General features: G+C 61.4%; 212 protein-coding genes, 3 tRNA genes and 2 riboswitches (2 of these 217 only partly in view). Of the genes, 96 read left to right on the plus strand and 119 right to left on the minus strand.

The genetic code is table 11. The features are described from left to right. Positions 1 to 283: the 3' end of a DMT family transporter gene (locus tag TM1040_RS14800; protein ID WP_011539402.1), read on the plus strand. 581 nt of this gene lie to the left of the window's left edge; 283 of the gene's 864 nt are visible here — the last part of the coding sequence; the start codon falls outside the window, past its left edge; the stop codon is at positions 281 to 283. Positions 284 to 345: 62 nt separating this feature from the next. Here the strand turns inward: TM1040_RS14800 and TM1040_RS14805 are convergent, their stop codons facing one another. The 3 genes from TM1040_RS14805 to TM1040_RS14815 form a co-directional block, all read right to left on the minus strand. Continuing rightward, positions 346 to 1,839: a hypothetical protein gene (locus tag TM1040_RS14805; protein WP_011539403.1), complete on the minus strand. Its 1,494-nt coding sequence runs from the start codon at positions 1,837 to 1,839 to the stop codon at positions 346 to 348. Between the two features lie 138 nt (positions 1,840 to 1,977). Next, on the minus strand, positions 1,978 to 4,422 hold the full coding sequence (locus TM1040_RS14810) for a heavy metal translocating P-type ATPase (RefSeq protein ID WP_011539404.1): 2,445 nt from the start codon (positions 4,420 to 4,422) through the stop codon (positions 1,978 to 1,980). A gap of 164 nt (positions 4,423 to 4,586) precedes the next feature. After that, the gene (locus tag TM1040_RS14815; RefSeq protein ID WP_011539405.1) at positions 4,587 to 4,940 is read right to left on the minus strand and encodes a MerR family DNA-binding transcriptional regulator; all 354 of its coding nucleotides are present in this window, start codon (positions 4,938 to 4,940) and stop codon (positions 4,587 to 4,589) included. A gap of 66 nt (positions 4,941 to 5,006) precedes the next feature. On the opposite strand from TM1040_RS14815, the gene TM1040_RS14820 reads away from it, so the two are divergent. After that, a complete protein-coding gene (locus TM1040_RS14820; protein ID WP_011539406.1) occupies positions 5,007 to 5,447 on the plus strand; it encodes a hypothetical protein in 441 nt (146 codons plus the stop codon). Positions 5,448 to 5,802: 355 nt separating this feature from the next. On the opposite strand, the gene TM1040_RS20380 is transcribed toward TM1040_RS14820, so the two are convergent. The 8 genes from TM1040_RS20380 to TM1040_RS14860 form a co-directional block, all read right to left on the minus strand. Beyond that, positions 5,803 to 6,036 (minus strand): hypothetical protein, encoded by a 234-nt coding sequence (locus TM1040_RS20380; RefSeq protein ID WP_166485562.1) that lies wholly within the window; start codon positions 6,034 to 6,036, stop codon positions 5,803 to 5,805. A gap of 300 nt (positions 6,037 to 6,336) precedes the next feature. Further along, positions 6,337 to 6,693, minus strand: coding sequence for an H-type lectin domain-containing protein (locus TM1040_RS14830; protein ID WP_011539408.1), 357 nt, complete (start codon positions 6,691 to 6,693; stop codon positions 6,337 to 6,339). Between the two features lie 124 nt (positions 6,694 to 6,817). Continuing rightward, the gene (locus TM1040_RS14835) at positions 6,818 to 7,231 is read right to left on the minus strand and encodes a F0F1 ATP synthase subunit epsilon (RefSeq protein ID WP_011539409.1); all 414 of its coding nucleotides are present in this window, start codon (positions 7,229 to 7,231) and stop codon (positions 6,818 to 6,820) included. Between the two features lie 11 nt (positions 7,232 to 7,242). Further along, entirely contained in the window at positions 7,243 to 8,667 is a 1,425-nt protein-coding gene (atpD, locus tag TM1040_RS14840) for a F0F1 ATP synthase subunit beta (protein ID WP_011539410.1), read from the minus strand. A gap of 20 nt (positions 8,668 to 8,687) precedes the next feature. Next, positions 8,688 to 9,563, minus strand: coding sequence for a F0F1 ATP synthase subunit gamma (locus TM1040_RS14845; protein WP_011539411.1), 876 nt, complete (start codon positions 9,561 to 9,563; stop codon positions 8,688 to 8,690). A gap of 15 nt (positions 9,564 to 9,578) precedes the next feature. After that, complete coding sequence (gene atpA, locus TM1040_RS14850) at positions 9,579 to 11,120, minus strand: F0F1 ATP synthase subunit alpha (RefSeq protein WP_011539412.1); 1,542 nt, start codon at positions 11,118 to 11,120, stop codon at positions 9,579 to 9,581. Next, on the minus strand, positions 11,121 to 11,681 hold the full coding sequence (locus TM1040_RS14855; protein ID WP_044026841.1) for a F0F1 ATP synthase subunit delta: 561 nt from the start codon (positions 11,679 to 11,681) through the stop codon (positions 11,121 to 11,123). A 415-nt stretch (positions 11,682 to 12,096) separates the two neighbouring features. Further along, positions 12,097 to 12,843 carry a hypothetical protein gene (locus tag TM1040_RS14860; RefSeq protein ID WP_011539414.1) on the minus strand — a complete coding sequence of 249 codons (747 nt, stop codon included), beginning with the start codon at positions 12,841 to 12,843 and terminating at the stop codon, positions 12,097 to 12,099. 54 nt (positions 12,844 to 12,897) lie between these two features. Here TM1040_RS14860 and gloB point away from each other — a divergent pair, with 54 nt between their 5' ends. Together gloB and clpA are read left to right on the plus strand one after the other, a co-directional pair. Continuing rightward, positions 12,898 to 13,713: a hydroxyacylglutathione hydrolase gene (gene gloB, locus TM1040_RS14865; RefSeq protein ID WP_011539415.1), complete on the plus strand. Its 816-nt coding sequence runs from the start codon at positions 12,898 to 12,900 to the stop codon at positions 13,711 to 13,713. Positions 13,714 to 13,914: 201 nt separating this feature from the next. Then, complete coding sequence (gene clpA, locus TM1040_RS14870) at positions 13,915 to 16,251, plus strand: ATP-dependent Clp protease ATP-binding subunit ClpA (RefSeq protein ID WP_044026842.1); 2,337 nt, start codon at positions 13,915 to 13,917, stop codon at positions 16,249 to 16,251. Between the two features lie 211 nt (positions 16,252 to 16,462). Here the strand turns inward: clpA and TM1040_RS14875 are convergent, their stop codons facing one another. From TM1040_RS14875 to TM1040_RS14895, 5 genes are all read right to left on the minus strand, one after another. Further along, positions 16,463 to 17,059, minus strand: a complete 597-nt coding sequence (locus tag TM1040_RS14875; protein ID WP_011539417.1) for a hypothetical protein — start codon at positions 17,057 to 17,059, stop codon at positions 16,463 to 16,465. Positions 17,060 to 17,179: 120 nt separating this feature from the next. Beyond that, a complete protein-coding gene (locus TM1040_RS14880) occupies positions 17,180 to 17,482 on the minus strand; it encodes a hypothetical protein (protein WP_044026843.1) in 303 nt (100 codons plus the stop codon). A gap of 278 nt (positions 17,483 to 17,760) precedes the next feature. Continuing rightward, a complete protein-coding gene (locus TM1040_RS14885) occupies positions 17,761 to 20,115 on the minus strand; it encodes a peptidoglycan -binding protein (protein ID WP_011539419.1) in 2,355 nt (784 codons plus the stop codon). A 3-nt stretch (positions 20,116 to 20,118) separates the two neighbouring features. After that, positions 20,119 to 21,297 (minus strand): hypothetical protein, encoded by a 1,179-nt coding sequence (locus TM1040_RS14890; RefSeq protein ID WP_011539420.1) that lies wholly within the window; start codon positions 21,295 to 21,297, stop codon positions 20,119 to 20,121. 78 nt (positions 21,298 to 21,375) lie between these two features. Then, on the minus strand, positions 21,376 to 21,903 hold the full coding sequence (locus TM1040_RS14895) for a gamma-glutamylcyclotransferase (RefSeq protein ID WP_011539421.1): 528 nt from the start codon (positions 21,901 to 21,903) through the stop codon (positions 21,376 to 21,378). A 68-nt stretch (positions 21,904 to 21,971) separates the two neighbouring features. Between TM1040_RS14895 and TM1040_RS14900 the strand changes: the two genes are divergently transcribed. Next, positions 21,972 to 22,985: a DUF2125 domain-containing protein gene (locus tag TM1040_RS14900; RefSeq protein WP_011539422.1), complete on the plus strand. Its 1,014-nt coding sequence runs from the start codon at positions 21,972 to 21,974 to the stop codon at positions 22,983 to 22,985. 68 nt (positions 22,986 to 23,053) lie between these two features. Here the strand turns inward: TM1040_RS14900 and TM1040_RS14905 are convergent, their stop codons facing one another. The 4 genes from TM1040_RS14905 to TM1040_RS14925 all read right to left on the minus strand — a co-directional run bounded on the left by TM1040_RS14905 (position 23,054) and on the right by TM1040_RS14925 (position 27,771). Beyond that, the gene (locus TM1040_RS14905; RefSeq protein ID WP_011539423.1) at positions 23,054 to 23,920 is read right to left on the minus strand and encodes an extensin-like domain-containing protein; all 867 of its coding nucleotides are present in this window, start codon (positions 23,918 to 23,920) and stop codon (positions 23,054 to 23,056) included. Further along, entirely contained in the window at positions 23,917 to 24,849 is a 933-nt protein-coding gene (locus TM1040_RS14910) for a prephenate/arogenate dehydrogenase family protein (protein WP_011539424.1), read from the minus strand. The genes TM1040_RS14905 and TM1040_RS14910 overlap by 4 nt, the downstream gene beginning before the upstream one ends. Continuing rightward, entirely contained in the window at positions 24,846 to 25,934 is a 1,089-nt protein-coding gene (hisC, locus tag TM1040_RS14915) for a histidinol-phosphate transaminase (RefSeq protein ID WP_011539425.1), read from the minus strand. The genes TM1040_RS14910 and hisC overlap by 4 nt, the downstream gene beginning before the upstream one ends. Positions 25,935 to 26,346: 412 nt before the next feature. Next, positions 26,347 to 27,771, minus strand: a complete 1,425-nt coding sequence (locus TM1040_RS14925) for an aminotransferase class V-fold PLP-dependent enzyme (protein ID WP_011539427.1) — start codon at positions 27,769 to 27,771, stop codon at positions 26,347 to 26,349. A gap of 106 nt (positions 27,772 to 27,877) precedes the next feature. Here TM1040_RS14925 and TM1040_RS14930 point away from each other — a divergent pair, with 106 nt between their 5' ends. Next, positions 27,878 to 28,339, plus strand: a complete 462-nt coding sequence (locus TM1040_RS14930) for an Lrp/AsnC family transcriptional regulator (protein WP_011539428.1) — start codon at positions 27,878 to 27,880, stop codon at positions 28,337 to 28,339. A gap of 45 nt (positions 28,340 to 28,384) precedes the next feature. On the opposite strand, the gene TM1040_RS14935 is transcribed toward TM1040_RS14930, so the two are convergent. The 6 genes from TM1040_RS14935 to TM1040_RS14960 all read right to left on the minus strand — a co-directional run bounded on the left by TM1040_RS14935 (position 28,385) and on the right by TM1040_RS14960 (position 33,483). Then, positions 28,385 to 28,954: a GNAT family N-acetyltransferase gene (locus TM1040_RS14935; protein ID WP_254658831.1), complete on the minus strand. Its 570-nt coding sequence runs from the start codon at positions 28,952 to 28,954 to the stop codon at positions 28,385 to 28,387. Then, entirely contained in the window at positions 28,924 to 29,511 is a 588-nt protein-coding gene (locus TM1040_RS14940) for a PA14 domain-containing protein (protein ID WP_011539430.1), read from the minus strand. Before TM1040_RS14940 ends, TM1040_RS14935 begins: the two co-directional genes overlap by 31 nt. A 195-nt stretch (positions 29,512 to 29,706) precedes the next feature. Then, entirely contained in the window at positions 29,707 to 30,327 is a 621-nt protein-coding gene (rpsD, locus tag TM1040_RS14945) for a 30S ribosomal protein S4 (protein WP_011539431.1), read from the minus strand. A gap of 444 nt (positions 30,328 to 30,771) precedes the next feature. Further along, positions 30,772 to 31,833 (minus strand): Hint domain-containing protein, encoded by a 1,062-nt coding sequence (locus tag TM1040_RS14950; protein WP_011539432.1) that lies wholly within the window; start codon positions 31,831 to 31,833, stop codon positions 30,772 to 30,774. 132 nt (positions 31,834 to 31,965) lie between these two features. Continuing rightward, a complete protein-coding gene (locus tag TM1040_RS14955) occupies positions 31,966 to 32,907 on the minus strand; it encodes a lipid A-modifier LpxR family protein (RefSeq protein ID WP_011539433.1) in 942 nt (313 codons plus the stop codon). Positions 32,908 to 33,081: 174 nt separating this feature from the next. Continuing rightward, positions 33,082 to 33,483 carry a rhodanese-like domain-containing protein gene (locus tag TM1040_RS14960; protein WP_011539434.1) on the minus strand — a complete coding sequence of 134 codons (402 nt, stop codon included), beginning with the start codon at positions 33,481 to 33,483 and terminating at the stop codon, positions 33,082 to 33,084. 191 nt (positions 33,484 to 33,674) lie between these two features. Between TM1040_RS14960 and TM1040_RS14965 the strand changes: the two genes are divergently transcribed. After that, positions 33,675 to 34,973: an NAD(P)/FAD-dependent oxidoreductase gene (locus TM1040_RS14965; RefSeq protein ID WP_011539435.1), complete on the plus strand. Its 1,299-nt coding sequence runs from the start codon at positions 33,675 to 33,677 to the stop codon at positions 34,971 to 34,973. Between the two features lie 52 nt (positions 34,974 to 35,025). On the opposite strand, the gene TM1040_RS14970 is transcribed toward TM1040_RS14965, so the two are convergent. Next, on the minus strand, positions 35,026 to 35,832 hold the full coding sequence (locus TM1040_RS14970; RefSeq protein WP_011539436.1) for a helix-turn-helix domain-containing protein: 807 nt from the start codon (positions 35,830 to 35,832) through the stop codon (positions 35,026 to 35,028). Positions 35,833 to 35,930: 98 nt separating this feature from the next. Between TM1040_RS14970 and TM1040_RS14975 the strand changes: the two genes are divergently transcribed. The 5 genes from TM1040_RS14975 to TM1040_RS14995 all read left to right on the plus strand — a co-directional run bounded on the left by TM1040_RS14975 (position 35,931) and on the right by TM1040_RS14995 (position 41,837). Then, entirely contained in the window at positions 35,931 to 37,559 is a 1,629-nt protein-coding gene (locus tag TM1040_RS14975) for a sulfatase-like hydrolase/transferase (protein ID WP_044026844.1), read from the plus strand. Positions 37,560 to 37,923: 364 nt separating this feature from the next. Next, on the plus strand, positions 37,924 to 39,348 hold the full coding sequence (locus TM1040_RS14980) for a circularly permuted type 2 ATP-grasp protein (RefSeq protein ID WP_044026845.1): 1,425 nt from the start codon (positions 37,924 to 37,926) through the stop codon (positions 39,346 to 39,348). Between the two features lie 4 nt (positions 39,349 to 39,352). After that, complete coding sequence (locus tag TM1040_RS14985) at positions 39,353 to 40,294, plus strand: alpha-E domain-containing protein (RefSeq protein ID WP_011539439.1); 942 nt, start codon at positions 39,353 to 39,355, stop codon at positions 40,292 to 40,294. Positions 40,295 to 40,297: 3 nt separating this feature from the next. After that, complete coding sequence (locus TM1040_RS14990; protein WP_011539440.1) at positions 40,298 to 41,095, plus strand: transglutaminase family protein; 798 nt, start codon at positions 40,298 to 40,300, stop codon at positions 41,093 to 41,095. A 7-nt stretch (positions 41,096 to 41,102) separates the two neighbouring features. Then, the gene (locus TM1040_RS14995; RefSeq protein WP_011539441.1) at positions 41,103 to 41,837 is read left to right on the plus strand and encodes a proteasome-type protease; all 735 of its coding nucleotides are present in this window, start codon (positions 41,103 to 41,105) and stop codon (positions 41,835 to 41,837) included. A gap of 154 nt (positions 41,838 to 41,991) precedes the next feature. On the opposite strand, the gene TM1040_RS15000 is transcribed toward TM1040_RS14995, so the two are convergent. After that, on the minus strand, positions 41,992 to 43,029 hold the full coding sequence (locus TM1040_RS15000; RefSeq protein ID WP_044026849.1) for an RluA family pseudouridine synthase: 1,038 nt from the start codon (positions 43,027 to 43,029) through the stop codon (positions 41,992 to 41,994). Here TM1040_RS15000 and TM1040_RS15005 point away from each other — a divergent pair. After that, positions 43,028 to 43,336: a DUF6476 family protein gene (locus TM1040_RS15005; RefSeq protein WP_011539443.1), complete on the plus strand. Its 309-nt coding sequence runs from the start codon at positions 43,028 to 43,030 to the stop codon at positions 43,334 to 43,336. The two genes, TM1040_RS15000 and TM1040_RS15005, sit on opposite strands and share 2 nt — an antisense overlap. Positions 43,337 to 43,456: 120 nt before the next feature. On the opposite strand, the gene TM1040_RS15010 is transcribed toward TM1040_RS15005, so the two are convergent. Further along, positions 43,457 to 43,533 (minus strand) — tRNA-His (locus tag TM1040_RS15010). Between the two features lie 327 nt (positions 43,534 to 43,860). Between TM1040_RS15010 and TM1040_RS15015 the strand changes: the two genes are divergently transcribed. Both TM1040_RS15015 and TM1040_RS15020 read left to right on the plus strand, forming a co-directional pair. Beyond that, positions 43,861 to 44,049 (plus strand): DUF6324 family protein, encoded by a 189-nt coding sequence (locus tag TM1040_RS15015; RefSeq protein ID WP_044027235.1) that lies wholly within the window; start codon positions 43,861 to 43,863, stop codon positions 44,047 to 44,049. Between the two features lie 254 nt (positions 44,050 to 44,303). Continuing rightward, complete coding sequence (locus tag TM1040_RS15020) at positions 44,304 to 45,416, plus strand: hypothetical protein (protein ID WP_011539445.1); 1,113 nt, start codon at positions 44,304 to 44,306, stop codon at positions 45,414 to 45,416. Between the two features lie 82 nt (positions 45,417 to 45,498). On the opposite strand, the gene TM1040_RS15025 is transcribed toward TM1040_RS15020, so the two are convergent. Both TM1040_RS15025 and TM1040_RS15030 read right to left on the minus strand, forming a co-directional pair. Continuing rightward, the gene (locus TM1040_RS15025; protein WP_011539446.1) at positions 45,499 to 45,966 is read right to left on the minus strand and encodes an MmcB family DNA repair protein; all 468 of its coding nucleotides are present in this window, start codon (positions 45,964 to 45,966) and stop codon (positions 45,499 to 45,501) included. Positions 45,967 to 46,451: 485 nt separating this feature from the next. After that, entirely contained in the window at positions 46,452 to 46,772 is a 321-nt protein-coding gene (locus TM1040_RS15030) for a hypothetical protein (RefSeq protein WP_011539447.1), read from the minus strand. 193 nt (positions 46,773 to 46,965) lie between these two features. Between TM1040_RS15030 and TM1040_RS15035 the strand changes: the two genes are divergently transcribed. Then, entirely contained in the window at positions 46,966 to 48,516 is a 1,551-nt protein-coding gene (locus tag TM1040_RS15035) for an adenylate/guanylate cyclase domain-containing protein (RefSeq protein ID WP_011539448.1), read from the plus strand. Positions 48,517 to 48,630: 114 nt separating this feature from the next. Here the strand turns inward: TM1040_RS15035 and TM1040_RS15040 are convergent, their stop codons facing one another. The 7 genes from TM1040_RS15040 to TM1040_RS15070 all read right to left on the minus strand — a co-directional run bounded on the left by TM1040_RS15040 (position 48,631) and on the right by TM1040_RS15070 (position 54,662). After that, complete coding sequence (locus TM1040_RS15040) at positions 48,631 to 50,280, minus strand: BCCT family transporter (protein WP_011539449.1); 1,650 nt, start codon at positions 50,278 to 50,280, stop codon at positions 48,631 to 48,633. Positions 50,281 to 50,321: 41 nt separating this feature from the next. Beyond that, positions 50,322 to 50,738 carry a universal stress protein gene (locus TM1040_RS15045; RefSeq protein ID WP_011539450.1) on the minus strand — a complete coding sequence of 139 codons (417 nt, stop codon included), beginning with the start codon at positions 50,736 to 50,738 and terminating at the stop codon, positions 50,322 to 50,324. A gap of 253 nt (positions 50,739 to 50,991) precedes the next feature. After that, on the minus strand, positions 50,992 to 51,474 hold the full coding sequence (gene nusB, locus TM1040_RS15050) for a transcription antitermination factor NusB (protein ID WP_011539451.1): 483 nt from the start codon (positions 51,472 to 51,474) through the stop codon (positions 50,992 to 50,994). A 23-nt stretch (positions 51,475 to 51,497) separates the two neighbouring features. After that, the gene (locus TM1040_RS15055) at positions 51,498 to 52,022 is read right to left on the minus strand and encodes a 6,7-dimethyl-8-ribityllumazine synthase (protein WP_011539452.1); all 525 of its coding nucleotides are present in this window, start codon (positions 52,020 to 52,022) and stop codon (positions 51,498 to 51,500) included. Positions 52,023 to 52,036: 14 nt separating this feature from the next. Then, complete coding sequence (ribB, locus tag TM1040_RS15060) at positions 52,037 to 53,161, minus strand: 3,4-dihydroxy-2-butanone-4-phosphate synthase (protein WP_011539453.1); 1,125 nt, start codon at positions 53,159 to 53,161, stop codon at positions 52,037 to 52,039. A 293-nt stretch (positions 53,162 to 53,454) separates the two neighbouring features. Further along, a complete protein-coding gene (locus TM1040_RS15065) occupies positions 53,455 to 54,057 on the minus strand; it encodes a hypothetical protein (RefSeq protein ID WP_011539454.1) in 603 nt (200 codons plus the stop codon). Next, positions 54,057 to 54,662 (minus strand): riboflavin synthase, encoded by a 606-nt coding sequence (locus TM1040_RS15070; RefSeq protein ID WP_011539455.1) that lies wholly within the window; start codon positions 54,660 to 54,662, stop codon positions 54,057 to 54,059. The genes TM1040_RS15065 and TM1040_RS15070 overlap by 1 nt, the downstream gene beginning before the upstream one ends. Before the next feature lie 263 nt (positions 54,663 to 54,925). On the opposite strand from TM1040_RS15070, the gene TM1040_RS15075 reads away from it, so the two are divergent. The 3 genes from TM1040_RS15075 (at position 54,926) to TM1040_RS15085 (ending at position 59,509) form a co-directional block, all read left to right on the plus strand. Then, a complete protein-coding gene (locus TM1040_RS15075; RefSeq protein ID WP_011539456.1) occupies positions 54,926 to 56,230 on the plus strand; it encodes a capsule biosynthesis protein in 1,305 nt (434 codons plus the stop codon). A gap of 105 nt (positions 56,231 to 56,335) precedes the next feature. Beyond that, positions 56,336 to 57,463: a polysaccharide biosynthesis/export family protein gene (locus TM1040_RS15080; RefSeq protein ID WP_011539457.1), complete on the plus strand. Its 1,128-nt coding sequence runs from the start codon at positions 56,336 to 56,338 to the stop codon at positions 57,461 to 57,463. A gap of 6 nt (positions 57,464 to 57,469) precedes the next feature. Then, positions 57,470 to 59,509 (plus strand): capsular polysaccharide biosynthesis protein, encoded by a 2,040-nt coding sequence (locus TM1040_RS15085; protein ID WP_011539458.1) that lies wholly within the window; start codon positions 57,470 to 57,472, stop codon positions 59,507 to 59,509. Positions 59,510 to 59,575: 66 nt separating this feature from the next. On the opposite strand, the gene ribD is transcribed toward TM1040_RS15085, so the two are convergent. The 13 genes from ribD to TM1040_RS15150 form a co-directional block, all read right to left on the minus strand. After that, on the minus strand, positions 59,576 to 60,679 hold the full coding sequence (gene ribD, locus TM1040_RS15090) for a bifunctional diaminohydroxyphosphoribosylaminopyrimidine deaminase/5-amino-6-(5-phosphoribosylamino)uracil reductase RibD (protein ID WP_084789029.1): 1,104 nt from the start codon (positions 60,677 to 60,679) through the stop codon (positions 59,576 to 59,578). A gap of 48 nt (positions 60,680 to 60,727) precedes the next feature. After that, positions 60,728 to 61,195, minus strand: a complete 468-nt coding sequence (gene nrdR, locus TM1040_RS15095; RefSeq protein WP_011539460.1) for a transcriptional regulator NrdR — start codon at positions 61,193 to 61,195, stop codon at positions 60,728 to 60,730. Positions 61,196 to 61,340: 145 nt separating this feature from the next. Then, complete coding sequence (locus TM1040_RS15100) at positions 61,341 to 61,769, minus strand: secondary thiamine-phosphate synthase enzyme YjbQ (RefSeq protein WP_011539461.1); 429 nt, start codon at positions 61,767 to 61,769, stop codon at positions 61,341 to 61,343. A gap of 4 nt (positions 61,770 to 61,773) precedes the next feature. Beyond that, positions 61,774 to 62,232 (minus strand): hypothetical protein, encoded by a 459-nt coding sequence (locus TM1040_RS15105; protein WP_011539462.1) that lies wholly within the window; start codon positions 62,230 to 62,232, stop codon positions 61,774 to 61,776. A 130-nt stretch (positions 62,233 to 62,362) separates the two neighbouring features. Continuing rightward, on the minus strand, positions 62,363 to 62,671 hold the full coding sequence (locus tag TM1040_RS15110; RefSeq protein WP_011539463.1) for a hypothetical protein: 309 nt from the start codon (positions 62,669 to 62,671) through the stop codon (positions 62,363 to 62,365). A 215-nt stretch (positions 62,672 to 62,886) separates the two neighbouring features. After that, positions 62,887 to 63,357, minus strand: a complete 471-nt coding sequence (locus tag TM1040_RS15115; protein ID WP_011539464.1) for a hypothetical protein — start codon at positions 63,355 to 63,357, stop codon at positions 62,887 to 62,889. Between the two features lie 284 nt (positions 63,358 to 63,641). Further along, positions 63,642 to 65,636 carry an RNA polymerase sigma factor RpoD gene (gene rpoD / locus TM1040_RS15120; RefSeq protein WP_011539465.1) on the minus strand — a complete coding sequence of 665 codons (1,995 nt, stop codon included), beginning with the start codon at positions 65,634 to 65,636 and terminating at the stop codon, positions 63,642 to 63,644. A gap of 165 nt (positions 65,637 to 65,801) precedes the next feature. Further along, a complete protein-coding gene (dnaG, locus tag TM1040_RS15125; protein ID WP_011539466.1) occupies positions 65,802 to 67,811 on the minus strand; it encodes a DNA primase in 2,010 nt (669 codons plus the stop codon). Between the two features lie 65 nt (positions 67,812 to 67,876). Then, positions 67,877 to 68,233 (minus strand): hypothetical protein, encoded by a 357-nt coding sequence (locus TM1040_RS15130; RefSeq protein ID WP_011539467.1) that lies wholly within the window; start codon positions 68,231 to 68,233, stop codon positions 67,877 to 67,879. A gap of 38 nt (positions 68,234 to 68,271) precedes the next feature. After that, positions 68,272 to 68,829, minus strand: coding sequence for a sarcosine oxidase subunit gamma (locus TM1040_RS15135; protein WP_011539468.1), 558 nt, complete (start codon positions 68,827 to 68,829; stop codon positions 68,272 to 68,274). Beyond that, on the minus strand, positions 68,822 to 71,767 hold the full coding sequence (locus tag TM1040_RS15140) for a sarcosine oxidase subunit alpha family protein (RefSeq protein ID WP_011539469.1): 2,946 nt from the start codon (positions 71,765 to 71,767) through the stop codon (positions 68,822 to 68,824). The genes TM1040_RS15135 and TM1040_RS15140 overlap by 8 nt, the downstream gene beginning before the upstream one ends. Next, a complete protein-coding gene (locus TM1040_RS15145) occupies positions 71,764 to 72,042 on the minus strand; it encodes a sarcosine oxidase subunit delta (RefSeq protein ID WP_011539470.1) in 279 nt (92 codons plus the stop codon). The genes TM1040_RS15140 and TM1040_RS15145 overlap by 4 nt, the downstream gene beginning before the upstream one ends. A 66-nt stretch (positions 72,043 to 72,108) precedes the next feature. Beyond that, positions 72,109 to 73,374: a sarcosine oxidase subunit beta family protein gene (locus tag TM1040_RS15150; RefSeq protein WP_044026853.1), complete on the minus strand. Its 1,266-nt coding sequence runs from the start codon at positions 73,372 to 73,374 to the stop codon at positions 72,109 to 72,111. Positions 73,375 to 73,625: 251 nt separating this feature from the next. On the opposite strand from TM1040_RS15150, the gene TM1040_RS19790 reads away from it, so the two are divergent. Together TM1040_RS19790 and TM1040_RS19795 are read left to right on the plus strand one after the other, a co-directional pair. Continuing rightward, positions 73,626 to 74,237 (plus strand): TetR/AcrR family transcriptional regulator, encoded by a 612-nt coding sequence (locus TM1040_RS19790; protein WP_049763249.1) that lies wholly within the window; start codon positions 73,626 to 73,628, stop codon positions 74,235 to 74,237. Further along, positions 74,237 to 75,001: a CPBP family intramembrane glutamic endopeptidase gene (locus tag TM1040_RS19795; protein WP_011539473.1), complete on the plus strand. Its 765-nt coding sequence runs from the start codon at positions 74,237 to 74,239 to the stop codon at positions 74,999 to 75,001. Before TM1040_RS19790 ends, TM1040_RS19795 begins: the two co-directional genes overlap by 1 nt. A 106-nt stretch (positions 75,002 to 75,107) precedes the next feature. Here TM1040_RS19795 and TM1040_RS15165 read toward each other — a convergent pair whose 3' ends face one another. After that, entirely contained in the window at positions 75,108 to 76,538 is a 1,431-nt protein-coding gene (locus TM1040_RS15165; RefSeq protein ID WP_011539474.1) for a Glu/Leu/Phe/Val family dehydrogenase, read from the minus strand. A gap of 386 nt (positions 76,539 to 76,924) precedes the next feature. On the opposite strand from TM1040_RS15165, the gene TM1040_RS15170 reads away from it, so the two are divergent. From TM1040_RS15170 to TM1040_RS15180, 3 genes are read left to right on the plus strand one after another with little or no spacing between them, the layout of a single operon-like run. After that, positions 76,925 to 78,673 (plus strand): TadE/TadG family type IV pilus assembly protein, encoded by a 1,749-nt coding sequence (locus TM1040_RS15170; protein WP_011539475.1) that lies wholly within the window; start codon positions 76,925 to 76,927, stop codon positions 78,671 to 78,673. After that, a complete protein-coding gene (locus TM1040_RS15175) occupies positions 78,670 to 79,218 on the plus strand; it encodes a TadE/TadG family type IV pilus assembly protein (protein ID WP_011539476.1) in 549 nt (182 codons plus the stop codon). Before TM1040_RS15170 ends, TM1040_RS15175 begins: the two co-directional genes overlap by 4 nt. 3 nt (positions 79,219 to 79,221) lie before the next feature. Continuing rightward, a complete protein-coding gene (locus TM1040_RS15180) occupies positions 79,222 to 79,827 on the plus strand; it encodes a TadE/TadG family type IV pilus assembly protein (protein WP_011539477.1) in 606 nt (201 codons plus the stop codon). A gap of 109 nt (positions 79,828 to 79,936) precedes the next feature. Here the strand turns inward: TM1040_RS15180 and TM1040_RS15185 are convergent, their stop codons facing one another. Both TM1040_RS15185 and TM1040_RS15190 read right to left on the minus strand, forming a co-directional pair. Continuing rightward, complete coding sequence (locus TM1040_RS15185) at positions 79,937 to 80,371, minus strand: glyoxalase superfamily protein (RefSeq protein ID WP_011539478.1); 435 nt, start codon at positions 80,369 to 80,371, stop codon at positions 79,937 to 79,939. Next, the gene (locus TM1040_RS15190) at positions 80,368 to 81,750 is read right to left on the minus strand and encodes an MATE family efflux transporter (RefSeq protein WP_011539479.1); all 1,383 of its coding nucleotides are present in this window, start codon (positions 81,748 to 81,750) and stop codon (positions 80,368 to 80,370) included. The genes TM1040_RS15185 and TM1040_RS15190 overlap by 4 nt, the downstream gene beginning before the upstream one ends. Positions 81,751 to 82,055: 305 nt before the next feature. Between TM1040_RS15190 and TM1040_RS15195 the strand changes: the two genes are divergently transcribed. Next, positions 82,056 to 84,770: an EAL domain-containing protein gene (locus tag TM1040_RS15195; RefSeq protein ID WP_011539480.1), complete on the plus strand. Its 2,715-nt coding sequence runs from the start codon at positions 82,056 to 82,058 to the stop codon at positions 84,768 to 84,770. 57 nt (positions 84,771 to 84,827) lie between these two features. On the opposite strand, the gene TM1040_RS15200 is transcribed toward TM1040_RS15195, so the two are convergent. Both TM1040_RS15200 and TM1040_RS15205 read right to left on the minus strand, forming a co-directional pair. Next, positions 84,828 to 85,319, minus strand: coding sequence for a hypothetical protein (locus TM1040_RS15200; RefSeq protein WP_011539481.1), 492 nt, complete (start codon positions 85,317 to 85,319; stop codon positions 84,828 to 84,830). A gap of 82 nt (positions 85,320 to 85,401) precedes the next feature. Further along, positions 85,402 to 86,052: a helix-turn-helix domain-containing protein gene (locus tag TM1040_RS15205; protein WP_044026855.1), complete on the minus strand. Its 651-nt coding sequence runs from the start codon at positions 86,050 to 86,052 to the stop codon at positions 85,402 to 85,404. Positions 86,053 to 86,643: 591 nt separating this feature from the next. Here TM1040_RS15205 and nhaC point away from each other — a divergent pair. Beyond that, complete coding sequence (nhaC, locus tag TM1040_RS15210) at positions 86,644 to 88,098, plus strand: Na+/H+ antiporter NhaC (protein WP_011539483.1); 1,455 nt, start codon at positions 86,644 to 86,646, stop codon at positions 88,096 to 88,098. A gap of 142 nt (positions 88,099 to 88,240) precedes the next feature. After that, entirely contained in the window at positions 88,241 to 89,152 is a 912-nt protein-coding gene (locus TM1040_RS15215; RefSeq protein WP_011539484.1) for a pirin family protein, read from the plus strand. A 316-nt stretch (positions 89,153 to 89,468) separates the two neighbouring features. On the opposite strand, the gene TM1040_RS15220 is transcribed toward TM1040_RS15215, so the two are convergent. Both TM1040_RS15220 and TM1040_RS15225 read right to left on the minus strand, forming a co-directional pair. Continuing rightward, the gene (locus TM1040_RS15220; protein WP_011539485.1) at positions 89,469 to 89,957 is read right to left on the minus strand and encodes a GNAT family N-acetyltransferase; all 489 of its coding nucleotides are present in this window, start codon (positions 89,955 to 89,957) and stop codon (positions 89,469 to 89,471) included. Between the two features lie 4 nt (positions 89,958 to 89,961). Beyond that, positions 89,962 to 90,549, minus strand: a complete 588-nt coding sequence (locus tag TM1040_RS15225; protein WP_044026856.1) for a TetR/AcrR family transcriptional regulator — start codon at positions 90,547 to 90,549, stop codon at positions 89,962 to 89,964. Between the two features lie 125 nt (positions 90,550 to 90,674). Here TM1040_RS15225 and TM1040_RS15230 point away from each other — a divergent pair, with 125 nt between their 5' ends. The 6 genes from TM1040_RS15230 (at position 90,675) to TM1040_RS15255 (ending at position 95,856) form a co-directional block, all read left to right on the plus strand. Beyond that, a complete protein-coding gene (locus TM1040_RS15230) occupies positions 90,675 to 90,977 on the plus strand; it encodes a hypothetical protein (protein ID WP_011539487.1) in 303 nt (100 codons plus the stop codon). A 95-nt stretch (positions 90,978 to 91,072) separates the two neighbouring features. Beyond that, positions 91,073 to 92,359: a homoserine dehydrogenase gene (locus tag TM1040_RS15235; protein WP_011539488.1), complete on the plus strand. Its 1,287-nt coding sequence runs from the start codon at positions 91,073 to 91,075 to the stop codon at positions 92,357 to 92,359. A 176-nt stretch (positions 92,360 to 92,535) separates the two neighbouring features. Beyond that, on the plus strand, positions 92,536 to 93,519 hold the full coding sequence (gene glpX / locus TM1040_RS15240; RefSeq protein ID WP_011539489.1) for a class II fructose-bisphosphatase: 984 nt from the start codon (positions 92,536 to 92,538) through the stop codon (positions 93,517 to 93,519). Positions 93,520 to 93,635: 116 nt separating this feature from the next. Beyond that, positions 93,636 to 95,378, plus strand: coding sequence for a single-stranded-DNA-specific exonuclease RecJ (recJ, locus tag TM1040_RS15245; RefSeq protein WP_044026857.1), 1,743 nt, complete (start codon positions 93,636 to 93,638; stop codon positions 95,376 to 95,378). A 114-nt stretch (positions 95,379 to 95,492) separates the two neighbouring features. Beyond that, positions 95,493 to 95,567 (plus strand) — tRNA-Glu (locus tag TM1040_RS15250). Positions 95,568 to 95,781: 214 nt separating this feature from the next. Next, positions 95,782 to 95,856, plus strand: a tRNA-Glu gene (locus TM1040_RS15255). A gap of 59 nt (positions 95,857 to 95,915) precedes the next feature. On the opposite strand, the gene TM1040_RS15260 is transcribed toward TM1040_RS15255, so the two are convergent. The 7 genes from TM1040_RS15260 to TM1040_RS15290 all read right to left on the minus strand — a co-directional run bounded on the left by TM1040_RS15260 (position 95,916) and on the right by TM1040_RS15290 (position 104,421). Then, the gene (locus tag TM1040_RS15260) at positions 95,916 to 97,313 is read right to left on the minus strand and encodes a PLP-dependent aminotransferase family protein (RefSeq protein WP_011539491.1); all 1,398 of its coding nucleotides are present in this window, start codon (positions 97,311 to 97,313) and stop codon (positions 95,916 to 95,918) included. A gap of 107 nt (positions 97,314 to 97,420) precedes the next feature. Next, positions 97,421 to 99,502, minus strand: coding sequence for a molybdopterin-containing oxidoreductase family protein (locus TM1040_RS15265; RefSeq protein ID WP_011539492.1), 2,082 nt, complete (start codon positions 99,500 to 99,502; stop codon positions 97,421 to 97,423). A 194-nt stretch (positions 99,503 to 99,696) separates the two neighbouring features. After that, positions 99,697 to 100,719: a GGDEF domain-containing protein gene (locus TM1040_RS15270; protein ID WP_011539493.1), complete on the minus strand. Its 1,023-nt coding sequence runs from the start codon at positions 100,717 to 100,719 to the stop codon at positions 99,697 to 99,699. Continuing rightward, the gene (locus TM1040_RS15275) at positions 100,716 to 101,303 is read right to left on the minus strand and encodes a heme NO-binding domain-containing protein (protein WP_011539494.1); all 588 of its coding nucleotides are present in this window, start codon (positions 101,301 to 101,303) and stop codon (positions 100,716 to 100,718) included. The genes TM1040_RS15270 and TM1040_RS15275 overlap by 4 nt, the downstream gene beginning before the upstream one ends. Positions 101,304 to 101,718: 415 nt before the next feature. After that, complete coding sequence (locus TM1040_RS15280; protein ID WP_011539495.1) at positions 101,719 to 103,278, minus strand: trimethylamine methyltransferase family protein; 1,560 nt, start codon at positions 103,276 to 103,278, stop codon at positions 101,719 to 101,721. A gap of 129 nt (positions 103,279 to 103,407) precedes the next feature. Further along, positions 103,408 to 104,100, minus strand: coding sequence for an HAD family hydrolase (locus tag TM1040_RS15285; RefSeq protein WP_011539496.1), 693 nt, complete (start codon positions 104,098 to 104,100; stop codon positions 103,408 to 103,410). A gap of 36 nt (positions 104,101 to 104,136) precedes the next feature. Then, complete coding sequence (locus TM1040_RS15290) at positions 104,137 to 104,421, minus strand: DUF3572 domain-containing protein (protein ID WP_011539497.1); 285 nt, start codon at positions 104,419 to 104,421, stop codon at positions 104,137 to 104,139. Positions 104,422 to 104,537: 116 nt separating this feature from the next. Between TM1040_RS15290 and TM1040_RS15295 the strand changes: the two genes are divergently transcribed. Further along, positions 104,538 to 105,941, plus strand: a complete 1,404-nt coding sequence (locus tag TM1040_RS15295; RefSeq protein WP_011539498.1) for a diguanylate cyclase — start codon at positions 104,538 to 104,540, stop codon at positions 105,939 to 105,941. 45 nt (positions 105,942 to 105,986) lie between these two features. On the opposite strand, the gene TM1040_RS15300 is transcribed toward TM1040_RS15295, so the two are convergent. The 4 genes from TM1040_RS15300 to TM1040_RS15315 form a co-directional block, all read right to left on the minus strand. Continuing rightward, positions 105,987 to 106,496, minus strand: coding sequence for a periplasmic heavy metal sensor (locus tag TM1040_RS15300; RefSeq protein ID WP_011539499.1), 510 nt, complete (start codon positions 106,494 to 106,496; stop codon positions 105,987 to 105,989). Then, positions 106,493 to 106,888: a hypothetical protein gene (locus tag TM1040_RS15305; protein ID WP_011539500.1), complete on the minus strand. Its 396-nt coding sequence runs from the start codon at positions 106,886 to 106,888 to the stop codon at positions 106,493 to 106,495. Before TM1040_RS15305 ends, TM1040_RS15300 begins: the two co-directional genes overlap by 4 nt. Next, a complete protein-coding gene (locus TM1040_RS15310) occupies positions 106,881 to 107,507 on the minus strand; it encodes an RNA polymerase sigma factor (protein ID WP_011539501.1) in 627 nt (208 codons plus the stop codon). Before TM1040_RS15310 ends, TM1040_RS15305 begins: the two co-directional genes overlap by 8 nt. A 70-nt stretch (positions 107,508 to 107,577) precedes the next feature. Beyond that, the gene (locus tag TM1040_RS15315) at positions 107,578 to 108,081 is read right to left on the minus strand and encodes an EF-hand domain-containing protein (protein WP_011539502.1); all 504 of its coding nucleotides are present in this window, start codon (positions 108,079 to 108,081) and stop codon (positions 107,578 to 107,580) included. A gap of 265 nt (positions 108,082 to 108,346) precedes the next feature. Between TM1040_RS15315 and TM1040_RS15320 the strand changes: the two genes are divergently transcribed. Continuing rightward, on the plus strand, positions 108,347 to 108,778 hold the full coding sequence (locus TM1040_RS15320) for a DUF983 domain-containing protein (RefSeq protein ID WP_011539503.1): 432 nt from the start codon (positions 108,347 to 108,349) through the stop codon (positions 108,776 to 108,778). 88 nt (positions 108,779 to 108,866) lie between these two features. Then, positions 108,867 to 109,595 (plus strand): NUDIX hydrolase, encoded by a 729-nt coding sequence (locus tag TM1040_RS15325; protein WP_011539504.1) that lies wholly within the window; start codon positions 108,867 to 108,869, stop codon positions 109,593 to 109,595. A gap of 26 nt (positions 109,596 to 109,621) precedes the next feature. Here TM1040_RS15325 and TM1040_RS15330 read toward each other — a convergent pair whose 3' ends face one another. The 3 genes from TM1040_RS15330 to TM1040_RS15340 are packed head-to-tail and all read right to left on the minus strand — an operon-like array spanning position 109,622 to position 111,794. Beyond that, entirely contained in the window at positions 109,622 to 110,524 is a 903-nt protein-coding gene (locus TM1040_RS15330) for a DMT family transporter (RefSeq protein ID WP_011539505.1), read from the minus strand. 45 nt (positions 110,525 to 110,569) lie between these two features. Next, positions 110,570 to 111,538 carry a fatty acid desaturase gene (locus TM1040_RS15335; protein ID WP_371261777.1) on the minus strand — a complete coding sequence of 323 codons (969 nt, stop codon included), beginning with the start codon at positions 111,536 to 111,538 and terminating at the stop codon, positions 110,570 to 110,572. A gap of 49 nt (positions 111,539 to 111,587) precedes the next feature. Continuing rightward, the gene (locus TM1040_RS15340) at positions 111,588 to 111,794 is read right to left on the minus strand and encodes a DUF2061 domain-containing protein (protein ID WP_011539507.1); all 207 of its coding nucleotides are present in this window, start codon (positions 111,792 to 111,794) and stop codon (positions 111,588 to 111,590) included. 104 nt (positions 111,795 to 111,898) lie between these two features. Between TM1040_RS15340 and TM1040_RS15345 the strand changes: the two genes are divergently transcribed. Continuing rightward, positions 111,899 to 112,768, plus strand: a complete 870-nt coding sequence (locus TM1040_RS15345; protein WP_011539508.1) for a helix-turn-helix domain-containing protein — start codon at positions 111,899 to 111,901, stop codon at positions 112,766 to 112,768. A 70-nt stretch (positions 112,769 to 112,838) separates the two neighbouring features. Here the strand turns inward: TM1040_RS15345 and TM1040_RS15350 are convergent, their stop codons facing one another. The 4 genes from TM1040_RS15350 to TM1040_RS15365 all read right to left on the minus strand — a co-directional run bounded on the left by TM1040_RS15350 (position 112,839) and on the right by TM1040_RS15365 (position 116,622). Continuing rightward, positions 112,839 to 113,591: an SDR family oxidoreductase gene (locus TM1040_RS15350; RefSeq protein WP_011539509.1), complete on the minus strand. Its 753-nt coding sequence runs from the start codon at positions 113,589 to 113,591 to the stop codon at positions 112,839 to 112,841. Further along, positions 113,591 to 115,066 (minus strand): carnitine 3-dehydrogenase, encoded by a 1,476-nt coding sequence (locus TM1040_RS15355; RefSeq protein ID WP_011539510.1) that lies wholly within the window; start codon positions 115,064 to 115,066, stop codon positions 113,591 to 113,593. Before TM1040_RS15355 ends, TM1040_RS15350 begins: the two co-directional genes overlap by 1 nt. Before the next feature lie 12 nt (positions 115,067 to 115,078). Further along, complete coding sequence (locus tag TM1040_RS15360) at positions 115,079 to 115,639, minus strand: lipocalin family protein (protein WP_011539511.1); 561 nt, start codon at positions 115,637 to 115,639, stop codon at positions 115,079 to 115,081. 65 nt (positions 115,640 to 115,704) lie between these two features. Continuing rightward, positions 115,705 to 116,622: a 3-keto-5-aminohexanoate cleavage protein gene (locus TM1040_RS15365; protein ID WP_011539512.1), complete on the minus strand. Its 918-nt coding sequence runs from the start codon at positions 116,620 to 116,622 to the stop codon at positions 115,705 to 115,707. A gap of 134 nt (positions 116,623 to 116,756) precedes the next feature. Between TM1040_RS15365 and TM1040_RS15370 the strand changes: the two genes are divergently transcribed. Beyond that, a complete protein-coding gene (locus tag TM1040_RS15370) occupies positions 116,757 to 117,788 on the plus strand; it encodes a GlxA family transcriptional regulator (protein ID WP_011539513.1) in 1,032 nt (343 codons plus the stop codon). A gap of 78 nt (positions 117,789 to 117,866) precedes the next feature. Here the strand turns inward: TM1040_RS15370 and TM1040_RS15375 are convergent, their stop codons facing one another. Beyond that, on the minus strand, positions 117,867 to 118,913 hold the full coding sequence (locus TM1040_RS15375; protein ID WP_011539514.1) for an aldo/keto reductase: 1,047 nt from the start codon (positions 118,911 to 118,913) through the stop codon (positions 117,867 to 117,869). Positions 118,914 to 119,186: 273 nt separating this feature from the next. On the opposite strand from TM1040_RS15375, the gene TM1040_RS15380 reads away from it, so the two are divergent. Then, positions 119,187 to 120,413 (plus strand): MFS transporter, encoded by a 1,227-nt coding sequence (locus TM1040_RS15380; protein WP_011539515.1) that lies wholly within the window; start codon positions 119,187 to 119,189, stop codon positions 120,411 to 120,413. Positions 120,414 to 120,514: 101 nt separating this feature from the next. On the opposite strand, the gene TM1040_RS15385 is transcribed toward TM1040_RS15380, so the two are convergent. Next, a complete protein-coding gene (locus TM1040_RS15385; protein WP_011536607.1) occupies positions 120,515 to 121,393 on the minus strand; it encodes a LysR substrate-binding domain-containing protein in 879 nt (292 codons plus the stop codon). A gap of 98 nt (positions 121,394 to 121,491) precedes the next feature. Between TM1040_RS15385 and TM1040_RS15390 the strand changes: the two genes are divergently transcribed. Next, positions 121,492 to 122,196: an SDR family oxidoreductase gene (locus tag TM1040_RS15390; protein WP_011536606.1), complete on the plus strand. Its 705-nt coding sequence runs from the start codon at positions 121,492 to 121,494 to the stop codon at positions 122,194 to 122,196. Next, positions 122,186 to 122,437: a DUF6552 family protein gene (locus TM1040_RS20530; RefSeq protein ID WP_011536605.1), complete on the plus strand. Its 252-nt coding sequence runs from the start codon at positions 122,186 to 122,188 to the stop codon at positions 122,435 to 122,437. The genes TM1040_RS15390 and TM1040_RS20530 overlap by 11 nt, the downstream gene beginning before the upstream one ends. A 146-nt stretch (positions 122,438 to 122,583) precedes the next feature. Here the strand turns inward: TM1040_RS20530 and TM1040_RS15400 are convergent, their stop codons facing one another. Then, positions 122,584 to 124,272 carry a flotillin family protein gene (locus TM1040_RS15400; RefSeq protein WP_011539516.1) on the minus strand — a complete coding sequence of 563 codons (1,689 nt, stop codon included), beginning with the start codon at positions 124,270 to 124,272 and terminating at the stop codon, positions 122,584 to 122,586. Positions 124,273 to 124,327: 55 nt separating this feature from the next. Then, the gene (locus tag TM1040_RS15405; protein ID WP_044026861.1) at positions 124,328 to 125,080 is read right to left on the minus strand and encodes an OB-fold-containig protein; all 753 of its coding nucleotides are present in this window, start codon (positions 125,078 to 125,080) and stop codon (positions 124,328 to 124,330) included. A 247-nt stretch (positions 125,081 to 125,327) separates the two neighbouring features. Between TM1040_RS15405 and metG the strand changes: the two genes are divergently transcribed. From metG to glpD, 10 genes are all read left to right on the plus strand, one after another. Beyond that, a complete protein-coding gene (gene metG / locus TM1040_RS15410) occupies positions 125,328 to 127,049 on the plus strand; it encodes a methionine--tRNA ligase (RefSeq protein ID WP_011539518.1) in 1,722 nt (573 codons plus the stop codon). 386 nt (positions 127,050 to 127,435) lie between these two features. Continuing rightward, positions 127,436 to 127,615: a hemin uptake protein HemP gene (gene hemP, locus TM1040_RS15415; protein WP_011539519.1), complete on the plus strand. Its 180-nt coding sequence runs from the start codon at positions 127,436 to 127,438 to the stop codon at positions 127,613 to 127,615. Between the two features lie 51 nt (positions 127,616 to 127,666). Beyond that, entirely contained in the window at positions 127,667 to 128,935 is a 1,269-nt protein-coding gene (locus tag TM1040_RS15420) for an imelysin family protein (RefSeq protein ID WP_011539520.1), read from the plus strand. A 229-nt stretch (positions 128,936 to 129,164) separates the two neighbouring features. Continuing rightward, entirely contained in the window at positions 129,165 to 129,452 is a 288-nt protein-coding gene (locus TM1040_RS20080; RefSeq protein ID WP_011539521.1) for a (2Fe-2S)-binding protein, read from the plus strand. Continuing rightward, positions 129,406 to 129,891 (plus strand): bacterioferritin, encoded by a 486-nt coding sequence (gene bfr / locus TM1040_RS15425; RefSeq protein ID WP_044026862.1) that lies wholly within the window; start codon positions 129,406 to 129,408, stop codon positions 129,889 to 129,891. Before TM1040_RS20080 ends, bfr begins: the two co-directional genes overlap by 47 nt. Positions 129,892 to 129,925: 34 nt before the next feature. Continuing rightward, positions 129,926 to 131,431: a di-heme oxidoredictase family protein gene (locus TM1040_RS15430; RefSeq protein WP_011539523.1), complete on the plus strand. Its 1,506-nt coding sequence runs from the start codon at positions 129,926 to 129,928 to the stop codon at positions 131,429 to 131,431. Then, positions 131,431 to 132,459, plus strand: a complete 1,029-nt coding sequence (locus TM1040_RS15435) for an imelysin family protein (protein ID WP_011539524.1) — start codon at positions 131,431 to 131,433, stop codon at positions 132,457 to 132,459. The genes TM1040_RS15430 and TM1040_RS15435 overlap by 1 nt, the downstream gene beginning before the upstream one ends. 36 nt (positions 132,460 to 132,495) lie before the next feature. Beyond that, entirely contained in the window at positions 132,496 to 133,596 is a 1,101-nt protein-coding gene (locus TM1040_RS15440) for a DUF1513 domain-containing protein (RefSeq protein ID WP_011539525.1), read from the plus strand. Between the two features lie 144 nt (positions 133,597 to 133,740). Beyond that, on the plus strand, positions 133,741 to 134,535 hold the full coding sequence (locus TM1040_RS15445; protein WP_011539526.1) for a DeoR/GlpR family DNA-binding transcription regulator: 795 nt from the start codon (positions 133,741 to 133,743) through the stop codon (positions 134,533 to 134,535). Further along, positions 134,528 to 136,108, plus strand: coding sequence for a glycerol-3-phosphate dehydrogenase (gene glpD, locus TM1040_RS15450; protein WP_011539527.1), 1,581 nt, complete (start codon positions 134,528 to 134,530; stop codon positions 136,106 to 136,108). Before TM1040_RS15445 ends, glpD begins: the two co-directional genes overlap by 8 nt. A gap of 114 nt (positions 136,109 to 136,222) precedes the next feature. Here the strand turns inward: glpD and cobO are convergent, their stop codons facing one another. Next, entirely contained in the window at positions 136,223 to 136,909 is a 687-nt protein-coding gene (gene cobO / locus TM1040_RS15455; protein ID WP_011539528.1) for a cob(I)yrinic acid a,c-diamide adenosyltransferase, read from the minus strand. A gap of 24 nt (positions 136,910 to 136,933) precedes the next feature. Further along, a riboswitch (cobalamin riboswitch) is annotated at positions 136,934 to 137,173 on the plus strand. 97 nt (positions 137,174 to 137,270) lie between these two features. Between cobO and TM1040_RS15460 the strand changes: the two genes are divergently transcribed. The 7 genes from TM1040_RS15460 to cobJ all read left to right on the plus strand — a co-directional run bounded on the left by TM1040_RS15460 (position 137,271) and on the right by cobJ (position 145,553). Next, positions 137,271 to 137,774 (plus strand): DUF1636 family protein, encoded by a 504-nt coding sequence (locus TM1040_RS15460; RefSeq protein WP_011539529.1) that lies wholly within the window; start codon positions 137,271 to 137,273, stop codon positions 137,772 to 137,774. 19 nt (positions 137,775 to 137,793) lie between these two features. Beyond that, positions 137,794 to 138,828, plus strand: coding sequence for a cobalamin biosynthesis protein CobW (gene cobW, locus TM1040_RS15465; RefSeq protein ID WP_011539530.1), 1,035 nt, complete (start codon positions 137,794 to 137,796; stop codon positions 138,826 to 138,828). A gap of 125 nt (positions 138,829 to 138,953) precedes the next feature. Next, positions 138,954 to 142,199, plus strand: coding sequence for a cobaltochelatase subunit CobN (gene cobN, locus TM1040_RS15470; protein WP_011539531.1), 3,246 nt, complete (start codon positions 138,954 to 138,956; stop codon positions 142,197 to 142,199). Beyond that, positions 142,196 to 143,356, plus strand: a complete 1,161-nt coding sequence (cobG, locus tag TM1040_RS15475) for a precorrin-3B synthase (protein WP_011539532.1) — start codon at positions 142,196 to 142,198, stop codon at positions 143,354 to 143,356. Before cobN ends, cobG begins: the two co-directional genes overlap by 4 nt. Before the next feature lies 1 nt (position 143,357). Beyond that, a complete protein-coding gene (locus TM1040_RS15480; protein ID WP_011539533.1) occupies positions 143,358 to 143,987 on the plus strand; it encodes a precorrin-8X methylmutase in 630 nt (209 codons plus the stop codon). Positions 143,988 to 144,003: 16 nt separating this feature from the next. Beyond that, positions 144,004 to 144,735, plus strand: a complete 732-nt coding sequence (locus tag TM1040_RS15485; protein WP_011539534.1) for a precorrin-2 C(20)-methyltransferase — start codon at positions 144,004 to 144,006, stop codon at positions 144,733 to 144,735. Beyond that, complete coding sequence (gene cobJ, locus TM1040_RS15490; RefSeq protein WP_011539535.1) at positions 144,732 to 145,553, plus strand: precorrin-3B C(17)-methyltransferase; 822 nt, start codon at positions 144,732 to 144,734, stop codon at positions 145,551 to 145,553. Before TM1040_RS15485 ends, cobJ begins: the two co-directional genes overlap by 4 nt. On the opposite strand, the gene TM1040_RS15495 is transcribed toward cobJ, so the two are convergent. Beyond that, positions 145,550 to 146,311, minus strand: a complete 762-nt coding sequence (locus TM1040_RS15495) for a cobalt-precorrin-6A reductase (RefSeq protein ID WP_011539536.1) — start codon at positions 146,309 to 146,311, stop codon at positions 145,550 to 145,552. The genes cobJ and TM1040_RS15495 overlap by 4 nt on opposite strands. On the opposite strand from TM1040_RS15495, the gene TM1040_RS15500 reads away from it, so the two are divergent. From TM1040_RS15500 to cobF, 10 genes are all read left to right on the plus strand, one after another. Next, positions 146,310 to 147,518: a bifunctional cobalt-precorrin-7 (C(5))-methyltransferase/cobalt-precorrin-6B (C(15))-methyltransferase gene (locus tag TM1040_RS15500; protein ID WP_044026864.1), complete on the plus strand. Its 1,209-nt coding sequence runs from the start codon at positions 146,310 to 146,312 to the stop codon at positions 147,516 to 147,518. The genes TM1040_RS15495 and TM1040_RS15500 overlap by 2 nt on opposite strands. Continuing rightward, entirely contained in the window at positions 147,515 to 147,877 is a 363-nt protein-coding gene (locus TM1040_RS15505) for a cobalamin biosynthesis protein (protein WP_011539538.1), read from the plus strand. Before TM1040_RS15500 ends, TM1040_RS15505 begins: the two co-directional genes overlap by 4 nt. Further along, on the plus strand, positions 147,874 to 148,668 hold the full coding sequence (gene cobM, locus TM1040_RS15510; protein ID WP_011539539.1) for a precorrin-4 C(11)-methyltransferase: 795 nt from the start codon (positions 147,874 to 147,876) through the stop codon (positions 148,666 to 148,668). Before TM1040_RS15505 ends, cobM begins: the two co-directional genes overlap by 4 nt. A gap of 99 nt (positions 148,669 to 148,767) precedes the next feature. Then, positions 148,768 to 150,084: a cobyrinate a,c-diamide synthase gene (locus TM1040_RS15515; protein WP_011539540.1), complete on the plus strand. Its 1,317-nt coding sequence runs from the start codon at positions 148,768 to 148,770 to the stop codon at positions 150,082 to 150,084. Further along, positions 150,081 to 150,818 (plus strand): uroporphyrinogen-III C-methyltransferase, encoded by a 738-nt coding sequence (cobA, locus tag TM1040_RS15520; RefSeq protein ID WP_011539541.1) that lies wholly within the window; start codon positions 150,081 to 150,083, stop codon positions 150,816 to 150,818. The genes TM1040_RS15515 and cobA overlap by 4 nt, the downstream gene beginning before the upstream one ends. Then, positions 150,815 to 151,198, plus strand: coding sequence for a DUF1636 family protein (locus tag TM1040_RS15525; protein WP_011539542.1), 384 nt, complete (start codon positions 150,815 to 150,817; stop codon positions 151,196 to 151,198). The genes cobA and TM1040_RS15525 overlap by 4 nt, the downstream gene beginning before the upstream one ends. Before the next feature lie 91 nt (positions 151,199 to 151,289). Continuing rightward, positions 151,290 to 151,504, plus strand: a riboswitch (cobalamin riboswitch). Positions 151,505 to 151,542: 38 nt separating this feature from the next. Next, positions 151,543 to 151,713 (plus strand): CbtB domain-containing protein, encoded by a 171-nt coding sequence (locus TM1040_RS20085; protein WP_084789030.1) that lies wholly within the window; start codon positions 151,543 to 151,545, stop codon positions 151,711 to 151,713. A gap of 4 nt (positions 151,714 to 151,717) precedes the next feature. Next, the gene (locus TM1040_RS15530; protein WP_044026865.1) at positions 151,718 to 152,416 is read left to right on the plus strand and encodes a CbtA family protein; all 699 of its coding nucleotides are present in this window, start codon (positions 151,718 to 151,720) and stop codon (positions 152,414 to 152,416) included. A 105-nt stretch (positions 152,417 to 152,521) separates the two neighbouring features. Further along, on the plus strand, positions 152,522 to 153,013 hold the full coding sequence (locus TM1040_RS15535) for a hypothetical protein (protein ID WP_011539544.1): 492 nt from the start codon (positions 152,522 to 152,524) through the stop codon (positions 153,011 to 153,013). A 72-nt stretch (positions 153,014 to 153,085) separates the two neighbouring features. Then, positions 153,086 to 153,850 (plus strand): precorrin-6A synthase (deacetylating), encoded by a 765-nt coding sequence (gene cobF / locus TM1040_RS15540; protein WP_011539545.1) that lies wholly within the window; start codon positions 153,086 to 153,088, stop codon positions 153,848 to 153,850. Between the two features lie 223 nt (positions 153,851 to 154,073). On the opposite strand, the gene kynU is transcribed toward cobF, so the two are convergent. Together kynU and TM1040_RS15550 are read right to left on the minus strand one after the other, a co-directional pair. Further along, positions 154,074 to 155,264, minus strand: a complete 1,191-nt coding sequence (gene kynU / locus TM1040_RS15545) for a kynureninase (RefSeq protein ID WP_011539546.1) — start codon at positions 155,262 to 155,264, stop codon at positions 154,074 to 154,076. Position 155,265: 1 nt separating this feature from the next. Then, entirely contained in the window at positions 155,266 to 156,105 is an 840-nt protein-coding gene (locus tag TM1040_RS15550; protein ID WP_011539547.1) for a tryptophan 2,3-dioxygenase, read from the minus strand. Between the two features lie 297 nt (positions 156,106 to 156,402). Here TM1040_RS15550 and TM1040_RS15555 point away from each other — a divergent pair, with 297 nt between their 5' ends. Then, entirely contained in the window at positions 156,403 to 158,877 is a 2,475-nt protein-coding gene (locus tag TM1040_RS15555) for a CheR family methyltransferase (RefSeq protein WP_011539548.1), read from the plus strand. Between the two features lie 357 nt (positions 158,878 to 159,234). Further along, a complete protein-coding gene (locus tag TM1040_RS15560) occupies positions 159,235 to 159,909 on the plus strand; it encodes a hypothetical protein (protein ID WP_254658832.1) in 675 nt (224 codons plus the stop codon). Between the two features lie 430 nt (positions 159,910 to 160,339). Here the strand turns inward: TM1040_RS15560 and TM1040_RS15565 are convergent, their stop codons facing one another. Then, the gene (locus TM1040_RS15565) at positions 160,340 to 162,688 is read right to left on the minus strand and encodes a putative bifunctional diguanylate cyclase/phosphodiesterase (RefSeq protein ID WP_044026866.1); all 2,349 of its coding nucleotides are present in this window, start codon (positions 162,686 to 162,688) and stop codon (positions 160,340 to 160,342) included. A gap of 197 nt (positions 162,689 to 162,885) precedes the next feature. Here TM1040_RS15565 and TM1040_RS15570 point away from each other — a divergent pair, with 197 nt between their 5' ends. Next, positions 162,886 to 163,884 (plus strand): NADPH:quinone reductase, encoded by a 999-nt coding sequence (locus TM1040_RS15570; protein ID WP_011539551.1) that lies wholly within the window; start codon positions 162,886 to 162,888, stop codon positions 163,882 to 163,884. 70 nt (positions 163,885 to 163,954) lie between these two features. Here TM1040_RS15570 and TM1040_RS15575 read toward each other — a convergent pair whose 3' ends face one another. The 16 genes from TM1040_RS15575 to TM1040_RS15650 form a co-directional block, all read right to left on the minus strand. Continuing rightward, positions 163,955 to 164,350: a RidA family protein gene (locus TM1040_RS15575; protein ID WP_011539552.1), complete on the minus strand. Its 396-nt coding sequence runs from the start codon at positions 164,348 to 164,350 to the stop codon at positions 163,955 to 163,957. Then, on the minus strand, positions 164,347 to 164,751 hold the full coding sequence (locus TM1040_RS15580; protein WP_011539553.1) for an acyl-CoA thioesterase: 405 nt from the start codon (positions 164,749 to 164,751) through the stop codon (positions 164,347 to 164,349). Before TM1040_RS15580 ends, TM1040_RS15575 begins: the two co-directional genes overlap by 4 nt. 3 nt (positions 164,752 to 164,754) lie before the next feature. After that, entirely contained in the window at positions 164,755 to 165,441 is a 687-nt protein-coding gene (locus TM1040_RS15585) for an ABC transporter ATP-binding protein (protein ID WP_011539554.1), read from the minus strand. Then, on the minus strand, positions 165,438 to 166,187 hold the full coding sequence (locus TM1040_RS15590) for an ABC transporter ATP-binding protein (RefSeq protein ID WP_011539555.1): 750 nt from the start codon (positions 166,185 to 166,187) through the stop codon (positions 165,438 to 165,440). Before TM1040_RS15590 ends, TM1040_RS15585 begins: the two co-directional genes overlap by 4 nt. Further along, a complete protein-coding gene (locus tag TM1040_RS15595) occupies positions 166,180 to 167,163 on the minus strand; it encodes a branched-chain amino acid ABC transporter permease (RefSeq protein ID WP_011539556.1) in 984 nt (327 codons plus the stop codon). The genes TM1040_RS15590 and TM1040_RS15595 overlap by 8 nt, the downstream gene beginning before the upstream one ends. Further along, complete coding sequence (locus TM1040_RS15600; protein WP_011539557.1) at positions 167,160 to 168,080, minus strand: branched-chain amino acid ABC transporter permease; 921 nt, start codon at positions 168,078 to 168,080, stop codon at positions 167,160 to 167,162. Before TM1040_RS15600 ends, TM1040_RS15595 begins: the two co-directional genes overlap by 4 nt. 57 nt (positions 168,081 to 168,137) lie before the next feature. Next, positions 168,138 to 169,268 carry an ABC transporter substrate-binding protein gene (locus TM1040_RS15605; protein ID WP_011539558.1) on the minus strand — a complete coding sequence of 377 codons (1,131 nt, stop codon included), beginning with the start codon at positions 169,266 to 169,268 and terminating at the stop codon, positions 168,138 to 168,140. 38 nt (positions 169,269 to 169,306) lie between these two features. Next, positions 169,307 to 170,920, minus strand: a complete 1,614-nt coding sequence (locus tag TM1040_RS15610; protein ID WP_044026867.1) for a benzoate-CoA ligase family protein — start codon at positions 170,918 to 170,920, stop codon at positions 169,307 to 169,309. Beyond that, positions 170,920 to 172,074, minus strand: a complete 1,155-nt coding sequence (locus TM1040_RS15615) for an acyl-CoA dehydrogenase family protein (protein ID WP_011539560.1) — start codon at positions 172,072 to 172,074, stop codon at positions 170,920 to 170,922. Before TM1040_RS15615 ends, TM1040_RS15610 begins: the two co-directional genes overlap by 1 nt. 65 nt (positions 172,075 to 172,139) lie before the next feature. Beyond that, complete coding sequence (locus TM1040_RS15620) at positions 172,140 to 172,943, minus strand: enoyl-CoA hydratase family protein (protein WP_011539561.1); 804 nt, start codon at positions 172,941 to 172,943, stop codon at positions 172,140 to 172,142. 6 nt (positions 172,944 to 172,949) lie between these two features. Next, positions 172,950 to 173,435: a MarR family winged helix-turn-helix transcriptional regulator gene (locus TM1040_RS15625; RefSeq protein WP_011539562.1), complete on the minus strand. Its 486-nt coding sequence runs from the start codon at positions 173,433 to 173,435 to the stop codon at positions 172,950 to 172,952. Further along, entirely contained in the window at positions 173,432 to 174,181 is a 750-nt protein-coding gene (locus tag TM1040_RS15630) for an SDR family NAD(P)-dependent oxidoreductase (protein WP_011539563.1), read from the minus strand. Before TM1040_RS15630 ends, TM1040_RS15625 begins: the two co-directional genes overlap by 4 nt. After that, positions 174,178 to 176,472: a bifunctional salicylyl-CoA 5-hydroxylase/oxidoreductase gene (locus TM1040_RS15635; RefSeq protein ID WP_011539564.1), complete on the minus strand. Its 2,295-nt coding sequence runs from the start codon at positions 176,470 to 176,472 to the stop codon at positions 174,178 to 174,180. Before TM1040_RS15635 ends, TM1040_RS15630 begins: the two co-directional genes overlap by 4 nt. Positions 176,473 to 176,779: 307 nt before the next feature. Next, on the minus strand, positions 176,780 to 177,721 hold the full coding sequence (locus tag TM1040_RS15640) for a pyridoxamine 5'-phosphate oxidase family protein (RefSeq protein ID WP_011539565.1): 942 nt from the start codon (positions 177,719 to 177,721) through the stop codon (positions 176,780 to 176,782). Between the two features lies 1 nt (position 177,722). Beyond that, entirely contained in the window at positions 177,723 to 178,385 is a 663-nt protein-coding gene (locus TM1040_RS15645) for a glutathione S-transferase family protein (protein ID WP_011539566.1), read from the minus strand. Positions 178,386 to 178,438: 53 nt separating this feature from the next. After that, entirely contained in the window at positions 178,439 to 178,912 is a 474-nt protein-coding gene (locus TM1040_RS15650; protein WP_011539567.1) for a DUF1348 family protein, read from the minus strand. Between the two features lie 128 nt (positions 178,913 to 179,040). Here TM1040_RS15650 and TM1040_RS15655 point away from each other — a divergent pair, with 128 nt between their 5' ends. Continuing rightward, positions 179,041 to 179,973 carry a LysR family transcriptional regulator gene (locus TM1040_RS15655; protein ID WP_011539568.1) on the plus strand — a complete coding sequence of 311 codons (933 nt, stop codon included), beginning with the start codon at positions 179,041 to 179,043 and terminating at the stop codon, positions 179,971 to 179,973. On the opposite strand, the gene nadC is transcribed toward TM1040_RS15655, so the two are convergent. From nadC to nadA, 3 genes are read right to left on the minus strand one after another with little or no spacing between them, the layout of a single operon-like run. After that, positions 179,970 to 180,818 carry a carboxylating nicotinate-nucleotide diphosphorylase gene (gene nadC, locus TM1040_RS15660; RefSeq protein WP_011539569.1) on the minus strand — a complete coding sequence of 283 codons (849 nt, stop codon included), beginning with the start codon at positions 180,816 to 180,818 and terminating at the stop codon, positions 179,970 to 179,972. The two genes, TM1040_RS15655 and nadC, sit on opposite strands and share 4 nt — an antisense overlap. Further along, on the minus strand, positions 180,815 to 182,410 hold the full coding sequence (locus tag TM1040_RS15665; RefSeq protein WP_011539570.1) for an L-aspartate oxidase: 1,596 nt from the start codon (positions 182,408 to 182,410) through the stop codon (positions 180,815 to 180,817). Before TM1040_RS15665 ends, nadC begins: the two co-directional genes overlap by 4 nt. 7 nt (positions 182,411 to 182,417) lie before the next feature. After that, positions 182,418 to 183,473, minus strand: a complete 1,056-nt coding sequence (nadA, locus tag TM1040_RS15670; protein WP_011539571.1) for a quinolinate synthase NadA — start codon at positions 183,471 to 183,473, stop codon at positions 182,418 to 182,420. Between the two features lie 312 nt (positions 183,474 to 183,785). Between nadA and TM1040_RS15675 the strand changes: the two genes are divergently transcribed. The 3 genes from TM1040_RS15675 to TM1040_RS15685 are packed head-to-tail and all read left to right on the plus strand — an operon-like array spanning position 183,786 to position 187,328. Next, positions 183,786 to 184,985 (plus strand): ABC transporter substrate-binding protein, encoded by a 1,200-nt coding sequence (locus TM1040_RS15675; RefSeq protein ID WP_011539572.1) that lies wholly within the window; start codon positions 183,786 to 183,788, stop codon positions 184,983 to 184,985. A gap of 17 nt (positions 184,986 to 185,002) precedes the next feature. Next, a complete protein-coding gene (locus tag TM1040_RS15680; RefSeq protein ID WP_011539573.1) occupies positions 185,003 to 186,700 on the plus strand; it encodes an ABC transporter permease in 1,698 nt (565 codons plus the stop codon). Further along, positions 186,693 to 187,328, plus strand: coding sequence for an ATP-binding cassette domain-containing protein (locus tag TM1040_RS15685; protein ID WP_011539574.1), 636 nt, complete (start codon positions 186,693 to 186,695; stop codon positions 187,326 to 187,328). Before TM1040_RS15680 ends, TM1040_RS15685 begins: the two co-directional genes overlap by 8 nt. Positions 187,329 to 187,500: 172 nt before the next feature. Here TM1040_RS15685 and TM1040_RS15690 read toward each other — a convergent pair whose 3' ends face one another. Next, complete coding sequence (locus TM1040_RS15690; protein WP_011539575.1) at positions 187,501 to 187,935, minus strand: hypothetical protein; 435 nt, start codon at positions 187,933 to 187,935, stop codon at positions 187,501 to 187,503. A 100-nt stretch (positions 187,936 to 188,035) separates the two neighbouring features. Further along, the gene (gene ettA, locus TM1040_RS15695; protein WP_011539576.1) at positions 188,036 to 189,703 is read right to left on the minus strand and encodes an energy-dependent translational throttle protein EttA; all 1,668 of its coding nucleotides are present in this window, start codon (positions 189,701 to 189,703) and stop codon (positions 188,036 to 188,038) included. A gap of 255 nt (positions 189,704 to 189,958) precedes the next feature. On the opposite strand from ettA, the gene TM1040_RS15700 reads away from it, so the two are divergent. The 4 genes from TM1040_RS15700 to dacB all read left to right on the plus strand — a co-directional run bounded on the left by TM1040_RS15700 (position 189,959) and on the right by dacB (position 193,027). Further along, positions 189,959 to 190,174 carry a hypothetical protein gene (locus tag TM1040_RS15700; RefSeq protein WP_044027246.1) on the plus strand — a complete coding sequence of 72 codons (216 nt, stop codon included), beginning with the start codon at positions 189,959 to 189,961 and terminating at the stop codon, positions 190,172 to 190,174. Between the two features lie 299 nt (positions 190,175 to 190,473). Further along, positions 190,474 to 190,689: a hypothetical protein gene (locus TM1040_RS15705; protein ID WP_044026869.1), complete on the plus strand. Its 216-nt coding sequence runs from the start codon at positions 190,474 to 190,476 to the stop codon at positions 190,687 to 190,689. Between the two features lie 153 nt (positions 190,690 to 190,842). Next, a complete protein-coding gene (locus TM1040_RS15710; RefSeq protein ID WP_011539579.1) occupies positions 190,843 to 191,445 on the plus strand; it encodes a nicotinate-nucleotide adenylyltransferase in 603 nt (200 codons plus the stop codon). 97 nt (positions 191,446 to 191,542) lie between these two features. Further along, positions 191,543 to 193,027 (plus strand): D-alanyl-D-alanine carboxypeptidase/D-alanyl-D-alanine endopeptidase, encoded by a 1,485-nt coding sequence (gene dacB / locus TM1040_RS15715; RefSeq protein ID WP_011539580.1) that lies wholly within the window; start codon positions 191,543 to 191,545, stop codon positions 193,025 to 193,027. Between the two features lie 145 nt (positions 193,028 to 193,172). Here dacB and TM1040_RS15720 read toward each other — a convergent pair whose 3' ends face one another. Then, on the minus strand, positions 193,173 to 193,595 hold the full coding sequence (locus TM1040_RS15720) for a tellurite resistance TerB family protein (protein WP_011539581.1): 423 nt from the start codon (positions 193,593 to 193,595) through the stop codon (positions 193,173 to 193,175). A gap of 218 nt (positions 193,596 to 193,813) precedes the next feature. Here TM1040_RS15720 and TM1040_RS15725 point away from each other — a divergent pair, with 218 nt between their 5' ends. The 3 genes from TM1040_RS15725 to TM1040_RS15735 all read left to right on the plus strand — a co-directional run bounded on the left by TM1040_RS15725 (position 193,814) and on the right by TM1040_RS15735 (position 198,529). Next, positions 193,814 to 195,457, plus strand: coding sequence for a lysine--tRNA ligase (locus tag TM1040_RS15725; RefSeq protein WP_011539582.1), 1,644 nt, complete (start codon positions 193,814 to 193,816; stop codon positions 195,455 to 195,457). A 251-nt stretch (positions 195,458 to 195,708) separates the two neighbouring features. Further along, complete coding sequence (locus TM1040_RS15730) at positions 195,709 to 196,122, plus strand: DUF4864 domain-containing protein (RefSeq protein ID WP_011539583.1); 414 nt, start codon at positions 195,709 to 195,711, stop codon at positions 196,120 to 196,122. 121 nt (positions 196,123 to 196,243) lie between these two features. Further along, positions 196,244 to 198,529: a glycosyl hydrolase family 28-related protein gene (locus TM1040_RS15735; RefSeq protein ID WP_011539584.1), complete on the plus strand. Its 2,286-nt coding sequence runs from the start codon at positions 196,244 to 196,246 to the stop codon at positions 198,527 to 198,529. Here the strand turns inward: TM1040_RS15735 and TM1040_RS15740 are convergent. Both TM1040_RS15740 and TM1040_RS15745 read right to left on the minus strand, forming a co-directional pair. Beyond that, positions 198,526 to 199,041: a HugZ family protein gene (locus TM1040_RS15740; protein ID WP_011539585.1), complete on the minus strand. Its 516-nt coding sequence runs from the start codon at positions 199,039 to 199,041 to the stop codon at positions 198,526 to 198,528. The two genes, TM1040_RS15735 and TM1040_RS15740, sit on opposite strands and share 4 nt — an antisense overlap. A gap of 77 nt (positions 199,042 to 199,118) precedes the next feature. Then, a complete protein-coding gene (locus TM1040_RS15745; protein ID WP_011539586.1) occupies positions 199,119 to 199,781 on the minus strand; it encodes a hypothetical protein in 663 nt (220 codons plus the stop codon). A gap of 103 nt (positions 199,782 to 199,884) precedes the next feature. Between TM1040_RS15745 and TM1040_RS15750 the strand changes: the two genes are divergently transcribed. After that, on the plus strand, positions 199,885 to 200,205 hold the full coding sequence (locus TM1040_RS15750) for an antibiotic biosynthesis monooxygenase family protein (protein ID WP_011539587.1): 321 nt from the start codon (positions 199,885 to 199,887) through the stop codon (positions 200,203 to 200,205). Between the two features lie 18 nt (positions 200,206 to 200,223). Here TM1040_RS15750 and TM1040_RS15755 read toward each other — a convergent pair whose 3' ends face one another. The 3 genes from TM1040_RS15755 to TM1040_RS15765 all read right to left on the minus strand — a co-directional run bounded on the left by TM1040_RS15755 (position 200,224) and on the right by TM1040_RS15765 (position 202,525). Continuing rightward, a complete protein-coding gene (locus TM1040_RS15755) occupies positions 200,224 to 200,622 on the minus strand; it encodes a hypothetical protein (RefSeq protein ID WP_011539588.1) in 399 nt (132 codons plus the stop codon). A 153-nt stretch (positions 200,623 to 200,775) separates the two neighbouring features. Then, positions 200,776 to 201,705 (minus strand): MYG1 family protein, encoded by a 930-nt coding sequence (locus TM1040_RS15760; protein WP_011539589.1) that lies wholly within the window; start codon positions 201,703 to 201,705, stop codon positions 200,776 to 200,778. Between the two features lie 142 nt (positions 201,706 to 201,847). Next, entirely contained in the window at positions 201,848 to 202,525 is a 678-nt protein-coding gene (locus tag TM1040_RS15765) for an arylesterase (protein ID WP_011539590.1), read from the minus strand. A 52-nt stretch (positions 202,526 to 202,577) separates the two neighbouring features. Between TM1040_RS15765 and TM1040_RS15770 the strand changes: the two genes are divergently transcribed. Both TM1040_RS15770 and TM1040_RS15775 read left to right on the plus strand, forming a co-directional pair. Then, positions 202,578 to 203,282 (plus strand): ABC transporter ATP-binding protein, encoded by a 705-nt coding sequence (locus TM1040_RS15770; RefSeq protein ID WP_011539591.1) that lies wholly within the window; start codon positions 202,578 to 202,580, stop codon positions 203,280 to 203,282. Continuing rightward, the gene (locus tag TM1040_RS15775) at positions 203,279 to 205,807 is read left to right on the plus strand and encodes an ABC transporter permease (RefSeq protein WP_011539592.1); all 2,529 of its coding nucleotides are present in this window, start codon (positions 203,279 to 203,281) and stop codon (positions 205,805 to 205,807) included. Before TM1040_RS15770 ends, TM1040_RS15775 begins: the two co-directional genes overlap by 4 nt. Before the next feature lie 14 nt (positions 205,808 to 205,821). Here the strand turns inward: TM1040_RS15775 and TM1040_RS15780 are convergent, their stop codons facing one another. Further along, positions 205,822 to 206,286, minus strand: coding sequence for an RrF2 family transcriptional regulator (locus TM1040_RS15780; RefSeq protein ID WP_011539593.1), 465 nt, complete (start codon positions 206,284 to 206,286; stop codon positions 205,822 to 205,824). Between the two features lie 103 nt (positions 206,287 to 206,389). Here TM1040_RS15780 and TM1040_RS15785 point away from each other — a divergent pair, with 103 nt between their 5' ends. Both TM1040_RS15785 and TM1040_RS15790 read left to right on the plus strand, forming a co-directional pair. Beyond that, positions 206,390 to 206,959: a gamma-glutamylcyclotransferase family protein gene (locus TM1040_RS15785; protein ID WP_011539594.1), complete on the plus strand. Its 570-nt coding sequence runs from the start codon at positions 206,390 to 206,392 to the stop codon at positions 206,957 to 206,959. Further along, positions 206,956 to 208,140 (plus strand): DUF2254 domain-containing protein, encoded by a 1,185-nt coding sequence (locus TM1040_RS15790; protein WP_011539595.1) that lies wholly within the window; start codon positions 206,956 to 206,958, stop codon positions 208,138 to 208,140. The genes TM1040_RS15785 and TM1040_RS15790 overlap by 4 nt, the downstream gene beginning before the upstream one ends. Before the next feature lie 78 nt (positions 208,141 to 208,218). On the opposite strand, the gene gltX is transcribed toward TM1040_RS15790, so the two are convergent. Further along, positions 208,219 to 209,544, minus strand: a complete 1,326-nt coding sequence (gltX, locus tag TM1040_RS15795) for a glutamate--tRNA ligase (RefSeq protein ID WP_011539596.1) — start codon at positions 209,542 to 209,544, stop codon at positions 208,219 to 208,221. A gap of 228 nt (positions 209,545 to 209,772) precedes the next feature. On the opposite strand from gltX, the gene TM1040_RS15800 reads away from it, so the two are divergent. Continuing rightward, on the plus strand, positions 209,773 to 210,711 hold the full coding sequence (locus TM1040_RS15800; protein ID WP_011539597.1) for an MBL fold metallo-hydrolase: 939 nt from the start codon (positions 209,773 to 209,775) through the stop codon (positions 210,709 to 210,711). Here the strand turns inward: TM1040_RS15800 and TM1040_RS15805 are convergent. Beyond that, positions 210,708 to 212,009, minus strand: a complete 1,302-nt coding sequence (locus TM1040_RS15805; protein WP_011539598.1) for an NAD(P)/FAD-dependent oxidoreductase — start codon at positions 212,007 to 212,009, stop codon at positions 210,708 to 210,710. The two genes, TM1040_RS15800 and TM1040_RS15805, sit on opposite strands and share 4 nt — an antisense overlap. 137 nt (positions 212,010 to 212,146) lie before the next feature. Next, the gene (locus TM1040_RS15810) at positions 212,147 to 213,805 is read right to left on the minus strand and encodes an NAD+ synthase (protein WP_044027248.1); all 1,659 of its coding nucleotides are present in this window, start codon (positions 213,803 to 213,805) and stop codon (positions 212,147 to 212,149) included. A gap of 171 nt (positions 213,806 to 213,976) precedes the next feature. Between TM1040_RS15810 and TM1040_RS15815 the strand changes: the two genes are divergently transcribed. Next, positions 213,977 to 215,479: a 2-isopropylmalate synthase gene (locus TM1040_RS15815; RefSeq protein ID WP_011539600.1), complete on the plus strand. Its 1,503-nt coding sequence runs from the start codon at positions 213,977 to 213,979 to the stop codon at positions 215,477 to 215,479. An 8-nt stretch (positions 215,480 to 215,487) separates the two neighbouring features. Beyond that, a complete protein-coding gene (locus TM1040_RS15820; protein ID WP_011539601.1) occupies positions 215,488 to 216,528 on the plus strand; it encodes a hypothetical protein in 1,041 nt (346 codons plus the stop codon). Here TM1040_RS15820 and TM1040_RS15825 read toward each other — a convergent pair. Next, entirely contained in the window at positions 216,525 to 218,048 is a 1,524-nt protein-coding gene (locus TM1040_RS15825) for a cryptochrome/photolyase family protein (protein ID WP_011539602.1), read from the minus strand. The two genes, TM1040_RS15820 and TM1040_RS15825, sit on opposite strands and share 4 nt — an antisense overlap. Positions 218,049 to 218,407: 359 nt before the next feature. Between TM1040_RS15825 and TM1040_RS15830 the strand changes: the two genes are divergently transcribed. Next, complete coding sequence (locus TM1040_RS15830; protein ID WP_011539603.1) at positions 218,408 to 219,991, plus strand: 2-isopropylmalate synthase; 1,584 nt, start codon at positions 218,408 to 218,410, stop codon at positions 219,989 to 219,991. Positions 219,992 to 220,072: 81 nt separating this feature from the next. Here the strand turns inward: TM1040_RS15830 and TM1040_RS15835 are convergent, their stop codons facing one another. Further along, positions 220,073 to 221,329 (minus strand): MFS transporter, encoded by a 1,257-nt coding sequence (locus tag TM1040_RS15835; RefSeq protein ID WP_011539604.1) that lies wholly within the window; start codon positions 221,327 to 221,329, stop codon positions 220,073 to 220,075. A gap of 210 nt (positions 221,330 to 221,539) precedes the next feature. Here TM1040_RS15835 and cyoA point away from each other — a divergent pair, with 210 nt between their 5' ends. From cyoA to TM1040_RS15860, 5 genes are read left to right on the plus strand one after another with little or no spacing between them, the layout of a single operon-like run. Further along, positions 221,540 to 222,631 (plus strand): ubiquinol oxidase subunit II, encoded by a 1,092-nt coding sequence (cyoA, locus tag TM1040_RS15840; RefSeq protein ID WP_011539605.1) that lies wholly within the window; start codon positions 221,540 to 221,542, stop codon positions 222,629 to 222,631. 3 nt (positions 222,632 to 222,634) lie between these two features. Next, positions 222,635 to 224,671: a cytochrome o ubiquinol oxidase subunit I gene (gene cyoB / locus TM1040_RS15845; RefSeq protein ID WP_011539606.1), complete on the plus strand. Its 2,037-nt coding sequence runs from the start codon at positions 222,635 to 222,637 to the stop codon at positions 224,669 to 224,671. 3 nt (positions 224,672 to 224,674) lie between these two features. Beyond that, positions 224,675 to 225,319, plus strand: coding sequence for a cytochrome o ubiquinol oxidase subunit III (gene cyoC / locus TM1040_RS15850; RefSeq protein ID WP_011539607.1), 645 nt, complete (start codon positions 224,675 to 224,677; stop codon positions 225,317 to 225,319). Beyond that, positions 225,316 to 225,663 carry a cytochrome o ubiquinol oxidase subunit IV gene (cyoD, locus tag TM1040_RS15855; protein WP_011539608.1) on the plus strand — a complete coding sequence of 116 codons (348 nt, stop codon included), beginning with the start codon at positions 225,316 to 225,318 and terminating at the stop codon, positions 225,661 to 225,663. The genes cyoC and cyoD overlap by 4 nt, the downstream gene beginning before the upstream one ends. After that, positions 225,660 to 226,391: an SURF1 family protein gene (locus TM1040_RS15860; RefSeq protein ID WP_011539609.1), complete on the plus strand. Its 732-nt coding sequence runs from the start codon at positions 225,660 to 225,662 to the stop codon at positions 226,389 to 226,391. Before cyoD ends, TM1040_RS15860 begins: the two co-directional genes overlap by 4 nt. Before the next feature lie 56 nt (positions 226,392 to 226,447). Here the strand turns inward: TM1040_RS15860 and TM1040_RS15865 are convergent, their stop codons facing one another. After that, positions 226,448 to 226,801: the 3' portion of a VOC family protein gene (locus TM1040_RS15865; RefSeq protein ID WP_011539610.1), read on the minus strand. The gene runs 42 nt beyond the window's last position; only the last 354 of its 396 coding nucleotides appear in the window; the start codon falls outside the window, past its right edge — the gene reads right to left on this strand; the stop codon is at positions 226,448 to 226,450.

The raw sequence follows: 226,801 nt of genomic DNA on the forward strand, positions 1-226,801 counted from the left end.
GCTCAGCGTGGAGATGCCGACACTTGACTGGACGATCTTTACGCTCCTGTCGCTGAGCGCGCTCGGTTCGGCAGTCGGGAACTATATTCTCGTGGTCGTGAACAAAACCGCCGAGGCCTCTCTGATTGCGCCGTTGGTCTACAGCCAGTTGATTTCGGCAACTGTGCTGGGCGTCGTGGTTTTTGGCGAGTGGCCCGATGTGATTTCGCTTTGTGGTCTTGGGCTGATCCTCCTGTCAGGGTTTGGCTCGCTTCTGGCCCATCAGCGCGCGACGCCGCTCTGAGCGGTGAGGCGGCGCGCCTTGGCCCGCCACCGGATCCTCCAAGAGGGTCTCGCAGATGCGGCTCAGTCCACATCCGGCTCGGTGAGATCAAGACTAGATGTCGGCACATAAGTGTCCTGACCGAATTGCAACGCGGCAAGCTCTGCCTTCTTCTCTGCAATCTGCTGCTCCCGATCGGCAACAACCTTGTCGAACCATTCCTTTTTGGCGTCCAAGAGATTGTCCGGATCCGCTTTGAAAACCGCGAGATGGGCCTCGGCCGCATCGATTTCCTTTTGCTTTAGCGCAACAAGTTCTGCCAGCGCATCTGCGTCGGATTGCAGCCCCAGCGCCTTGAGCGTCGATTTTTCCAGCTGATCCTTCAGGGCGTCGTTGTCTTTGACAAAATCATCGAGGAAAGTAACCACCCGAGAGGCTTCGGTGCTTTCTTCAAACGACACCGAGATGTTCACCGGCGTGTAGGTAAAAGGGGCGGTCTGCAGGCGCTGGACCTCGTTCACGAAGGGGGTGAATTCGGCGTTGCCCTGCAAACCATCCAATGATCCCAGGTTCAAAAGGTCCTGGATACTCTGAGGCAGAGCCGCGCTTGGCATCGCAAATTTCGACCAAGCGCCCCGCCCCAGCACCGCCTCGACGGTGGTCGGGCCAAAGCCGCCAAAGGCTTTGCTTGACTGGACGCTCACCCCCACATTGCCACCCGAACCGGTGACTGCTGACAGCTGATTGGCATGAAAGCTTGCCAGAGCGACGGTATTGTCGGAGGACGTGCCGAGGCTTGAGACCTTGATCGTGACACCAATGTCGCGCTTCTCCTTGCCCTCGGTGGCAAAGTTCATCACGTCGAAATAGACCGGCACATACCGAAACGCGCTGCCATCGGCGGTCACCTCAAGGCGCAGCTCAAGGATCGTGCCCAGTGAGCCCCCCTCGAGCACCGCGATCCCCGCCTTGGCCAGACGATAACCCGCCGTTTCATCCGAAAGCCCATTGGTCTCCGTTTCCTGCGTCCATGCCTCCACGGTTTCCTGATCCTGCGCGATTCGCTGCAGCAGGTCAGCCGTCCTGATCGCCCCGGCCTCGGTTTGGATCGGAGCCGACGCGGTCACAACGGTCAGGCATCTCAGCGCCGGGTTCAGAAACACCGGGCGGACCGTCTTTGTCTTTTCGGGGTCGTCCTTGGTTGGCGCGAGAACCTCCATCTCGTTTGCAACCCGGAACATATCGACCCCAATCATCCGCTCGGCGGTCTTGGGGTCAGGATTTGCCTTTTTGTTCAGATAGCTCACACCGGACTCAAAGGCTGTCTCGACCAGTTTCACCGCCAGTGCGGTTGCGATGGGCGTCAGCGCGCTCTTGGCACCATCCGCCGCCGGCTCGGGACGTTCGATGTCGATAAAGCGCACCGGCAAGGCAAAGCCCGGGCTCACATCGGCCGAGCGGCCAATTGTCAGGATGCAGTCATCAGAGGTCACGACGGCCATGTCAGTCGCGCGCGCCACATCCGCAAGGCTTGTCGCTGCGATCACTGCTGTCGCAAAGGGGAAACAGGCTTTCATCAAAAACTCTCCAACTCTTAAAATACATGTCGAATAGGAAGAGTGTACACGCGGGAGGGGACTAACCAAAGATATATTCGCCTCCCGCAGGTGGACCATGATGGGCCATCGCGCATCGTTATGAGCGCAGGGTCCGGGTCAGGCGCGTCTGAGCCGGAGCGCATTGGTGAGCACCGACACCGAAGAAAGCGCCATCGCCCCGGCTGCAAAGACCGGTGAGAGCAAGATCCCAAAAGCAGGATAGAGAGCCCCTGCCGCCAGCGGGATCAGCGCTGCGTTGTAAACAAAGGCCCAGCCGAGATTTTGCCGGATATTCACCAGCGTCTTGTGCGAGATCTGGATCGCTGTCGCGACACCGCGCAGGTCGCCCGACATCAGGACCACATCCCCCGCCTCGATGGCCACATCGGTGCCGGTGCCAATGGCAATCCCCACATCCGCTTGTGCCAGGGCTGGTGCGTCATTGATCCCGTCGCCGACAAAACCGAGCTTGCGCCCCCGCGAGGCCAGATCCCTGAGTGCGGATACTTTGCCTTCGGGCGCGACGCCCGCAACCACATGGCTGATGCCGAGATCGCGCGCGATGGCCTCTGCCGTGGCGGGCGCGTCGCCGGAAATCATCGCCACATCCTTGCCCATGGCGCGCAGGGCCTTGATCGCCTCGGCGCTGGTGGGTTTGATAGGGTCGGCAACCGCCAGGAGCGCCGCCAACTGCCCGCCAATGGCGGCATAGAGCACGCTTTCACCGCGCCCGGCGCGTTCCAGCGCCTCGGAGGCCAGCGCATCGACGCTGATGCCGGCTTCAGACATCAGGCGCGCGCTGCCGATCCGGATCTCGCGCCCCGCCACCTCAGCCGTGACGCCACGCGCCGTGAGGCTCTGGAAATTGCTGACCTCGCCAAGGCTCAGGCCCTCGTCCTGTGCCGCCGTTACCAAAGCGCGGGCGATGGGATGCTCCGAGCGGGCCTCCACTGTCGCCACCGAGGCCAGCACCTCTGCCCGTTCGAACCCTTCGGTCGGACGCAGCGCCACCAGCGACGGACGCCCCTCGGTGAGCGTGCCTGTCTTGTCAAAGGCAATGATATCGACCTCATGAAGCGATTGCAGCGCGTCCCCCTTGCGAAACAGCACCCCCTGTTCTGCCGCGCGCCCCGTCCCCACCATGATCGAGGTGGGGGTTGCCAGCCCCATGGCACAGGGGCACGCAATAATGAGCACCGACACGCCCGCCACAAGGGCGTTGGTCAATCTTGGCTCTGGCCCCACCAAGAGCCAGACTCCCACCGTTAGGACCGCCAGAACCATCACCACCGGCACAAAGCGCAGGGTGACCTTGTCCACGAGGCTCTGGATCGGGAGTTTGGCGCCCTGGGCGTCTTCGACCATGCGGATGATCTGGGCCAGCGTGGTCTCAGCGCCTGTGCGAGTCACAGCAACAGTCAGACTGCCCTCGCCGTTCACGGTGCCGCCGGTCACAGGCGCGCCTTCGGTTTTCTCAACCGGGATCGGCTCGCCGGAAATCATGCTCTCATCGACGTGGGCGGTGCCCTCCAGCACTGTGCCATCGGTCGGGATCCGTTCGCCGGGGCGCACCAAGATGCGGTCGCCGGGTGCAAGGTCCTCGACCTCGACATCCTCAGGCTGGCCGTCCTTGGTGAGACGCCGCGCATGGCGGGCCTGGAGACCCACAAGCGCCTGGATGGCGGCGCCGGTGCGGCCCTTGGCGCGCGCCTCAAGCCAGCGCCCGATCAGGATCAGGGTGACGATCATCGCCGCGGCCTCGAAATAGACCGCGCGCACATCGGCGGGCAACAGCGCGGGCGCAAAGGTCGCCACAAGGGAATAGATCCACGCCGCCCCTGCCCCAAGCGCCACAAGACTGTTCATATCCGGCGCGCCCTTGCGCAAGGCAGGCAGGCCCAGTGTAAAGAACGCCCGTCCGGGCAGGAACAGAACCGCCGTGGTCAGCAGGGCCTGCATCACCCAAGAGGTTTGCATGCCGATGGTCTGCGCAATCCAGTGATGCACGGCTGGCACCACATGACCGCCCATCTCGAGCAAAAATACAGGCAGCGTCAGCGCGGCGGCGATCATGACCTGACGGCGCAGGTCGCGCGCTTCACGATCCTTGCGGGCGGCGCGGTCCTCGGTGTCTGTTGCCTCTGCGGGGCGCGCACGATAGCCCGCCTGCGTGCTGGCCGCGGCCACCTCAGAGGGCGTCACCACACCTTGCAGGATCTCCACCTGCGCGCTCTCGGCGGCAAGGTTCACATTGGCCGAAACCACTCCCGGCAGCGCCTTGATCGCGCGCTCCACCCGACCGACGCAACCGCCACAGGTCATGCCCTCGATCGAGAGCTGCACGCTCTGATGGCGCGCAGGCTTGCCAAGATCGCGCAGGGCGCTGTCGGCCTGTTGCAGGGCCTCGGGGCTCTCGGCAGTGATTTGCGCGGTTTCATTGGCGAGGTTCACCGAGACGTCCCGCAGTCCCGGCAGGGCCGCCAATGTGCGGTCGACGCGCCCCACGCATCCGGCGCAGGTCATTCCTTCAATCGAGAGGCGGGCGGTGATCGGTTGGGTCATGAAGCGACTCCGTTATGGCCTGTTGTCTTCCATGTAGGGGTTCCGGTCACTGGAAGCTCAAGAGGGAATATGAGATTTTTCCCACAACACGCCATATTGGGTGAATTACCCTGCCCCGAGGGAAGATTTTGCGCCGGTGGGCAGCAGGACACCCGCTGCCCCGGTCACCCTCTGAGCGGGCAGGCTTGATCCTGAAGATCCACAAGCAGGCGTCGCAGCTCGGTGAGCTCAGCCAGTTTGACATCGACCGCGTCAATCCGATCCTGGATCAATGTGGCGGTTTGTGCGGCACTCAGATCGCGACTCGACAGGGTCGCTATCACATGCTCCATCTCGCGCAGGGTAAAGCCGATGCTCTGGCCCAGTCGGATCAGTTTCACCAGCCGCTCCATCTCGGGATCAAACACGCGATAGCCGTTGGCCATACGTTCAGAGCGGATCAACCCCCGCCGCTCATAGAGCCGAAGCGCATCCGCGCTGACCCCGGTGCGCTGTGCCAGATCCCCGATTTTCAACATCTGCTTGACCTTAGACTATAGTCCAACCTCTATACCGAGCCCCAACGCAACAGGAAAGGAAGAATCATGTTTTGCGATGGGATGAACAAAAAGGTCTACCTGGCCTCGGCTTGGTATGATCTGGCCATGTCGGTTCCCTTTGCCCTACCGATTACGCTGTCGTTGACATGGGGCTATGTGATGATCCCGCTCAACGCCGCGTTGGGGTTTGGGGTGCTTGAGCCACTTGAGACACATGGGGCGATGTTTGCCAATTTTTACGGCTCGATCGTGATGCTCTGGGCCCTCTTGCGGCTCTATCTCGCGGACGTGCGGTTGGCGGTGGTCGATGGAACGGGGCGGTTTCTCTACAGCATTGCGATGATCAACGCCCTGATGCACGGCGCAACGCCGCTCCTGTGGTTCTTCCTGACCGTGGAGATAACTTTCTGCGTTCTGCAGTTGGCGGGTGCGGTCGCGCGCTATCGACGTCAGGCCCCTCATCGTGGTGCTGAGACGCCCGTTTGAGACCACGCATCCTCAGCCTGGGGCGCGCGACTGCGCGCCTCAGGCGTGTCCAAGCAGACTCAGAGAGTGTCACAACGCCCGACTTGATTTGCACATGCACGCACTCCGTCGCGAAGGTGACTTGGAGACGGCGCCCATGCGATCCACACGCCCGACGCAACGCGCACAGGGCTCGGCTTCGGTCGAAAGAGTGGCCGGGATGGGATGGCTCATGGTGTGATCCCCCCTATGCGGATCTTGCGCGATTGGCCCTTATGTAGGGTCGCTGCGTGCTAATAAGGAAATACGAGATTTTCTGCCGCCAACAGAGAACAGCCTTCTGGACGTGGTGATTATCGTGCCTGCAGGGTTAGGTTCAAGCATAGCGCGAGACATACCAACTGTCGTCGACCGGAACCGGGACCACGTAGGTCTGCATCCGATCCTCAACACACAGCTTCAGGTGCAATTCCTTGCCCCCCGCTGCGGCACTGTCATAGACCGTAAAATGATCGCCGCATGTCACCAAGTAGGAGAAAATCTTCTGCTGCGTCAGAGGCATGCCATTTGTGGCAGGCTCGATGGGGTGCAGGATATGGTCTGCGTCCAAATCGCTCGGGATAGACCTGAACCGGATCTTATCGCCTTGGGAGATTTTGGCGGGCGTGATCTGCCTTTCCTTGCGAAATAGCCAATAAAGCACCGCCAAGAGGACAACCCATAAAACAAGCGACATCTGTAAACGCGCCACAGAGGCATCCCCAGAGGTCGCGGCAGCACCGCTCAGCAGCAGCCACAAGCAAAAAGGGCCAGCCGCATTGGCACCAAAAAGAAGGATCGTGAACCGTTTCGTCTTCGAAAAATGCCACTGCCAGAATGTCAGTGGTTCTCGTTTCGCCACGAGATCCCCCTACTCCACGTCCCAATCATCCTCAAACGGCAGATCGCCGATCGCCATCCAGGCAGCGCGGACGCGGGCGACGCGGCTGTCGGACCAAGTGCGGAATACCACGTCAAAGCCGGTTTCGGAAATATTCTCGGCCACCAGTTCGGATCGATGCGCGGTGTCCTGATGCATGTCCATCAAAGAAGCGGTGACCTGCACTGCGGGTATCGCGCGAAAAGGATGGTCAAAACGGACGTTCAAACGGCGTTCACGCCCGCCAGAGCCGGTCCACATGGAGCCACCGGAATCGAACTCGGAGAACACCTCAACATCCCCTTGCGCGACGCCGGTGCGTTGGCTGCGAAATGTCGTATTGCGCACGGAACAACCTCGTGATGTGTGAAAACATCTAAAATTACTCATATCAAAATGATGCTTAACAAAAAGAAAACCGGCCCGCAGATCTGCGGGCCGGTTTCTATAGGTTTCATCTGTTCCCGGAGGATCAGAGGCTCATGTGGGTCCCGAGCGCTTCCATGTCTGCAAGCATCTTGGCCGCGTCTTCCACCAGACCATGCTCAGAGTTGTCCTCCTGCGCGGTCTTGTACATGGTGCGGGCTTCCTCGATGAGCTCGTCCAGATGGGCGCGGGTCATCTCGTCCATGGGGATCGCCCGCTCCGCGAGGACCGACAGGCCCTCGGCAGTGATCTGGGCAAACCCGCCAGTGACGAGATACTCCGTTGTGCCTTCCGGTGCGTCCACCTTCAGGATGCCCGGACGCAGGGTGGTCAGTGTCGGCGCGTGCAAAGGCATCGCCGTCATGTCACCCTCAGCACCGGGGATCTGGACCGCGCGGGCCTGAAGCGAAGCAAGGCTCCGCTCCGGGCTCACGAGATCGAATTGCATCGTATCAGCCATGAGGGCCCTCCTTAGGCCGCGTCAGCAGCCATTTTCTCGGCTTTTGCGATCACTTCGTCGATGCCGCCAACCATGTAGAAGGCGCCTTCGGGAAGGTGGTCGTATTCGCCAGCCACAACGGCTTTGAACGACGCGATGGTGTCCTCGAGGGAAACCTGCACACCGTCGGAACCGGTGAAGACTTTTGCAACGTCGAACGGCTGCGACAGGAAGCGCTGGATCTTACGCGCACGCGCAACGGTCAGCTTATCCTCTTCGGAGAGTTCGTCCATGCCGAGGATCGCGATGATGTCCTGCAGCGACTTGTAGCGCTGAAGGATCTGCTGAACGTCGGAGGCCACTTTGTAGTGCTCTTCGCCAACGATCTGCGGGTCCATCAGGCGCGACGAGGAGTCGAGCGGGTCCACAGCGGGGTAGATGCCGAGCTCGGAGATCGCACGGTTGAGAACGGTGGTCGCGTCCAAGTGGGCAAAGGTTGTTGCAGGTGCCGGGTCGGTAAGGTCGTCCGCGGGAACATACACAGCCTGGATCGAGGTGATCGAGCCGTTCTTGGTGGAGGTAATACGCTCCTGCATCGCACCCATGTCGGTCGCCAGCGTCGGCTGGTAGCCCACAGCGGAGGGGATACGGCCGAGAAGTGCGGACACCTCGGAACCGGCCTGCGTGAAGCGGAAGATGTTGTCCACGAAGAACAGAACGTCGGTACCGGACTGGTCACGGAACTGCTCTGCAAGGGTCAGACCGGTCAGGGCAACACGGGCACGCGCACCCGGAGGCTCGTTCATCTGGCCGTAAACCAGAGCAACCTGCGACTCTTCGAGGTTGTCGGGCTTAATCACGTTGGATTCGATCATCTCGTGGTAAAGGTCGTTGCCTTCACGGGTCCGTTCGCCAACACCCGCGAACACGGAGTAACCCGAGTGCACTTTTGCGATGTTGTTGATCAGTTCCATGATGAGAACGGTTTTACCAACGCCGGCGCCGCCGAACAGACCGATCTTACCACCCTTCGCATAAGGCGCGAGAAGGTCGATCACCTTGATGCCGGTCACGAGGACCTCGGATTCGGTGGACTGGTCGTTGAACTCGGGCGCGGGCTGGTGGATCGCGCGGGTCTCTTTCGCAACGATCGGCTCGCCTTCGTCAACCGGCTCACCCACAACGTTCAGGATGCGGCCCAGGGTTGCGTTGCCGACCGGAATCGAGATCGGAGCACCGGTGTCGGTCACTTCCTGACCACGCACGAGACCTTCGGTCGCGTCCATCGCGATGGTACGGACAGAGTTCTCGCCGAGGTGCTGAGCAACCTCGAGAACGAGTTTCTTGCCGTTGTTGTCGGTGGTGAGGGCGTTCAAAATCGCCGGCAGCTCGCCGTCGAACTGGACGTCCACAACGGCGCCGATGATCTGAGTCACCTTGCCTTTTGCATTTGCCATGTTTCGTCTCCGGTTGTCTCTTAGAGCGCCTCGGCGCCCGAAATGATTTCAATAAGCTCGTTGGTGATGACGGCCTGACGCGAGCGGTTGTACTCGATGGTCAGCTTGTCGATCATTTCGCCCGCGTTCCGCGTGGCGTTGTCCATCGCGCTCATCCGGGCCCCCTGTTCGGACGCCCCGTTTTCCAGCAGACCCGCAAAGATCTGGGTGGCGACGCCGCGCGGCAGAAGATCCGCAAGGATCGCCTCTTCGCTGGGCTCGTAATCCACCACACCGGAGGTCGCCTCGGCGCCCTCGGCATCGAATTCCGCCGGGATGATCTGCTGGGCAGTCGGGATCTGGGTCACGACGTTCTGGAACTTCGAGTAGAAGATCGTGGCAACGTCGAACTCGCCCGCGTCAAAGCGTGCAAGGATGTCCTTGGCGATGCCCTGCGCGTCGACATAGCCCACGCGCTTGACTTCGGTCAGATCCACATGGCCGACGAACAGGTCGCCGAACTCACGCTTCAGGACATCACGGCCCTTTTTGCCCACGGTGAGGATCTTGACGGTCTTGCCCGCGGCCTGAAGGTCGAGAACCTTCTGACGCGCCAGCTTGGCGATGTTGGCGTTGAAGCCACCGCACAGGCCGCGCTCGGCGGTCATGACCACCAGGAGCTGCACCTGATCCGAACCCGTCCCCGCAAGGAGCTTGGGCGCGGTATCGCTTTGACCGACAGAAGCTGCCAGCCCCGCCATCACGGCATTGAACCGCTCGGCGTAGGGGCGTGCATCCTCAGCCGCTTCCTGGGCGCGGCGAAGTTTCGCCGCCGCGACCATCTGCATGGCTTTGGTGATCTTACGAGTGTTTTTCACACTCGAGATCCGGTTTTTTAGGTCCTTGAGAGAAGGCATGTGCTGTCTCTCTCCTTACGCGAAGTCTGCTGCGAATTCGTCCAGAACAGCCTTCATCTTCTCGACCGGTTCACCCTTCTTGAACTTGGGATCCTCATCGGTGATCCACTGCAGGAAGTCGGCCTTCTTGGAGCGCAGGAAGGTCAGAAGCTCGGCTTCATAACGACCCACTTCCTTGACGTCGACTTTGTCGAGGTAGCCGTTGGTGCCCGCGAAGATGATGCAGACGATTTCAGAGTTGGTGAGCGGCGAATACTGCGGCTGTTTCATCAGCTCGGTGAGACGCGCGCCACGGGCCAGCAGCTGCTGGGTTGCGGCGTCGAGGTCGGAACCGAACTGCGCAAAGGCCGCCATTTCGCGGTACTGAGCCAGGGACAGTTTCACAGGGCCCGCAACGGAAGACATCGCATCGGTCTGAGCCGAGGAGCCCACACGCGAAACCGACAGACCGGTGTTCACGGCGGGGCGGATGCCCTGGTAGAACAGTTCGGTCTCAAGGAAGATCTGACCGTCGGTGATGGAGATCACGTTGGTCGGAATAAACGCAGACACGTCGCCGCCCTGGGTTTCGATGATCGGCAGCGCGGTCAGCGAGCCTGCACCGAAGTCTTCGTTCAGCTTTGCGGAACGCTCGAGCAGACGGGAGTGGAGGTAGAAAACGTCACCCGGATAAGCTTCACGGCCCGGCGGGCGGCGCAGCAGCAGGGACATCTGACGATAGGCCACAGCCTGCTTGGAGAGGTCATCATAGATGATGAGCGCGTGCTTGCCGCTGTCGCGGAAGTATTCGGCCATCGCGGTCGCCGCGTAGGGGGCAAGGAACTGCATCGGTGCCGGGTCGGACGCGGTTGCGGCCACAACGATGGAGTATTCCATCGCGCCGGACTCTTCGAGCTTTTTCACCAGCTGCGCCACGGTGGAACGCTTCTGACCCACAGCAACGTAGACGCAGTAGAGTTTCTTGGAGTCGTCGTCGCCTGCAGCGTCGTTGTAGGACTTCTGGTTCAGGATGGTGTCCAGAGCGATCGCGGTCTTACCGGTCTGACGGTCACCAATGATCAGCTCGCGCTGGCCACGGCCAACGGGGATCATCGCGTCCACGGACTTGAGGCCGGTTGCCATCGGCTCGTGCACGGATTTACGCGGGATGATGCCCGGCGCTTTGACGTCTGCAACCTTGCGCTCTTTGGCTTCGATCGGGCCTTTGCCGTCGAGCGGGTTGCCGAGGCCGTCGACAACGCGACCCAGAAGCTCGGGACCAGCAGGCACGTCCACGATGGAGTTGGTGCGCTTGACGGTGTCGCCTTCTTTAATGTCGCGGTCGGAGCCGAAGATAACCACACCGACGTTGTCGGATTCCAGGTTCAGCGCCATACCCATGATGCCGCCGGGGAATTCGACCATTTCGCCCGCCTGGACGTTGTCGAGGCCATAGACACGGGCAATACCGTCACCGACGGAGAGCACGCGACCAATCTCGGCCACTTCGGCTTCTTGACCAAAATTCTTGATCTGGTCTTTAAGGATCGCGGAAATTTCCGCTGCTTGGATACCCATTTATCCGACCTCTTTCATTGCATTCTGTAGGGAGTTGAGCTTGGAGCGGATCGAACTGTCGATCATCTTCGAGCCCACTTTAACGACGAGACCGCCGATGATGCTTGCATCGACGGTGGCATTGATGGTGACCTTCTTGCCCACGCGCTCGGCGAGGGTTTTGGCCAGTTTTTCGCTCTGCGTCTTGGTCAGCGCCTTGGCGGAGACGACCTCGGCGGTCACTTCGCCACGGGCTTCTGCGATACGGGCGCGCAGCGCGTCGATCAGGGCGGGCACCACAAACAGGCGGCGTTTGGCCGCCATCAGCGCGAGGGAGTTGCGCAGTACATCTACAAGCCCCATCTTGTCCGCTACGGCAGAGATCGCAGCGGCCTGTTCCTCACGCGACACCAGCGGTGAGGTGATGAGAGTACGCAGGTCTTCGCTGTCAGCCAGGGAGGCTGCCAGATCGTTGATGCTAGTCTCGAGGTTGTCGAGAGCATTGCTCTCGGCAGCGATCTCGAAGATCGCTGTGGCATAGCGGTCGGCAATGCCTGCGGAAATCGAAGCTGGTTCGGACACGTCCACCCTTCCGATATTATTTTGGCCCCGGTTTATATGCGTCCTGGCAGGTAGCATCCGGGGGCGTGAGGTCGCCCGATTTTGGCCGGGCATCGAAATCAGCGTGGATGTAGCAGAGCCTTTGCGACCTAGCAACTCCCTCTGTCCGAAGCTGCGAAAACCGAAGTCACACGTTTTCAATGACTTAACAAAACTATGGTGGTTTGACGCAGCTGTTATTGGAAAAAAATTACGCGCCCCTGCCTATCGCTACACGATTCCGAGGCCCGAATTTGCGTCATTTTGGTACACAAACGTACACAATGTCGAATCTCACGCCTGAAGTGTCGACAACGGTGCCCGGACGCAAGGATCGCCGCCCGAAGGCGCGCGCTTGGGCTCGCAGAAGGCGCACCGATTGGGCGTCTGTCTCATCTCAGGTAGGTTCCGCGATCGGGTTGGAGAGCCCCTCTAGTACCCGGATCGGGTTGGTGCGGCGCGCGCGTGTCATGTGGCCCTTTTGGGGGTGGGTCTGCTTTGAGACCTCCACAAGGAACACGCCCGCCGCCATCATCGCGGGCAAGCGCCGTCCGACCCGCTCGATCATCGCGCCCGACTTGAGCCAGAACCGGCGCGAACTCGGCAATCGGTAGAGCGCCGCCGCATGCTGCTCGATAGTGAACTGATGTGCGCGCAACTGGTTTTCCAACTGGGTGAGCGTATAAGGGCGTCCGTAGCCAAACGGCGTCTCGTCCGATCTCGCCCAGAGCCCCGCGCGGTTCGGGACAATAAAGATCGCCCTGCCCCGCGGCCCCATCACGCGCCAGCACTCATCCAGCAAGGCCGAAGGCTGCTCGGAGGTCTCAAGCCCATGAAGCAGCACCAAACGGTCGACACGCCCGGTTTCCACCGGCCATGAGGTCTCCTCGCAAAGTACGGATACATTGGGCATCCCGGCTGGCCACTGCATCACGCCCTGCGGCCCCGGCATCAGCGCCATGAGCCGGCGCGCTTCGCTCAGGTATGGGCGCAGCAGTGGCGCCGCAAAGCCAAATCCCGCGATCGTCTCACCGGTGGCATCCGGCCACATCCGCAACAGCTGCCCCCGGATCGAGGCCTGCGCCGCGCGCCCCAAGGTGCTGCGGTAATAGAAATTCCTCAGATCCTGCACATCCAGATGCATTGCAGACGCTCACTGCTTCGGTCACTCTGGGGCAGTCTAGCAATGTGAAAGCGAATGACCATGCCCGATCAGACCTCTTTCCCCTCCACCGTGGCAAATGGCCTCGAAATCGTGACGGTTCCGTGTCTTGCGGACAACTATGCCTACCTCGTCAAAGGACCCGATGGCGTGGCGCTGATCGATGCGCCCGAGGCCGAGCCGATCCTGACCGCTCTGGAGGCGCGGGACTGGTCGCTTGGGGTCATCATGATTACCCATCACCACCACGACCATGTGGGCGGTGTCGCCGCACTGCGTGAAAAATTCGGCTGCCCGGTCATGGGGCCCAAGGCCGAAGCCGATAAGATCGCAGCCCAGGGGGTCACACTGGATATGGAACTGGAGCCCGGCTTTGAAGGCGGCACCGGTGCCGGGCGCTGCCAGGTGCTTGCAGTGCCGGGCCACACGCTCGGCCACATCGCTTTTTATTATCCCGAGGCGCCGGCCCTGTTCAGCGCCGACAGCCTCATGGTGATGGGCTGTGGACGCCTTTTTGAGGGCACGCCCGCGATGATGTGGCAGACCATGACCACGCTTTCTGCGCTCCCTGACGAGACGCTGATCTATTCCGGTCACGAATACACCGAGAGCAACGCAGGCTTTGCGCTCAGTCTGGAGCCGGAAAATGCAGCACTGCAAAAAAGAATGGATGAAATCACCAAAACCCGTCAAAACGGCCAACCGACCGTCCCTGCCCTTCTGTCGCTCGAAAAACAGACCAACCCGTTCCTGCGAGCTGGCGATCCAAACCTGAAGAAAACGCTTGGTTTGGAAGGGGTTGAAGACGCAGAGGTCTTTGCCCATATCCGTGTGGCGAAGGATAAGTTCTGACACCAGTTTGTGGTCAGATGTGCATCGCCACACAAGATATGTGAACACAATCTCGGGAATTGTGACCACAATCGCGCAAAAAGCCCTTGAAGCTTACGATCTATCAACCAAACTCTAACACTATGAGGACACGGTTATGGGACAGGACCGGCCCGCCCGGTGGCGGACGATCCCCATAACCCAAGACAGAGGAGCACGCCCGTGCCTTCATTCTCGAGCACACTGGAACAAGCCATTCACGCGGCGCTGGCGCTGGCGAATGAACGGCGTCACGAATTTGCAACCCTAGAGCACCTGCTTTTGGCCCTCACCGAGGAGCCGGATGCCGCACGCGTCATGCGTGCCTGCAGCGTGAACCTCGACGAGCTGCGATCGACCCTGCTGGAATTTGTCGACGAGGATCTGGCCAATCTGGTCACCGACATCGACGGTTCCGAAGCCGTGCCCACCGCAGCCTTCCAGCGCGTGATTCAACGCGCAGCCATCCATGTTCAGTCCTCCGGCCGCACCGAAGTGACCGGCGCGAACGTGCTGGTGGCAATCTTTGCCGAGCGCGAGAGCGACGCGGCCTTCTTCCTGCAGGACCAGGACATGACACGCTATGACGCGGTGAACTTCATCGCGCACGGCGTTGCCAAAGATCCCGCCTACGGCGAGAACCGCCCCGTGACAGGCGCCAGCGAATCCGAAGAAGAAATCGGCGGCGGTCCGTCCATGGGCAGCCCAGAGGGCGAACAAAAAGAGTCGGCTCTGGCGAAATACTGCGTCGACCTCAACGCCAAATCCCGCGAAGGCGACATCGATCCCCTGATCGGGCGCGACAGCGAAGTCGAGCGCTGCATCCAGGTGCTCTGCCGCCGCCGCAAGAACAACCCGCTTTTGGTGGGGGATCCCGGCGTTGGTAAAACCGCCATCGCTGAAGGTCTCGCCCGCAAGGTCGTGCAGGGCGAAGTCCCCGAGGTTCTGTCGGAAACCACCATCTACTCGCTCGACATGGGCGCGCTTTTGGCCGGCACACGCTATCGCGGTGACTTCGAAGAGCGCCTTAAGGCCGTGGTGACCGAGCTTGAAGAACATCCCGATGCGGTGCTGTTCATCGACGAGATCCACACCGTGATCGGTGCAGGTGCCACCTCGGGTGGGGCAATGGATGCGTCAAACCTGCTGAAGCCTGCCCTGCAGGGCGGCAAGCTGCGCACCATGGGATCCACCACCTACAAGGAGTTCCGTCAACATTTTGAGAAGGACCGCGCGCTGTCGCGTCGCTTCCAGAAGATCGACGTAAACGAGCCTTCGGTCGAAGACAGCATCGCGATCCTCAAAGGGCTGAAACCCTACTTTGAGGACCATCACTCGATCAAATTCACATCGGATGCGATCAAATCCGCGGTGGAACTTTCGGCGCGCTACATCAACGACCGCAAGCTGCCGGACAAGGCCATCGACGTAATCGACGAAGCCGGCGCCGCGCAGCACCTTGTGGCCGAGAGCAAGCGCCGCAAGACCATCGGCGTCAAGGAGATTGAGGCCGTGGTGGCCAAGATCGCCCGCATCCCGCCGAAAAACGTCTCCAAGGACGATGCCGAGGTGCTGAAGGACCTCGAGGCGAGCCTGAAGCGCGTGGTCTTTGGTCAGGACGCAGCCATCGATGCGCTGTCTTCAGCGATCAAACTGGCCCGTGCCGGGCTGCGCGAGCCGGAAAAACCCATCGGGAACTATCTCTTTGCGGGCCCCACCGGTGTCGGCAAAACCGAGGTGGCCAAGCAGCTCGCAGATACGCTTGGGGTGGAACTCCTGCGCTTTGACATGTCGGAGTACATGGAGAAACACGCGGTCTCCCGCCTGATCGGCGCGCCTCCGGGCTATGTCGGCTTTGACCAGGGTGGTCTTCTGACAGATGGCGTCGACCAGCATCCCCACTGCGTGCTGCTTCTCGACGAGATCGAGAAAGCGCACCCGGATGTGTTCAATATCCTCCTGCAGGTAATGGACAATGGCCAGCTCACGGATCACAACGGCCGCACGGTCAATTTCCGCAACGTGGTTCTGATCATGACCTCCAACGCGGGCGCCTCGGAACTGGCGAAATCCGCCATCGGCTTTGGCCGCGACCGGCGCGAGGGTGAAGACACAGCTGCCATCGAGCGCACCTTCAGCCCCGAATTCCGCAACCGTCTGGATGCCACGATTTCCTTTGGGCCGCTGCCCAAGGAGGTCATCCTGCAGGTGGTCGAGAAGTTCGTTCTGCAGCTTGAGGCGCAGCTCATGGACCGCAACGTCTCGATTGAGCTTACCCGCAAGGCAGCTGAATGGCTCGCGGACAAAGGCTATGATGACAAGATGGGTGCGCGCCCCTTGGGCCGCGTCATCCAGGAGCACATCAAGAAGCCGCTTGCAGAAGAGCTCTTGTTCGGCAAGCTCTCCAAGGGCGGTGTGGTTCAGGTCGGCATCAAGGACGGCAAACTTGATCTTCGGATCGAGGGTCCAGGCAAGCCCCGCCTGAGCGGCAACAAACCACCGCTCCTGACTGCGGAATAGCGCTGCTTCGGCACCACACAGCAAGATCACGCGCCCGCCTCTGACCTCAGACGGCGGGCGTTCTCTTACGCACGGCTCAAATGCCTCAGGCCCTCAACTGCATCATGCCCTCAACTGCCGCAGGCCGCGACAAGGTCGATGCTGCGCCGAAGAGGCCGCGGCACACGCTCCAACCGCGGTCGCGGGCGCTTTTCGAAGAAAAAACGAGAGATCAGGCGCGGGTTGCAGGCCCACGCAGGGCGCGAAAGATCATCATCAGTGCGATCATCAGCACGATCTGCCCGATCATGTCTCCGACAACAAAGGATGCCAATTCCCAAAGCGTCCCATCCGGCGCAATGATGCCCGAGAAAATCAGCGTCTGGCACACCGAGTTGAAGACCGATGCCAACAGCCCGGTCAGCAGCAGTGTCCGCCAGTTCACCCTGCGCCCGCCACCCGCATAAGACGCGACCCCAAGGAGGCGCAACACCTCAAACGCGGCATAGGCGGACAACACGCTCATCAGGATCGACACCGACATCTTGCCCTGCATCAAGTCCAGAATATGCGAGCTGGTAAAGATCATGTTGGCGGCCACTGCACCAGCAATGAGCGGGAGGATCGCGCGCCAACCTACCAGCCAGATGCTCAGAACCCTGACGCCATGCGGCAGATAGGCCAGGCTTGCGATCACCGACACATCATCGAGAAAGAAACGCTGCGCAGGGGCGATCACCCAAATCGTGACGCCGTGGCAAACGATGTAGGTCAGCGCGATCAATCCAAATCCGCTCAGACCAGGGGCAAAACCGTCAGATCCTCTCATACCCAAGCTGTAGAGGCGAATACGCGCGGTGGCAATTCCTCTCGGCGACGACCTTGAGGAAACTGTTTTACGGTAACATAATGAAATGAAGCGTCAGATTTTGCGGCTCTAGATCAGGTTTTAGTCGTGCAGCAGATCCTTGCGCACCATGTAGTGCTTGGCCCGTGCGCCTTCTGGTCGCTCTAGAAAGCCAAGCTCCAGGAGCGACCGAAGCGCTCGGTGGAACGTCGCCTGCGCGATGCCTTGGGTCAGGGGGTGCTGGCGGATCTGGTCGGACACGACAAGCTGGCCCGGCACATCTGTCAAACGATGCGCGGCCTGAAAAACGTCCTTCTCAGCGGGGCTCAGGCTTTCCAGCCCGATATCACGCTCCATCTGTCGCAGCATGTCACGCAGTTCGAATATCGCGCGCAATCTGTCCAAAAACGTCTCTCCTGAAACCAAACCGCTCATATTGCGGTCAAACACACGTCCCTATGCCAAACTGTAACACAAAGCGCAGCAGAAAAAACTCTCACGGGTGATAATTTATTGGAAAATCGCCTGAGTTGTGCTAAAAGTTGGCTGGGCGAAACCAATTAAGCCGTGAGTGGTGGTGCCGTCCTTATTTCAAATTCCCATTTTCAGCATGCAGGCTCTGGCAGGTCACACTGCCGGAGCCTTATTTTATGGTGGATTATCCAAAACGACGCCACCGCCTGTCAGCGTTCCGTAAGCTTCAATTCGATTCGGCGGTTCTGCGCGCGCGCCTCAGGCGTGTCAGCTGGATTGACCGGCTGGAACTCGCCAAATCCGTTGGCCGCAAGACGTCCCGGGGGGATGCCCAGCTCATCAATCATGTAGCGCACAACCGAAAGCGCCCTGCCCTGGCTCAGCTCCCAGTTGTCGGCGTATTTGCCCGCCCCAACAAAGCGCTGGTTGTCCGTGTGCCCATCCACACGGATGATCCAGTTGATGTCATCCGGGATGGCGGCGGCGACGTTTTGCAGGATGCGCGCCACCTTGGCGATTTCGGCCTTGCCGGCCTCTGAGAGCTCGGCGCTTCCCAGTGCAAACAGCACCTCGGAGGCAAAGACAAAACGGTCGCCTTCGATGCGTACACCTTCCTGATTGCCCAGGACGCTGCGCAACTGACCAAAGAACTCGGAGCGATATTGCTCCAGATCCTTGGCTTCATTGGCGAGACGTTCGCGCTCTGCCTCAAGACGTTTGCGCTCCTGTTCTTCGAGCATGCGGCGGCGGCGCTCTTCAGCGGCGGCACGCGCAAGCGCTGTATTGAGATCCTGACCCAGGCTCTGGAGCTGAATTCCCTGTGCTGCGTCCCGTTCTTTGAAATCGTCCAGGAGCGACTGCAGCCCACCAAGCTGTTCACGCAGCGCCGCCACCTGCTGATTGAGCAAGGCCGTCTCGCGGCGGGCGTCTTCCGAGATCTGTTTTTCCTCCGCAAGTGCAGCGCGGGCCTGCGCCAAGAGATCCGCGCGCTGTTCTGCGAGGGTGCGCTGTTCGGAAATCTCCTGTGCAAAATCATCTTTTTGCGCCAAGGCGGCCAGAAGACGGCTCTGCAGAACCTCCTGATCGCTTGCCGCAGCCTGCGCCCGTTCCAGCGCCTCAAGCGCGATGAGCAAACGCTGTTCAACCGAAGCGCGTTCCTCTGCGGTGGAACTCGCAGCCGCGCGGGCTGCAGCCAGATCGGCCTCGGCACGCGCCAAACGCGTTTCAAGCCCACTGCGGGTTTCTTCTGCCTGACCACGCAGCGCGGCAAGCTGGTCTTCCAGGTCACGCCGCGTGGTATCGGCCTGTGCCTCGAGGGTCGCAAGGCGATCTTCCAACGCGCGGCGCTCGGCGTCAAAACTCTCTTGGGCGGCGCGCAGTTGGGCCTGATATTGGCTCTCGGTTTCCACCGTCTGCGCCCGCTGTCGGGTCAGCTCCGCCTCAAGGCGGCTGCGCGTATCTGCGGCCTCCTGGCGCGCCGTCTCCAAGTCTGCAGTCATACGCTCGCGGGTTGCAGCATTCTCGTTTCTGACGCGTTCCAGCTCCGCTTCAAGCGCCGAGACTCGCGCCGTTGCCGTGCTTTCAGTGACTTCCATCTGGGCCAGAACGCGGGTCAGGCGCTCTGCCAACTCGTCGCGATCATTGACCTGCGCCTTAGCTTGCTCAATCGCGGCCAAGGCCTCTTCAAGCTCCGTATCAAGCTGGTCGCGCGCCGCCTCCGCAGCCGCCAGAAGCGTCAGCGTGTCCTCGGCCTTCTTGCGCTCTTCTTCCAGTGCAAGGGTCATTGCAGTGAGTTCGGCATCCGCGTTTTCCAACCGCGCGCGCAGGGCCTCTGCCGCAGCGGCCTCAGCCAGCCGGGTCGCCTCTTCTTCAGAGAGCGCCTCTTCGAGCGCACTCACGCGTTCAGACTGTGCCGCCCCTTCTGCGCGCAGATCCTCCACCAGCGCCTGCAGGGCCTCGGTCTGAGCGGCGGCAAGACGGGCGGCTTCGGCCTCCGCGTCCACCTCTTCGCGCAGTTGGGCCAATGCAAGGTTCAGCGCCTCCTGTTCTGAGAGCAACTCGCTGCGTGCCGCATCAAGCGCGTCCCGCTCGGCGGTGAGATCGGCAATCTGCGCCTCGGCACTTTCACGACCAGCGATCAGAGCCGCCACCTGCGCCTCAAAGTCGGAAATCTGCGTGCGGGCCGTTGCAAGATCCGATCTCGCGGCATCACGTTCCTGCGTCAGGGCGCTGATCCGCGCGGTCTGGTTCGAAATTTGCTCTCGCGCGGCATCAAGATCAGAGCGCGTTGAGGACAGCGTCGCCCCCAGCGCGCCCAGTCGGGCCTGCAACTGGCTGGCCTCGCGTTCCTTGACGCCAAGTGCCTCTGCCAGCGCCCGCACCTCGGTCGAGAGTTCATCAAGCTCGGATTCCTGGCCCGAGATCGTCTCGCGCAGCACAAATTGCACCACCATAAAAATGGTGAGAACAAACATCAAAACCAGCAAAAGTCCGGTCATCGCATCCACGAAACCGGGCCAGATCGAGCCTTGAAACCGTTGACCAGTGCGCCGCTTGAGGGCCATGGGTTAGCTCTCTTTCCGCGCCGCGCGATCCATGCCACGCGGGCCTGCGAAAGCTTTGACCAGCAGGTCGATGTCCTTGCGCAGCTCCGAGAGGCTCTCTTGCCGTCCGGCGGAGATTTCCTCGAGGATGCGCAGCATTTGTACGTCGATCGAACGCAGGCGCATGCGGCTCTCGGCGTCGATGCCAACGTCACCATGGGCCCGCATCAGTTCGGCGAGCGTCTCCTGACCAACCGCGACACGCTCGAGCGCACCGGAGATCGACGCCACATCATCCTGACGGCGGTTCATGTCCTCAATGGTGTCGATCAGGCGCGAGAGCTTGCCTTCGACCTCCGCGCGTCCCTTAGCGGTTTCCACAAACATCGCCTGAAGCGCGTCCATCTGCTCCGCCATCGTATCAAGCACGCCCGCCACGAGGTTGCTGTCGCCGGTGCCGCCCTCCTCGCCCGAGGAAAAACTCACACGGGTGAAGGACGACAGCCATTCCTCGAGTTCGCGGTAAAAGCGGTTCTGCCCATGACCCGCAAAGAGTTCGAGCAGGCCCACGATGAGCGATCCCGCCAGCCCCAAAAGCGAGGAGGCAAAGGCCACGCCCATACCGCCCAGCTGCGATTCAAGTCCCGTCATCAGCCGGTTAAAGATAGCGACACCCTCTTCGCCATCTTGGGGCGCAAGGCTGCGGATGGTGTCGACAACAGCTGGTACCGTGGTCGCCAGACCGTAAAACGTCCCCAAAAGACCAAGAAAAATCAAAAGGTTGACGATATATCGCGTGATTTCGCGCTCTTCGTCGATGCGCTCTGCAACGGAATCCAGAATTGAGCGGGTCGAGGCCGAGCCAAGCTGCATCCGCGCGCCCCGAGAGCGCAAGAGCGCAGCCAGTGGCGCCAGCATCGAGGGCGCGCGATCCTCGTCGGTGGTGACCCCGGCGGCAAAGCGTTCAATCCAGCGCACCGAGTTGATGAGCTGCATCACCTGCCAGAAGGTCGCCAAAACCCCGACGATGAACACAAAGGCGATAAAGCCATTAAGATAGGGATTGGCTTCAAAGACCGGCATCACCCGCGGCAACGCCATAAAAGCGCCCGCCCCCGCCAGTCCCAATGCAATCAGCATCATGACAACCTGACGCACCGGCTGTGAAAACTGTGGCCGGCCTTCGCGTTCGTGATGCGCCATTTCTTTGCGGCTCCCGATAGGCTTTGTCTTGGTTCTGCGCCTGCAGCCTAGACCGAAAGTCCCATGGTCGCCAAGGATTTATGATAAAATCTGTCGGACCCGCTCCGTGAGCCAGTTGAGGTCCGGATCGCTGAGGCCGATTTCATCGAGATGGCCCGCAGTGTTGAAGAGATATTCGCTGTTGGGACCGCGCCCACCGACCGCATGGGCGATAATCTGCGCCTGTTCTTCAAGCTCCAGATGGCAATATTGCACATGATGGGGGTCGATCACATAGACCACGGCGTTCACACGCTCGCCGCTCTCGAGGTCCACATCGAGGAACCGCTCCACATAGGCCGAAGAGATCAGCTCACGTTCGCGCAGGGCCGTAAGGGTCGCCTCCTCGTGGCCTGCCTCCACACTCAGGGCCAGCCCTTTACAGTGGGCCTCGTCCTGTTCGTCGAGCGCCAGTACCAGCCCCGGAGCCTCTTCGCTGCCACGATGGTGGATTGATCGCATACAAAAGGAGCGCGCATAGCCATGCAGCGTCGCCACCTCGCGGCGCGCAACCGGGAACTCCGGGTTCCACAGAAGAGAGCCGTATCCAAATACCCACATCGTCATATTACTGGTCCTTTGCTGCGAGCGCCTATAAACAGCAAAACGTCCACAAGCAAAAGGGGTTCCACGGCATGAAACGCGGTCTGAAGATCCTGTTTGGGCTTTGTGTGGTCTGGTCGCTCTATTGGGCCGTTGCCGCATGGGGACTACGACAGAGCGTTGCTGCCTGGTTCGAGGAACAGGCAGCGCGGGGCTGGCAGGTGGAGGTCAAAGAGATCACCGCGGGGGATGGGCTTGGCGGCTATCCCTGGCGGCATGTGACCCAGATCACGCAGCCCGCCCTCGCCGATCCCGGCACCGGGGCCGCATGGCGTGCGGACTGGCTGGAGCTGCAGAGCCCCGCGATCTGGCCCGGCCACCAAAGCCTGCGTTTTGCCGACGGCGACCAGCGCCTCTCCTACTATGATCAGACCGCGGTGATCACGACCCAGGGACTGCAGGCCGATCTGTTCCTCGCGCCAGGCCTTGCACTGGAGCTCGAAGAACTGGGGCTCACCTCGGGGAGCTGGCGCATTGGCGACGACGCTGAAGCGACGCTCTCGGCGGATGACCTGAGCCTGCGCATGGTGCAGGGATCGGTGGCCGAGTCCTATGAAATCAGCGCCGAGGCCCGCGCCTTTCGCCCCGGCAAGGCGCTGCGCCGCCTGCTGCGCGCCGCGCCCAAACTGCCGCAGGCCTTTGAAACCCTTAGCCTTGCGATGGATGTGACCTTTGACAAAGCCTGGGATCTCTCCGTGCTGGAACACCGCCGCCCCCAGCCTCGTCAGATCGACCTTGCGCTGCTGGAGGCTCATTGGGGCGAGATGCGCCTCAAGATGTCGGGCGCGCTCGAGGTGGACGAGGCTGGCATTCCCACCGGAGAAGTGGCCCTTCAGGTGGAAGCCTGGGCGGAGTTTCTGGCACTGGCGGAAGATTCCGGATTGCTGAGCCCGACGCTGCGCGAGCAGGCCAGCCGGGTTGTGGCCGTGATGGCGCGTGCGAGCGGCAACCCGGAGGATCTCGACATTACGCTGGGCTTTCGCAATGGCAACATCACGATCGGCCCGATCCCCCTCGGTCCGGCGCCGCGACTGATCATCCGCTAACTGAGCGAAAAGCCTGTCATGCCCGCACCCGCACAAATGCGCAGGTGTCGAAACAAGGTCCGGTTGGATCAGCGACAGTAGCGCCCGCTGCGATGACGCGCCACATCAAGGTGGAAGTGATCGCGGTGATAGATGTCCGCCTCCGGCCCGAGCACCGTGCGAAACGGACCACAGGCCGCTTTCCAGATCCGCCGGAGCGCTCTGCTTGTCGACGCATCGGCCCAGCCCCTGAGCACGCTCACCACGGTCCCATCTTCGAGCTTGAAGCCCGAAATATCGATGGCACGGCCACGCCCATGTTCCGAGATCTTGGCGCCAGGACGGTTGTTGCGCGTGCGACAGCTGTAACCCGCCGCAACCCGCAGCTCCACGACCCGGTTGGAGCGCCCAAAGGCCGTCTCCACATCGCGCGACACCCATTTGTTGAGAGCCTTTGCAGTCTCGCAGGTCATCAATGCAGGCCGGCTGAGACCGACGCCCGAGACAGACCGCACGCGAACGGCATCACGCGCTCCGCATCCCTGCAGCGTTCCGGCAATATTGCCCGCCTCTTCGCCCTGAATATCGATGTCGCCGCAAACGGCCCCCCGGCGCCGCTTTGCGCGGCCAAACAGCACCTGTTGGGTGAATTCGGGTGTGCGCATCATGGGACGAAGGGTGCCATCGGGTGCAACCGGGATTTGCTCTGTCGGGCGGGCTGCGGCGGCGAGGATCTGAGCCGATACCGGGCGCAGCTGTGGGCGCAAAGCGGGTGCGGATTGAGGCAAGATCGCAGCGGTGGGCATCGCGGAAACGCGTGCAGCCTCAGGTGTCGCTCCACCACGCACGGCAGGGGGACGCAGCGTCGTTTCCGGGGCAGCCACAACAGGCATACCCGTGAACGCGACACAGGCCAGGGCCAGCCCGGCCAGCGTATGCCGCGCCCACGCGATCACTTTTTCGCCCCGCGACCGAAGTCGGGTGCCGCGGTGTCCTGACCCGCTTCGATAATGCCGCGCCGGATCGAGCGGGTGCGCGTGAAATAGTCATGCAGATGCTGACCATCCCCGGTCCGGATCGCGCGTTGCAGCGCAAAAAGCTCTTCGGTGAAGCGGCCAAGAATTTCGAGCGTGGCATCCTTGTTGGTCAGGAACACATCACGCCACATGGTCGGGTCCGAGGCCGCAATCCGGGTGAAGTCCCGAAACCCCGCAGCCGAGTATTTGATCACTTCGCTGTCGGTGACGCGGCGCAGGTCATCCGCCACCCCTACCATCGTGTAGGCGATGAGATGCGGCGTGTGGCTTGTCACCGCAAGCACCAGATCGTGGTGGTCGGCGTCCATCTCGTCCACATGCGCGCCCATGCCTTCCCAGAGTGCGCGCAGCCGCGCAACGGCCTCTGGCGCGCTGCCGTCCACTGGCACCAGAAGGCACCAGCGGTTATCGAACAACTCGGCAAAGCCCGACTCGGGACCGGAATGCTCGGTGCCCGCAAGCGGGTGGGAGGGCACAAAATGCACGCCTTCGGGGATATGGGGTGCCACATCCTCGATCACATGGCGCTTGACCGATCCCACATCCGAAACGGTCGCTCCCGGCATCAGCGCCGGGGCAATCTCGGCGGCCACGGCCCCCATCGCCCCCACGGGCACACAGAGCACCACGAGGTCCGCGCCCTCCACCGCTGCGCTTGCCGTGTCGCAGACCCGATCACACAGACCAATCCGACGCGCGGTGTCTCGGGTCTCCGCGCTGCGGGCGTAGCCGGTGACTTCGCCTGCAAGGCCTGCGCGTTTGATGGCCCAGAACATCGACGAGGCAATCAGCCCAAGACCGATCAGCGCCACGCGGTTGTAGACGGGCTTGGCGGTGATCTCGCTCATTCTGCCGCCCCGGCCTTAAAGTCCTTCACCGCTGCGGCCACCGCACGACAGGCGGTCTCATCCCCGATGGTGATCCGCAGCGCGGTGGGCAGGTTGTAGCCCGCGACCCGACGCACGATCAGCCCGCGCTGCTTGAGGAAATCATCACAGGACTCGGCCTCGGATTGCGAGGCAAACCGCGCCAGAATGAAATTGGTGCAGGAGGTATCCGAGGGCACCCCGAGTTCTGCCAGCTGATCCGCCAGCCAGCCTCGCCATTTGGCATTCTCAAGGCGACAGCGCTGCACATAGTCAGTGTCACGCACGGCAGCCTCAGCGCCTGCAAGCGCCGTTGTCGAAACATTGAACGGCCCGCGCACACGGTTCAGGACATCGATGATTTCCTGTGGGCCATAGGCCCATCCCACCCGCGCACCGCCAAGACCGTAGATCTTGGAAAAGGTCCGGGTCATCACGACGTTGTGGCGCGCGGCGATCAGCTGAGCACCTGCGTCAAACCCCTCGACATATTCAGCATAAGCGCCGTCCAGAACGAGGATCGCATCCTCCGGGATACCGTCAGCGAGGCGGGCAACCTCTGCCTCAGAGATCATCGTGCCGGTGGGGTTGTTGGGATTGGCGATAAACACCAGCTTGGTCTGCGCCGTGCAGCCCGCAAGGAGCGCATCCACATCGGTTACACGCTCGCGTTCCTTGACCTCCACCGGGGTCGCCCCGGCGGCCAGCGCCGAGATGCGATACATGGCAAAACCATGCTCGGTATAGAGCACCTCGTCTCCGGGCCCGGCATAGCACTGGCACAGGAAGGCGATAATCTCGTCGCTTCCGGCACCGCAAATGATGCGCTCGGCATCAAGCCCGTGAGTCTCGGCGATAGCGGCGCGCAAGGTGGCATGATCGGAGCTTGGGTAACGATGCATCGTGGCTGCGGCTTCGGCCATAGCCTCAACTGCGGCCGGGCTGGGCCCAAGCGGGTTCTCATTTGAGGAAAGCTTGGTCACATTGCTCACCCCGTCCACGTGGGCCGCGCCCCCCTGATAAAGCGCGATGTCCATGATACCGGGTTGCGGCGTGATTTGGGTCATATCGTCTGAGCTCCTTGGCGAACCTGTTCCTCATAACGCCAAGAGCGCGATGGGAAAAGGCGCAACTGCGTGAGCAACCGGATCAGCGCTTTGGAGCGCGCAGTCTTCACACCGCGATCACCGTATCCACCCGCGCCAGCAGGCCCGCGATCAACGCCGGCCTCAAGCGCTTGGTCAACAGCTGATGTCTCGCGGCAAATATTCAATGCCGGCTCATCTTCGCCTGCTGCCGGCATTTCCGGCGTGACACATCGTCAGGCAGTGCGCTCAGACTGCCCCTCGATAAAGCCCCCGTTTCGAAAGGGGGCGTCGCGCGCCCTGAGGGCGCGCGACGCGGGTCGCCTCGGGCAAAGCCCGAGGCGAAACATCCTGTGCCTAGAATCTCTTCCCGGCATCAAAGACAGGGTATTCGTCAGGCTGCCCGTGGCTGAAAGCGCGCGGTGCTCGGATCCGCATCATAAGCAGAGGCGACATTTTCGGCCTCCAGCACCAGCGCCTTCACGCTCTCGATCACATAATCCACGGTCTCTTCGGCCATCAGGTAAGAGAAGTTCAACCGCACCCAGCCCGGTTTCTGCAGCTCCCGTCCGGCAAGAAGATCCCTAAGCAGGGCCTCAGACTGAGGCTCGTCGATCTCAAGCAGCCGGTGTGCATAAGGTCCCGCGCAGGCGCATCCACCACGCGCCTGAATGCCATAAACATCGCTGAGCATGCGGGTGAAGAGTTGCTGATGCACCGGCGCACCGGAGGCCCCTTCCACGGTAAAGGAAAAGATCGGCAGCCGGTGGGCATGCGCGTGCCCCAGAAGCGTCAGCCCCGGCACATCCGCCCAGGCCGCGCGCGCCTTTGCAGCGTACTGCGCCTCGCGGGCCTCGATCTGCTCCTGCCCCACGGCTTCCTTGACCAAAAACGCCAGCGCCGCACGAATGTCACCCACCACATTGGGCGTGCCGGCTTCCTCTCGCGCGCTGAGACTGTCAGCGTAGCGATGCGACCAAGGCGAGACAAAGCTCACCGTGCCCCCCCCTGGCCATGAGGGGTTTTGCGCCCGCACCGCATCGCGGCGCAGCACCAGAACGCCAGAGGCCCCCGGCCCGCCCGGAAATTTGTGCGGCGAAACCACAACAGCGTCCTTAGGCTCGGCGCCATGCGCGCCCATGTCGATGGGCAGATAGGGCCCACCCCCGGCATAGTCCCAAACCGCAAGTGCGCCATGCGCGCGCAACAGCCGCGTGACCGGGTCGGGATCGGTGATGATCCCCGTCACGTTCGACGCCGCCGAGAAGCTGCCGATCTTCAGATCCGCCTCCGCATGCGCAACCAAGGCCGCCTCGAGGGCTGCGAGATCCACGCCGCCATCAGGGCCTTCGGGGATTTCGACCACCTCGGCGCGGCTCTCGCGCCACGGCAGGATGTTGGAGTGATGCTCATAGGGGCCGATAAACACAACCGGGCGCGTGGCCTCTTCAATCCCCAAAAGCTTCACCAACCGGTTCAAACCCGCCGTGGCACCGGAGCCTGCAAAGATCACCTCGCAGTCGTCCCCCGCACCCGTCAGCCGCGCGATTTCTGCCCGCGCCTCACGCCGCATCCGGGTCACATACTGCCCGCAATAGGACGCTTCGGTGTGCGAGTTGGCATAAAACGGCAGGAGCTTTTCGGCAATGAAGTCTTCGACTGGGCGCATCGCGCGCCCAGAGGCCACATAGTCTGCATAGACCAGCGGCACATCACCTCTGAGGCCGGGGATCATGACCCCTTCGCCAATCAATGTCGCGGCCAGTTGCCCCGCGTCCGCTGTGTTTTTGATCGACGTTTTGAACTCATCAAAGATCATATGCGCGCCCTCATTGCTATTTCTGCAATGATAGACCACCTATGAGCGTTCATTTTCACCTAAGTTCACGGGTGACAGCGGTATATCCATTTCATATGATCGATGAATGTCGAAGAACTTAGATCAGATTGACCGCGACCTTTTGCGCGCCCTGCAGCGTGATGGCAGCCTTTCGCAACGCGACCTCGCGCAGCGAGTCGGCCTTTCGCAGAATGCCTGCTGGCGACGGCTCAAGGCGCTGCAGGACAAGGGCATCCTGCGCGGCACCCGGGCCGAGCTGGACCGCAGCCAGCTCGATCTCGGTCTGGTGGTGTTTGTCATGTTGCGCACACGGCATCACTCCGCAGAGTGGCTGGCGCAGTTTCGCCGCCATGTGCTGACGATCCCGGAAGTGGTGGATTTTCACCGCATCGGGGGCGACTACGACTACCAGCTGAAGGTGGTGACTCGGGATATGGCGACCTACGACAAGGTCTACCAACGGCTGATCGCGGGCGTCGAGCTCGATAGCGTGACGTCCTATTTCGCCATGGAAGCCATTGCCGAAGGACGCCCGCTGCCGGTCTGAGGGGCACACGCCCGTCACCACAACGCGTGTTCACACCGCATGACCTTAAGGGGTGAGAACCAGCTTCTTGCCCACCGCCGTCGGCGTCTCGCGATAATCAACAAATCCCATGGCACTGTAATAGCCCAAACCTTGCGCGTTATCGGCGCTGATCAGGGCTTCGATCGCGGGCAAATGCGTAGCCTCCGCCGCCGCGCGCGTCACCGCAAACAAGGCGCGTCCAATCCCTTGCCCGCTCGCCTCAGGATGGAGATGCGTGCCGATCACGCCCCATCCCGCCGGCGCACCATAGGGATTGCCCTCCGGCGCGATCTGCAAGGACTGAAACCCCAGCAGTCGACCCGCAGCATCAACCGCGACCGAACAGGCGATGCGGTGGCTATTCTCAATGTAAGTCTCGCGTATAAATGCCGCGTCTCCTGCGGTCTTGCGATTCCCCGCCTGACGCAGGGCCTCCAACACGGCGGCAATGCTTTCGGCGTCCGCTGACACGGCCGGTCGAATGGCTATCATTTTTTTCCGATGAATTACGTGAAAAATGAGGGGCGCAGATCGCGGCGCACCTCCCCTGCCCCCTTTCGATTTCAGTGCCCAAACGCCGCGTTCGGCATCCACTTCGGACGTTTCCCCGCTGGCCCTGCCCGCATGTGCAAACAGGCGGTATTGGTGCGCTGGAACCACAGCGCCTTGAGCGGATACCAGCCCGCTTTCGGGACTTCGACCTCCACAGCAAAGGTTTCCTCGCAGGGCTGGCGCCCATCATACTCCCCAACCACCTGACCACCGACGGTGGCATGCAGCCCGTCATTGGTCAGAAAGTCGATCGTATACACCCCCGGCCTTTCAAACCGGACGTAGCCGCGAATATCCGCCACCACGCGCTCGGCTCGTTTGGCAGTCAGCACGTTTTGCCCAAGCTCGGTATCGCGATAATCCAACCCCGCAAGAGGCGCCCCCTGCTCAACCTTGTATTTGAGCGCATTGCGCGCAGCAGAGAGAGTTTTGACGTCGGCCGGATAGGCGTAGCGCACGGATAGTCCCGGCTTCAGATTTGAGGGTTGCGGATCAGCCGGCGTGAGCTTCAATGGCGCAGCCAGAGCTACGGCCGATAGTGCAACGGTCAATGTCGCGGCCCCCGCCAACGCGCGACACAGGGTGGAAATCTTCGACATGGTGGTCTCCCCAATTTCAAAGGGGCACAGTCCTGGCTGCGATGCCCCGGCTTTTACGCCACCCTAAGCGGCAAAACCCCTGAACCCCAAGCCTTAGCTGCACGCACAGCGGACAAATGACCAAAATGCAAAAAGCCGCCCCAATCGGAGCGGCTTTCGCAATGTCTCTGCATGCGCCCAAACGGCGCTGCAGACTTAGTTTTTGGCGTAGAATTCGACCACGAGGTTCGGTTCCATGACGACCGGGTACGGAACGTCAGCCAGGCCAGGTGCGCGTACGAAGGTGGCGGTCAGCTTGGAGTGGTCCACTTCGATGTAGTCAGGCACGTCGCGCTCGGCGAGCTGAACAGCCTCGAGAACGGCAACGTTCTGCTTGGACTTTTCACGCACTTCGATCACGTCACCCTCTTTCACGCGGTAGGAGGGGATGTTGACGCGCTTGCCGTTCACCAGAACGTGGCCGTGGTTCACGAACTGACGGGCCGCAAAAACGGTCGGCACGAATTTCGCGCGGTAAACGACGGCGTCCAGACGACGCTCCAGCAGACCGATCAGGTTTTCACCGGTGTCGCCCTTAACACGCTCGGCTTCGCCGTAGATGCGGCGGAATTGCTTTTCGGTCAGGTCGCCGTAGTAGCCCTTGAGCTTCTGCTTGGCGCGCAGCTGGATACCGAAGTCAGAGAGTTTGCCTTTGCGGCGCTGACCGTGCTGGCCGGGGCCATATTCGCGACGGTTCACCGGGGACTTCGGGCGGCCCCAGATGTTTTCGCCCATGCGGCGGTCAATTTTGTACTTGGCAGACGTGCGTTTGGTCACGGCTGATCTCCTTCTTTAATGGCATTGCAAGGTAAATCCGAAAACCGGTTCCCACTTTTCGGCTTACAATCGCGTCTGCCATTGCACCGTCAGCGTCCACCTGCTCCAGAAAACCTGCAACAAACGAAGGGCGTTGTCCTCTTGGATTTGGATCAGATGATCCTCGACCTTGACAGGCATCCCCTCACGGGGGCCACCAACACCAATGAAGCCGCGCTTCTACAGGAACGCGGGAGGGTGTCAAGCGCGAAGCTCAGGCTTTGGCCCAAATACCGGGGAATTCCCTCGCAGGGGCGTTGCCCCTCTTGGCCTGCGGCCAATTCACCCCAGGATATTTTGGGTTAGAAGAAGCCACATGCAGAGGAACTTCTTCTAACGCCAAATATCCCGGAGCGCGAGGCAGAGCCTCGCACATAAGCAAACCTGTGCGCCACAGGCGCCCCATTAGGCTGCGCTATGTCTGAGAATCGCAGCCTCAGAGGCTGACAGATTGCGCCGCGCAAATGCCCCGTAGCTTGCGGGGTCATGCTCAATCGCAGGCAATCTGCGCAACAGGCGCTTGCGATCCTTATCATCAAGCGCGGAAAGGGCTGCATGGGCGGGGTGGAAGCTCTCGGTCTCGACGCCATTGGCCCAGATCACTTGGTGCTGTTCCAGCAGCAGGTGGACATAAGTCACCTCGCGCACGGTGGTGTCCACATCAATGGTATGCCCGTTGATGAGATCCCGCGCCGCCACCAACACCTCGGATTCGTTAAACAGCGCCCGTGCCGCCGCACCACGCACAAGCATCCGATGCTCTGGCGAGACCAGCAATTCGCGCTCCGGGCGGTCAATGCCCAGGGCTCCGGCGCGGATGCGGACCGGACGCAGCGCGGGCATCACAAAGAGACGCGCACCGCTCATTCGGCGCGCCCCGATCCATTGCACGACCTGGGCGCCGTTGTCGCGGGTCTGAACCCGGTCGCCTTCGCGCAGGCTTTCGACGGGCTTTGGCCCTTCGGGGGTGGCAATGCGCGTGCCCGGGGTGAAACAGATTACCCCCGGGTTCTGTGGAGCTTGGTCCGCGCCCATGTAGCCAAGCGCGTGATGGACCACCCAGAGATCCGTGTTGCGCGGCGGAATGTCATCGACAAACATCAAGAGTGGCGGACGTCCACGCCCCGCCTCGATCACCGTCACGGTGTAGCTCTGCACGCCGTTGGTGACAATGAAACTGCTGTCGGACACAGGATCGTCAATCTCGATCGCATGAACATCGCTGCGATTCTGCACGGCAGCGCCCACAAGGCGTCTTACCGTGCGCGCTGCACGGCGTCGGAGGTCCTGTTCTCCATCTGCCATATCCAGACGCAGCAGCTCTGAGGGTCCATCCACGCGCAGGGCGTCGCCATGCCATGACCACGCGGCTCCCACGTCGAGTGCCGCAACAGGTGCAGCATCGAGCCCATCAATTTCCGTTTGCGTCCAAGAGATGACAAACGTGCCTCGAAAGCCCGTCTTCATCCGCTCTAGCCTGCCTCAGTTGAGTTGATCTCAATCCTTAACGAAGCGTTAACAAATCAGACCCCTGGGCGAAAGTCTTAATGTCTGACCAGAGGGTCCTTTTCACACGCGCACCGTGGCGAAAAAATCACTTTAAAAGGTCCAGCGCAGACGCAGAGAGCCAACCAGTTGCCCTTCGGGCTGGCTGGAGAACTCTTTGCCCAGATAGGTAATCCCGTAAAAGAAGTCGCGCCCATCGCCTTGCCAATGCAGCCCCGCGCGCAGGCGATCGCGGCGTCCGGTCAGATCATAGCCCCGTCCCTCGGGCAGGTAGACGGATTGCGCCACATGCGCCACATCTGCCCCAAGCGTGAAGCTGATGCCGCGCGTTTCATACATGGTTCTATAGCGTTGTCCGGTGACAGGGTCGCGCACCATGAGCTCGCCGATGCCGGCCGACCCGAAGGTCCAATCCGCGCCAATGCGCACCAAGGTCTCATCCCCTGCCCGCGCTTCGACAAAGGGGCGAAGGTGACTGCGCGGGCCAAGAGAAATGGTTCTGCCAACCTCGGCCACCAGGGTCGGGCGAATGGTATTGGAGACCTGCGCCGCTCGTACCGCGTCGGATGGGCGCGTGGTATTGGCGAGGTCGTGCAGCGCATCCTGAAAGTCATCGAGTCCTGTTTGCGGGCCGATGAATACGAGATCCCCACCGAGCGAGAGCTCCAGCGTGCCGCGCTGCATATGGGTATGCACCCCGAGCGACAACGCCCCAGCCCAGGGTCGCTCTCCGGCTGCCGGAGAGCGCAGGTTATCTGGCGCCAGAATCTGACCGAGGAAACGCAGTTCCAGAAGTTCGCCGAACCCCGCAGGAGCCTGACCGTCCCACCCGAAGCCATAGATCCGCGACGACGCCACCGAACCGGTGCGCCAGCGGTCCTTTCCATCCCCGATCAGATCATTGTCGATCAGGTGACCATAGCCAATGCGATGACGTTTCAAAGGTTCTGCTCGGACCGGATCGGCTGCAAATGCAGCGCCCGTCGCAGAAAGCGCAATCGCGGCGCACAGAGCCAGCGCAAGAGATCGGATCATGGGTGTACCTGCTGGAGGAGAGGGTCTTTGGTTGGTTACATCTGATTAACCATCCTCGCAGCACCCCACTAGTGCAGCCGCGCCACAGATGCGCGCAAAGCCCGACTCCGCTGCCTTGGAATAGCCCTGTTTTGGGCGTGTTTTGAACGCCTTATGCGGCTCTGCCGGCGCAGTTCAGGACTCGTCCACAGGCTCTACCACCGGCCCGCCAGCAGAGCGCCAGCCGGAAAAACCATCGCTGATATGCGCGGCCTCGAACCCCATATCCTGCAAGAGCGCAACCGAGAGCGCCGAGCGCCAGCCAGAGGCGCAATGGAAGATAAACCGCTTCTCCTCGGCAAAGATCTCTTTGAAATAGGGGCTGTCGGGATCGACCCAGAACTCCAGCATGCCTCTTGGACAGTGAAAGCTACCAGGGATGAATCCCATGCGTTGACGCTCACGCACATCGCGCAGATCGACAAACACCACATCGGGCGCATCATGCAGCGCAATGGCGGCGGCGGCGTCGATCTCTGCAATGCGGGCGCGGGCGGCGGCAACCATCTGTGCCGATGAGGTCTTGAGCTGAGCCATGAAGGCCTCCTGAACCGTTTGACCTCAACACTCTAGGAGGCGCGGGGCGGCAAGACCACCCCGCCTGCGCCACGCCGTGCGCTCTGCTGTTCACAGCGATTGACAGCTGCCCTGCCCTGCCCCAGTGTCGCCTCGACGCCGGGCCGACTGCGCCCATTCGGCAGACCCCCAAAACACTCGAGGAGCCCAGCGTGCGCGCAGACACATCCCTGTCCCAATCCAACGCCGAGCCAATCTCTTTGTGGGACCATTCGTCCGAGGAGCCCGCCTACGCAAATCCAAACGCCCGTGAAAGCCGCGTTGACGTGGCGATCGTCGGAGGTGGCTACACGGGTCTTTCGACCGCGCTCCATGGCGCGCTCAAGGGGCTGTCCTGTCATGTGCTGGAAGCCGCAGAAATCGGTCACGGAGGCTCCGGGCGCAATGTCGGGTTGGTCAATGCCGGGCTCTGGCTGCCGCCACAGCAAGTGGAACACCTCTTGGGCAAGACGCACGGCGGCGCCCTTGTGCGCACGCTGGGCGAGATGCCAGACTATGTTTTCTCGCTGATCGAGCACCATCAGATCCGCTGCGAGGCAACTCGCGCGGGCACGATCCACGCGGCCCACGCCGCCTCGGGCCTGCGCGATCTCGAAGCGCGCGCCGCAGGCTGGCAGGCACTTGGCGCTCCGGTGCGGCTGCTGTCGGCCGAAGAAACCGCCGAGAAGACCGGCACCGTCAAATTTCACGGGGGCCTCCTGGATGCCCGCGCGGGTACCATCAATCCGATGGGGTATGTGCGCGGATTGGCCCGCGCCGCACGGGCCGCCGGGGCCGAGATCTCCACGCAGACCAAGGTACTGTCGCTGCAGAAAGACGGTGCGGACTGGAAAGTGGAGACCGATCGCGGCGTGATTACCGCTGGACGCGTGGTCCTTGCCACTAATGCCTACAGCGCGGACCTCTGGCCGAAACTGGCGCAGAGCTTTACCCCAATCCATTTCTTCCAACTTGCCACGGCCCCCTTGGGCGCTGAGGCCAGCGCGATCCTCCCCGATGGTCAGGGCCTTTGGGACACCGGCAAGATCATGTTCTCTCTGCGCCGCGATCGTGCGGGGCGGCTGATCATCGGCTCCATGGGGTCGGTCGTGGGCGGCACCGCAGGGCTCTCGCGCCGGTGGGCGGAACGCAAGTTGCGTCGCCTGTTTCCGGATCTTGGTAGGCTTGACTTTGAGGATGCGTGGCACGGGCAGATCGCCTTCACTCCGGACCATCTGTTTCGCATCCACCGCCTCGACGAAGGGCTTTATGCACCGGTGGGCTATAATGGGCGTGGCATAACAACCGGGACACTGTTTGGCCGGGCGTTGGCGGATCTTTTTGCCGGCGCACCCGAAGAGAGCCTGCCGCTGCCGATCTCTGACCTTGTGCCGGACAGGGGGCGCGCTGTGAAAACACAGCTCTATCGGAGCGCGTTTCTCGCCAAACAGGCGGCAGAGAGCATTCTCTGACACCAGGCGGGGCGCACGTAAGACGCGCGCTGACCTGAAACTCCGGGGCGCATCAGGTCGCAGCGTCCTCCCACACGGCATCAAGCGTGGCGTTGATCTCGGCGGCCGCGGTTTGCAGTGCCTCAAGATGCAGGCGAGCGAATTCTTCGACAGGTTTGTAGGGCCTGAGCCAGAGCACCGACAGACCGCCCACCACGCGCCCACGGGCCTTGATGGCGACGGCGATGGCGCGCAAATCGGTGTCCCAATCCGGATCGCTCATCGGCGCAGAGAGGCGCTCCGCATAGCCCACTTGGCGCACCTGTTCGATCCGCGCCATCAGCCCCGCGAGGTCCAGCCCAAAACGCACCGGACCCCACTGAAGATCGGGCTTGAAGGCCTCGTAGATGGTAGCGATTTCAGCATCTTTCATCTCTGCCAGACAGGCGAGCCCAGTGGCCGAGCCAAAATGGCTGACACGCTGGTTGATCTGGCCGCGCTCGACGTGAAAGGTGCTGGCGTGGCGGGTATTGTCGATGATCCGCATCGCACGCGTTTCGCGGATATGGATGTCGGACGGCCAGCCAATCTCCTTGGTCAACGCAAGCGCCCGCGGGATCGCCGCCTCTGAGATATGCAGCATCCCCTTTGGCATGACCTCGCCCGAAATATCTGGAAATACAACCAAGGTCCGATAGAGCTTGTCTGCAAGGGAACGGCGCACAATCTTGCGCGCAATCAAGGTCTGCAAAAGACGGCGCAGCGTGCTCTTGGGCAGGCCTGTCGCCCGGTGCAGATCCGCAAGCGACATCGCTCCCTCGCGCGCGAGGGTTTCCAGAATTTCGATACCACGATCCAGAGAGCGATTTTCTTTCAGCATATCTCGTCATGCCACCCAGCGGCATGTTTTGCCAAAGGGTTTTTGTGCCTCCCGACCTAACCTATCGTCGTTTTGGCACTCGGAACAAGGCATGCGCTATGAATATTCTCTTTATCATGTTCGACCAGCTCCGGTTCGACTACCTGAGCTGCGCGGGCCACCCGCATCTCAAGACGCCTCATATCGACCGGCTGGCCGAGCGCGGCGTGCGGTTCACTAACGCTTATGTGCAATCCCCGATCTGCGGCGCCGCACGGATGAGCTGCTATACCGGGCGCTATGTGTCCAGCCACGGGGCGCAATGGAACAACTCGCCCTTGCGGGTGGGCGAATGGACCATGGGGGATCACCTGCGCATGGCGGGCATGGGCTGCTGGCTCATTGGCAAGACCCATATGAATGCCGACAGCGAGGGCATGGCCCGCCTCGGCCTCAGCCCCGACAGCGTGATTGGCGCACGCCAGGCCGAATGCGGCTTTGACGTCTGGATCCGCGACGATGGCCTCTGGGCCGAGGGGCCGGACGGGTTTTATGACCAAAAACGCAGCCCCTATAATGAATACCTTAAATCAAAAGGTTACGCGGGCCACAACCCCTGGCACGACTTCGCCAATGCGGGTCTTGAGGGCGAAGAAATGGCGTCCGGCTGGTTCATGGCCAATGCGCAGAAGGCCGCGAATATTGCCGAGGAAGACAGCGAAACCCCGTGGCTCACCACCAAGACCATCGAGTTCATTGAACAGGCCGAGGGGCCATGGTGCGCGCATGTGAGCTATATCAAGCCGCATTGGCCCTATATCGTGCCCGCGCCCTATCACGACATGTACGGACCGGAGCATGTGCTGCCCGCCGTCAAAGACCCCGCGGAGCGCGAAGACCCGCACCCCGTTTACGGTGCCTTCATGGGCAATGCCATCGGTCAGGCCTTCTCGCGCGAGGAAGTCCGACAGGCCGCCATCCCCGCCTATATGGGCCTCATCAAGCAATGCGACGACCAGATGGGGCGGCTGTTTGAGTACCTTGAGGACACCGGCCGGATGGATGACACGATGATCGTGATCACCTCTGACCACGGCGACTATCTGGGCGATCACTGGTTGGGCGAGAAGGATCTCTTTCACGAACCCTCCGTCAAAGTGCCGATGATCATCTATGATCCCCGCCCCGACGCCGACGCCACCCGAGGCACCACCTGCGACGCGCTGGTGGAAAACATCGACCTGCTGCCCACTTTCGTGGAGGCCGCAGGCGGCGAGGTCGCAGATCACATTCTGGAGGGGCGCGCGCTTACACCATGGCTGCATGGTCAGACACCCGAGGTGTGGCGGGACTACGCAATCAGCGAATACGACTATTCCGGCACGCCGATGAGTGTGAAGCTTGGCAGCGCCCCCCGCGATGCGCGGCTGTTTATGGTGACGGACACACGCTGGAAATTCATGCACGCCGAGGGCGGCCTGCCGCCAATGCTATTTGATCTGGAAAACGACCCGCAGGAATTTCACGACCTTGGCCGCAGCCCAGACCACACCGAGGTGATCGATATGATGTATGCGCGCCTCGGTCAGTGGGGGCGGCGCATGTCGCAACGCATCACCCGCTCGGACGCGCAGATCATTGCGGGGCGCGGCGCTTCACGCGGCAAAGGCATTTTGCTTGGGGTCTATGAACCTGAGGACGTCCCCGCTGAGTTAACCGTAAAATATCGCGGCAAACCGCCGACCTGAGACAGAATGCGCCCGGTTCTGAGCCGGGCGCTCACAGTTTCAACCCAGCTCAGATACGTCGCCGCAACCATGTCCCGCGCCTCTCAGGAGGATCGTGACGTAGCGTAAATCGACCTGCCCCCGGCGGCCGCACCGCAGCGCGAAACGCGGACATCCCTCCCCGCGCGCAGTGCATTGCAAAGGCCCGGAATAGCACGGGTAAATCCTCTTGACGCCGCGCCGTGCAGGAGGTGCCTAAAATCTAGTCAGTTTCTCGATTTCCCCGCCGATCACGGCGTTGCAGCCGTGTTATGATACGCATGCCCTTTAAAAATTCCCTTTTTCTTATATGCTTTTGGTTGAGAACTTCGATCTGAGAGCAACCATGGAACAACCAACAAGCTTTGATGAGATGTGGGGAACAAGTGGGTCTCTTAGGGAGCCCTATCGTGAATTTCACGATTGGTTTGGCAGTGAGGATCCGGCCCGCCTGCGCAAGAAACAGCGGGACGCGGACAAGCTGTTTCGGCTGACCGGGATCACCTTTAACGTCTACGGAAAGGCCGAGGCCGAAGAGCGTCTCATCCCTTTTGACATCATCCCCCGCATCATTTCAGGCAGCGAATGGGCGCGCCTGTCACGCGGGATTGAGCAGCGCGTGCGCGCGATCAATGCCTTCCTCTATGACATTTACCATAAGCAGGAAATCGTGAAGGCGGGGCGGATCCCCAAAGAGATGATCAGCCGCAATGACGCCTTCCTGCCCCATATGATCGGGGTGGAGCCGCCGGGTGGGGTCTACACGCATATTGTCGGCATCGATCTGGTGCGCACCGGCCCGGGCGAGTTTTACGTTCTGGAAGACAACGCCCGCACCCCCTCTGGCGTGAGCTACATGCTCGAAAACCGTGAAACCATGCTGCAGATGTTCCCGGAGCTTTTCAGTCAGAACCGGGTGCAGCCGGTGTCAAATTACCCGACCGATCTGCGCCGGTCTCTAGCGGCAAGCGCACCGCAGAGTTGCACCGGCAAACCCGTGGTCGCCGTGCTGACCCCGGGCATCTACAACTCCGCCTATTTCGAACATGCGTTTCTGGCCGACAAAATGGGCGTCGAGCTTGTCGAGGGGCAGGATCTCAGGGTGATCGACGGGCGCGTCGCCATGCGCACGACCCGAGGCTACAAACCCATCGATGTGCTTTATCGCCGGGTGGATGACGAATTTCTCGACCCGCTGAACTTCAATCCCGAGAGCGCGCTGGGCGTGCCGGGGATCATGGATGTCTACCGCGCAGGCAACATCACGATCGCCAATGCGCCCGGCACCGGCATCGCCGATGACAAGGCGATCTACAGCTACATGCCGGAGATCGTCGAATTCTACACTGGCGAGCGCCCCCTGCTGCAGAATGTGCAGACCTGGCGCTGCTCGGAGCCTGATGCGCTGGCCTATGTGCTCGACAATCTCGAGGATCTGGTGGTCAAGGAAGTGCATGGATCCGGCGGCTATGGGATGCTGATCGGGCCGACTGCCAGCAAGAAGGATCTTGCCGCCTTCCGTCGCAAGCTCAAGGCGCGGCCGGGCAACTATATCGCGCAACCGACCTTGGCGCTCTCGACCGTGCCGATCTTTTCGCGCGCGGGGCTGAGCCCGCGGCATGTCGATCTCAGACCCTTTGTCCTGTGCAGCCCCAACAAGGTGCATATCACCCCCGGTGGTCTCACCCGGGTTGCGCTCAAGAAAGGGTCGCTCGTGGTCAACTCCTCGCAGGGAGGTGGCACGAAGGATACATGGGTGCTGGAGGACTGACGCAATGCTGGGAAAAACCGCAAATGGTCTGTTCTGGATGTCGCGATACCTTGAACGGGCAGAAAACACCGCACGCCTGATCGAAACAGGTCAGCGCATCGCGCTCACACGGCTCGGAAGCGCCGAGGATGAGTGGGTTTCCATCCTGCAATCGGCCGGGTCACTGGGCGGCTTTCGAGAGGCCTATGACACCCATGGCCAGGATGCGGCAGTGGACTGGATGCTGCGTGGCAAGGACAACCCCTCCTCCATCATGTCGTCGATTGCGTCCGCCCGCCAGAATGCACGGCTGGTGCGTGCGGCGATCACGGGAGAGGTCTGGGAAGCGATCAATGCCACTTACATGACCGCAAGCGACCTGCTCGCACGCAAAGTGAGCGCACGCGACCTGCCGGATGTTCTGGCGTCGATCCGCCAGCACACCGCACTGATGCGCGGCATGGTCCATGGCACGATGCTGCGCAATGACATCTACGATTTTCTGCGCATCGGCACCTTCCTTGAGCGGGCCGACAACACGGCACGCATCCTCGATGTGAAATATTACGTGCTGCTGCCCTCCGTGAGCGCCGTGGGCAGTTCCATCGACAATGTGCAATGGGAGAGCATCCTGCGCTCGGTCTCTGCGCGCGGCGGCTTTCGCATGGAATACGGCGCCGATGGCGGACCGCAGGAAATCGCGCATTTCCTGATTTTCGACAAGCGCATGCCACGCAGCCTTGCGTTTTGCGTCAGCAAAATCAAAGACAACCTGCGCTATCTCAATGCAGGACAGCCGACCCCCTCGCCATCCCAAGAGCTCGTGACCCATTTGGAGAACACCTACCTGTCTCATGGGATCGAAGAGGTCTTTGACTACGGCCTGCACGAATTCATCGAGAAGATGCTCGAACTCCTCCTGGAACTCGCACATCAAATCCAACTCGACTATCGCTTCTATGAGTAAGCCATGCGCCTGACCATTCATCACACAACCCGCTATCGCTTTGACGAACCGGTCTCCTTTGGCCTGCAACAGCTTCGTAAAACGCCAAAAACCAACACCAACCAACAGGTTGTGGAATGGCAAACCCGTATTATCGGGGGCCAGAAGGAGGTTTCCTTTGACGACCACCACCACAATGTGACGGAACTTATCAGCTTTGAGCCCGGCGTGACGGAGCTGGAGCTGGTCTCAGAGGGCGTGGTCGAACTGACCGACACTCACGGCGTGGTGGGGCGTCACCGAGGCCCTTCGCCCCTGTGGCTCTATGCCCGGCCCACTGTGCTGACAGAGGCACGCGCGGGGGTGCGAGAGCTGATCCGCGATCTCGACGACAGCAACCCTGTCGACATGCTGCACCAGCTGTCCGCCCGCATTCGCGAGGCCATCACCTATCAGATCGGCGTCTCGGAGCTTGGCTGGAGCGCGGAAGACGCGATCCAGTCAGCGCATGGCGTCTGTCAGGATCATGCCCATGTCTTTATCGCCTGCGCGCGCAAGCTTGGCCTGCCGGCACGCTATGTCTCGGGTTACCTCATGCTCGACGATCGCACCACTCAGGATGCCATGCACGCCTGGGCGGAGGCTCATGTCGAGGGACTCGGATGGGTCGGCTTTGACGTCTCCAACGGCATCTCACCCGATGCGCGCTACGTGCGTGTTGCAACAGGGCTGGACTATTCTGATGCGGCCCCTGTATCTGGAACGCGAATTGGAGGCGCGGGCGAAGCGCTCGACGTTCAGATCGAAGTGGCGCAACAGTGAGGCCTAGATGACATATTGTGTGGGAATGATGCTCGATGCCGGGCTGGTTTTCATGTCCGACACCCGCACAAATGCAGGGCTAGACAATATCTCAACCTTCAAGAAGATGACCTCCTGGGAGGCCCCCGGCGAGCGGGCCATCACCCTGCTGTCCTCGGGCAACCTTGCCACCACGCAGGCCGTTGTGAGCCTTCTGGAGGAACGCCCTCACGCGCACGGCGAACGCGACCCGTCGATCCTTGGCGTGCCCTCGATGTTCCAGGCCGCTCGGTTGGTGGCGGATACGCTGCGCGAGGTGATCGCACAGCATGATGCTGCGGGACAACAGGCCGACAGCGCCTTTGGGGCCACGTTGATTCTGGGTGGTCAGATCAAAGGCGGGCCGCCACGCCTCTTCATGATCTACCCCGAGGGCAATTTTATCGAGGCCAGCGCGGATACGCCTTTCTTTCAGATCGGCGAAACAAAATACGGCCGCCCGATTCTGGTCCGGGCGTATGATCCGAAAATGTCCTTTGAAGCCGCGATCAAGCTGCTCCTCGTGAGCTTTGACTCCACCGTCAAAGCCAACCTGTCGGTGGGAGCACCGTTTGATTTTCACTTCTATCGCAAGGACTCGCTCCAGCTCGACACCACGGGGCGTATCGATGCGGACAATCCCTATCTGCAGCTGATCTCTCAGGGCTGGGGCGATGCGCTGAAAAACGCGCTCGAGAGCCTGCCAGACTTCGCGCTCGAGTGATCTGCCCGCCTGCACCCCTATTGGTGTGGGCCAAGTATCCGCATACATGCGGCAGAAACGCTGGTCACACAGAAACGCAGGCACATCAAGCCAGCCTGCATGGATGCGCTCTGATGGACCGTGCAGGCCCGGAGCTCAAGTTGCAGGCCGGGCCTTAGACCGAGGCCGGAATCCGAAGCGCCGCGATCAAGGCCTGCATATCCTCGGGCAGCGGCGCTTCAAAGCGCATCATCTCGCCGCTCACCGGGTGCTCAAAGCCCAGAACGGCCGCGTGCAATGCCTGTCGTTGAAAGCTGTTGATTGCCGCAAGCCCGGCCGCGCTCAGCGCCTTGGGAGAGATCTTGCGCTTGCCGCCATAGGTGGGATCCCCCAAGAGCCCATGGCCCGCATGCGCCATATGCACCCGGATCTGATGCGTGCGTCCGGTTTCAAGCCAGCACTCGACCAAAGAAGCAGCCGCGGGCGCACCAAAGGCCTCGATGATCCGGGCGCGAGTGACCGCGTGGCGCCCGCCCTCAAACAACACCGCCTGACGCTGGCGGTCGGTTTTATGGCGTGCAAGCTGCGTGGTGATCTTGAGGATGTTGCCCGGCTCGAAGCTGGTACCGCGCACCCCGCGCAGACGGGGATCATTGCCGTCGGGCACCCCATAGCAAACCGCCTGATAATAGCGTTCCACCGTGTGACGTTCGAACTGCGCCGCCAGACCCTGATGCGCGGCATCCGACTTTGCCACCACCAAGAGACCCGAGGTCTCCTTGTCGATCCGATGCACGATGCCGGGACGTTTGACGCCCCCCACCCCGGACAGATCCGCGCCGCAGTGATGCAGAAGCGCATTGACCAGCGTCCCGGAAGGGCTGCCCGGCGCGGGATGCACCACCATGCCGGCGGGTTTGTTGATGACGATGAGGTCGGCGTCCTCGTGGATCACATCAAGCGGAATGTCCTCGGGGCCGATATGACTGTCCTCGGCCTCCTCGACGGTGATGACGATCAGGGCGCCCTCGGCAACGCGGGACTTGGCATCATTGGCGCGGGCGCCATCCACAAAGACACCTCCGCTTTCGATCAGACGCGCCAGACGGGTGCGCGACAGGTTCGCTTCCTCTGGCACATCGCGCGCAATCGCTTTATCAAGCCGCTTGGGCGGGTTGTCCGCGATCACAAATTCAATGCGGCGGCTGGCCATGACACATCCTTCCGAACCTGAAGACATTACCGAACCGACGCAGCTGCGTTTCCTGCGCCGTCTCGTGACCACGTTGACCGTGATCATGGTGGGCGGGGTTCTAGTGGTTATTGCGTTGCTTGTCATCCGTTTGTCGGATGATACCCACGCACCGCAAGTGCCGGCAGATATTTCCTTGCCCGAGGGCGCCACCGCGCGTGCCGTGACCTTTGGCAGCGGCTGGCTGGCGGTGGTAACGACAGAAGATCAGATCCTGATCCTCGACAGTGAAACCGGCGCCCTGCGCCAGCAAATTCAGATCGACTAGGCCTCGCCCAAGCGACCAAACCCGACAGCTTTGCCGCCAGCGCGGCAAAGCATTGATCCCGCACCAATCGGCAAGATGCCTGAATGTCGCACGCGAAGGTTTTTAGCAATCTGGGGAGGGTGGTACCACCTCCTGGTCTCGAACCAGGGACCTCTTGATCCACAATCAAGCGCTCTAACCAACTGAGCTAAGGCGGCACTGAGGGCGATTTACATCACAGAAAATCGGAGTGCAAGAGCCCATGTCACAAGTTTTTTGCACTTTTTTGCGCGGCGGCAAATTCTTGTGGATTTCTCCAAGCACCACTTGGCGGTCACGCAGGCACTACTTCGATGGAGCCCGGAGGATCCCTGTTCTGCGCTGCAAAACACCTGCGCCAGCGGGATGGTGATTCCCTTGTTTTGGGCCGTGTCGCGCTCTGGATTTATGCTGCTGCGCTCAAATGCACCGATGAGGCGGACATCTTGCATTTTAGAGGGTTGCAGGCTAGCACGTTGGCTCACCGCGACCCGAAGGAGCTCGACATGGGGATCAACACCGAACGTGACATTGAGGCGAACATGCAGATCGGCCCTACTGATGTCGGGATGGTCCGCATCTTTATCGAAGCCGATGGGCTAGAGATCCCGATGGACTTCGATCCCGAAGAAGCCGAGGAAATCGCTGACGAAATCCGCGCAGCCGCGCAGGCCGCCCGCGCCGTCAGCTCCTGATCCCTCGCACACAGCCGACGAGATCGCCGGGCCTTGCGCCCGGCTTTTCTGTGTCACGGTAACCGCCTTCTTGCCGCGCCCATCTCACTCTTGCCCATAAAGTTACCGCAAGCACCGGCGCGATCACGCGCGCGGCTAAGCTATGCTGCAAAATCAATAGCATTTTAGGGGCTCCGTTTACGGAGGTTAGGACCGTGTTAACCTGTCCCTCCAAATGATTAACGGACGTCAAGTGTTTGCTTGGAGCGTAAGTGATGTACCATTTTACAACCCCGCCGTTGGGACCAGTCGTGATCTTACCGAGCGCCATCGCCACCGCGAATGGCCCCCAAGCTGCCGCCGTCTCCATTTCTGACAGTGAGAGCCTGACCACAAATCAGTTGCACAATCAGCTGTCCGAGGCCCGTCGCGCTCGTGACAAGATGATCGAGCAAGTCAGTCGGCCACCGGAGCCCGGCTGGAAATCCGCGATGCATCAGATCTCGGATACCGTCGACCACATGGAGAAAGTCCTCGATCTCCTGCGTTCTCATGTTTCCGCCTTGCCTGCGTCCCCGGCGACAGGGTCAGATCCGCTTGCGGTCTACCCCTCCGGCGTCGCAATGCAGCAGTCTGGCAGGACGCCAGACAGTCCACCGTCGGTGGCAGAAGCCCCGGCGGCCCCAACCGCTGCGTCCGATCCGGCAGCCCCCCCCGCAGCTGGCCCTCAGGACCCCAATGTAAGCGCTCAGGCGCTGGCCTCCTCGCAGCCGCGGGTGATCTACGTGATGAATGACGGCGTTGTCATCATCGGCCTCCCCCAAACCGAAGCGGACGCCACCACCGGGACCGCTGAGGCGGCCTCCCCCGCCTCGCGCGACAACAGCACTGATGCGGCAGGACGTGCCGATCCTCTGCAGCCCCCGCAATCAGGAGCACCCATGACCGCCAATACCGTGATCAGCCTGCCCCTCACCGAAGACCAGAAACGTGCCAGCGCTGATCTGATCGCGCTGGCTAAAAAGGCCTACGCCTATCAGGCTCAGCCTCGGGATGCACAAGCGGCAGAGCTGATTTCTGACGAGAATGTGGGCCTCACCGGTGCACTGTCCGAGTCGCCTGAACTCAGCGCCCCTGACCGGCCGGAGCGGGCTCCGGTGCCGCGCATCCTGACGGCGGAGCTGGCGCAACCTGATGCCGGGTCGCAGCGCCCTGCGGCCAATGATGATCCGCTGATTGCCGCCGCAGCACCGTATGCCCGCGACCCGCAGCGCGAGGCGGCACAGGCCCAGGAAGAGCAGCAGATCCTCGCGCTACAGCTGGATGGCCATCACGACATCATCTATATTGTGCCTCCGGCGCAGGCGGCGATTGATCTGACGGCCTGATCCCGCGCGCATTCTACAGGCCTGGGCGCCGGTGCGGTCTGGCCGATATATACCCGCAAGGCGCAGCGCAGCGAGTCTCGCCTCAGCTGTCGCAGTCCTCCTCTGACACAGCAAAGGCAAAGGCCTCACGTCCGGGGCGTGGATCACGCAGCCGTTGCAGGCGACGGGCCGCATCCATGGCGAACTTCTGTGTCATTTTCTTGCGGCGCGCTGGCGCCACTTTCTGCTCAGGCCCCATGCGTACCACCTCTGCGTCATAAGCATCCGCGAGGATCAAACCGGTGCCTTCGGGCAGAAGCTCGGTGGGAAACTCCACATCCACCGCCCAGAAATACCGGTCGCACCACTCAAGGTAGCCCTGCCATTTGCCATCGCTTTGAAAATCGGCGCGGCTGGATTTGCATTCGATGACCCAGAGCTCCCCCTTGGGACCCAAGGCCATCACATCGACCCGCAAACCGCGCTGCGGAACAAATTCTTCAAGCGCCGCAAACCCCATGGATCGGAGGTAGCGACTGACGCCACGGGCAAGACGCTGCCCCGGCTGCATGAGCGCCAAAGTCGCCGCATCTGCATCCATATCGCCTGTTCCGACCTCTCCCTGATCCGCCTCTTCGGCTGGGCGCCCCTCCGCCTCAGACCGATCTGGGGCTTGGGTGTCGAAACCTTCGGTGATTTTGTGTTGCTCTGTCATGATCCAAAAGTGAACAATTAGTGAACAAGAATCAAGCACAACATCTGCGCCCGCCCCCTTGTGCACAAGCGCGCTGCGCACTACCTATGGCGCAGGCGGGTTCTCCCCTTCTCGTGACAGGCAGCATTCCAGTGGCCTTAAGTAATTCCGAGGGAGCTGGCTCTGTCCGGATCCTGGTCCGTTTACCTGGCGCCCACCTGTACATACAGGTCCTCGGGAATCAACGCCGCACGGTTGACTGGTGGTTCCCGCCGCTTCTCCCCCCAAGATACTCAAAAGCCGCGCAAACTGGGCGCGGCCTTTTGGTGTCGGGTGATGACGACGCCAGACAGTGCTGGCTATCAGCGAAGGGTCCGGCGCTGCGGCTTGGAGGCTTTGGCCGGGATCGGCACGGGCTGCATCTCGGGGCCGACCCATGTGCCCCCGCGCGGAGTATCATCGCGCTCCGCCATCGCCATGATCTTAAAGCCAAACTGCACACCGCCAAAAACCACTGCGTTGGAAATCCACAGCGCCAGAACGGCGATCACGCCCGAATCCGAGCCAAAGACCAGCGCGCCGAGATTGGCAATGTTGAACCACAGCAGGATCGCAACAAAGAGAGCGGCCAGCACCAGCCCCCAAAGGGCGCTTTTGATGTAGAGCTTGATCAGTTCAGGCATGGCATCCTCCTCAGGTGTGTCACACCATCAAGGTAGAATGCCTCAGCATCTCTTTCCAGAACGCATAAGATAGTGCGACGATTTTGCACGTATGCTGCGTATAATCTGAACCATTGCGCAGGCATCCGCTTGCCAAAGCAGGAGCAAACCCGTGAACGCAGAGCTCAAGGAAAGGCACAGGGACGCGACAGATATGAAGATCACCCGCCGCATCGGCCGTTTTCTGGTCAACCAGCCGCATCTGATCAACTGGGGCATCGGCGCCGCGATTGTTGCCCTGCCCGTGGTGGTCTGGATGGACCTGATGGCGATCACCGATCAATCGCTGCGCCGCCAGGGACAGGCTCTGGACGCGGTCTTGGACACCGTGCGCAGCTATTATGCCCGCAATGTGATTGGCCGCTTGAATCCGGACGGGTCGACCTTTGCCACCCACGACTATCACGACCGTGACGGGGCCATCCCGATCCCCGCGACCATGGCGATCGAGCTCGGCGATCAGATCGGCACCCATGGTCTGAACGTGCAGTACCGATTTGCCTCGGACTATCCCTTTCATGGCCGCGAGACGACAGAGCTGACCTGGGCGGAGGATCACGCGCTGAGCCGGTTTCGCGAGGGGGTGGACGATCACTACCTGTTCTACCGGGGCGAAGAATCCGGGCTGCTGACACATGCAGTAACGATGATCACTCCTGTGGTGATGGAAGAGGCCTGCGTTGCCTGCCACAACAACCACTCCGACAGCCCCAAAACCGATTGGGCGGTTGGCGACATTCGCGGCGTGCAGTCCTACAGCATTGTGCAGCCGGTGGCGGTGAGCCTGTTCTCCTTTAGCCACCTGCTGGCCTATATGGTGGTCGCTGGCGGCTTTGGTGCGTTTTTTGCACTGCATCAACTGCGACTGGCACAGCGGTTTCGCAAGATAAGCGAGGAGCTGTCCTCCAACAATGAATTCCTCGCCGGGATCTCGATGAAGATCTCGCGCTACCTGTCGCCGCAGGTCTATCGGTCGATCTTCTCCGGCGAAAAGGACGCCTCGATCTCCACCGAACGCAAAAAACTGACGGTGTTCTTTTCCGACATCAAGGATTTCACCCAGACGGCAGAGACCTTGCAGCCGGAGGAGCTGACGGCGCTTCTGAACGAGTATTTCACCGAGATGTCCGCCATCGCGGCCAAACATGGGGCGACCATCGACAAGTTCATCGGCGATGCCATCGTGGCCTTCTTTGGTGATCCTGAAACGCTGGGCACTGCTGAGGACGCGCGGGCTTGCGTGCGGATGGCGCTGGAGATGCAGGAGCGTTTGAGAGAGCTGGAAAAAGAATGGCGCGCGCGTGGCATCGACAGGCCTTTCCGGGCGCGCATCGGTATCAACACGGGCTATTGCAACGTCGGCAACTTCGGTTCGGAAGAACGGATGGATTACACCATCATCGGCGCGGAGGCCAATCTGGCCGCCCGCCTGGAGGCGGCAGCGGAACCGGGAGGCATCGTGATGAGCCATGAGACTTATGCCCATGTGCGCGACTTCGTGGCTGCCACCCCCATGCCGCCGATGCAGTTCAAGGGCATCACGCGCGACGTGCATCCCTATGCCATCGCGCCGGGGCAATCGGGCAACCTGCCACCCACCGAGACCAGCATGGACGGCAAAAGCCTAACCGTGCATTTGGAGCGGCTCGACGACACCACGCGCGCGCAGCTGGAGGCGATCCTCGGCAAGCCGCTGAAAGGCTGACCGATCCGCCCTGTCCAGACTGACCCTATCCGCAAACCCAAATGCAAAACGGCGCCCCCGCATGGGAGGCGCCGTTTCTGTTTTCCGTGATCTGAGGGCCTCAGCGGCCCTCACTTAGGTCGCCTTTCGCTCGCTCATCAGGCCGCGCAGGATTGCATAGCACATCACCAACAGCACAACCGTGAACGGCAGGCCCGTAGAGATCACCATGGACTGCAACGATTGCAGGCCGCCGGCGCTCAGGAGGAGAACGATCGCAACCGCACCTTCAAAGACGCACCAGAAGGCCCGCTGCGGTACCGGCGCATCTACCTTGCCGCCAGCGGTGATGGTGTCGATCACCAGCGACCCCGAGTCCGAGGAGGTCACGAAGAACACGATCACCAGCACGATGCCGACCAGCGAGGTGATCCCGGCAAGCGGCATCACATCCAGCATCTTGAAGAGCTTCAGCTCCAGCGCCGCATCCTGCGCTACGGTGTAGCCATCAGAGAGAACCTGATGGATCGCAGTGCCGCCGAATACGCTCATCCAAAGGACGCAGACCATCGACGGGATCAACAGCACGCAGATGATGAATTCACGCACGGTCCGGCCACGGCTGACGCGGGCGATGAACATGCCCACGAACGGCGACCAGGAAATCCACCACGCCCAGTAGAACGACGTCCAGCCCTGCATGAAGTTGACATCCTCACGTCCGACCGGGTTCGAGAGCGCCGGGAGATACTGGAAATAGGCCATCAGCGAGTCCCAGAACAGCGACAGCAGGAACACTGTCGGCCCCACCAGCAGCACAAAGACCAGCAGCACAAAGGCCAGACCCATATTGATCTCCGACAGGATCTTCACACCGCCATCAAGGCCGCGCAGCACAGAAACCAGTGCGATTGCGGTGATGGCCGAGATCAGGATGACCTCAGTGGTGGACCCGATCGAGATGCCAAACAGCTCATTGAGGCCCGCATTGGCTTGCGTTGCGCCAAATCCGAGCGAAGTTGCCAGGCCAAAGAGGGTCGCAAAGACAGCAAGGATGTCGATCACATGGCCAACCCAACCCCAGACGGCATCGCCAAAAATCGGATAGAAAGCAGACCGGATCGTGAGCGGCAGGCCCTTGTTGTAGCTGAACAAGGCCAGCGCAAGCGCCACAACGGCATAGATCGCCCAAGGGTGAAGCCCCCAGTGAAAGATCGTCGCCGCCATCCCGAGGCGCACGGCCTCGGCTTCATTACCACCTGCGGCCCCAAGTGGTGCCCAGTCGGTACGCACGCCGCCCTCGGATGCGGTGCCCCCGATGGAAGAGGCAAAATGGCTCAGAGGTTCGGAAACCCCATAGAACATCAAACCGATGCCCATACCGGCTGCAAACAGCATCGCAAACCAGCCAATGTAGCTATAGTCGGGTTCTGCCTCCGTGCCGCCGAGCCTCACATTGCCAAAGGGCGTCACGATCAGGAACAGGCAGAAGATCACAAAGATATTTGCGGCACCGAGGAAGAACCAGTCAAAGCCCTTGGTCACTGCGCTAAAGAGCCAGGAGAACACGTTGCCGGCCTGCTCGGGCAGTGCGAGCGTGTAGAACACGAAGGCCACAACCGCGATCCCGGAGATGGCAAACACCGGGTTGTGGATGTCAAAGCCAAAGGGGCCAACGGACCCCTCGACGTTGTCCTGCCCGATTTCATAATCCGTATCAATGATATGTGCTGCGCCGTCCGGGCTTGGGATGCCGTCGGGCGTTTCCGTCGTTTGGTCGGTCATAACTACCGCCTTTCGTTTCGGAGTTTCAGTTCTGTTATTCGTTAATCACGCACCAAGAGCACCGATGCGGCGCTATGGGCGGCAACATGCGCCCCGTGACCGGCCCAGATGTAGTCTGAGATATTCGGCACATGGGTCGCCATCACCACCAGATCTGCCTTGAGATCCGAAATCGCGCGTTCCAGCGCCTTGTTGAGATCAACGGCGGGATCATGGCTCATAATGGCATGGGCGCTGGCGGTGATCCCGTGTTGTGCGGCCTGGCTTTGGGCAAACTGCTCCAGCTTGGAGGCATATTCCTCCGGGCTGCGCGCCACCGCCCCCGGATTGGCCGAGGCCACCCCCACATAGCACACGTCGGCGGAATGCGTTTTTGCCATAGCAGCCGCCACATCCAAGGCTCTCTGCAAGGCGGCTTCATGTGCCAGATCCACTGGCACGACTATTTTTTGAAACATGTCCCCTCCTGTTTCTTGCGGCCCCGATGGGGCCTATTCGTTTCCGGGTAGGACAGCCGCTGCACATTTCACAGGCAGGTCTGTCCAGTACTCTTAAGCTGACACCTTTTCACGATTGACGCAAATTTTCCGGGAAAACCCGAAGATTGCGTCAGATGAGGCCTATGAACTGGTCCCAGATCTTCAGGTTTCAACAAAAAAAGGCGCAGGACTTATCGTCATACGCCTCTTTACTGCTGTTTTGCGCTCTATCTCAGAAGGCTTCGGGCTTTGCCTCACGTGCCATGTGATCCAGCACCGCATTGACAAAGCTCGCCTCGCGCCCTTCCGGGAAGAAGGCGCGCGCAATATCAACGTATTCGTTGATCACCACTTTGACCGGCGTATCACTCTCGACAAATTCCGCTCCGGCAGCGCGAAACAACGCCCGCAGGGTTGGGTCGATCCGCGCGATCGGCCATTTCGCCACAAGGGCACGGTCGGTCATCTGGTCGATCTTGGCCTGATGGTTCACCGCATCATTGACCAGCTGGCGAAACAGCTTGGTATCGCCTTCGGCATATTCGTCACCCTCATAGGTCGCGCCAAAGCGATGGTCTTCGAATTCCACGATCACCTTGTTGGTGCTCTGATCGCTCTGCTCCATCTGAAACAGCGCCTGCACCGCATAAAGACGCGCGGCAGAGCGCGCCTGCGTCTTGTTCTTTCCCGGTTTCGGGGCGTCTTTGGAGGTCATGAGCGAGGGATCCGTTGTTGAAATCAGGCGAGCCGGTACGAGTCGGAGGCAGGTTTAAACCCAACTCCCTTGGTCTGGGCGCCCCACTTACGCGCGAGCGCGATCAGATGCAAGGCCGCAGCTGCCGCGCCGCCGCCCTTGTTTTGATCCTCAGGGTCCGCGCGCACTTCGGCCTGTTTTCGGTTTTCTACCGTCAGAATACCGTTGCCGATGCAAAGCCCCTGTAGCCCAAGCAGTTGGATCGCGCGCGAACTGTCATTGCAGACCGTATCGTAATGGGTTGTTTCGCCCCGGATCACGCAGCCCAGCGCAACATAGCCGTCAAAGTTCGAGGCCCGATCCGAGATCCCGATCGCAGTGGGGATTTCCAGCGCACCCGGGACCTCAACAACCTCATAGGTTCCGCCGACGGCTTCGATTTCGGCCACGGCACCGGCAACCATATTATCAGCGATGTCCTTGTAATAGGGCGAGACCACGATGAGCAGCTTTACCGGCTTGTCAAACTCAGGGCGCGGCAGGATGTAGTGGCTTTCTTGTCCGGCCATGGCGGAGGACTCCTTTAGCTGTCTCGGGACAGGATGGGACGGGTGCCGACAATCGACAGCCCATAGGCATCCAGCCCAACATATTTGGTTTGCGGCGAGTCGGTGAGCAGGATCAGTTCCTCAACGCCGAGTTTATTCAGAATTTGCGCCCCGAGACCGGTCTGTTTGATGGTGCGCACCCCTTCCTCGTCGGAGGCATAGAGCGCGTTGCGCGGCTGGCGGAACAGGCAGACGATCCCGCGCCCCTCGTCGGCGATCAATTCCATCGCGCGCGGCAGTTCCCCAGCGGGTTTGGGACCAAGCCCCAGCAAGTCGGACGCCTCATGCAGCGCATGAGTGCGAGTCAGCACCGGCTCTGGCGTGGTGATGTCGCCCTTGATCAGGACAACATGCTCCACATCATGGGTCTGATCGGTGAAGATCCGCATCTCCCAGTCGCCCCCATATTCCGAGGTAACGGTAGAGCGGGCGGTCTCATCCACGAGGTTGTCGTTCTTGGCGCGGTAGGCGATGAGATCCGAGATGGTGCCGATTTTCATATCGTGGGTTTTTGCAAATTCCACCAGATCCGGCAGTCGCGCCATGGTGCCATCGTCTTTCATGATCTCGCAGATCACGGCCGATGGGTGACAGCCCGCGATGCGCGAAATATCGACAGAGGCCTCGGTGTGCCCGGCCCGGACCAGAACCCCGCCGCGTTTTGCGCGCAGCGGGAAAACATGGCCCGGCGTTGCAATCGCCGCCATGGTATTTTGCTCATTGATCGCCGTGGCCACGGTCAGCGCACGATCCGCGGCGGAAATCCCGGTATCGACCCCTTCGCGCGCCTCGATCGACACGGTAAAGGCCGTCTCGTGACGCGAGGAATTGTTCACCGCCATCATCGGCAAGCCCAAACGATCAATGCGCTCGGCCGTCATTGGGAGGCAGATGAGTCCACGCCCATAGGTGGCCATAAAGTTGATCGCATCCGCGTCGGCAAACTCCGCCGGGATGATCAGATCACCCTCGTTTTCGCGGTCCTCATGATCGACAAGAATATACATCTTGCCCGCGCGCGCGGCGTCGATGATCTCTTCAATCGGACTGATGGCGTCGCGCAACTCAGACTCGACTGGACCGGGCGTCTCATAGCTCATATGCAACAGGCCTTTCGCTCGTGGGGCCGCACGGTCAAGAAGCCCTTGCCCGCGCCGCTGTCGTCCCTGCCGGGATAGACCACGCGCTGTGCAAATACCAGCCCCGCAAACGGCATATGCCCTCTCGCGAGCGGCACGCACGAAGGGGCTTTGCCCCTCTTGGCCTTCGGCCAATTCATCCCAGGATACTTTATGTTAGAAGAAACAGGGCATCCCGTACCGTCTTCTAACTCCAAATATCCCGGAGCGCGAGGCAGAGCCTCGCATCCCCAATGACCCGAGGACGCGATCGATCAGGGCCTCCGGGCAGAGGCGCCAAAATACTCTGCAGCGCTCAGATAGGCTGCGGCCCGACCAGCGGCGGCCCATTCGTTTTCCAACGGGGCATCACCGATAACCAGCACCGACGCCCCTGACAGTCCGCGCTGACGCATCACGCCTTGGAGCTTTGCGCGCATCTCTGTCCAGCCCTCGGTAAAGACGGGGGCGGTGTCGGCGGCATCAATCTCGGGGTTGACCCGAGCCACCTCTGACGGGCGCAGCGGCGGGTAGGTCAGGGCCAAGCGCTCCGCCCGTTTAAGATGCGCCAAGCGCGCGCGCTCCACTTCCGGCAAGCGGGGGTCTTTCAACAGACGCAGCGCATTGGAGGAAAACAATAGCCCCAACACATCCTGCCCCGAAGTCTGGCGCACCTTTGCGTAGGTCTTGTAATCCATGCCCAACTCCGCCGCTCGCTTCAGCCGCATCTGCAGCACCAGCTTTGGGAGTGTGTTGGGCATCAGTTTCTTTTGCGCCGAGCGCCAGGCATGGGTGCGCCAGAGCGCGCCGGGCTCCAGACTGGGGCCGCCGTTGTGGCCAAGCCCCGGCACCGATCCAAGCGTCGGACGCCCCCCCATCAGAGGCTCTCTTGCAGCCGCGCGACATAGCGGGCCAGCGTGTCGATTTCGAGGTTGATGAGATCCCCCACCGCCACATCACCCCATGTGGTGACCTCCTTGGTGTGCGGGATGAAATTGATCCCAAAGTCACAGCCCTCCACCTCGTTTACCGTCAACGAGGTGCCATTGAGGGCAACCGAGCCTTTGGGGGCAATGAAACGCGCAAGCTCCTTGGGGGCGCGCAGGGTGACCCGGGTGCTGTCGCCTTCATCGCGCATGGCCACCACCTCGGCCACGCCATCCACATGGCCCGACACGATATGGCCGCCAAGCTCGTCACCGACTTTGAGTGCGCGTTCGAGATTGACGCGCTTGCCAACGAACCAGCCCTTGTGGGTGCCGCGGGCATCGATGTTGGTTTTCGACGTGGTTTCCGCCGAAATCTGCACATCGTACCAATCTGGCCCCAGAGCCACCACGGTCAGGCATACGCCGTCCGAGGCAATCGAGGCCCCCATGTCGATGCTGCTGGTGTCATATGCGGTCTGGATACGCGCGCGCAGATCGCCAGCTTGTTCCAGCTCGGTGATGGTTCCCACATCGGTAATGATCCCGGTGAACATGGGTGAACTCCTTGATAGTGCCGTGCCCGCGCGGTGCGGGTGCTTCTCGACCAGAGCTAGCCCCTGCCCGCCTCGGGCTCAAGGGGCGTGCTGCGGCGCATAAGGTAATTGGTCACACTTTTGCTCTAGTTTTAGTCTAACCATCTTTACCACGATATGACTTTCGGCAGATAAAACGAACATTCCGACACGCGACCGAGCGGGCCTCAGGAAGAGAGAAAAACCCTCCGCCCCCGCCGGTGAGAGCACTGGATCGAGCACCAATGCCAATGAGATCGAAAAATGGATCAGCTGACGCCCGCAGCTTCCTGTTTCTGCAGGGGCCTCATGGGCCGTTTTTTGCAGCTCTGGGGCGTATGTTGCGCGCAGCGGGCTGCAGCGTGCACCGGGTTGGGTTCAACACGGGCGACCGCGTGTTCTGGCCGGACCGGCAAAGCTATATCGCCTATCGCGATACACCAGAGGCCTGGCCGGAAAGGTTTGGCGCGCTCCTGGATCAGCGCGCGATCACCGATATCGTGCTCTATGGCGACACCCGCCCGATCCATGCGGATGCAATCGCGATCGCAAAGGCACGCGGTATCACAGTCCATACGTTCGAAGAAGGCTATCTGCGCCCCTACTGGGTCACCTATGAGCGCGACGGCACCAATGGCAACTCGCGCCTGATGCAGATGCCGGTCCCTGAGATGGAGCAAGCGCTGGCAAACAGCGACCTCGAAATGCCAATGCCTCCGGCGCATTGGGGCGACACACGCCAACATGTGATTTACGGCGCGCTTTATCATTGGTTCGTCATGTTTCTGAACCGGGGCTATCGCAACTTCCGCCCCCATCGCGCCCTGCCGGTCACAAAGGAGTTCCAGCTCTATCTCAACCGGCTGCTGATGATGCCCTTGCATGCCTTGCACCGCCGTCTGGCCACGATGCGCATTCAGCGCGGCGGATTTCCCTATCATCTGGCGCTCTTGCAGCTGGAACATGACAGCGCGTTTCAAGCCCATTCGCCTTTTTCGACCATCACCGAATTCCTCGAGGTGGTTGTTGCCGGCTTTGCCGAGGGCGCGCCGCGCCACCACCACCTTGTCTTCAAGGCGCACCCGCTTGAGGATGGACGCGCCCCGATCCGACGGGCGTTGAAACGTCTGGCCGCGGAACATGGCGTCGAGGGGCGCGTGCACTATGTGCGCGGCGGCAAGCTCGCCGCGCTTTTGAATGAGGCGCGCACCGCCGTCACCGTGAACTCCACGGCAGGCCAACAGGTCTTGTGGCGGGGCTTGCCGCTCAAGGTCTTTGGCCGCGCGGTTTATGACAAACCGGAATTCTCCTCGACCCAAAGCCTGCCGGAGTTCTTTGCCGCTCCCGCCCGCCCCGATGGGCGCGCCTACAAGCAATATCGCCGCTATCTTTTGGAAACCTCTCAGTTTCCTGGCGGGTTTTATTCGCGCTCCGGGCGGCGCCAGCTGTTGCGGCAAGTGGTGGATATGATGCTTGCTGCCGACGATCCCTATGACGCGCTCCTGCGCGGCACAGCAGCGCCACGGCAACACTTGCGTGTCGTGAGCTGACCCCAGATGCAAGCGCGACTGGATTTTTGCGTGACAGTCCGCTAATTTGGGCGCAAAACTTGAGGCAAAATAAACATAGGTCGAGGAGACCGAGCAGTGAAACCCATGACTTTACGGTGGGCGCGCCCCGTGGCCTTGTTGGCTGCGGTTGCCCTCGCAGCATCATGCGGGCTGCCCAAGGTGGGCCCGAACAAACGTGAGATCTTTGCAGGGTCGGTACAAAAACAGGGCGATGCCTTTGTGGTCTCGGTCAACGACCGCGTTGCCCGGGCAACAGCCGTGGTACCCGCACTTGGGTTTTCCGACGCCTTCACCAAAGCATCGGTTCTTACCTCCGACATCATTCGCCCCGGCGATATCCTTGGCCTGACGATCTGGGAAAACGTCGACGACGGGCTGCTTGCCAGCGCCGGCGCCAATGCCACCCTTCTCGAAGAAGTGCAGGTTGATGGTGCGGGCTTCATCTTTGTGCCCTACGCAGGCCGCGTGCGCGCCTCGGGCAATACGCCAGAGCAGTTGCGCGAAGCCATCACCAAGAAGCTCGAAGACCAGACGCCCGACCCGCAGGTTCAGGTGCGCCGCCTTGCCGGCGATGGCGCCACAGTCAGCCTCACCGGAGCGGTGGGCGCGCAGGGGGTCTATCCAATCGAACGTCCGACGCGCACTCTGGCCACCATGCTGGCGCAAGCTGGCGGCGTGGCGATCGAACCCGAGATTGCGCAGGTCTCTGTGACCCGCCAAGGGCAGACTGGCACGATCTGGTTCGAGGACCTCTACGACCACCCCCAGATGGACATCGCGCTGCGCAATGGCGACAAGATCCTTGTGGAAGGCGATACGCGCTCCTTTACCGCGCTGGGAGCGACCGCGGCGCAGGCCCGTGTACCTTTCGAGAGCCAGAACCTCTCGGCGCTTGAAGCTCTTGCACAGGTCGGCGGCCTGATCGCCACGGCATCCGATCCCACCGGTGTCTTTGTCTTCCGCAATGAACCTGAAGCGATCTCAAATCAGGTGCTTGGGCGTGACGATCTGATCGGCGCGCAGCGCATGATCTACGTGCTGAACCTCACTCAGCCCAACGGTCTCTTCATTGCCCGCGACTTCGTGATCCGCGATGGCGACACCATCTATGTGACCGAAGCACCCTATGCCCAATGGACCAAGACGCTGTCTCTTCTGACCAGCCCGCTGTCCACGGCTGCAAGTGTCGAGACCCTGTTCGGCGGCAGTTAAGCAGCAATGATGCAAGGGCCTTTGCCGCATCTGGACGAGACCAGAACCGGGAGCAAACGCTCCCGGTTGTTTGTGTATAACGGAGGGTTTCTGACCCAGTCCCGTGTCCGGCGCATTCTTGATCTAGCGGGCTATGACATTCGTCTGGGCCTGCCCAAAGAGGGCGATCTGGTCGGGATCTGGGGCAACAGCCCCACCGCCCATCGCGGCCGCAAGATTGCCCAAGAGCATAACGCGCCCTTGGTGCGCATTGAGGATGCGTTCCTGCGCTCGGTGCATCCGGGCCGCGATGGCGAGCCCCCGATGGGATTGCTGATTGACCGCGCTGGCGTGCATTTTGACCCGGCCCTTCCAAGCGACCTCATCACGCTCCTGAAAGAACACCCACTCGATGACAGCGCCTTGATGAAGCGCGCGCGCGACGCCATGGCAAGGCTTCAGGACGCGCATCTGAGCAAATACAACGCCTTCCATCCCGATGTTCCCCCACCAGAACCCGGCTACGTGCTGGTGGTGGATCAATTGCGCGACGATGCGTCCGTCAAGGCCTCGATCCCCTTCCCCGGCGCGGACCGGGGACGCTTTCAGGAAATGCTGGCCTTTGCGCGCGAAGAAAACCCCGGCGCGCGCGTATTGATCAAGACCCATCCGGAAACCACCAAGGGCCACCGTGCCGGCTATTTCGACGCGCGTGACACCAATGATCAGGTGGAACTCTTTGATGCGCCAGTCTCGCCACATCTGCTGCTCGAGGGCGCTGTGGGCGTCTATACCGTGTCGTCGCAACTCGGGTTCGAGGCCATCCTTTCCGGGCACAGGCCGCGTATCTTTGGCCAGCCTTTCTATGCCGGATGGGGCCTGACGCAGGATGAGTTCCCCCCCGCGGGGCGTCATCGTCGCCTGACCCGCGCACAGCTTTTTGCGGCGGCCATGATCCTCTTTCCCACCTGGTATGATCCCCATCACGACCGGCTTTGCGAGCTGGAGGACGTGATCGACTCTCTGGAGGCGCAGGTCCGGGCCTGGCGCGAAGACCGCGCTGGCTGGGCTGCCTCAGAGATGCGTCTGTGGAAGCGCGCGCCCTTGCAGCAGTTCTTCGGGCGCCACAAGCGCATGAGTTTCACCGAAAAAACCGCAACTGCCAAAAAGAGCGGCAAGAACTGGATGGTCTGGGCCAGCAAGGCGACCAAGGATCACGCCGGGGCGCATCATCTGGAAGATGGATTCTTGCGCTCGCGGGGGCTCGGGGCTGAACTGGTGCCGCCCTTGTCATTGGTGCTGGATCGTCAGGGCATTTATTATGACCCGACCCGTCACAGTGATCTGGATGACCTGATCCGCGAACGCGTCACGCTGAGCCCGCAGCAGGAACGCCGGATCGAGGCGCTGGTGATGCGGCTCATCAAACATGAGGTGACAAAATACAATCTCGATGGCGCACTGCCCGATTTGCCCAAAGGGCATCGGGTTCTGGTGCCCGGCCAGGTCGAGGATGATGCCTCCCTGCGGCTCGGAGCGGGTAAGATCAACACCAATATGAAGCTGTTGCAGGCCGTGCGGGCTGCGCGCCCGAATGCGGTCGTGATTTACAAACCGCACCCGGATGTGGAGGCAGGCCTGCGCAAGGGCCGCATCAGCCACGCCGAGGCCTGGGCGGATGTGGTGGCAGAGCATGCCAACCCGGCGGCGCTGATCGACAGTGTCGATGAGGTCTGGACCATGACGTCGCTCCTGGGGTTTGAGGCTTTGTTGCGGCGGGTGCCGGTCACCTGTGTGGGGCTGCCGTTTTATGCTGGATGGGGGCTGACGCGGGATCGGCTTCAGGCGCCCCATTGGCGCGATGCGCGCCCTGGTATCCTTGGGCTCGCCCATGCGGCGCTCATCGACTATCCGCGCTATTTTGATCCGGTCTCAAAGCTGCCCTGCGCGCCCGAGGTTGCTGTCGATCGGCTGATTGCCGGAGAGCTGCCTGCGCGCAGCCCCCTGAACAGCAGCCTCTCGAAATTGCAGGGGCTCTTTGCCTCATTTGCTCCGCTCTGGCGCTGAGGGGGAAGCGAGGCGCTGCCTCGCGCTCCGGGATATTTGAGTTAGAAGAAAGCCTGCGCTATCCGCTCAGTTCTGAGGGCGACGCCAGCGGTGCAGGATGTCGGCGCCAATCGGGCGTGTCTCATGAAGGTCGAACCTTGGGGCCTCTGAAAGGTGGCCAATGCCAAGCGCCCCGATGGAGGGCAGCCCTTCGGCACCGATCGTCAGACCAGCACTGAAGCCCACCAACTCATCCACGAGGTCATGCGCCAGCAGGCTGGCCGCCAGCGCGCCTCCTCCTTCGCAGAACACGCGTGTGAGTCCTACGCTGCCCAGTTGCTGCAGCACATCATGCGGGTCAAGCTGGGTGCCAAGAGCGTTGCACGGCAACAGATGCGCTCCCAGCCCGTCCCAGGCCCGCAGACGTTCGGTATCCGCGCCTGTGCCATGGCAAAGATAGAGCGGGACCTCCGCTGCGCTGCGCGCAAGCTTGCTGATGAGCGGCAGGTCAAGATGGCGCGAGACCACCACCCGCGCCGGCTGCTGGTCAATCCCCAGATCGCGCACGGTGAGCGAAGGGTCATCCGCGCGTGCCGTCCCTGCCCCGACCATGACAGCATCGTGACGCGCACGCATCGCATGCACCACACGGCGCGCCTCCGGCCCGGTGATCCACTGGCTTTGACCGGAGCCGGTGGCAATACGACCATCAAAACTCGCGGCGAGTTTCAGCGTCACAAAAGGGCGGCCCTGTTCCGTTTTTAGAAAGAACCCTTCGTGATCAAAGCCAGCTTCCTCGGCGCGCACTCCGGTGGTAACGGAAATCCCCGCCGCGCGCAGCATCTCAAAGCCCTGACCGCTGACACGCGGGTCGCTGTCTTCGATGGCGGCGACGACACGGGCAACACCGGCCTCGATCAGCGCTTGCGCGCAGGGGGGGGTTTTGCCGTGATGGGCACAGGGTTCGAGGCTCACATAGGCAGTGGCGCCGCGCGCTGCGGCTCCCGCCTGCGCCAGCGCCATGGGTTCGGCGTGGGGACGGCCTCCGGGCTGGGTCCAGCCCCGGCCCACCACGCGACCCTTTTGGACAATTACACAGCCGACCGCCGGGTTTGGCCAAGTCCGACCCTGCCCTCGCCGCCCGAGCGACAGGGCGAGCCCCATAAAACGGTGGTCGTCGCTTTTGCTCAATGGATCAGACCTTTTGCCAGACTCTGCGCAGGCAGCGAGGCCGGGATCTCAGCTCTCGGGCGGCGCAGGGGGGCGCAGCTCGTGCACAAAATCCTCAAAGTCGTCGGCCGCCTGAAAATTCTTGTAGACGCTTGCGAAGCGAACATAGGCGACGGTGTCGATGCGGGCCAGAGCCTCCATCACGATTTCGCCGATCTTTTTGGAAGGAATATCCGTCTCGCCCATGCTCTCCAGACGGCGCACGATGCCCGAGATCATTTGATCGATCCGTTCCGGGTCCACCGGGCGTTTCTGCATCGAGATGCGAATGGAGCGTTCTAGCTTGTCGCGGTCGAAATCCTCGCGCTTGCCGTTGGTCTTGATCACCACGAGGTCGCGCAGCTGCACCCGTTCATACGTGGTAAAACGGCCACCGCAGGCAGGGCAAAACCGGCGTCGGCGGATCGAAACGTGATCCTCTGCCGGACGCGAGTCCTTTACTTGCGTATCGACATTTCCGCAAAATGGGCAACGCATCCTCTGGCCCCTCCCCTCGCGATAAATTGTTCTTGTGCGCAGGTTTGCGCATTTATCCACAACTATAGGGGACCAGCTAGGATTTGGGTAGAGGGGAAATGCGACCCCAAGACCTTGGTGGCGCCGGTGGGGGTTCGCCCAGTTGTCAGGCCAGATGAGCAACGATTTGGCGCTGATGTGGAGCGTCACGGTGCTCAAAAAGATAAATCCCCTGCCATGTGCCCAAGACCATCTCGGCGCTCGAAACGGGGATCGAGAGACTCACCGGCATCATCGCCGCCTTGATATGCGCAGGCATGTCGTCGGGGCCTTCATAGGTATGGCGCAGGTAGGACATCTGCGGATCGGTCGTCGGGGGCACCAAGCGCGCAAAATAGGCCTTGAGATCCCCCTGCACCTCCGGGTCTGCGTTCTCTTGGATGAGGAGCGAGCAAGAGGTATGGCGCACATAGAGAGTGAGCAGCGCCTGAACAGCACCGCTTGAGCGGACAAAGCTGCGGATCTCATCGGTGATCTCGTAGAGACCCTGGCCGTGGGTAGAGAGCGTAAAGGTGCGCTGTTGGATGTTGCTCATGCGATCAGAAGAAGAACACCGGCTCAATGTCTCGACAGAGGCTTTCGCCGGTGGAAACGCTGAAATTGTCGCCGGGCTTGAAACCGAACGTCTTGATGAAGGGGCTCTTGTCCGTGACGCTTGGCACCGGAGACAAGGAGAATGTCACAGCATCAATGCGCCCGCTGACCGTGCTGGGTGCGCGTCCTTTGGCAACATATATGTCCTGTGACCAGCCCGCGCCGAGAGCCCTGCGGGCATATTCTGAGGCGGCGCACCAATATGCAGCGCCTTCGGCACCGATCTCTGGCACCACTTCGAAACGGCCATCCTCAAGCGCGTAGATCCGCGCTAGCGCGCGGGACGAGAAGTAATCAGCCTGCGGCCCGGTGCTTTGAATATCCGCGCATCCCGCCAAAGCGGCTGTGGCTGCCAGCGCAGGCAGCATAAGTCGGCGGGTCATGGAGTGAGAGCTCTGGCGCATGGAGGGCCTCCCTTTGGCCGTTTGGCCAAAATGTAGTTCAGCCCTCAGCCGGGAACAAGGGATCCCCTAGAAATCAGAATTCATTCGTAAATTGCGATCCGACGTCGGATTGCCTGCCTTGTTCGCATAATTATGCCCGCCCGGCACGTCCACCGCTTGGGAATTTGATGATTTCGGCGGTATGGCCGTTCCCCAGCGTCTTTTCCAACATGTCCAGAGCTTGTGGATTTGGCGTCTCCCCACCATCGGCCCGGTAGCGCACCCGTGCTTTTTGGCGCAGCATATCGCGCGTTTCCTGCGGGCTCATCCGGATGAGTTCTTGCTCATGTTCGCGCAGGGCCGAGACCAGAAAGGAATTCACCTCTGTCATCGTATCCAAAGCATTGAGCTTTTCATCCAATTCGCTCAGCGCGTTTTTCATTTCGTTCGTTCCACTCATCGTCACCCCCCGGTGTATGGATTGAATGTATCATAGGAACTCGAAGCGAAAATAAGTTATCGAAAACTTAAATCAATATTCCGACGGTCATAATAGTTAACAAAACCGGGGGAATTGGTTAACAAAATGCGCGCTCCGGCGCGGCGTGTCCGCATAGCCAGAAGTTCGCTTTGCGCCGCGCTCGTGAGTCTACCGTGAAAGGCCAGAGGTGTCGGTCAATTCCGGGCCTGCGCGGCCAGTTCTTGCGCGTCCCACAGGGGCAACGGATAGCCCGCATCGATTGTGCCAGGATCGCAATCCAGCTCTGCCAAGGTTTCCTCACCCTTTTCGACCATGACCCCCGCGGTCAGAGCGGGCTCGCCCTCCGAGAAGCGATCAATACTGTAAAAGACCCGATAAGAGACATCTCCGTTGCGAAACTGGAAGTCCTCCCAGATGCTACGCCCCACGCCGGGCCATGGGGTCATCTCCACCTCCTGCACGGGACGAGCGAGCGCGAGATCCGGACGTTGTCCCGTCTTTCCATAGGCATAGGTTGCGAAGTTGCCCAATCGGCAGGTCTCAAGATAGGCGCTGCCGGATTTCAAGCTGCAAGATACCAGAGGGGTCGCGCCTTGCGGACATGATAACGCCGGGGCTGCAATAAACACCGCAAATATCGGGGCGATTTTGAATATGGATGTCATGTCATTTTGACCTTTCGACAAAACCTTGGACAATACCTTTCGCACGTTCAGATCACATGCTGCGCCCATATAACAGAGGGGGTGCAGGATCCCGCACGCTGTATGATTGGGCCAAACATGCCTCCCTTTGCAGGTGCCGTCAGAATGAATTCTTCGCAAAACACCTCGGCACCTTGCGAGACTCCCAGAGTGGACGCAAAAGGCAGCGGCTCAACCAGCCCATTTTTTTCAGAGGGTCGTACAAAAAACGCCCCCTTCCGGGGGCGTCTTTACGTTAACACTTTTTACTGATCGAGGAAGCTGCGCAGCTTGCGAGAGCGGCTCGGATGCTTGAGCTTCCTGAGCGCCTTGGCCTCGATCTGACGGATCCGTTCGCGGGTCACGCTGAACTGCTGGCCCACCTCTTCGAGCGTGTGATCGGTGTTCATGCCGATACCAAACCGCATCCGCAGCACGCGCTCCTCGCGCGGGGTGAGCGAGGCCAGAACCCGCGTGGTGGTTTCCTTGAGGTTTTCCTGAATGGCGCTGTCCAGGGGCAGCACGGCATTCTTGTCCTCGATGAAATCGCCCAGCTGGCTGTCTTCCTCGTCCCCGATCGGAGTCTCGAGCGAAATGGGCTCCTTGGCGATCTTCATCACCTTGCGGACCTTCTCGAGCGGCATCTGCAGCTTTTCTGCCAGCTCTTCCGGCGTCGGCTCGCGGCCGATTTCGTGGAGCATCTGACGGCCGGTGCGGACCAGCTTGTTGATGGTCTCGATCATATGCACCGGGATACGGATGGTGCGCGCTTGATCGGCGATCGAGCGGGTGATCGCCTGACGGATCCACCAGGTTGCATAGGTCGAGAACTTATAGCCGCGACGGTATTCGAACTTGTCGACCGCCTTCATCAGGCCGATGTTGCCTTCCTGAATGAGGTCGAGGAACTGCAGGCCCCGGTTGGTGTATTTCTTGGCGATTGAGATCACGAGGCGCAGGTTGGCCTCGACCATTTCCTTCTTGGCCTGACGGGCCTCTTTTTCACCTTTTTGCACCTGCTGCACGATGCGGCGGAATTCCGAGATGTCCAGACCGACGTACTGACCGACCTGTGCCATGTCGGCGCGCAGCTCTTCGACCTTCTCGGTCGAGCGCTCGATGAACATCTGCCAGCCCCGACCGGGCTTTTCGCTCATCTCGGAAAGCCAGTTGGGGTCGAGTTCGCGACCACGGTAAGCTTCGACGAATTCCTTGCGGTTGATACGGGCCTGGTCAGCGAGTTTGACCATGGCGCTATCGATCTGCATGACGCGGCGGTTGATACCATAAAGCTGGTCGATCAGCGCCTCGATGCGGTTGTTGTGCAGGTGAAGACCGTTCACCAGTTCCACGATTTCAGAGCGCAGCTGCTGGTACTTGGCTTCGTCATCAGCCGAAAAGGACCCATCCTCATTGAGCGTCGCAGAGATCCGCAGATCCTGCATTTCCGACAGCATCGCAAAGTCACTGGAAATCCGCTCGAGCGTTTCCAGAACCCGATCCTTGAGCGCCGCTTCCATGGCCGCAAGGGACATGTTGGCCTGATCATCGTCGTCGTCGTCATCGTCGTCGTTGTTGAGGATCGGGTTGCCATCGGCATCAAGCTCGGGCCCGGAGTCTTTTTCTGGCTTTGCAGCGCCAGACACTGCAGAGGGATCGACAACCGGCTCGGCGACGTCACCGTCCTCGTCCATCTGATTGCCAAAGGTCGCCTCAAGATCAATCACATCGCGCAGAAGAATATCCTCGGAGAGGAGTTCGTCATGCCAGATGGTGATCGCCTGAAATGTCAGCGGGCTTTCGCAGAGCCCGAGGATCATGGTGTTGCGCCCGGCCTCGATGCGCTTTGCAATCGCGATCTCGCCCTCGCGCGACAACAGCTCGACGCTGCCCATTTCGCGCAGGTACATGCGGACCGGATCGTCGGTCCGGTCGAGCTTCTCAGTCGCAGCGCCAGCCACTGCGACTTCACGGTTGGATTCCGTGGTCACCAGTTCGGTGGTGCCTTTGTTCTCTTCTTCCTCGGCCTCTTCATCTTCGATGATGTTGATGCCCATTTCCGACAGCATAGACATCACGTCTTCGATCTGTTCGGAGGAGACCTGATCCGGCGGCAAAACCTGATTGAGCTGATCGTAGGTGATGTAGCCCTTCTCGCGGGCTTCGGCGATCATCTTCTTGACTTGCGCCTGGCTCATATCGAGCGAAATTTCGGCGTCCTGATCGTCAGGCTTGCGGTCGTCAGTATCTTTGGCGGCCATTCATTGCTCCTCTAAGGGGCTGCGGGCGATTCGAGTGGAGCGAATCTTTAGAGTGCTCTCGTGATTCGTCACCCCGTTTACCCAATTTTTCTATAGGCTTCTTTAGCAAAACGTCACATCGCGGCGTCGCGGACACAGTTGAGCCCGCGAATCGTGCTCATTGCGTCATTTGCTGTTGAAACCGATTCGCTTGAGCAGGTCTCCGAAGGCATCGCGCTCATCCCGGTTGAGCCGCGCCCCGTTCTCCCCCACGTCGTAAGTTGCCTTATCCTCATTTTCGCTGCGCACAGCCCGGTTGCGGGCCTCTGCCGCCTGACGCAAACGCCAGGTCAGGGCCTCATCCGCCAGACCATCCAGATCTTCCTCGGCTTCCGCCAGCTCAGCATTCAACCCCGCGATGCTCTCGAGTTTTGCGAATTCCTCGGCCAGGGTCAGGCTGGCCATATCCAGGTCGCCAGGTTTGCGCACGCAGGGGCTAATAGCCACATGGCGCAGCGACAGCAGGTTTTCAAGAGCGTCCGGCCCAAGAGCATAGGCAATTTCGTCGCGCAACCGCTCCGGGGCCTCGATCCCATAGCGCAGAACCAGATCGCGCAGGTGGGCATGTTCCATGTCCTGACACTGCATGCGCTCAAGATTGATTTCGAATTCCGGGATCACCGTGGGCGTGGTGATTGCTGTGGCGAGGATCACCGCCTCGCGCACGCGGGCAAAGTCCTGTTCCTCGGAGGAGGCCACCATCGAGGCCCGTGTGGTGCTGCGGGGCGGGGGCGGCGCACCCCAAGGCATGCGGGCGCCGTCGCGAAATCCACCCTGCATGCGGGAGCCCGGTTTGAAACCGCCGTACCGCTGGCCATAGCCGGTGCCCCCCTGCCCGCCACCGCCACGCTGACCGCGAAAGAGCTGAAAGCGAAGCTCCTTGATATCATTGGCGTAATGCAGGCGAATAGAAGGGTCACGGATCAATTTGATCTTTTCACGCAGGGACTTGTCCAGGGCCGCTTTGCGCTCGGGGCTGTCAAACACCCGCCCTTCGGTCTCGCGGCGCCAGAGCAGCTGTACCATCGGAATCGCCTGATCCAGCACCGCCTGCACCGCCTCTGGTCCCTCGGCGCGAATAAGATCATCTGGGTCCTTGCCCTCGGGCATGATGGCAAAGCGCAAGGACTTCCCGGCCTCGAGCAGAGGCAGCGCCATATCGATCAGCCGCATCGCCGCGCGCAGACCAGCCGTATCCCCATCCAGCGCAATCACCGGCTCGTCCGACATGCGCCATAAAAGATGCAGCTGGTTGTCGGTGACGGCTGTACCCAAGGGCGCCACCGCCGACTGGAACCCCGCCTCGGACAGCGCGATCACATCCATGTAGCCTTCGGCCACGATCAAGGTGCTGCCCCGTCCCGAGGCCGCGCGCGCGGGCCCGTGGTTATAGAGATTGCGCCCCTTATCAAACAGCTCGGTTTCCGGCGAGTTCAGGTATTTGGCGTTGTCATTGGGATCCATCGCCCGGCCGCCAAAGGCGATCGCCCGGCCCCGCGCATTCCGGATCGGGAACATGATCCGGTTGCGAAACACATCATAGGGCTTCTTGCCCTTGTTCGAGGGTTTGGCCAGCCCGGCACCGAGGATCAGATCATCCGCGATGTCCTTGCCTTTGAGCGCATCCCAAAGGTTCTGCCAGCCATCGGGGGCAAAGCCGATCTCCCAGCGGTCCAGCGCTGCCGCATCAAGCCCCCGACGCGCGAGGTAGGCGCGCGCCTCACTCGCGGCTTGAGTCTTGAGTTGCAGGCGGAAGTATTTCACCGCCTGTTCCATCACCTCAGCAAGCTGCGTGCGACGGTCCTGTTTCTCAGCCGCTTTGGGGTCGCGCTTGGGCATCTCCAGCCCGGCCTCGCCCGCAAGGATCTCTACCGCCTCCATAAAGGAGACATTCTCTGTCTCCTGCACGAATTTCAGCGCATCCCCTTTGGCGTGACAGCCAAAGCAGTAGTAAAATCCTTTGCGATCATCCACATGAAAAGAAGCGGTTTTTTCATGATGAAAGGGGCACGGAGACCACATGTCGCCCTTGCCCGGCTGGCTTTTGCGCTGATCCCACATGACCTTGCGCCCGACAACGTCAGACAGGCTGATGCGGGTGCGCAATTCATCAAGGAAACCGGGGGGCAGCGACATTCACAAAAGGTCCAGTGCTCAGAGGAAAATGCAGCCCGGCAGGCCGGGCTGCACAGATGCGGGCGTTAGCCTCCGGAGAGGTTCTTCTTCATTTCCTGGATCTGATCCCAGTTCTCGACACACTGGGTTTCAAACACTTCACCCAAGTCGATGTTTTTCAGATCGCGGCGCTTCATCTGGTAGACATGCTGGGTGAGTTGCGGAATCGCATTGGAGAAATTCTCCGGCCACTCTGGATTGCTGGCGCGAATGGTCTCTTCGACCTTGGCTTCGGGCACCCGGTCCAGACGCGCGGCCTGCACGGCGGCCATCACTTGCCCCTGATATTTGCAGCTGTCTTCCTTGCCGTAGTCATCGGCACTAGCAGGAGAGGCGAAAAGGGGCGCGGCCACAAACGCGGCAGCGAAGATGTTGCGGATCATGGATCAGCTCCGGAATCAGTTTCGTGATCCCTTTCAATCTAGCCCCGTGCCGCCACGGCTTCCATCGCTCTTTTCAGATCATGGATCAGCGTCTCAGAAAACGACCGGAACACCATGATTTGAAACGCTTTTGGCCCAATGCGCGTGATCGATCCCATCATGTGCTTGATCTCGGTGCGCGCAGTGTGGCCGCGTTTGAACACCGTGGCGCGCAGATCAATGGGGATGAGACGGGCCAGCACATTCTCGGCCTGATCCCCCTCTAGGCGCACCACCGCCCAGCCATCGCTGAGATCGGTCAGAGCCGCATGCGCTGCAAGGCTCGGATCAGCCGCGGGCCCGATCAGCAAAGCCTGCGCCCGGCCAAACCAGATGGCACGCCCTCCGACTTTGCCGGTCGCGCGATTTGGCGCAGGAAACGCCATGCCATGCGCCGCGTTCAGAGCCTTGCTCAATGCGTCCTTGCGCCCCTTGTAGGGCGCAATCAACGTCATGGCTGCGGGCATGTCCTCGGTAAGGGTCACATCACCTATGGTCAGCGGCAACAGCCCCTCACAGGGGGATTTTGCGGCAAGTTGCATCTTGATCTCAGCCACGAACGCGCCCTCCCTCAGGGTCAAAGAACACAGGGTTCACCACTTCACACAGGGTGTCGATGCCCCGGGTGTGATCCACCAGACGGATAGTGTCGCCCATCCTGTCCGGCCCGCCCGACAGCATCGCCAGCCCGATCATATGCCCCAGCGTCGGTGAGAACCCCACCGATGTCACATAGCCAAGGTCATTGACCCGCTCGACAGTGGCGTCGGGATCAAAGAGATGCGCCCCTGCGCTCATCTCTTGTGCCGCGCCCACGGGCTTGAGGCCCACAAGCCGCATCCGGTCGTCATGCATCAACCCATCCCGTTCGGACAAGGCCTTGCCCCAGCAGGATTTGTTTTTCGACACAAGCCCCTGCATACCAAGGTCAAAGGCCGTCACCGTGCCATTGATCTCCGCGTGGGTGATAAAGCCCTTTTCGATCCGGAGCACATTCAACGCTTCCATCCCGTAGGGTCCACCGCCCAGCGCCTCAGCCCGCTCCAGCAGCCGCTCATAAAGTGCCTCGCCGTAGCGCGCGGGCACAGCGATCTCATAGGCGTGCTCGCCCGAAAACGATATCCGGAACAGCCGCCCGGCCACGCCCAGCACGGTGATCACCCCGCAGGCCATGAAGGGGAAGGTCTCACCGTTGACGTCCTCATCCACCAGCGCGTCGATCAGATCGCGCGCCTTGGGGCCAGCCACCGAGAACTGCGCCCATTGATCGGTCACAGACGTGAAGCGCACATCAAGGTCCGGGCGCACCACCTGCGTGAGATATTCCAGATGCGCCATCACCTGCCCCGCCGCCGCGGTGGTGGTGGTCATCACATAGTGGTTTTCCCCCAGCCGCGCGGTGGTGCCATCATCCATGACAAAGCCGTCCTCGCGCAGCATCAGACCATAGCGCACGCGCCCCAGCTTCAGCGTGGAGAACAGATTGGTATACACCAGATCCAGCAGCTCTGCCGCGTCTGGTCCCTGAATGTCGATCTTGCCAAGGGTCGAGACATCGCAGACCCCCACGGCATTGCGCACCATGGTGACCTCGCGGTCGCAGGATTGCCGCCAGGTGCTCTCGCCGTCCTTGGCAAAATAGCTGGCGCGATACCACAGTCCGACCTCGATATTGGCGGCGCCACGCGCCAGCGATGCCTTGTGCGAGGTCAAGAACCGCTGCGGCAAAAATCCCTGATCTTCGGCCCCTGCCCCCATTGCGGCGATAGAGGTAGGCACGAACGGCGGGCGGAACGTCGTCACACCGGTCTCTGGTATGCTGCGCCCGGTGGCATCGGCCAGCACCGCCAAGGCCGCCACGTTGGAGTTCTTGCCCTGATCGGTGGCCATGCCCTGTGTGGTGTAACGCTTCATATGCTCGACCGAGCGGAAGTTCTCCCGCGCTGCCTGCGCCACATCCTTCACGGTGACGTCGTTCTGGAAATCCAGCCACGCCCGCCCTTTGCCCGGCACTGCCCACAGAGGGCTGATCTGGTAAGGCGCATCACTGGCCTCGGGGACAGCCACCGCAGCAGCAGACCTCCCGATCTTGCCCAATGCCGTCGCGGCCGCCTCGGCCCCGTCTCGAAGGGCACCATGGGTAGAAAACACCCCATTGGCAGCCCCTGCGACCACCATACCCGGCACAGCATCCGGTTTGGGCAGGAACGCCGTCAGCTCCCGGTTCCACTCCGGGCGCGCGCCCATGTGGCAGGTCAGATGCACCGAGGGGTTCCAGCCGCCAGATACGGCCAGACAATCGGTTTGCAGCTTTTCCTCGCCATTGACGCTGCGGATGGTGACACTCTCCAGCCGCTGCCGCCCGGCGCTGTCGCAGATCACCGCGCCCTTGATGACGGGGAATTCGCCACTGTCGGGCGCGTCATGGCGGCTGTCGACAACGGCGGTGACATGCACGCCCTCCGCCACCAGATCCCGCGCGGTGCGATGGGCATCATCATTGTTGGCAAACACGGTGATCCGCTCGCCCGGCGCAACTCCCCAGCGATTGAGATAGGCCCGCACCGCCCCCGCCATCATGATGCCGGGGCGGTCGTTGTTGCGAAAGGCAATGGGGCGTTCAATAGCCCCCGCCGCCAGCACCGCGGCTTTGGCGGCGATGCGCCAGAAACACTCGCGCGGGCGATGCGCGGTCTTCAGGGACTGGCTCGGCGGAAGGTGGTGCGAAACCCGCTCGAGCGCCGAATAGGTCCCTTGATCGTAGACGCCGGTGACCGCGGTGCGCGGCATCAGACGCACGTTCTCCATGGCCTCCAGCTCCGCCAGCACCTCTGCCACCCAGACATGCGCGGGCTTGCCGTCGATCTCCTCGATCTCCGCCAGAAGACGCCCGCCCATCCGGCTGTCATCCTCGGCGAGGATCACATCCGCCCCCGCACGCCCTGCCGTCAGTGCAGCCATCAGCCCGGCTGGGCCAGACCCGATCACCAGCAGGTCGCAAAAGGCAAAGGCCTTCTCGTAAGGGTCCTTGTTGGCCGCCCCGGACAAGGCCCCAAGCCCCGCCGCCCGGCGAATGATCGGCTCGTAGAACTTCTCCCACAGGGGCGCTGGCCACATGAAGGTCTTGTAATAAAACCCCGCCCCAAGGAAGGGCGCTGCCAGATCATTCACCGCCATGACATCGCGCTCGACCGAAGGCCAGCAGTTCTGGCTCTGCGCTGCCAGCCCCTCAAAAATTTCCTGCTGGGTGGCGCGGATATTTGGATCTCGCGCTGCCCCGCGTCCCACGCTCACCAGCGCGTTGGGCTCCTCGGAGCCTGCTGTCAGGATACCCCGCGGGCGGTGGTATTTGAACGACCGCCCCACCAAGTGCACATCATTGGCCAAAAGCGCCGAGGCCAGCGTGTCCCCCTCCAGCCCCATGTAGGCCTTGCCATTAAAGGAAAAATTCACAGTCCGGTTGCCGGACAGAAGCCCCTTGCCAGATACTCTCATGACGCCTCCCCCGGCACTGCGAGTTCCGCGTCCTCAGCCAACATCACATCTAGCATCTCGTGAGTTGCAGTATTGCGCCGTACCTTCAGCCATGCCCCGCAACCCATCGAATGCTGCCAAAGCTCCTCATGTGGTCCAGCCGGATTGTCGCGCAGATGCACATGCGCGTCCCACGCGGCCTCTCCGGCGTCGAGCGCAGGCACTGCCAAGGCAGCCCCCCTATATGTAAACTCGCGGTGGTCGCGCGCGCCGCACAGCGGACAGGTGATCCTCATGAAAACCGCCCCTTCATCTTCTTAAAAATATCCCCGCCGGAGGCTCCCCAGCTGCGCGAAAAGCGCTTAGTGCAGATTATGTTGCGCACCGGTGCCCTCCTCGTCCATCAGACCAAAGCCGCTGCGGAACCGGTCGAGCCTGAACCGCGTGGCCGCCTCGTGCGGGCGACCGGTAGCGATCAGATGCGCGAAACAATCCCCCGAGGCGGGCGTCGCCTTAAAGCCGCCATAGCACCAGCCTGCATTGAGATAGAGACCATCAATCGGCGTCACATCAATGATGGGCGAGCCATCCGGCGTCATATCCATGATGCCGCCCCAGCTGCGCAACAGACGCGCCTTGGTGACGGCGGGCACCATGGCGGTGATCGCCTCCATCGTATGTTCCTGCATCGCTAGGTTCCCCCGCGCCGCATAGGAGCTGTAAAAATCCAGATAGCTGCCAAACACCAGACCGCCCTTGTCGGACTGGCTGATATAGAGATGCCCTGCCGCAAAGGTGATCACATGGTCGATCACCGGCTTCAGCCCTTCGCTCACAAAAGCCTGCAACACATGGCTCTCGATGGGCAGCGTCAGCCCCGCCATCGCCGCTACCTGGCTTGACCGCCCCGCCGCCGCCAATGCAACCTTCTTGGCCTTAATCGGGCCGCGCACTGTTTGCACGCCGGTGACCTTTCCGCCATCGACATCAATGCCGGTTACTTCGCAATTCTGGATCAGATCGACACCGTATTGATCTGCGCCACGCGCAAAGCCCCAGGCCACCGCGTCATGGCGTGCCGTCCCCGCGCGGCGCTGCAGCAATGCGCCCATGATGGGAAAGCGGTTGTTGTCGTAGTTCAGGAACGGCACCAGCTTTTTCAGCTGATCGCGATAGAGGATCTCTGCATCGTCACCCTGATTGATGATGGAATTGGCGCGGCGCACGGCGGCATCGCGCTGACCGTCGTTGTGAAACACATTCAGGATGCCGCGCTGGGACATCATGGCGTTGTAGTTGAGATCCTGCTCCATCCCCTCCCAGAGCTTCAGAGAATGGGAATAAAACTCCGAATTGCCGGGCAGATAATAGTTGGCGCGCACGATGGTTGTGTTGCGCCCGACATTGCCGCCGCCAAGGTAGCCCTTTTCAAGAACCGCAATATTCCTAAGCCCGTGAGTCTTGGCGAGGTAATAAGCCGTAGCCAGCCCGTGCCCACCTCCACCGACGATGACCACGTCATATTCGCGCTTGGGTTCCGGGTCGCGCCAATGAGCGGTCCAGCCTTTGTTGCCGGTCAGCCCCTCTTTCAAAACGCGCCAGCCGGAAAACTTTTCCGAAAACCCCATGGCCCACTCCTCAAACGGTGTCTCGACGATGTGCAGCACTGATACACACCGCAATCTCTGTGCCAAGTGCTAGCGGGTTTGAGCCTGCGCTCCTAGCCCACGGGCGACAAAACCACAGTCTATTTGCGCTAGGTGGGCACGAACTAGGCACTTATGTCCAGTGCAATTTCATCTCCATGCAACTGCCCTCTGTTTTCGCCGTTCTTTCCCGTCTCGATTGCCATTACCGACTAATGTCGGTAATAGAGTGTATGCGTACCCGCCTCTCCCGCAGTGCCCGCAGGGCCGAAATCCTAGGAAACGCCCAAAAGCTGATCGCCGCGCGTGGCTTCAGTGGCACCGAGATGGAAGACATTCGCCTTGCCAGCGGCATTTCACGGGGCGGGCTCTATCATCATTTTGCCAACAAGCATGCGGTCCTTGATGCGCTGGTAGCAGAGGAGGTGCGCCGTCTTGCAGACCAGCTAAAAGCCGCGCAAGGCTCTCCGATCCCCGCGCTTCTTCGCGTAGGGTCAAGCGACCTTGGCAATGATCCCGGTCTGGTCTCGCATCTTCACACGCCCGAGGAGAAACGCGCTTACCTGTCGAGCCTTGAACAGGCGATACCCGCAGAGCTCGGCCCGGTCCTGCACGAAAGACTGCGGGGCCACACCGCTGAGGGCGCAGCCCCCGCCCATGTCGCCGAGCTCTTTTTGACGATCACCGCTCATATCAACCGCCGCCGCATATTGAACGAGTGGCCCCCAGAAGAGGCAGCGGGATTTACCGCGACAGCGCTTCGGGCTCTGTTGCCCTTGCTGACATCGCAAGCGGAGCTCCAGCCGGTCATCGCAGAACTGAAGCGGGTGGCGGCGACATCCTGATGCTGATCGGTTTTCTCGCGCTAACCTTTGGCATTTCGCTTTTGAGCTTTGCCTGCGTTGTTGCGATCCCGGCGGCCCGAACGCCCGAAAGCGCTGCAGGTTTGCCTTTCTGGCTCGTCATGGTCTGGGGGCCATCGCTCGCGGCCATCCTTATCAGTGCGCAGAACGGTCAATTGCCCGCTCTGCTGTTGCACAGCATAGAATTCTCCACCGTCCCGCCGGTCGTCTGGATCTTGGTGCTTGCACCGCTCCTGATGCTGCTCATGCTCCGCCCCTTCGCGCCCGAGCAGCGGCGTCCGGTCGGGCCGGGCGTCATCGCAGCCATGGTTGGGCTCAATCTGATCCTTGGGCCACTCGGCGAAGAACTCGGTTGGCGCGGCATCATGCAGGCAGACCTCAATCCACGGATCGGGTGGCTTTCGGCATCGCTTCTGATCGGGGTGGTCTGGCTGATCTGGCACCTGCCCCTTTGGACGATCGACACGCCACATTCCCAGATCACCCTGCCGTTGTTTGCCGCGCACTGTCTGCTCTATGCCGTGATCATCGGCGCGGCATACACGCTGTCAGGCGGCTCGATATTGCCCGCGATCCTGATCCATCTGACCGTCAATCTTGCTTCGAACTTTGCCACCTTTGCCGGGTTTCGCGATCCCAACGCATGGTTCAAAGCGAGCCTCTGGCCCTATTTGGCGCTTGCTGCTGGCGCGGTTGCATTGGTCTATGCGCATCTCGGCCAGTTTGGGCTCTGGCCGCAGCCCTGAGTTCTGTTTCGGGTCACAAGACGGCGCAGCGGGCCTGTCGCGTGATCGTCGCCCATAGAAAAACGGCGGGATAACACCCGCCGCTTTCCAAAGATATGAATAGGGCTCAGAGGCCCTTGGCGCGGTAGCTCGAGGCAACCTTGTCGATGGAGACGAGATATGCGGCGGTGCGCAGATCAGAGACGTCATCGCGTTCGTGCCACACCTGCCGCATGGACTGATAGGCAATCCGCATGGTGTCATCGAGACCCGAGCGCACCAGCTCCAGCTCACCTGCACCGCGGAGGTATTTTTCCTTGAACTTGGGATCGAGCGACCATGTCTTGCCCATGCTCTCAGAGAGCATTTCCAGTTGATCGACCACAAGCTGGTGGCGTGCCTCTTCCTGACGGCGCTGCATCCGGCCAAAGCGGATATGCGAGAGGTTCTTGACCCACTCAAAGTAGGAAACCGTCACACCGCCGGCGTTGGCATACATGTCCGGAATGATCACCGTGCCCTTCTTGCGCAGGATCTCATCTGCGCCCGCGGTCACAGGACCGTTCGCAGCCTCGATGATCAGCTTGGCCTTCACGTTTTCGGCGTTGGAGAGGTTGATCACCCCCTCAAGCGCCGCCGGGATCAGGATGTCGCAGTCCTCTTCGAGGTATTTGGCGCCGTTCTTGATGTAGCGTCCCGACGGGTAGCCATCGACGCCGTCATGCTTTTCGATCCACGCGCGCAGGTCTTCGATGTCGAGCCCGTTCTCATCGTAGAGACCGCCATCGCGTTCAATCACCGCAACGATCTTGCAGCCATCTTCCTCGGAGAGGAACTTGGCCGCGTGATAGCCCACATTCCCGAGGCCCTGCACGATGACGCGCTTGCCATCGAGGGTGCCAGAGAGACCGGCCTTGGCCTTGTCTTCCTCGTACCGGAAGAACTCCTGCAGTGCGTACTGCACGCCCCGGCCCGTGGCCTCGACGCGGCCTGCAATACCGCCAGCATTGAGCGGCTTGCCGGTGACACAGGCGCGGGCGTTGATGTCCGTGGTGTTCATCCGGGCGTATTGGTCCGCCATCCAGGCCATCTCGCGTTCGCCGGTGCCCATGTCGGGCGCGGGCACGTTCTGCGAGGGGTTGATCAGGTCGCGTTTGGCCAGCTCATAGGCAAAACGACGGGTGATCAGCTCTAGCTCGTGTTCGTCATACTGACGCGGGTCGATGCGCAGACCGCCCTTGGAGCCCCCAAAGGGCGCTTCCACCAGCGCGCATTTGTAGGTCATCAGCGCCGCGAGCGCCTCCACCTCGTCCTGGTTCACCCCCATCGCGTAACGAATGCCGCCTTTGACCGGCTCCATATGCTCCGAGTGGACCGAGCGATACCCGGTGAACGTGTGGATCTGCCCGCGCAGGCGCACCCCAAAGCGGACCGTGTAGGTGGCGTTACAGACGCGGATCTTTTCCTCAAGCCCCGGCGGCAAATCCATCAGCGCCACGGCGCGGTTGAACATGAGATCCACACTTTCACGGAAGCTTGGTTCTTTGAGATTGCTCATGGGGTGATCCCGTCCTTCTGAAACGACTCAAGTGGTTACTATGCGTCCCATCTATGCAGAGAACGTTACCAACTGCGACTGATATTCCCCGATTTTGCACAATTTTTTGGCAGTTTGTGAACTTTTCTGAAAACGAATCGTGTGAAGCCCGCCCGCTCGCCGGGCGCGAGGCGTCGAGATTGTTTCAACCCCGCCAACAACCCCCAAACTCCGATACAATTAAGCTCAAACTTGCACCAGAAACGCCAATTTGGGCCGGTTTTCGCCCCAGTTCGGCCACCTTCGTCAACGAATAATGAAGAGTAATTTTACGTCCTCCTGCGCGCGCCCGCTTTCGCCCCTGAGCGCTGTGCGCCGTGCCCGCGGACAGAAGGAAAGACGGAAACATGAAGGTAAACTTCTGGACTTCATCGGCCCTGACCGGTGCGCTCGGTCGCCGGGCCATTGTGGACCGCATGCGTCAGTTTCGCAGGGACGAAAGTGGTGTCCTTGCCAAGCCGATGATTATGATCGTGGTCTTGATGTTCATGATCGGCGGTCTGGGTATGGATATGGTACGCCTCGAACGCGACCGTACCAAACTGCAATACACTCTGGACCGCGCGGTACTTGCGGCAGCGGATCTCGACCAGCCCCTCGATCCCGAGGCAGTGGTTCTCGATTACATGTCAAAGTCGGGCCTTGGCGATTACACCACGGTGGTCGTCCCTGAGGTTTCACCCACGGCAAAGCGCGTAAAGGCGAGCGTCGATACCAATTTCACTGCATCCTGGATGAACAACGTCTTTTACGACGACTACATCCGCAATCCCGATACTTACCAGCTTGAGCCAATCACACTCCCGCTGCTGGCGTCCTCAACGGCGGTGGAGAGCATCGGCAACGTCGAGATCTCGCTGGTGCTGGACGTCTCGGGATCGATGCGCAGCAATGATCGCCTGGTGAACCTCAAACGCGCCGCCAAAGAGTTCGTCCAGACGATGGATGACAACACCGAAGACGGCAAGATGAGCATTTCCATCGTGCCCTACTCGACACAGGTTTCCATGCCGGAGGCCTTTCTTGATGAGTTGAACGTCAGCAGCGAGCACGATTACTCCCACTGCATCAACTTCTCGGGGTCCGATTTCAACAACGCCGGGATCAGCACGACCCAGGCCTACGAGCGCACCATGCACTTCACCGTCTGGAACAGCGGCGACTATCGCTCAAGAACCCGCCTCGTTCGTCAGCCGACCTGTGCCGCCCATTCCGACAACCCAGAGCGCACCGCGCTGTTGTTGTCGGACAATGTCACGCAGCTGCAAAACTACATCGACGCCTTTGTCCCATCCGAGAACACATCGATTGACCTCGGCATGAAATGGGGCTCTGCCCTTCTCGACCCATCCGTGCAGCCCGTGATTGCCTCGCTGGCTGATGATGCAAATCCCAATCAGTCCATCGCATCGCGCTTTGCCAACCGTCCCGTCCCCTACACGGATACAGAGACGCTGAAGGTGATCGTGATGATGACCGACGGTCAGAATACGTCGCAGTACTACCTCAGGAACAGCTACCGCGAGGGCGACAGCCCGGTTTGGTACAACGCCCAAGAGCGTGTTTATTCCACCTATGACCCCAACCGCGGTTCAAAACCCTATTACTGGGACAACTTGCAGCGGTGGGCGGATCACCCCTATGGCAACGGCACCTACGAGGAAACCTACTGCACCGGCACGCTCTACTACGGCAACTGCTATTACGGGTCCTGGCAGACCCGCACCGTGGACGAGCCCGGCACGGCCGTACAGCTGAGCTATCCTGATCTCTTTGCCGACACCTCGCTCAGGTATCTGCGGGATCGCCTGTTCGGCGACTGGATGAGCAACGCGAATTACTACTGGTTCTCCGGTCTGTTCAGCTCTGTCGGCTCCACGACAAAGGACGCGCGCACGCTGGACATCTGTGAAGCGGCCAAAGCCAAGGGCGTTGTGGTCTTTACCATCGGGTTTGAGGCTCCGAGTCGAGGCCAGGAAGTCCTGCAGGCCTGCGCAAGCTCTGCATCCCATTACTACGATGTTGACGGGCTGGAGATCTCCGATGCCTTCGCTTCAATTGCCTCCGCGATCCGCCAACTGAGGCTGACAGAATGATCCATCTGCGTTTTATATCCAAACCGCTCCGGCAGTTCCGTCGCGATGAAGAAGGCAATGCAACCGTCGAGTTTGCAATGCTCTTTCCCCTGATGCTGATGGTGCTCTTTGCCTCGGTGGAGCTCGGCATGATCACTTTCCGTCAGATCATGCTGGATCGTGCCATGGACATGACCGTGCGCGACATTCGCCTCGGTACCGGCGGAGACATGCAGCATGACGACATTCGCGACACGATCTGCGCACGCACCAGTTTCATCGATCAAGCCTCTTGCGATGTGTCCCTGAAGCTGGAGATGGTGCGCCTGGATCCGTTCAACTGGGCGGGCATCCCGCCCGAGCCCGATTGCGTCGACAGTGTCGAAGAGGTCGATCCGGTTCTGACCTTCACCAACGGGGCCTCAAATGACCTGATGTATCTGCGCGCCTGCGTCAGCATCGAAGCGCTGTTTCCGCATTGGGGTCTCGGCAAAGCCATTCGCAAAGATGACGATGGCCGCCTGAACCTCTTTGCCTCCAGCGCCTTTGTTCAGGAGCCTCAGTGATCCATGTTCAGAAAAATCGCACATAAGTTTCGGGCGTTTCGCCGCGATGAAGAGGGCAACATTGCCGTCGAGGCCGCGCTCTACCTGCCACTCTTGCTGTTTGTCTTTGCGGCGACCTACACGCTGTTTGACCTGTTCCGTCAGGAAACCGTCAACACCAAGGCCGCTTATACCGTCTCAGACCTGATTTCGCGGGAAACCACGGCGCTAAACGACGAATACATCAACAGTATCTATACCCTCGGCAAGCTGATGGCGCGCGCGGGCTCTGATATGTCGATGCGCATTTCGGTGATCCGCTGGGACGCTGCGGATGATCGCTATTATGTCGATTGGTCCGTCGAACGTGGCAACCAGCTCGACATCTGGACGGATGCCACCGTCACCGCGATCAACGACAAGCTCCCCACCATGCCCGATCAGGAACGTGTCATCGTGGTCGAGACATGGAACAACGTCGACCCGGCGTTCAAAATCGGGATCGGGCAGCGTGAAATCTACAATCTGATCTTCACCCGTCCCCGTTTCGCCTCCTTGGTGGCCTTTGAAGGCACCGTCGTAAGCGATGGCACGGTGCATGACGATGACGTGACGGACACGGGTTCCTGATCGCCGCAGCGCGCAAGCGTTCGAGTTTGAATTGCAAAGGCCGCCGGAGCTTGAGCCCGGCGGCCTTTGCTGCTCTGTCAAAGATGGGACGCGGATGACCCGCGCGGGATTAAGGATCGATCACCAGATGCGGTTGCCCGTCAGAGGTCTGCTCGCGACTGAAGCCTTCAGGGCCAATCACGCCGTTGACCCGGCGTCTGAAACTGGAGAACCGCTGTGATGTGACCACGTCAACCGGCACCTCCAGATCCAGCTCCAGCCTGACCCAGCCCACGCGCCCCTCTACCGCGGTCGCCCGCAGCACGCGCGCGGAAAAGGGTTGCGACAGGTAGCGCCCCCGGACCACCTGCCCGGGCTGGTAACGCTGCGCCTCGGCCTGCGACAGCATCGCAGCGCATAGGTTCCAATCGCGAAACCCCAGCTGCCGGGCCACATGTTCAAGCGCCGCGCCGTGGCGCAGGCTCTCGCCCGCCTGCTGGCGGGCTGCGCGCCACTCTCTAGCCATGGCTTTGGCCTGTGCAATCGTTGGCAAATTCTCGGTCATGCGCGGCGCTCCTGCACTTTGGAGGTCACTTGGTCACGCCGGCGACGAAGGTCCAGCAGAACCAGCCCCGTCAGCACAAGGAGCCCCGCCTCGGCAACGGGCGCAGCAAGCCAGATCCCGGGCTCCCCCCAAAGCGCAGCAAGCATAAAGGTCAGTGGGATCGAGAACAGATAGGGTTTGGAGAGCCCCAGAAGCGCAGCCCGCGGGGCATCTCCTATCGCCTGAAAATGCATTGCCACCATCATGAGCGGCCCCGCGAGCACAAAAAGAGCGCCAAGAATGGGCAGGATGCGCGCAACGTCTTCGATAACGCCCTGATCGTCCACAAACCACGCTGCAATCCATGCAGCGCCCCACGTCAGACCGGCCTGCATCACCGCGCAATAGATCAAGGCACTCACGACCGCGAACCGGAGGCTTTGCCCCACTCTAAGGATTTGACCTGCCCCATACAGGTTCCCGGTGATGCTCTGCATCGCATGCGACAGCCCCAAAAGCGGCAGGAACGTGAAGGTCAAAAGTCGTGTGATGACCCCATAGGCGCTCACCGTTGTTGCATAATCAGAGACATCAACCCATTGCAGTGCAAACATAATCACCGCCGACCCCAAGGCGATGCCGATAAAGTTGAGACTCTGCGGCGCGCCCAGCGCAAGCATCCGCCCCCAGCCGCCCCAAAGGCTCTGTCGCCAAAGACAGCTTGGCCGCAAAACTGTATCGCCACGCAGGCGAAACGCCACGATCAGCGAGAGCGCCAGAACCTGTGCCAAAGCCGTTCCCAACGCCGATCCCGCCACGCCCAATCCCGCTTGGGCGATCAGCAGATAGTTGAACGCAATATTCGACAGCGAGACGACAAGGCTCATGAGGGCCATCAGTCCGGCCCGGCCCTCGTTACGCAAGGCGTCGGAATTCACCGAGAGCACGAACAGGAGCGGCGTACACCCCACAGTGATCCGCAGATAGGTGTGCCCCATGTCAGCAAGGAGGCGGTCGCCCCCGGCGGCGGCATGCGCCACAGCGCTCCCCCAGAGCGCAAAAGCCGCCATGAGGCCCACCGCGACCGAGAGCGCCAGACCATGCGCCGCCGCAAAATCGGCCTGCGCCGCCTCGGTATCGCCCGCACCGAGATGACGGGCCAGCCGACTGGACATGCCGCTGGCCACCAGCGTTGCCAGAGCCACAACCAACATGTAGCCGGGAAACATCAGCGTCACAGCGGCCAAAGCCTCGGGCCCGACGAAATGCCCCAGAAACAGCGCGTCCGCCACGGTCAAAAAGCCGTTCATCCCCATCACAAAGATGATGGGCAACGCAGTTTTTGCATAAACCGGCCCCAAGCGGGCGGTCAAAAATCGATTTGGAGGGGAGGTAGACATATCCCCGATCTCCTCTTGCAGGTATCGCGCAAGAACTGGATGGGACCCGCATTACCACCCGCGCGACAGGCGTGGAGGATGATCAAAAGACATATCCGTATGCAAGACTTCACCAAGGCCAGAATGGCCAGCGGGCGGCAGGGGCTTGCTCCCTCGTCTTTCGCTAGGCCCTCGCGTCCCCTGCGTCAAGCCCAATGGCGGCACGGGACGTAAGGGCTGCGTAAAGGAGGTAGTAACGGTTTCTTGACCGCACGCGGCTATGGTGACTGTCGAAAACGTATCTTTTTCTTTGGGTATGTCCCCTGATGTCTGACCTCGACGCCTCGTGGATTCTGGTCTGCGCGCTTCTTGTGCTGCTGTTGCAGGCTGGCTTCCTCTGTCTTGAGGCTGGCACCGTTCGGGCGAAAAATTCCGCCAATGTCGCGCTGAAAAACCTGTCCGATGTCTGCATCGTCAGTACCTGTTTCTGGCTGGTCGGCTTTGGCCTCATGTTTGGCGAGAGCTTCAATGGCCTCTTTGGAACCACACAGTTTTGGCTCGCGCTCGACAATGACAGCGGTCACGCGGCGTCGATTTTCCTGTTTCAGATGGCCTTTGCGGCAAGTGCAGCCACGATCGTCTCGGGCGCAGTTGCCGAGCGGGAGCGATTTCTGGGCTATATGGTGGTCTCTGTTGCGCTCAGCGCCCTTGTGTATCCGGTTGTCGGGCATTGGATCTGGAACCAGGCGGGCTGGCTGCGCCAGATGGGATTTGTCGATTTTGCAGGCGCGACGGTTGTACACAGCGTGGGGGGATGGACCGCTCTGGTGACCATTATCATCCTCGGGCCGAGGCTCGGGCGATATGGCCCCAAGAAACGTCGGTTTGATGAGTACTCGATCTCTCTGGTCACGCTGGGCGGATTGCTCTTGTGGGTCGGCTGGGGTGCGTTCAACGGCGGCTCCGCTATGGCGTTTGGGACCGGTGTTGGCCCGATTATTGCGCGCACCATGCTGCTGGCGGCAGGCGCAGGGGTGGCGAGCATTGCCATCGGGCTTGGCCTTTTTCGGCACGTCAGGGCAGAGCTTTTGGTGAACGGCTTTCTCGGAGGATTGGTCGCGGGCACCGCCGGGGTGCACCTGATGACAGGCACAGTTGCCTTTGGCATCGGCGCCCTTGGCGCAGTCACCGTAATCATCGCCCGCGATATACTCGACGCGCTCAAGATCGACGATGTTGTGGGCGCCGTCCCCGTGCATCTGGCCGCGGGGTTGATCGGGACGCTCTCGATTGCCTTCACTGCCCCGGTTGACCTGTTGCCCGCAGGCAGCCGGCTGGCACAGCTGGGCATTCAGGCGCTGGGTATCACTGCAGTTGGCGGATGGGTGGTCTGCTCGATGGCGCCGCTGATCCTGCTGCTGCGCGCAAGAGGTTTGCTGCGCGTCCACCCCAAGGACGAGGTGCGCGGGCTGAATCTCACCGAAAACAACCAACGAAACGCGCTTATGGACCTGCTGGCCGAAATGAAACGGCATCAGCGTTCCGGCTCTTTCAGCCGCCGCGTACGCATCGACCGGTCCACCGAATACGGTGTGCTTGCCTACCGCTACAACCGGGTTCTCGACCGGGTGGAGGCGGAAATCAACGCACGTGTCGACTCGATCCGCAAGGAACGCATGAGCCGCCTTTTGGCCGAAGAGGCGTTTGAATCCATGCGCGAGGCGCAAGAAGAAAACGCCTGGTCGGCGCGGCATGACAAACTCACCGGACTTGGCAACCGCAAGTACCTCGAAGAGGTTGCGGTCGAGACCAGCACCGGACCACTTGGCGCGACATTGCTCATTGCGATCGACCTAGATCGGTTCAAGGAGATCAATGACACCTACGGCCATGAGGCAGGAGATGTGGTGCTGGAACACACTGCCCAGCGGCTCTCCGAAAAGATCAGAACAGGGCGTGATTTTGCCTTCCGCATCGGCGGTGATGAGTTTGTAGTCCTCATGGAGTTTGCGGGCACCCAAGACGACGCTTTTGAATACTGCTCGGACTTGTTGTTCGAATTGCTGCAACCCGTCAGATACAAAGCAACCGATCTGCAGGTCGGTGCCTCCATTGGATTTGCCCTCTGCAAGCCGCCCGAAACGCTCGGCGCGGCGCTGCGACGCGCAGATCTTGCGCTCTATGCTTCAAAGGCTGACGGACGCTCCTGCGTCAACGCCTATTCCGCCTCCATCGGATCGGCTCATGACGAAAAGATGAACCTCATACGGGATTTCAAACAGGCTTTCGCCAATAATGAAATCGAGGTGACGCTGCAGCCGCAGATCGATGGCAAGACCATGGAAATCGCCGGCTGTGAGGCGCTGGCGCGCTGGCACCATCCCGTGCGCGGCATCGTGAGTCCGGATGTTTTTGTACCCGTCGCAAAAGAAGTGAACATGCTGGCCGATCTTGATCGCCGAATTCTCGATCTTGCCCTTGCGGCGTATTGGAATTTTGCGAGCCACGGCATCGCGCTTCCCAGCCTCTCGGTGAATGTCTCGGCGGAGCGGCTGGGGCACCCCGACTTGATCAAGGAACTCCAGCAGCGCGAGGATCTGCCACCAGATGGATTGGCGTTTGAACTCCTTGAAACGGTCTTTCTCGATCAGTTGACCGAGAATTACGCCAACCAGATTGCCGCGCTCAAGGCGATGGGCATCGCAATTGAAATCGATGACTTTGGCACCGGGCACGCCAGCATCGCGGGGGTGCTCGCCCTGAAGCCCGACCGGCTCAAGATCGACCGGATGTTCACCTCCGGTATTGATGAAAAACCCGCCAGGCGCGATCTGATGCGCGGCCTCATCGAGATGGCCGCAAGTGCTGGGGCAGAAACGGTGGTTGAGGGAGTCGAGACGGAGGCGCAGGCACAGGTTCTGTCGGAGCTAGGCGCAGATGTGCTGCAAGGCTTTGCCTTTGCCCGCCCGATGGATCAGGAGCGCTTTTTGCTCTGGGCGCAGGACTGGAATGCAGCGCGCCAGATGCCAAAGACCGGATAAGCCCCTAAAAAGGCGCGCATCATCTGTGGTGCGATCTTTGGCGCGGTCACCAGCCGCTCAGCCTGCGTCGCGCTCGACCATCAGTGCCGCAAGAATCTCGGTCATGGTCTTGGTTTGGGAGCCGGGAGTCACCCCGCCCACACCGATGCGCCGTCCCATGCGCCACCAAAGACCGGGATACCAGCAGCGCTCTGCAGATGTCGTGCTGCGCATAAGGAACCCGTTTGAAGGCTTGAACGCAAAAAAGCCGCGATCAAGATGCTGCAGATCCTGGATGCGAATGATCTCGGTGCCATCCGAACAGCGCAGCCCCGCCGCCGTGAGCTCGATGCGATGCGCGGTGGCATGCCACATGCGATAGCCCATCCAGAGCGCCAAGCCCGACACAAGCATCAGGAACCCCTGCCATGCCACGCCCGGTGTGCTCGCCATGGCGACATAGAGGGTCATCAGCCCCAGCCCGATCAACATGGCCACGCCAATCACCCGGCGGGCTGGCGATGCTTCCACGGTGGCGAGTACTTCGCCGCTGTCGATTTCGTGGCTCATTTACGGTCTCCCTCGGATCACTGGCGATGGGTTAGCGAAAAACACCGGGATCGAACAGCCCTTTTGGTGATCGCGCGACGGATCAGCTCAGGGCCCCGAGATGGGTACAGGCCCAGAACACCCGCGCTTTGTCAGGGCCGGTGCTACGCACACCATGGCGCAGGGTACTGTCGTAATAGGCGCAGTCTCCGGCGGCGAGGATCACTGGTTCGTAATGCTCCACCCGCAGTTCGACCTCCCCTTCGAGCACCAGCAACAGCTCCTCGCCATCATGGCGGTCCAAGTGGGCAGGCACGCCTTCGCCCTTGGCGCAGATGGTGCCGATCAGCGGGATGATCTTCTTCCCGGTGAGCCCGTTGCACAGCACTTCATAATCATAGACCTTGCCCTCGACCGAGCGCCCCTGCCCCGCCCGCGTCACAGTGAGCCGGGTGGTGTGAACCTCGTCTTCAGGTTCAGCGATGAGCTTTTCCAGTCCAACGCCATAGCCCCGCGCGAGTCGCAGCAGATTCTCAAAACTCGGGGATACTTTGCCGTTTTCGATCTTGTAGATCGTCGAAACGGCAAGTCGCGTGCGTTCAGCAGCTTGCTCGAGCGTCATCCCCGCAGCGCTGCGTAAGCCTTTGACTCGCCTGCCGAGTTCAAGTCGTATGCGCTGTTTTTCTCCTTCATCAAGCACCGCCGAATGCGTGTCGGCGGAAAACGAAGACTCTTTTCCTGTTGTTTCAGACATATTTTTTCTTATTTTACCAAAAATTTCCCATAGGCCGGAAGCGAGATCGATTTGGGTGAAAGTATGCATGACCAACACAGGCGAGGCCAGCAAATAGCCATGAAACCTGCCTACACCGCCAGGCCCAACCCCGCAGTACGCAGTCCAAACCTGAGCCTCGCCGGGTCGCCTGATGGCGGTCCTCGCGCCCGTTGCGGCGTTTCCAAGACAGTCCGACGCAGACGCACGCCCTAGGCAGGGGCCGCATCCCTAACTGGGCCGTAGTGCCCTCTCACAATGTCCAAGTTCGTTCATTCCCAGTGTGTTTTTGTGTTTCAGGATCATGTGATGACCCCAATTCCCCGCTCTTGCTGCTTAGATTGCCACCGGCCAAAGCGAGCCGAACATGATCGGGATGTGATCCCGCGCCACCGCGCAGAAACTCTCGGCTGGTTAGGGCCTCTCTGCACGCTCCGCACAGTTCCCCCACTCGAACGCCACGCGACGGGTTGACCCACCCTCCCACGTACTCACCAACGGCCAGCCCCTTTTTTTTGGCGGATCACAGCGCCCTGGGGGTCGGCCTTCTTCACGATAAAGAGGACATCTTTTATGCCATTGCAGAAAACGGACATCCGTCCCTCCATCGGCCTAGCGCTGCTGCCGATCGTGCTGACGCTCGCCATTCTTGGGGTGCAGATCTTTTACTTTGGGGATTTCACCCCCCATATCCCACTTGCAATCGGGATCGCCCTCACCGCGGTGGTGGGCCTGATCGAAGGGCTGAGCTGGGATGAGATCGAAAAAGGCGCCTTTCATGTGATCGCAGTGTCTTTCCCGGCGGTGTCGGTGCTGATCCTTGTCGGCATGATCGTTGGCACATGGATCGCCTCCGGCACCGTTCCCACGCTGATCTATTACGGGCTGTCGCTGCTTTCGCCAGAGCTGTTTCTCGCGGCGGGGATGATCCTCTGCTCCATCGTCTCGCTTGCCCTCGGGACATCCTGGGGCACGGTCGGCACAGTGGGTCTCGCGCTGATGGGCATCGGCGAAGGCTTTGGCATCCCGGCCTACTGGACTGCAGGCGCGGTGGTTTCAGGCGCCTTCTTTGGCGACAAGATCTCGCCCCTTTCGGATACCACCAACCTGGCCCCGGCCGTGACTGATACGCAGCTATTTGACCACATCCGCAACATGTTGCCGACCACTGTTCCCGCGATGCTGATCGCGCTGGCGATCTACACTGTGATGGGGTTCAACCTTGGTGACGGCGCGCCCTCCTTTGAACGCATCGAGAGCTTCAAGGGCGCGCTGGAGGGGTCGTTTGACATCACGCCCTGGCTGCTATTGCCCGCGCTTTTGGTGGTCGGGCTTGCAATGATGCGCATGCCGGCGATCCCGACTCTGTTCATCGGTGTCGTGGTAGCGTCTCTGATTGCGATCTTTGTGCAGGGCGCATCGCTGCATGACGTTTTCACCTATGCCAACTACGGCTATTCGGTCGAAACCGGCGTCGCCGCAATGGACTCGCTGATGAACCGGGGCGGGATCCAGTCGATGATGTGGACCATCTCTCTGATCCTGATCGCGCTTGGCTTTGGCGGCGCGTTGGAGCGCACGGGCTGCCTTGCGGCCATCATCGAGCTTTTGACCAAGCGGGTGAAAACCATCGCGGGTGTGCAGACCTCGGCGATCCTGTCCTCCATGGCGACCAACACCGTGGCGGGCGATCCCTATCTCTCGATCGCGCTGCCTGGGCGGATGTTCAAGCCGGTCTACGACCGTATCGGCTATTCGCGCCTGAACCTGGCACGCGCCACCGAGGAAGGCGGCACCATCATCTCGCCGCTGATCCCGTGGAACGCCGGTGGCGCCTTTGTGATCTCGGCCCTCGCGCTGGGTGTCTCGGACGGCAAGATCGAAAACCTGCTCTACATCCCGCTGTCCTTTGCCTGCTGGCTGGCCCCGGTCTTTGGGATCTTCTACGCATGGACCGGCCTTTTTACACCCAAGGCCGAAGCGGCTGACACCGTGCGCGCAGAAGCCGCGCAGCACCCCGCAGAGTAATACTCACAAGGATATGCGCCTGACTACAAATCGGGCGCATATCACCCTGCATTCCTGCACAGACGCAGTGAGCCAGTGCAGATTTTCCTAATCCGACATCTCACCTATTCTTGGGACACACCCTCTCATCAGGAGAAGTTTCATGTCCCTGCGCCCGATTTTGGAAAAACGTTCAGCCCAGCCAACCATGGAAGGCGCTGGCGTACATCTGCACCGCGCTTTTGGGTTTCAGGATCCAAGCGAGCTGGACCCTTTCCTGCTGTTTGATGATTTCCGCAACGACCATCCGGAGCTGTATCAGCAGGGATTTCCCTGGCACCCACACCGCGGCATCGAGACGATCACCTATGTGCTGGCGGGCTCTGTTGACCACGGTGACAGCCTCGGCAACACTGGCACGCTGGGCGCAGGGGATGTGCAGTGGATGACCGCCGGTTCGGGTATCCTGCATCAGGAAATGCCGAGCGGAAACCAGAAGGGGCAGATGCACGGTTTCCAGCTTTGGGGCAATCTTCCGTCCGCCCAAAAGATGACGGCCCCACGGTATCAGGATGTCCAGGGCAAGGATATTCCCGAGGTGATCGACGATGACGGCACCCGCGTCAAAGTGATCGTGGGCGAATTCTGGGGCAAGCGCGGCCCCGTTGATGGCATCGCCGCCGACCCGCAATATCTCGACGTCTATGTCCCCGCCGGTGTCAAAAAGACGTTCAAGATCGACACATACCGACGCGCTTTTGCCTATATTTTTGAAGGCCAAGCCGCCTTTGCGGATGCCTCCCAGCCGCAGGGTGTCCTGTTGGAAAAAGAGGTTGCCGGCCAGGAGGTCAACATCCGCGATCTCTCGGGAGATCGCACATTGGTGCGTTTTGGCACTGGCGAAGAGATCACCGTGCAGGCCGGCCCCGAGGGCGTGCGTTTCCTGCTCATTTCTGGCGCACCGATCGAGGAGCCAGTGGCATGGCATGGTCCGATCGTGATGAACACACAGGCCGAGCTGCAAAAAGCCTTCTCCGAGTTGCGCAACGGAACCTTCATCAAACCCGCTCACTGATAGGGAGAACCGCCCCCCCCCTTTTCTCTCGGGGCGGTGCAGGCCACAGGATGGCAAACCCAGATTGGGTCCACACCCAATGCGGATCGGGTCAAGGGGCCCAGCGGCCCAGCCCGGCACGGGCGGCGTGCCCTTGACGCGCCGACGTCAATTGAAACTTGAAAAGGCTCCTGAGGGCAGACCTGCCCCTCAGGGCCGTCTAAGCCCAAACGCGCAAACACCCGCACCAAACGGGACGTCCGCGATCTTCCATCGCCTCAAGGCCTGCTGAACAAAAGCCGCGCGGAAGCGCTCCACTTTGTGACGCCTTGCAAGCTTAGCCCTGTGCGGCATCCCAAACATAGGTCATCTCACCAGAGGCAGTTTTCTCGCCGGGTTCAAATCCGCATTTCTCGAGGACACGGGCCGAGGCGGCGTTCTCGGCCATCACGCCACCGGACAACACCACGTGCGTTCCTCGCAGCTGATCTTGCAGCGCGCGCAGCATCTCGCTGGCATAGCCCTGCCCCCATGCCCGGCGCGTAAAGAGATAGCCCAGATTGCGCTGGCCCGCGGCGTCATGGGCAAAAGACAGGATTACGAGACCGACAATCTCTTGATCTTGAGCGCTCAGCGCGACGACCTCGGCCTCTTGTTGCAGCGCGTCAATGAGGTGACGCCGCGCTGCATCGGACCCCAGGTTTTGAAACCCCGGTGGAAGGAACGCCACAACCTCCGGTGCGAACAAGGCCTCGCGATCCGCCGCCGTCATCTGCACAGGCTCCGTTGCATGCAACCGCCCGGATTTCAGATCCTTCAGCTCCATCGCGCTACACCCCGACAGATTTGCGCACCATATCCCAATAGAGCGTCTCCACCTCTACAAGCGACAACCGCCCGCCATCACGATACCACGTCAAAACCCCGTTCAGCATCGCAATCACCGCAAGTGCTGCGATCTTGGTATCGGGCACCTGAAACAGCCCTTGCGTGACCCCGGCCTTCAGGATGCCTTCGAGCTGGTTTTCATAGGTGCGGCGGCGTTCTTCGATGCGGGCGAAGTTCTCATCGGTCAGGTTGCGCAACTCCATATACGCAATAAAGACCGCATCAGGGCGTTCGAGGTTATAACGGATGTGAAACCGCACAAACCGTTCCAACTGCCCCATTACGTCCTCAGGCAGATCCTCCGCTGCCCAGGCCGTCAGAAGCCCCTCCATATGAGCCTGCATCAAGTCAAACAGCAGGCTCTGCTTGTCAGCAGTGTAGTTATAAAGCGCGCCCGCCTGCACGCCCACCGCCCCGGCGATCTGACGCATGGAGACCGCCGCATAGCCATGACGGGCAAACAGCTCCTGCGCCGCTGCGCGAATACGCGGGCCGGTGATGTCGGAATGAGAACCTTGAGTACGTGCCATATATACAGAGTATCTGAACATATGTTCAGATAAAAGCGGCATAACGGGCGACGCGGATTAACTTGTACCCACAGGCGCATTTGTGCATCAAGGGCAAAAGCCCCGACGGAAACTCCGGTACGCCCATGACCGCCACACCCGCTGCCCGCCTGTTTTTTGCACCTACGCCGCGCTCGACGCGCCTCGGGGTGCTCCTCGCCTGCACCCTACTGAGCCTCGCAACCGCCTGCTCGCGCGTGCCGGAACTGGAGGACCGTCTCCCGGCGGATCTGCGCAGCCAGCCCTACCCGGATCTTTTGCCGTTGGAGACCGCTCTCAGCGATGAGCCGCTGCCCGAAGATGAAAGCGCCGCGCTCTCGGAGGCACTCGACGCGCGCGCCGAAGGTTTGCGCAGACGCGCAGAAGAATTGCGCCGCCGCCAATTCTGACCCCCCGCTCACCCTGTTGAGCGTTGCACCAAAGGGCCAGAGCCGCTAAGGCGGCATCGAACCCATAGATCGTCAAGACAATAAGGACCTCCACTATGACTGAACCGCTTCGACTGGGGATTGCAGGTTTGGGCACGGTCGGCATTGGCGTGGTGAAGATCATTCGCCGCCATGCTGCCCTGTTGGAGGCGCGAACTGGCCGCCCGGTGGTGATCACTGCCGTTTCGGCCCGCGACGCCACCAAGGATCGCGGCGTGTCGCTCAAGGACTATGCGTGGGAAACCGATCCAGTCGCCCTTGCCACGCGCGATGATGTCGATGTGTTTGTCGAACTGATGGGCGGGCACGAAGGCCCGGCCCGGCTTGCAACGGAGGCTGCGCTGGCAGCCGGCAAGGATGTGGTCACCGCAAACAAGGCGCTCCTGGCGATCCACGGCCAGGATCTGGCCGAACGCGCAGAGGCCAATGGCAGCGTCATCCGCTTTGAGGCGGCGGTTGCAGGTGGCATCCCCGTGATCAAATCCATGACCGAGAGCCTTGCAGGCAATGAAATCACCCGCGTCATGGGCGTGATGAACGGCACCTGCAACTATATCCTCACGCAGATGGAAGCCACAGGCCGGGGTTATAACGCTCTCTTTGAGGAATGCGGCAAGCTTGGCTACCTGGAGGCCGACCCGCTGCTGGACGTGGGCGGTATTGATGCCGGCCACAAGCTGGCGCTCCTGGCCTCTATCGCGTTTGGGACCAAACCGGCCTTTGACGATGTCAAACTCGAAGGCATTCAGCGCATCGCCATTGAAGACATCCGCCACGCCGCCGATATGGGCTATCGGATCAAGCTTCTGGGCGTTGCACAGCGTTCGGCGCGCGGGCTTGAGCAGCGCATGACCCCCTGCCTGGTGCCCGCGAATTCTCCGCTCGGGCAGCTTGAGGGCGGCACCAACATGGTGGTGATCGAGGGCGACGCCATCGAACAAGTGGTGCTGCGCGGCCCCGGCGCGGGCGAAGGCCCCACCGCCAGTGCGGTGATGGGCGATGTGCTCGACATTGCGCGCGGCCTGCGGATCTCGACCTTTGGCCAGCCGGCCACGACGCTCTCGAAAGAACCAGCCGCACAAACCGGCCTGCCTGCGCCCTATTATGTGCGTATGGCGCTGCAGGACAAACCCGGCGCGCTGGCCAAAGTCGCCGCAGCATTGGGGGATGCGGGGGTCTCTATCCACCGGATGCGCCAGTATGATCACGCCACCACAGTGGCTCCGGTGTTGATCGTGACTCACAAATGCACGTCTGCCATGCTGGAACAGGCCCTTGAGGCGCTGGCCGCAACAGGCGTGGTTGAAGGCGCCCCCGTGGCGCTGCGCATCGAAGAGCTGTGAGGCAGAACCTCTGAAACGCGCCGCGTGCGCGCGCTCGGGTGCAAATGCCCAAGGGCGCGCTCAAGGCGCAAAATATATGTTGTTAGCGACATCAGCCGCGCTGCAGCCTTGCCCCCGTGGGGCTGGGCGGGCTATGCCGGGCGAGATCGCGCAAGTTTGAGATAGGATTACTGGGAATGACTTCGACCACCGCCGACGCGCCGTTTCACGACCGCCTGCTGTCCCTGGGCCTCGCCCGAGTTGCGGAACAGGCTGCTCTGGCCTCTGCCCCGCTGATCGGACGCGGCGATGAAAAGGCCGCAGACCAAGCCGCCGTAAACGCGATGCGCGAACAGCTGAACCTTCTGGACATCGCCGGTGTGGTGGTGATCGGCGAAGGCGAGCGCGACGAGGCGCCGATGCTCTATATCGGCGAGGAAGTGGGCACCGGCAACGGCCCCGGCGTGGACATCGCGCTGGACCCGCTCGAAGGCACCACGCTCACCGCAAAGGACATGCCCAACGCGCTCACCGTGATCGCCATGGGTCCACGTGGCTCCATGCTGCATGCGCCCGACACCTATATGGACAAGCTGGCCGTGGGTCCGGGCTACCCCGAGGGCGTGGTCTCTCTGGACATGTCGCCACGCGAACGCGTTGAGGCGCTGGCCAAGGCCAAGGGCTGCACACCCGCGGACATCACTGTCTGCATCCTGGAACGTCCCCGCCATGAGGCGATGATCGCTGAGGTGCGCGAAACCGGCGCGTCAATCCGCCTGATCACCGACGGCGATGTGGCGGGCGTCATGCATTGCGCAGAAGCAGAGGTCACAGGCATCGACATGTATATGGGCCAAGGCGGCGCGCCCGAAGGCGTGCTGGCGGCAGCGGCGCTCAAATGCATGGGCGGTCAGATCTTTGGCCGTCTCTTGTTCCGCAACGACGACGAAAAAGCCCGCGCCGCCAAGGCCGGCATCACCGATCTGGACCGCGTCTATTCCCGCGACGAGATGGTGACACAGGATGTGATCTTTGCCGCTACCGGCGTCACCGGAGGCTCGCTGCTGCCGCGCATCAAGCGTGAGCCGGGCTGGGTCGAGACCACCACACTGCTGATGCGCTCCAAGACCGGCTCGGTGCGCCGCATGAGCTATCGCACACCTCTGAGCGCGCATCAGTAACCCAGAACAAACCTCAGCGCTTGCAGCGCGGAGCGGGATTTAGGTATTTGGGAAAAGATGAAGGCCGGGTCCCGCGCGGGTCCGGCCTTTTTTACACAGAAGACGAGGGAATAGAGTTGAGCTTTCTGGGTGTCGAGACCTCACTGACCGGACGCCGCTGGGTGGGACCCGGTGTGGATCAGGCCCGCGCAAGCGAGCATCTGGCGCAGGAAACCGGGCTACCTCCTGCGGTGTGTCAGGTCCTCGCACGCCGGGGCGTGCCCGCGCATGAGGCCACCGGGTTTCTGACGCCGCAGCTCAAGGATCTCTTGCCCGATCCGCGCCGCATGAAGGACATGGAGACCGCAGCAGCGCGCTTTCTGCAAGCCGTGGAGCGGCGCGAGCGGATTGCGATCTTTGCCGATTATGACGTCGATGGCGGCTCTTCGGCGGCGCTTTTGCTGGTGTACCTGCGACAGATGGGCCAGCAGGCGACACTATATATTCCGGATCGCATTGATGAGGGTTATGGCCCCAATGATGCGGCAATGGCGGCGCTGGCGCGCGATCATGACCTTATCATCTGCGTGGACTGTGGCACACTTTCGCACGGGCCCATCGCAGCGGCGAAGGGCGCGGATGTGGTGGTTCTGGATCACCACCTTGGCGGCGAGACCCTGCCCGACTGCGTGGCAGTGGTGAACCCCAACCGGCAGGATGAGGACGGCGATCTGGGCTATTTCTGCGCCGCTGGTGTGGTGTTCCTGATGCTCGTCGAGGTGCGCCGTCAGGCGCGCGACAAGGGGCTTGGCGCAGGCCCTGATCTGATGGCGATGCTCGATCTGGTGGCGCTGGCCACCGTGGCAGATGTGGCCCCCCTGATCGGCGCGAACCGCGCGCTGGTGCGCCAAGGCCTGAAGGTGATGGGGCGACGCCAACGTCCGGGTCTGGTTGCCCTCGCGGATGTGAGCCGGATGGATGCGGCGCCCTCAACCTATCACCTCGGCTTTCTCCTGGGGCCGCGGGTCAATGCGGGCGGGCGGATCGGCAAGGCGGACCTTGGTGCGCGCCTGCTGTCGACGGATGACCCGCATGAGGCTGCTGCGCTCTCCGAACGGCTTGACCAGCTCAATACGGAGCGGCGCGACATTGAGAACGCGGTGCGTGCTGCCGCACTGGAACAGGCCGAGGCGCGCGGCTTTGACGCGCCTTTGGTCTGGGCGGCGGGGGAAGGCTGGCATCCGGGCGTGGTCGGCATCGTCGCCTCGCGCCTCAAGGAAGCAACGGGCCGACCTGCGGTGGTCATCGGCCTAGACGGCGAAGAGGGCAAAGGATCGGGACGCTCTGTCTCGGGCATCGACCTTGGGGCCTCGATCCAGAAGGTCGCAATGGAAGGGCTGCTCTTGAAGGGCGGCGGGCACAAGATGGCTGCGGGCCTCACGGTGGCGCGCGGCCAGCTGGAACCCGCGATGGCCCGCCTTGCAGAGCTCTTGGACAAACAGGGCGCAGGCGATCTGGGCCCCGCGGATCTGAAGCTCGACGGGATGCTGATGCCCGGCGCCGCCAGCGTGGAGTTGATCGAGCAGATCGAACAGGCCGGGCCGTTTGGCGCTGGGGCCCCTGCCCCCCGCTATGGGTTTCCTGACGTCGCCGTACGCTTTGCCAAACGGGTTGGAGAATCGCATCTCAAGGTCAGTTTCACCGATGGGATGGGCGGCAATATCGACGCCATCGCCTTTGGCGCCTTTGACACCAACCTCGGGCCGCGCTTGCTCGAACACGGAGGCGCGCGCTTTCATGTCTCCGGACGGCTAGAGGTCAACACCTGGGGCGGGCGCCAAAGCGCGCAATTGCGACTGGAGGACGCAGCCGAGGCCTGAACCTCGCTAGAAATGGCGAGGACTTCGCCTGTGGATAAGAATTTTCCGCTGTAGATGTTTTTTTCCCTTGCGACGCCCGCCGCAAAACCCTAAACACCCGCTCACACCAAGAGTGCTCCGTTCGTCTATCGGTTAGGACGCCAGGTTTTCAACCTGGAAAGAGGGGTTCGATTCCCCTACGGAGTACCACTTTACTCTCCCGTAGAATTGCAGATCAGACATGACCTCGCTGCTAGGCTGCGAGTCTCAGCGTGCGCACCCTTTTTGCGGCTCGCGTCGTACTGCATTGATAAATATACCTTTTGTCTGAATGTGCGGAGCTTCTCAAAAACTTTGGGATTTGTGTTATTTTCCTCTTGCACGGCCGCGCGTGCTTCAGTAAACACCCGCTCACACCAAGAGTGCTCCGTTCGTCTATCGGTTAGGACGCCAGGTTTTCAACCTGGAAAGAGGGGTTCGATTCCCCTACGGAGTACCATTTTTCTCTCTGAAAAATTGGCGCATTCCACCACTCACGCACCGCCGAGAAGCAGGGGATTATCCTGTTGAGGAAATCGTCGCGCGCAGGCGCGACAGGGCTTCTGCCTGCTCATCAAGATCATTGAGGCAGGCGCCCAGAACCACCCCATTGAAGGCGCCCGCGCGGCGGCTGTAGCTTGAGAGCGCCTCCGCACCCACACCGGCTGCGCGTGCGGCTGTTGTCACGGTCTGATCGCAAATTTCGGGACGCAGATGCAGCACGACCTGCATGCCAGCTTGATAATCCTCCACATGGCCCACATCAGAGAAATCCGAGCGCAACCGCGCGATCAGGGTCCGGTGCCGTTCCGCATAGATTCGGCGCACCCGGCGCAGGTGCCGGTAGAACTCTCCGTGCTGCATAAACTCCGCCAGAGCCGCTTGGGGCATGGCACTGGCACGCGCACCCTTGCGACGCATCGCCCGCACGAGGCGCTCCACCAGCGCCTCGGGGGCCACGATGTACCCCATCCGCAAGCTGTTCGAGAAAATCTTGGAGAAGCTGCCGATGTAGACTGTCCGCCCCTGCCCGTCGACACCTGCCAGCGCGGGAATCGGTCGGCCCGCATAGCGAAATTCCGAATCGTAATCGTCCTCGATGATCCAGCCCTGTGACTGCGCCGCCCAGCGCACAAACTCTTGTCGCCGGCCCGCACTCATCGCGCCACCAAGCGGGTATTGATGCGACGGCGTCAGAACCACCACATCGGTGCCATCGCCAGTTGTAGGGACTTCGGCCCCTTGGGAATCGAGCGCCAAGTCTCGGATGCGACGCCCCTGCGCCTGCGCAAACCGTCGGATCGGGGGATAGCCGGGATCCTCCACCCCAACCGCTCCGGTGCTCGAGGCCAGCGCCGCGAGACAAACATCCAACGCCTCGGTCGCGCCAGAGGTGACCAGCACCTGATCCGGCCGCGCGGCGATCCCGCGCCAATCGTTCACATGGGCGGCAATGGCCTGGCGCAGGTCCGGATGACCAAAGCGCCCGCAGCCCATCAACATATCTTCTGGACGTGTGCGGCAGAGGCGAGCAACGGCTTTTGCCCAGGCGCGGTGCGGAAAGAGACGCATGTCCGGCTGGCCAGCCTCCAAGAGCAGGTCTCCCCGCTCGCTGAGGTCCGCAGGTGGCGTGGGCGTCCCTTTCGCCGGAAGCTCCACCTCGCCCATGGCACAGACGGTATAACCCGATCCGCGCCGCGCCATGAGATAGCCCTCGGCCACCAGCTGCTCATAGGCCGTCACGACCGTCGCACGCGCCACCCCCAGATCCCCTGCAAGCGCCCGCGTTGCCGGGAGCCGCGCCCCGGTGGCAAGAGCCCCAGAGCGAATTCGAGATCGCAAGGCCGTGCAGATCTGCTCAAAGATCGGCACATCAGAACGCCGATCCGGCATAAAGGCGGGCAAATCGCTTGGCATAATTGGTCCGATCAGAGTGTCCTCTTGGCAACGTTATGCCTGCGCCAATCGACAGACAAGCAAAGACCGGGCACAACGCCCGGCCCCTGTCTTTCCCAGATGCGCACTCACTCGGCGGCGCGCACCCCGGCATAGGCGCGCAGCTCAACGAAGGTCTCGTTATAGCAGGCCCCGTCGCCAATATCGGTGCGTACCTCCACCGGGATCAGAGCGTTTGCGGTGAGGCCCGTCTTGGAACTGATGCGCCATGTACCCTTGGGGGCATACGTCACACCGCGCTGCATCGCATCCGAGATCTTGAGACGGAACGTGACGCTTCCGCGGGCGTTGGCAACCTCGACCAAATCACCATCCTGCAGCCCCCGTGCGGCGGCGTCTTCGGGGTGCACCTCGATGCTCTCGGGCCCTGCGGAAAGCGGCGCGCTGCCGAAAGTGGCGTTGATGCGTTTGTCCGAACTCGGGGTAATCAACACCAAAGGCAGGTCCTGCGACACCGGATCATAGCGCGGCACGCCAAAGCCGGTCTCCGCCTCGAGCGCGGCGCTGAACAGCTCAATCCGGCCTGTTTCTGTGTCGGGCGTCACCGTCTCGCAGAGGACCAGAGCAGCGCCATCGCTTTTTTGCATTTCCAACGCGCGATCCACCGGCATCTGGCTTGGGGGGCGGCCTTCAAATTGCGGATGGCTGGCATCCATCGCGTCATCCATCAACTGCACGTCCGAAGCCTGATGCTCTGGCTCGATATAGCCAAAACGCGCGGCCAGACGGCGGAAAATCTCCGTGTTCGGCAGACTTTCCGCGATGGGCGCGATCACGGGCTCGGCCCGCTGGACATAGTTCTGACCATAGGCGGCAAAGATCTCATCGTGCTCAAAGTGGGTGGCTGCGGGCAGGATCACATCGCAATATGCCATGCTGTCGGTCATCACCACGTCGCAGCCAACGGTAAAGATCTCAGGCTGACTCAACGCCGCAATCATCCGAGTCTGGTCGGGGTGTGTCGCGACAGGATTGTGGTTGTAGATCATGACGGCATTGATCGGTGTGGATTGCTCGCGATCAAGCATCAGCTGTGCCACATCAAGGATATTCACCACCCGTGTTTCAGGGTCGATCAGATGATCGCCCTGCAGCCGGGCGCGTGTCTTGGGGGAGGCCAGTCCGGATTTGGCCACCACCCCGGCTCCCAGTCGCCCGTGCTGTCCCAGGAGCGCATTGAGCGCCATCGCCGCGCGCAGCCCCGAACCTCCGGAGCGTCCCCGTTCCATCCCATTGCCGGTGGAGGTGGCCAGCCTCTGCGCAGTCTGCATCCAATCCGCCAGCTTGAGGATATCGCTGACAGCGAGGCCGCAGATTTCAGAAGCGTTTTCAACGCTGTGCTTGCGCGCCTCGTCCATATACTCGTCAACGCCATGCACCCAATGCGCAATAAACTCCGCATCAAATGCGCCGCGCCGTTCGAGTTCAGCCGCAAGCGCATGGGCAAGCACCACATCGGTTCCGGGTCGCACCTGAAGATAGAGGTCGGCCTGCTCTGCGATCTTGATCCGCTTGGGGTCAATCACCACCAGACGCGCACCCTTGGCGCGGGCCGCTTTGACGATCCGTGTCAGATGCAGGTTGGAGACCGTCACATTGTTGCCCCAGACCACGATGAGATCGGCATGCTGGGCCTGTTCCGGCGGCATGCCGGGAGCATTGCCATAGAGGCTCTCATAGGCGAGGCTGCGCACGCCGCCGCAGAGCGGGCCGCGATCCATTCGCGTGGCGCCCAGACGGTAGAAAAATCGCCGATCGAGCGAGCCCCCCGCCAGCTCCCCGTGAGGTCCAGCATAGTTCAGCGGCAAGATCGACTGCGCGCCATGCGCATCAATGGCAGCGTGAAACCCTTCGACCACAAGATCCAGCGCATCCTCCCAACTGATGCGTTCAAACGTGCCAGCCCCCCGCGGCCCCACCCGCCGCAGCGGATGTGTGAGCCGCGCCGGACCATGTACAAAGTCAGGGTAGGCGCGCGTGACCTTGTTGCAGACCACACCGGCCGTAAACGGATTGGCATTTGACCCGCGTACGGCAGTAATCTGATCGCCCGTTACCTCGACGCTGAGGCTACAGGTGTCCGGGCAGTCCAACGGGCAAACGCTGGGCACGACACGCGTGTCTTGAGAGGATCTGGCTTGTCTGGACATCGAAGGCTCCACTTTTGGCGTCCTCTCCGGCTAGTGCAAAAGAAGCCCTGTCAAAAGCGCCAATATCCGATAAAAAGAGCAGTCCAATTTTAGACTTCGAGCCATGCCAAATCGAAAAGGCCCACACGGAAGAAATCCGTATGGGCCAGAAACCCTTTGCGCGAAAGCGGCGCCGCGGAGAGGTATGTGCGCTGTCAGGCAGACTTGCTGTTTTGCTCGACCAGATCCATCTCATCTTCGAGGCTGGGCGTATAGAACATATGCTGCGCTTTGCCCGCCCGTTTGGAGGCGTAGAGCGCAAGGTCGGCCTGATGCAATAGCGTCGCCGGCAGAGGCTGCGCGACATCCGTGGACAAGGTGGTGCCTGCAGAGGCGGAAATCCGGCACTCATCCGCGCCATACATGATCGGCTCTTCAAGGCGCTCGATCAGGCGGCAGGCCAGATCATTGATCCGGTTGCGATCCATCAACCCCTCAAACACCAGCACAAACTCGTCACCACCGATGCGCGCAACGGTGTCAGATTTGCGTGTACACTCCACCATGATGGAGGCCACCCGCTGCAACACCGCATCACCTGCGGCATGACCGTAGGTGTCATTGACAGATTTGAAGAAGTCGAGATCGACATTCATCAGGGCAAAGTCGCGCCCGCCGCTGATCAGGCGGTTCAACACATGGTCCATGGCGCGACGGTTCTTCAGCCCGGTCAACGTATCGGTAAAGGCCTGCTCCTCGGCGGCAATCTTGGCCCCCTGCAAGCGCAGGTTCAGCTGGCGCGACGCCTCCATAGCGGCAGATTTCGCCTCCACCAGGTAAAGCATCTCGATCGTGAGATCCGTGGGCGAGAAATCCTGACTGGTCAGGTTGAAGTCGCGCACCGCATCCAGCACCGAAATCCCGAAAGAGAGATTTATGAATGCGCCCCGCCCCTTGGGGAGCGGAACCAACACGCCCTTCATCCGGGTGTGCGGCGCGTCATGAAGCTGAAAGTGCAGTTTGCTGCCAGCGGTATTCATGAGATCAGCAACGGCTTTGACGGAGCGAGGCCGCTGCAGGTCCAGCACCTCGAGCACCGGTTTGCCCAACCAGCCATTGTCGCCCCGGATCTTGTCGAGGGTCGGACCGTGGCTCACGATCAGGCCATCCGCGTCAATGATCACATGCATTGGGCAGAGTTGGTCGGCAAGGCCGGTCAGCTGTTCGAAGGTCATCATAATGTATGCGCCCCCAGTTCAAACGCGCGCCCCTCGCTGAAATCGCTTTCCACGAGGGTGATCGAAATCACGTCGGAGCCTTCCTGCTCCCCCACGAGATCAAGGATCACCAGAGCGCCGTAATCATCCGCCATCGCACGAAGAACCCCCGTCATCACCTGTGCATAGCCCGGCACGCCCGGTTGGCACAGCAACTGGAACTGACCCGGCGCCTGTTCGATCAACTCAAGCCCAGGCAAATGCAGATCCGACACTGCAAGGCGGGCGCGATCCGGCAGGTCATCAAGCGAGTGCAGGAATTCAACGTAGTTCACGCCACCAAAGCGCAGCAGGCGCCTGAGAGCCTCGACCTGAGGGTTGGAGACCAGAAATGTCCCCACATCTTCGAGGATTTCATCAAGGGGGCGTTCGAGTTTGGCTTCGACCGCGCGCAGCATTCGAATCGATTGATCTTCAGGGTACACAAGCATGGCCTCGAACTCGGTAAACCCGAGCCCGCTTTCATCCATGATGTCTGCCCAGCGCTTGTCACCATAAGTGCTTGTGACAAAAGCCTGAACAGCCCTGTTGATCAAACCGTGCATACGGTTGCTTCCCTATTTCACCTCTGTTTTTTCTTAAGCAAACAAACTTAAGAAAGCCCAAAGACCTCCCCACATCGACGGGCTTGAACCGAAAAAACTCGGCGCATTGCGTCACTTTTCTCAGACCAAGCGGGACACCATGCCGGTGGCACAAGCAAAAAACCGGCAGCGGGATGTCTCCCACGGCCCAATACCACCACCAAGACTTGTAGTTTCAACGCGCTGCGCACTGTTCAGTTACACTGCTTGCGAATTTCAAGATTCGAAAGCTCTGAACGAATTCAGCCCCTACCCCATTCAATCGTATCTGCGCCTATCATACCGTAAGCACCATGGAGGCTCCAACCCCATAGTGCCCGCTCCCCTTGTGGAAGCGCGTAAAATTGCTTGCGCCGCGTCAATTGAGTAACAATGGTTAAAAATCTGTGGGGGCTCCGCCTTCTTCCTTCCGGCGGGCGACGAAGGCCTGCAGCTCTTCGCGAATGCCCTCATCAAGCGTCGGAGCCTCGAATTCGTTGATGATCTGCTTGAAGAGACCGTTTGCTCGCTGCGCGGTCCAGGTTCCGCCCGCGGCCTCCCAAGCCTCATAATTGTGCCAGTCGCTCAGGAACGGCTGATAAAAGGCTGTCGCATAACGATCCTGCGTGTGCTGGATGCCGAAGAAATGTCCATCATTTCCGACCTCCCGGATCGCATCGAGCGCGATTTCCTCGGGGCCGGTGGCATTGATGACCGGGTCCATGTAGCGCTGGATCATCTGCAAGACCTCGCAATCCATGATGAATTTCTCTGGAGAGGCGATCAGCCCGCCTTCGAGCCAGCCCGCAGCGTGGTAGACCATATTCGTGCCCGACTGCACCGCTGCCCAGAGCGAGTTCGACGTCTCCCACATGGCTTGCCCATCCGGCACATTGGCCGCGCAAACGCCGGAGGACCGCATCGGCAATCCGTAAAATCGTGCCATCTGCCCGGTCATTTGAGTCGCGCGCATATATTCAGGAGTTCCAAATGCAGGTGCTCCGGACTTCATGTCGACATTGGAGGTAAACGTTCCGATCGCGCAGGGCGTGCCGGGGCGGACATATTGGAACAGGGCAATGGCGCAGAGCGCCTCTGCCAGCGACTGCGCCACGGCCCCCGCCATGGTGACCGGAGCCATCGCGCCTGCCAGCGTGAACGGTGACACGATCACGGGTTGGCCCCGCCGCACCAGCCTCAGCGCACCATCAATCATCGGCTCGTCATGCTTCAAGGGCGAGGTGGAGTTGATGTTGGTGTACATGTGCGGTTGGGAGTCGAATTCCTCATGGCTCAGACCACCCGCGATGCGCACCATCTCCATCACGTCCTCGACCCGCTCTTTGCCGAGCGAATAGGCATGCATCACCTTGTCGGTGAGCGTGAGCTTGTCATAAAGCACATCGAGGTGACGGATCGAGGCATGGAGATCGACAGGCTCCACCGGATAGCCCCCCGCAAAATGGATGCAGTTGAAATACTGCGTCAATTTCAGCAGGTTCTGGCAGTGTTCACGGGTGCCGGGGACCTTCTTGTTCAGGTCCATATCCCAATAGTTCGGCGGCGAGGACACATTGCCAAAGACGATCGAATTGCCGCCGATGCGAATGGCGCGCTCTGGGTTGCGCGGCGTAAGGGTGAACTCCGAGGGGACCTTGCCCACCATCTCCATCACAAACTCGCGGTCCATGCGCACCAAAGCGCCATCCACCTTGAGCCCCGCCTCCTTGAAGATCTCAAGCGCTTCGTCGTTCAGGAACTCGACGCCGATCTCCTCGAGAATGCGCATCGCGCCATCATGGATTGCGGCAATACCCTCTGCGGTGAGCGGCTCGACCGGGCGGTCAATATTGACCGGAGGCTTCCATGGCATCTGCTCCAAAGTGGCGGCTCCCCGACGGGCGGCTGCACCGGCCCGGCCTCCTCCCCGGCGTCGGCGCGCTTGTGTCTGCGACATGGGATTCCCTCTCCTGCGACGGATTTTTACCCGTCCAGATTGGGCCGGATGACACCAGACACACCTGTCCAATACCGACACCTCATGTCGCATTTGCCCTTCGTGATGCCGCCGGAGTGCGTTCCAGTCTCAGGCCTGCGCAAGCCAGTCCGGGATATGACCGATATTGGGCAGCACGACATCGGCCAAATCGGCCAGATCCTCGGCGCGAGCCAAACCGGTCAGAACGCCAATGGTGCGCATCCCCGCTGCACGCCCCGCAATCAGATCGTGGCGACTGTCGCCGACCATCGCAGTTGCGCCGGGGGCGACACCCACATGGCTACAAAAGGCCAGGAGCGGGTCGGGGTCGGGTTTGGAGCCAAATCCGCTGTCAGCCCCGATCACCATGTCAAATTGGTCATAGACGCCAGAACGGGTCAGATGCCGTTGCGCCGAATGCGCGCCGTCATTGGTCATCACGCCCAACTTCAGGCCAGACGCGCGCAAGTCCGACAGAAACGGCGCGAGCGGTACCGCCTGTGCCAATTCGGCCTCACCCGCAGTGCGGATCAGGTATTGCTCAAGATCAGTCTCACTCATCTGCGGCACATGCGGCGACAACACCTCGGCCACCTCGTCATTGGTGCCTGCGATCACCAGGCTGTCGGGATGAAAGGCGCGTTCGGTCAAATCGTAGCGCACCGCCTCGGCCATCGCGCCCAGACGCCCTGTGTCCTCACCGGCCAACTCCGTGAGCATCCCCAGCGCCCAGCCATTCCAGGTCTGGGCAAAGTCAAAAAGCGTGCCGTCCTTGTCGAAAAGAAGCGCAGAGAGAGTCATGAGAAGTCCTTGGGAAAATCCGTTTGGCAGCGTGTATCACGTCCAGTGCACCTGTTCACCCCCGGGCAGCGTCGCGCGGGCTTCCACAAGCGACGGATATGGCACGCCCTCATGGTCACAAAACGCCATCACCCAGGAATCGTCCATCAGCAGAAAGTCCAGCACTGCGCCCAGAAACTCCGGGTCGTTCACGCGGTCGCGCAAATCACTGAGCGAGGCTCCGCTGGACCCCAGAAAGATTGGCAAGAGCTCTTCGTTCCCGGCCAGCCAAGTGAGCGCCTTTAGGCCCAGAACTTCGGCGCGATCGGCGGAAAATGGCATAACGGCCTCCTTGTCGACATTTTTAAGTCAATTTGCACTACCCCCGAAAGGGTTTGTTAACCAGTCTCAACAACACTCAAACACAAGCAAAAGCCGGGAATGAAGGTGTTTTCAACGTGCAAGGCACGATCCTAGTCATAGATGGGGTATCCACCAATCGCATCATCTTGAAGGTGCAACTGACAGCAGCCTGTTTCCAGGTGCTGCAGGCCGACAGCCTGTCGGCCGCGATGGCCCTGATGAAAGACAACCGCCCGGATCTCGTCCTCACTGCAATGACCCTGCCGGACGGCGATGCCGCGGATGTCAAACGCGCCCTGGACCGGGTGCGCCATGGCGTTGGGGTGCCGGTGATTGCGCTCTGCCCGCAAAACGATCGCGGCACCCGCATCATGGCGCTGTCGGCGGGGATCGACGAGGTGCTGCCGCTTCCGGTGGACGACATGATCCTGCAGGCGCGCATCCGCAGCCTGTTGCGCATGCGCATGCAAGACGACGAACTGCACCTGCGCGAAGAGGGCGTTGCCGCCTTCTCCGTACCGCTGAAGGACACCACCGCCGTGCAGATCACACAATCGGATGCGACTGTCGCATTGGTTTGTCATGATCTGCAGACGGCGCAAAAGTGGAAATCCCGCCTCAGCGCCAGCGTGGACTTCCGTCTGAAAGCTTACAATGTCGACGCGATCCAGGATCTGATGCGCACGCCGGTGCCGGATGTGATCGTGATCGAGCTTAACGAACACTCGGCTGGCATGGCGCTACGTCTGTTGGCGGATCTGCGTGCCCGGATCAGCACCCGCGACAGTGTGGTGATCGCGGTGCCGAACCCCGCCGATGCCAGCATCGCGGCAGAGGCGCTGGACCGGGGTGCGCATGACGTCTTGCACTGCGGCTTTCAGGTGGATGAACTGGCCCTACGGATCACCGCGCAGCTTGCACATCAGCAGCGCGCCGAAATGATCCGCAACACCCTGCGTGATGGCTATCGTGCGGCGATGCGTGATCCGATGACCGGGCTCTACAATCGCCGCTACGCACGCCCGTTCCTCGAACAGGTGACCCAAGACGCCCAATCTGCGGGATCAAATTTCGCCGTGATGGTTGCGGATCTGGACCATTTCAAGCGCATCAACGATGCCTATGGCCACCCGGTGGGCGATGCGGTGCTGATCGAAGCCGCGCGTCGCCTTCAAGCGGAGTTGCGTGGTTGCGACCTGCTGGCGCGGATCGGTGGGGAGGAGTTCATGCTGGTGCTGCCGGATCTGCACCCCGACGAGGCAAGCACCGTGGCCAACCGACTGTGCCGCGCGATCAGCGGCAGCCCCTTTGTGGTCAAAGGCTGCGCTCAGCCTCTCGAGGTTACAATCAGCGTCGGCGCCGTCGTCGCGCAGCATGGCACGCAGCCGTTGAGCGCCGATGATCTCTTTGTGGCGGCGGACCGCACGCTCTATGAGGCCAAGCACGCGGGCCGTAACCAGGCCGCGATCAAGGGGCTCACACAGAGCGCCGCCGCCTGATCCCTCTGCATCCATAAGATCTGCAGATCACGCGTCCTTCCGGGATTATGGACGATCTTCGCGTGGCTTGCGAAACCGTGCAATGTGGTCCCTTACCTTTTCGGCAAAACCTGCACGCTCTGCGGGCGTCATCTTCTGCAGCTCTGCAATCCAGACCTCATGCATGGAACTGCGGAAGGCCTGCGCGGACTGGCTCTGGGCGTCGATCTCGGCGCGCAGGCGATCGGCATCAAGCGGGTCCTGCTGGATCACCTCCAGCAGCACATTGAGTTCGGCCAGCCGCCGCTCGACAATGTCGCCGTGCTTGCCACTTGCGAGCCTGCGCAATGCGCGCCGCTCCGCATCATCAAAGGAGCGATACATCACCGCCCCGATTGCATCTGCCGCCGCAGGAGGTGGAGCCTTGTGGCGATGCGGACCGGGACGACCCTCGCGCAGCGCGGCACCCACCATGATCCCCACCACCGCGAGATTGCCCGCAAGCGACAGCGCAAACACGGCCTTCAGCCAGCGTGGCATCCGCGAAATCCCCTTGGGTTCAGCTGTATGTATCATTGCAAATCCTCAGCCAGCACCGTGGCCAGATCAAAAGTTTCATAGGCCGCATAGTCTGTTGTCTCACTGCCTGTGCGGGCCAGCGTCTGCAAGCCCGGCGTTTCCAGCATCAGGTCCGGTGCATTGATCCCGACCCAGAGCCCGACGCAACTCGCGGCCACCAGCCCCCCCAGCGACGGCCAGCCCCCCAGCGCTGCAATCAGAACCTCAATCGGGCCACGCCGAGGAGGCTCTGTCGCGGTGCTGCTGAGGTGCCCCGCCTGCGCGTCGGCTGCATCGGCGAGGATGGACTCCATCAGGGAGGCGGGCACCTCGGGACGGGTCGCGCGCGCCTCGGCAAAGAGTGCGTCGAGATCGTCAATTTCGGTCTGGCTATTTAGCTTGTTACCCATCTTGATACCCCAATTCCTCGCGCCGACCCGCCAATGCTGCGGCCAAAGCGCGTTTGCCCCGTGCGGTCAGGCTTTCCACGGCCTCCACGCTGATCTCCATGACCCCGGCGATTTCCGGGTTCGTCAGTTCCTCTATGTGGCGCAGCACCACGGCCTGACGTTGCCGCTCGGGCAAGGTCATCAGCGCATCTTGCAGCGCGTCCCGGCGCGCCCCCTCCTGAAGAGCCTCCGCCGCCCCGGCCGCAGGGTCAGGAGGTTCCGGGATCGCGTCCAGATCCACATGCCCGCCACGAACCCGGCGTTTGTGGTCGATGCAAAGATTCATCCCCACACGATAGAGCCAAGTAGAGACGCGGGCCTCGCCATTTCGCCAGTCGGGCGCGATTTTCCACAGCCTGAGCATCGCTTCCTGGGTCACGTCTTCGGCCTCTGCGCGATTGCCCAATACCCGTGTCGCCAGTGACAGCACCCGCGGCGCAAGCCTCCGGGTCAGCTCTGTCGCCGCCGAAGGATCGCCATTGCCGAAGCGGATCAGCAAGGCTTCGTCGCTGAGCGCGGGCTCCACAAAGGTGGCCCGCGTCGCGCCATGCGCACGATCAACGCCCGTCTCGGCGGTCATCGGTGCTCCGCTCGCAAGCGGAGACACCGGTTTTTTGGCACCCATATGCACTGTGTCGTTTGGATCAGGTTTACTCCGAGTCCTGGCCCGCACCTGCACGATGCTTTTCGGGCCCACCGCGATGATGCTGACGCTTTCTGATCTCTTCGACAATAGCCTGCGCGGTATCGAACTCCGCTTTGGAAATGGAGCCATTGCCATCGGTATCCGCCTTTTCCAGCAGATTGATCGCACCGTGGCGGCGCGGCATTTCCTCGGCGCTCAGGCCTCCATCCCCATCAGTGTCAAACCGCTCGATCATCTTGGCGGTGCGACGGGCCATCCGCTCTTGCGCGCGGGCATTCAACTCGTCGGCGCTCAGCACGCCATCCCCGTTTTGATCAGCCTCGGCAAACCGCGCTTGCCCGCGCGCCGCAAGCTCGTCTTGGGTCAGCGCGCCATCGCCATTGGCGTCCAGCTGTTCAAACGTGGGCTTTTCATGGCGCGGGCCAAAGCCTTGCTTGGCCAGAACCTGCCCCCCCGCCAGAGCGGTGGTGAGCGTCAGCAGAGAGGCGATCAGGATCTGTTTCTTCATGACATCGTTCCTTCGTTGAGCCGCAGCAGCACCATGCTGCCCGATGTATGAGTAAAACGCGCGCCCCCGCAGTTTCCGTCGCAGATTGTCGAAATTTCTATGTCGCCCTCGGAAAGGTAAGTTTTTACGGAGGTTTTGCCCCCCGCGTCACCCGGTCACAGCGTAATACATCTGTGATTTGCATATTTGGGATAAACCATTGAAGTAATCACGACCACTGCACACGAATTATTACCCAAGCGCGCATAGGTCACGGAGTATTTAGATGACAGACACGCAAGGCCTCACCCCGCAGCACGCCTCCGTTGATGAGGAACGTCAGACCAAACCGGCCCTCTGGAAGGGCTGGCGCGGACGTTGCCCGAACTGCGGCGAAGGCAAACTGCTGCACAGCTATCTCAAGGTCAACGACAGCTGTTCTGAATGTGGTGAGGAGTTCCATCACCACCGTGCCGACGATGGCCCCGCCTATCTGACGATCCTGATCGTGGGACACCTGATGGCCCCTTTGATGCACTATATGGCGTTTGAGTGGCGGCCCTCGCCCTGGGTCATGGCGTCGGTATTCTCGACCGGCTGTCTGGCGGCCTCGCTCTATCTGCTGCCGCATCTCAAGGGCGTGGTGGTTGCCTATCAATGGGCCCGCCGCATGCATGGGTTCGACAAGACGCCAAAAGAAAAGACCTCCGCCGCCTGATCGCCCCCTTTTCTTTCCATGTCAAAGACGTGACACTGCAAACGGCCCGCCCCTGCGGGCCGTTTTCTTCATGTCAGAGGGCACAGCGATGGCAGCGACCGGTGCAAGCGACACAAGCATAGACAAGACCACGATTCGCGATGCCGCGACGGTGATCGTGGTGCGCGATAGCAAAAGCGACGACCCCAAGGTCCTGATGGGCCAGCGTGGCGCCAAGGCCGCGTTTATGCCCAACAAATTTGTGTTCCCCGGTGGCGCAATGGATCTGGGCGATCGCGAGATTGCCCTGGCCGGTGACATTGGTGCGCCCTGCCGGAACCGCCTGCAAGAAGATGGGGGCGCAGAGGTCTGGCGCGCGCTCTGCGTGGCCGCAGCCCGTGAACTCTGGGAGGAAACAGGGCTGATCCTTGGACAGCCGGGGTATTGGCCCGCCGAGGTGCCCAAGGATTGGCAGAGCTTTGCCGCAACGGGCCATGTTCCGGATGCTTCGGCGCTGACATTCGTGTTTCGCGCCCTGACCCCGCCGGGTCGCCCGCGCCGCTTTGATGCACGGTTCTTCTTGCTCAAAGCGGAGGATCTGCGCGGCGATCTAGATGACTTCTCCCGCGCCTCCGACGAGTTATCCCACCTGCAGTGGATCCCGCTCAGCCAGGTGCGCAGCTTTGATCTGCCGTTCATCACCGAGGTCGTGCTGGCAGAGGTCACCGCCAACCTGCGCCACGAAAGCCCCCCGGAGAGCACGCCCTTTTTTCGCAATGATGATGAAGAGAGCCTCTTTTTGCGCTTGCATGGCCGCCCGATGTCGCAGGCGGATTGAGCTCATCCGCAGCGGGTCGGGCGCGCTCAGAGCGCCAGAATAAGCGCGAGGATCGAGAGCACCAGGAGGGCCATGCCAATGATCTCCCGCCGCGTCACCTCTTCCTTGAAGACCAGAAGGGATGCGAGGAGAGACAGCAGAAGTTCCACCTGGCCCAGCGCTTTGACATAGGCTGCGTTTTGCAAGGTAAAGGCCAGGAACCAGCAAAAAGAGCCGCCCATGCTGGTGAGCCCCACCCAAACCGCGACCCGGCGCGCATCCCAGACCCGCAGGATCTCGCCGGGATCTCGCGACAGCAGCCACACAAGCATCATCGCGGTCTGCAAACAGACAACCACCCCTAGTGTGACCGCCGCCCGCAGCACGGCGTCCGGCTCCTGCAATTCAAGTGAGGCGCCGCGATAGCTCACAGCGGAAAAGGCAAAGAGCACCCCCGACCCCAGCCCCAAGAGCGGCGCGCGCCCGGTAAGTTGCCCCCAAAGCCCCTTGGGTCCGTCCTTGGTCTTTGACAACACCAGCACCGCCACCAGTCCAATGAGGATCGCAACCCACCCCAGCGGGGAGACCTCATCGCCCAAAATAACCAGACCCACGATCGCGGTCTGGATCACCTCGGTTTTCTTGAAGGTGATGCCAACCGCAAAATTGCGCTCCTTAAAGAGCGCGACGACGCAGACTGTTGCCAGGATCTGCGACAGGCCGCCGATTATGGCGAAACCCCAGAACGCTGCGCTCAGGGCCGGCAGCTCGGCGCCCGTTGCGCCCACATAGGCCCAAAGCAGCAGCAAGATCAGGGGCGCCGAATAGACGAACCGAGAAAACGTCGCCCCCGCCGCGCTCAGGGTGACGCTGCTCAGGACCTTTTGCAGCATGAAGCGCACGGTCTGAAAACTGGCAGCGGCGAGGGTGACGGGGATCCAGAGCGGCATGGGCTGACCTTATGGTATACTATCGCATACCGCCCTTATGCGCCTTTACTCGGAGGATTTCCAGAGCGGATGTGGCACCGGGTCTTTGGCGCGAAAGGCAAACTGGCGAAACACGCTCGCATAGCTGGGCAGCACATAGCCGTCATTCCGGTCCTGAAAGCGCGCGCGGTGCTGACGATAAAGCCGGGGCAACCGGTGCCACGGTACGCCGGGATAGAGATGATGCACAATATGGAGATTGTTGTTCAGGAACAGAAAACTCAGGATCCAGCCGAGCACTCCCCGTCCCTCCACGATTGCCGTGCGGCCGTGCATGTCCTCATGGGCACGGTGTTCCAGATAGGTACGGATCTTGAGCAATGCCAGTCCGATGTAGGCAGCGCCCAGATAGGCAAGAACCGACATCTCCGAGAGGCTCACGATCCCCAAGACCAACAGGATTCCGATCCCGTGCAGCAGCCAATCGCGTCCGATCCCGCACACACCATTGCGTGCCAACCGCCAGTCCGTCTGCATAAAGCAGATCTGCCCGATCATTGGCCCCAAGAGTATGCGCCCCAGAAGCGTATTGTTCACACGCAAGAGGCTCTGTCGCCATTTTGGCAGGCGCGCCCAGATCTCCGGATCCATGAAATTGCTCTCGGGATCATCATAGGGATCGGTGAGGTTTTCATCCTGGTGGTGCGCAAGATGCGTGTCGCGAAACCGGCCATAGGGCACACAAAGATTGAGCGGCAAAAACACCAGCGCCTCGTTAAGCGCGCGCCTCGCAAAGGGGTGCCCGTGCAACACCTCATGGCAGAGCGAGGAATGCAACGCCACCATTAGCCCCGCCGCCACGACGGCCAGAGCCTGCGATACCTGCGCCAGACCAAAGAGAGCGCCTGCCCAAAGGAGATAGCAAGCCACAATCAGGAGGAAAGTTCCCCATTCCGGATGTTTGGGCAGGACCGCTCTGGCCTCTGCTTCGGCGACGTCGATCGCGGGCGGGACCTCCAGCAAGTTCTCGGGCATCCCGATCGCGCTCTCGGCTGTCCTTGATGCCGGTTGCATGGCACTCATGTCATGCATGGTGACGTCCCCAGCGGATGCCCGCCCAAACCCGCTCGTAAATCAGATAGCTCAGGAAGCCGAGCGCGGTATTGATCCCCGCCATCATGCCACCTGCACTCAAGGAGCCGGTGGCGATAAACCCCACCGCCGTCATCGAGATCAGCCCGATCACATTCCACACAATCGCCTTCACGAGGGAGCGCCCGCGCGTTTCCATAGGTCCTCCAATGTTTGCTACACCTGCAAACTAGGCCAACGGCAGACTGTGCAGAATTCTGTATGTGATTAACAAAATTCATCAGATGTGATATTTGTCATCACATGACGGATAAAATCGACAAACGCCTCCGGGCGGTACAGTTTCGGGACCGCCTTGAGCGCGCGCTGCGCGACAGCGGCCTCAGTCAGAGCGCTTTGGCGCGCGCCACCGGTGTGGATCGCTCGACAATTTCGCAGCTCTTGACGGACGATGGCGCGCGCTTGCCCAATGCGCATGTGATCGGCGCCTGCGCAGAGGCATTGGGTGTGTCGGCCGATTGGTTGCTGAGCCTCTCGGAGCGCCCAGAAAGCGCCGCGGAACTGCTGGCCTCCTCTATTGCGATGACTGAAGCGCCACGCGCGCTGGTGGATGAACGGATTTACGAGTGGCATCGCGAGGCCGCCGGCTACAAGATCCGCCATGTGCCCGCGACGCTGCCCGATATGCTCAAGACGCGCGCGGTGCTCGAATGGGAATATGCGCCACACCTGGGGCGCACCGCCGATCAGGCCATCGGCGCTTCCGAGGACCGGCTCACTTGGATGCGGCAGGCCGGGTCAGATTACGAGATCGCGCTGCCCATCTATGAGGTCGACAGCTTTGCCAAAGGGGTAGGCTATTACGAGGGACTATCGGCTGAAATCCGCATCGAGCAGCTTGAGCATCTGGAGCGGCTGACCACGCAGCTATACCCGCGCCTGCGGGTCTATCTCTACGATGCAAAGCGATTATATTCGTCGCCGTTGACGGTGTTTGGGCCGCTCTTATGCGTGTTCTATGCCGGCAGTCACTACATGGCCTTTCGAGATCGCGCGCGGGTAGAAACCTACACCGGTCATTTTGATCGCCTGGTGCGCGAGGCAGACATCACCGCCCGGCAGGTTCCCGGGCGCCTGCGCGCACTGCGCGCACAGATCGGGGTGGCGACGTAGCGCTGCGCCATCCGGGCGGCTGGCGGCACCTGATCCGAGTGACCAAAACGCTCCGTGTTTGACGCCGGTCCTATACCTTCGGATCCGGGTTTTCCGTGTGGCCATCCACCGCAATGACCTGACCGGAGATGCGCCGCGAAGCTTCGGAGCCAAGGAACACCGCCATGTTGGCCACATCCTCAGCCGTGACCCAGGTGCGCATAGACGTGCCCGCGGCATAGCCCTCGTGGACCGCATCGCGGCTCATGCCTTTGAGTGCCGCCTCGCGCGCCAGAACGCCCTCCATGCGCGGCCCCTCGACCGCGCCGGGGCAGATCGCATTGGCGCGGATACCAAAGGGGCCGAGCTCCATCGCGAGGGTTTTCATCAGGCCAATCACAGCCCATTTCGCGGCCGCATAGGGCGCGCGATTGGGATAGCCGTAGATCCCCGCCGTAGACGATGTAAGCACGATGCTGCCCTGCCCGGCCGCTTTCATGAGCGGTGCCGCGTATTTCGCCGCCAGAAAGGCACCCTCGAGGTTGACGCTGACACAGGCGCGCCAGTCCTCCAGCTGGATGTCTTCCACCAAGGCGGTCGGCCCGGCCACGCCAGCATTGGCGCAGAGCACATCAAGCCCGCCTGCCTGCGCAATCTCGGCAAAGAGCGCGCGCATCGCGACCTCGTCGGTGGCATCGACCTGCCGCGCGTTCCACCCGTCGGGCAGCGCGGCCAGGGCGTCGCGATCCACATCGGAAACCCAGACTTCGGCGCCCGTCGCGACAAAGCCCTCTGCCATGGCGCGCCCGATACCGGACGCGCCCGCCGTCACCAGAACGCGCATTAGCGAGGCGCACCGATGGCGCGACCCAGCCCTTCGGGTGCGGGCAACGCCGCATGTGCCTCGGCGAGCTTCACAAGATTGGCCTCGATATGCGCGGCCGGCGGTGCCGAGCGGCGGGTTTTCAGATCCACATGCAAGAGCATATGCTCGCCGGTCGCCAGGAGGCGGTCGCCTTCATACATCTCGTGCCAGAGGTGCATCTTCTTACCCGCGCCCATTATGACCCGCGTTCGGACTTGGACCGGGTGGCCCGCGTGGACCTCGTCGATATGGCGGATATGGGTCTCGGCGGTGAAGTAGCTGCCGCCTGAGGCGATATAGTCGGCGTCACAGCCGATGATCTCCATCAGCCGGTCAGTGGATTGGGCAAAGGCATCCAGATAGCGGCTCTCGGTCATGTGGCCGTTGTAGTCGGTCCAATCGAGCGGCACGACGCGGCTCTGGGTGAGGATGGGCTGCGACAGATCGGCAACGTCCTCCATGCTGCGCGCAAGCCCCGCCTCTGACAGGCGCGCGGCGTCATGAGCATTCTGAAGCGCCCCGGCACCCCAGTTGTTTGCGCCCAGCGCCCGCATCATCCCCACGAGGTTGTCATCGCGGATACGCTCGAGCTCGCGGATGGAATACTGCCCTGACTGTGCGTCCGACTGGCCTGCGATCAGGTCGACCAACGCATCATTATACTCGGGTACATCCATCAGTTTGGTCCAGGGCCAGCTGAGAGCCGGGCCGAACTGCGCCATGAAATGCTTCATGCCCGCCTCGCCGCCCGCAACGCGGTAGGTTTCAAACAGCCCCATCTGCGCCCAGCGGATGCCAAAGCCATAGCGGATCGCGTTGTCGATCTCTTCGGTGGTGGCGATGCCATCTTTTACCAGCCACAGCGCCTCGCGCCAGACCGCCTCAAGGAACCGGTCCGCCACATGAGCGTCGATTTCCTTTTTCAAGTGCAAGGGATACATGCCGATTTCGGTGATGATCGCCTTGGCCTTGGCAATCATCTCGGGCGTGTTCACATCAGTTGTGACCACCTCCACCAGCGGCATGAGGTAGACCGGATTGAAAGGATGCGCCACAACGATCTGTGCGGCGTTGGTGAACCCGTCCTGCAATTGCGAGGGCTTGTAGCCCGAGGTCGACGAACCAATCACCGCGCCCCCGGGCGCATGCGCCTCGAGCTCTGCGTATACTTTCTGTTTCAGATCGAGCCGCTCGGGCACGCTCTCCTGTACCCAGTCGACGCCCTGCACGGTTTCCGCGAGGGTCTCATGATAGCTCAGACTTCCTTCGGGTGGCAGCGCCACATTGCCAAGCCCGGGCAGGCTGCGGCGGGCATTGGCAAGAACATCGCCAATCTTGCGCTCGGCTTCGGGATCCGGGTCAAAGACCCGCACATCCCAGCCATTGAGCAAGAACCGCGCGGCCCAACCGCCGCCGATAACGCCACCGCCAATGATTGCTGCTGTTTTTGTCATATCCCGTTGTCCCTAGTTCTGGGGCACCATCTCCAGGGCCCCGGTGTCATATCCATTCTTGCGCAGGACCGCTTTTGCAGCCTCCAGCTCTGTCGCGCTGATGTTGGGCGTGCGGGCCAGAATCCAGCCCTGCTTGCCTTTTGGCGTGCCGATGACCGCCACCTGATAGTCCGCGTCCACGTCCAGCACCCAGTAGTCCCCCCATGTGAAGGGCAAGAGCCGCAACCAGGAGACAAAGTTCACCTCAAGCTTGCCAGGCCCCGCGACGCGCGCCACGCCTTCGACCGTTTCCAGCGGTCCCGTCACGCCCCCCTTGCGACAGCTGTTCACCACCTTGATGCGATCCTTGGGAAGCGGGCTGTACTCTGCGGTCACCGCCGCACAGCCCTGCTCAAACCGGTTGGGAAACCGCGCGATCTCGTACCAAGTGCCAAGATAGCGCGACAGGTCCAGATCCTCTTGCACGGTCATCGCAACATCGGTGTCGCGATACTCTGCAGCCTGCACCGGTGCCGCGAGTGTAAGAGCAACCAGGGTGGCGGCGAGTGTGGAGCGAAAAGCAACTGCAATCATGATACGGACCTCCGGGGGCAAAATATCTTTCAACTCTAACCCCTGCCCCCGGCTTTCGTTCCCGATTACTTGGTGATCGGGGCGCGTTTCTGCAGGCCAAGCTTCTCGCGCACTTCTGCCGGCGTGATCACACGCGCGCCAAGGTTGGACACGATGGTGCCAGCGCGCTCCACCAGTTGCCAGTTTTCGGCCAGCACGCCCTTGTCGAGATAGAGGTTATCCTCCAGCCCCACGCGCACATTGCCGCCTGCCAGCACTGAGGCCGCCACATAAGCCATCTGATCACGCCCCAGCGAGAACGCCGACCAGTTCCAGTCGTCGGGCACATTGTTGACCATCGCCATAAAAGTATTGAGATCATTGGGCGCCCCCCATGGGACCCCCATGCAGAGCTGCACCAGAGCATCCGATTTCAGCACGCCGTCTTTGACCAGTTGCTTGGCATACCAAAGATGCCCGGTGTCAAAGGCTTCGATCTCGGGCTTCACGCCAAGATCCGTCATCATCTGCCCCATCGCCTGCAACATGCCGGGCGTGTTGGTCATCACATAGTCGGCCTCGGCAAAATTCATGGTGCCGCAATCCAACGTGCAGATCTCCGGCAGGCATTCCGCCACATGCGCCACACGCGCGCTTGCGCCGATCATGTCGGTGCCGTCTTCGGTCACGGGCAGCGGGCGCTCGACCCCGCCAAAGACGATATCGCCCCCCATGCCCGCAGTGAGATTCAACACCACATCGGTATCGCTCTCGCGGATGCGGTCGGTGACCTCGCGATAAAGACCAAGATCCCGCGAGGGCGCGCCGGTTTCTGGGTCGCGCACATGACAATGCACAATCGCGGCCCCTGCCTTGGCGGCGGCAATCGCGCTTTCTGCAATTTCCTTGGGCGAACGAGGCACATGCGGGCTGCGATCCTGCGTTCCCCCAGAGCCGGTCACTGCACAGGTGATAAAGACCTCTCGGTTCATGGAAAGCGGCATTTTGTGTTTTCCCTCTGATGTACAGGGTTGTGCCCCGGGTTATCCCCAGGCTTCTCCCCGGATTCCAATTTGCGCTGATCTGCAGTCTGGCTCAGCCTTGGCAGCAAGAGTTGACGCGAAGCGAATCGAAGTTGATGAAATCCGCAAAAAACATCCTCCAGCCGGAGAACCGCCCCCTCAAGACCGCCGTTCTGGTGATGGATGAGTGTAACACATTGTCCTTTGCCGCAGCAGTCGACCCCATGCGCGCCGCCAATCGGCTGGCGGGGCGGGCGGCTTTTGACTGGGACTATGTCAGCGCCTCAGCCGAGCCGCCGATGCTCACCTCAGGCCTCACCGTGCCGACCACGCCGCTGGCGCGGCTGGATGACTGTGACCTCTTGATTGTCGTTGCCGGCTTTCAACTGGCACGCCATGCCACACCAAGCCTTCTGGCCGGTCTGCGCCGCATTGCGGGCAGTGGCGCCACCATCGCCGGGATCGACGGTGGCCCCTGGCTCATGGCCGAAGCCGGGCTGCTGGACGGCCATGCGGCAACGACCCATTGGGAAGATTTGGAGAATTTCTCGGCCCGCTTCCCCGATATTCACTGTCGCACGGATCGCTTTACCGTCTCTGAGGGGCGCATGACTTCAGGCGGGGCGACGCCGGCAATCGAGATGATGTTGCATATCATCGGCGCGCGTCACGGGCATGGCTTTGCCTCACGAGTGGCAGGTCTCTTCCTTTATGACGGCACCGCCTCGCCCCAGCGCAGCCAGAGCCGCCTTGGTCATCACAAGCACAACGCCCTCACCGCGAAGGCCAACGCCATAATGGAAGCCGCGCTGGATGACCCCAAACCGCTGGCGGAAATCGCCGAGGTGCTCGGCACCAGCCCCCGCAGCCTGCAACAGCAATTCCGCCTGCGCCTCAACACAACGCCACAGGATCACTATCTGCAACTGCGTCTGGCAGAGGCTCGCCGACTGGTCACAGACACCAATCTGCCCTTGATGGAAATCGCGGTGGCGACGGGGTTCACGTCGCAATCCACCTTTGCGCGCGCCTTTCGCACCGCGCATGGGCTCTCGGCGCGAGAGCTACGCCAGAACAGCGCCGAGACCGCGTTTGCAAGCTACCCTGTGCTCAAGGCAACCAGCCACGCCAGCCACAGCACCAACTAGCCCTTCATCTTCTCACAAATATCCCGGGGGTGAATTGCCCGATCAGGGCAAGAGGGGGCAGCGCCCCCTCCGTTGGCCTCAGTACGGCATCGCATGGGCGCGATGGGCCTGATCGATCTGAGCCAGAACTTCGGGCGCCAGTTCAAGATCCGCACCTTCAAGGATATGCGCGAGCTGCGCCACATCGGTCGCACCAAAGATCGCCGAAGCCATAAACGGCCGTGTCCGGCACCACCCCAGCGCCATATGCACCGGATCCAGCCCATGATCGGCCGCGATCGTCAGGTAGGCCGCGACGGCCGCCTCTACCCGATCAGACTGCCGCCCGCCCATCTCCGGGTTGATCGACTTGCGCGACTTTTCCGGCACCGCACCCTCTTGATATTTCCCGGTGAGATACCCGGCCCCCAAAGGAGAGAACGACAGCAAGCCAACATCCTCATAGTGGCTCAGCTCTGCCAGGTCCGTGTCATAAAGCCTGCACAGCAAAGAGTATTCGTTCTGGATCGAGGCAACCCGCGGGCCCTTGCCCTCTTCCGCCAGACGCAGCCATTGCGCAGTGCCCCAGGCGCTTTCATTGGAAAGCCCAAAGGCGCGGATGTTGCCCTTTTCGACTTGCGCCTGCAACGCGGCGAGGCATTCTTCCATATCCGCGATCACCTGCGCGCGATTATAAGAAGAAGCGGTCGGATCATAACTCCAGTTCTTGCGGAACATGTAGCTGCCGCGGTTTGGCCAGTGAAACTGATAAAGGTCGATGTAGTCGGTCTTGAGCCGCTTCAACGATGCCTCAACGGTCGCCGCAATGGTTTTGCCTGTGATCGGCGCCCCGTCGCGCGCCACGGAGCCCTCGCCTGAGTGTTTTGTCGCAAGGATATAGTCCTTCCGGCGGCCGGTCTTTTGGTTCCAGTTGCCGATGATCTCTTCGCTCAGACCAAGGGTCTCCGCCCGAATGGGGTTCACTGGATACATCTCAGCGGTATCGAGGAAGTTGATCCCCGCTTCCAGCGCCATGTCGATCTGCGCATGCGCATCCGCTTCATCGGTCTGAGTGCCATAGGTCATGGTCCCAAGGCACAGATCGGTCACCATCATATCTGTGCGGCCAAGCCGGTTCTTCTTCATCTCGCGCTCTCCTGATGTTCTGTTCCTCGCGGACCCTAGCCCGCCGGGGAGCGGATGCAAGTCATTGAACGGCGCTCCTGGGGCGCGTTGCCCACCCTTTTACCGACTTGCCTCAAATCTGGTCCTTTCCCCTTTGCATGCCCGACACCCCCTTGCACAGGCCAGCGCCACACTGCGATCTGCGCCGCATTGGCCACAGCACATGAAAAACGACCCCCGAACGTCGAAAACGCAACTGCACCGATCTGGCAAATCCCTATGGTCAGCCCTGCTATGCGCACGATCCTCTCTTTTGCCGCCCTCTTTCTTTCCGTGATTTTGCTTCAGCTCTCGACCGGAGGTGTGGGGCCGCTGGATGCCATTTCCGGCGCTGCGATGGGGTTTGACAACCGCCAGATCGGCCTTCTGGGCTCGGCGCATTTCTTTGGCTTCTTTATCGGCTGCTGGTGGACCCCGCGCCTTATGGGTCGTGTCGGACATTCGCGCGCTTTTGCGGTTTGCACGGCACTTGGCGCGATGGGCCTCTTGGCGCATACGCTCACGGACGATCCCTACGCATGGGCCGCCATGCGCATCGCATCTGGCCTCTGTGTCGCGGGCTGCTACACGGTCATCGAGGCCTGGATCAACGCAAAGGTCACCAATGAGAACCGGGGCCGCACCTCCGGTCTCTATCGTATTGCCGACACCAGTGCGTCTCTGGCGGCGCAGCTGTTGATCGCGGTGCTGCCGCCTGCGCATTACATCTCGTATAACCTGCTGGCGATCCTGTGCTGCGCAACGCTGCTGCCGCTGATGATGACCCGCGCGAGCCAGCCCGAGATGCCCGCCGCCCCGCGCCTGAGACCCCGTCTGGCCTGGCGTTGTTCACCCCTCGGGGTGGCCGGCGTGATCGTCTCCGCCCTGAGTGGCGCCTCCTTCAGGATGGTTGGCCCGATCTACGGTCAGGAAGTCGGACTGGTGATCGACCAGATCGCCTTTTTCCTTGCCGCCTTCGTTCTGGGCGGCGCGCTCGCGCAGTACCCCGTGGGCTGGCTTGCGGATAAATTCGATCGTCGCTGGGTGCTCATCTGGCTCTCAGGCGTCTCGATGATTGCCTGCGCCGTGACCCTGCCTGCAAGCGGTGGCGGCACGATTGCCATCATGGCGTCGGCGGCTTTCTTCGGCCTGACGACAGTGCCGATCTTTTCTGTCTCTGCCGCGCATGCCAATGACTTTGCCACCTCCGAAGAGCGGGTGGAACTCTCAGCGGCCTTGATGTTCTTCTACGCCACGGGCGCGATTGCCGCACCCTTTATCGCCTCGGCCCTCATTGAGGCCTTCGGGCCAGGGGCGCTATTTGTCTTTATCGCAGTGGGGCATGCGGGGTTGATCGTCTTTGGCCTTGCAAGGATGCGCAGCCGCGCCACCCCAACCGAACGCACCCGCTACGTCTATGCGCCGCGCACGTCATTCACGATCGGCAAGATGCTGAAACGCGCCCGTGAGGGGCGGCAATGAGAGTGCCCAACTGTCAAACGCGAGGCAAACCTGTCTGTCTGAGATTGGGACCTTGTTTCCGTTCGTCCGAGTGATCTAAATGGCCGCTTTGTTTCAAGGCATCAGGTATCTTTGGCGGAGCGCGACTTGAGCCACGTCAAGACGTTGGTCGTCGGCGCATTGTTTTTGGCGGTTCGCGGCATGAGGACATAGAAGTCATTTCTGTCTGGGGCCCAGGCTTCGCCAACCTCGACCAAACGTCCGGCTGCAAGGTCATGAGCAACCAGAAACCGGCTTACCAAGGCCACTCCTTGCCCTGCGATAGCTGCATCTACCGCAAGAGACGTCTGGCTCAGACGAAGGTGCCGAGCAGACTGGTCCTGTACGCCCAAATGCGCCAGATAGCTGGGCCATAGGTCATGGGCGTCATGGACCTTCGGCTGTTTGGCAAGGGTTTCTGGATCAAGAGGAGTGCCTCCCTTGTCCGCAAGCTTTTGCGCGGCGACCGCGACTAGCGATTGCTTGAATAAAAGGGTTACGTCCAGTGATGCGCCAAACGGCGGCGATCCTTGGCGCACTGCAAGGTCTATCCCGTCACTATGGAAGCTGGAAACTTTTTCGGTCGCCATGATCCGCAAATCGATGTTCGGATGTGCTGTAGCGAAGTCGGGAAGATTGGGAATCAGCCATTTCGCAGCAAAGGTTGGCGTGACACTGATGAGAACTTTATTCGGCTCTGGCTTCAACTCGGCAGTTGCGGCTCGAAGGTCTGCGAACACTCCGGCAATCCGGTTGTGATAGCTGCGCCCGACTGGCGTAAAAGCCAGGCCCTTCGGCACCCGTTCAAACAAGACCACATCAAAATGCGCTTCGAGTTGTCGCACCTGCTGCGCAACGGCCCCTTGCGTGACACCCAACTCATCAGCGGCTGCACGGAAACTGAGGCGGCGGCCTGCTGCATCAAAAGCACGCAAACTGTTGAGCGGGGGAAGTTCGGTCATTCTGTAATAGTAATTCTACTGTCATATAACATCAATTCTGAATCCAAGTTTGCCAAAAAATGCACGATTTATGCCTCAAGCAAGAAAGGATGATCGATATGACAGTAGAAAAAGTAGCTCTGATTACGGCGGGTGGCAGCGGCATGGGCGCGAACGCTGCGCGCAAATTGGCAGATGATGGGTTCAAGGTTGGCATCCTGTCTTCGTCTGGCAAGGGCGAAGCGCTTGGCGGTGAACTTGGCGGCTTTGGCGTAACGGGCTCCAATCTTGATGGAGAAGCGCTGAACGAATTGGTCGAGGGTGCGAAGGATCGTTGGGGCCGCATTGATGTCTTGGTGAACTCTGCTGGCCACGGACCAAAAGGTCCGGTTCTCGAGATCAGTGACGAGGATTGGCATCAAGGAATGGAAGTCTACCTGATGAACGTTATCCGTCCGACAAGGCTGATCACACCTGTGATGCAAGCGCAGGGCGGCGGGGCGATCATCAACATCTCAACCTTCGCGGCATTCGAACCCGATCCCCTTTTTCCAACGTCTGGCGTCTTCCGGGCCGGACTTGCCGCATTCACAAAGCTCTACTCGGATAAGTATGCATCAGAAAACATTCGCATGAACAACGTCCTTCCGGGTTTCATAGACAGCCTGCCTGAGACCGAAGACCGCAAAGCACGTATTCCAATGGGACGTTACGGTTTCGCCTCGGAGGTGTCTTCTCTCATTTCGTGGCTCGCCTCGGAAAATGGTGGCTACATGACGGGACAAAACCTGTGTATCGACGGAGGGTTAACCCGTGCCGTCTGATACCTTGGCCCTTGTATCGACGCGCGAGCGCCTTGTCTTCGCGGTCAAGTGGGGCGCATCCGCCGTTCAGATCATGGGATACACTGCAACGGGGTTTGGCTGGACACCTTGGAATCTCTACTTGTTTCTTTTCGGAGTCGTAGGGTGGTTCGCCGTCGGCGCGCTATGGAATGACAAGGCGCTCATGCTTGTACACCTTGTCGCACTCGGCGCAATGATTGCCGGTATGGCAAGCGGGTGATGAGCGAAAGCAGCCATTTGGGCACTGTGCAGCATTCAGGAGGTATGGGCTCAAAGCTGCCAAACCCGTATTCACATTCCATCGCGCCCAAAACAAAAAGGGCCAGCGCGCGGCCAGCCCTTTCCGATGTCTCAGCGCATCAGCGCTTAGTGAACCTCTGAGGTCTTCGCCTGATCCGTTGCCTCCGGGTCGGCGGCGACTTCGGGGGCGATGTCATTGCCCTCCAGCATGCCGTTCACCACGCCGGACACGCCGTCCTCCATTGAGATCCCCAGTTCACGCCCCAGTGTTTTGAGCGCCGGCATCTGCACCGCCATGCCCATGATGGAATCGAGCGCCTGATTGACCACGGGTTTGTCGCCAGAGGCGCCCGCGCTGCTGTAGGCCGCGCCGCCGCCCACGCCACCGACCTGATGGATCTTGATCGAGTCGATTTTCTCGGCCGGTTTCACCATCTCTGCAATGATCGAGGGCATCGCCTCGATGCGAGCGAGGTCAACCTTCATGCGCACCAGTTCCGGCGAGAGCGCATTGTCCGCCTCCACAAGGGCGCGTTTACCTTCCGCTTCGGCCAGCATGTCGTTTTTCTTGGCCTCCGCGCGAATATTGAGCGCGTCTGCCTCGGCCTGTGCTTCCTCGCGACGGGCCTCGGCGCGGTCGGCGGCGGCTTCTTTTTCGGCCTGCGCGGCCAGACGGATGCCAGTGGCTTGACGCTCTGCCTCTCGCGCAGCCTCAATGAGGACAATCTGCTTTTGACGCTCGGCCTCGGCCACCTCACGCGCGGTCGCGACGGCCTCGGTCGCCTTGATGGCCTCGGCACGGGCGAGGTCGGCAGAGGCGCGGGCGCGGCTTTCTTCCTCGGATTTCTGCGCAATGATGATCTGGCGTTCCTGCTCGGCCACCTCCAGTTCGCGCTCCTTGGTGATCTCGGCCTCGCGGATCTTGCGCTCGCGCTCAATATCGGCGGCGCGGATGGCTTCTTCGCGGGCGATCCGCGCGCGTTCTGTTTCGCGCACCGAGTCCTCGGTCCGGGCTGCGATCTCCGCCTCTTGGGCGACTCGCATGGTCTCGACCTTTTGCATCTGCTCGATGCGGGCCTGCTGTTCATCCTGCTCGATCAACAGCTTGTGACGCTCGGCTTCCATTGCGGCGCGGCGCACGGCGACTTCTGCCTCTGCGTCGATCTGCGCGCGCTCTTTTTTGGAGGTCGCAATCACCTCTGCCAGCTTGCGCATACCGACCGCGTTGAAGGCGTTGTTTTCATCCAGCGCCTCAAAGGGTGTCTGGTCGAGCGCGGTCAGCGAGACGGATTCAAGCGACAGACCGTTTTTCAGCAGATCCTCGGAGACGGCATTCTGCACCTCCTGCACAAAATCGGCGCGGTTTTCATGGAGCCCGTCCATCGTCATCTGGGCCGCCACGGCGCGCAGACCATCGATGAGCTTGCCTTCGATCATCTCGCGCAGCTGCTCGACATCGAATGTGCGGTCCCCAAGCGTCTGCGCCGCGCGCGAAATCCCTTCTTCGGTGGCCATCACCGAGACGTAGAACTCCACACCCACATCGACCCGCATGCGGTCCTGGGTAATGAGTGCCGCCTCACCCGAGCGCTGCACCTCCAGACGCAGGGTCTTCATGTTGACCGGGCTGATTTCATGCAGCAGCGGAACCACAACCGTACCGCCGTCCATAATGACCTTTTTGCCGCCAGAGCCGGTCTTTACCAGGCTGACTTCACGGGTGGCCCGGCGATAGAGCCGTCCAAGGACAAGCCCGATGAGGGCAACCAGCGCCAAGATACTGATGACAGGCACCAATAGGAAAGATCCATCCATCCCAATTCTCCTTTTTGTTCAAATAGTTCGTATCGATTTGAAGTCTGAGCGCCGCTTATTCAGAGAGCGGCACCAGAACATATCGTTTGCTCCGCCGATCCCGGATCACGAGCACCTCGGTGCCCTGCGCAATCTTTTCCTGATCGCTCAGGGGTTCTGCGCGCAGGTAGTGCGCGTTTCCATAGCGGTCGGTGACGCGCACTTCGGCGGGGCGACCGCGTTGCGCGGTGCCTTGGGTGATCACGCCGCGTCTGCGGCCCAATGCGCCCTCCGAGACGGCTTCGGTCTCGGTCTGTGGCAAGATGCGCGCAAAAACGGCGCCAAAACCACGCGTGAACCAGAGACCAAACACACCTGAAGGGATCGCAACCAGTCCGGCCGGTGCAAAGCTCTGAAAGAGGCTCCGCGCGCCCAGCTGCAACGCCATACCAGAGAGGCCAAAGGCCAAACACAGACAGCCGATCCAGATCAGGAAGGGCATGCGGCCGATGCCAAGCCAGCTCAGAACACCGCCCCCGCCAGTGACGTCAGGCGCGGCCGAACCCGTGTCGGCTTCAAGACCCTCCACTGACTCAAAGTTCAGAGCCTCCAGATCCGCGCTATCCAGCGCATCCAGATCCACAGCCCCCATATCGAGATCCGCATCCAGTTCAGGCCCGCCGGGGCCATCCAGATCGGCATCGCTGTCACCTCCAAGGAGGCTGCCTCCCAAGAGCAATGCCAGAACTTCCATCCCCACCAGACCGAGCAAAAGCGCAAGAGCCACGGTGAATGGGGCAAAGGCCCCGTCGAGAAGAAGATCTGTCATCTGCAAATATAGTCCAATATGTATGCCATTGTATGCAAATCGATATGTTCACGCATGCGCGAGGTTTCAAGGGCTTGGGCGTCAAATTCGCCTCGAACCTCCCCGATGCGGTGCCGTCGGTCAAGGCAGGATGCACCCGAAACCCGAGCGTTTCACCGGTTTCTTTGCGTTGCACTGGATCATGGGGTTTTCGTACCTTCCCGCATGGGATAGACGGGCTGCCAGACAAGCGACGTGGATGGACGATATGGCCCGAATTCTCATCACCTCGGCACTGCCCTATATCAATGGGATCAAGCACCTCGGCAACCTCGTGGGGAGCCAACTTCCTGCCGATCTCTATGCCCGCTACAACCGGGGACGCGGCCATGAGGTCATGTTCCTCTGCGCGACCGACGAACACGGCACCCCCGCAGAACTGGCCGCAGCCAAAGCCGGCAAGCCCGTGGCCGATTATTGCGCCGAAATGCACGCCGTGCAGGCCGACATCGCCAAGCGGTTTGGCCTGTCGTTTGACCATTATGGCCGCTCCTCGAGCCCGCAGAACCACGCGCTGACTCAGCATTTTGCGGGCAAGCTCGAAGAGGCTGGCCTGATTACCGAAGTGTCGGAAAAACAGGTCTATTCCAACGCCGATGGCCGCTTTCTGCCTGATCGCTATATCGAGGGCACCTGCCCCAACTGCGGCTTTGAGAAGGCGCGCGGCGATCAATGCGAGGAATGCACCAAACAGCTCGATCCGACCGACCTCATCAACCCGCGCTCTGCGATCTCGGGGTCGACCGACCTTGAGGTGCGCGAGACCAAGCACCTGTTCCTGCGCCAGTCCGCAATGCGCGACCAACTGGACCAGTGGATAGACTCTAAGACCGACTGGCCGGTGCTCACCACCTCGATTGCCAAGAAATGGCTGCATGATGGCGACGGTTTGCAGGACCGGGGCATCACCCGTGACCTCGACTGGGGGATTGCGGTCAAAAAAGGCGACGCGGACTGGCCTGGCATGGAAGGCAAGGTCTTCTACGTCTGGTTCGACGCACCGATTGAATATATCGCAGCCGCTGGCGAATGGGCCGAGGCCCATGGCAAAACCGATGCCGATTGGGAGCGCTGGTGGCGCACCGACAAGGGCGCGGATGACGTCAAATATGTGCAGTTCATGGGCAAGGACAACGTTCCCTTCCACACCCTGTCCTTCCCCGCGACCCTGCTGGGGTCGGGCGAGCCGTGGAAGATGGTCGATCATCTGAAATCCTTCAACTACCTCAACTATGATGGCGGTCAGTTCTCCACCTCGCAGGGGCGCGGCGTGTTCATGGATCAGGCGCTCGAGATCCTGCCTGCCGATTACTGGCGCTGGTGGCTGCTGTCCCATGCCCCCGAAAGCTCCGATTCCGAATTCACCTGGGAGAACTTCCAGCAATCGGTGAACAAGGATCTGGCGGATGTGCTTGGGAACTTTGTCTCGCGCATCACCAAATTCTGCCGCTCGAAATTTGGCGAAGAGGTGCCCGATGGCGGCACCTGGGGCGAACAGGAACAGACCCTCATTGAAGAGCTCTCCACCCGCATCGGCGCCTTTGAACGCCATATGGAGGCGATGGAGGTGCGCAAATCGGCGCAGGAACTCCGCGCGATCTGGGTTGCGGGCAATGAATACCTGCAATCTGCCGCGCCTTGGTCGGTGTTCAAGGAAGACCCCGAGCGCGCGGCAGGTCAGGTCCGCCTCGGCCTCAATCTGATCCGTCTCTATGCGGTTCTGTCGGCGCCCTTCATTCCAGATGCCTCCGATCGCCTGTTTGCCGCTCTCGGCACCGAGGATCGCAGCTGGCCCGAAGACGTTGCCGCCGCACTCGCCGCCTTGCCCGCAGGCCATGCCTTCACGGTGCCGGAGGTGCTCTTTGCCAAGATTACCGATGAGCAGCGCGAAGAGTGGCAAGAGCGCTTTGCCGGAGGTCGCAGCGCCTAAGGCGCGCACCGCACGCTCCACCGCATCAAAGGCCGCCCCACCCGGGCGGCCTTTTTCATTGCCCATCCCCCATTCGCAACTTTGGAAAAATCAAAGTTTGCCAAGGGAAGAATTAGCCGATTGACATATCTGACCAAATAAATCAGGAATAAGGCAATCCAGCCAACCTGTGTGATACAGGCCAGCCGACAACCTGAACCTTGCGTCCCGCACATGTTGAACTTCACTGGCCAAATCCCCATGCGCACCGACCGTGATGCCGACCCAGAGCCCGTTGCGGATCTGTGGCAGACCGTCCTGTCGGAAGAATTGCCCCAGCAAAATTCATGCGTTGAGTGGCTGTTCGACAAGGTGGAGCAGAACACGCACAGACAGAGGTCTCTTTGATGAGCAACCTGAAACCGATTTCCCAAGCCGACATCACCGCCGCCACGCAGCCGGAAACCTATCCGACCTACCACGCCGAGGATCTCACGCGCGGGGGCGTGCAGGCGCGCATTCTTCTCAATGGTCAGATCTATTCGCTGCGGATCACCCGCGCGGGCAAGCTGATTTTGACCAAGTGACCCCACAGGCGCCCCGCGCCTCTTTTTCAAAATTCCAACGAGGATGATTTTATGAAAACGCCGCTTTTCACCGGTGCTGCCGTGTTGGCTCTGGCCGCAGGGACCTCTGCTGCATTCGCCACGTCCAAGGGCGAAGTGCTGATCAACTACGCCAATATCGCCGAAGCAAAATACGAGGACAGCCTGATCACGGCCAAGACGCTTCAGGCGGCGGTTGGGGCCCTGATCGACGCGCCCTCCGCCGAGACCCTCGCCGCTGCCAAAAAGGCTTGGCTGGCTGCCCGGGTGCCTTATCAGCAGACTGAAGTCTATCGTTTTGGCAATGCCATCGTTGACGACTGGGAAGGCAAAGTGAACGCATGGCCTCTGGATGAGGGTCTCATCGACTATGTGGATGCCTCTTATGGCGGCCCCACGGATGAAAACGCCGCAGCAGTGCTCAATGTGGTCGCAAACCCCGATTTCAGCCTGTCAGGCCAGGCGATCGATGCGTCCGAGATCACGCCCGAGCTGCTGGCAGAGACCCTGCACGAAGCGGACGGCGTCGAAGCAAATGTCGCCACCGGCTACCACGCCATTGAATTTCTGCTCTGGGGGCAGGACCTGAACGGCACCGAGCATGGCGCCGGCGCGCGGGCATGGACCGATTACGCCACTGGCGAAGACTGCACCAACGGCAATTGTGACCGTCGGGGCGCTTACCTCAAAGCGGCCACCGATCTGTTGGTATCGGATCTCGAGTGGATCACTGCGCAATGGGCCGAGGGGGGCGCCGCGCGCGCCGAGGTGCTCTCTGACGAGAACGCGGGCATAACCGCAATTCTGACCGGCATGGGCTCACTGTCCTATGGGGAACAGGCTGGCGAGCGCATGCGTCTGGGCCTGATGCTGAACGATCCCGAGGAAGAGCATGACTGTTTCTCCGACAACACCCACAACAGCCACTATTACGATGGGCTGGGCATCCAGAACGTCTATCTGGGTGAATACGTGCGGGTGAACGGTGCGTTGGTCTCTGGTGCCGCGCTCGCGGATCTGGTCGAAGCCGCCGATCCCGCTTTGAACAGCGAACTCACCGCCAAGCTCGCCACCACCATGATGAAGCTCGGTCGCATCAAGACCGCTGCCGAGGCGGGTTTCTCCTATGACCAGATGCTCGCGCAGGGCAGCACGGCGGGCGAGGCCCTGGTCATGGGCGGCGTTGACGCGCTCGTGGACCAGACCCGTTCAATCGAACGTGTGGTGGCGGCGCTGGAACTCGACGCCGTCTCCATTGAGGGCTCGGATTCGCTGGACGACCCCTCGGCGGTCTTTCACTAACGCAGGTCCGGTCCCCGATCTGTCCGGAGTCGCGCCTTGGCGCGGCTCCATTTTTGATACTCGGACCTGAGTTTTTGCCACCCAAAGCCTGTATGCGGCCCATTTTACAACTGCGGCTCACAATTTCCTGATCAAAACAGTCCGATTTACCCTTGAAAGCTTATTCTTTTACTCGGATATTGATTCAAAGCCTGTAGCTTACAGAATCTCTTGGGATCGACGCCCCGCCATGATCATCTGCCACTGCACCGCCATTTCGGATCACGACATTCATGCAGCGATTGACTGGATGCGTGCCTCTGACCCACAAACCATTATCACTCCTGGGAAAATCTACCGCGCCTTGGGCAAGCAGGCGGAATGCGGAGGCTGCATGCCGCTCTTTCTGGACACGATGCGCGCCAACGCTAAGGTGGTTGTACCTGCACAGTTGCAGAACTTGCGTACAGCCATTTCTCCGGAGAGCAATTATGAAGGGCGACCCCAAAGTCATCGAATATCTCAACAAGGCACTTAGGAGCGAGCTGACTGCTGTCAGCCAGTACTGGCTGCACTACCGGCTCCAGGCGGACTGGGGCCTTGGGCACATGGCCAAGAAGAGCCGCGAGGAAAGCATCGAAGAGATGAACCACGCGGACAAGCTGATCGACCGGATCATCTTTCTCGAAGGTCATCCCAACCTGCAGACACTCGACCCGCTGCGCATCGGCCAATCCCCCAAGGAAACATTAGAATGCGATCTGGCCGCCGAACAAGAAGCCCGCGCGCTTTATAAAGAAGCGGCAGAATACTGTAGGACCCATGGTGATTTCGTGTCTGAGGAGCTGTTCAAAGAGCTACTCGCAGACGAGGAAGGCCATATTGATTTCCTGGAGACCCAGCTTGAATTGCACGACCGCGTTGGCGCCGAAAACTACGCGCAGCTCAACGCCTCCAAGATGGACGAAGCCGAGTAACTCGGTACCAGTTCTCGGTGCGGCCCTCGCTCTGGTGCTGGCCGCACCGCTTCATGCGACGGACCGCCCTGCCCCCGCGGCGCCTGGTTTGGCAGAGCCGCATCTGTCGATCTTGCCCCGAACCACACATGAAACCCGTCGGGTGGAACGCGTCACCGCGCCCACTGAGGACTTTGCTGCACCCGAAGCGTTCGAGGAAAACTCTGCCGGAACTGCGACCCTGCCGCACACAGATGATCGCGATGCCTTCAGCCAGCCGCCCGCAAACCTCACCTTTGAGCAAGGGTTGGAGTTTCATCTCGGGGAAGCGCTGTTTGACAAACTATGGGTGTTTTCTCCGGCCTCGACGCTGGCGTCAGATGGGCTCGGCCCCGTCTACAATGCCCGCGCCTGCCAGCGATGTCATATCCGCGACGGTCGTGGTCATTTGCCAGAGGGGCCGGACTATCGCTCTGCCTCGACGTTTTTGCGCATATCGATCCCGGGCCCGGTGCCACCGCACCTGCGCGCCATTCCAGACTATATCGGCATGGTGCCAGAGCCGACCTATGGCTGGCAGTTGCAGGATTTTTCTGCCCCCGGCGTAGATCCCGAATACCGCCTGTCCGTCACCTTTACCGAGGAAGAAATTGCCCTGAATGGCGGCGAGGTCGCGCATCTGCGCAAACCCCAATTCGAGGCGTCTGCGCTCAAATACGGCCCGCTTGATTCAGAGGCTATGCTGTCACCGCGCGTCGCTCCACCGATGATCGGGCTCGGCCTTCTGGAGGCCATCCCGGCCGCCGACATCCTCGCGCTGGCCGACCCGGACGACCTGGACGGCGATGGCATCTCGGGGCGCGCCAACCTCGTATGGTCGAAGGAATTCGACCAGGTCATGCTTGGTCGGTTTGGCCTCAAAGCCGGGACCGCCACCATTCACGAACAATCCGCGGCGGCCTTCTCTGGCGATATCGGCATCTCGACCCCTTTGTTTCCCCAGCCCTACGGGGACTGCACCGCTCAGCAGGTTGATTGCCGCGCTGCCCCTCATGGCGATGAAGACTTGCGGGGCACTGAAATCGACCAGCCCAATATGGATCTCGTGACCTTTTACAGCCGCAATATCGCAGTACCGGCCCGCCGCAACTTGGATGCGCCAGAGGTGTTGCGCGGTAAATCCGTATTCTACGAGATCGGCTGCACCAGCTGCCACACCCCGAAGTTTGTCACCCACCGCCTGATAGACCGCCCCGAGCAGAGCTTTCAGCTCATCTGGCCCTACTCTGACCTGCTGCTTCACGATATGGGTGAGGGGCTGGCCGACAACCGCCCCGAAGCGCGCGCCACGGGGCGCGAGTGGCGCACCGCCCCGCTCTGGGGGATCGGGCTGACGCAACAGGTCTCTGCTCGCGCCACGTTCCTGCATGATGGCCGCGCCCGCACCCTTCTTGAGGCGATCCTCTGGCACGGCGGCGAAGCACAAGCCGCCCGCGACCGGGTGGTGGCCCTGCCCCCTGCCGACCGCGCGGCGCTTATTTCATTCCTGGAGTCCCTTTGATGCCCCTCTTATACCGCCTCACCGCCACCGCCTGCACCGTTGCCTGCACCGTCTTGGCACTTTCGAGCGCCGCCCGCGCGGACGCACTTGCAGAGGCGGTGATCGATCAGCATATCCTGCCGACCTACGCCCAGCTCGCGTCCGAGAGCGCCGAGTTTGCAACCCTCGCCCAGAGCGACTGCGCCCCCACCTCAGAGGCTGTGCGCAATGCCTGGGGAGCGGCCTTTGACGCCTGGGTCGCTGCGAGTCATCTGCGCTTTGGCCCCTCAGAGGTGGACAATCGGGCCTTTGCCATCGCCTTTTGGCCCGACAGCCGCTCCAAGACCCCCAAAGCGCTGCGCAGTCTGTTGACCAACCGCAGCCCGGTGGTGGACACGCCCGAGGATTTTGCCACCGCTTCGGTCGCTGTGCGCGGGTTCTACGCGCTCGAATACCTCTTTTTTGATCCGGCTTACGCGGATCTCGGCGATCCGGACTATGCCTGCGCATTTGTTCAAGCGGTTGCACGGGACCTTGCGCGAAACAGCGCCGCTATTCTGGATGACTGGGAGCAGGACTACGCCGATCAATTGCGCACCCCGGCAGCGCGCTACCGCAGCGAGACCGAAGCGCATCAGGAGCTGTTCAAGGCGCTGACCACCGGGCTTGAGATCCTCGCCGACATGCGGATCGGGCGCCCGCTTGGTACTTTTGATGCGCCAAAGCCGAACCGCGCCGAGGCCCGTCGCTCTGGCCGCTCCCTGCGCCATATCGAGATCCAACTCCAGAGCCTGCGGGAACTGGCCCTGCTCTTGTCGGCCAATGACGGGGCACTGACCGAGCATCTGACCCAGGTGTTTGACAAGGCCGACCGCCACGCAGACCAGCTCTCGGACGATCCAAGCCTTGCGGGCATCACAGATCCGCAAAAGCGCTTTCTGCTGGAGACACTGCAACAGGACGTCTTTGAGATCAAAGAAATCGCCCTGCGTGATCTCGGCCCCAAACTGGGTGTCGAGGCCGGCTTCAACGCGCTGGATGGCGACTGACCACGTGTCGCATTGCACTGATACAGGAGTTTCAACATGCCCTCTCGACGCGGCTTTCTTGCAGGTCTGTTGGCCAGCAGCGTGACGCCAACCGCCACATGGGCCGATGTCGGCGCGCCGGCCTATCTCTCTGCGGGCAAGGACGCGCTGGGGCTGTTTGTGATGGCCGGGCTTTCGGCGGCGGGCGAGGTGCTGTTTCGCCACCCGCTGCCCGATCGCGGCCATGCGGCCAGCGCTCACCCCACACGCCCCGAAGCGGTGGCCTTTGCCCGCCGCCCCGGGCGCTTTGCCGATGTGATCGACTGCCGTAGCGGCGCGCAGCTGGCTCGCCTTGAGCCCCCCGAGGGGCATCATTTTTATGGGCACGGCGTGTTCTCGCCCGAAGGGGAGGTGCTTTACACCACCGAGAACGACTATGCGCGCGGTGCGGGCGTGATCGGTGTCTGGAACGCAGGCGACTACCACCGCATTGGCCAGTTTTCCTCGGGAGGCATCGGCCCGCACGAGATGCTCTTGCGCCGCGACGCCCCCGGTCTTGTGGTGGCCAATGGGGGCATCGAAACCCACCCCGAGAGCGGCCGCGCCAAACTCAACATCCCCTTCATGCGCCCCAATCTCAGCTATCTGAGGCTTTCGGGCGAAATACAGCACCAAATGGAACTGCCCGCCGATCTGCACAAGAACTCGATCCGTCACATCGCGGTGCGCAGCGATGGCGCGGTGGGCTTTGCGATGCAATGGCAGGGAGATCTGGGCGCTGATGTGCCCATTGTCGGCCTGCATCAACCCGGCAGCGCACCGCGCTTGATGGCTGAGGATGACCCGCGCCTGCGCAACCTCAATGGCTATGGTGGCTCGATTGCGTTCTCAGGAGATGAGACCGCAATCGCTGTGACCTCGCCGCGCGGCGGTGTGGTGCAGGTGATGGACTGCACGAGCGGTGCCTTGCAGGCGGAACATGCCCTCTCGGATGTCTGCGGTTTGGCGCCCCTGAAAGACGGTTTTCTGGTGAGCACCGGAACCGGGATCATGGCTCAGATCGGCACAGAGGTAACGACGCTCACGCAGGCGCCCCTGGCTTGGGACAACCACCTCATCGCCCTTTCCTCGGCGGCATCGGCACCACGCCAGCCCTAAGCAGATTCGCGTCAAACACCGATACAAAGCCCCTCTGCCCTTTTGCGAGGGGCTTTCTTTTTGATGCCACCCAATACCAAAACGAAAATCAATAGTGACAATATACCTGCATTCGCCTAAAGATATTCGGGAAAAGGAAAGCAAATGGACGCCAACGACCGCCAAAACGAAATCCTTTCCTTGCTGACCCAGCAGGATCGCGTCGAGGTCGAAGACCTCGCGCAGCGCTTTGGCGTATCCTTGCAGACGGTGCGAACAGACTTGCGTGACCTCTCTGCCCGAGGGCAGCTCAGCCGCGTGCATGGCGGCGCGATGCGCATCAGCTCGGCGTCAAATCGCGGCTATGCCGAACGGCGCAGCCTCAACGCGACCGGCAAGCGCGCGATGGCAGCTCTGGCGGCTGAGGTGATCCCGGAAAACTGCTCCATCGCGCTCAATATCGGCACCTCCACCGAACAGGTCGCGCGTGCACTCTCTGGCCACAAGGGCCTCACGGTGCTCTCAAACAACATCAACATTATCAATATGATGATGGAAATGGAGACGCGTGACCTGATCCTTGTTGGCGGCTCCATCCGGCAAAGCGACGGCGCCATCGTCGGCGAAGAGGCCGTCGAGTTCATCAATCGATACAAGGTCGATTACGCCGTGATCGGCGCCTCTGCCATGGACGCCGACGGTGCCATCCTCGACCACGACGCGCGCGAAGTATCCGTCGCCCGCGCGATCCTCAAAAACGCCCGCACGCGCATCCTGATGTGCGACGGCAGCAAATTCGACCGCTCTGCCCCAGTGCGCATCTGCGCGCTGGCCGAGCTGGACCTTGTCATCACCGACCGCCCCGTTCCCGCGGAATTTGCCGAGGCCGCAGAGGCCGCTGGCACACGAATCCTCATCGCAGACGGCGGCGCAGAAAACGAAAGCAGCGCAAATGACTGATTCCTCGCAAAGCACCGAGATCACCGATCTCTTCATCATTGGCGGCGGCATCAATGGCTGTGGCATCGCGCGCGACGCAGCAGGCCGTGGGCTTTCCGTGACCCTCGCGGAAAAGAACGATCTCGCGTCCGCGACATCCTCGGCCTCGACCAAGCTCTTTCACGGCGGGCTGCGCTATCTTGAATATTTCGAGTTCCGCCTCGTCCAGGAAGCCCTGATCGAACGTGAAGTACTGCTGCGTGCGATGCCGCATATCTCCTGGCCAATGCGCTTTGTGCTGCCCTTTCACAAAGACATGCGGTTCGACAACACCACACCAACCTCCAAACTGCTCACCACCTTCATGCCATGGATGAAAGGCCGCCGCCCTGCGTGGCTGATCCGGCTGGGCCTTTTCATGTACGATACGCTTGGCAAACGCGGCATCCTGCCCGGCACCACGACGGTGGATCTGACCCGTGACGAGGCAGGCAAGCCGCTGCAATCAAAATTCAAAAAGGCCTTTGAATATTCCGACTGCTGGGTCGAGGACGCTCGCCTCGTGGTGCTCAATGCGCGCGACGCCGAAAGCCGCGGCACAGAGATCCTGACCCGCACCGAAGTCATCAACGCCACCCGCCACGCCGATCACTGGGAGATCCGCCTCAGGGATCTTGCCACCGGCGAGGAAGAAACGCGCCGCGCCAAGATGCTCGTCAATGCCGGTGGCCCATGGGTTGCAGATGTGCTGCGCCAGAAGCTGGGCCAGAACAGCCGCGAAAACGTACGCCTCGTGCGCGGCAGCCATATCGTCGTGCCCAAGCTATATGATCATGGGCGCTGCTATTTCTTCCAGGGTCAGGATGGGCGCATCATCTTTGCCATCCCCTACGAGGAAGACTTCACCCTCATCGGCACCACGGATGCAGATCACCCAGATCCCGAAACAAAACCCGTCTGCACCGAGGAAGAGCAGGATTATCTGGTGCGCTTTGCCTCGAACTACTTCGAGCGCCCCGTCACGCGCGAGCAGATCGTCTGGACCTACTCGGGCGTGCGCCCGCTCTATGACGATGGCGCCAGCTCGGCGTCGGCAGCGACGCGTGAATATGTGCTGACACTCGACACCGCCCAAGCCCCTTTGCTCAACGTCTTTGGCGGCAAGATCACCACCTATCGCAAACTCGCCGAAGCCGCGCTCGAGAAGATCAACGAAGTCTTTCCAGAGCTGCCTGAGAAATGGACGGCCGGTGTCGCTCTGCCCGGTGGCGACTTCCCCGTCGAGGGCGTGACGGAACTGGGTGCCAAACTCGCGCAAGACTATCCGTTCCTCACCCCCTATGCCGTGCGCCGCCTGATCCGCGCCTATGGCACCGAGGCTTGGGATGTTCTGGGCGATGCGACCACGCCGTCGGATCTCGGGGAGGATTTTGGCGCGACCATCACCGCGCGCGAATTGGACTGGACCATTCAAAACGAATGGGTGCGCTCCGGAGAGGACTACCTCTGGCGCCGAACCAAACTCGGCCTGCGTCTCGATGCAGACGCTCGCGGTGCCGTCAACCGCTACATCGAGGCGCGCATCACCGGCTAAAAGCTCAACGGAAAACAAAAATGAGGGGCCCGCGGCCCCTCTTCTTCTAACGAAAAATATCCCGGAGCGCGAGGCAGCGCCTCGCATCCCCACCCCGCGCCCTGCGTTTGGGGTTTAGAATTCCACGCCCTTCTGCGCCTTGATCCCGGCACGGAAGGGATGCTTCACCTGAGTCATCTCTGTGACCAGATCTGCAATCTCGATCAATTCTTCCTTGGCGTTGCGCCCGGTGAGCACCACATGCGTCATCGCCGGTTTGTGCTCGACGAGGAACTCAAGAACCTCCTCAAGGTCAAGATACTCATAGCGCAGCGCAATGTTGATCTCATCGAGCAGAACCATCGTGTTCTTCTCATCAAGGATCATCTCCTTGGCCTTTTCCCAGCCCGCGCGCGCAGCGGCAATATCCCGGGCCTTGTCCTGCGTCTCCCAGGTAAACCCCTCGCCCATCGCGTAAAACTGACAGAGATCCGAGAAGTTTTCCTCGATCAGCGTCCGTTCGCCGGTCTGCCAGGCCCCCTTGATGAACTGCACCACCGCCGAGGGCATGCCATGGGCGATACAGCGCATGATCATACCGAATCCCGAAGAGGATTTGCCCTTGCCCGGGCCGGTGTGAACAATAATCAGACCTTTTTCGCCATCTTTCGTCTTCATCATCCGGTCCCGCGCGGCCTTCTTTTTGGCCATCTTCGAGGCATGGCGTGCCGCTTCTTCTTCTGAGATGCCGGTTTCGGACTTTTGGGATGTCTGGTCGCTCACTGTCTTGCTCCTTGCGGGTCTGACCCAGGGTTTGCCCATCTCTTGACAAAGACATGCCCCATGGCGCAAGGAAATTTCGTTGGTTCCCGAAGGTGACAGCCTTTGGGCGAAGAGGGAATGTGTCGGGCCGGGATCATCCTTGCTCCAAACACAGCCGCCCCCGCGACCGTGACCGGAGAGGTCTTCCAACGCCACTGGCGCGCCCCTTGTGGGCAGGCCGGGAAGGCAGGGAGACCGTTCGCGCCCCACTCGGGGCGGATCTATCCGCAAGCCGGGAGACCTGCCAACGCGTGAGAACCGGCGGACGGGGTGTGCCGCGACCGGTTGAGGGCCTGCCAGCACTTGCGCGCGCCCCCATCTGGCCTGCCCCGCTTCGCCCCAGAGGAGGAGAAAAGGCCGCATGGGAGAGATCCCCAATCAGAGCCCGGACGATCAAAGCCCAGAGGATCAAGGTCCGGAGCCGGTCGTTCTGACCGTCTGCACCACCTGCCGCCCAGAAGGCAGCGACCCCGAGGCTCCGCGCCCGGGACGTATTCTGGCGGACCGGCTGGCAGGCAGCGCCCTGCCCGAAGGCGTCACCGTCCGTGGGGTGGAATGTCTCTCGGCCTGCAAGCGGTCCTGCACGCTGCATCTATCGGGCGGCCCTGCGCGCTGGGGCTATATCTACGGCGATCTCGACCCCGACGCGCATCTCGACGAGATCCTTGCCGGCGCGACGGCCTATGCCTCGACCGAGGATGGGTTCGTGCCCTGGCGCGAGCGCCCCGTGGTGTTTCGCAAGCAATCCATCGCCCGCATCCCGCCCGTCTCCATGCCAAGTGTTGCGCTCACGCCGACACAAGCCCCCGGCGCTCAGACCGAAGACACCCCAGACACACCTGCGTTGCAAAGCGCAAAGGATTGATCCGAAAGGCCGATCTCACATGACCTCATTGAACAAGATCCCCGTCACCGTCATCACCGGCTTTCTGGGCGCGGGCAAAACCACATTGATCCGTCACCTGATGCAGAACCCGCAGGGCAAGCGCCTCGCTGTGGTGGTGAACGAATTTGGCACCGCCGGTGTGGATGGCGACATCCTGAAATCCTGCGCGGATGACAACTGCCCCGCAGAGAACATCATGGAGCTCGCAAACGGCTGCATCTGCTGCACCGTGGCGGATGATTTCATCCCCACCATCGAGAGCCTGATGGCGCTGCCCGAACCGCCCGAACACATCGTTATCGAGACCTCTGGCCTGGCGCTGCCCAAACCGCTGCTCAAGGCCTTTGATTGGCCCGCGATCCGCTCGCGCATCACCGTTGACGGTGTGATCGCTCTGGCTGATGCCGAGGCCGTCGCCAAGGGCCAGTTTGCCCCAGATCTGGACGCCGTGCAGGCCCAGCGCGAGGCAGACGAGAGCCTCGATCACGAAACCCCGCTCTCCGAAGTCTTTGAAGATCAGATCGCCTGCGCCGATATCGTACTGTTGTCCAAGGCCGATCTCGCCGGTGAGGCCGGTGTCGACAAAGCCCGCGCGATCATCGAATCTGAGGCCCCGCGCAAACTGCCGATCCTGCCGATGACCGAAGGCGTGATCGATCCTCGCGTGATCCTCGGACTGGAAGCTGCGGCCGAAGACGACCTTGATGCCCGCCCGAGCCATCACGACGGACATCACGATCACGAACATGACGATTTTGAATCGATCGTGGTCGAAATGGGCGAAGTATCCGACCCCGAAGACCTGCAAAAACGGATCATCGAGATGGCCCGCAGCCGCAACATCCTGCGGGTGAAGGGCTATGTGGCCGTGGAAGGAAAACCGATGCGAATGCTGGTACAAGCGGTGGGCGAACGTCTGCGCGCGCAATACGACCAACCCTGGGGCGCACAGGAGCGTAAAACCCAGCTGGTGGTGATCGCCGAGCATGATAACGTCGACACAGCAGGCATCCACGCCGATCTCGGGGCCTGAGTTTCCACACCAAGGGCGCTGACCTCTCGCCGTGAGGTCCCGCCCGACCCTCCCCCGGGAGGGCGCTTTGCACCCATACAGGGTCTGACGCTGCCCTCTCCGATTTGAACGAAGCGGACCACCCCATGCACGTCGTCTTCCGCGAGAGCCACGGGCTCGGAGAAACAGACACCCCCTATGACGTCGGGCAGACCCCCGGCGATCTGGTGGTGCTGTCGTTCTCCGACAGCGACCTTGGCGCCTTTGCGGCAGGCTGGCACCGCGCGGCGGGCAAATTGCCCTCGACCCGGCTCGCAAATCTGGTCGCGCTCAAACATCCGCTCTCGGTGGATGTCTACGCCGAGCAAACCCTCGAAGGCGCCAAAGGCGTCTTGGTGCGTCTGATTGGTGGCGAGAGCTACTGGTCCTACGGTCTGGCGACGCTTCAGGACCTGGCCCGGCGCAAGGGCATTGCGCTTGCCGTCCTGCCTGCCGATGGCCAGGAAGATCCCCGCCTTGACGAGCTCTCGACCCTGCCGATCTCTACCCTGCGCCGCCTTCAGGCGCTCTGCGATGCGGGTGGGGCCGTGGCCGCGCAGGCCGCGCTGGCGCAACTGGCACTGGCGTCGGGGCTATATGCGAGCCCCGTGATTGGTCAAAAGACGGTGCCGGATTTTGGCTATTACGATCCCGACGACGGCGCGCTCAGCGCCCTGCCCAAGACCCATAAGCCCTTGGTGCTGGTGACGTTTTATCGCTCCTATCTGACCTCCGCTGATACGGCTCCGATCGATGAAATCCTGCGGGGATTGCGCGCGCGTGGCTATGCGGCTTTTGGTGCTTTCGCCCCCAGCCTCAAAGCCCCCGCCGCTGTCCAATGGCTACGGGCAGAGCTTTCGCAGCGCGCGCCGGTTGCGATCATCAATGCCACCGCGTTTTCGGCGCAGGGGCGCGATGGCAGCGCCTCGCCCCTGAGCCTTGTAGGATGTCCCGTCTTCCAGGTCGCGCTCTCGACCGCGCGACGCAAGGACTGGGATCTGGCGGACCGGGGCCTCTCGCCTGCGGATCTGGCCATGCATGTGGTGTTACCGGAAGTGGACGGCAGGCTCTTTGCCGGAGTGGTCAGCTTCAAGGCGCCGACAAAACGCGACCCGGATCTGCAATACTCTCGCTTCACCCATCGCGCCGATCCCGAACGCATCTCCGCAGCACTCGACCGGATCGAGGCGCATCTCAGGCTGGCACGACAAACACGCGCCGAGACACGCCTTGCGCTGGTGCTGTCGACATATCCCGGACGCGACTACAACCTCGCTCATGCGGTCGGGCTGGATGCGCTCGCCTCAACCTCAGAGATCCTGAGCGCCTTGGCGCGGGATGGCTATGACGTCGCCCCTGAGGCGGACCTCGGCGCGCGTCTCTCCGACCACACGCTGACCTGGCCCCTCTCGGATTATATCGCGGCGCTCCACAAGCTGCCCGAAGCCTTGCGCGATGACCTCAAGGCCGCATGGGGGGCGCCCGAACAGGATCCAGCCGTACGCGATCGCGTCTGCCATTTTCGCGCGCTGCGGGCCGGCAAAGCGCTGATCGCGCTGCAACCGGAACGCGGCGACGTGCAAGCCCGCGATGACGACTATCACGACCTCGAGCGCACGCCCCGCCATGGGTATGTTGCCTTCTACCTTTGGCTGCGTGAACAGGTGGATGCGCTTGTGCATGTGGGGGCACATGGCACGCTCGAATGGTTGCCGGGCAAGGCCGTGGCACTTTCTGGGGCCTGCTGGCCCGAGGTGCTCGCGGGGGATCTGCCCGTGATCTACCCCTTCATCGTCAACGACCCGGGCGAGGCCGCACAGGCCAAGCGCCGGATCGGGGCGCTCACCCTCGGCCATATGCCTCCGCCGCTGGCTGAAACCACGCTGCCAGCCGGAATGGGACGGCTCGAGAGCCTTCTGGACGAGTATTCCACCGCCGATGGTCTTGATCCGGCGCGCCGCGATCGGCTCATTGCCGACATCCGCGCCGAAGCCCAGGGCACCGGCGTCGAAGAGGATCTCGGCATCCCCACCGAGGCCTCTGCCGCAGAGGCCATCACCCGCATTGACCGCTTTGTCTGCGACATCAAGGAAAGCCAATACGGTGAGGGGTTGCATGTCTTTGGGCGCGGTGCACATGGCGCCGAGGAAATGCAGGGCCTGTTGCGCGCGCTCCGGGGAAAGCTGGTGGCACCGGGGCCGTCCGGGTCGCCCTACCGCGGGCGCTCGGACGTGATGCCCACCGGGCGCAACCTCTTTACCACCGATCCCCGCGCGGTTCCGTCGCGGGCGGCGCAGGCGCAAGGGGTCAAACTCGCCGAAGAGCTGTTGCGCCGCCATCTTCAGGATCATGGCGATTGGCCCTCGGGGTTGGTTGTCGATCTCTGGGGCTCTGCCACCATGCGCACCGCGGGCGAGGAATTCGCCATGGCGCTGCATCTTGCGGGCCTTGCGCCGAAGTGGGACGAAGGCTCCGAGCGCGTTTCAGGTTTTGAGATCATTCCGCTGGCGCTTTTGGGGCGGCCCCGCATTGACGTGACCCTGCGCGTCTCCGGCCTCTTTCGTGATGTCTTTCCGGGTCTTGCGCAAATGTTCGAGGCCGCCGCCGCCGCCCTCGGTGCGCGCGAAGAAGACCCAGGCGACAACCCCTACCTTCAGACCACGCCGCGTGTCTTTGGTCCCAAACCGGGTCTCTACGGGCTGGGGATGACGCAGCATCTGGATGACTACTCCGACGAGGCCCGCGCGGCGGCTGGCGAGGCGTGGCTTGCGGCCTCTTCCCACTCGATCGATGCCAAGGGTGAGATCACCGAGGCACGCGACGCCTTGGAAAAACGCCTGCGCAACGCGGACAGTTTCGTGCATCTCCAGGATCTTGCAGAAACGGATGTGCTGGTAGCTTCTGACTATGCCGCCCATGAGGCGGGCTTTGCAGCGGCGATGAAGCGGCTTGGGGCAAAAGCGCCCTCGCTCTATCACATGGACGCAACCCGCATGGACCGCCCGCAGGCGCGCAGCCTGCAAGAAGAAATCGCTCGCGTGACCCGCGCCCGGGCTGCCGATCCGCATTGGGCCACCTCGATGATGAACCACGGGTTTCGCGGCGCGGCAGAGATTGCGGCAACGCTCGATCACATGGCCGCTTTTGCGCATCTTGCGCAGGTGGTGCCCGCGCATCTCTTTGACCTCTATTTCGAGGCCACTCTTGGGCGTGAGGATCTGGTGGCGTTTCTGGAACGCGAGAACCCCGCCGCGCTGCAGGCGATGTGGGATCGCTTTCGCGCCCTGCGCGATGCCGGTCTCTGGGTGACGCGACGCAACTTCATTCTGGCCTCACTGGAGGGCGCGGCATGAGCGCCCCTGCGCCCAAAGTCTATGGCTGGTGCCCCGGTGCGCTCAGGCCGATGATGTCCGGTGACGGGCTTGTGGTGCGCATTCGCGCGCCTATGGGGCGGCTCTCGCCGGAGCAGGCCGGGGCGGTGGCAGAGCTTTCCGCGCGGTATGGCAATGGTCTCCTAGACCTTTCGGCACGGGCAAACCTGCAGATGCGCGGCATCCAGGAGAACGATCACCCGAACCTCATTGCAGCGCTGCAGGATTTGGGCCTTGTAGAAGCCGACGCCAACGCCGAAGCGCGGCGCAATATCCTGCTCACCCCCTTCTGGCGCAGCGGCGACCGGAGCCACCAGATCGCGCAGCGTCTTGCCGCGCTTCTGTCCGACGCCACAACCCTCGACCTGCCCGGCAAGTTTGGATTTGCAGTGGATGCAGGCGAGGCGCCCGTCTTGCAAGCGACCGCTGCCGACATTCGCATCGAAGGCGACGGCGACCGCCTCATGCTGCGCGCTGATGGCGCAGATGTGGCGCTTGAGGTCACTGAGACTGAGGCCGCGGCCCAGGCCCTCGCACTTGCCCGCTGGTTCCTCGAGCAAGGCGGCGCGTCCGAGGGTCGAGGCCGGATGCACGCGCTGATTTCGCGCCGCGGCGCCCCCGACACGCATGGCGCAGATGTGGCCAAGGGTGCCCCCCTGCCTGCCCCCGGCCTTACCAGAAACGGAGCGCTCGTGGCCCTCGAGTTTGGCCAGATCCACGCAACGACCCTCGCGGCGCTCGCCAAACATGGTGCCTTGCGCCTCACGCCGTGGCGCATGCTGCTGGTCGAAGACGCCCGGGACATCACGCCCCTGCCCGACCTTATTCTGGGTGCGACGGATCCGCGCCTGCACGTGAGCGTCTGCACCGGCGCGCCCGGGTGCCTGCAGGCGCTTTCGCAAACCCGCGACCTTGCCCGCGACCTCGCACCGCATCTGCAGGCAGGCACCCACCTGCACGTCTCCGGCTGCGCCAAGGGCTGCGCCCATCCCCGGCCTGCCGATGTGACCCTGACCGCCACCGGCACAGACCGCTTTGATCTCATCCGCAAGGGCCGCGCCAGCGACGCCCCCTTGCGTTCCGACCTCACTGCGCGCACCCTGCGCGCCGCGCCGCACATCCTGACGAAAGACACCTGACATGCTGCACACCTATGAAACCGACGGCGCCAAGATCTATGCCGAGAGCTTTGCGACCATCCGCGCAGAGGCCAATCTGGCGCGGTTCACCAAGGATGAAGAGGTCGTGGCCGTGCGCATGATCCACGCCGCAGGCATGGTCGGGCTCGAAGAGCACGTGCGCTTTTCAGAGGGCATGGCCAAAACCGCCCGTGCCGCGCTGGCAGACGGCGCGCCGATCCTGTGTGATGCCTACATGGTTTCTGAGGGCATCACCCGCCCGCGCCTGCCTGCGGACAACGAGGTGATCTGCACTCTGCGCGACCCCAAGGTTCCTGAGATGGCGCGTGAGATGGGCAACACCCGCTCTGCCGCCGCGCTGGAGCTTTGGCGCCCCAAACTCGACGGCGCAGTGGTCGCCATCGGCAATGCGCCAACTGCGCTGTTTCATCTTCTGAACATGCTCAAGGACCCCGCTTGTCCGCGTCCCGCAGCGATCATCGGCTGCCCGGTGGGATTCGTCGGCGCGCGCGAATCCAAGGACGCCCTGATGGAGGACCTGCCTGTGCCGTCGATGATCGTCGAAGGACGTCTTGGTGGGTCTGCCATCACCGTGGCAGCGGTCAATGCGCTTGCCTCCTGGAAAGAATGACGGGGAAGGACCGATCATGAACGTGCCCAAAGCCGGCAAAGTCATCTGTGCGGGCCTCGGCCCGGGCGACCCGGAGCTGATGAGCGTCAAAAGCTGGCGCGCCCTGCAAGGCGCGACCCATGTGGCCTATTTCCGCAAGGCAGGCCGCGCCGGGCAAGCCCGCGCCATCGTCGAGGGCCTCTTGCCTGCGGGCGTCACCGAATACCCAATGGAATACCCGGTCACCACAGAGATCCATTTCTCCGACCCGGAATATAACCGCCAGCTTGCGGCCTTTTATGACCAATGGGCCGACACATTGGCCGAGATCGCAGCCACGCAAACCGTGGTGGTGCTGTGCGAAGGCGATCCCTTTCTCTATGGATCGTTCATGCATCTGCATACCCGGCTCGAAGGACGCGCCGAGGTCGAGATCATCCCCGGCATCACCGGCATGTCAGGTTGCTGGACCGCCACCGGTCAGCCGATCACCTGGGGCGATGATGTCCTGACGGTCGCGATGGCGACGCTGTCCGAAGACGAACTGACCCAGCGCATCCGGCAGACCGACGCGCTGGTCGTCATGAAAATCGGTCGCAACCTGCCTAAGCTGCGCCGCGCACTCGAGGCTGCTGGCCGGTTGCAGGACGCTTGGCTTGTGGAGCGCGGCACCATGCCGGCCCAGACGGTGCAAAAGCTCACCGATGTCGACGGCGAGGTGCCGTATTTCTCGATCGTGATCCTGCACGGAGAAGGACGCCGCCCATGAATGACACCCCAAAAGGCTGGGTGGTGATTGCAGGCCTTGGCCCCGGCGCCGAGAGCATGGTGATCCCCGAGGTCCAGGACGTGCTGGCCGAGGCCACCGATGTGGTCGGCTACATCCCTTATGTAAAACGCATCCCGCCGCGCGCGGGGCTGACGCTTCATGCCAGCGACAACCGGGTTGAGGTCGACCGCGCCACCCAAGCGCTAGAAATGGCCGCAGCGGGACAACGCGTGGTGGTGGTCTCTTCCGGCGATCCGGGTGTCTTTGCTATGGCATCAGCGGTGTTTGAGGCGCTCGAAGAAGGCGCGAAGACGCAGCCTGCGTGGCTCAACCTCGAGATCCGCGTGCTGCCCGGCATCACCGCCATGCTCGCTGCGGCCGCTGCGATTGGCGCACCTCTGGGGCATGATTTTGCCGCCATCAACCTCAGCGACAACCTGAAACCCTGGGAGCTGATCGAGCGCCGGTTGCAGCTTGTGGGCGAAGCGGGGCTGGCGATGGCGTTTTACAACCCGCGTTCCAAATCCCGCCCGCATCAGTTCGAGCGCGCACTAGAGGTGCTGCGCGCAGCCTGCGGGGACGACACGCTCATCAGCTTTGCCCGCGATGTCACAAAACCAGGGCAAGAGATCCTGACCGTGCCGCTCCGCGATGCCCGCCCCGAGATGGCGGATATGCGCACTGTCGTGATCGTCGGCAATCGCGACACCCGGCGCGTCGGCTCTTATGTCTACACCCCGCGGTTTGCACCCGGACACCAGCCTGGACACCAGCCCGCTTATCACACAGCCGCCAACACCGCCACAAAGGACGCTTAAGCCCCGTGGTCAAGCCAGCGCATCACCTCTGCCACCGAGCCCAGCACCTCGCGTGCGGGCCCCTCGGGCCGGTCGATCATAATGACCGGCAACGCAAGACTGCGCGCGGCGCTGAGCTTGGCTTCGGCCCCCGCGCCGCCCGCGTTCTTGGCGACCACATGGGTGATCCGATGGCTGCGCATCAGAGCCTCATCCCCTGCCGCATCAAAGGGGCCGCGCGCCACAACCACCGTGGCCTTGGGCAGGCTCAGCGCGTCCTCGGGCGCATCAACCAACCGCAGCAGATAGTGGTTCTCGGGCTTTACCGCAAACGCCGCCACATGCTGCTTGCCAATTGCAAGAAACACCCGCGCGCCGGCCTCGGGCAAGGCCGCCACGGCCCCCGCCATATCGCGCACATGAGTCCAATGATCGCCCGGATGCGGCTGCCAAGCCGGGCGTTCAAAGGCCACCAGTGGCACACCCACCTCGGCGCAGGCCTGGGTCGCGTTGAGACTCATCTGCGCGGCAAAAGGATGTGTGGCGTCCACGACATGCGTGATCTCTTCGCGCTCGAGATAGGCGACCAGGCCGGGCACGCCCCCAAAGCCGCCAATCCGGCAGGGCAACGGCTGCTGCGCCGGGCGCGCGGTGCGGCCTGCGTAGGAAAACACCGCCTGACGCCCGGCCACCGGATCGTCACGGACCCAACTCTGCGCCAGGTGCTGAGCCAATCGCGACGCCTCGGTGGTGCCGCCCAGAAGCAGAAGTTTTCTCATGTTTGATCCTCTGACAAAGGGCCCCTCGCGCCCATGGCTCACCCTGATCGGGCTTGGCGAAAATGGCCTTGATGGGCTCTCGGATGCAAGCCGATCCGCACTCTCTAGGGCGGAAATCATTATCGGAGGGCCCCGCCATCTGGATCTGGTAGGCGCAGGCACACGCGGCCAATGCTGGCCTGTGCCCTTTTCCACCGCGCCGGTGCTGGCTGCGCGCGGGCGCCCCACGGTGGTGCTCGCCTCTGGCGATCCGTTCTGGCACGGCGCCGGGGGCAGCCTTCTGCGTGATTTAGAGCGGTCTGAATGGGTCTCGCACCCGGCGCCCTCCTGTTTTGCACTTGCGGCAAATGCCCTCGGCTGGAAGCTTGAAGACACGCTATGCCTTGGCCTTCATGCAGCGCCCTTTGCGCGCCTGCGGCCGCTTTTGGAGGCGGGCCAGCGGGTCCTTTGTACCCTGCGGGATGGTGCCGCCGCTGCGGAACTTGCGGCCTATCTTTGCGAAATTGGGTTTGGCGCCAGCTCCCTCACCGCTCTGGAGCGCCTTGGCGGACCACACGCTCGAATCCGGCACACCACCGCCGCGGGGTTTGACCTTCCTGAGGTCGACGCGCCCGTGCTGGCCGCAATCGACGCCAGAGGTCAGGGACTGCCGCAGGCCTCCGGCCTTGAGGATACGCTCTTTGCCAGCGACGGGCAGATCACCAAACGCCCTGTCCGGGCGCTGACCCTCTCGGCGCTTGCGCCGCGCAGAGGCGCGCATCTGTGGGACATTGGCGGCGGCTCTGGCTCGGTATCGGTGGAATGGTGCCTGGCGGCCCAAGGGGCCACGGCAACCACCTTTGAAGCGCGCGCAGACAGGCTCGAAAATATTCGCCGCAATCGGCGCGATTTTGGCCTTGAGCATCGCCTGACCCCGGTAGAAGGCCGTGCGCCCGACGTCCTGAAGAACCAACCTCTGCCCGATTGTGTCTTTATCGGGGGCGGCGGCTCGGAGGCGTTACTGAATTACCTCTGGCAGATCCTGCCGCAAGGCACGCGCCTCGTCGCCAATGGGGTCACGCTGGAAACGGAGACTCTCCTGATGCAGGCCCATGCGCGCCTTGGAGGCCATTTGCTGAAGGTGGAGATCGCCGAAGCGGGCCCCTTGGGCACACTGCGCGGATGGGAGCGCGCGCGCCCCGTGATCCAATGGAGCGTGACCCGATGATCGTTGCAGGCTTTGGCTTTTCAAACCGCGCCTCTGAGGCCAGCTTTGCCGAGGCTTTTGCCGCATTGGACAGGCGCCCGGATTGGGTGGCCGTTTTGCGCAACAAAGCCAAGAGCCCGGTGTTTCGCGCCTTTGCCCTTGCAGAGGGGCTGCGTGTGGAACCCCTCGAGGAGTATCAGATTTCCGGGGCCCAGACCCCGACCCTTTCGCCGCGCATCCACGCGCGGTTTGACACCGGATCTGTCGCCGAAGCCTGCGCCCTTGTGGCAGCGGGCAAACACGCGCGCCTAATCCAAAGACGATTTGTGACCACGGATGGGCTTGCCACCGTGGCGCTTGCGGAGACAATAGCAAGATGACCGTTCATTTTATCGGTGCCGGACCCGGCGCCGCCGACCTCATTACCCTGCGCGGGCGTGATCTGATCGCGGCCTGCCCTGTGTGTCTTTATGCAGGCTCCCTGGTGCCTGAAGCTCTCCTGAGCCATTGCCCCGAGGGCGCCAAGATCATCAACACGGCCCCCTTGTCGCTGGATGAGATCATGGCAGAAATCGCAAGCGCCCATGCCCAAGGCCATGACATCGCCCGGCTTCATTCAGGTGATCTGTCGGTCTGGTCGGCGATGGGCGAGCAGCTGCGCCGGCTGCGCGATCTCGACATCCCCTATGACATCACCCCCGGTGTCCCAGCCTTTGCCGCAGGGGCTGCCGCACTTGGCACCGAGCTCACGCTGCCGGGCGTGGCGCAATCGCTTGTGCTCACACGGACGTCCGGGCGTGCCTCTGCCATGCCCGAGGGCGAGACGCTGGAGAACTTTGCCGCCACCGGCGCCACCCTCGCGATCCACCTCTCGGTGCATGTCCTTGATGATGTGGTGGCCCGGCTCACACCCGCCTATGGCGCGGACTGCCCCGTGGCGATCGTCTGGCGCGCCAGCTGGCCGGATCAAAAGATCGTCAAAGCCACGCTCGGCACCGTCATCGAGGCGACGGACGGCGCTCGCGGACGCACGTCGCTGATCCTCGTCGGGCGCGCCCTCGGCGCGGAGGACTTTGCGGAAAGCTGCCTCTATGGCGCGGAATATGACCGCCGCTATCGTCCGCAAAGTGCCGACAGCCCCTGGTCGGAATGGAGCGAAGGCGATGATTGATCGCATGATGTGGGCCACCAAGGACAGCGCCGGAGCCTGGGTGCGGGCGCTGACCGGCTCGACGACCGGGCAAGAGATCTCAGGACATGAGGTAACGAAATGATCCCCTTCCCCAAAGGCCTGATGATCTCCGCGCCCTCCTCCGGCACCGGCAAGACCACTGTCATGCTGGGCCTTCTGCGCGCGCTCAAGGACGATGGCCTGACCGTCCAGCCGTTCAAAAGCGGGCCGGATTATATCGACCCGGCCTTCCACCTTGCTGCCGCCAGACGGGCGTCCTTCAACCTTGATACATGGGCCATGGACGACACGCTGCTAGACGCTGTCACCACCCAAGCCCAAGGCGCGGGCATCTGCGTCGGCGAAGGGTCGATGGGGCTCTTCGACGGAGTCGCCACCCGCGGTCAGTCCGGCTTTGGCTCCTCCGCGGAAACCGCGCTCAGGATGGGCTGGCCGGTGGTGCTGGTGATTGATGTGGGCGGTCAGGCGCAGTCGGCGGCGGCCACCGCGCTGGGGTTCAAGATGTATAACCCCGATCTGCCCTTTGCCGGAGTGATCTTGAACCGGGTCGCGAGTCCCCGTCACGACCGGCTTACCCGGCTTGGGATGGAGCGGGCGGGCGTCAAGGTGCTGGGCTCCCTGCCGAGACGCGGCGATCTGGCTCTGCCCGAACGCCATCTCGGCCTCATTCAGGCGGTTGAACACCCCGATCTTGAGGCCGCAATCGCCGGCTATGCGGCCTTCTTGCGCGAAAACGTCGACATTGACGCGATCCGGGCGGTGGCCAGCTCCGCCGCAGCACCGGCCCCTCGCGCCCTGCCGCGTCCGCCCGCACAACGCATCGCATTGGCGCGCGATGCGGCGTTTTCCTTTACCTATCCGCATCTTCTCGAGGGTTGGCGCGCCGCCGGAGCAGAGATCCTGCCCTTCTCGCCGCTCAACAATGAAGCCCCCGCCAAGGACGCCGATCTGGTCTGGCTGCCCGGGGGCTATCCCGAGTTGCACGGCTCCACCCTCGCCGCAGCCGACATCTGGCGCAAAGGCATGGCAGAACACGCAAAAACCAAACCGGTGCATGGCGAGTGCGGCGGCTACATGGCCCTTGGCGAGGCCTTGATCGACAAGGACGGCACGCGGCACCAGATGGCGGGGCTCCTTGGGCTTGTGACATCCTATGAAAAGCGCAAGTTCCACCTCGGGTATCGCCGCGCAGCGCTAGAAGCGCCGATGCCGGGCTTTGACAGCGGCGCGTTTCTGCGCGGACATGAGTTCCATTATTCGACCATCCTCGACGAGCCAGACGCCCCACTGGCCCGGGTGATGGACGCCGACGGCAACCCGGTGCCCGAGACCGGCTCCGTCAAAGGCCATGTCACCGGTACGTTCTTTCACCTCATCACCGGAGAGCAGCCATGAGCGGGTTTGTCAGTTTTGTGTCCTCCGGGCCGGGCGATCCCGAGCTTTTGACCCTCAAGGCGGTCAAGCGGCTGGAGGCGGCTGACGCGGTGCTGTTTGATGATCTGTCGTCCGGGCCGATCCTTTCCCATGCGCGCGCGGATGCGGATATGGTTGGCGTCGGAAAACGCGCCGGGCGCCCCTCGCCCAAGCAAGACCACGTCAGCCAGCTCTTGGTGGAATACGCCCAGTCCGGCGCCCATGTGGTGCGTCTGAAATCGGGCGATTCAGGTGTGTTTGGGCGCCTCGAAGAAGAAATGGTGGCGCTGCGCGCCGCTGGCATCAAATACGAGATCATTCCCGGTGTCACCGCCGCCTCGGCAGCCGCTGCGGCGGCGGGTATTCCGCTCACGCGGCGGCTGACGGCACGGCGCCTGCAGTTTATCACGGGCCATGACGTGACCGGCGGCCTGCCCGAGCATATGAACCTCACCGCTCTTGCAGACCCCGAGGCCACAACCGTGGTCTACATGGGCAAACGCACCTTTGCGACTTTGCTTGAGCTGCTTCTTGAGGCAGGCCTGCCAGAGACCACACCGGCGCTGGTGGCGCTTGGGGTCTCGACCCCCGCCCAAGAGCTGCACCGGGTGACAGTGGCTGCCCTGCCGGACCTCCTGGAGGCCATCATCTCCCCCGCGCCAGTGTTGATCCTTTATGGCCCCTTGGCCGACGATGACGCGCTCGTGTCGCAATGACCGCACCGGTGATCTCGCTGTGCCGGACCTGCCAAGATGCCGATCCCGCGCTGCTGCCCCAATTGGCAGCGGCGCTGCGGGAGGCTCATCCAAGGGCCCTGCTGCAATCGGTTGACTGCATGTCGGGTTGTGCACGCCCGCAGACCCTCTCGGTGCGCCAAAGCGGCAAGACAGCCTATCTCTTTGGGGAGATCACAGCAGCGGACCTACCCGATATACTCAGGTTTCTGCGGCTCTACGAGGCAAGCGCCGATGGCACCTTCACGGATGCGCGCCCAATTGGCGAGCTGAGGTTCAAAGCCATCGCGCGCATCCCTGCCCCCCTGCCCGAAACTACCGCCGCGTCACAAACTGGCTCCGCCGCCTCTCCCGAGGAGTGAGGCTGCCAGTCAGAGACCACCTGCGTGATAAAATGCCGCGAATGCGCGCTCCAAGGGCGGTTTCATGCTTGACCGATCGCGCGCGCGCGCCGCATTGTCGACGGCATACGGTGTCCCAGAGCGCAAAGCGCCGGGACTGAAACGGGAATGAGGAACGGCGGACCCAATCGCGGCGCCAAAGCCTCAACCGCCCCCGCGACTGTGAGCGGTGAGCGACATTCAGCATCCACTGGCCGCTGGGCCGGGAAGGAGAATGATCGCCGCGACCCGCGAGTCAGGAGACCGGCCGTATGAAACGAGGACAGTGAATGTGTCGTCGGGTGTGACGACACGGAGGACGAATTATGACGACCAAGACGCTCAACACGACCGCTTCTGCCAGCCAGATCATCCCGGTTCTTTTCGCCGTGGTACTGGGTCTGGGGATCATCACCGTGACCGGCCATGTGCAGGCCTCCACCCTGCATGATGCTGCGCATGATGTGCGCCACGCGACCGGCTTCCCCTGCCACTAAGCAGATGTTCGCACGCATTTTGACCAGCGCGTTGTTCGCTGGTGCTGCAGCGGGGCTGATTGCCGCCCTTCTGCAGCTTTTCTTCGTGCAGCCGGTGCTTTTGCATGCCGAACTCTATGAATCGGGCGCGCTTGTGCATTTCGGCGGCGAGACCGTATCCGCCCATCCCGAATTGCCGGGCATCTTTGACGAGCCGATGCGCAATTTGCTCAGCATCCTCTTCACCATGCTGATTTACACTGGCTACGCGCTGATCCTGGTGGCCTTGATGTCGGTTGCGGAGCGGCAAGGCCATGAAATCCGCACCGGACAGGGCTTGCTGTGGGGATTGGCAGGCTTTGTGGCGCTTCACTTTGCGCCCGGTTTTTCGCTCGCACCAGAAGTGCCCGGCGTTGCCGCCGCCGATGTGGGCGCCCGTCAGATCTGGTGGGCCGCCACAGTGGCGAGCGCAGGTGTTGCCATGTGGCTGATCGCTTTTGGCGGTAATCTGGTGGCCTATGTGGTGGCCGCGCTCTTGTTGATGGCGCCGCATGTGATCGGCGCGCCGGAGCCCGAGACCTTTGCAGGTCCGGTGCCAACCGAGATCGGCGCCCTTTTTGCGGCGCGCGCCTTGGGGATCGGCATGGCGGCATGGGCATTGCTCGGCGTGTTCTGTGCCTATTTCTGGCAGACCGAAGCCGCACATGCGGATGCCAACACTTAGGCGGCTCTCCAGGCTGTCCCCGCTGCGTCATTGCATGCAGCGGGGACAGCCTGCGAGACTGCGCTGCAGCCTCAAATACGTTTACTTTCCGGAGAATGACCTTCCATGTCCCGTTCGCTCGCTCTGTTTGCCATTGGCCTTGTGTTTGGGGGCGGTATCGGATTTCTGACCGCCGCAGGAAACGGCGTCACCCTGGATGGGCATGATCACTCTGATCCTGCGCACCACGGTGGCGGATCCGGCGTGGCCACGCACGACCATTCCGCACTGGTGAATTCCCCCTCTGGTCCAGAGGCGCCCTCGGTCGAGATCCACGTCACGCCCGACGCGATGTCCGGTTGGAACCTGCAAGTGGAGACCAAGAACTTTCGCTTCGCCCCGGAGCATGCCTCGGGGGCCGATCAACCCGGCGAGGGCCATGCACATGTCTATGTGAACGGCGAGAAAATCACGCGCCTCTATGGGTCCTGGCTGCATCTTGCGGCCTTGCCCGAAGGCGAGACCGAGGTGAAAGTCTCTCTGAGTTCCAACAGCCATGGCACCATCGCCGTCGACGGCGTGCCGGTCGAGGCGCGCGTTGTCGTGAGTGCCCCCTGATGGGGCACTCTTGACCTCTTTGCGCGGGCGTCCCATTGCGGGGCGACGGATTTAACGGATGGAGAGCCTTCTATGCTCCAGCTCAGTCTGATCGGGATCGGCACCGGCAACCCCAAGCACCTGACCCGCGAGGCGATGGAGGCAATCTGCGCGCAGGATTTGATCCTGATACCCAACAAGGGCGCAGGCAAGGACGACCTTGCCGGGCTGCGGCAAGCGATCTGCGCCGATGTCCTGGCGGGCGCGGCATCGGCGCCCAAGATCGTCGAATTCGACCTTCCCGTGCGTGATCCGGCCACTCCGGATTACCGCCAGCGGGTCGAGGACTGGCACGACGCCATCGCAGAGGTTTGGCAGGCCACACTCGCTGCACATCTCCCCAAAGGCGGGCAAGCCGGGTTTCTGGTTTGGGGCGACCCCTCACTCTATGACAGCACCATGCGCATTGCCGAGCGTCTTGGTCAGCGCATGGAAATGCAGATGCGGGTGATCCCCGGCATCACCTCGGTGCAAGCGCTGACGGCGGCGCATGGGGTGCCCCTCAACCGGATCGGCGCGCCCGTGCAGATCACCACCGGACGCCAGCTCCGCGATGCGGGCTGGCCCGCGGGCTGTGACACGTTGGTCATCATGCTGGATGGGGAGTGCTCGTTCCAGAGCGTCGACCGTCCCGAACAGGTCATGATCCACTGGTCCGCCTATGCGGGGATGGAAAACGAGATCAATATCGCCGGGCGTCTCTCCGACGTGCAGGACCAGATCCTGTCAGTGCGCGCCCGCGCACGGCGCGATCATGGCTGGATCATGGACATCTACATGCTGGAACGCCTGCGCTGACCCCAGCCATTTTTCGTGACGCTCGGCGGTTCATTCCAGATCCGCGTCTCTGTCAGTCGCGGCGGCGTCCGATGTGGAGATCCAGCGCTGCAGCCTGTCCAAAGGACAGGCTGCCCGGCCCACCCCCAAGCGGAGACTTGCGCCAGCAAGGGTCTGCACGGGGGCGGGAGCATCCCCGCCCGGCCGCAACGCTTTATTGTTCCGAAGGGTGTGCCATCGCAGGTCAGGTCACGCGCGAGCGCACCTGATACTTGGGATCTTTCCAACTCTCTCGCTTCATCACATCCTCAAGGATCTCGGCGGCTTGCACCACATCCGCCTGATCGAGATAGAGCGGTGTGAAACCAAAGCGCATGATGTTGGGCGCGCGGAAATCGCCGATGACGCCGCGATCAATCAACGCCTGTACCACCGCATAGCCATCCTCAAAGGCAAAGGAGACCTGCGACCCTCGCAGCGCTGCCTCTCTGGGGGAGGCAAGCGTCAGTTCCGGGCAGCGGGCCTCGACTTCGGCAATGAACGTCTCGCACAGGGCCACGGACGCGCCGCGGATCTCTTCCATCGAGACCCCGTCCCAAACATCCAGTGCCGTATCAAGGATCGAGAGCTGCACAATCGAGGGCGTGCCAACGCGCAGACGCTCCGTGGTCATCGCCGGACGATAATCGGGCTCCATCGCAAAAGGCGCATCATGACCAAGCCAGCCCGCAAGCGCAGGGTCCACCTCAAGCACAATGTCGGGCCGCGCATAGATAAAGGCAGGCGCACCGGGTCCCCCGTTGAAATACTTGTAGGTGCAGCCCACCGCGAATTCTGCATTGCAGGCCGTCAGATCCACCGGCAGCGCGCCTGCGCTATGGGCGAGGTCCCAGATCATCACCGCGCCGTTCTGATGCGCGCGTGCTGTCATCTCCATCATGTCGTGACGGCGGCCAGAGCGATAGTCCACCTCCGTCAGCATCACCACCGCCACATCATCGGTGATCGCATCCGCGACCTCTTCGGGGGCAACGGTGCGCAGTTCATAGTCCTTGCCGATGGTGGAGATCAGCCCCTGCGCCATGTAGAGATCGGTCGGAAAATTGCCCGTGTCCGACAGGATCACCCGGCGCTCGGGGCGCATCTTGAGCGCCGCCGCGAGCGCCTGATAAACCTTGATCGAAAGCGTATCGCCCGTGGCCACGCTGCCCGGTGCTGCGCCGATGAACCCCGCGATACGATCGCCCACTTTTTGCGGCAGCGCCATCCAGTCGGCGGTGTTCCAGGCCTTGATCAACTGTGTGCCCCATTCCTGGGTCAGCACCTTGGCGGCCCGCTCTGCCGCGCCCTTTGGCAGGGGGCCAAGCGAGTTTCCATCGAGATAGATCATGCCCTCGGGAATATCGAAGAGGTATTTTTTGGGCAGGTTTGTCATGTCAGAGATCGCCTCTCAGGGTCCAAAGTTCAGGAAACAGCTCCACGCTCAGCATCCGGCGCAGATATTGCACCCCAGAGGTGCCGCCGGTGCCGCGCTTGAAGCCAATCACGCGCTCCACCGTGGTGACGTGGTTGAAACGCCAACGGCGGAAATAATCCTCAAGATCAACCAGCTTCTCGGCCAGTTCATAAAGGGTCCAATAGGTGTCGATGTCGCCGTAAACCTTGAGCCAGCGCTCTTGGATCGTCTCATCCAGAGCATGCGGCGCATCCAGTCTCGGCGCGGGGAGGTTTTCGGTGTGACCGTCCAGCGTCTGAAACAGATACCGGTTCACCTCGTCATAAAAACTCGGGCGCGCCAGCTCCGCACTGAGGAGCGCATGCACCTCTGGCACATGCTCATGCGGGCGCAGCATGTTGGGATTGCGATTGCCCAGAACATATTCGATCAGACGATATTGATAGGACTGAAACCCCGAGGACGGCCCCAGAGCCTCGCGAAATCGGGTGTAATCGGCGGGCGTCATGGTGCGCAGCACATCCCAGGCGCTGTTGAGCTGCTCAAAAATCCGGCTCACCCGCGCGAGCATCTTGAACATTTCGGCAGTCTGCCCCTGCTGCAAGGCCTCACGCGCCGCCTGCAGCTCGTGCAAGGCAAGCTTCATCCATAGCTCGCTGGTCTGATGCTGGATAATGAACAGCATCTCGTCATGGGCATCGCTCTTGCAGTGCTGCTGATCCAGGAGCGCATCCAGATGCAGGTAATCGCCATAAGACATGGCATCGGCAAAGCCCATCTTTGCCCCGTCCTGGCCGGGATTATAGGCGGAATCGCTCATGGTGGACCTCTCTTTCAGGATCACGGGCGCCCGATCTGGGATCGCCCGTCAGGGGACAGCGTCGGCCAGACGGTATTGTGCCACCGGACCGGACGCAAGAAAAAAGCTTTAAGCTTAAAGAAACTGCAGTCTCCTCTCGAACGAGCTACTCGTTCGCTTGTCTCTTCACTGGAAAATCGTCCAACAATCTGAAACAACTCAGAGAAGATCCCTTAGCGGATAGCAATTCCCCTGACAGCATCTTACTGTCAAATCGTGGTATCGTATTTTGCAATACCCAATTCAGGAGACAGGCTCATGGCCAAGGCAGAGCTGCCAGTGATCATTGGAATTGCGGCATCGGCCGGCGGGTTGGAGGCAACCACGTCGCTGGTCAAGAATCTGCCGTCGCAGACCAATGCCAGCTATGTCGTCGCTCAGCACATGTCCCCGACTCACAAAAGCCTGTTGTGGTCCCTGATCGGGCGAGAAACCGAACTGCCGGTGATCGAACTCACGGACGAAGACCTGGTCCCGGAGCCCGACACGATCTATATCGCGCCGCCCAATTACGATGTCATCGTGGACAACGGCAAACTGGCCCTGCGTGATCCCAGCGGCCATCCCGGCACGCCGAAACCCTTGGCGGACCGGCTATTCAAAAGCCTTGCCGACGAATGTGGCGAACGCTGCGTCGGGATCGTTCTGTCCGGTACCGGCAGCGATGGAAGCTACGGTATCCGCGCCATTCGCGAAGCCGGTGGGGTCACCATCGCGCAGGAAATCGGCACCGCCAAATATGAGGGTATGCCCTCCTCGGCCGTGCATACGGGGTGTATCGATCTGACCATGTCGCCGGATATGATCGGCCAGCAACTCGACAGCATCCTCGCGAACCCTCGGGATTTTTCCGAACTCAGAGGATTTACCGGCAACCCCAGCGGGTTGCTCGATCTCTACCATATCCTACTTGCGCGCACCGGCGTGGATTTCCGCGAGTACAAGGAAACCACCATCAACCGCCGCATCGCGCGCAGAATGGTTGCGCAGGGCATCGACGTCTATGAGGACTATGTCGAATTCTGTCGTGAGAACGCAACCGAGGTGGATGCGCTCTACAAGGACATGATGATCTCAGTGACGCGCTTTTTCCGCGATCACGCCCAGTTCAACCAGCTCACCAAGGTCATTCAGGGTTTGGTGGATGACAACAGAGATCGCCAGATCCGTGTCTGGGTTGCAGGCAGCGCCACCGGCGAAGAAGCCTATTCTCTGGCCATCCTCTTTGCAGAGGCGATGGGGGGACTAAAGGCAATCAGCAAAGAGCGCATTCAGATCTTTGCCACCGACATCGACACCGAGGCGCTGGAGGTCGCGCGACGCGGGATCTATCCGCTCTCGGCCGCCAACGACGTGCCGCGCCAATATGTTGAGACCTACATGAACCTCGAAGGCGACGCGCTGGAGGTCAACAAGCATCTGCGGTCGGTGGTGCTGTTTTCACGGCACAACCTTATTCAGGACCCGCCCTTCATCAACATGGACATGATCAGTCTGCGCAATCTGTTGATCTATTTTGGCGCGTCCCTACAGGAAAAAGTCCTGTCACGCATGGCCTATGCCCTTGTTCCCAATGGGAAACTCTTCCTGGGGTCGTCCGAAACCGTCGGCTCGATGCATGGGCATTTCGAAACCTATTCCCTGCCCGACAAGATCTATTCCAAACGCGGCCTGCGGCAGAGCGTGCAAGCCACGGCAAATTTCCTGCCCCTTACGGCCCTGCATCGCGGCCCGCTTGCACAGAGCCGTGCATCAACGCCGCCGCAGACCTTCGACATGTTCGACGCGCTCATCCGGACTTTGGCACCAAATGGGTTTATTGCCACGCAGGACCACGTTATCATCCGCATAATCGGTGATATTTCCAGCGCCACTGAACTCAACGAGAGCAGCGCGCTGCCGCGCATGTCGACCAAAATCCTGAAATCCGAGCTGCGCGCCGAAGCGGCGAGCCTCATCACTCTTTGCCTGCGCAGCAAATCGACTCGATCAGGGCGCTGGCACGATGTTGAAGGGTCGGACCTGATCCAATTGCGTATGACCTGCTTCCCGCTCTTGATGGATGGCGAGGGTGAAGACCATGTGCTGTTTTCGATCGAAGAGCGTGAATCCCAGCCTCGGACCGTCGCAACCGAGGACATGAATATCGACGACCGAATGGTCTATGTGCGCCAGATCGAGGACGAAATCGCCTCCACCCGCGAGGCGCTGCAGCAGACCATCGAGGAGCTGCAAACTTCGAACGAGGAACTACAGTCCGTCAACGAAGAGATGCAGGCGACCAACGAAGAACTGCAAGCCACCAATGAAGAGCTCGAAACCTCGAATGAGGAGCTTCAGGCCACCAACGAAGAGCTGATCACCGTCAACGAGGAAATGCAGATCAACTCCACCGAGCTGCAACAACTCTCGATTGAATTGGCCGCTGTTCTCGAGGCGACCCCCTACCCGACGCTGCTGGTCGACCCGGCCCTGCAGATCAGGCATGCCTCGGCAGCAGCGATCGATCATTTTGGCCTCTCCGAGCTGCCCCCAAACGGCACTCATATCGGCGCCTGCACCGATGGTGCAGGGCTGGCGCATCTTGTTTCCAAGGTGGCCGAGTGTTTCCGCACCCGCGAGAGCAGCACGCTCGAGGTCAATGACGAGACCTGGTCAAAGACGCTGACTTTCACACCGATTCAAAAGGGCGTCACCCAGGAAACCATCGGTGTCACTGTCACCGTTCTGTAGAACGAATCGCATAATCTTAGCCTGGGAATCGCGCATCACCTTCGAGGGTTCTTGCGCGGCCAAACCCGCAGAGCTGCGACTCGGGGTGCGGCGTAGAAAAATTGCGCGACGCCTCGAAATTAATCGCATCCCTCTAAATAGCGAGTGGACCTTCTACAAAAAACAAATGCCTCAGTCGCTTGAAACAATAATCCATCAATAATCGTTTGGCAGCGCACTTGTTCGCCAATTCACACACATGATTATTTCGATCTGTCTAGTCTTGTTTTGACAAATACCGCCTTTAATTTAGACACTTAGTGTTCCTCCAATTAAATGGTGACCCCTGTGTATGAGGTAAGTGAGTACGCCGGCAACATGCTGACAGTCGAGATCCGGGAGGCGGCAGGCGGACGCGACCAGACAGTTGCTGCGGTGACGTTGAATTCGGACGAACTGAAAAACACCCTGCACTTCTCGGGACGGCGCAGCATCTCCGACGTGTTCCACCCGGACTTCGCAGACTATCTGCAAAATCTGCTCGCCCGCGCGGTCGAGGCCCCGATGGTTCTGACCGACCCGGATGTGATCCAGTCGTTCGGCGGCGCCGTGGTTGCGCGGATGCGCATGCTCGTTAACAAGGCGGTGGATGGGGGGCGTCACATCACGGTGCGTTTCGCCTATTTCATCGGCGCGATGTCTGGTTTGTTTCGCCGCGATGAGTTAAGCCATCACATGCCGCTGCCCCATCGGGAGCGCGCTGCGGTGCAGGCGCTCGACAGCATCTGCACGCCTCTGAGCAATATCGCCTCGCACCTGGATCGCATCCTTGAAAATCGAAATGCCACGGAATCCGTGCGCTCTCGTTTGCGCAAGATCGAGGATGAAACCGTCGAGCTGAAGTTCTACACAGAGTTGTTGCGGCGATATGTGGATGATTGCGCGCGAGAGCGTGCCGGGCACGAGGAAGACCACGCTCTCGAGTATGAGAACGGCGAGGCAACCACTGCCATCGAAGAGGTTGAGCGCATGATGGTGGAAACCGGGACGTAGCGCGGGGCGTCTTGTTCCACACGCTACCCCCGGGAGCATGACTGCTCTGGTTGCGGCCGGGATCCCTTGAGCCGAAAGTTGGACCTTGCCAACCGGGACAGACTTGAAATCGTCCCCGTTTCAAATCGCCATAGTCCGATGGCCACGCCCCCAAAGACCATGCCCAAGTGACATCCACCACGTCAGGGACCCTTTGTGCTCACCCACGTCGGGTATGGTCCAGCTGTTGCGACGCCATGGGCGCGCGATTTGGTTTTGCAAATTTCACCTTGGCAGATAGATTTTCTGATTTTCTACAAATGGTGGCCGCGGCGCCGATTCTTCCAAAATCATGGATGGTTTGTGCTTGGTGACTTTACCCGAGCAGGACAAATAGGCATGCATACCAAAAACAATTCCAAAGCCTGTGAAAGCGCTTAGAGAGAAAACCTCACAGGTTGGACACCTGATCGCCGAGATCCAACCTTTCGAGGTTCTTTTTCAATTCTGCAAAGCTACGTGGTTTGGAGAAATAAAACCCCTGTAATATATCGCAACCGATGGCGCCGAGTGTTTTTGCTTTTTCAATGGTATCCACCCCCTCGGCGATGATCTTCACATCCAAAGTGTGTGCAAGGTCCACAACTGACGCCACCATTCGTTCCGCGCGCTCGCTTTTTCCAAGCGGGAAGATGATATTTCTGTCGATTTTCAGGGCGTCCGGCTCGATGTTGAGGACGCCATTGATCGACGCATGGCCGGATCCGAAATCGTCGACATCAATCTGAAAACCAAGATCCTTCAGCGCATCGATGCAGAAGATCAGCGCCTCGCCCTCATCCTCGCAGGAGATCGATTCCAGAATTTCAAACGCGTAACTCTCGCGCTGATCGGGGATGCGTGCGCGGACCGTTTCGATAAAGCTCGGCTGCATGATGCGCGCCGCGCTTACGTTGAATGCCACCCGCCGCACCAGAATGCCCTCGGCGCGCAGGCTGCGCATATCCGCCACCGCCCTGTCAAAGATGCAGCCATCCAACTCCGCCTCAAGCCCAAGCTGCTTGGCAATGCCCAGAAACCTGTCGGGGGGCAGTACACCGCGGTCGGGATGCTCCCAGCGCGCCAGCACCTCAACCCCGGCTAGATGCCAGGTCAGAGCATCATGCTGCGTGTGATAATAGGGCGTTATTTCGCCTGCCTCGATCGCATAGGGCAGTCGGTCCGAGAGCGCGCGCTCTTCCAGTACCTCTGCCCGCATCTCGGATGTGAAAACTTCTACCGCGCCGCGCCCCGAAGCCTTCGCCCGGTAGAGCGCCGCATCCGCATTGCTCAGCAACTCGCTGGCCGTGATTTCACCGGGAACGCCATGCGCGACCCCAAAGCTTGCCCCGAAATTGCAGCGCTTGTTGCCCCAGACCACAGGCTCTAGCACCGCCCGAAGCACCCGAGTCGCCAGGGTTTGCGCCTGCTCGAGCGTTGTCCCGGATCGACAGAGAACGACAAATTCGTCGCCTCCCACCCGCGCGGGAACATCCCCCGCCTTCGTGTGCGCCCGAAGCACATCCGCCACGTGGCAAAGCACATAGTCCCCGGCCTCGTGGCCGAGGATGTCGTTGATTTTCTTGAACCGGTCCAGGTCGATCCGCACCAGAGCAACGGGTTCTGTCTGCAATCTTCGGCTCAGCTCGCGATCCAGGTGTCGCCGGTTGGGCAAATGCGTCAGTGGATCGCTGAGGGATTGCAACTCCAACCGGTCTTTCGTCTCTCTGAGCGCCTGCGCGGCGCGGCGCTGTTCCCGTTCATTCCGCACCAGATCTGTAATGCAGATGCGTGTCACCACCTTGTCGCCAAAATCGGTTTCATTCACCCGTGACACGATATGGCGATCGCCAGCCAGTTCCAGCTGGGTTTCTGTACAAAAGCCATGGTTGACGATGCGTTGGTTGTAATTCTGGATGTAATCCTTGGCCGAAACCCCACGCAGCAAATAGTGCCCGGATTCTACCGCGTCAGCGAGGATCTCCGTGAGGGTCATGCCGGGCACAACTTTGTCGGGGTGAACATGGCTCAATTCTCGATAACGATCGTTGCAGGTCACGAGACGGTTTTCTTCGTCGAAGATCGCAAAGCCATCTTTGGAGGCCTCCATCGCGGCCGTCACGCGCTGCGACATCCGGTTCAACTGACGCGCCTGCTCCATATGGAGATGCCACGCGCGCGCCATCTGACGGGCGAGAAACACAAAGAACAACACCAGACAGAGGCTGATCACAGCGGTGCCGGTTTTGACAATTCGGACCAGTTGTTCCTCGATCAGATCGACGTAGGGACGAAACGAGAGGCTGAGGTGCTGAAGCTCCTCAACGCCTGCTGTCAGTTCCCTGTTCAGGTCATCGGGACTTTCGATCCCCTCGACGAGGAGCCTGTCGCCGCGTGCAGTCGCCAACAGCAACTCATCCGTTTGAAACGTTGCAGTCAGCGCTGATTGGCAGATGTCAAAGGCCGGCCCCGCACCGAGGCGCAACACGGCCCGGCGTTCAAAGTCGGACAGGTTGTCGAGACACCACCGCGCCTGCGCGCGCGCACCTTCAAGAAGCGCGTGCAGCTGTTGCGCCGCCTGCGCTCCAAGCACCGGGTTTTCGTTTAGAACATCGAGGGACTCATGCACGAGGTTCAGATGCACAAGGTTGCGCTGGCGGTATTCACTCGCCAGAGTCAAATAGCGATATCCCAGAAAAGACACCCCGATCTGAAGCGCGAGGATAAGGGCAAAGAACACCAGCGCCTGCCGCAGGCTCATCCGTCAGGCCTCCTACACAGCCACTCGATACAACACCGGGCTGACCGTAGCCGGATATATTTTCGGAAAAGCTAATGTCGCGCGTTTTTTTCGTAAGCCGGCGCAGCCCCTGCTTAATGCGCGCTGTCCCCCTTGCGTTTGCAGTGCATTTTGGGGCTCATACGGTGCGAAATACCAAACCAGAAACAGGAGCGAGCATGAAAGCCATAGTTCACACCGCACGCGGCACCGCGCGGGACACCTTGGTCCTGACCGAAACAGAGACCCCGACCCCCGGCCCCGGAGAGGTGCTGGTCGCGATGCGGGCCTCTGGGGTCAACCCATCGGATGTCAAGCTGCGCTCTGGCGCGCAGGGGCCGATGGTGGCCGAGCAGGTCTTGGTTCACAACGATGGCGCAGGCGTAATCGAGGCCGTCGGCGACGGTGTCGGACCGGCCCGGATCGGGCGTCGGGTCTGGCTCTACAATGTGAACCGCTCTGCGGATGGGCTAGGTCAGGGCCCGCTTGGAACAGCGGCGGAATTCGCAATTGTGCCAGCACATCTTGCGGTGGATCTGCCGGATGCGGCCAGCTTCGAGGCCGGCGCCTGCATCGGCGTGCCCGCAATGACAGCGCATCGCGCAGTGATGTGGGCCGGATCGGTCGCGGGCAAGACCCTGTTGATCACCGGCGGCGCAGGCGCAGTCGGGCACAGTGCCATCCAGATTGCCAAGGCCAAAGGCGCGCGCGTCATCGCCACCGTCTCAAGCGACGCGAAGGCTGAGATCGCCCGCGCAGCAGGCGCCGATGAGGTGCTCAACTACAAGAGCACGCCTTTGGTGGATCAGCTGATCGAACTGGTGGGCGCAGGCGGTATTGACCATGTCGTCGACGTGGATATCGCCGCGCATATGGAGATCTACCCGCAGATCCTAAAGCTCAACGGTTCGGTCGGGGCCTATGCCTCCGCCAGTAACCTCACGCCCGCCCTGCCCTTTTACCCGCTGGCCTTTCGCAACATTCAGATCCAGCCAGTTTTTGTCTACTCGATGAGTGACAGCGCCAAAGCAGAGGCGATTGCAGACATCAACGCGCTCCTGTCCGCGGGTCAGCTGACGCCGCGCATTGACCGCGTCTTTGCGCTTGAGGAGATCGTTGACGCACATGAGGCCGTGGAGGCAGGCACCCTGGTTGGAAACGCGATCCTGAAGATCTGAGTGCCGAACACAAAACAAAAAGGGCCCCGCAGATATGGGGCCCTTTTTGTGAATTGAAGCACACTGGTACTCAGCTGATATGCGCGGTGGCCTCGATTTCAACAAGCGCGCGATCCTCGACAAGCCCTGCTACGATCAGCATCGACATTGCCGGGAAATGCTTGCCGAACACCTCGCGATAGGCAGCGCCCACCTCGGCCTGATGTGCCAGGTATTCCTGTTTGTCGGTGACAAACCACGTCAGGCGCGTCACATCAGAGGGCTTGCCTCCGGCCGCGTCGACGATGGCCGCGATGTTTTTCAGCGCCTGACGCATCTGGCTTACGAAATCATCACCGACAAATTCCTTGTTTTCGTCCCAGCCGATCTGGCCGCCAATATGCAGCACGCCGTCATGGGTCAGCATGCCATTGGCATAGCCTTTGGCCGGTGCCCAACCTTCGGGGTGGATGGTTTTATGGGTCATATCTGCCCTTTCATCTCATTCTCAATTTTGGTTCGGATCGGTGCGGGCCAGGGCGCTGAGCGCCCCTCGGCATTGATATGCACCAGGGTTGTTTCCGTCGAAAACCGCAGCTCCTCGCCACAATGTGCGGTCATCTCGTAGGTCAGCGAAGACGTCCCCAGCCGCGTGACACGAAGGCGCAGGACCAGATGATCCCCGTGACGACTGGGCGCGGAAAAGCGGGTCTGGATGTTTGCCGTGGGCACACCTGCGGTTTGATGCATGTCCTCAAAGGGCCAGCCAAGAACATCGGTAAACCAGCTCTCGACACAATCGTTCATCATCTCGAAGTAGCGGGGGAAAAAGACAATCCCCGCCGGGTCGCAATGTTTGAACAATACTTTCTGTGGCATCTCATACATGGCTCAGACCCCCACGTAGCGTTCGCTGATGTCCGGGGTCAGCGCCGCCATGGCACCGCTCCAGACGGTCTTGCCGCGCTCCAGCACCACGGCGCGGTCGCAGACCTGCGCCAGCTCGGCCAGCGTCTTGTCGATCACGAGGATCGCCATGTCGGTGTCCGCCTTGAGCTGGTTGATCGCCGCCCAGATCTCCTGGCGGATGATCGGCGCAAGGCCCTCTGTCGCCTCATCCAGGATGAGGAGACGCGGGTTGGTCATCAGCGCGCGACCAATCGCGAGCATCTGCTGCTCCCCGCCCGACAGTGACGCCGAAAGCTGGCTGTGGCGTTCGCCCAGCCGCGGGAAAAGCTGCGTGACGCGGGCCATGTCCCAGTCACCGGGACGGCTGGTGGCCAGAAGGTTTTCGGCCACCGTGAGGTCCCGAAAACAGCGCCGCCCCTCCGGCACCAGACCGAGGCCAAGACGTGCGGCCTTGTGGCTGGGCAGAGCGTGCAGGTTCTGGCCATCAAACTCCAGCGTACCGCCTGCGTTGATCATGCGGCAGATTGCCTTGACGGTGGTGGATTTGCCCATGCCGTTGCGGCCCATCAAAGCCACTACCTCGCCCGGGTTGATGTCGAGATCGACACCAAAGAGGGCCTGGCTCACGCCGTAGGAGGCAGTGAGAGATTTTACGGACAAAAGGCTCATGCGCTTTCTCCCAGATAGGCTTCGCGCACGCGCGGATCGGTGCGGATCTGATCGACGCTGCCCGTGGCAATCACCTCGCCATAGACCAGAACGCTGATCCGGTCCGCGAGCGCAAACACCGCGTCCATGTCGTGTTCAACCAGAAGGATCGGGGCCTCCTGGCGCAGGCCATCCAGGAACCCGGTGAGGTTCTTCGACCCTTCCGCCCCGAGCCCCGCCATGGGCTCGTCCATCACAAAGGCCTTGGGCGCAAGCGTGAGGGCCACCGCGACCTCGAGTTGTCGGCGTTGGCCATGGCTGAGGTCAGCGCAGCGCTTGGCCTTGCTTTCTGCAAGGCCCACGCGCTCGAGCGCCGCCTCGGCACGATCCCGCAACGCAGAATCACCCAGCGCGGATGCCCAGAACCGCCACGGCCGACCACTGGCGCCCATCGCGCCAAGGGTGGCATTCTCGAGCACCGTGTCCTCCATCGCGAGTGCAGAGATCTGGAACGTCCGTCCCAGCCCCGCCCGCGCGCGCTGGTCTGTGCTTAGGCCGGTCACATCCTGCCCCATCAGCTCCACACGTCCGGCATCCGGCGTGAGCGATCCGCAGATCTGAGCAATCAATGTCGACTTTCCTGCGCCATTGGGGCCGATGATGGCGTGAATTTCGCCGGGGCGCAGGTCAATCGAGATGTCACGGCTGGCCTTGAGCGCGCCAAAGGATTTGCTGATGCCATATGTGGCGAGGATCGTCTCAGTCATGGGTTGCCTCCTTCCCGGCCACCAGCCCGGTGATGCCACCGCGCGCAAAGAGCACGACCGCAAGAAGGATCAGCCCGAGGAAGATGTGCCAGAATTCAGTGATCCCGCCGAGGAAGTGTTCAAGCGCCACAAAGGTCACTGCCCCCGCGACCGGCCCAAACAGCCGCCCGACGCCGCCAAGGATCACCAGGATCATGATTTCGCCCGAGAACTGCCAGCTGAACATCGTCGGGCTGACAAAGCGGTTGAGATCGGCAAAGAGCGCGCCCGCAAGGCCGGTGATGACACCGGAAATCACAAAGGCCACCAGTTTGAGGCGCATGGGATCCATGCCCACCGCTTCGACCCGCGCGGGCACCTGACGCGCTGCGTTGAGCGCAAGCCCAAAGGGAGAGCGGCGCAGGCGCGCGGTAAAGATCAGCACCACCACGAGGATCGCAAGACACAGCCCGTAGAACTGGATCGGCGCCAATGTGTTGAGGCCGGGAAAATCGTTCCTGACATAGATCGACATACCGTCCTCACCACCATAGGTGGTCCAGGAAATCGCGAAGTAGTAGAACATCTGGCCAAAGGCGAGCGTGATCATGATGAAATACGCCCCGGTGGTGCGCAGGCTCAGGATGCCAATGACCAGCGCTGCGAGCGCCGAGACCACAACAGCCAGAAGCCAGATCACCGGCATGAACTTGGTGCCTTCGATCAGGAAGGGCCACTCCATCAGCGGCGTGTAGCTCTGGGCGTGGTGGGCCAGGATGCCCATGGCATAGCCGCCGATCCCAAAAAACACCGCGTGGCCAAGGCTTACAAGGCCGCCAATGCCAAGAGCAATATTGAGGCCGGCAGCCGCCAGCGCGAGGATGACTGCACGGGTCGCAAGCGTGATGGTGAAAGGTTCATCGCTCATCAGCGCCCATGCAGGCACGGCAATGAGGCCCAGCATCAGGGCTGCGTTAAAATAGGTTTCTCGTGTCATGCGCGGGCTCCGAACAGGCCAGAGGGACGCCAGACCAGTACAAGGCTCATCAGGATGTAGATCGACATCGAGGCGATCGACGATCCGGCAGATGTTGCGGGGGCCGCGTCCATAAAGAGTTTGAGCACTTCGGGCAGGAAGATCCCGACCAATGTATCCGTGAGCCCCACCAGCAATGCGCCGATAAAGGCCCCTTTGATGGATCCGATACCGCCGATCACGATCACGACGAAGGCAAGGATCAGCACCGGCTCGCCCATGCCGACCTGCACCGACTGGATCGCACCAACCAGCGCCCCCGCAAGACCGGCCAACGCGGCGCCAAGGGCAAAGACCAGCGTATAGAGCTTGGAGATGTCCACACCCAGGGCGGCAATCATCTCTCGGTCGTTCTCGCCCGCACGGATCTGAATGCCGATCCGGGTGCGCTCGATCAGGAGCCACAGGCCGAAGGCCACCAGAAGCCCCACCCCGATGAGCGCAAGACGATAAAGCGGATACTGGATACCTCCGGGCAGGGTAACCGGCCCCGACAAGGCATCGGGAATGTCCAGAAACAGCGGAAAAGAGCCAAAAACCCAGCGCGTGCCTTCGGAGAAAATCAGAATGAGCGCAAAGGTCGCCAGCACCTGATCGAGGTGATCGCTGTCATAGAGCCTGCGGATCACCGCAACCTCGATCACAGCCCCCGCAAGCGCCGCCGCCGCAAGCGCCGCGATAAGCGCCAGCACGAAGGACCCCGTGACGCCCGCCACGGCCGCCGCGGCAAAGGCCCCAACCATATAGAGCGAGCCATGGGCAAGATTGATGAGGCCCATGACCCCAAAAATCAGCGTCAGCCCCGCCGCCATGAGAAAGAGCATGACGCCGGACTGAAGCCCGTTCAGCACCTGCTCGATGATAAGTATCGTGGACATGTGTCTTCTTTCAGGTGTGTCCCGGCCCGCACAGACTGCGAGCCGGGCGCGCCTCACTTACATCTTGCACTCGTCCACATAGGCGTTTGCATGATCCTCAAGAGCGGTGCCGACGATCTTGTTGGTGTAGACGTCGCCTTCCTTGATGACCTCACGCACATAGACGTTCTGGATCGGGTGGTTGTTGGCCGCAAAGGAGAATTCGCCGCGCACAGAGGCAAAATCGGCCTCCTTGAGGGCCGCAGCAAAGGCTGCGTCATCATTCACATCCGCCTTGTCGATGGCCGACAGCAGCAGGTTTGCGGTGTCATAGCCCTGCGCCGCATAGATCGACGGCAGACGGTCGTATTTCTGCTGGAAGGCCGCAACAAAGGCCGCGTTGGCCTCATTGTCCAGATCCTTGGACCAGGTGGAGGAGTTCTTGACGCCAAGCGCCGCTTCGCCCACCGCTTGCAGGATGCCCTGATCAAAGCTGAAGGCCGGGCCGACGACGGGCAGGTCGACGCCGCTGTCAGAATATTGCTTCAGGAAGGAAATCCCCATGCCGCCGGGCAGGAAGAAGAACACGCTGTCGGCGCCGGATGCGCGGATCTGCGCGATTTCAGCCGCGTAATCAGTCTGGCCGAGCTTGGTGTAGACCTCCCCTGCGAGATCGCCTTCATAGAAACGTTTGAAGCCAGTGAGGCTGTCGATCCCCGCCGGGTAGTTCGGTGCGAGAATGAAGGTGTTCTTGAACCCCGCCTGCGTTGCATAGGCGCCCGCGCCTTCATGCAGGTTGTCGTTCTGGTAGGCGACCGAGAAATAATTGGCGTTGCAGCCTTTGCCCGCCAGCTGTGCGGGGGCCGCGTTGGTCGAAAGATAGAACAGCCCCTGCGCGGTAGTCGCAGGCACCACGGCCATTGCAAGGTTGGACCAGACGATACCGGTCATCACGTCGACCTTTTCGGACTGGATCATCTTATCGGCAAGCTGCACGGCGATGTCGGGCTTGCGCTGGTCGTCCTCGATGACCACTTCGACATCATCGCGACCTGCGGCTTCCATCGCCAGCATGAACCCGTCCCGCGTGTCGATGCCGAGGCTCGCACCGCCGCCCGAAAGCGTGGTGATCATCCCGACTTTGACCTCTGCCATCGCTCCGCCCGCGGCCAGCGCCGCGGCCGCTGTGGCCAACATTAGCTTCTTCATGATCAAACTCCCTGTTTGTGGTTGGTTTGTTTTATTATTCAACGAAGCCGGAACCGCTGAATCTTGCCGGTCTGCGTCTTTGGCAGTTCTTCGGCAAAAATGATCGAGCGGGGATATTTATAGGGCGCAATGGTCGCCTTCACGTGGCTCTGCAGATCCTTGATGAGCGTCTCAGACGGCGCGAAGTCCGCGTTGAGCACGATATGCGCCTGCACGATATGTCCGCGCGCCTCGTCCGGGGCGCCAATGACCGCACATTCCGCCACCGCCGCATGCGCCAGAAGCGCAGCTTCCACCTCGGGGCCAGCGATATTGTAGCCCGCCGAGACGATCATATCGTCGTTGCGCGCAGCAAAATGGAAATAGCCGTCCGCATCGCGGATGAAACTGTCGCCGGTGATGTTCCAACCATCCGCGACATAGCCCGCCTGCCGATCATCATTAAGGTAGCGACAGCCCGTCGGCCCGCGCACCGCAAGGCGGCCAACTTCACCATCGGGCACAGTGTTGCCTTCGTCATCGACCACCTTGGCCTCGTAGCCGCGCACAGGTTTGCCGGTGCAGGCAGGACGGTGGTCGTCAAACCGGTTGGAGATAAAGATATGCAGCATCTCGGTCGCGCCGATCCCATCGAGCATCGGCTTGCCGGTCTTGGCCATCCAATCGTCATAGACAGGTTTGGGCAGGGTCTCGCCCGCAGAGACAGCGGCGCGCAGGCTGCTCAGATCCGCGCCCTCTTCCATCGCCGAGAGCATCACGCGATAGGCGGTCGGCGCAGTAAAGCACACGGTCGCGCGGTATTTCTCGATGATCTCGATCATATTGGGCGGTGTGGCCTGTTCCAAAAGCGTCGCGGTTGCCCCGAACCGTAACGGGAAAATCGCTAGCCCGCCAAGCCCGAAGGTAAAGGCAAGTGGCGGAGATCCCACAAAAATGTCCTCCGGCACCACATTGAGCACATCACGGGCATAGCCATCGGCAATGATCAATAGATCGCGGTGAAAATGCATGGTGGCCTTGGGCTCTCCGGTCGACCCGGAGGTGAACCCCAGGAGCGCCACATCATCGCGTCCGGTCTCTACCGCCTCAAACTGCACCGGTTTCTCCAGTGCCAGCCGGTCAAGTTCAGCGTCGTGGTTGGAGGTCCCATCAAAGCCCACGACACGCTCAAGCACATCGCACTGGGCCGCGCAGGCCTCCATCTCCTCCATCAGCCGCGTATCACAGAGCGCAAACTGGATCTGCGCCTTCTCGACATATTTTTTTAGCTCTGCAGCGCGCAGCATCGGCATGGTGTTGACCACCACCGCGCCCGCCTTGGTGGCGGCGAGCCAGCAGGCCACCATCGCCGGATTATTCGCAGAACGGATCAGGATGCGATTGCCCGGTTTGACGCCCAGATCCTGAACCAGCGCATGCGCCAGCCGGTTGGTCCAGTCGGCCAACTCCTTATAGGTGCGCTGCCGCCCGTTGCCGATCAGTGCAGTACGGTCGCCAAAGCCGCGCTCCACCATCGCATCGGTCAGTTCGACGCCCGCGTTCAGATGCTCGGGATACTCAAACCCCTCAAGCATAAAATCGGGCCACTGATCCGCAGGCGGCAAGGCGTCGCGGGTGAATGTATCGGTATGTGCGGATGCTCCGAGCGTCATCATTTGCCCTCCAATGCCATCATCGCCTGCCGCGCGATCACCACGCGCTGAACGTCGCTCGCGCCCTCATAGATGCGCAACGCCCTGATTTCGCGATAGAGTTTTTCAACCATCGCGCCCGAACGCACGCCCTCCCCCCCAAAGAGCTGCACCGCCTTGTCGATGACGACCTGTGCCGCCTCGGTCGAGAACAGCTTGGCCATTGCCGCCTCGCGCGTGACCCGCGCCGCACCACTGTCCTTGGTCCAGGCCGCGCGGTAGACCAGCAGCGCGGCCGCATCCACATCCAGCGCCATATCGGCGATATGCCCCTGCACCATCTGCAAATCAAAGAGCGGCGCGCCCTGCACATGACGCTCGGTGACACGCCACAAGGCCTCGTCCAATGCCCGGCGCGCAAAGCCGAGCGCCGCCGCCGCCACGGTAGAGCGGAACACATCCAGCACCGACATGGCGATACGGAACCCCTGCCCCGGCGCACCGATCATGGCGCTTGCGGGGATGCGCACATCGCTGAACCGCAAGGTCGCCAGCGGGTGCGGTGCGATGGTCTCGAGCCGCTCCACCACCTCAAACCCGTCCAGATCCGGTGTGACTATGAAGGCCGAGAGCCCCTTGGCGCCCGGTGCCTCTCCGGTGCGGGCAAACAGCGTGTAGACATCGGCGATCCCCCCATTGGAGATCCAGGTCTTTTCACCATTCAGCACATAGTCATCACCATCGCGCACCGCCGTCATGGTGGAGTTCGCCACATCCGACCCCGACTGCGGCTCCGTCAGCGCAAAAGCAGCAATCGCCGCGCCGCTGCGGGTTTTCGGCAGCCACTCCGCTTTCTGCGCGTCGGTTCCAAACAGCGAAATCGCGCCTGTGCCAAGCCCCTGCATGGCAAAGGCAAAATCCGCAAGCCCATCGTGGCGGGCGAGGATCTCACGCGCTAGGCACAGCTTGCGCACATCGAGGCTCTTCGAGGCACCCGCAGCCGCAGTCGGCTGCAACACCCCAGCCGCGCCAAGGTCCGCCACCAGCCTGCGACAGGCCGCATCGGTATCGCTGTGATCCACCTCAAGGCCCTCGGCCACAGCTTCGACCTTGGCAGCCCAAGCTCGATGCTCTTCGTCGAAAAAGGGCCAATTCAGAAAACTCTGGTCCGCCACGTTATCTTCCCCGTTGTCTTCATCTTCTTGTCAAATATCCTCGCCGAAGGCGAAATTCGGCGCTCTCAGTCGCCTTCAAACACTGGTCGCTCTTTCGCGACGAAGGCCTCATAGGCGCGGCGGAAATCATTGCCCTGCATGCAGATCGCCTGCGCCTGCGCCTCGGCCTCAATCGCCTGCTCAAGGCTCATGGACCATTCTTGCGCCAGCATCGTCTTGGTCATGCCATTGGCAAAGGTCGGCCCCTCAACGATGCGCTCTGCCATCTTCATGGCTTCGGCTTCCAGCGCCTCAGCGGACGCGAGCCGGTTAAAAAACCCCCAGCGTTCGCCTTCCTCGGCGCCCAGCGACCGACCCATATAAAGCAGCTCCGCCGCGCGGCCCTGTCCGATGATACGCGGCAGCATGGCGCAAGCGCCCATGTCACAACCCGCAAGCCCCACACGATTAAAGAGAAACGCCACCTTGGCCTCAGGTGTGGCGATGCGCAGATCACTGGCCATCGCTATGATCGCCCCTGCCCCCGCACAAATGCCATCCACCGCCGAAATCACCGGCTTGCTGCAGTTGAGCATCGCCTTCACAAGATCCCCGGTCATGCGGGTGAAGGCCAAGAGCTCTTTCATGTTCATCCTGGTGAGCGGGCCGATGATGTCGTGCACATCCCCGCCAGAGGAAAAATTCCCGCCATTGGGCACGATCACAACCGCATGCACCTCGTCCGAATAGGGCAACGCCCGGAACCAGTCGCGCAGCTCTGCGTAGCTTTCAAAGGTCAGCGGGTTCTTACGCTCCGGCCGATTGAGCGAGATACGCGCGATGCCGCCCTCAATCGTGCAATTGAAATGCGTTGTCTCATCGAGGCTCATGTCGGGTCATCCTTTGTCTTCTTGGGGCGCCGCAACCGGCTGGATCTGGTCCAGAAGCGCGCTCATTTCGGTGATTTCATCTGCGCCAAGCCCCGCCATCATCTCGCCGATCCAGGCCTCATGCTCGGCGGCGAGGCGGTCAAACTCGGCCTCTCCTGCAGGGGTCAGCCGCGCCACCTGGGCGCGACGGTCGCCGGGGACCGCAACCCGCAGCGCCAGACCGTCCTCGGTCAGCCGGTCCACGATGCCGGTCACATTGCCGTTGGACACGCGCAGAAATTGCGAGAGCTGGCTCATCTTGAGCCCTTCGGGATTGCGCGAAAGCGCTGACATCACGTCAAACCGCGGCAGCGTGGTGTTGTGGCGATCGCGCAAGCGACGGCGCAGCTCGGACTCGATACTGCCTGACGTCTTCAAGAGCTTCAGCCACAGACGCAGCCGCGCCTTGGAGGCCGTGTCGCCGAGATCAGCTTGCGCTGCGGTGCCGCTCATATCTCGCCCCCCGTCAGGGCCAACGCGTGCCCGTTCACCGATCCCGCAGTGTCCGACGCCAGCCAGAGCGCAGCATCCGCGACCTCTTCGGGCTGCACAAAACGACCCTGGGGATTGTCGGCCTTGAGGGCGCCTGCGGCCTCCTCGGATGTCATCCCGGTCTTGGCGCGGATATTGTCGATGCTGCGCTGGAGCATCGGCGTTTCCACAAACCCCGGACAGATCGCATTGACCGTCACGCCTGTGCGCGCCAGTTCCTTGGCGAGCGAGCGAGTAAGCCCGACCACCGCGTGTTTGGCGGCGCAATAGGCGCTGACATAGGCATAGCCCTTGAGCCCCGCCGTCGAGGCCACCGCGATCATGCGCCCACGCCCGGCCTCTTTCATGCCCGGCAACACCGCCTGCCAGAGGTTCACGACGCCTCCGAGGTTCACCGCCATCATCTCCGTGAGAAGCTCTGGCTGCATCTTGGCAAAAGGCACGCTTTCGGCCGCGCCCGCATTTGCAATCGCCACAGTCACCGGCCCGCGCGCGGCGGCTGCGCGCGCCACCGCGGATGTGACGCTTGGCGCATCCGTTACATCGCAGACCTCATAAGGAAGCCCCTGCTCTGCAAGCGTTTTCTCCGTTCGCCCCATCAGGGTCACTTTGGCCCCCTGGGCCGCGAAGGCCTGGGCGCAGGCGGCCCCAACACCGGTGCCGCCGCCCGTGATCAGGACATGTTCTTGGCGTGGATCTTGGCTCATGCGCGCAGGGTCTCCGCTTCTTTGTCCGCAAGACGCCAGCTCTGATCGCGCCCCGCCAGATAGGGCAGCGGCCAGTCGGGGGCTGCACGATCACCGATCTTGCTGCCCTCGTGAAGGGTCCAATACGGATCCGAGAGATGCGGGCGGCCCACGGCCACCAGATCCGCGCGGCCTGCCATCAGGATCGAATTGGCATGATCGGCCTCGAAGATATTGCCCACAGCCATGGTACAGATGCCCGCCTCGTTGCGGATCTGATCCGAAAACGGCGTCTGGAACATGCGGCCGTAGACGGGTTTGGCCTCGGTGGTGGTCTGACCGGCAGACACGTCGATCAGATCCGCACCGGCCTCCCAAAAGGCACGCGCGATCTGGACGGCTTCGTCCGGGGTGACGCCATCCTCGCCCACCCAGTCATTGGCGGAGATCCGCACCGACATCGGCTTGCCTTCGGGCCAGACCGCGCGCATCGCGGCAAAGACCTCGAGCGGATAGCGCAGGCGGTTTTCAAGGCTGCCGCCATAGTCATCGCCGCGCTGGTTCGAGACCGGCGACAGGAACGACGAGATCAGATAGCCATGGGCTGCGTGCAGCTCGATCATGTCAAAGCCCGCACGATCCGCCATCTGAGCCGCGCGCACAAATTGATCGCGCACCTCGTCCATCTCGGCGCGGGTGATTTCGCGCGGGGTGGCGTTCTGCCCAGACCACGGGATCGCAGAGGCGCTGACGATATCCCAGTTGCCCTCTGGCAGCGGTGCATCCATCTCGTCCCAACCAAGCTGGGTGGAGCCTTTGCGTCCCGAGTGGCCGATCTGGCAGCAGATCTTGGCGTCGGTTTCGGCATGCACAAAATCGGTGATCCGCGACCATGCGGCCTCATGCTCCGGCGCATAGAGCCCCGGACAGCCGGGGGTAATCCGGCCCTCTGGCGATACACAGGTCATCTCGGTGTAGACCAGCCCCGCGCCGCCTTTGGCGCGTTCGCCGTAATGCACCAGATGCCAGTCGGTCGGGCTGCCATCCTTGGCCTTGTACTGCGCCATGGGCGAAACGACGATGCGGCTCTTGAGGTCCATCTCGCGCAGGCGGAAGGGGGCAAACATCGGCGCCCGCAGCGGCGCATCCTTGGGCGCCCCCGCCTGATCCATGAACCAGCGCTCCGCGCTCTCAAGCCAGTCCTTGTCCCGTTCGCGCAGGTTTTCGTGGCTGATCCGCTGACTGCGAGTCAGCATCGAGTAATTCAGCTGCACCGGATCAAGATCCAGATAGCGCTCCACCCGCTCGAACCACTCCATCGAATTGCGTGCCGCAGACTGCAGGCGCAACACCTCAAGACGGCGCTGGTCTTCGTATTCGTCAAAGGCGCTTTGCAGATCAGGCTTTTCATGCAGCAGATCGGCCAGCGCAATCGCGGATTCCAGCGCCAACTTGGACCCTGACCCAATCGAGAAATGCGCCGTCGCGGCCGCGTCGCCCATCAGGACCACATTCTCGTGACTCCATTTTTCGCACAAAACCCGCGGGAAGCGGATCCAGGCGGAGCCGCGAATATGGTTGGCATTGGTCATCAGCGCATGGCCGCCCAGATGATCCTTGAAGATTTCTTCGCAGGTCTTGATGCTTTCCTGCTGGCTCATGGAGCCAAAACCAAAGGCGTCAAAGGTCTCTTGCGTGCATTCCACGATGAAGGTCGCGGTGTCGTCGTCGAACTGGTAGGCATGCGCCCAGACCCAGCCGTGCTCGGTTTCCTCAAAGATAAACGTGAACGCATCCTTGAAGGTCTGATGGGTGCCAAGCCAAACAAAATTACAAAGCCGCGTGTCCACATCCGGCTTGAAGGTGTCGGCATACAGGCTGCGTGTGCGCGAATTGAGCCCGTCACTGGCGACCACAAGATCGTAATCCTTGCGATAGTCCTCGGCGCTTTGCACTTCGGTTTCGAACTGCATCTTGACGCCCAGTTCACGGGCGCGCTCCTGCAGAAGGATCAGCAGCTTCTTGCGCCCGATGCCGCAGAACCCATGACCAGAGGACACCTGCCGCGTGCCTTTGAACAGAAGCGCGACATCATCCCAATAGGCAAAATGAGACCGGATCGACTCGGCGCTCTTGGCGTCATTGGCTGCCAGATTGTCGAGCGTCTCATCCGAGAGCACCACGCCCCAGCCAAAGGTGTCATCGGCCCGATTGCGTTCGATCACCGTGACCTCATGGCTGGGATCACGCAGCTTCATCGAGATCCCGAAATACAGGCCCGCTGGCCCCCCTCCCAAGCATGCAATGCGCATCTGATCCTCATTCCCACATCGGTTATTGATGAAGTCAGGTTCTGCGCATCTCAAAACAATTTCAAGCTTGAAATTTCTATTTTTAAAGCATTAACTGCGAGGCCCTCGAGCGCATCGCTCTGATGAAATCCAAAAACCAACACCTAAATAATTGATTTTAATTCATAATAAATCCACTCCGGAAGATCCCTCGCGCGCCAGGCGCTGCGTTCCCAGCGCTCAAAATCGCGTCACTGCCAATATCAAGGGCCAAGGGCAGGCCCGTCTGAGCCTGCCCTGCCGTGAGTCGCACCAGGATTTCGCCCCCCTACCAGACGCCTGTTTCCGCAAGCAGTGGCCATGTGCTGACCAGGGGCGCAGGCCCGGGCAGAGCATGCGTGCAGTACCAGATTTCCTCTGGCTGCACGTCGACGATCCGCTCCGCCCCTTTGAAGTGGGACACGCGGTCAGGGCGCCAGTCGACCGTCGCCAGACCGGTGACAAAGATCCCCGCACCGCTTTTGAAGTCGGGGATGAAAAGCCCTACGCGCCCATCGGCCTCAATGTTGCCGAGCGTGTTGAAAAACCGGTTTCCGGCAAAATCGGGAAAGGAGAGCGAGCTGTCGTCGTTGATCGTCAGGAAACCGGGCCGCCCGCCACGGTGCGAGGCATCAACCCCATCGATGGGGCGCGCTGACATCTCGGCCGCGCGCGACGCGATAAAAAAGGTATCGGCCTGCGCGACCAGCGCGCGGCTTTGCGACTCCCAATCGGGCAGCGCCACGGCCTCGGGCGCTGGCGGATTGGCGGGCCATACGAGATCGCGGGTCTGGATATACTGCGGGCAATTGCCAAAGCTCAGGTCCACCGCGATCTCAAATCCTTCTCCATTGACCGCAGTGATGGTGCCGTTCATGCGGTTGCGGCGGCGACTGGCCATTTCCATGCCCACCGCGCCCACCTTGGCCCCGGCGCGAACATCCAGCCAAAGCGTTTCGCCCAACACTGGGCGCGCCCCGACCGCCAGATGACCGGGGTCGCGCGAACGCAGAAAGCCAACTTCACCCACCGCAGGTGTCGCCCAGACTCGCCCACGCGCGTCAAGCAAACCCAGAAAGAGCACCGGCAGGCTCTCAAAGAAATCGCGATGCTGTTGAGGCATCTGCGGGCGGATGGCATGGGCCACCCGCTCGCGATAGCTTGGCGCGACACCGGCGCGGTTTTGCAGGATCAATTCGCCTGCGTGGAAAACCTGCTCAGAGCGGGACATCTCAGGCGCCTCGCGCAAGCTCTGGCAGCGGGGAGGCCTGCATCGGCACAAACCCCTGAAGCGCTTCGACCCGATCGATCCACGCCCGTACCTTTGGATAGGCCGCAAGGCTCACACCTCCCTCGGGCGCGTGTGCGATATAGGCGTAGGCAGACACATCCGCGATCGTAGGCGCCTCTCCTGCCAGGTAGTGCTGACCCGAGATCAGACCTTCCATCTGCTCCAGAAAGGCATGGCTGATGGCACGCGCTGTCTCCGTTTCCGGCGTGTCGCTCGCGCCGGTCAGGGTCCGCCAACGCGCCCGCGCGGGACCGGTTGCCAGATGCGATACCGTAAGCGACAGCCAGCGCTGAACTGCGGCGGCCACACCGGGCGCGCGGGGCAACCAACCCGTCTCTTTGCCGTAGGCCTCGACAAGATAGACAAGGATCGCATTGGAATCGCTGACGATGGTGCCGTTGTCGTCCAGAACTGGAACCTGCCCAAACGGGTTGAGATCCAGGAACGCGGGCGCCTTATGCGCGCCCTGCAGCAGGTCGAGGTCGACCAACTCATAGGGCAGATCGAGGATCGAGAGCATCATCTCGACCCGGTGACAATGCCCCGAGAGCGGGTGGCGATAGAGTTTGATCGGTGCGGAGGAGGAGGCAAATTCGGCGTTCATTTGGGTATCCTTGAGGTCTATCTGTGAGGTCAATCTGTCGGGAAAGTCGTGGCTCAGAGGCCAAGGTCGCTGAGGCCCGGATGGTCGTCAGGACGACGCCCAAGCGGCCAGTGGAACTTGCGATCCGCCTCAGAAATGGGGTGCTCATTGATGGAGGCGTGGCGCTCTTCCATCAGGCCGTTCTCATCAAACTGCCAGTTTTCATTGCCATAGGCGCGGAACCAGTGGCCGCTGTCGTCGCGATATTCATAGGCGTAGCGCACAGCGATGCGATTGCCGTCAAAGGCCCAGAGCTCCTTGATGAGCCGATATTCCAGCTCGCGCGCCCATTTGCGGGTCAGGAAGGCTTCGATTTCGGTGCGCCCAACGGGAAACTCTGCCCGGTTGCGCCAGCGGCTGTCAGGCGTATAGGCCAAGCTGACCTTGGCCGCGTCGCGGCTGTTCCAGCCATCTTCGGCCAGACGGATTTTTTCAATGGCGCTCTCTCGGGTGAAGGGCGGCAGCGGCGGGCGGGCTGTGGATGTCATCTCTATCTCCGATGTGGCGGCGCGGGTGTTCGCCTCTGTCGAGAGAGATAAATCAACCCGTTGTGTAAAATAATACGGCGTGTCAGAAAGAGATAATTTCACGTTTTGATAGCAATCGGAGCCAATGCATGGACCGCATTCAAAGCATGCAGGTGTTTGTCGCCGTCGCCGAAGAAGAGGGCTTTGCCGCGGGCGCGCGCCGGATGGGGCTGAGCGCGCCATCGGCCACGCGGGCGATCAACGGGCTTGAGACACAGCTAGGCGCGCGACTCTTTACACGTACCACCCGGCGGCTGCATCTGACGGACGTGGGGCAGCGCTACCTTGAGGACGTGCGCCATATCCTGACCTCATTGCAGGCGGCAGACGATACAGCGCGCGGCGCGGCCAGCGCGCCGGTGGGTCTGTTACGTCTCACCTGCCCCAATGAATTCGGTCGCATCTACATCCTGCCGATCCTGCTGGATTATCTCGATCATTATCCCGACATGCGCGCAGAATTGGTCCTGTTGGACCGGGTGGTGAACATCGTCGAAGAAGGCTTCGACGTGGCCCTGCGCATCGGCCATCTGCCCTCCTCGACGCTCTCGGCGGTAAAGGTCGGAGCGGTGCGCCGGGTGCTCTGCGCGGCTCCCGCTTATCTGGAGCGGTACGGCACACCAGAAACTCCGGCGGATCTGAGCGCGCATCGCATCGTGGCTGTCAATGTGATCTCTTCTGCGACCGAATGGCGGTTCGGCGCCCAACAAGAGATCGCCGTGCGCATCGCGCCGCAACTCTGTGTGAGCACCGTTGCAGCCGGGCGTGACGCGGCGCGCGAAGGCTGGGGGCTGTGCCGGATGCTCTCGTATCAGGCCGGACGCGATGTCGCGGAGGGGCACCTGACCTGCCTGCTCGAAGACTATGAGCCAGAAAGCATGCCGATTCATCTGGTTCACACCGAAGGACGGCGCGCCCCAGCCAAGGTGCGCAGCTTTATCGATTTTGCCCGCGACCGGCTGCGCGCGGACCCGGTGCTTCAGGCCTTGTCATCCAGCAAGGGCTGTGGGCTGAGCGCTTAGAAATCAAGCCCCAGATCGACGGTGCGCGCCGAATGCGTGAGCGCCCCCGAGGAGATGAAATCCACCCCCGTGGCTGCAATTTCCGCCACTGTGTCGCGTTTGACGTTGCCGCTGGCCTCGAGCGCCAGACGTCCGGCATTGATCTCGACCGCCTCACGCAGCTCAGCAGGCGTCATATTGTCCAAGAGCACAACGGAGGCACCGCCGACCTCCAGCACCTCGCGCAACTGATCGAGCGTGTCCACTTCGATTTCCACCGCCATCATGTGGCTGGCATGCGCCTTGGTGGCATCCAGCACCGCGCGAATACCACCCGCTGCAGCGATGTGGTTGTCCTTGATGAGGATGGCATCCGAGAGCGAATAGCGGTGATTGAAGCCACCGCCATGCAATACCGCCAGCTTTTCGACCATCCGCAGCCCCGGCGTGGTCTTGCGGGTGCAGGTGATACGTGCCTGTGTGCCACGGGTTTCAGCGACCATGGCCGCCGTGAGCGTTGCGATCCCCGTCAAACGCCCCGCAAAGTTGAGCGCAACCCGCTCCCCCATCAGGATCGACGCCGCCTTGCCCTCGATCTCCATCAGCACATCGCCGGGCTGACACACAGCGCCATCTGCAACGCGGGTCTTCACCTCAAGGGTCGCATCCACCAACCGGAATGCCAGCGCGGCCACCTGCATGCCAGAGACCACCGCCTCTTCGCGGGCGCGCAGGCGGGCGGAATAGGTAACATCATCGGGGATCACCGCGCGGGTGGTCACATCGCCATAAGAGCCGAGGTCTTCCATCAGGGCGGATTTGACCAATGGCTCAAGGATCAGGTCGGGCAAAGTGGCAAAGCTCATGGGGTCTCCGGGTCGGATGCACTGGCATCACACAGGCTGTCACGGAGCGCTTTGGCTGCCTCCCACGTGAGGCGGGAGCGATGCGCAAGCGCAGGCAGGGTTTCGGGAAAATCGGACCGCTCATGCGCGCCACGGCTTTCTTCGCGCAACAAGGCGGCGGCGGCGATCATGGTAGCGGCGGTACAGATGTTTTGAAAGCTTTCGCAGTCGGGCTGCGTTGCTGCGAGGGCCGCAATCTCGCTGAGGGCCGCGCGCAGCCCGGCTGCATCGCGCACCACGCCCACATTCTGTGTCATTGCACGGCGCAGGGCCGCGACATGGGCTGGATCAGTTGTTGCACCACCCGGCGCAAATTCAAGGCGCACAGACGTGGCCTCTTTGAGGGGACCCAGCGTGCGTGCGATGTCCTGGGCGGCGCGGCGTGCGTAAACCAGCGCCTCCAGAAGCCCGTTGGAGGCAAGACGATTGGCGCCATGCAGCCCGGTGGAGGCACATTCACCGCAGGCCCAGAGCCCCGGAAGCGAGCTCTTTCCGTCGAGATCGGTGGCAATGCCGCCCATGTGGTAATGCGCGGCCGCCGCAACCGGGATTGGGTCTTGGGTGGGGTCGATACCATTGCGCGCGCAGGCCGCGCTGACGGCTGGAAACACGGTGGTGATGGCCTCACCCAAAGCGGCCCGCGTGTCCAGAAGCGGGCGTTTTCCTGCGATGGACTGCGCAAAGATCGCCCGCGCCACCACATCGCGTGGGGCCAGTTCTGCGTCGGGATGTTCGTCCAGCATGAAGCGCGCACCATCTGCGTTCACCAGGATTGCGCCCTCACCGCGCAGGGCCTCTGTTGCGAGCGGTGCCGGGTCTTCGCCGACATCCATCGCCGTGGGGTGGAACTGCATGAACTCCGCATCGGCGATCTCGGCGCCCGCGCGCGCCGCCATGCCCAGCGCCTGCCCCCGGATACGGGGCGGATTGGTGGTAATGGCATAAAGCCCGGCGCTGCCGCCCCCGGCCATCAAAACGGCCTGACCGCGCAAGACCAGCGGTGCCGATCCAGAGGGTGCGGAGGAGGCCAGTCGCACCCCCGTCACCGCGCCATCCGAAAGTTCCAGCCCTTCGGCCATCGCCCCTTCGATCACCTGGATCGAGGGCGTTTCCCGGAGCCGTTCGATGAGGGCGCGCATGATCTCCGCGCCGGCCTGATCGCCCTTCACGCGCACCACGCGGGCATAGCTGTGCGCCGCTTCGCGCGACATCACATAGCTGCCGTCGGCAGTACGATCAAAAGGCGCGCCCAATGTGGTGAGATCAAGGATATGCTCGCGCGCCTCGCGTGTGACCAGATCCGCCACTTGCGCGTCCACTGTGCCCGCCCCAGCGCGTTGGGTGTCGCGCGCATGCGCCGCAGGGCTGTCGCTCACGTCCATTGCTGCCGCAACACCACCCTGCGCCCAGGCCGAACTGGCCCCCTGCCCCAAGGGATCCGGGGAAATCATCACCACCGGGCGCGGCGCGAGCGTCAACGCCGCATAAAGCGCCCCCAGCCCCGCACCGATGATGACGATGCGGTTGCTTTGGATGTCCTGAGAGCTTTCCATGCTGCGCTTAGATGCCCAGCTTGCGCGACAGGTCGATCATCGCCTGCACCGCGTGTCGCGCCTTGGCGGCCATTTCGGGCTCGACCTCGACCTGACCCTCCATGGAGTGCAGCGACCAGAGGACTTTCTCCAGCGTGATCTTCTTCATGTAGGGGCACATGTTGCAGGGGCCGACAAATTCGACTTCGGGCAATGCGTCGGCAATGTTCGAGGCCATTGAACACTCGGTGATCAGGAGCGCCTTTTCCGGCTTCTCATCCGTCACGTATTTGAGGATGCCGCTGGTGGAACCGGAGAAATCGGCCTCTGCCACCACATCCGGCGGACATTCGGGGTGCGCGATCAGCCGGGTGCCGGGGTTCCATTCGCGGAAATCGCGCAGATCCTTGGCGGTGTATTGCTCATGCACGATGCAGGAGCCTTCCCACCAGACCACGTTCTTGTGCGGCACATCGCGGGCCACATTCTGCGCCAGATACTGATCCGGCGTCATGATGACCGTGTCGCTTTCCATTGCGCCGACGATCTGGGCCGCGTTGGAGGATGTACAGCAAATGTCGGAGGCCGCTTTCACCTCGGCGGTGGTGTTCACATAAGACACAACCGGCGCGCCGGGGTAACGGCGGCGCATCTCCTCGACCCCTTCGGCGGTGATCGACTCCGCAAGGCTGCACCCTGCATCCATGTCGGGCATCAGCACCGTTTTGGAGGGGCTCAGGATCTTGGAGGTTTCGGCCATGAAATGCACGCCGCATTGCACGATCACATCGGCCTCGACCTCGGTCGCCTTGATCGCGAGCTGCAGACTGTCGCCCACAAAGTCGGAGATGCCGTGAAAGATCTCGGGCGTCATGTAGTTGTGGCCGAGGATCACGGCGTTGCGCTTGGCCTTGAGCTCATTGATGGCCTTGACGTAGGGCGCATAAAGCACCCAATCGACGGGCGACACCACGCGCGACATGCGCTGATAGACATCAGACATGGCTTCTGCGAGTTCGGGGTTCGGAGTGAGATCGTAGTGCTGAGACAATTCACTGCGCAGCACGGGAATATCTAGCGACATTGCTGGGTTTTCCCCTTCATATGGTCGCGGGCCGCAGACGTATCGCAACGGCACCAAAAAATCGGACGGGTTTGCACACACGCGCTTGCGCCCGGTTACACCTCGCATCTTCCTTGCGAGCATGCGCCCGTGCATACCCGCAGGACCACATCCGTGCAAGCAGGCCACACCCTCAGATCACACCAAGCGTCACATTTTCGTCATGCCCATGGACCTTGCGCCGCGGATGGCGCAATCAGAGAGGGATTGCAGGGGCGCTCCCCGGAGGCGACGCCGACTGCAGCCGGATTTGTCCCTTGAACGAGGATCGCCATGAAACGCATCTTGTCCCTTGCCCTCGCCCTTGCGCCGCTTTCGGCCTGGGCCACACCCGATCCGGCGGATTGGCCCGCCGTGGTGGAAGATGCAAAAGGGCAGACGGTGCATTGGCATGCCTGGGGCGGCTCCACCGCGACCAATGACTTTATCGCCTGGGTGGGCGAACGTCTTGAGGACGACTACGACATCACCCTCAACCATGTGAAACTCGAAAGCACCGCCGATGCGGTCACGCGGGTGCTGACCGAGAAATCCGCGGGCCAGGATGACGATGGCGCGGTGGATCTCATCTGGATCAACGGGGCGAATTTCGCCGCGATGAAGGACGCCGATCTGTTGTTTGGCCCCTTTGCCGAGGCCCTGCCCAACTGGCAGCTGGCCGACACCGAAAACAAGACGCTGCAGCATGATTTCACCGTCCCCACCGAAGGCTACGAGTCCCCATGGGCGATGGCGCAGGTGGTCTTCATGCATGACACCGCCGACCTGCCCGAGCGGCTTGGCTCGATGGAGGCGCTGTTGGACTGGGCGCGCGAACATCCCGGTCGCTTCACCTATCCGCAGCCCCCGGATTTCCTCGGCACCACCTTTCTGAAACAGGCACTGGTTGACCTGAGCGACAATGCCGATGCGCTGTCCAAGCCCGTGAATGAAGACAACTACCAAGAGGTCACTGCCCCGCTCTGGGCCTTTCTCGAAGAGCTGACGCCGCTGTTGTGGCGCGAGGGGCGCGCCTATCCCGCCACTGGCCCGCGTCAGCTGCAGTTGATGAATGACGACGAGATTGATCTCGCGATCTCTTTCAGCCCCGGCGAAGCGAGCACCGCCATCGCCAACTACCAGCTGCCCGAAAGCGTGCGCACCTTCGTGCTCGACAAGGGCACGATCGGCAATGCATCCTTTGTGGCGATCCCCTATAATTCCGGCTCCAAGGCGGCCTCCATGGTGGTTGCGAACTTCCTGATGTCGCCCGAGGCCCAACTGCGCGCCCAGGACCCGGACGTTCTGGGCTATGGCACCGTGCTCGATCTCAATGCGCTCTCGGTGCAGGACCGCGCGGCCTTCCGCACGCTCGATCTCGGGATCGCCACCCTGACCCCCGAGGAACTCGGCCCTGTGCAGCCTGAACCGCACCCCAGCTGGATGACCCGCATCTCCGAGGACTGGGTGGCGCGCTACGGCGTTGGCAACTGATCCCCAGATCACTCCCTGTGCGCCTCCCCCTCGCCCTGCCTCCGGTCTTGCCCGTCTTGACCATCCTGGTCCTGATCGGGCCGGTTCTGGCGGGGCTGTGGGGGACAATCAGCGCCGCCTTCGGCCATCTGCCGGTGGCGGGGCTCTACGGGCCGTCGCTGCAGCCGTTTGAGGCGCTCTGGAACTGGCCCGGCCTTGGGCCAGCGGTGCGCCTCAGCCTCGTCACGGGTGTGCTGGCGACACTCCTGTCGCTTTTGATTACACTTCTGTTGCTGGCGGGCTGGTCCGGCACCCGGCCCTTTCGGGCGGTGCTGCGGCTGCTGTCGCCGCTCCTGTCCGTTCCACATGCGGCAGCCGCCTTTGGCCTGTTGTTCCTGATCCAACCCTCCGGCTGGATCGCCCGCGCCCTGAGCCCCTGGCTCACCGGATGGCAGCGCCCGCCTGATGTTTTGCTGGTGCAGGACCCTTGGGGCCTTGCGATGACGCTTGGGCTTGTCGTCAAGGAAGTCCCCTTCCTGTTGCTCATCAGCCTCGCCGCCCTGGGCCAGATCGACAGCCAAGGCCGTCTGCGTGTCGCCATGGCGCTTGGCTACGGGCGTGTGGCGGCGTGGATCTTCGCGGTGGGGCCAGCCCTATATCAGCGCATCCGCCTGCCGATCTATGTGGTGCTGGCCTACTCCATGTCGGTGGTGGATGTGGCCGTGATCCTCGGCCCCAATACGCCGCCGCCCCTCTCGGTGCAGATCGTGCGCTGGATGGCAGAGCCTGATCTCACGCTGCGCACGCTGGCCTCGGCGGGTGCGCTGGTGCAACTGGCACTGGTGATCGGCGCCCTTCTGCTGTGGCGCGGCGCAGAACGGGGGATCGCCGCGCTTGGCACGGGTCTGATCTATCGCGGGTGGCGGTTTTCGCGCGATGGCCTCTGGCGCGCGCTTGGACTGGCCGCAGCCGCGACCTCTGTCGGGCTGGTGCTCGCGGGGCTTTTGGGGCTGGTGGTCTGGTCCTTTGCCGCCCGGTGGAGCTTTCCCGACCTCCTGCCCGACGGAATGAGCCTGCGCAGCTGGAGCCGCAACAGCCCCGCCGCACTTGAGACACTCGCCACCACCTTTGCCATCGCCGGTGCGGCCACGCTTGCAGCGCTCGTTCTGACGCTCGGCTGTCTTGAGACCGAGGAGCGCCGCAACCTGCGCCTCACCCGCAAGGGGCTCTGGCTCTTGTATTTACCGCTCCTGGTGCCGCAAACCGCGTTTTTGCCCGGCATGCAGACGCTTTTGCTGGGGTTTGGCATCGACCGCACGCTTTGGGCAGTGGTGCTGGCGCATCTTGTGTTTGTGCTGCCCTACCTGCGCCTGTCGCTCGAAGGCCCCTACAAGGCGTGGGATCCGCGGCTTGGGGCCGTGGGCGCGGCCATGGGGGCCTCTCGGAACCGGATTTTTCTGCAACTCAGACTACCGATGCTGCTGGCGCCGATCCTGACCGCAGTGGCCGTGGGCATGGCGGTCTCGGTCGGGCAATATCTGCCGACGCTTCTGGTCGGAGGCGGACGCATCCAGACCCTCACCACCGAAGCCGTCGCCCTCGCCGCCGGTGGCGACCGCCGCGCCATTGGCCTATACGGGCTGGTGCAGACGGCTGCGGCGCTCCTGCCCTTTGTGCTGGCGCTGGCCCTGCCGCTGTTCGTCTGGCGCAACCGAAGAGGACTTCATCATGGCTGAGGGCCTGAGCCTGCGTGCCCTGCGCATCCTGCGGGGCGACCATCCCCTGTTGGAACTCGACCTCACCGTGCCCCCCGCCACCATCCTGAGCGTGATGGGGCCCTCGGGTGTTGGAAAATCCACCCTGCTTGCGGCCATCACCGGACAGATGAGCACGGATTTCAGCCTTGAGGGCGGGATCTTCCTCAATGGCCGCGACCTCTGCCCCCTGCCCCCGCAGGCGCGCCGTGTCGGCATCCTGTTCCAAGACCATTTGTTGTTTCCGCACCTGAGCGTTGGGGCCAACCTCGCCTTTGGCCTTGCACCCCATATCCGAGGCCGCACCCGTCGCGCGCGCATCAAAGACGCGCTGGCAGAAATCGGCCTAGAGGGCTTTCACGACCGCGACCCGGAGACGCTCTCGGGCGGTCAAAAAGCCCGCGTGGCCCTGATGCGCATGCTGCTCTCCGAGCCGGATCTCTTGTTGCTGGACGAGCCGTTTTCCCGGCTGGACGCCACCCTGCGCAGCCAGATGCGCGATCTGGTGTACACCTTCGCCCGCGACCGCGCGCTGCCGGTGCTGATGGTGACACATGATGCCGCAGACGCCGAGGCCGCAGGGGGGCCGATTGTTCAGTTGGAGCCATGAGGGTTGGGCATACCGACCGTCCATTTTCAAATAGACTAATCGCGAGGGATACCCAAACAAGAAAAACAAGCTTTACGACGTTCTAATTAGCAGCGTCCGTATCTCACGCGACAACTCAGCGATAATACATGTGCCGCGACAGCATAGGAAAACCCTGGTTTTTTTCAAAAACCTATCGCTCAATCGGAATACTCACACAATTGCCGATCCAGACGAGAGACCGCATATAATATTTGAAAGACCATCGAAAAGTTTTCAATTCAATCAACCGCTCTTGTTTGCCGAACGATCTGATCCCGGCTGCGACCAAGTCTTTCTTATAAAACGCTAATCCCAAAGGCAGTATCTCAACTTTGTCCTCATGTACAACGACGTGATGCACCTTCTTCAAAGACGCCCAGGTTGACCAAGCTGCCAAAAATAGAAATGGGGAAAGAAAAAATAACACGGAGCGTTTTTGGCTAAAGTGATCCCCCGACATTAAAGGGATAGCGATCAAGGATGATGCAAGAAGTATCAAGAAGATTTTCAAAACCGCCTTTCTACCTCCATCATCGACAGTGTAATTACCTTGTTCATTATGAAAGAACGCATCAATATCGCTCATTTATTACATCCACTTGAGTATTTAGTGTGACCTACTCAAACGCGTTGGGGCGCCTCAAGCGCCCCAACCAGTGTCACAGGACAAGGTGTTTCACCCTATCTCACCGCACAAACTTCTTGTGCTTCAGGCGCTTGGGCTCAAGTGCGTCCGGACCCAGACGGCGTTTCTTGTCTTCTTCATAGTCTTCGAAGTTGCCCTCGAACCACTCCACATGCGCGTCGCCTTCAAAGGCGAGGATGTGGGTACAGATCCGGTCGAGGAAGAAACGGTCGTGCGAGATCACCACCGCGCAGCCGGCAAAATCGACCAGCGCATCTTCAAGCGCACGCAGGGTTTCCACGTCGAGGTCGTTGGTCGGCTCGTCGAGCAGCAAGACGTTGCCGCCTTCTTTCAGAAGGCGCGCCATGTGGACACGGTTGCGCTCACCCCCAGAGAGAAGGTTCAGCTTCTTCTGCTGATCGCCGCCCTTGAAGTTGAACGAGGAACAATAGGCGCGCGAATTGACCTGCGCATCGCCCAGCTCAATAATCTCGGCACCACCGGAAATCGCTTCCCAGACGGTGTCGTTGTCGTTGAGGTCATCGCGGGACTGGTCAACGTAAGAGAGCTTTACCGTGTCGCCATAGGTCACAGACCCCTGATCGGGCTGTTCCTGACCAGTGAGCATCTTGAACAGCGTCGACTTACCCGCGCCGTTGGGACCGATCACACCAACAATGCCACCCGGCGGCAGCGAGAAGGACAGGTCTTCGATCAGCTGCTTGTCGCCGTAGTGTTTGCCGAGGTTTTCGACCTCGATCACCTTGCCGCCGAGACGCGGACCGTTGGGGATGACGATCTGGGCGCGCCCGACCTTTTCCCGCTCGGAGGTGTTGGCCATCTCGTTGTAGGCGGCGATACGGGCCTTGGATTTTGCCTGACGGGCTTTCTGGCCCTGACGCATCCATTCGAGTTCGCGCTCCAGCGTTTTCTGCTTTGCCTTGTCCTCGCGGGCTTCCTGCTCCAGACGTTTGGCCTTTTGCTCCAGCCAGCTCGAATAGTTGCCCTCGTAAGGAATGCCGCGCCCGCGGTCGAGTTCCAGGATCCAGCCGGTGATGTCGTCGAGGAAATAGCGGTCGTGGGTGACGCAGAGGATGGTGCCCTTGTAGTCGATGAGGTGCTGCTGCAGCCAGGCGATGGTTTCCGCGTCCAGGTGGTTGGTCGGTTCGTCCAAAAGCAGCATGTCGGGCGCTTCCAAGAGAAGCTTGCACAGCGCCACACGGCGCTTCTCACCGCCCGAAAGATCAGCGATCTTGGCATCATCCGGCGGGCAGCGCAGCGCCTCCATGGAGACATCGACCTGGCTGTCGAGATCCCAGAGGTTCTCGGAATCGATGGCGTCCTGCAGGGCCGTCATCTCTTCCATCAGCTCGTCGGTGTAGTTTTCAGCCATCTCAACCGCGATCTGGTTGAAGCGATCGACCTTGTCTTTCTTTTCCTTGACGCCAAGCATGACGTTTTCGCGCACGCTCAAGCTCTCGTCGAGCTGCGGTTCCTGCGGCAGATAGCCGACCTTGGCGCCCTCGGCCGCCCAGGCCTCGCCGGTGAAATCCTTGTCGAGACCGGCCATGATCTTCATCAGGGTCGATTTACCGGCGCCGTTGACGCCGACAACACCGATCTTCACGCCGGGCAGGAAGGACAGGTGGATGTTTTCAAAACATTTCTTGCCACCCGGGTAGGTCTTGGAGACACCCTGCATGTGGTAGACGTATTGGTAGGAGGCCATGGGATTGCTCCGTCATTAGGGGAAAGAGTTTGGCCGCTGTGATAGCGCGTGCGCGACGCAGGAGCAATCGCTGCAATGCGCAGGCTTTGGGGCCGCCTCTGCCTGCAACATGACCGCAGCCCGACCAGCGCAAAAAATTGCGGCCGTGGGGTGGACCATATTCTTACCACATTTATCTTTAATCTTACGATCAAGCAGTCCGCAGCGGCGCGCGTCAGGGCTGCGCCACTCAGAAAGAGACAACAGGAGACCATTATGATCGTGGCAGCACTCATACTCGGGGTCATTGGCGGCAGCGTCAGCGCCGTGAGCGCCGGAGTGTTTTTCGGGGCAAGCCTTTTGCTCTGCAGCGCGGTCTACGTTGGCTCTGGACTTCTCGTAAGCGTCATGACCCTCTTTGTGGGCGTGATCCTGCAGTCTCGCCGCCAGAGCGACACCCCCTCCGAAGAGCGCGCGGTCGCACACGCCTGACCCCTCTTATAACCAGACCCAAGGCGGCGATCGGGCCACTGCGAGCCTTTCTTTGCGCGCTTTCCTTCATGAAGGGACTCTCCGGCCGGTTCCGGCCTCACCCCAACGCTGTCCCAGATGGTCTGCCCCTATACGCCAGTCAGCACAGGGAGGGCGCAGGGCCCGCTTATTAACCTTTCCTAAATACTCCTCTGCTGAAATAAACCACGTTTCTTTGGCAGCGCGGACGGGAGAGAGCCGGCAAACGCACCGCCCGCTCTTTCAAATGCGACGACATGACAGACGGAGGAGAGTGCATCATGGCATTGGCTGGACTGCTGCTCGGCATGATCGCCGGACTGACGTGCGCAGCGATTGGCTTTTTTGCACTCGATCTGTCCTTCTGGATCTGCTTGCTGCTGTACTCTTTCGTGGGGGCCCTCAGCACATTGAGCATCACGGTGCTCACGCATCTCTTGCGGAGCCGGACACCCTATTGGCAATCCCCGCCATCACAAGAGACTGCGACCAGCTGATGCCCCAAGAGCAGCCAGTGTGGCGTGCAGCTTGATCGCATTGAAGGATGCGGTTTACTCGGTTTCGCGCGCATGACGCACCACACGGCATAGCCTCCCAGAGCGTATGCTAACCGTTGCCTTCCCCTGCCAAATCTGCGCATCAATCCCTGGATGAGACATGCGTACCCGTATCTTGCGCCCGGTATGACCGTGGGCCTTCTGGGAGGATCCTTCGATCCGCCACACGAAGGCCATGTGCAGATCTCGCGCGCCGCGCTCAAACGCTTCGACCTTGATCAGCTCTGGTGGCTGGTGACACCCGGCAATCCGCTAAAGGAAAACCCGCCTGCCTCCATGACCCGCCGTATCAAGGCCGCGCGCGAGATCATGGATCATCCGCGCGTGCGCATCAGTGACATCGAGGCGCGGCTCAACACCCGATACACCGCGCAAACCCTGCGCGAGCTGCGCAAACTCTATCCACAGGTCCGGTTTGTCTGGCTGATGGGGGCGGACAACCTTGCACATTTTCACCGCTGGAAGAACTGGCGCGGCATCATGGAAAGCGTTCCCGTAGGCGTCCTCGCCCGCCCCGGCGACCGGATCTCGGCCCGGCTCTCGCGCGCGGCGCGCATCTACAGCCAGCACCGCATTCCCGCCGGGCAAAGTCACCTCCTGGCGCGCGCGTCCTCCCCGGCCTGGTGCTTCTTGAACGTGCCGATGACAAAGGCCTCTTCGACCGAAATTCGCAAGCGCGGAGCGTGGACAGGCTAGAGCTGCGCCGTCGAAGCGACACGTCACATAAACTTCTTGCTGGCAAACCATCAAAGCATTTGCGCTCTGTTCGGGAATTTGCTCCAAAATACTCAATATGATTTCACGTCGTCACTTTCTCAGCACCGCCCTCGCGGGGCTTGCCGCGGCCCCCGCGCTGGCCAATGCCCCCGGCTACACCCCTCGCCCCAAGGCCCGCGGGCTCAGCCCCTATACCCCCGGCGCAGATGGTCTCGACGCGATCCTGCGTGGCGCGGGGCTCTCAGGGCAGAGCACCTGCGTAGTCGCCAACGCGCGCACCGGTCAGGTCCTCGAAAGTGTGGAGGGCGACGCGCTTTTACCCCCTGCCAGCGTGGCAAAAGTTCTCACGGCGCTTTACGCGCTCGACTCGCTTGGTGCTGGCTACCGGTTTCGAACCCGCCTGGTGGCCACTGGCCCGCTCAAGAACGGGATCATTCAGGGCGATCTTGTGCTGGTTGGCGGCGCCGATCCAACGCTCGACACGGATGGGCTTGCCAATCTCGCCGGCCAAATGAAGACGGCGGGCGTGCGGGGCGTCACTGGCCGCCTGCTGATCTGGGAGGATATGCTTCCCTATATCCGGTCGATCGACCCGGACCAGCCCGATCATATCGGCTACAGCCCTTCTGTGAGTGGCATCGCGCTGAACTTCAACCGGGTTCATTTTGAATGGAAGCGCGCGGGCAACAACTGGGCCATCACGATGGATGCCCGCACACAAAAGTACCGCCCCGACGTCTATACCTCGAAAATGGCCGTCGCGCGGCGCGATCTGCCAGTCTACAGCTATGAGAACAAGGCGGGCATCGATCATTGGACCGTCGCCAGCGGCGCCCTCGGCAATGGGGGCGCGCGGTGGTTGCCGGTGCGCAATCCCGCGCTCTATGCCGGGGATGTGTTCCAGACCCTCGCTCGTGCCAACGGGATCGCCTTGCCGAGCCCAAAGACCACCGCGACCCTGCCCGGCGGCACCGTGGTCGCCCAGATCCAGAGCGCGCCGCTGCCGGACCTGCTGCGCGCCATGCTCAAATACTCCAACAACCTGATGGCCGAAATGATCGGCATGACGGCCTCCCTGCAGCGCGGCGCCCGCCCCTCAAGCCTCAAGTCCTCGGGGCAGAGAATGAGCGACTGGGCGCGCAGCGCCCTCGGCATGCAGCACTGCAAGATGGTGGACCACTCGGGCCTTGGCGAAGAATCCCGTCTCAGCGCCAATGACATGGTGCGCGCGCTGCTTGCGTCACGCCGCACCGGTGCGCTGAAACCACTGCTCAAGCCCTACTATTTCAACGATGCCAAGGGCCGCCCGATCAAAACCCACCCTGTGAAGATCGCGGCCAAAACCGGCACGCTCAATTTTGTCTCGGGGCTTGGCGGATTTATCAACACGCCCGATGGCGGCGAGCTTGTCTTTGCAATCTTCAGCGCCGACCAGCGCGCCCGCGCCAAGATCAGCCGTGCCGAACGTGAACGCCCGCGCGGAGGGCGCAGCTGGAACACACGCGCAAAGAAGCTACAGCAAAACCTGCTGGACCGGTGGGGACAGGTCTACGGCTCCTGAACCCCAGCCGCCGGCACGTCACCCTGTTCTAAACCAAGCCGGAACAAAAAGGGCGCCATCCCGCGCCCTGTTCTGCTCATTCTTCTAACCGCAAATATCCCGGAGCGCGAGGCAGAGCCTCGCATCCCGTCTCCGATCGCGCGGCTCAGACCATGTGGCGCGCACGCGCCCCGCGCTCGATCGCGGCCGCATGCAGGCGGTCCACGTTGATCTCGTAGCGGATTTCTTCCAAAAGCCGCAGCTCGCCCTCGTTGAGTTTGCCATCTGCCGCCGCCACATCGCAGGCCAGCGCATAGCAGGTTTCATTCAGACGCTCCGGCAGGATCTCACGGACCAGCCCAAACAGCGCATCCAGCCCATCTTCCTGCTCAAAGAGGTCAAACACGGTGCGTGAGACAGCAGCAATCCGGTCCGCGTCATACTCGGCAAAGATCGGCAGCATGTTGATCGCATTCTGGATCTTCACCAGCTCGGCGGTGCGAATGTCCTCGTCCGAGGCCGACACCGCAACCATTACCGCCACAAGGCAGTCCTGTGGGGTCAGCAGCTGGATCGTTTCTTCTGTCATCTTGGGCGTCCTTTGTGCCGAAGTCCTTGCGTTGTCGCGCCCTTAGGATAAGCCCGCCCTGCCGCGCATACAACAAGAGCCCTTGCGAAAAGTGGTTTTCCGCCCACGCTTCACGGCTGGCGCTTGTTGACTCATGCTGCACAGGCACAATAGAGAAACGCGTCAGTGTGCGTGGTGCCACTGATCATCCCTGAAAAAGACGCTGACTGGAGTACATCATGTCTGTTCTGCGCGAAGAAGCTCTGAAGAGCAAAGCCTGGCCGTTTGAAGAAGCACGCCGCATTCTCAAACGTTACGCCAAGGGCGCGCCGGAAAAGGGCTATGTGCTCTTTGAAACAGGCTATGGGCCCTCCGGCCTGCCCCATATCGGCACCTTTGGCGAGGTGGCCCGCACCACCATGATCAAAACCGCTTTCGAGGTGATCTCCGACATTCCGACCAAGCTGATCTGCTTTTCCGATGACCTTGACGGGATGCGCAAGATCCCCGGCAACGTGCCCAACGCCGAGAGCCTCACCGAGCATCTGCAAAAGCCGCTCACCTCGGTGCCGGACCCGTTTGGGACGCATGAGAGCTTTGGCCACCATAACAACGCAATGCTCCGCCGCTTCCTCGACACCTTCGGCTTTGAGTATGAGTTCTACTCCGCCACCGAGTTCTACGGCTCCGGCCAGTTCGACGAAGTGCTGAAGCGCGCGGTCGACAAATACGATGACATCATGGCGATCATGCTGAAGTCCCTGCGTGAAGAGCGCCGCCAGACCTATTCGATCTTCCTGCCGATCCACCCCGAGACCGGCCGCGTCCTTTATGTGCCGATGAAAAAGGTCTGCGCCGAGACCTATACCATCACCTTTGACGATGAAGACGGTCGCGAGTGGACCCTGCCGGTGACCGGCGGCAATGTGAAACTGCAGTGGAAGCCTGACTTTGGCGCCCGCTGGGCCGCGCTTGGCGTCGACTTCGAGATGTACGGCAAGGACCACTCCACCAATACACCGATTTATGACGGCATCTGCCGGGTGCTGGGCCAGCGCGCGCCGGAGCATTTCACCTATGAATTGTTCCTCGATGAAAACGGCCAGAAGATCTCCAAGACCTCCGGCAATGGCGTCTCCATCGACGAATGGCTGACCTACGCTTCGACCGAAAGCCTTGCGTATTTCATGTATCAAAAGCCCAAGACCGCCAAGCGGATGCATTTTGACGTGATCCCCAAGGCAGTGGATGAATATCACCAGCAATTGCGGGCCTATCACGGTCAGGACCTGAAGGCGCAGCTCAGCAACCCGGTCTGGCACATCCACGGCGGCAACGTCCCGCAGTCGGATATGGTGGTGCCGTTCTCGATGCTCTTGAACATCGCCAGCGTCTCCAACGCCGAAGACAAGGAAACCCTCTGGGGCTTCATCAACAAATACGCGCCCGACGCCACTGCCGAGACCCACCCCGGCATGGATCAGGCCGCAGGCCATGCAGTGCGCTATTTCAACGACTTTGTGAAACCCGCAAAAACCTACCGCCTGCCCACCGATCAGGAGCGCGCTGCGCTCACGGATCTGGCCGATGCGCTGCGCTCTTCCGAGGCGGCACTGGCCGCGATCGCCAAGAAAAACGAACTGGTCGGCAATGATGATCCGCTGCCCGAGGCCAACTTTGCCGACGAAGAGTTCCTGCAGTCGGTGGTCTTTGCGATTGGCAAGATCCACGGGTTCGAGCCCCTTCGTGCCTGGTTCTCTGCGATCTACGAGGTGCTTCTGGGTGCAAGCCAGGGACCACGTTTTGGCGGCTTCATCGCGCTCTATGGCGTCGAGGACACCATCACGCTGATCGAAAGCGCCTTGGCGGGCGATCTGGTCTGAGACCTACAAACACCAATAATCATACAACGGGCGTCCCAAGTGGGCGCCCGTTTTCCGTTGGCCGTTTTCCGTTAATCCATCACATCAGCTGCGGAGCTGCCTGCAGGCAGGTTCAGATCGAAAGGCCTGACAAACGTCTCGCCGCACGCGATCCCTGCTGCGCTTGCCTCCACACCCTCCCCGTTTTTTGACCGAATACGCCGACACGCTATCTCATCTCGTATCGGGTGTTGGTACGGAGGAGTTTTGTGATGCGGATGATGGTGACATTTGGCCTTGTGGCCGCGCTGGCGGTGGCGACGCTTGGCACGCCGGCCAAGGCGCAAAAGGAGCCGATCACCGGCGTCATTGGAGCCCAGATCGAGGCCTTCCAAGCCAATGATATGGGGACCGCCTTTGGGTTTGCCTCGCCCAATATTCGCGCGCTGTTTGGCACGCCGGAACGGTTCGCCACCATGGTCGAACAGGGCTATCCGATGGTCTGGCGTCCGGCAGATGTGCGCTACCTCGAACTGCGCGAGGTGGCCGGAAATCTCTGGCAACGCGTCATGGTGACCGATGCCGATGGCGATATCCACATGCTCGACTATCAGATGATTGAGACTGAAGCAGGTTGGAAAATCAACGCTGTACAGCTGATCAAGGCCCCGGGCGCCAACGTCTGAAACGGCCAAGACCCCGCCGGGTGTTGCGCGGGCTGCGTACGCCCTCCTGAGCGGGATTTAAGACCGGACTGCTAGAACCTTTCCTCACTCCCGACGTGGTGGAACAGGAAAGGGTCTACATATGAACAAGGCAATCACCGACGGTCTGCAACTGATGCCGCCCGCGTTTTCTCAGGGCCTTGGCGTCTGGTCCAGCGGCGATGGCACGCCCGGCTCTGACACTTATGACGGCGCCGCCAATGCGGCACTTGTGGCGGGGGATGCTGATTTTGGCGGCTGCCTTGAGCTGCAGAAAACCGACAGCACCCAGCGCCTGCGCTACATGGGCGAGACCCCGATCCTGCCGGGCTGCTATCTGCGCGTGACCGCCCGCGTCAAAGCCATGAGCGGTGCCCTTCCGACAGTGCGCATTGCAGGCTGGGCCGGTGCGGCGAACAACAGCCATGTCTCCGGCGTCATCGAGAGCGGGCCGGGCACCACCCTCAGCGCCTATGGCGAGGTGGTCGAGGTGCAGGCCATCGTCGGCACCGGCAGCCGATCCGGCGTTGATATGCCCTGGGGGCTGGACGCCGCCTATGGCCATCTCGGGCTGAACCTCACCGGCGCCAATGGTGGTGTGATCCGGGTGGACGACTTCGTGATCGAGGACATCACCAGCGTCTTTTTGCGCGATATGCTGAGCGTCGTTGATGTGACTGATTTTGGCGCCGTGGGCGATGGAGCCGCCGACTGCCACGCGGCATTTGAGGCCGCGGATGATGCCGCCAATGGTCGGCGCATTCTGGTGCCCGATGGCGAATTTCGGATCAACAGCACGCTCTCGCTCAACCATGATGTGATCTTTGAGGGCACGCTGTCGATGCCTGATAACGCCATGCTTTTGTTGACCAAAAGCTATGACTATCCGACCTATGCGGCGGCGTTTGGCGATGAGGAGCTGGCCTTCAAGAAGGCGTTTCAGGCGCTGTTGAACAGTGTCGATCACGAAAGCCTCGATCTCGGCGGGCGCAGCATCGCGCTCAGTGGTCCGATCGACATGCAGGCGGCGGTGCCAAATCGCACCAGCTACGCCACCCGCCGCTATATCCGCAACGGCCAGTTTGCGGCGCAAGCGGGGGCGGCGTGGGATCACAACGTGATCACCGCACAGGCGACCTATAGCGCCTCTGACAAGAAAACGCTGACCAATGTGGCCAATATTTCCGCCATCCCCGTGGGGGCGCTGGTCGAGGGCGCGGGCGTGGGCCGCGAGGTTTACGTGACGGCCAAAAACTTAGGTGCAAGCCGCCTGACCCTGAGCCAGCCTTTGTATGACGCCGAAGGCACGCAGAACTTCACCTTCACCGCGTTCAAATACATGCTGGATTTTTCCGGATTCTCCTCACTCAAGAAATTCGGCATCTCTGGCGTGGAGTTTCAATGCAATGGCGTCGCCAGCGCGCTACGGCTGTCGCCTGCGGGCACCGTGTTTGCCCTGCACGACTGTTTCTTCACCCGTCCCAGCGCGCGCGGGATCACCTCGATTGGCAGCGGCTGTCAGGGTATGCTGGTCGACAACTGCCAGTTCCTGTCGGACGAGGATGCAGCGGATGTGGCGGATCGCGAGACCATCGCGCTCAATGTGAACTCCAACGATGTGAAGCTGCGCCACAACCGCGCCACGCGGTTCCTGCATTGGGCGGTGATGGCCGGATCGAACCACACGGTGACCGGCAACCATTTCTTTCAGGGTGACAGCGTGGCGGGTGGCATCCGCACGGCGGGCATCGTGGTTACAGACACCTATGCCTCGCATACGATTTCGGAAAACTACATCGACAACTGCTTTATCGAGTGGACCAACGAATATGACGCAAACCCCGATTTCAATGGCGGGTTCTCCTTTGCGGCCATGTCGATCACCGACAATGTCTTCCTCAGCGGCGATGTAGCGAGCTGGTTCAGCTACATCGTGATAAAGCCATATGGCAGCGGGCATTTCCTCAACGGGGTGTCCGTGACCGGCAACAAGTTCCGCTCGATCAACGGCACCATCGACCGCGCCGAACGAGTCGATACGAGCTTTGCCGACCTTGATTTCAGCCGCGCCAAGGACGTCTTCTTTGACGCCAACAGTTTCCACAACGTCACCACCCAGAGCCGAAACCCCCTGAGGGTGGAATTCGACCAGAACACCGCCGCAAGCACCTGGACCATCGCGACGGGCGGCGCGCTGCCGTTTGACGGCCACAGCCGCGCCGTGGATGCGGTGATCGTGGAAGGCTCGCTTCGAAACAGCGGCGGCTCGGTGGTCTATCCCGGCCACTACGTGCGCACGCAGGAAGGCGGCAGCAACAACAAGATCGATCTCGTCTGGGAACAGGCCGTGCGCGGCACCGTGCGCACGTTGATCCGGATCGACCGCTAGGGCACGAGGCCCAGATCCGCCGGCGTGAGTTGATAGGCCTTGCCAAAGCCGCCGTTCAAAAACGCCTCCCGGATCTGGAAACGCACAAAATGAAAATCGGCAAATCCAATGTAGAGCTTTGCCTTGGGGTGGCGGCGCAGATAATGCGTGGCCATCTCCTCATGCGCGGGGCAACCATTGGGCAGGATCTCGGCCGTCCCATTGAGTGTCAGGCGCGGATGGGTCAGCGGATCGCCCTTCTCGCCCGGCTCTCCCACAAGGAGAGAGACCTGCGGGCGGACCGCCATCGCCTGAGCGTGCTGCGCCAGTGTCGAGACGAGCGAAATCGGCCCACCCGACGCATCGAGCGCAAAGGCGACGCGGCTCTGGACCGGGTGGCCCTCATCACTGAGCGTTGCGAGCGCGGCAAAATCTGCCTCTGCGATCAGGCTCTGGGCCAGCGTGCGCGCCTCATCATCGGTGGGGCGGATTGGAGAGGTCGGTTTTTCGGAGGGTGGGGTATCTTGTGGCATGCTCGCACGTTTCCGATCTGTAAATGTGTCCGGGCGGGCGGATCGAAATCCGGCTGGCGAGGCGGTAGGTCTGCTGTCTAGAACCTCTGCCACAACTCCAGCGTCAGGCCAAGCCGTTCCTGCCCGAAAGAGCGCCACTCCAGCCCCGTCAACAGCTCACGCTTGGGGGAGAGGCGCCAGCGCAAACCGGGCAGAACCTTCCAGATCCGCGCGCCCGCGTCGGGTTGAAAAACCTCGCCGCGAAAGATCACCGCTGGTCCGGACCTGCGCTCAAAACCAAAAGCACCGTCGAGCTTCCACGCCTTTGCCAGGCCTTCCTCGCGCCACTCTCGGATCAGGTCGAAATTGACCCAAGCTCCGCGCGTGGGCCAACTGAGCCCCCGCCCTGCCGAAAGACCGAGCCGTTTCATGCCGCTCCATTGTGTCTCGACACGCCCAAACCCGGCTGCCATCTCAAAGGCCAGTTGCCAGCCCGTCTCCGACTGGCGCAGGGGCAGGCGCGTAAAGACGAGCGCATGCGCGCTCTGGTTCTGGGCGTCCGTGCTTTGATTGAGATCGAGTCCAAAGGTCAGCCGCTGCGAGACCCCATAGGCGATATAGCCGCTGACTTCCTGCCCGGAGCCGCGCGTCCGCAGCGCGCTTGAGGTGAAACCGCGCCCCTCCGCCTCAAGCCACGCCCCAGCGAGCGCGGGCAGCGTGGAAAGGGCGTAAACCAACGACAGGACGAGGGGCAGACGCATTGGCAAAGCCTTCTGAAATCACACCCACTCTCCCTATGATAGAGCAACGCATGGTAGACTTTCAAGCGCATTGGATTACGCTCTGAATAAGGGAGGACGTTTCATGCCGACAATCCAGAAATCCGACGACCGCCAAACCGTCATCACCACCTTTGAGGTCACGCCGGGCACCTGCCAGGATCTCATTGATGCGCTGGAAGCCGCATACGCTGAATTCATCTCGTTCCAGCCGGGCTTTATAGCGGCCGGGTTACATGTGAATGACGCACAAACCCGCATCGCCAATTACTCGCAGTGGCATCGGCGCGAGGATTTTATGGCGATGCTGCGCTCGCAGGAAATGCGCAAGCGCAACCGGGAGCTGAATGCGCTCTGCCGCAGCTTCGAGCCAGTGATGTATGACGTGGTCACAACATTTGGCTAGAGGTCTGCGCCACAGGGCTCAGATGGATTTTTCGGGATAAAGCACCCGGCACTGAGCGGCCGCCTCGGCGGCACGCTTTTGGGCGGCAGGCAACGCATCCTTGAGGCGGCGCAGCTTGCGGCGTTCGTCATCCATATCAATGCTTACCGGGGTTTCAATCGTGCGATAATAGGTCTCGGGGCACGGATAATAGCCCACCACCTTGCCGTCCTTCACCCGTCGGCAGCTGTGAAACACTGTCTCCGGGACGGTTTGGCGATGGATGGCATAGCCGCGCGCGATATTGCCTTCGCTCTCGGTAATCTGGCGTTGAAGCTGCGTCTGTTCGGAGGCGCCTTCGCGGATGCAACGCTCCTGGGGTGTGGCGCAGGCGGCAAGGACCGCGAGGGCAGGCAGGGTAAGGGAAAGGCGGAACATGAATATCGTCCTGTAATTGCGGCAATCCATTTTTTGATGCCGCAATCTTAGCAGGGAGGCAGCTGTTATGCGATAACAAGGCCCCATGACCCATGCAGACGGCCTTTTAAAGCCGCGGGTCTGTCGCTCGGATCTGTCTTTCAGGCCTGCCGATCAGGCAGTGGCACAGACCTCTGCCACTGCCAGCTCCGCCAGAGCCAGAACCGCCTCACGGCTACGGGCGATCGCCAGGAACCGGCCATTGTGGCAGAAGGCAGCACCGGGCACGCCGGACGCCGCCTCAAAAGCCGCATCCGTCAGACCCGCCCAAGCCAAGGGCAGATCGGCGCGGGTTTCAAAGGTATCATCGCCCGTGCGGATCGTGGTCAGCGCCCAGTCGCTGTCGCGCGGATGGATCACAAACAGCAGATGATCGGCTCCGGCCTGCTCCACCGCGCCCCGAAAGGGCATGCCCATCGGGAGCTCGAGCACACGGCGCTCGCCCGCGTCCTCAATGGCGCGCAGCACCACATCCGTGGCCCGCAATTTGGCCGCCTTGTGGCGCAGCCGGGCTTCGACAAAGGCGCGCGCGATGGCCAGCGCGTCGACAAATGCCGCATCGTCAGCACCATCCCGGCGATCATCAAACACCGGCTTCAAACTCTCAAGAAGCACCGGCAGCGTCAGCCCTGCAAACAGCGGCCCGGCCTCGGCACTGTCGACCGCGCCATTGTCCAAGAGATCGACAGGACGCACAAAATCCGCATCAAACGCGGCGTGAACCCGGTCGAGATCTTTCTCCGGAACCTCCAGCGCGCGCAGGTAGTCCTGGCCAAATGCGGCCCAGATCAGACCAAAGGAGCTGTAGGGCTGGCCATCGGGGCGCAGCGGGTTGGGCCGCTGGTGATGGTCAAAGATCCGCGCGGCAGCATCAAACTGCCCGCCCACGTCATAGATGATCCGCCCCTCGGCGGGGGTAATCCATGCCTTGTCCCGCGTGCGCACCAGTTCGGCATGGGGATAGAGGCGGCTCAGGATGACGGTGGAGAGGAGCTCATCCGCGTGAAAGCCACCAGAATGGGTCACAAGATGGGTAATGGTCATGGACGTGCCTTGGGGTAACGTGGGCCATAGGGGATAGTGGACGGCCTGCAGGCCGCTTTAGGGTGCCATGGGCAATCCCATGCGCGAGGTCAAGCGCCACATCACCGCAGCAAGGCGGATTGTGCTGTTTTGACGGCACGTCCTAGTTGTTGGCGCTGTCCTCAGGTTGTGAAAGCCGCGCCATCAGCGCGTGAAGGGCGGGCTCCATCGCCTTGATATTCAAGGCGACACCACGCGCATTGGGATGGATGCCATCCGCCTGCATGTAGGCGCCCATCTGGGCCGGATCCTCTCCTGCTTCTGCGGCCATCCCGGCAAAGGCAAACGGGTGCAGCACAAGATCATGCGTCGCGGTCAGATCCGGATAGATACTGTCAAAAGCGGCCTTGTAGTCGGCGCCATAATTGCCCGGCGCCTGCATCCCGATGAGCAGCACTTCGGCCCCTGCCCCGCGCGCGGCCTCAATGATCCGGCTGAGATTGGCGCGGGTGTCTTCGGGGGGAAGTCCGCGCAGCAGGTCATTTCCGCCCAGGAGCACGATCATGGCGTCCGGGGTTTCCGCAAGGGTCCAATCGATGCGCGCCGCGCCGCCGGCGGTGGTGTCGCCAGAGACCCCCGCATTGGTCAGCGCGACATCAAAGCCCTCCACCGCGAACCAGTCCCGCAGCTGCGCCACCAGACCCTCGCCCTGGGGCAGCCCATAGCCCTGCACCAAGCTATCGCCAAAAGCGGTGATCCGCACGGGCTCCGCCTGCGCCACGCCCAGGAGCAATGGAATGCTCACCAAACTGACCACAATTTGCTTTAGAAACTTGCGCATGGCTCGGGACACTCCATATCCAAACGAGATCAAAAGAGATAGGGACCCACAGATGAGCACCGATGCCCGCCCCATTCTTACGCTTCAAGATGTGCATTTGTCGTTGAATGGCAATACCGGCCCGGTGCGGATCCTCGAAGAGATCTCGCTCGAGGTCCAATCCGGCGAGACGCTGGCCCTTGTTGGCCCATCGGGGTCGGGGAAATCATCGCTGCTGATGGTGATGGGCGGGCTGGAACAGGCCACCGGCGGCCAAGTGCGCGCCATGGGAGAGGATCTGACCCGGCTGGACGAGGACGCGCTGGCCCGGTTTCGCCGCGCCCACATGGGGGTGGTGTTTCAGAGCTTTCACCTGATCCCGACCATGACGGCGCTGGAAAATGTAGCCACGCCTCTGGAGCTGGCCGGGGCGCGCGACGCCTTTGACCGCGCCCGCGATGAACTGGAAGCCGTGGGTCTGGGGCATCGTTGCGATCACATGCCTGCACAGATGTCGGGCGGTGAGCAGCAGCGTGTGGCTTTGGCCCGCGCCGTCGTGACGCGCCCCGAGATCCTTTTGGCGGATGAGCCCACGGGCAATCTCGATCAGGCAAACGGCGCACAGGTGATGGATTTGCTCTTTGATCTGCGCGACCGGCATGGCTCGACACTGGTGATGGTGACTCATGCGCCCGAACTGGCCGAGCGCTGCGATCGCACCATCCGCCTGCGCGACGGTCGCATCCTGACCGACGCCCAGCGCGAGGCCGCGGAATGAGCCAGAAATCGTCTTTTCGCCTCGCCTGGCGCTTTGCACTGCGCGAACTGCGCGGTGGGTTGCGCGGCTTTCGCCTCTTCCTTGCATGTCTCGCCCTTGGGGTGGGTGTCATTGCCGCCATCGGTTCGATCCGCGCCTCCATCGAGGCGGGGCTCTCGCGCGAGGGGGCAAGCCTACTTGGCGGCGATGCGGAGCTGACCTTCACCTATCGCTTTGCCAACCCGGACGAGATCGCCTGGATGGACGAGATCGCCCGCGACCGCTCCGAAGTTGTGGAGTTTCGCTCCATGGCCGTGGTCGGCGACGAGCGGGCGCTGACGCAGGTAAAATCCGTCGACGCGGCCTATCCGCTGCGCGGTGACTTTCGCCTCATGTCGGGCCAACCGCTTCATGAAGCGCTCGCAGCGGCAGATGGCCGCCCCGGCGCGGTGATGGAACGGGTGCTGGCCGACCGCCTGGGTCTGAGCGAGGGCAGCGTCTTTCGCCTTGGCACACAGGAATTTCGCCTGAGCGGCCTCCTTGAGTGGGAACCCGATGCGGCGGGATCGGGGTTCTCCATCGGGCCGCGCACCCTGGTGCGTACCGAGGCCCTGGCGCAATCCGGCCTCTTGGCGCCGGGGACGCTCTATTCCACCAAATACCGGCTGACTTTGCCGCCCGATGCAGATCTGGCGGCACTGGAACAGGACGCCCGCGCCCGATTCGAAGAGAGCGGCATGCGCTGGCGCGATGCCCGCAACGGCGCACCGGGGATTGCACGTTTCGTAGAGCGTCTGGGCGCGTTTCTGGTGCTTGTGGGTCTGTCGGGGCTTGCGGTCGGCGGTGTCGGGGTCTCAACAGCGGTGCGCGCCTATCTCGCCACCAAGACCGAGACCATCGCCACGCTGCGCACCCTTGGTTCAGAGCGGCGGGTCATTTTCCTGACCTACTTTCTGCAGATCGGCGTGCTATCGCTCTGCGGGATCACGCTGGGGCTGATATTGGGCGGGGTGGGTCCGCTGTTGCTCGGTCCGTTGATTGCAGCACAGTTGCCGTTTCCGGCGGTTTTCTCGATCTACCCTGCGGCGCTTGCGGAATCCGCACTCTATGGTGTGTTGACCGCACTGTTGTTCACCCTCTGGCCACTGGCCCGCACGGAGCGCATCCGCGCAGCCGCTCTTTATCGTGATGCGGTGAGCGGCGGGCTGCAATGGCCCGCCCCGCGCTACATTCTGGCCACGCTGGCGACGCTCGGCCTGCTGATTGCTGCCGCCGCGCTATTCAGTGGCGCGCCAGAACTGGCGCTCTGGACGGCGGGCGGGTTGATCGGCGCGCTTGTGGTGCTGCTGATTGCAGGAGCCGCCATCGGAGGTCTGGCGCGCATGGGCAATCGTATGGCGCGGGGGCGTCCCGCACTGCGTTGGGCGCTGGCCTCCATCGCCTCGGCGCGCGATGGCGCCATGCCTGCGGTGCTGGCACTGGGTCTGGGGCTGACGGTGCTGGCCGCAATCGGGCAGATCGACGGCAACATGCGCCGCGCCATCGCCGGGAACCTTCCGGATGTGGCTCCTTCCTATTTCTTTGTCGATATTCAGCGCGACCAGATGCCCGCCTTTCTTGAGCGCGTCGAAGGCGACCCGCAGGTGAGCAAGGTCGACAATGCGCCGATGCTGCGTGGTGTCATCACCCGCATCAACGACCGCCCGGCCAAAGAGGTTGCGGGCGACCACTGGGTGATCCGCGGGGATCGCGGCGTCACCTATGCCGCTGCCAAACCCGCAAGCACCAATGTCACGGCAGGCGCCTGGTGGCCCGAGGATTACACCGGGCCACCACAGATCTCCTTTGCTGCCGAAGAGGCCGAGGAAATGGGTCTCGCGCTCGGAGACACGCTGACGGTGAATGTGCTGGGACGTGACATCACCGGCACCATCACCAGTTTCCGTGAGGTGGATTTCTCCAATGCGGGGATGGGCTTTGTGCTCACCATGAACGAAGCCGCCCTGCGTGGCGCGCCCCATAGCTATATTGCAAGCGTCTATGCCGAAGAGGACGCGGAGGCCGCTATCCTGCGCGATGTGGCCCGCGAGATGCCGAATATCACCGCGATCCGGGTGCGGGACGCGATCAACCGGGTGTCCGAGATCCTCGGCCAGTTGGCCACCGCCACCGCCTATGGCGCTGCGGCAACGCTGTTCACAGGGTTCCTGGTGCTGCTCGGGACAGCGGCAGCAGCAGAGCCTGCGCGACGCTACGAGGCGGCCCTGTTGAAAACACTGGGCGCGCCGCGTGGTCAGATCCTGCGCAGCTTTGCGCTGCGCTCCGCGATCCTCGGGGCGGCTGCGGGGGGCGTGGCGCTTCTGGCAGGCATCCTTGGGGCCTGGTCGGTGAGCCACTTTGTGCTGGAGACAGACTATGTTGTGATCTGGCCCAATGCGGTCGGGGTGATCGGCGGCGGCATTCTGGTGACACTCTTTGCGGGACTGGCCTATGCGCTGCGCCCGCTGGCGGCGCGACCGGCTCGGGTCTTGCGGGCGCGCGACTAGAAAGCGCGCGCCTGTCAGGCGGGCGTTTTCGCCGGGCTGGGGCAGGAGAGCGGCGACAGGATGCGCTGTAGATCAATGTTGTCGCAGGTCAGACTCTCGAGCGAGATCCCGTCGAGCGCGCCATAAAACGCCTCCCCCGCCCGGGTGAGCGCGTCGCGCAGACGGCAGGCCTCCACCAGGGGGCAGGTGTTGTCCACATCGGCAAAACACTCCACCATCGGCAGCCCACCTTCGACCTGACGAAAGACATCGCCAATGCAGATGTCGGCAGCGGCGCGACCGAGCGCCAGTCCGCCATTGCGTCCGCGCTGGGTCTTGAGAAAGCCAAGCTGGCTCAATTGGTTCACCACCTGCGCCAAGTGGTTTTCCGAGATATTGCAACGCGCCGCGATTTCGGATTTGGTGACAAGGCGTCCCTCATTGAGAGCACAATACATCAACAGTCGGACCGCGATGTTGGTTCTTTTGGTGATACGCATGTCTGCGGCCCTCTCCCATTGGCGGCGATGGCCCAGTGTTGCAAACTATGGCAAAAAGCGGTTTGACATACATCAAAGCTCGCTCAAAAAACGACAAGGCCTCATGACCCCGCATTTCTTCGGCTTCGGCAGCCTCGTGAACACCGCCACCCATGTCTATGGAAACACCCGCCCCGCCCGGCTGGAAGGCTGGCGGCGCACCTGGGTGCGCACCCCCGATCGCTCCATGGCGTTCCTGAGCGTCACGCCCGCACCCGGCCACGTCATCGAGGGCCTTTTGGCGGCGGTGCCCAATGGCGACTGGGCGGCGCTTGATGAACGCGAAACCGGCTATGTGCGTGTCGATGTCACGCCGCAGGTGGCACATGACATGGCCCCTGCCCCGCAGATTTCGCTCTATCAGGTGCCAGAGGAGTCCCACGACCGCAACGCGCGCGATCACAAGATCCTGCTGAGCTATCTCGACGTGGTGTTGCGCGGCTATCGGGAGGTGTTCGGCGATACGGGTGCAGAGGCCTTTATGGCGACGACGGATGGGTGGGACACGCCGATCCTCAATGATCGCGCCACCCCCTATTACCCTCGCCATCAGGTGATGACCCCGGATGAACACGCCCTGCACGATGCGCTCATTGCCGAGGCTGGCGCACAGGTTTTGGCGGGCGGAGAATGATCTCGCGCAGCCTCCTGCTGCTCCGGCGCATCACGCGCCAGCTCTGGTTTCGGGTGGTTGCGATTTCCCTGTTCTCGCTTCTGGCGCTGGCGATCGCCCCATTGCTAGCGCCGATCCTGCCGCCAGCCTGGGAGGACCGGTTTGGTCGCGAGGCGGTTCTGCCGGTGTTGACGATCCTTGCCTCCGGCATGCTGGCGGTGACGACGTTTTCGCTCAATGTCATGGTCAGCGCCTACCGCACCGCCTCCAGCATGGCGACGCCGCGCGTCTACCGGTTGTTGCTCGAGGACACCGTCACCCAGAGTGTACTGGCGACCTTTACCGGCGGTTTTGTCTATTCGCTGAGTGCCGTGATCCTGTTTCGCGCCGGGATCTATCCGCCGGGATCGGCCTTTGTGGTCTTTGTGATGACGGCGCTGGTGGTGATGCTGATCGTTCTGGCAATCCTGCGCTGGATCGATCACCTCTCGGATCTGGGCAGCATGGACCACACGCTGCGCCTGATCGAAAGCCGCAGCTGCAGCAGCCTGCGCGCGCGCAAAGAGACCCCCTGCCTTGGCGGCTGCTGTCTGAAGACAGAGCCCCCATCGAGTGCCAGCCCCATTCCCGCAAGCCAGAGCGGATTTGTGCGTTTTGTCGATATGGCCGCGCTCAACCGGCGCGCCAAGGAGGCCGGTGTCACGCTCTACCTGACCCGCCTGCCCGGCGAATTTGTCCTGCGCGGCCGCCCGGTGGCCATGGCCGAAGGGGCCGATGAGGCCTTCTGTAAAGAGGCAAGCGGCCTCATTGATGTCGGCGATGTGCGCAGTTTCGAACAAGACCCGACCTTTGGGCTGACGCTCCTGGCGGAAACCGCGCAACGCGCCCTTTCGCCCGGGGTCAATGATCCGGGCACCGCCTATGAGGTCATGGGTCGTCTGACGCGTCTGTTGTGGGAGAACCTGCCCGAGGACTCCGAGGCCACAAAATCAGACGCGGATTTTCCACATATTCACCTGCCGCCGGTGACTGCATCCGCCTTGCTCAAGGCCAGCTTCCCGCCGATCGCGCTCTATGCCGGGGATGCGCCAGAAGTCATGGATTGGATGCAGACCTCGCTCAAGGCGCTTGAGCATCACCCCAATGCGGCCATGACGCGGGCTGCGCAAGAGATGCGGCAGGACTACTTTGAGAATTCATAAAAATACGGGCAGCGCCTTGGCCCTGCCCGTTCATAAATTGTGACGTGATCCACGCCGCGCCTGGCGCGGTGGTTTCAATCAGCCGCGGGCGCGCACGGTCTGCATCAAGGCCAGAAGTGCGGACATATCCGGGCCACGCTCCATGCCGGTGACGGCCTTGCGCAGCGGCATAAAGAGCCCCTTGCCTTTGCGGCCGGTCTTTTCCTTCACTGCTGCGGTCCATTTGCCCCAGCTCTCAGAGTCGTAGGGGCCTTCGGGCAGAAGGGTCATCGCCTCGGCGATAAACTCCTTGTCCTCGTCGGCAATCAGCGGCTCCGCTCCGTCGCGGCACAAGATCCACCAGCCCTCGAGATCCTTGAGCGTGGTGATGTTTTCCTTGGCCACCGCCCAAAAGGCCTCTTGGGTGTCTGCGGGCACGCCAATGGCGTCGAGCTCGGATTTGACTGTCGCAACCGGCAGGGTCTGCAGGTAGCGCGCGGTCAGCGGATAGAGATCCTCGGCGTCGAACTTGGTCGGCGCAGAGCCGAAACGGTTGATGTCAAAACCGTCAACCAGCTCGGCCATATCGGTGCGCAATTCCACCGGATCAGAGGACCCTAGACGCGCCATCAGCGACAGAAGCGCCATCGGTTTGACGCCCGCCTCGCGCAGATCGCGCAGCGCCAACGTGCCAAGACGCTTGGAGAGCGCCTCGCCCTGCGGGCCGGTCAGCAGCGAGTGGTGGGCAAACTCGGGATGGCCATGGCCGAGCGCAGCCATGATCTGAATTTGCGTCGCGGTATTGGTGACATGGTCAGAGCCGCGCACAACATGGGTCACGCCCATGTCGGTGTCGTCCACCACAGAGGCGATGGTATAAAGGACCTGCCCGTCGCCGCGGATCAGCACCGGGTCCGAGACAGACGCCGCGTCGATGGAGATGTCACCAAGGATGCCATCGGTCCACTCGATGCGTTCCTGATCGAGCTTGAAGCGCCACACACCATTGCCGCGCTCGGCGCGCAGGGACTCTTTTTCCGCATCCGACAGCGCCAGTGCGGCGCGGTCATAGACCGGCGGCTTGCCCATGTTGAGCTGCTTTTTGCGTTTGAGATCGAGTTCGGTCGGGGTCTCGAAGGCCTCGTAGAACCGGCCGATCTCGCGCAGCTTGTCGGCGGCCTCGGCATAGCGGTCGAGCCGCTCGGACTGGCGCTCCACCTTGTCCCAGGTGATGCCGAGCCATTCGAGATCCTGCTTGATCGCGTCGACGTATTCCTCCTTGGAGCGCTCGGGGTCGGTGTCGTCGATGCGCAGAATGAAGGTGCCGCCCGCCTTGCGAGCGATCAGGTAGTTCATCAAAGCAGTGCGCAGGTTGCCCACATGGATATAGCCGGTGGGGGACGGCGCAAAACGGGTGGTGGTCATCGCAAATCTCCTGTTGCGCCTGCTCTGTCACAGGCGCGCGGAATTGTCCAGTTTTCGCATGGTGTGCCCCTCTGCGTGCGCCCCTGCGGGGCGTGGCCTCCGGCGGAGCTATTCTGGAAAAGATGAAGGGGTCGGAGACCCTGCACGCATTCGTGATCTAAGTTACACGGATTTCGAGCGCGGGCGCTCTAGTTTCACCACCTATCAAACAACTGGGAGACTGACATCATGACGTTGAAGCTATCTCGCCGCGCGGCTCTTGCCGGTGTTGCGGCTGCCCCGATCGCCGCGGCGGTTGCGGCCCCTGCCCGCGCGGCCGGCCATGAAGCTGCCAAGGCGCCTCTGCATGCGCGTGCGTTCAAGGTGGGCGACTACACGGTTCACAGTCTGCTGGCGGGCAGCACCGGTCGCGACGGTGTGAAGGATATCTTTGGCGGCGGAGCCTCTGATGAGGCGTTTTCCGAAGTCGCGGCAGAGAATTTCATCTCTGACACCAGCGCTCAGTTTTACTTTACGCCGACACTCGTGGACACCGGCTCGGAGAAGATCCTCTTTGACACCGGCCTCAATGCAGGTGGGATCACAAAAGCGCTGGCGGATGCGGGCGTGACGCCGGAAGAAGTGGATGTGGTGGTGCTGACCCATATGCATGGCGACCACATCGGCGGCATGACCGACGACAGCGGCGCGGCGACCTTTGCCAATGCGCGCTATGTGACGGCAGCGGCGGAATATGACCACTGGACCGCAATGCCCGAAGGCAATGGCGGCGCGGATCGGGTGCGCGCCAAGGTGGCACCGCAGGCCGAGAAGATGAGCTTTATCGACGATGGTGGGGCGGTGGCCTCGGGCGTGACCGGGATGGCAGCCTTTGGGCATACGCCGGGCCATATGGTCTATATGATCGAGAGCGCCGGGCAGCAGCTGCTGCTGACGGCCGATCTGGCCAATCACTATGTGTTCCCCTTTGCCCATCCCGAGTGGCAGACCAGCTTTGACACCGACAAGGATGCGGCCTCGGCCACGCGGCGGCGGGTGCTGGAAATGCTCGCTGACAGCCGCACGCCAATGATCGGCTATCACATGCCCTTCCCTGCCGCCGGCTATGTCGAGCGGCGCGGCGAAGGGTTCCGTTTTGTGCCGGTCAGCTATCAGATGATGGGCTAAGCGCCAAAACGACTGAGGCGGAAGGGGCGCGGATCCACGATGGGCGCGTCCCCCGTCACCAGATCCGCCGTCAACCGACCGGCCCCGGGGCCAAGGCCAAAGCCATGTCCGCTGTAGCCGGTGGACACAAACAGCCCCGGACGGGAGATCACTTCGGAAATCACCGGGATCTCGTCCGGGGTCACGTCGATCAGCCCGCCCCAGCTTTGGGTCACATCGGCCTTTTCCAGCGCCGGGAAGGCATCTCGAACCGCCGCAAGACCGCGACGCAGCGCTTTTTGCGAAGGTTGCGGGTCCAGCACGCGGGTCTCTTCAAACGGAGAGCGATCCTGACCGCTCCAGGGGCGGGCCTCGGCGCTCTCGATGCGCCAGCGGTCTGAGACGCGAAAGCGCAGCGCGGTCACATCACGCAGAAAGGCCGGGATAAAGCGATGACCGATCCGAAAGGTGTCGGGCACGATGTCAAAGGTGTTCTCGCCGCCCGAGGCCACCGTGTAGCCCCCATCCATACGTTTGCGCAGGCCAAAACCAGCCGCCCAGAGTGCCGTTTCCGGCACACCCTTGACCGGGGAGAGGCGCATCACGGAGTTGAGGACCTTGAGCTGGGGCAGGAACAGGCCCTCGTTGCGCAGGAACAAGCGTGACCACGCACCGCCTGCCACCACCACGGCGGTGGCGTTGACGCGGCCCTTTTCGGTGATGACCCCCCGGATGCGCCCCGCCTCCACATCCAGCCGTCGCACCGCGCAGCCGGTGATGACCACCGCGCCCTTATCCCGCGCAGCGGAAGCGATTGCATGCGTGGCCATCTGCGGCTCGGCGCAGCCATCCTGTGGGGTGTAGAACCCGGCGCGGATTCGGTGACCATAGCCCGGCGTCAGCTGTTCCAGTGACTCGCCGCGCAACATGTGCCCCTCGCCACCAATCGCCTTCAGATGCTCTGACCACGCCGAGAGCTCCGCCTCGCGTTTGCGGGTGTGGGCCGTGAACATGATGCCGCATTTGGTATAGCCGGTGGCGTAGCCTGTACGCATATCCAGACCTTCCCAGATGCGCTGGGAGTGGGTCATCAGTTCCATTTCGCGGGGATCGCGCTGGGACATGCGAACCCAGCCCCAGTTGCGCGAGCTCTGCTCCCCCGCGATCTGGCCTTTCTCGCACAGGAGCACGGAATGGCCCCGCTCTGCGAGCTCCAGCGCGGTCGATGCACCAACGATACCGCCACCGATGATGACGACATCAACCGCTTTGGGCAGCACGCGGTCCGAATTGAAGTGAGGCAGCTGAGGTCCGGGCATGGGCCCGTTCTAGTCCGGTGTCAAACAGCGGGTCCAGCCGCGCATGAAGCTCATTTGACCGGTTCCCGCAGCCTGTGTTCTCGGGGCCTCAATCACGGCCAGAACACAGGTGTTTTACGAGACGGTGGCAGGGATTTTCAGCTGGGATCACGCCAGCGATTGACAATCGGATAACGCCGATCAAGCCAGAAGGCCCGCTTGGTCAGCCGCGCGCCGGGAGCGGACTGAAAGCGCTTGTATTCGCTGATATAAAGCAGGTGTTCGACCCGTTTTGCCACGTCGCGGTCAAAGCCTGCGGCGACGCAATCGGCGATTGATCCTTCCTGATCCACGAGAATGTCGAGAATCGCATCGAGCTCGGGATAGTCCGGCAGGGAATCGCTGTCCTTCTGGTCCTCGCGCAGCTCGGCTGAGGGGGGCTTGTCGATCACATTGGGGCGGATCACCTCGCCCTCTGGCCCCATCATCCAGTCGCGGTGATTGGCATTGCGCCAGCGGCAGGTTTCAAACACACGCGTCTTGTAGAGATCCTTGATCGGGTTATAACCGCCGTTCATATCGCCGTAGATGGTGGCATAGCCCACCGCGACCTCGGATTTATTGCCGGTGGTCAGGAGCATCTCGCCAAATTTGTTCGACATGGCCATTAGCAGAAGCCCGCGCAGGCGGGACTGGATGTTTTCCTCGGTGAGATCCGCGTCCCGTCCCGCAAAGAGCGGCGCAAGCGTGTTGGTGATTGCTTCGCGGCCCTCAGAGATCGGCACATAGTCGTAGTGGACGCCCAGCGCCTTGGCGACGGCCTCTGCATCCTCGAGTGATTCCTTGGAGGTATATTCCGACGGCAGCATGACGCAGCGCACGTTTTCCGCGCCCAAGGCATCGACGGCGATGGCCGCAACGATGGCGGAATCCACCCCCCCCGAGAGGCCCAGCAGCGCTTTTTTGAAGCCGGTCTTGCCCATGTAATCGCGCAAGGACAGCACCATGGTGCGATAGTCCTGCTCCCACGCATCGGGTAGATGCGCCTTTTCGCCCTCTTTGATGCGCCAGCCATCGGCGGTGCGCTCGAGATCAAGCTGTGCGATGCATTCGTCAAAGACCGGCATCTGCACCGCCAAAGCCCCATGCGGGTTGAGCGCAAAGCTGCCCCCATCAAAGACCTGATCGTCCTGACCGCCCACCATGTTGAGGTAGATCACCGGCAGGCCCGTTTCGACCGCCCGAGCAACCATGTGGTTGATGCGGGTTTCCATCTTGCCGCGGTAATAGGGCGAGCCATTGGGAATGAGCAGGAACTCAGCGCCGGTTTCTTCCAGCGTCTCGGCGACATCCTCGTGCCAGCCATCCTCGCAGATCGGGCTGCCGATGCGGGTGTTGCCCACGGAATACGGCCCGCCCAGCGGGCCTGCGTCAAAGATCCGAACCTCGTCAAACACCGTCTCATTGGGAAGATGGTGCTTGAGGCATTTGGAGGCGATCTTGCCGCCCTTGAGGATCAGATAGGCATTGTAGAGCTTGCCGTCCTCGACCCAGGGGCTGCCGATGGCCAAGGCAGGACCCTCTGCAGTGGCCTTCGCAAGCGCCTCGACCTCAGCGATCGCAGCCTGATGAAAGGCCGGTTTCATCACCAGATCCTGCGTGTTGTAGCCGGTGATGAACATCTCCGGCAGCGCCACGAGATCCGCATCCGCCGCGCGACCCTCCTGCCAGGCCGAGAGAGCCTTGGCGGCATTGCCCGCCAAATCCCCAACCGTCGGATTCAATTGCGCAAGGGTGATGCGAAAACTATCGGCCATCATCGGGGTCCTCGAAAACATCTCTTACCCTGCCATGTATCAGATCCCCGCCGAAGGGAAAGCCTCCGGGGGGCAAAACCATTGCGACAGGCCCCGCACTGACATAGGTTCTCGGGTAAGCACCCCATTTGACAGACCGCTCTCGACGAACTTGAGGCAACTGAGGTTTTTATGATCCGTATCAACTCTACTCTGCTCCTGACCTCCCTGCTCTCTTTGAATGCCGCAGGGCTCAGCGCCCCCGCCTTTGCGCAGGACGAACAGGTTCTGACCACACAAGACGAGATCGGTGGCGTCTATGAGGGCGAATTCAAGGGCGGCCTGCAACATGGTCAAGGGACCTATAAGCTGCCAAACGCCTATGAATATTCCGGCCAGTGGGTCGAAGGCGAGATCAAGGGTAAGGGGGTTGCCCGTTTCCCAAATGGATCAGTCTACGAGGGTGAGTTTTCCAAGGGGAAACCCGAAGGTCTGGGCAAGATCACCTTTGCCGATGGCGGCACCTATGAAGGCGAGTGGCAAGACGGTGTGATCAATGGCCAAGGCATTGCGATCTATGCCAATGGGGTGCGCTACGAGGGGTCTTTTGTGGACGCCAAACATGACGGGCGCGGGGTGATGCAAAACCCCGGCGGCTACCAATACGAGGGCGATTGGGTTGCCGGGCGCAAGGAAGGCACTGGCAAGATCACCTACCCCGATGGCACCACCTATCAGGGCGGCGTCAAGGACGGCAAGCTGCATGGTCTGGGGACGCTGGTGATGCCTGATGGCCTTAAATACGAGGGCGAATGGGCCGACGATCAGATGAATGGCACCGGCGTCCTGACGCAGCCCAATGGCGACGTCTACGAGGGCCCGCTGGTCAACGGTCGTCGTCAGGGCGAGGGCGTGCTGCGCTATGCCAATGGCGATGTCTACGAGGGCCAGTTCGACGATGATCTGCGTCAGGGCGAGGGCACCTTTACTGGCACCGACGGCTATATCTACAGCGGTCAGTGGCAGGCCGGTCAGATCGAGGGTCAGGGCAAGGTCACCTACCCGGATGGGTCCGTCTATGAGGGCGAATTCCGCGATGATCTGGCGCATGGGGTTGGCAAGATCACTTACCCCGATGGCTCCACCTACGAGGGCGAATGGGTCGCTGGCGTGATCGAAGGCAACGGCAAGGCGACCTACGCCAATGGCGCCATCTATGAGGGCAGCTTCAAGAACGCCAAAAACGACGGTCAGGGCGTAATGACATCGCCCGAAGGCTATCGTTACGAGGGCGGCTGGAAGGACAGCCTGCGCCATGGCGAGGCCAAGGTGACCTATGCCGATGGATCGGTCTATGAGGGCGCGTTTGCAAATGGCCAGCGCCATGGCTTTGGCAAGATCACCCGCCCAGACGGGTTCAGCTACGAAGGCCAATGGGTCGAAGGCAAGATCGAAGGCGAAGGCATTGCGACCTATGCCAACGGCGACATCTACGAGGGCAGCTTTGTGGGGTCCAAACGTCAGGGCCCCGGCACCATGCGCTATGCCTCCGGCCAGGAGGCCTCGGGCACTTGGAACAATGGCGCGCTTACCACACCAGATGCCGCGGCCTCTGAGGCGGATCAGAGCACGGATCCGGCCGCCGAGGAGACGCCTGACGCAGAGGCAGGCTCGGCTGGGGACGAAAGCAACTAAATCGCCCGATGGCCACGCTTCTCTATCTTGTTCACGGCGCGGCCGTGCAGCAGCAACAGCAGCTTTCCTACAGTGTATTGTCCGCGCTCAAGCACGGTGTAGACGGTGTCGATCTGGTGTTGATCTGCGATGCGGCCAACCGCCGCCCCGACCTGCCCCTGCGCCATGTTGTGATCTCGCCAGAGCAGATCGCGCAATGGACCGACGGCGGGCGCCGACCAGCGCGCGCGCAGCTTCATGCCCTGGATCTGGCCCTTCGGGAGACAGGCGGGCCGGTGTGCTGGGCCTCGACCGATAGCGCATTCACCGCTGCGCCAGCTCGGCTCTTGGAGCGTATCACGCCAGAGACGCCTCTGTTTTTTGACCGGGACGGCTGGCTCACGTCTCGACCGGAATGGAGCCCCATTATTGACGCCTGCAAGGACTCTGCCCTCTCAGAACAGATCCAACCCAGCACAGAGGTCTTCGATACGGGCATTTTGGGGCTTTCGCCCTCAGATTTGGATTTCATAAATCAATCATTGAGCCCCTCTTTTTGGCCCCGCATTCCCAATATTTTTGACAATTTCGAACAAATCCACCTATGCGCGCTCCTTGCGCAAAACGCACAGGAATTGCGATTCTCTCACGACCTAGTGCAGCGGTATCAGGGCTATATGCGACATGTCTACCAAGGGCGGCTGGAGGCAATGTTTCCACCCGGCGGGGCGGTGAACACCGCGCTGGCAGCACAGTTGCCTGCTATAACAGAGCCGCCCAAACCCTTGCATTTGCGTCTAAAAGCCAAAGCCTATGCGCTCAGACGCGGGCTTGGGCATGGGACGGAGTTTGGCTATCTCGCCTATCTCTGCGCCTTTGCGGCCCCGACCCCAGAGGGGCGCAATGTCTGGGCCAATATCGCTCTGGACATGATGGAGCGCTCTGCCCGCGCGCCGCAAAAGCTGGTCAAGGACCTCTCGAAGCTTGCGCCTGAGGCATTGCCTGATGCGGAGCTTTCACCACAAACCGAAGAAAGATGGCGCAGGTATTGGATGAACGCCGGGCTCTAAACTCTTTCGCCCGCGTCAAGTTTTGCGAGGAACGCGCTCGCTTCCTGCAAAATCACATCGCGTTTCTCTTCGTCCATCCGGTCCCAGGTGCGATACATGTTGCCCATGCGCGGGTTGCCCTCAAACCGTGCCCGGTGGCGGTTCAGGAAATCCCAGTACAGCAGGTTGAACGGACAGGCGCCCTCGCCCGTTTTTTGCTTCACCTTATAGGCGCAACTTCCGCAATAATTGGACATTCTGTCGATGTAGGCACCGCTGGAGACATAGGGTTTGGAGGCAATGATGCCGCCATCGGCAAACTGGCTCATGCCGACGGTGTTGGGCGCCTCGACCCACTCAAACGCATCTGCATACACTGCGAGATACCATTCGTGCACCTGTGCCGGATCAACCCCGGCCAAAAGCGCAAAATTCCCGGTCACCATCAGCCGCTGGATGTGGTGGGCGTAGGCCTCCTGCCCGGTCTGCTCCACCGCTTGCGAGAGGCAATGCATGTCCGTCTCCGCCCCCCAATAGAGCGCGGGCAGCGCTCGGGTTTGTTCCAGTGCGTTGCGCGTGGGGTAATCCTCCCCCTCGAGGAAATAGATCCCCCGCACATACTCCCGCCACCCGAGGATCTGCCGGATGAAACCTTCGACCGCATTGAGCGGCGCATGGCCGTCCTGATGTGCGACCTCGGCCGCCTCGCAGATCTCCAGCGGGGTCAACAGACCGATGTTGAGATAGGGCGACAGGATGGAGTGATAGAGCCAGCGCTCATCCGTCATCATCGCATCCTGATAGTCCCCGAACTGCGGCAGAGCGTGGGTGATGAAATGCGCAAGCGCCTCCTGCGCTTCTTCGCGGGTTGTGGCAAACCAGAACGGGCGCAGATCCCCGAAATGAGTGCCAAAGCGCGCCTCCACCAGATCCAGCACCTCCTCGACCTCGGCGTCCGGTTCAAACCGGGGTGGCCCCTTGTGGTCGATGATCTTGGGGGGCGCCTTGCGGTTCTCTGAATCGTAATTCCACTTGCCGCCAACCGGGGTGTCTCCCTCCATCAGAAGGCCGGTTTTCTTGCGCATCAGGCGATAGAAATACTCCATCCGGAGCTGTTTTTTGCCCTCGGCCCACTCGGTGAAATCCTCGCGCGTGGCGAGAAAGCGGTCGTCGGCATGAAAATGAACCTTGAGGGGGGCATATTTCAACGCGTGGATCAGCCGCCACTCGCCCGGCGTGGTGGCCAGCACCTCCGAGGCGCCAAATTCTTCGGCCCGGCGCAAGAGTTCGCCCACGATGCTCTCCGCGCCATCCTCGTCCAGACGCCGATAGGCCACACGCCAGCCCTGCCCTTCTAGACGCTGCGCAAACTTGCGCATCGCCGCCAGCACCAACGCGATCTTCTTGGGGTGATGCGGGACATATGTGCCCTCGTCCATCACCTCCGCCATCACCACCACATCATGTGCAGGGTCTGCCGCTTTGAGCGCCGACAACCCTTCTGAAAGCTGGTCCCCCAGCACCAAAACAAGCCGTGTCATAATCGTGCTAACTGGCGCAGTGGGCGGGAAAATCCACCCGCAGTCAGAAAGTTCTTGGAAATTTTCAGCTCCGCCACCTTGCCCAGCACCCGCCATCGCTGCACCGCAGAGAATTTTGGCCCTTCCCATTCGCCGCTTGGCCTGTATAACACGGGCCATGACCACGTTTTTGCATATCCAGATTGCCGACGCTGCTTCCTGCGGCGCGCTTTCGCGTGGCCTACTGCTCCTAATCCGCCTCTGAGCGTGCCATCCGGCGCGCCCGCTCAGAGGATGTGCATGCGCGCCATGGATTGGACCCTACCCCCCGAACAACATGCCTGACGTCCCCGGGGATCAGAGCAAGAAAGACATTTGACATGACCAGCAAGACCGACACCGTGAACCAGCAGGATCGCGTTCTCATTTTTGACACCACGTTGCGCGATGGCGAGCAGAGCCCCGGCGCGACCATGACCCATGATGAAAAGCTCGAGATTGCCGAGCTTCTGGACGATATGGGTGTCGACATCATCGAGGCCGGTTTCCCGATTGCCTCGGAGGGCGATTTCAAGGCCGTGAGCGAGATCGCGGAACGCTCCAAGAACTCTGTGATCTGTGGCCTGGCGCGTGCGAATTTCAAGGACATCGACCGCTGCGCCGAAGCCGTGCGCAAGGCTGCGAAGCCCCGCATCCACACGTTTATCGGCACGTCGCCGCTGCACCGCGCCATTCCCAACCTTACCATGGATGAGATGGCCGAGCGCATCCACGACACCGTGACCCATGCGCGCAACCTCGTGGACAATGTGCAATGGTCGCCGATGGATGCCACGCGCACCGAATGGGATTACCTCTGCCGGGTCATCGAGATCGCGATCAAGGCGGGGGCGACTACCATCAACATCCCTGACACGGTTGGCTATACCGCGCCGCGCGAGAGCGCCGACCTGATCCGGCGCCTGATTGAAACCGTGCCCGGCGCTGACGAGATCATCTTTGCGACCCATTGCCATAACGACCTTGGCATGGCGACCGCGAACTCTTTGGCCGCAGTCGAGGCGGGCGCGCGCCAGATCGAATGCACGATCAACGGCCTTGGCGAGCGTGCGGGCAATACCGCGCTCGAAGAGGTGGTGATGGCAATGCGCGTGCGCAACGACATCATGCCGTTCCAGACCGGGATCGACACCAAGAAGATCATGCATATCTCGCGCCGCGTCGCCACGGTTTCGGGCTTTAACGTGCAGTTCAACAAGGCGATCGTCGGCAAGAATGCCTTTGCCCACGAAAGCGGCATCCACCAGGATGGCATGCTCAAGAACAAGGAAACCTTCGAGATCATGCGCCCCGAAGACGTGGGCCTTGCTGGAACGTCGCTCCCCTTGGGCAAACACTCCGGCCGCGCCGCGCTGCGCGACAAGCTCTCGAGCCTCGGGTTTGAAATCGGAGACAACCAGCTCAAGGATGTATTCGTGCGCTTCAAGGAGCTCGCGGACCGCAAGAAAGAGGTGTTCGACGACGACATCATCGCGCTCATGCGCACCAGCGGCGACGAGGACGATCACCTGAAGCTGGTGTCGATGAAAGTGGTCTGCGGCACCGGTGGTCCGGCGGAATCCACCGTCGAGATGGAAGTTGACGGCAAGGACGTGACGGAAACCGCCGAGGGCGACGGACCGGTGGATGCCACATTCAAGGCGATCCGCAAGATCCACCCCAACGCCGCGCATCTGCAGCTTTATCAGGTGCACGCCGTGACCGAGGGCACGGACGCGCAGGCAACCGTCTCTGTGCGCCTTGAAGAAGACGGCGTGATCGCCACCGGCGACAGCGCCAACACCGATACGGTTGTGGCCTCTGCGATGGCATACATTGACGCGCTCAACCGCCTGATCGTGCGCCGCGACAAGATGGGCGAAGGCGCGGATTCGCGCGAGATTTCCTATAAAGACGTGGACTGACACACGTCACATCAAAGATAAAAAAGGGCGCCGTCGGGCGTCCTTTTTTGTTACTGTGCATGACGTTGCTGCAGGCGCGGACTACTGCCGCTGCAACAGCACAAGCGCCACCGCAGTCACGATCACGCCCGACAGCAGATAGAGCGCCGCCGCCCAGAGCCCAAAGGTCCACGCCAGCACCAACCCGCAAAGCGGTGCAAAGGCTGCGCCCAGAATCCACGACAGGTTGGTGGCCATCGCCGCACCCGAATACCGATACTGCGGCTTGAAGCGATCCGGGACGATCGCGCTCGATTGCCCGTAGGCCAGACCCAGCACCACAAAGCCGAAGATGATGTAGATCGCCGGTGCCCGCTCGAGCGTGCCGATGCTGAGGCAAAGCAACAGGATCAGGGCACTGCTGATCCACAACACCACGGGACGACCAAATTTATCCGCCAGTACGCCCGACAGGATTACGGTCACGATGGCGAGGGTGCCGCCCGCAAGCTGCAGCAACAGGATGCTGGAGAGGTTGCTTTCGGTGAAGAGCAGAGAATAGCTGAGCGGGAACACCGTCACCATGTGAAAGAGCGCGTAGCTCGCCAGTGGCAGGAGCGCCGACAGGACAATGGTGCGCCATTCCTGTGACATCAACTCTCCAAGCGGCGCCGAGCGCAGCACCACCTCGTCATCGCCCGCAAAATTCGTCGACAGGAGCCGGAGCCGCGCAAAGAGCGACACCACATTGACCGCCATCACCGCAAAGAAAGCAAAGCGCCAGCCATAGGTGAGGAATTCCTCTTCGCTCAGGAATCCGGTCAGCACATAAAACAGCGCCGCCGCGACGCAAAATCCAACAGGCCCGCCGATTTGCGGCACCATGCTGTACAGGCCGCTTTGCCCTTTGGGCGCCGCCGCCTTGAGCTGCAGGGTGATCCCGTCCCATGCACCGCCAAGGCCGAGCCCCTGCATGAAGCGCAGCGCCGCCAGCGCAATTGGCGCGCCGATCCCCCAGGCTTCATAGCCGGGCAAAAGACCGATGGCGACGGTCGAGACACCCAGGATCATAAGTGCCACCGTGACTTTGCCCGCACGACCGATCACCAGTTGGAGGCGCCGCCCCAGAAGGCTTGCGATGGGGCGCGCAAGAAACGCCAGCGAGAACAGCGCAAAAGACCACAGCGTGCCCATCATCGGGTCAAGATGCGGGAAAAATACCGCCGGGAACACCAGCGCAGAGGCAATGGCGTAGACAAAAAAGCCGAAAAAATCTGTCACGCGCGCCATCACCACCGTGATGATCACGTCGTCAAACGTGACATCAGAATGCTGTGCATTTGCCTCAGTTGTTGTCATGTCAGTCTCCTCGAAAGTCAGCGTAGAGCTAGCACCCGATGCCTTCCAAACAACCCAAACCAGTGCCTCAACGGGCCAGCGCGAACAAATGTCGCATCTGAAATGTGGGTTTTGGCCCGATCCCGTCATTGTGTCGCAGTTGCGGGCAAATCAAACCGAAATAGGTAGCAGCCCAAAGCAAATTCTACTCTATCAGAAGGGCGGCACCCCATGCGGTATCTTCGTTTCCTGTGTTGTGCTTTGGCGTTTTTGACGCTGTCGGGCTGCAATCTCGTATTGCTGTCCCCCTCCGGCGACATCGCCGCGCAGCAGGGCGACCTCATCGTTTACTCCACAGTCCTCATGCTCATCGTCATCATTCCTGTGATGGCGCTGACGGTGTTTTTTGCCTTCAAATACCGGGCAGAAAATAAGGACGCCCGGTACGAGCCGGACTGGGATCACTCCGTCAGTCTCGAGATCGTGGTGTGGTTTGTGCCGCTTGCGATCATCATCTGTCTGGCAGGGCTGACCTGGGTGGCGACCCACCGGCTGGAGCCCTATGACGATCTGCGCCGCGTCTCCGAGACCAAGCCCATCGACCCCAATGTGGAACCCATGGAGGTTCAGGTGGTGGCGCTCGATTGGAAATGGCTGTTCATCTATCCCGAATACGGCGTGGCAACCGTCAACGAGGCTGCAGCCATCGTGGATCGCCCGGTGGAGTGGAAACTCACGTCCTCTACGGTGATGAACGCCTTCTACATCCCGGAAATGGCCGGGATGATCTATGCGATGGCCGGGATGGAGACCGAGCTCAACGCGGTGATCAACGAACCCGGCACGTTTGAGGGTTTTTCGGCCAACTACAGCGGCAATGGGTTCTCTCACATGCGGTTTGATTTCATCGCCGAGGATGAAGCGGGCTTTGAGGCCTGGATCGAAGAGGTCCGTGCAAGCGGCATGACGCTTGATCAGGACTCCTATGCGGTGCTCGAACAGCCCAGCGTAGCCCATGAGGTCGAGTATTTCGGCGCGGTCGAAGACGGGCTCTGGGACAAGATCCTCAACATGTGCGCTGGCCCCAATGCGCTGTGCCTCAACGACATGATGATGGTTGACGCGCTTGGCGGTGGCGGTCTGGCGGGGCTCTACAATCGAGAGCTCTATCGCGGGATTTGCTCGGCAGACGACCCCGAAGCGCTGCTGGCGATGCTGCGGCCTGACATTCAGGAAGAACAGCAGCGCGAAGACATTCTGCAGGCCATGACCCTGACCTCAGGTGACCTGCTTCCCAATTCCAACACAACAGAGGCGAACTGACACATGGCTACGATTCCTGCTGCAACAGCAGCCGCTCAGTCCAGTGACGCCCTCAACCAGACCCATTGGTTCTGGGGCAAGCTCGGCTGGGACATCTTTCCCTTCTACGATCCAATCATCTTTGGCACCTTTATCGGGACCTGTATCCTTGCGGCCGGGGTGGTCGGCATAGTGCTCTACTACCGCCTTCTGCCCTATCTGTGGAACGAGTGGTTCACCACGGTGGACCACAAGAAAATCGGCATCATGTACATGATCCTTGCGGTTGTGATGTTGGTGCGTGGCTTTGCCGATGCAGTGCTGATGCGGCTGCATCAGGCGCTGGCCTCGGCGGGATATGTGGGCTTCTTGCCCGCTTATCACTACGATCAGGTCTTTACCGCGCATGGCGTGATCATGATCTTCTTCGTGGCGATGCCCTTTATCACCGGCTTCATGAACTATGTGATGCCGCTACAGATCGGGGCGCGCGACGTGGCCTTTCCGTTCCTCAACAACTTCAGCTTCTGGCTGACGGTGTCGGGTGCGGTGCTGATCATGATCTCGCTCTTTGTGGGGGAGTTTGCCGCGACCGGCTGGCTGGCCTACGCGCCGCTTTCGGGCCTGAAGTTCAGCCCCGGCGTCGGCATGGACTACTACTTGTGGTCGCTCAACATTGCCGGGATCGGCACCACGCTCTCGGGCATCAACCTCGTTGTGACCCTCGTCAAGATGCGCGCACCGGGCATGACCTGGATGAAGCTGCCGATTTTCAGCTGGACCACGCTCTGTACCAACATCTTGATTGTTGTGACCTTCCCGGTCCTCACCGCGACCCTCGCGCTGCTGACTGCGGATCGCTACCTCGGCACCCATTTCTTTACCAATGAGATGGGCGGCAACCCGATGATGTATGTGAACCTGATCTGGATCTGGGGCCACCCGGAGGTCTACATCCTGATCCTGCCGATCTTTGGGATCTTTTCCGAGATCGTCGCGACCTTCTGCGGCAAACGCCTCTTTGGCTATGCCTCCATGGTCTATGCGACCTGCGTCATCATGGTCCTGAGCTACATCGTCTGGCTGCACCACTTCTTTACGATGGGGGCTGGTGCGGATGTGAACTCCTTCTTTGGGATCACAACGATGATCATCTCGATCCCCACGGGGGCCAAGCTCTTCAACTGGCTCTTCACCATGTACAAGGGGCGTATCCGCTTTGAACTTCCGATGATGTGGACCATCGCCTTTATGCTGACCTTTGTGGTCGGGGGCATGACCGGCGTGCTTCTGGCGGTGCCGCCTGCGGACTACGTGCTGCATAACTCCTTGTTCCTGATTGCACATTTCCACAATGTGATTATCGGGGGTGTTGTGTTCGGCATCTTTGCGGGCATCACCTACTGGTGGCCCAAGGCCTTTGGCTTCCACCTCGATCCTTTCTGGGGCAAGGTCAGCTTCTGGGGCTGGGTCGGCGGGTTCTGGGTGGCCTTCATGCCGCTCTATCTCCTCGGCCTGATGGGCGTCACCCGTCGTCTGAGCCAGTTTGAAGACACCATCTATGCGGGGTATTTCTTTACCGCCCTCATCGGCGCGCTGATGATCGCGGTCGGGCTTCTGGCCTTCCTCGTGCAGATCTTCGTGTCGATCCGCAACCGCGAGAAATTGGCGGTGGGCAATGATCCTTGGGGCGGGCGCACGCTGGAGTGGTCCACCACCTCGCCGCCGCCCTATTACAACTTTGCCTTCACCCCGCGCGTCTACGAGCGCGACGCCTGGCACCATATGAAAACCCATGACGCCAAGGCGCCGACCTCGGGCTTCGTACCGATCCACATGCCGCACTACACGGCAAGCGGGATCATTCTGGCGGGGCTGATGACGGTAATGGGCTTTGCACTGGTCTGGCACATCTGGTGGCTCTCGGCGCTGATGTTCCTTGCAAGCCTCGCCTATGGGATCGCCCATACCTTCAACTATAACCGCGACTATTACGTGCCCGCCGAAGAGGTCTCTGAAATCGAGACCGGGCAGAGAACAGTCGCCACGCCTGCGGAGTAAAACATGTCACATTCTGCTGCGACACCCGCCCCAGAGGCGTTGGAGTTCTATGTCACCGAAGATCCCCATGCAGGTCATGGGGATCACCACCACGACACCGGCACCATGCTGGGGTTCTGGATCTACCTGATGAGCGACTGCCTGATCTTTGGCATTCTCTTTGCGGTGCATGCGGTGGTGGGCACAAGCTATGCCGCCGGACCCTCGCCTGCGGATCTGTTCGAGATTGACAAGATCCTGCTGGCGACCTTCTTCCTGCTGTTTTCATCCATCACCTACGGGTTTGCGGTGATCAACATGCAGCAGCGCAAGCAGCGCGCCATGATGCTGTGGCTTGGGGTTACGCTGGTCTTTGGCCTTGGCTTTCTGGTGATGGAGATCCTGGAGTTCCAACACCTGTGGCATCTCGGGGCCGGACCCGGTGCCAGCGCCTTCCTGTCGTCCTTCTGGGTGCTGGTCGGCACCCACGGCCTGCACGTCACGGCCGGGGCGATCTGGCTGGTGGTGCTTTTGGTGCAGGTTCAGATGCATGGTCTCACCGAAGCCAATACGCGTCGCATCCTCTGCCTCAGCATGTTCTGGCACTTCCTTGATCTGATCTGGATCGGGGTCTTCTCATTCGTCTATCTCACGGGGGTACTGCTATGAGCGCCCATTCACACGGCTCTTACAAATCCTACGCGATCGGCTTTGTGTTGTCGGTCATCCTGACCGTGATCCCCTTCTGGCTGGTTCTGGGAGAGGTGGACATCGGCGTCAACACGGCAATTGCCGTCATCTTTGGTCTCGGTGCGGTGCAGATCATCGTCCACATGCATTACTTTCTGCATGTGACCTATGGGGCCGAGGATGGCTGGCAGGTGATGTCGCTGGTGTTCACGGGGATCTTGCTGATCATCGTGCTGGCCGGGTCGATCTGGGTGATGGCGCATCTGCATGAAAACATGATGCCCGCACATGAACAGATCGAACGGGTCAGGAACCTGCCATGAGCACAGGTACAAGCACGGAGGGCGGCGGCAGACGCCGCCCTTTCTGGGTCGATGCGGTGATCCTCGCGCTGGCCTTTGGGGTCTTTGTCACCATGGTGAGGCTCGGCAACTGGCAGATGCAGCGCCTGTCATGGAAGCTTGACCTCATCGAGCAGGTTGAAACACGCGCCTTTGGCCCGCCGGTGGCCGCCCCTATCAAAGGAGCAGCACCAGAATATCAGCGCGTCACCCTGCAGGGCGTCTTTCGCCACGACCTGAGCCTGCGCATCAAGGCGGTGACCGAAATCGGTCCCGGCTCCTGGGTGATGACCCCGATTGAGGGCGCAGAGCAGACGGTCTGGGTCAATCGTGGTTTTGTGCCGCCGCAGATGCGCCTAGACGAGATCAACCGCCCCGAGGGCCTGCAAGAGATCACCGGCCTCATCCGCAGCGACCAGCCCGGCGGCACGCTCCTTGAGCAGAACCTTCCCGACCGGGACCGCTGGGTGTCCGCCGATCTGGCGCTGATGTCCGCCGACCGCGGCATCGAGGCGGCGGGCTATTATATTGATGCAGCGCATCAGGGCGCCGCAGCCGACTGGCCACGCGGAGGCATGACGCAGCTTGATTTCCGCAACACCCATCTGAGCTATGCGCTCACATGGTACGCGATGGCGGTGCTGTTCTTTGGCGCCATGGCCTATGTGATCTGGGACCGGCTGCGCGCCCCCAAAGAGCGCACGAGCTGACCTGCGCGCTAATTGGGTTTATCCATCGGTAGAATGCGGGGCAGGAACCGTAGCGTTTACTTGAAACGCCCGCCCGCCTCGATCACTTCGATCTGGTAGCCATCGGGGTCGGCCACAAAGAAGAACCGCGCGACGCGCTCGCCTGCGGGGCGAAAATCCACGATGTCGCGTGGCGCACCGCCTGCGGTTTCGACCTTGGCGCGCGCCGCTTCCAGATCCTCGACCACCACAGCCAGATGACCATAGCCATTGCCCAGATCATAGGCCTCGGTCTGGGATTTGTTGACTGTGAGCTCCAACTCAAAGCTGCCCTCAGGCGCGGTCAGGTAGATCAGCGTGAAATCATCAAAATCGAGCCGGTCTGCGATCTCCATGTCGAACGCCGCCTTGTAAAACGCCACGGAGGCAGT

This window comes from Ruegeria sp. TM1040, assembly GCF_000014065.1.
Taxonomy (GTDB): domain Bacteria; phylum Pseudomonadota; class Alphaproteobacteria; order Rhodobacterales; family Rhodobacteraceae; genus Epibacterium.

Excerpts from the sequence above, each read along its gene's own strand:
- TM1040_RS15700 (WP_044027246.1), top strand. The coding sequence starts at position 189,959 with ATGATCGTGGCAGCACTCATACTCGGGGTCATTGGCGGCAGCGTCAGC.
- TM1040_RS15365 (WP_011539512.1), bottom strand. The coding sequence starts at position 116,622 with ATGCCGCTTTCCATGAACCGAGAGGTCTTTATCACCTGTGCAGTGACC.
- TM1040_RS15860 (WP_011539609.1), top strand. The coding sequence starts at position 225,660 with ATGAGCACAGGTACAAGCACGGAGGGCGGCGGCAGACGCCGCCCTTTC.
- TM1040_RS15085 (WP_011539458.1), top strand. The coding sequence starts at position 57,470 with ATGATGCAAGGGCCTTTGCCGCATCTGGACGAGACCAGAACCGGGAGC.
- TM1040_RS14980 (WP_044026845.1), top strand. The coding sequence starts at position 37,924 with ATGGAACAACCAACAAGCTTTGATGAGATGTGGGGAACAAGTGGGTCT.
- TM1040_RS14950 (WP_011539432.1), bottom strand. The coding sequence starts at position 31,833 with ATGAAGACGGGCTTTCGAGGCACGTTTGTCATCTCTTGGACGCAAACG.
- cobJ (WP_011539535.1), top strand. The coding sequence starts at position 144,732 with ATGAATGACACCCCAAAAGGCTGGGTGGTGATTGCAGGCCTTGGCCCC.
- TM1040_RS15815 (WP_011539600.1), top strand. The coding sequence starts at position 213,977 with ATGATCCGTATCAACTCTACTCTGCTCCTGACCTCCCTGCTCTCTTTG.
- TM1040_RS14985 (WP_011539439.1), top strand. The coding sequence starts at position 39,353 with ATGCTGGGAAAAACCGCAAATGGTCTGTTCTGGATGTCGCGATACCTT.
- TM1040_RS15735 (WP_011539584.1), top strand. The coding sequence starts at position 196,244 with ATGAACAAGGCAATCACCGACGGTCTGCAACTGATGCCGCCCGCGTTT.
- cobF (WP_011539545.1), top strand. The coding sequence starts at position 153,086 with ATGCTCCAGCTCAGTCTGATCGGGATCGGCACCGGCAACCCCAAGCAC.
- TM1040_RS15145 (WP_011539470.1), bottom strand. The coding sequence starts at position 72,042 with ATGAGGATCACCTGTCCGCTGTGCGGCGCGCGCGACCACCGCGAGTTT.
- TM1040_RS15595 (WP_011539556.1), bottom strand. The coding sequence starts at position 167,163 with ATGACACGAGAAACCTATTTTAACGCAGCCCTGATGCTGGGCCTCATT.
- TM1040_RS15065 (WP_011539454.1), bottom strand. The coding sequence starts at position 54,057 with ATGGGGGGGCGTCCGACGCTTGGATCGGTGCCGGGGCTTGGCCACAAC.
- TM1040_RS15280 (WP_011539495.1), bottom strand. The coding sequence starts at position 103,278 with ATGTCGCAGACACAAGCGCGCCGACGCCGGGGAGGAGGCCGGGCCGGT.
- TM1040_RS15205 (WP_044026855.1), bottom strand. The coding sequence starts at position 86,052 with ATGTCTGAAACAACAGGAAAAGAGTCTTCGTTTTCCGCCGACACGCAT.
- TM1040_RS15625 (WP_011539562.1), bottom strand. The coding sequence starts at position 173,435 with ATGAGCGGCACCGCAGCGCAAGCTGATCTCGGCGACACGGCCTCCAAG.
- TM1040_RS15180 (WP_011539477.1), top strand. The coding sequence starts at position 79,222 with ATGTTCAGAAAAATCGCACATAAGTTTCGGGCGTTTCGCCGCGATGAA.
- cobM (WP_011539539.1), top strand. The coding sequence starts at position 147,874 with ATGACCGTTCATTTTATCGGTGCCGGACCCGGCGCCGCCGACCTCATT.
- TM1040_RS14970 (WP_011539436.1), bottom strand. The coding sequence starts at position 35,832 with ATGCTGAAAGAAAATCGCTCTCTGGATCGTGGTATCGAAATTCTGGAA.
- TM1040_RS15500 (WP_044026864.1), top strand. The coding sequence starts at position 146,310 with ATGTTTGATCCTCTGACAAAGGGCCCCTCGCGCCCATGGCTCACCCTG.
- TM1040_RS15635 (WP_011539564.1), bottom strand. The coding sequence starts at position 176,472 with ATGCGCATTGCATGCTTGGGAGGGGGGCCAGCGGGCCTGTATTTCGGG.
- TM1040_RS15185 (WP_011539478.1), bottom strand. The coding sequence starts at position 80,371 with ATGACCGAGAATTTGCCAACGATTGCACAGGCCAAAGCCATGGCTAGA.
- TM1040_RS15630 (WP_011539563.1), bottom strand. The coding sequence starts at position 174,181 with ATGAGCCAAGATCCACGCCAAGAACATGTCCTGATCACGGGCGGCGGC.
- TM1040_RS15315 (WP_011539502.1), bottom strand. The coding sequence starts at position 108,081 with ATGAAGAAACAGATCCTGATCGCCTCTCTGCTGACGCTCACCACCGCT.
- hemP (WP_011539519.1), top strand. The coding sequence starts at position 127,436 with ATGAGCAACCTGAAACCGATTTCCCAAGCCGACATCACCGCCGCCACG.
- TM1040_RS15690 (WP_011539575.1), bottom strand. The coding sequence starts at position 187,935 with ATGAGCGATATTGATGCGTTCTTTCATAATGAACAAGGTAATTACACT.
- TM1040_RS15030 (WP_011539447.1), bottom strand. The coding sequence starts at position 46,772 with ATGCCTGAACTGATCAAGCTCTACATCAAAAGCGCCCTTTGGGGGCTG.
- cyoC (WP_011539607.1), top strand. The coding sequence starts at position 224,675 with ATGTCACATTCTGCTGCGACACCCGCCCCAGAGGCGTTGGAGTTCTAT.
- TM1040_RS15650 (WP_011539567.1), bottom strand. The coding sequence starts at position 178,912 with ATGACATCCACAGCCCGCCCGCCGCTGCCGCCCTTCACCCGAGAGAGC.
- TM1040_RS15075 (WP_011539456.1), top strand. The coding sequence starts at position 54,926 with ATGCCAATGAGATCGAAAAATGGATCAGCTGACGCCCGCAGCTTCCTG.
- TM1040_RS15740 (WP_011539585.1), bottom strand. The coding sequence starts at position 199,041 with ATGCCACAAGATACCCCACCCTCCGAAAAACCGACCTCTCCAATCCGC.
- TM1040_RS15790 (WP_011539595.1), top strand. The coding sequence starts at position 206,956 with ATGATCTCGCGCAGCCTCCTGCTGCTCCGGCGCATCACGCGCCAGCTC.
- TM1040_RS15350 (WP_011539509.1), bottom strand. The coding sequence starts at position 113,591 with ATGCGCGTTCTGGTGACGGCGGGCGCGTCCGGTATCGGGCGCGCCATG.
- TM1040_RS15235 (WP_011539488.1), top strand. The coding sequence starts at position 91,073 with ATGACTGAACCGCTTCGACTGGGGATTGCAGGTTTGGGCACGGTCGGC.
- TM1040_RS15830 (WP_011539603.1), top strand. The coding sequence starts at position 218,408 with ATGACCAGCAAGACCGACACCGTGAACCAGCAGGATCGCGTTCTCATT.
- TM1040_RS15230 (WP_011539487.1), top strand. The coding sequence starts at position 90,675 with ATGACCGCCACACCCGCTGCCCGCCTGTTTTTTGCACCTACGCCGCGC.
- TM1040_RS15300 (WP_011539499.1), bottom strand. The coding sequence starts at position 106,496 with ATGATACATACAGCTGAACCCAAGGGGATTTCGCGGATGCCACGCTGG.
- TM1040_RS15825 (WP_011539602.1), bottom strand. The coding sequence starts at position 218,048 with ATGACACGGCTTGTTTTGGTGCTGGGGGACCAGCTTTCAGAAGGGTTG.
- TM1040_RS15755 (WP_011539588.1), bottom strand. The coding sequence starts at position 200,622 with ATGTTCCGCCTTTCCCTTACCCTGCCTGCCCTCGCGGTCCTTGCCGCC.
- kynU (WP_011539546.1), bottom strand. The coding sequence starts at position 155,264 with ATGACAAACCTGCCCAAAAAATACCTCTTCGATATTCCCGAGGGCATG.
- TM1040_RS15070 (WP_011539455.1), bottom strand. The coding sequence starts at position 54,662 with ATGTTCACCGGGATCATTACCGATGTGGGAACCATCACCGAGCTGGAA.
- TM1040_RS15390 (WP_011536606.1), top strand. The coding sequence starts at position 121,492 with ATGACAGTAGAAAAAGTAGCTCTGATTACGGCGGGTGGCAGCGGCATG.
- cobW (WP_011539530.1), top strand. The coding sequence starts at position 137,794 with ATGACCTCATTGAACAAGATCCCCGTCACCGTCATCACCGGCTTTCTG.
- TM1040_RS15760 (WP_011539589.1), bottom strand. The coding sequence starts at position 201,705 with ATGACCATTACCCATCTTGTGACCCATTCTGGTGGCTTTCACGCGGAT.
- TM1040_RS14885 (WP_011539419.1), bottom strand. The coding sequence starts at position 20,115 with ATGGCCCTCAAGCGGCGCACTGGTCAACGGTTTCAAGGCTCGATCTGG.
- TM1040_RS14860 (WP_011539414.1), bottom strand. The coding sequence starts at position 12,843 with ATGCATCTGGATGTGCAGGATCTGAGGAATTTCTATTACCGCAGCACC.
- TM1040_RS15750 (WP_011539587.1), top strand. The coding sequence starts at position 199,885 with ATGCCGACAATCCAGAAATCCGACGACCGCCAAACCGTCATCACCACC.
- TM1040_RS15020 (WP_011539445.1), top strand. The coding sequence starts at position 44,304 with ATGTACCATTTTACAACCCCGCCGTTGGGACCAGTCGTGATCTTACCG.
- TM1040_RS19790 (WP_049763249.1), top strand. The coding sequence starts at position 73,626 with ATGCGTACCCGCCTCTCCCGCAGTGCCCGCAGGGCCGAAATCCTAGGA.
- TM1040_RS15580 (WP_011539553.1), bottom strand. The coding sequence starts at position 164,751 with ATGTATGAGATGCCACAGAAAGTATTGTTCAAACATTGCGACCCGGCG.
- TM1040_RS15100 (WP_011539461.1), bottom strand. The coding sequence starts at position 61,769 with ATGAGCAACATCCAACAGCGCACCTTTACGCTCTCTACCCACGGCCAG.
- gltX (WP_011539596.1), bottom strand. The coding sequence starts at position 209,544 with ATGACCACCACCCGTTTTGCGCCGTCCCCCACCGGCTATATCCATGTG.
- TM1040_RS15105 (WP_011539462.1), bottom strand. The coding sequence starts at position 62,232 with ATGCGCCAGAGCTCTCACTCCATGACCCGCCGACTTATGCTGCCTGCG.
- TM1040_RS15355 (WP_011539510.1), bottom strand. The coding sequence starts at position 115,066 with ATGACAAAAACAGCAGCAATCATTGGCGGTGGCGTTATCGGCGGCGGT.
- TM1040_RS15600 (WP_011539557.1), bottom strand. The coding sequence starts at position 168,080 with ATGTCCACGATACTTATCATCGAGCAGGTGCTGAACGGGCTTCAGTCC.
- ribB (WP_011539453.1), bottom strand. The coding sequence starts at position 53,161 with ATGAGCTATGAGACGCCCGGTCCAGTCGAGTCTGAGTTGCGCGACGCC.
- TM1040_RS14875 (WP_011539417.1), bottom strand. The coding sequence starts at position 17,059 with ATGAGAGGATCTGACGGTTTTGCCCCTGGTCTGAGCGGATTTGGATTG.
- TM1040_RS15655 (WP_011539568.1), top strand. The coding sequence starts at position 179,041 with ATGGACCGCATTCAAAGCATGCAGGTGTTTGTCGCCGTCGCCGAAGAA.
- TM1040_RS15800 (WP_011539597.1), top strand. The coding sequence starts at position 209,773 with ATGACGTTGAAGCTATCTCGCCGCGCGGCTCTTGCCGGTGTTGCGGCT.
- TM1040_RS15215 (WP_011539484.1), top strand. The coding sequence starts at position 88,241 with ATGTCCCTGCGCCCGATTTTGGAAAAACGTTCAGCCCAGCCAACCATG.
- TM1040_RS15220 (WP_011539485.1), bottom strand. The coding sequence starts at position 89,957 with ATGGAGCTGAAGGATCTGAAATCCGGGCGGTTGCATGCAACGGAGCCT.
- TM1040_RS14895 (WP_011539421.1), bottom strand. The coding sequence starts at position 21,903 with ATGACGATGTGGGTATTTGGATACGGCTCTCTTCTGTGGAACCCGGAG.
- gloB (WP_011539415.1), top strand. The coding sequence starts at position 12,898 with ATGACCATGCCCGATCAGACCTCTTTCCCCTCCACCGTGGCAAATGGC.
- TM1040_RS15835 (WP_011539604.1), bottom strand. The coding sequence starts at position 221,329 with ATGACAACAACTGAGGCAAATGCACAGCATTCTGATGTCACGTTTGAC.
- cyoB (WP_011539606.1), top strand. The coding sequence starts at position 222,635 with ATGGCTACGATTCCTGCTGCAACAGCAGCCGCTCAGTCCAGTGACGCC.
- TM1040_RS15195 (WP_011539480.1), top strand. The coding sequence starts at position 82,056 with ATGTCTGACCTCGACGCCTCGTGGATTCTGGTCTGCGCGCTTCTTGTG.
- TM1040_RS14890 (WP_011539420.1), bottom strand. The coding sequence starts at position 21,297 with ATGGCGCATCACGAACGCGAAGGCCGGCCACAGTTTTCACAGCCGGTG.
- TM1040_RS14995 (WP_011539441.1), top strand. The coding sequence starts at position 41,103 with ATGACATATTGTGTGGGAATGATGCTCGATGCCGGGCTGGTTTTCATG.
- TM1040_RS15225 (WP_044026856.1), bottom strand. The coding sequence starts at position 90,549 with ATGGCACGTACTCAAGGTTCTCATTCCGACATCACCGGCCCGCGTATT.
- TM1040_RS15590 (WP_011539555.1), bottom strand. The coding sequence starts at position 166,187 with ATGACTGAGACGATCCTCGCCACATATGGCATCAGCAAATCCTTTGGC.
- ettA (WP_011539576.1), bottom strand. The coding sequence starts at position 189,703 with ATGGCCTCCTACCAATACGTCTACCACATGCAGGGTGTCTCCAAGACC.
- TM1040_RS14910 (WP_011539424.1), bottom strand. The coding sequence starts at position 24,849 with ATGAGCGAGATCACCGCCAAGCCCGTCTACAACCGCGTGGCGCTGATC.
- nusB (WP_011539451.1), bottom strand. The coding sequence starts at position 51,474 with ATGACCTCCAAAGACGCCCCGAAACCGGGAAAGAACAAGACGCAGGCG.
- TM1040_RS15420 (WP_011539520.1), top strand. The coding sequence starts at position 127,667 with ATGAAAACGCCGCTTTTCACCGGTGCTGCCGTGTTGGCTCTGGCCGCA.
- TM1040_RS15495 (WP_011539536.1), bottom strand. The coding sequence starts at position 146,311 with ATGAGAAAACTTCTGCTTCTGGGCGGCACCACCGAGGCGTCGCGATTG.
- TM1040_RS15190 (WP_011539479.1), bottom strand. The coding sequence starts at position 81,750 with ATGTCTACCTCCCCTCCAAATCGATTTTTGACCGCCCGCTTGGGGCCG.
- TM1040_RS15035 (WP_011539448.1), top strand. The coding sequence starts at position 46,966 with ATGAAGATCACCCGCCGCATCGGCCGTTTTCTGGTCAACCAGCCGCAT.
- TM1040_RS15170 (WP_011539475.1), top strand. The coding sequence starts at position 76,925 with ATGAAGGTAAACTTCTGGACTTCATCGGCCCTGACCGGTGCGCTCGGT.
- TM1040_RS15345 (WP_011539508.1), top strand. The coding sequence starts at position 111,899 with ATGACGGATAAAATCGACAAACGCCTCCGGGCGGTACAGTTTCGGGAC.
- nadC (WP_011539569.1), bottom strand. The coding sequence starts at position 180,818 with ATGAGCTTTGCCACTTTGCCCGACCTGATCCTTGAGCCATTGGTCAAA.
- TM1040_RS15775 (WP_011539592.1), top strand. The coding sequence starts at position 203,279 with ATGAGCCAGAAATCGTCTTTTCGCCTCGCCTGGCGCTTTGCACTGCGC.
- TM1040_RS15810 (WP_044027248.1), bottom strand. The coding sequence starts at position 213,805 with ATGGCCGATAGTTTTCGCATCACCCTTGCGCAATTGAATCCGACGGTT.
- TM1040_RS15610 (WP_044026867.1), bottom strand. The coding sequence starts at position 170,920 with ATGACGCTCGGAGCATCCGCACATACCGATACATTCACCCGCGACGCC.
- hisC (WP_011539425.1), bottom strand. The coding sequence starts at position 25,934 with ATGACCCAAATCACGCCGCAACCCGGTATCATGGACATCGCGCTTTAT.
- cobA (WP_011539541.1), top strand. The coding sequence starts at position 150,081 with ATGAGCGGGTTTGTCAGTTTTGTGTCCTCCGGGCCGGGCGATCCCGAG.
- cobO (WP_011539528.1), bottom strand. The coding sequence starts at position 136,909 with ATGGGCAAACCCTGGGTCAGACCCGCAAGGAGCAAGACAGTGAGCGAC.
- TM1040_RS15140 (WP_011539469.1), bottom strand. The coding sequence starts at position 71,767 with ATGAGAGTATCTGGCAAGGGGCTTCTGTCCGGCAACCGGACTGTGAAT.
- TM1040_RS15460 (WP_011539529.1), top strand. The coding sequence starts at position 137,271 with ATGGGAGAGATCCCCAATCAGAGCCCGGACGATCAAAGCCCAGAGGAT.
- atpD (WP_011539410.1), bottom strand. The coding sequence starts at position 8,667 with ATGGCAAATGCAAAAGGCAAGGTGACTCAGATCATCGGCGCCGTTGTG.
- TM1040_RS15435 (WP_011539524.1), top strand. The coding sequence starts at position 131,431 with ATGCCCCTCTTATACCGCCTCACCGCCACCGCCTGCACCGTTGCCTGC.
- cyoD (WP_011539608.1), top strand. The coding sequence starts at position 225,316 with ATGAGCGCCCATTCACACGGCTCTTACAAATCCTACGCGATCGGCTTT.
- TM1040_RS15175 (WP_011539476.1), top strand. The coding sequence starts at position 78,670 with ATGATCCATCTGCGTTTTATATCCAAACCGCTCCGGCAGTTCCGTCGC.
- TM1040_RS15720 (WP_011539581.1), bottom strand. The coding sequence starts at position 193,595 with ATGACAGAAGAAACGATCCAGCTGCTGACCCCACAGGACTGCCTTGTG.
- TM1040_RS15730 (WP_011539583.1), top strand. The coding sequence starts at position 195,709 with ATGCGGATGATGGTGACATTTGGCCTTGTGGCCGCGCTGGCGGTGGCG.
- TM1040_RS15665 (WP_011539570.1), bottom strand. The coding sequence starts at position 182,410 with ATGGAAAGCTCTCAGGACATCCAAAGCAACCGCATCGTCATCATCGGT.
- TM1040_RS15445 (WP_011539526.1), top strand. The coding sequence starts at position 133,741 with ATGGACGCCAACGACCGCCAAAACGAAATCCTTTCCTTGCTGACCCAG.
- TM1040_RS15040 (WP_011539449.1), bottom strand. The coding sequence starts at position 50,280 with ATGACCGACCAAACGACGGAAACGCCCGACGGCATCCCAAGCCCGGAC.
- TM1040_RS15440 (WP_011539525.1), top strand. The coding sequence starts at position 132,496 with ATGCCCTCTCGACGCGGCTTTCTTGCAGGTCTGTTGGCCAGCAGCGTG.
- TM1040_RS15310 (WP_011539501.1), bottom strand. The coding sequence starts at position 107,507 with ATGACCGCCGAGACGGGCGTTGATCGTGCGCATGGCGCGACGCGGGCC.
- TM1040_RS15080 (WP_011539457.1), top strand. The coding sequence starts at position 56,336 with ATGACTTTACGGTGGGCGCGCCCCGTGGCCTTGTTGGCTGCGGTTGCC.
- TM1040_RS15360 (WP_011539511.1), bottom strand. The coding sequence starts at position 115,639 with ATGATTGCAGTTGCTTTTCGCTCCACACTCGCCGCCACCCTGGTTGCT.
- TM1040_RS14975 (WP_044026844.1), top strand. The coding sequence starts at position 35,931 with ATGAATATTCTCTTTATCATGTTCGACCAGCTCCGGTTCGACTACCTG.
- TM1040_RS15380 (WP_011539515.1), top strand. The coding sequence starts at position 119,187 with ATGCGCACGATCCTCTCTTTTGCCGCCCTCTTTCTTTCCGTGATTTTG.
- TM1040_RS15480 (WP_011539533.1), top strand. The coding sequence starts at position 143,358 with ATGCTGCACACCTATGAAACCGACGGCGCCAAGATCTATGCCGAGAGC.
- nrdR (WP_011539460.1), bottom strand. The coding sequence starts at position 61,195 with ATGCGTTGCCCATTTTGCGGAAATGTCGATACGCAAGTAAAGGACTCG.
- TM1040_RS15370 (WP_011539513.1), top strand. The coding sequence starts at position 116,757 with ATGAAATCCGCAAAAAACATCCTCCAGCCGGAGAACCGCCCCCTCAAG.
- TM1040_RS15320 (WP_011539503.1), top strand. The coding sequence starts at position 108,347 with ATGACAGACACGCAAGGCCTCACCCCGCAGCACGCCTCCGTTGATGAG.
- TM1040_RS15265 (WP_011539492.1), bottom strand. The coding sequence starts at position 99,502 with ATGTCCAGACAAGCCAGATCCTCTCAAGACACGCGTGTCGTGCCCAGC.
- TM1040_RS15285 (WP_011539496.1), bottom strand. The coding sequence starts at position 104,100 with ATGACTCTCTCTGCGCTTCTTTTCGACAAGGACGGCACGCTTTTTGAC.
- TM1040_RS15550 (WP_011539547.1), bottom strand. The coding sequence starts at position 156,105 with ATGAGCGATTCCGCCTATAATCCCGGCCAGGACGGGGCAAAGATGGGC.
- TM1040_RS15130 (WP_011539467.1), bottom strand. The coding sequence starts at position 68,233 with ATGATCCGCAACATCTTCGCTGCCGCGTTTGTGGCCGCGCCCCTTTTC.
- TM1040_RS15640 (WP_011539565.1), bottom strand. The coding sequence starts at position 177,721 with ATGTCCCGCTCTGAGCAGGTTTTCCACGCAGGCGAATTGATCCTGCAA.
- TM1040_RS14900 (WP_011539422.1), top strand. The coding sequence starts at position 21,972 with ATGAAACGCGGTCTGAAGATCCTGTTTGGGCTTTGTGTGGTCTGGTCG.
- TM1040_RS15375 (WP_011539514.1), bottom strand. The coding sequence starts at position 118,913 with ATGAAGAAGAACCGGCTTGGCCGCACAGATATGATGGTGACCGATCTG.
- TM1040_RS15765 (WP_011539590.1), bottom strand. The coding sequence starts at position 202,525 with ATGCGCAAGTTTCTAAAGCAAATTGTGGTCAGTTTGGTGAGCATTCCA.
- TM1040_RS15770 (WP_011539591.1), top strand. The coding sequence starts at position 202,578 with ATGAGCACCGATGCCCGCCCCATTCTTACGCTTCAAGATGTGCATTTG.
- TM1040_RS15005 (WP_011539443.1), top strand. The coding sequence starts at position 43,028 with ATGACACATCCTTCCGAACCTGAAGACATTACCGAACCGACGCAGCTG.
- cyoA (WP_011539605.1), top strand. The coding sequence starts at position 221,540 with ATGCGGTATCTTCGTTTCCTGTGTTGTGCTTTGGCGTTTTTGACGCTG.
- dacB (WP_011539580.1), top strand. The coding sequence starts at position 191,543 with ATGATTTCACGTCGTCACTTTCTCAGCACCGCCCTCGCGGGGCTTGCC.
- TM1040_RS15530 (WP_044026865.1), top strand. The coding sequence starts at position 151,718 with ATGTTCGCACGCATTTTGACCAGCGCGTTGTTCGCTGGTGCTGCAGCG.
- TM1040_RS15820 (WP_011539601.1), top strand. The coding sequence starts at position 215,488 with ATGGCCACGCTTCTCTATCTTGTTCACGGCGCGGCCGTGCAGCAGCAA.
- TM1040_RS20080 (WP_011539521.1), top strand. The coding sequence starts at position 129,165 with ATGATCATCTGCCACTGCACCGCCATTTCGGATCACGACATTCATGCA.
- TM1040_RS15305 (WP_011539500.1), bottom strand. The coding sequence starts at position 106,888 with ATGGGTAACAAGCTAAATAGCCAGACCGAAATTGACGATCTCGACGCA.
- TM1040_RS15045 (WP_011539450.1), bottom strand. The coding sequence starts at position 50,738 with ATGTTTCAAAAAATAGTCGTGCCAGTGGATCTGGCACATGAAGCCGCC.
- nhaC (WP_011539483.1), top strand. The coding sequence starts at position 86,644 with ATGCCATTGCAGAAAACGGACATCCGTCCCTCCATCGGCCTAGCGCTG.
- rpoD (WP_011539465.1), bottom strand. The coding sequence starts at position 65,636 with ATGGCCGCCAAAGATACTGACGACCGCAAGCCTGACGATCAGGACGCC.
- TM1040_RS15685 (WP_011539574.1), top strand. The coding sequence starts at position 186,693 with ATGGCTGAGGGCCTGAGCCTGCGTGCCCTGCGCATCCTGCGGGGCGAC.
- TM1040_RS15570 (WP_011539551.1), top strand. The coding sequence starts at position 162,886 with ATGAAAGCCATAGTTCACACCGCACGCGGCACCGCGCGGGACACCTTG.
- TM1040_RS15330 (WP_011539505.1), bottom strand. The coding sequence starts at position 110,524 with ATGCCGCTCTGGATCCCCGTCACCCTCGCCGCTGCCAGTTTTCAGACC.
- TM1040_RS14820 (WP_011539406.1), top strand. The coding sequence starts at position 5,007 with ATGTTTTGCGATGGGATGAACAAAAAGGTCTACCTGGCCTCGGCTTGG.
- TM1040_RS15385 (WP_011536607.1), bottom strand. The coding sequence starts at position 121,393 with ATGACCGAACTTCCCCCGCTCAACAGTTTGCGTGCTTTTGATGCAGCA.
- TM1040_RS15275 (WP_011539494.1), bottom strand. The coding sequence starts at position 101,303 with ATGCACGGTTTGATCAACAGGGCTGTTCAGGCTTTTGTCACAAGCACT.
- TM1040_RS15745 (WP_011539586.1), bottom strand. The coding sequence starts at position 199,781 with ATGCGTCTGCCCCTCGTCCTGTCGTTGGTTTACGCCCTTTCCACGCTG.
- metG (WP_011539518.1), top strand. The coding sequence starts at position 125,328 with ATGGCCCGAATTCTCATCACCTCGGCACTGCCCTATATCAATGGGATC.
- TM1040_RS15325 (WP_011539504.1), top strand. The coding sequence starts at position 108,867 with ATGGCAGCGACCGGTGCAAGCGACACAAGCATAGACAAGACCACGATT.
- cobN (WP_011539531.1), top strand. The coding sequence starts at position 138,954 with ATGCACGTCGTCTTCCGCGAGAGCCACGGGCTCGGAGAAACAGACACC.
- TM1040_RS20085 (WP_084789030.1), top strand. The coding sequence starts at position 151,543 with ATGACGACCAAGACGCTCAACACGACCGCTTCTGCCAGCCAGATCATC.
- dnaG (WP_011539466.1), bottom strand. The coding sequence starts at position 67,811 with ATGTCGCTGCCCCCCGGTTTCCTTGATGAATTGCGCACCCGCATCAGC.
- TM1040_RS15290 (WP_011539497.1), bottom strand. The coding sequence starts at position 104,421 with ATGCCATTTTCCGCCGATCGCGCCGAAGTTCTGGGCCTAAAGGCGCTC.
- TM1040_RS15575 (WP_011539552.1), bottom strand. The coding sequence starts at position 164,350 with ATGACCCATAAAACCATCCACCCCGAAGGTTGGGCACCGGCCAAAGGC.
- atpA (WP_011539412.1), bottom strand. The coding sequence starts at position 11,120 with ATGGGTATCCAAGCAGCGGAAATTTCCGCGATCCTTAAAGACCAGATC.
- TM1040_RS15260 (WP_011539491.1), bottom strand. The coding sequence starts at position 97,313 with ATGCCAAGCGATTTGCCCGCCTTTATGCCGGATCGGCGTTCTGATGTG.
- TM1040_RS15645 (WP_011539566.1), bottom strand. The coding sequence starts at position 178,385 with ATGAACGCCGAATTTGCCTCCTCCTCCGCACCGATCAAACTCTATCGC.
- TM1040_RS14815 (WP_011539405.1), bottom strand. The coding sequence starts at position 4,940 with ATGTTGAAAATCGGGGATCTGGCACAGCGCACCGGGGTCAGCGCGGAT.
- TM1040_RS14955 (WP_011539433.1), bottom strand. The coding sequence starts at position 32,907 with ATGATCCGATCTCTTGCGCTGGCTCTGTGCGCCGCGATTGCGCTTTCT.
- cobG (WP_011539532.1), top strand. The coding sequence starts at position 142,196 with ATGAGCGCCCCTGCGCCCAAAGTCTATGGCTGGTGCCCCGGTGCGCTC.
- TM1040_RS15000 (WP_044026849.1), bottom strand. The coding sequence starts at position 43,029 with ATGGCCAGCCGCCGCATTGAATTTGTGATCGCGGACAACCCGCCCAAG.
- glpD (WP_011539527.1), top strand. The coding sequence starts at position 134,528 with ATGACTGATTCCTCGCAAAGCACCGAGATCACCGATCTCTTCATCATT.
- TM1040_RS15785 (WP_011539594.1), top strand. The coding sequence starts at position 206,390 with ATGACCCCGCATTTCTTCGGCTTCGGCAGCCTCGTGAACACCGCCACC.
- TM1040_RS15805 (WP_011539598.1), bottom strand. The coding sequence starts at position 212,009 with ATGCCCGGACCTCAGCTGCCTCACTTCAATTCGGACCGCGTGCTGCCC.
- glpX (WP_011539489.1), top strand. The coding sequence starts at position 92,536 with ATGACTTCGACCACCGCCGACGCGCCGTTTCACGACCGCCTGCTGTCC.
- TM1040_RS15705 (WP_044026869.1), top strand. The coding sequence starts at position 190,474 with ATGGCATTGGCTGGACTGCTGCTCGGCATGATCGCCGGACTGACGTGC.
- TM1040_RS15110 (WP_011539463.1), bottom strand. The coding sequence starts at position 62,671 with ATGAGTGGAACGAACGAAATGAAAAACGCGCTGAGCGAATTGGATGAA.
- TM1040_RS15055 (WP_011539452.1), bottom strand. The coding sequence starts at position 52,022 with ATGGCCGGACAAGAAAGCCACTACATCCTGCCGCGCCCTGAGTTTGAC.
- TM1040_RS15605 (WP_011539558.1), bottom strand. The coding sequence starts at position 169,268 with ATGAAGAAGCTAATGTTGGCCACAGCGGCCGCGGCGCTGGCCGCGGGC.
- TM1040_RS15505 (WP_011539538.1), top strand. The coding sequence starts at position 147,515 with ATGATCGTTGCAGGCTTTGGCTTTTCAAACCGCGCCTCTGAGGCCAGC.
- TM1040_RS14925 (WP_011539427.1), bottom strand. The coding sequence starts at position 27,771 with ATGATCTTTGATGAGTTCAAAACGTCGATCAAAAACACAGCGGACGCG.
- TM1040_RS15725 (WP_011539582.1), top strand. The coding sequence starts at position 193,814 with ATGTCTGTTCTGCGCGAAGAAGCTCTGAAGAGCAAAGCCTGGCCGTTT.
- TM1040_RS15025 (WP_011539446.1), bottom strand. The coding sequence starts at position 45,966 with ATGCAGCCGGGGCAGCGTCTTGCCCGTGGCGTCAGTCGCTACCTCCGA.
- TM1040_RS19795 (WP_011539473.1), top strand. The coding sequence starts at position 74,237 with ATGCTGATCGGTTTTCTCGCGCTAACCTTTGGCATTTCGCTTTTGAGC.
- TM1040_RS15560 (WP_254658832.1), top strand. The coding sequence starts at position 159,235 with ATGCTGACAGTCGAGATCCGGGAGGCGGCAGGCGGACGCGACCAGACA.
- TM1040_RS15535 (WP_011539544.1), top strand. The coding sequence starts at position 152,522 with ATGTCCCGTTCGCTCGCTCTGTTTGCCATTGGCCTTGTGTTTGGGGGC.
- bfr (WP_044026862.1), top strand. The coding sequence starts at position 129,406 with ATGAAGGGCGACCCCAAAGTCATCGAATATCTCAACAAGGCACTTAGG.
- TM1040_RS15780 (WP_011539593.1), bottom strand. The coding sequence starts at position 206,286 with ATGCGTATCACCAAAAGAACCAACATCGCGGTCCGACTGTTGATGTAT.
- TM1040_RS14845 (WP_011539411.1), bottom strand. The coding sequence starts at position 9,563 with ATGCCTTCTCTCAAGGACCTAAAAAACCGGATCTCGAGTGTGAAAAAC.
- TM1040_RS15015 (WP_044027235.1), top strand. The coding sequence starts at position 43,861 with ATGGGGATCAACACCGAACGTGACATTGAGGCGAACATGCAGATCGGC.
- TM1040_RS15400 (WP_011539516.1), bottom strand. The coding sequence starts at position 124,272 with ATGGATGGATCTTTCCTATTGGTGCCTGTCATCAGTATCTTGGCGCTG.
- TM1040_RS14990 (WP_011539440.1), top strand. The coding sequence starts at position 40,298 with ATGCGCCTGACCATTCATCACACAACCCGCTATCGCTTTGACGAACCG.
- nadA (WP_011539571.1), bottom strand. The coding sequence starts at position 183,473 with ATGTCGCTAGATATTCCCGTGCTGCGCAGTGAATTGTCTCAGCACTAC.
- TM1040_RS15585 (WP_011539554.1), bottom strand. The coding sequence starts at position 165,441 with ATGAGCCTTTTGTCCGTAAAATCTCTCACTGCCTCCTACGGCGTGAGC.
- TM1040_RS15270 (WP_011539493.1), bottom strand. The coding sequence starts at position 100,719 with ATGATGACCTTCGAACAGCTGACCGGCCTTGCCGACCAACTCTGCCCA.
- TM1040_RS15340 (WP_011539507.1), bottom strand. The coding sequence starts at position 111,794 with ATGGAAACGCGCGGGCGCTCCCTCGTGAAGGCGATTGTGTGGAATGTG.
- TM1040_RS14810 (WP_011539404.1), bottom strand. The coding sequence starts at position 4,422 with ATGACCCAACCGATCACCGCCCGCCTCTCGATTGAAGGAATGACCTGC.
- TM1040_RS15485 (WP_011539534.1), top strand. The coding sequence starts at position 144,004 with ATGAACGTGCCCAAAGCCGGCAAAGTCATCTGTGCGGGCCTCGGCCCG.
- TM1040_RS14835 (WP_011539409.1), bottom strand. The coding sequence starts at position 7,231 with ATGGCTGATACGATGCAATTCGATCTCGTGAGCCCGGAGCGGAGCCTT.
- TM1040_RS15335 (WP_371261777.1), bottom strand. The coding sequence starts at position 111,538 with ATGCCCGAGAACTTGCTGGAGGTCCCGCCCGCGATCGACGTCGCCGAA.
- TM1040_RS15115 (WP_011539464.1), bottom strand. The coding sequence starts at position 63,357 with ATGACATCCATATTCAAAATCGCCCCGATATTTGCGGTGTTTATTGCA.
- TM1040_RS14930 (WP_011539428.1), top strand. The coding sequence starts at position 27,878 with ATGTCGAAGAACTTAGATCAGATTGACCGCGACCTTTTGCGCGCCCTG.
- TM1040_RS14805 (WP_011539403.1), bottom strand. The coding sequence starts at position 1,839 with ATGAAAGCCTGTTTCCCCTTTGCGACAGCAGTGATCGCAGCGACAAGC.
- TM1040_RS15515 (WP_011539540.1), top strand. The coding sequence starts at position 148,768 with ATGATCCCCTTCCCCAAAGGCCTGATGATCTCCGCGCCCTCCTCCGGC.
- TM1040_RS15565 (WP_044026866.1), bottom strand. The coding sequence starts at position 162,688 with ATGAGCCTGCGGCAGGCGCTGGTGTTCTTTGCCCTTATCCTCGCGCTT.
- TM1040_RS15150 (WP_044026853.1), bottom strand. The coding sequence starts at position 73,374 with ATGGGGTTTTCGGAAAAGTTTTCCGGCTGGCGCGTTTTGAAAGAGGGG.
- TM1040_RS15710 (WP_011539579.1), top strand. The coding sequence starts at position 190,843 with ATGAGACATGCGTACCCGTATCTTGCGCCCGGTATGACCGTGGGCCTT.
- TM1040_RS14960 (WP_011539434.1), bottom strand. The coding sequence starts at position 33,483 with ATGGCTCAGCTCAAGACCTCATCGGCACAGATGGTTGCCGCCGCCCGC.
- TM1040_RS15405 (WP_044026861.1), bottom strand. The coding sequence starts at position 125,080 with ATGACAGATCTTCTTCTCGACGGGGCCTTTGCCCCATTCACCGTGGCT.
- TM1040_RS15165 (WP_011539474.1), bottom strand. The coding sequence starts at position 76,538 with ATGAGCAATCTCAAAGAACCAAGCTTCCGTGAAAGTGTGGATCTCATG.
- TM1040_RS15620 (WP_011539561.1), bottom strand. The coding sequence starts at position 172,943 with ATGAGCCTCGATGAGACAACGCATTTCAATTGCACGATTGAGGGCGGC.
- TM1040_RS15525 (WP_011539542.1), top strand. The coding sequence starts at position 150,815 with ATGACCGCACCGGTGATCTCGCTGTGCCGGACCTGCCAAGATGCCGAT.
- TM1040_RS15555 (WP_011539548.1), top strand. The coding sequence starts at position 156,403 with ATGGCCAAGGCAGAGCTGCCAGTGATCATTGGAATTGCGGCATCGGCC.
- TM1040_RS14940 (WP_011539430.1), bottom strand. The coding sequence starts at position 29,511 with ATGTCGAAGATTTCCACCCTGTGTCGCGCGTTGGCGGGGGCCGCGACA.
- TM1040_RS15675 (WP_011539572.1), top strand. The coding sequence starts at position 183,786 with ATGAAACGCATCTTGTCCCTTGCCCTCGCCCTTGCGCCGCTTTCGGCC.
- TM1040_RS15200 (WP_011539481.1), bottom strand. The coding sequence starts at position 85,319 with ATGAGCCACGAAATCGACAGCGGCGAAGTACTCGCCACCGTGGAAGCA.